This window comes from Agrobacterium sp. FDAARGOS_525 (genome assembly GCF_003938925.1).
GTDB lineage: Bacteria > Pseudomonadota > Alphaproteobacteria > Rhizobiales > Rhizobiaceae > Agrobacterium > Agrobacterium pusense.
This window is the reverse complement of the sequence record NZ_RKIU01000004.1, coordinates 977080-1165000: the sequence shown is the minus strand read 5'-3', so window position 1 is coordinate 1165000 and position 187921 is coordinate 977080. Positions and strand designations below refer to the sequence as shown.

Here is a 187921-nt window from a genome sequence, read left to right as displayed (position 1 = left end):
GAAACCAAACAAGCAACCAGCTCATTCCTTGATTTATTTAGAACGAAAGACTTCGTCGCCAGCAGCGCCGCCGCCCTCGTTCAGTGAGCGGACTTATAAGAGAACCCCACCGAACAAGTCAACAGCCGAAAATGCGAATTCTAAAAAAATCAGTCAAGCTATTGATTATAAAAGGTAGTTTACAATTTATCGTATTAATTACCAACGATTAATGATTCCAGCACGACTTTGCCGGAAGCATAGCATGCCTCGCCTATATGGGGTTTCATGTTCGCAATAAGAGGGGTTAAGCCTTACAATCAATCCGCGGACGGGCTGAAACGGGCGACAAGAGCGTGCGCATTTCCGGGATAGGTGAACCGCACATAGGTGACGGCGCCGGAATTGCTCCACGTCCGGCGCTCCACGACGAGGCAGGCCTGCTTTTCAGATATGGCCAGCAGGCGCGCAATCTCTTTCGACGGCGTTTCGGCACTGATACGGTGTTCGGCATTGCTCCACGGAACATGGCCGAGCAGCCACGGGCCGGGCGCAACGCCGCCGAAATCGGCTTCTGCAGCCTCCGGCACCGTTACGAGGTTGACAAGGCGCTGCTCGATACAGAATTCCCGCTCGCCCGCGAAGTGAAGACAGACGATATCCAGCAGCGGCGCGCCAGCTGCCATGTCAAGCCGTGTACGGTCGTCTTTCGTTGCCGTACGCTGCGTGCATTTCAGAACCTTGAAGCCGTAATCAAGACCGAGGGATTCAACCTCGGCCCTGATGTCGTGAATTTCGAGAACTGCCGACTGGATCTGCGGTTGACGAACGAAACTGCCGGATTTCTTGCGTCGCTCGATCAAACCCGCCTTGGCGAGCTGACTCATGACCTTGTTCACTGTCATGCGCGAGCAGTCATAATGGGTGGCAAGATCGACCTCGAACGGCAGCCTGTAACCGGGCGGCCATTCCCCCGAGACGATCCGCCCCTCTATATCGCTGAGGATCGTCTGGTGCAGGGTCTGTCCGGCCGATGCCTTTGTCACGTCCGTGATACCTTTCCGCACGGGCTCTTTCTCGTTCTCGCCGAGCCCATATCAGCTATTAAGAAGTTCGGCCATGACCTGGTTGAAACGATCCGATATTTCCCGGCGCCGGATATGCTGACCCTCCTGCACCTGTTTTTCGCCACGGACCCAAACGGTATCGACACGGACATTGCCTACAAATAACCATTGATCGAGGATCTTCGACGCGGGAAGATAGGGCACGGCCGAAATATCGAGCGCGACAAGATCGGCGCTCTTTCCCTTTTCGATTCTACTTTCTGACATGAGTGCCCCGCCGCCGCCTTCCAGCGCCGCCTGGAAAAGTTTTTCCCCGGTGGAACTGCCCGCATCGGCAATGACATTACGCGCGCGCCGAGACAGACGTTGGGAATATTCCAGCGTGCGCAGCTCTTCAGAAACCGAGATGAGAATATTGGAGTCGGATCCGACACCGAAATGTCCGTCTTCCGCGAGAAAATCCGGAGCGTGGAAGACACCGTCGCCGAGATTGGCCTCCGTGACAGGGCAGAGGCCCGCAACCGCGCCGCTCCGTGCCATACGGCGTATCTCCGCTTGCGTCATATGCGTGGCGTGTATGAGGCACCAGCGCTTATCGACCGGCGCGTTCCCGAGAAGCCATTCCACTGGCCGCGCACCGGAAAAAGCGAGGGAGTCCTCGACCTCTTTGATCTGTTCCGCCACGTGAATATGGATCGGCCCGTCCTTTGCGAGCGGCACGATGGCCGCAAGCTCATCACCGGTCACAGCGCGCAGGCTGTGCGGCGCGATGCCAAGCGCCGCACCCGGAAGGGATTTGACGACAGCCTGTGCGCCCTGCATCAGCTTCTCGTAACTGTCAATTGAATGGATGAAACGTTTCTGCCCGTCGATTGGCGGCTGACCGCCGAAACCGGAATGCGCGTAAAAGACCGGCAGCAATGTCAGGCCTATACCCGTTTGGGCAGCGGCAGCGCCTATACGCTCCGCCATTTCGGCGATATTTCCGTAATGTGAACCGTCCCTGTCATTGTGCAGGTAATGGAATTCTCCGACCCTGCCGAAACCGGCCTCCAGCATTTCCATATAAAGCTGTGCAGCAACGGCCTCGACATGGTCAGGCGTCATGGAGAGGGCGAATTTATACATGACCGTGCGCCAGCTCCAGAAACTGTCGTCGGCAGGCCCGCGGATTTCGGCAAGTCCAGCCATGGCCCTCTGGAAGGCGTGGCTGTGAAGATTGGGCATGGCCGAAACGATGACGGCATGGCGTTCATCCTGCCGCTCGGGAGAAACACCGCTTTCGACCGATGAAACAACCCCGCCATTACAGACGATACGGACATCCTGCGCCCACCCGCCGCTGAGAAGTGCCGCACCTGCGTGAATTGCCGTCATACCACCCTCTCCTCTTGTTACGACATCGGGCAAGGCCATTTCGGACAGAAAATGCGGCTTGCCAAGCCGATTATTATGTATATACATTTACGCCATAAAGGAAAGGCGAAAAGCAATGCCCGGGAACAAATCTGCAAAGGGAGCGGCGATGGGAAACGCAACGGCCTTGTGGCGTAATGCCCGGCTGGCCACCTTCGATCCATTGAGGGAAGGCATCGGCGCAATCGAAAAAGGCGTGATCGCCGTCAGCAGCGGTCGCATCGCATTTGCTGGCCCGGAGAGCGATCTGCCCGCTTATCTCGCCGCCGCGGAGGAAATCACTGATTGCGACGGGCGCTGGATCACTCCCGCTCTGATAGATTGCCACACCCATCTGGTCTTTGGCGGCAACCGCGCCATGGAATTCGAAATGCGGTTGAATGGCGCGACTTATGAAGAGATCGCCAAGGCGGGTGGCGGCATCGTGTCCTCCGTGCGTGACACACGCGCGGTTTCGGAGGATGTCTTGATAGCGCAAGCGCTGCCCCGTCTCGATACGCTTCTTTCCGAGGGCGTCTCGACGATCGAAATCAAATCCGGTTACGGCCTCGATATAGATACCGAATTGAAAATGCTGCGTGTTGCCCGCAGGCTGGAGACGCTGCGGCCGGTGCGGATCGTCACCAGCTATCTGGCCGCCCATGCGACTCCCGCTGAATATAAGGGTAGGAACGGTGACTATATCACCGATGTCGTTTTGCCCGGGCTGGAAAAGGCACAGGCGGAAGGGCTGGTCGATGCGGTGGACGGCTTCTGCGAAGGCATCGCATTCTCCGTCGAAGAGATAGCACGCGTTTTTGAAAAGGCGCGGCAGCTTGGTCTGCCCGTCAAGCTGCATGCCGAGCAGCTTTCCAACCTGGGTGGCGCAGCGCTTGCCGCCTCCTGCGGCGGGCTTTCCGCCGATCATCTGGAATATCTGGATGAATCAGGCGCCAGAGCACTGGCCAAGGCGGGAACGGTGGCCGTACTCTTGCCCGGCGCCTTTTATGCGCTTCGTGAAAAACAGGCTCCGCCGATGCAGGCATTGCGCGATGCAGGCGCGACAATCGCCCTCGCCACCGACTGCAATCCAGGCACCTCACCGCTCACTTCCCTGCTTTTGACCATGAACATGGGTGCAACGCTTTTCCGCATGACCGTGGAGGAATGCCTGGCAGCGACAACGCGCAATGCCGCCAAGGCGCTTGGCCTGCTTGCGGAAACCGGCACGCTGGAGGCCGGGAAATCCGCTGATCTTGCAATCTGGGATATCGAACGCCCGGCCGAGCTTGTCTATCGCATCGGTTTCAATCCGCTCCATGCCCGCATATTCAAGGGACAGAAGGTTTCTCCATGACCATGACGACCATTACGCTTCACCCCGGCAACGTGGCCCTGGCCGACCTGGCCGGCATCTACTGGAACAACGGCTCCGCGAAGCTGGACCGCTCGTTCGACGCCGGCATCGAAAAGGCGGCTGCCCGCATTGCCGAGATTGCCGCGGGTAATGCCCCCGTCTATGGCATCAATACCGGTTTCGGAAAACTTGCCTCCATCAAGATCGATGCAGCCGACGTGGCAACGCTGCAGCGCAATCTCATCCTGTCGCATTGCTGCGGGGTAGGCGCGCCGCTTCCTGAAAATGTGGTTCGGCTGATCATGGCGCTGAAGCTGATTTCGCTTGGCCGCGGCGCTTCCGGCGTGCGGCTGGAACTGGTGCGGCTGATCGAGGCCATGCTGGAACAGGGCGTTATTCCCGTCATTCCCGAAAAGGGTTCCGTGGGCGCTTCCGGCGATCTCGCGCCGCTTGCCCATATGGCGGCGGTAATGATGGGCGAGGGTGAGGCTTTTTATCAGGGCGCTCTGCTGCCCGCCGGCCAGGCGCTGACGAAAGCCGGGCTGACGCCGGTGGTTCTCGCCGCCAAGGAAGGGCTTGCCCTGATCAATGGCACGCAAACCTCCACCGCACTGGCGCTTGCCGGGCTTTTTCGCGCCCATCGCGCCGCACAGGCTGCGCTGATTACCGGCGCACTTTCCACGGACGCCGCCATGGGGTCTTCCGCTCCATTTCACCCGGATATTCACAGCCTGCGGGGCCACAAGGGGCAGATCGACGCGGGATCTGCGCTTCGCAGGCTGCTCGACGGCTCCGAAATCCGCATCAGCCACATCGAAGGCGATGAGCGGGTGCAGGATCCCTATTGCATCCGCTGCCAGCCGCAGGTGGATGGCGCCTGCCTTGACCTCCTGCGGCAGGTGGCCCGCACGCTGGAAATCGAAGCCAATGCGGTGACCGACAATCCTCTGGTGCTTTCTGACAATTCCGTCGTGTCCGGCGGCAATTTCCATGCCGAACCGGTGGCCTTCGCCGCCGACCAGACGGCGCTCGCGATTTGCGAGATCGGGGCCATCGCCCAACGCCGTGTCGCGCTACTGGTCGATCCGGCGCTTTCTTATGGCCTGCCCGCTTTCCTTTCCAAAAAGCCGGGGCTGAATTCCGGGCTCATGATCGCCGAAGTCACGTCCGCAGCGCTGATGAGCGAGAACAAGCAGATGGCACATCCAGCCTCGGTGGATTCGACGCCAACCTCGGCCAACCAGGAAGACCATGTCTCCATGGCCTGCCACGGAGCGCGGCGACTTTTGCAGATGACCGACAATCTATTCGCCATCCTCGGGATCGAGGCGCTTTCAGCTGTTCAGGGCGTGGAACTGCGCGGGCCGCTGAAAACCAGCCCGGAACTGCAAAAGGCCATTGCCGTGCTACGGGCCGCAATCCCTTCGCTGGAGGAAGACCGTTATATGGCGCCGGATCTCAAGGCGGCGGCGGAGTTGATCGCCTCCGGTGCGTTGGTCGCCACGATTTCGGACGGCATCCTGCCGAAGCTGGAGGCTTGAGATGAGGCACGTTTTAACCTTCGCCAACTCTGTTCTTGCAGGGGCTAAACCCACGGAAAAGAGAGGCAATCGATGAAGACTCCCTTTGCCCTTCACCAAGGCACTTCGCCGATCATACTCGGTCTGCCTCACACCGGCACGGATGTTCCGGCGGAGATTTGGAGCCGCCTCAACGACAACGGCAAAATTCTGGCCGATACGGACTGGCACATCCATGAGCTTTATGCCGGGCTTCTGGAAAACGCGACAACCGTGAGGGCGACGTTCCATCGTTATGTCATCGACGCCAACCGCGACCCGGCCGGGGTGAGCCTTTATCCGGGCCAGAACACGACCGGGCTGGTTCCGGACACCGATTTCGACGGCAAGCCTATCTGGAATGAAGGGCAGGAACCCACGCCGGATGACATTGCGGACCGTCTGGAAACCTTCCACGCGCCCTATCATGCAGCTCTTGCGGCCGAGATCGAGCGGATCAAGGGCATCCATGGGATCGCCATTCTCTATGATTGTCATTCGATCCGTTCGCACATCCCCTTCCTCTTTGAAGGCAGGCTGCCGGATTTCAACATCGGCACGGATATGGGCAGAACCTGTGATCCCGCCATCGAACACATCGCCGTTGAGGCCACCGCCGCCGCGCAAGGTTACGACAGCGTTCTGAACGGCCGCTTCAAGGGTGGCTGGACGACGCGCCATTATGGCAGGCCGCAGAAAGGTGTGCACGCAATCCAGATGGAGCTGGCACAATCCACGCATCTGCAAAGCGAGGTGCCGCCTTTTGCCTATGACGCGGGCAAAGCCGAACGCCTTCGCCAGCATCTCAAGACGATTCTCACGCGCATGGAAGAATTTGCGCTCGACACGAAACGATAAGGGGAAATCTTATGAACAATCCGCGCCATAATATTCGCGACGTTCGCGCACCGCAGGGCACCGAGCTCAATGCCAAAAGCTGGATGACGGAAGCGCCGCTGCGCATGCTGATGAACAATCTCGACCCTGATGTTGCCGAGCGACCGCATGAGCTGGTGGTTTATGGCGGCATCGGCCGCGCCGCCCGCACATGGGACGATTTCGACCGCATCGTCGCGACGCTGAAGGATTTGAACGAGGACGAGACCCTGATCGTGCAGTCCGGCAAGCCGGTCGGCGTCTTCCGCACCCACAAGGATGCGCCGCGCGTGCTGATCGCCAATTCGAATCTGGTGCCGCATTGGGCCACCTGGGATCATTTCAACGAGCTGGATAAGAAGGGCCTGGCCATGTACGGCCAGATGACCGCGGGTTCGTGGATTTACATCGGCACGCAGGGCATCGTGCAGGGAACGTACGAAACCTTCGTGGAGGCTGGCCGCCAGCATTATGGCGGTAATCTCAGGGGCAAATGGATCTTGACCGGCGGTCTCGGTGGTATGGGCGGCGCGCAGCCGCTCGCCGCCGTCATGGCCGGCGCCTGCTGCCTTGCCGTCGAATGCGATGAAACCCGCGTCGATTTCCGTCTGCGCACCCGTTATGTTGATGCGAAGGCGCATACACTTGATGAGGCGCTGGCGCTGATCGATCAATGGACGAAGGCCGGCGAGGCCAAGTCCGTCGGCCTGATCGGCAACGCAGCGGAGATATTCCCGGAACTTTTCCGTCGCGGCATCCGGCCCGATATCGTGACCGACCAGACCTCGGCGCACGATCCGATCCATGGTTATCTGCCTGCCGGCTGGAGCGTGGCCGAATGGCGCGCCAAACAGGAGAGTGATCCACAGGCCGTTGCCGCTGCCGCTCGCGCCTCCATGAAAGTTCACGTCCAGGCCATGGTCGATTTCTGGAATGCCGGCGTTCCGACGCTTGATTACGGCAATAATATCCGCCAGGTCGCAAAGGACGAAGGGCTGGAAAACGCCTTCGCTTTCCCCGGCTTCGTGCCGGCCTATATTCGCCCGCTGTTTTGCCGAGGCATCGGGCCGTTCCGCTGGGCGGCACTTTCCGGTGACCCGGAGGACATCTACAAGACCGACGCCAAGGTGAAGGAACTACTGCCCGACAACAAACACCTGCACAACTGGCTGGATATGGCGCGCGAACGCATCGCGTTTCAGGGCCTGCCTGCCCGCATTTGCTGGGTGGGGCTCGGCGACCGCCATCGTCTCGGGCTTGCCTTTAATGAAATGGTCAGGAACGGTGAGCTGAAGGCGCCCATCGTGATCGGCCGCGACCATCTCGATTCTGGCTCCGTCGCCTCGCCCAACCGCGAGACCGAATCCATGAAGGACGGTTCCGATGCCGTATCGGACTGGCCGCTGCTTAACGCACTGCTTAACACTGCATCCGGTGCAACCTGGGTATCGCTGCATCACGGCGGCGGTGTTGGCATGGGCTTTTCCCAGCATTCCGGCATGGTCATCTGCTGCGATGGCACCGACGACGCCGCGCGTCGGATCGAGCGTGTTCTGTGGAATGATCCGGCAACCGGCGTCATGCGCCATGCCGATGCAGGTTACGAGATTGCCGTGGAATGCGCCAAGGAGCAGGGGCTGCGTCTGCCCGGTATTCTCGGCAATTGATGAGCGTGCCGCGCGGTCCATCGCCGCGCGGCATTCCGACCTTGCGTCGGCAAAGCCTCAGGGCATTACCCAACGCTCCTTTGACTGAAACTTCCGGTTCGATTTTCTCGTTGTTAGCTGTTGGTCGGTCATAGCCGATCATTTTTAGCGTCTATAACGGCGCGGCAAGCTTTAATGGAGTGCGGAAGACAGCATGGCACCACGGCGTATTTCACTTGCCTTCAGCTTTTTGGTTGGTGCAATTTTTCCGGCTTTTTCTTTGACCGTTCCTGCATCCTCCCAGGCCCAAGAGCCTGTGCCGGTAAGAATCGATGTTGGCGGATATAAGCTCAACAGCCTGTTGCTGGAACCGCAAGAGCAGGCAGAGCTGCCACCGATCGTCTTCCTGCATGGCGCGAGCGCAAGTCTCTACGACCCGCTGTTGTCCTTTGCGGACAAATTCCGCGGTCGCGCAAAACTTCTGTTCGTCGACAGGCCGGGCCATGGCAGTTCCGACATCGGCGGCAAAGATAATATCCTGCCCGACGGACAGGCCGACGCCGTGGCTCAACTGATGAAAAAGCGCGGCATCCGCAAGGCCATCATCGTCGGCCACTCCTTTGGCGGAGCCATTACCGCGGCATTCGCGCTTCGCCACCCGGAGATGGTGTCGGGCCTGGTGTTTCTTTCTCCGGCGGTTTACCCTTGGCCTGGAGGCATCGCCTGGTATTACACGGCGGCAAGCGCCCGGGTGACAGGCCCGCTTTTTTCGATCTTCGTCGCACCGCCCGTGGGTTTCCTTGCGCTCGACCGGGCGACGCGCGGGGTTTTCGCCCCCAATCATCGTCCTCCTGGCTATGTGGAGGCAACGCGCGCATGGGGGGCGTTGAGACCGCAGGCTTTTCGCCATAACGCGCAGGAAGTCGCCGCGCTGAACACATGGGCGCGGAGCGCCTCACCGAACTACTCCAAAATCAAGGCGCCGACCGTCATTATAACCGGCGACACCGACAGTGTTGTTTCACCGGAAATTCATTCCCGCCAGCTTGCACGCGCTATTGACGGGTCGAGCTTGATCGTTGTGAGGAATCTCGGACACAAGTCGGACTACGTTGCGCGTGATCTTGTGGTCGCGGCGATCGAAAAACTCGCCGGAAAAAGTGTTGATCTACGCGCCGCGCAAAAAAAGCTTGAACAACGTATCGCTGGCGACCGCGATAAATAGTGCCATCGTCCAGACAAACAACCAGGGAATGCAGAAGATGAGACACCTAGAAAACACCGCCTATACATCAATGCCCTGGAAAAACGGCGGCGGTGTAACGACGGAGATCATCGTTCATCCCGCAAAAGCCTCGATGGCGGATTTCGACTGGCGCATCAGCATGGCGAACGTTGCGCAAGACGGGCCTTTTTCCATATTTCCCGGAGTTGATCGCACCCTTTGCATCCTCGAAGGGAAAGGCATGAGCCTCAGCATCGACGCACGCGAGCCGGTGGCGTTGACGATGGCAAGCGATCCCCTGCCCTTCGCCGCGGATGTTCCGGTGGACGCCGTTTTGGCAGATGGTCCCATCGTCGATCTCAATGTCATGTCCCGTCGCGAGCAATATTCGCATCGCGTCGAAAGACACCGCACCACACTCACTGTCCAGTCGACGGGGTCAACGGCGACAATAATCTTTGCCGTTGACCCCGTCAGCGTCTCATCAGCCGGCCAAACGGTGCATTTGCAGCGACGCGACAGCCTCTTGCTGGAGCGCGGCGCCGGATTTGCGGTGAAGAGCATGGAAGAGGATGGTCGTTTCTTCGTCGTGACGTTTGATCAGGTCTAAGCTGCTTCCCTCAATCGAGACCGAGCGGGTCGGCAACCCGTGGCCATAGGCCAAGGCTTGCCTTGCGGTAAGGTGTTTTTGCCGGGTCGGTGGGATAGGAGGTCGGGGCCGCGATATAGACGATCTCTGAAGCGATCGGCGCAAAACCCGCGTGAAAATGGTTGGTCGACTTGACGAGCAACACGTCTTTTTTCGCGAAATCAATTCCGAGATTGGAAAAGATATCCGGCTCATAAGTTTGCGTTCGACTGGTGATGAGAATGATGTCGATTTCGGTGCCGAGCGGCCGGACAACGGCGGCGCGGCCGAGCGTAACGCGACTATTACGGAAACTCTGCCAGCCGGTCTCGACGGTGCGCATGACCTTTACTCGGAAATCCAGCGGATCGCCGCCCTGCGGACTGGATTTTCCACCGATGCGAAGATCGAGCTCTGCGCCCTCCCCCGCTGCATGGCAAAAAGACACTGCGATGGGATCCCAGATCGTCGCAACGCCGATCCTGTCCATGCCGCGCTCTACCATGCGGCGCAGAATGTGGGTCGCGTCACCCGCGACACCGCCGCCGGGATTGTCCCATATATCCGAAACCACCACCGGCCTTTGCCAATTTTCGCTGTGAATGGCAACGGCCTGGTCGAGACCAGCTTCCGTATCCAGCATCGGCATGGCGGTCAGCCTGCGCATGGCATAAAGTTCACGGCCCAGCTTTTCGGCCAGCGCGTCCCCTTTGGTCCTGTCGTCATCCGTAACAACGACGATGCGTGTGCCCATGTCCGGTACATCACCTGCCATGAATCCATGAATAACGGAGATGGAGAGAATACCGTCTTTGCCCTCCATCGCCTTCAGCCGGTCCACATAAGAACGCATCGGCTCACGGCTGGTCGGATAAATGGTGATCATTCGGCAATCGAAAGTCGAGATGACGGGCCTGATTTCGCCGCGCAGAGTACGCAACGCCATTTCGACGACATGTTCGCCGCGTTCCTCAAAATCGGTATGGGGAAATTCCAGGAACGTCGCCATGATATCCAGGCTTTCAACCCTTAATGCCGTGAGATGGCTATGGGGATCGAACTCCGCCGCAATCAAGACGTCCGGGCCCACCATTGCCCGCATCCGCGACAGGAAATCCCCTTCAGGATCGTCATAGCCCTGCGCCACCATGGCGCCATGCAGGCCAAGAACCACAGCATCGACCGGCAGGGCTGCCCGGAGCTCCGAAAGAATGGTGTCTCGCAGTGTTTCATACGTCTGGCGCTGGATGAGGCCGGCAGGCTCCGCCCAGCAGGACGTGCCCTCGATGACCGTGAACCCTTCCGCCTTGCCGCGGCGCCGCAGAATAGGGACCGGCGAGGAGCATAGCGTCGGCGTGTCCGGATGTTCACCCGGCCCGGCATAGAAAGCCGCACGAAAGGCATCCATATCCGTGGGAACAGGTGAAAACGTGTTGGTTTCGGTGGCGAGCGACGCCGTGAATATGCGCATTTATGGGGTCTCGTTGCCGGAGCTGCCTGCGGGCTGAGCTCGTTTCCTCAAGTTAATTAGCCGGGTAACATTACCAGACCGTACCGCGTGCAGCGACCTCTTCGACGCGGGTAACAACGCCGTTTCGATGGAACACCATCCTGTCGAAAAGGTTGCTGACGACGCATGTATGGTTCGGCACGACCCTGACGACATCGCCGATCCGGGGACCGCCGGACGTGCAGCCGGAAAGATCGACAACCGCGTGTTCTTCAGAGAGTGAGATGATTTTTGCGCCTTCATGGCCTTCGATCAGCCCATAATCGTTGAAGCCGAGGAGATCGGAGGTCAAAGCCTTGGAGCCGCAATCAAGCACGGCGCGGTCCGCTGCAGGCCGCGAGACAACGGTAGCGAGAACATGCATTGCCAGATCATCGGCCGTGCAATGGCCGGCACGCAACATCGCCCGGTCATTATAGACATAGGTGCCTGCCCGGTGTTCGGTTGCAGAGGGGACGAGATGCGCTGCATAGAAGTCCGGCGAGCCGCCGCTGGAACGAACCGGGCAGTCCACGCCTTTTGCCGCAAGCAGCGCCATGGTGTCGCGCAGGAAGCTTTCCACCTTTTCAGCTCCGCCCGGTGCCGGATAGGTCAAGATACCCTTGAAAATAAGTCCCGGCGCGGCGACGATTTTCTCAGCAAGTGCCGCTGCCGCCTCCGGTGTCTGCACACCGCAACGCTTTCCGCCTGTATCACATTCAACGAGCACGGCGAGCGGCCGCCCCTCATCAAACGTGGCAGCGAGGCCGGCAACCGTCACGTCGCTATCAGCAACGACGCTCAGCTGAGCTATACGGGCATTCAGCGCTTTCAACCGCGACAGTTTCGCGGCACCAAGAATATTGTAGGTAATCAGGATATCGTCAAAACCGGCGTCTGCGAAAACCTCCGCTTCGCTAACTTTCTGGCAATTGATGCCTATGGCGCCAGCCTGAAGCTGCTGTCGGGCGATGGCCGGTATCTTGTGTGTCTTGATATGCGGCCGGAAGGCCTTGCCATGACTGTCGAGATAGGCCTGCGCTTTCTTTATATTGGCGGCAAGCCGGTCTTCGTCGATCACCGGCATTGGCGTCGAAATGGCATCAAGCTTTGCGCCCTCGTCAGGCCATGGATAGGTCATCATATGCTCTCTAAGCAAAAAAAATCAGATACTTAAGCCAAAGGCTTATAAGCGATAACGTCCATTTCCACCTTGGCGTCAACCATCAGCGGGGATTGTACGGTTGAGCGTGCAGGCGGATGATCGATGAAATGTTTCTGGAACACGGCGTTAAAACTGGAGAAATCCCTGGCGTCATCCAGCCAGACATTCACCTTCACCACATCGGCAAGCGTACAATCAGCCAGCGCCAGGACATCCTTGAGATTGGCCACCACCTGCTCGGTCTGAGCGACGATACCGCCAGTCACCACTTCGCCGTCAATGGTGGGCACCTGTCCGGACACATAGACGAAATCACCGGCCCGGACGGCCTTGGCGAAGGGCCGACGCTGCCCACCGGCCTGGCTATCCGCGGTCTCGAACCGCACCAACTTATTTTTATCCATTCGAGCCTCGCAAATTATTTTCATGATGTTCAATTTTTCTTGCATTTATAGCCGGTTTAACGACGATACTCCATAACCCATGTAAATTATTTAGCAAATGGTGAGATTCGTTCGCTTTTCGCGACATTTTTTGAATGTTGCGGATACTTACTTAACGGCCGGCGATTTTTCGCCACGCGTCGAATATGACCTATTGCATCCAGGCCAAAGAGCGTCATCCACGCGATGACCGTGACTCAACCGACGAGTTTGCCGCGGCAAACTACGCAGTATAAATGAGGAGGCCGGAGAGTCCGGCACCATTGTTGGGTCCGCAACAGGCATCAGCCTTGCGCGGATATGAGGCGCTTACCGATCACTCTGTCAGTGATGAAATGCGCTATATCACGAGCCTGGATCCGTATATCCGGAACGGCGGTAATTCCCAGAACCGGCCTGCCGTCAGCGCGCCGACGGCGAAGAGACCTGGCCATACCTGGCCATCCGTGGAAGCAGCCGGGAATCGCCGTCGACCTCGACACCAAGGCCAAAGGAATCGAGCCGAAGCACCCCGTCAGATCGCATGCTTTCCAGAAGGCGAGAGTGGCCGATACCCGCGCGTTCCATGCCGGTGCAATTGATGACCCAATCGACCTGCAGTTCCTTAATCATCTGTGTATGCCGAACGCGATAACGAATGGAGATGCTCTCCTCCTGTTCATCGATCGCCTGGAGATAACCCGCGTGGATAGTGAGAACGCCGTCTGACAACAGCCTGTCAAAGGCGTCATGCACCTCAGGCGCGATGCGATGTCTATGGATATTCCACCAAGGCAGCGCATGCCGCAAAAACCTTGCGCGTTGCTGTGAGCTGAGGCTCTGCCATAGCGATTGTGTTTTTGGCCGTAAACCGTCCATAACCGAGCGCCATGGCGCCCCGTTGGTCACCTGTTGACGGAGAGATCGTAATAGCTCGCTTATCTCAGTAGAACTTTCAGGCAGACGCGGAGCGCTCGGCGGCACAGGCGGACTAACATGCGGATGCGGAATGAGCCCGCGGCGGGACAGGACATGGATCGGGCCCCGGTGACCTTTTCCGCGCAGCGTCAACACCTGATCGATCATCGTGAGGCCGGAACCAAGGATACAGATACGATCCCCGCTCTTCACCCGGGACAACCATCCCGGCTGCCAGCAGTGGCTCACCACGCGCTGCACGCCCTCTTCACGTTTTGCGACAGTTTGCACCGGCAAACTTGCAGCACCAACGCCGAGACACAGAACGACATTGCGTGCCTGCAATGTCTCGCCGTTTTCCAGGGTGAAGGTAAAGCCGCCTTGTGATTCGGGCCGGCAAGCGGATGCCTTCGCCCGAATAAAATCCACACGCGCCCGCTGTTCCCGGCTTCTGAGAAGACTGGCGAGCCGGTCCCGCAAATAGAGCCCATAATCGCCCCTCGACGCGAATAGAAGGGGATCGTTTCCCAGCCCGTTCTGCGCCAACCATTCGACAAAATCGTCCGGGCGGTCCGGGAAGACGCTCATACGCCCCGCGGGCACATTCAGCCGATGATAGGGTAGTTCCGTGCGATAGGCGGTTCCGCGGCCAAAATCCGACTCGTCACCAACGATGGCAATCGACGCCCCCGCTGGCAGTGATGACAGGAGATGGGCTGCTGTACAAATGGCCGAGAAACCCGAACCGACTAGAGCGACGTCATAGGACATTCAATCCTCCAACCAAAGACAATGGATTGCCCGGCAACCAGCGTGAGGCATCCCATACTCTAGTCATGCAGTAGAGATTAACCAGCTGCGAATGTCCACCCTTGAATTTCCCAACTGCCCCGCCCTAGCGGCAAGATAGCGAAAGTTAGCCGCGGCAAACTTCCGGCCCCCCTGCTGTCATAACTCAAGCCGAGGGAGCGAGGGAGCGAGGGGAAAAACGAGGCCAAGTTAGCCGCGGCAAACCAGAAAACGCCAAGAAGGGAAAAGTGATTCTTCCACAATGCTTTAGCGGCATCTCTGTACATGAGAAAAAAGCCTATTGCGCCAAAAAGAGAATCGGCGCTTATATCTCAGTTGCGGAAAAAACCGCCTTTTTCGAAAAAAACCGCTACTGCAATTTCGAGCGAAAGAAGACCGATGACACAGAGTGCCGATTTAAGACGTGCCGCAGGAGCACCTGACCTGACGAGTCTTATACAACAGCATTCGGCTGCGTTGTCAGCCCAGTTGCAGGCGCATAACGCAAATACATTTTCCCCCCATACCGAAAAGAGCATGCGGCATTTCTCTCCGGCGGAGACCGCAAAGCTAATCGGCATTGGCGAAGCCTATCTGCGCCAGATCGCTTCCGAGTTGCCTGAGCTTGATGCCGCGCAGGTATCCGGGCGTCGCTCCTATTCCGTAGAAGACATGCGCGATATCAGGGGTTTTCTGGACCAGGGTGCGCGTGGCACACGCCGCTACCTGCCCCACCGCCGGGAGGGCGAAGAGTTACAGGTCATCGCCGTCATGAATTTCAAGGGCGGTTCGGGAAAGACAACCACCTCTGCCCATCTGGCGCAATATCTGGCACTACGTGGCTATCGGGTTCTTGCCATCGATCTCGACCCCCAGGCCAGCCTTTCCGCGCTTTTTGGTCACCAGCCCGAGATTGATGTCGGGCCGAACGAGACGCTTTATGGCGCGATCCGTTATGACGATGAACGCCGCCCCATCGCCGAGATTGTCCGTGGCACTTATATTCCCGATCTCCACATTGTTCCTGGCAATCTGGAACTTATGGAGTTCGAACACGATACTCCGCGTGCGCTGATGCGCCGTGCACCGGGTGACACGCTGTTTTTCGCCCGTATCGGCCAGGCGATCGCCCAAGCGCAAAATTTCTACGACGTTGTCGTCATCGATTGCCCACCGCAACTCGGTTATCTGACGCTTTCGGCTCTGACAGCGGCGACATCGGTGCTCGTCACCGTCCATCCGCAGATGCTTGACGTGATGTCCATGAACCAGTTCCTCGCCATGACCGGCGACCTTCTGGCAGAAATTGGCCGGGCCGGTGCTCGGTCGGATTATAACTGGATGCGTTACCTGATCACCCGTTTCGAACCGAGCGACGGGCCGCAGAACCAGATGGTCGCTTTCCTGCGATCGATCTTTGGTGAAAACGTCCTCAATCATCCGATGCTGAAAAGCACGGCGGTCTCGGACGCTGGATTGACCAACCAGACGCTCTTCGAAGTGGAGAGGACGCAATTCACCCGGTCGACCTATGATCGCGCGCTGGAAGCCATGAACAATGTGAACGCTGAAATCGAAGGACTGATTAAAAAAGCGTGGGGTAGGGCAGCATGAGCAGAAAACAAATCTTCGCAAATCTTGGCACACCGGGTACCGACAACAACGATACCACGCCGGAGCGTTCGCGACCCCGTATCAGGCCTATCCTCGGCTCCCCTGAGCTGGTGACGGATGTTTTGAACTCCCCCGTCGGTATGATCGGTCAATCGCTGAATGAAGTCTCGGAGCGCGCCAAACGGGCGGAAGCCATTGAAAAGCAGCTCGCCGAAGGACTGACGATTGTCTCTCTCGACCCCGCGGATATCGATCCCTCCTTCATACCGGATCGTATGCCCGCTTCCGAAGAGGCCGATGCCGGTCTGGTGGAGGCAATTCGTGAGCAGGGGCAGCAGGTGCCGATTCTCGTGCGTCCGCATCCCGATTTCCCGGGCCGTTATCAGGTCGCCTTCGGTCATCGCCGCCTTCGCGCCGTTTCAAGTCTTGGAATTCCGGTCAAGGCCGTTGTGCGGGATCTCAGCGATGAGCAGCTGGTGGTGGCCCAGGGCCAGGAAAATAACGAACGCCGCGACCTGACCTATATCGAGAAAGCGCGCTTTGCGCAGAAACTGCAGATGCGGTTCCCTCGAGACACGATCATGGCGGCGATGTCGCTTCACAAGGGCGATCTGTCCAATATGCTTTCGGTCGTTGGACGCATTCCAGAGGATCTGGTCGATCTCATAGGCCCCGCACCCACTGTCGGCCGCCGCAACTGGATGGATCTAGCCGACCAGCTTTCCTCCTCACAGGTCAAGGAGGCGGCCCGCGCATATGTCAGCGAACCGGCGGTTGCCTCGCTTCCTTCCGAAGAACGCTTCAAGGCGCTTCTGGACTTTTTGAAGCCAAAGGCACAGGCCAAGAAAACCGGCGTATGGTCTTCGGATACGGGCCGTCGCCTGGCGAAAGTGGTCGAGAGCGACCGGAAGCTGGATATATCGATCGACAAGAACGAAGCACCGGAATTTGCCGAATTCGTTCTGGAACATCTTCAGACGCTGTTTGCCGAGTATCGGTCCAAGCAGTGATTTCTAACCCGAACGACTAACAGGAGACGCATCACAAAAGAAAAAAGCCCCCGAACGTTGCCGCGCGGAAGCCTTTCTTTGATTTAAGCACCCGAAGAATCTCATTTCCGCGAATCATAGTCAAGAGTCTTGGCATCGAATTTTTCGGTGAGCGATTTTCTTTTGCCTTGTGAAAGGTGAAAGACATGGACAGCACATGTGTAACGACGCCCTTTGGGCGGCGAGCGATGTCGTTTGGCGTGCTCGCAACCCAGTTTGCCGCGCAGAAAAACAAAAAATGCGAAGCAGTCGACAAATGGAAACTCTATCGGTCCGTCTGTGAAGCAAGACCGCTGCTCGGCGTGACCGATCGCTCGCTTGCCGTTCTGAACGCGCTCCTGAGCTTTTATCCCAAAAATGAGCTTTCCAGCGAAGCCGGATTGGTGGTGTTTCCATCCAATACGCAGTTGTCGCTCAGGGCACATGGCATGGCGGAACAGACATTGCGCCGGCATCTTTCGGCTCTTGTCGAAGCCGGCCTCATCATCCGCAAAGACAGCCCGAATGGGAAACGTTACGCACGGAAGCACAAGGGTGGCGAGATCAGCGAAGCCTACGGGTTCTCACTCGCACCGCTTCTTGCTCGTAAAACGGAAATAGAGGAACTGGCCGAACGCATCATTCGCGAACGGCTCGATCTTCAACGGCTTCGCGAGACGATCAGCCTCTGCCGGCGGGACATCCAGAAACTCTGCGAAATGATTGCTGCCAGCGGCAAGATCGAGATCTTTGACGGGTTTCAGGCCCGCTACAACGACATCGCGCGGGCTCTAGGGCGCAATTCGAAGACAGCTGAACTCAAGGAAATCGCCGGTTTTCTGGCTTCACTCCGCACAGAAGTGACCAACTATCTGGAAAATCTTGAAAAATCGGAAAATTTGAGCGGCAATGACTGCCAAAATGAGCGCCTCATAAAGAATTCAGAATCCGAATCCATATCTGAACCGCAGGAATTGGAGGATGCCGCGCCGGTTCGAACTGCTGCAACAATCGCGTCCGCATCCGCAGATGCCGCGGTCACTGGTGTCACACCTCCAAAGCCAACACCCAGGAACGATCTTCATAAGCAATTTTTTGTTCCTGATATTGTTTTGGTTTTGAAAGCGTGCCCGGATATCTCACTCTATGCACCCGGAGGTGCGGTGACTGGCTGGAGAGATATGGAGGTGGCAACTTCCGTCATCAGAACCATGTTCAGCATCAGCCAGTCGGCCTATCAGGATGCTTTGGCCACCTTCGGGAGGCAGGGAACAGCGGCCATCCTCGCTTGCCTGTTGCAGAAGGCTGATCAAATCAGTTCACTTGGCGGATATCTGCGCAATCTCACACGTAAGGCCCAGGAAGGCAGTTTCGATCTCCAGGCCATGCTCATGGCGCAACTGCGTGGCCGGACAGACAAGCAGGAGGCGGGAACGAGATCATGAGGGCGTGATGAGCGGAGCGGCGGCAGCTTGCGAAAAAACGGCTATGCGGTTAGATTCTTGCTGTTCACGCAAACACCAAAAGATTCGTTGGAACGAAGCTGCTAAAAACACTTTGTGTCCAATCGGGGCTTCCCATGGTTAATGCACAGTGACGAAAGTTAAGTCCAATTTAGCTTTCGTTTGCGCGTTTCCGCGATTGGTTTCAATTGCTTGAGTCTGGAGCGTTTTAAATGCGAAGTAGCCGTCTCACCGCCTTCCAGCGTCAGTTAGATGGCGACGGGGCCGGGATGAAAATCGTACGGTGAACATCAGGCTGTGGATGTTCGGGCAGAAGTTCCTCCCTCGAAAAAGTTCCGCGATATGTCGCCAATCCGCGCTACCTTGGCGCCGACGAATTGAACTTTCGCTGGCACTGCGCGTTCCAGTCCATGGTTTAACGGAACGCCACGCTCATGACATTTCCGGATGATATAGAACTGGCCGTCGCCCTTTACATGGCGGATAAAGCTATGCCCCGACATATTGCGATTGCAGAGCTCGTGAAATCGGTCCTCGAAGACACCGGCTATCTCCCAGGGGGCGAGGGGCGGCCGCCTGAAGTCGTCGATGGGCAATCGAGCGGTGATTACGTGCAATACCGCACTTACCTTGACGGCGATACCTGAAGCTGCGCGGAACAAATGCAGGTGATGGCTGTTATTGGCGCAGATAAAAGCGTCAGGGAATTTCGATGTTACCCAAGCCCCTCTTTCTCGCCGCCGGCCTCGTTTGCGTAATGGTCGTGCCGGTATTTTCCCAGTCCCTGAAAATCAGCCGGCTGGAAGATAAAAAAGACGGTAACGCAGCGGTTTCATCGGCGCCTTCCGCCCAAAGTTACATTATTGATGTCTCCGGAAAAACGGTGCGGCTGGTGGGACCGCAGTTCCTTCCCGACAGGGCGCGTGGGCTGGAATTCCCCGGCCGCGGGTCAGATCATAACAATACCGGGGCTGAAACCCACGTCTTGCGACAGTGAGGGATTGCGATGATCTATGCTCCGCAAACGGAAGCAGAATGAGAACAGGAACCCAGATTTCCCGACGGGCGCCGAGGGCAGAAAGCTGGATCCGGCATGACGGCCAGGAGACGGGAAAGGCAACATTTCCTGAACTGTTCTTTGATCTGGTTTTCGTTTTCGCTCTTATTCAGTTATCCCATTCTCTGGCGAAGGACTTTGGGCCAACGGCGGTGCTGGAAGCCGGCATCCTGATATTGTCCCTGTGGTGGCTGTGGATACACACCACCTGGATCACCAATCTGCTGAATACTGAGAAAGAACCGGTCAGGATTTTGCTCTTCGTGCTGATGTTTGGCGGTGTACTGCTGGCCATCGCCTTGCCGGAAGCCTTTGCCGAACAGGGCCTGGTTTTCGCGCTGATCTACAGCGTCATGCAGATTGGTCGAAGCCTGTTTGCTCTCTATGCCTTCAGGGGTGAAGACCGGCAGTCGTTTCTGGTGTTCGTGAGGGTGACGATCTGGCTGGCCATTTCGAGCCTGTTCTGGTTGGCAGGCGGATTTTGCGATCTGGGGGAACGCATTCTCCTGTGGGGCATGGCCCTCGCAATCGAGTATGCCGGTCCGGCCTGCCGCTATGTTGTCCCCGGCTTGCGTTCTCGCGATGACGACAGTCTGCATCTTTCCGGAGAGCATCTGGCGGAACGTTGCGCCCTGTTTGTCATCATCTGTCTGGGGGAAACAATTCTGACCACCGGCCGGACGGCAACCGAATATATGAACTCCGGGCTGACGTTTGTCGTTTTCTGCTCCGCCTTCATCAGCACCGTCGCGATGTGGTGGATCTATTTCCATCACGGACAGGCGGAAGCCTCCAGGAAAGCCGAGAACGCCGACGAGAAGGCGAAGATCGCCCATAATCTCTTCAATTACGGACATTTGCCAATCGTCGCCGGTATCATTCTGACGGCGGTGGGAGAGGATTTCAGCCTGTCCCATGCCCACGAGGCCGCAACGATAAGGGAGGCCATCGCAATCGTCGGTGGTCCCGTCCTCTTTCTGGCAGGCAATATCGGTGTCAAGATCGCCGCGACCTATCAGCGCCCCGTCTCGCATTTTGCGGGCGTGGCAGCGCTCTGCCTATTGTTGCCGGTGCCGGGCATTCCGCTATTCATCCTGCAGCTGGCCAGCACGGGTATTCTGCTGCTTGTCGCTCTGTGGGAATATCTGGCTCTGAAAAAGTCAGTCGCCACGGCGTGATCTCGAATGCTCAGACGCTGACCAGATTGCGCGTCCTCTCGTTCCAGAGCTTGAGGCTTTTCGCGTAAGCTTCGTCAAAGGAAAGCCCCATGTCATTGACGAGCATCAACGCGGCGGCGGCGGTGGATATGATGATGGTTTCCGCCCTTTCGTCTTTCGCGGCTCCCGTCCAGACTGCACGCCAATATTCGAAGGTGGTAAACATGGTTGGCATTTCGGCAGGCGGTGCTTCGCGGGCGGGGACCAGGACCTCCACGTCCCTTCCGCTTGAAAGACCGAAAATCCGTGTGCTGCGGAATGGCGTGAACTGTGCGAAATCCCGCGTGTTACCGAGTATGGCGAGATTCTCCACGGCGAGCAGGCGGGCGGTATCGCGATGCAGCTCCTGATAGGCCGGACGGGCAAGCCCTATAATGGTGCTCCTTGCGCGCAGTGGATTGAGAAGGTGGACGACAGTATGCACCGGCAGGCGCATTTCCAGAATGCCATGGAGACTGAGCAGGCTCTGGAATTGCAGAGACAGGCCGCCCAGGGGGAGATAGGCGATCCCTTCGGATGACGTGGCCTCGGCCGCCTGCGAAAGCGAATGGCAAAGGGGAATACCGCAGGCTTGTGCGGCGCGTTCAAGCTTGCCGCCATTTTCGCCCTGACCAACATGGCCGTGCAACAGCACCCTGTATCCCGCCATGGAAACGAGGCGGGCAGAATGCACGAACCATGGCGCATCGCGGTGTTTGGGGGACATATAAGCCGGCCAGTCGAGATCGACGGTGACAGGCCGGTAGCGGTCTCGCCCGACATGTCGCCACGTCGCCTGGATGAAGCCGGCCAGTTCGGCCGCCGTCACGCCGCGATAATGCATGGTGGCGAGCAGTGCCCCGATCTGTATCGGATCGGCATCCCCTTCCAGAATGATCGACAGTGCATCCGCCGCCTCCGATTGGCTGAGCGGACGGCTGTTGCCTATTCCCATCGCAGACGTTGCAATATACTTGGCGAGCCGTTCCTGTGGGGCGGAATTGTGACCGATGCGGGCGAGACGCTCGGCAATGTTTTCCGGCGTCGGCTGACCTTCAAGAAGAATGCTGGGGCGAAGGGAAAGTGGCGGTGCTTTCATCAATGCCGGCTGCTCCCAGCCGCTCTTATTGATGGTGGCCGGCGCCTCGGGTTCTTCCTGCGAATAATCGATCAGATTTTCGGCCTCTGCCGCCAGGGAGCGGATGCGCAGGCGCATGGCTTCGGCAAAGGGGGTGGGGCGCAGGCCTTGGCCGGTGCGGAGAAAGAGCTGGTCCCCGTATTTTTCCCGTAGCTGCTGCAAGATCCGGCTCATCGATGATGTTGGAAGTCCCATGCCCGCCGCGGCGCGGCTGACACTACCTTCCCGCAACAAAGCATCAAAAGCGACAAGCAGTTTCAGCTGCCCAAGCCTGTCGGGTTTTGCCGTGGAAGCCGGTCCGTCTTTTCTCTTGCTGGTTGTCATCTGGCGAATTTTTACTCCACTCATCTTAAGAGGGAGCCCTTTTTGCAATTTCTAGAATTTAGAACTGTTCGAAAACAAACCTGTTGCGCCTGCACCCCCCTCGTAAATAAGTGGGGTGAAATTCTCAAGTTAAATGCGGGGGCATAACATGGAATTGAAGTACCGGGGCTGCAAAAAGGCTTCGATGACAATAAAGACTACTTTTTCGGCAGCAATGGCGGGAACCGCGTTAAATATTGCTCTGCCCGCTTTTGCGCAGCAGGCATCCGAAAATACCACTGTTCTTGAGCAGATCGTCGTCACCGCGTCCGGTTTCGAGCAGAATGTAAAGGACGCTCCGGCCAGCATCACCGTCGTCACACGGGAGGATCTGGAAAAGGGGGCGTATCGCGACCTGACTGACGCCTTGCGCGAAGTGCAGGGCGTGTCTGTCACCGGGATCGCCAACGAAAAGGATGTTTTCATCCGCGGCTTGCCGGGCGCCTATACGTTGATCCTCGTTGACGGCAAGCGGCAGAGCACGCGCGATGCCCGCACGAACGGCAACTCCGGCTTCGAACAGAGCTTCGTGCCGCCGGTTTCGGCGATCGAACGTATCGAAGTGGTGCGCGGTCCCATGTCCTCGCTTTATGGCTCGGATGCCATGGGCGGCGTGATCAACATCATCACCCGCAAGGTCGGCGACGTCTGGTCGGGCTCCGTCACCACCGAGGGCACGGTTCAACAGCATTCGAAATTCGGCAATAGCGGCCAGGTCTCCTGGTATGCGAACGGTCCGATCCTCAAGGATCAGCTTGGTCTGCAGCTCTGGGGCAGGGGCTTCACGCGCGGCGAAGACCGCATTTTGAGCGGGACCACCGGCGCCAAGGAATATGATTTCAACGGCCGCCTGACGTTTACGCCGAACGAAGATCACGACATCTATCTCGAAGGTGGCAAGACAAGGCTGCGCCGTAGCGCCGAGCCTGGCGAATCGCTCGCGGCCAATAGCGACGGCACCTACAACATCAACACGCGTGACCACTGGTCACTCTCGCACACCGGCCGCTGGGGACCGACCACATCCGAATTCTCGTTGCAGCAGGAATGGGCGGAACGCACCAATTTCACCAGAAACATCCGAACCGGCCGCGTGACTGAAAATGCACGCTCGCCGGAGGTGCGCAATACCGTGCTCGATGGCAAGTTCACCACGCCTTTCGAGCTCTTCGGCAACCACACACTGGTCACGGGCGGCCAATATTTCGAGGCACGGCTGACGGACCAGAACCCGGGCCGCCGTACCGGCCGGGACGAGACGTTTTCGGCCACGCAATGGGCTCTATTCCTTGAGGATGAGTGGCGCATCGTCGACAATTTCGCGCTGACGGGCGGGCTTCGCCTCGATAACCATGAAAAATACGGCAATCATTTCAGCCCGCGTCTCTATGGCGTCTGGAGCGCCACGGAAGAGCTGACCATCAAGGGCGGCGTTTCCACCGGTTTCCGCGCACCGGAAATCCGTCAGATCGCGCCGGGTTATGCCTATACGACAGGTGGGGGCGGTTGCACCTATGGTCCGAGCGGCACCTGCGGTGTGATCATCGGCGATCCCAACCTCGAAGCGGAAAAAAGCACGAGCTACGAAGTGGCGGCACTTTGGGAGAATGGTGACGTCGCTCTGGGGGCCACCTATTTCTACACCGATTTCAAGGACAAGATTTCCAACGCGCTGGTGCTCAATCCCGATGGAACGCCAGTCCGCTGGAGCGAAGACCGCAACTACCGCCTCTGGTATAATTACAATATCGACGATGCGGTCATTCAGGGTGTGGAATTGACGGCGACCTGGTACGCGACGCCGGAACTGACGCTGCGCGGCAACTATACCTATACGCATTCCGAACAGAAGACCGGTGATTACCAAGGTTTTCCATTGGCGCGGACACCGGAGCATATGGCCAATCTGCGCGGCGACTGGGTGACACCGATCGATGGTCTTGAAGCCTGGGCCTCGCTGAATTACCACGGATCGGAAATCAATGCCGGCCCGCGCATCGGCACGAACGGCACGCCGGTGACGATCAACGGCAAGGCCGGTCGAAAATATGACGCCTACACCACGCTTGATATCGGCGCGAAATATGCGGTCGCCGAAAATGTCGATCTCAATGCCGCCGTCTACAACGTCTTCGACAAGGATGTCGGCACCGACGATTTCAACACCGTCATGGAAGGCCGTCGTTTCTGGATCAGCATGACAGCGAAGTTCTGATCCAGTCATAGTCGCGAAATTCGGAGGCGCCATCGAGCGCCTCTTTTTTTGACCGTTGTCTATTGACCTCAACTATGGTTGAGGAATTATACCGGCTGCTCTTCGTTGTGTTTCCGCGTTTCCGAGCGGAAATCGGTCCGGAAGCAGGAGCCAGAATGGAAAATACCATACTCAAACACAGCCTGACGGTGGGAGAGGTTGCCCGCCGCAGCGGCATCGCCGTCTCCACCATCCATTTTTACGAGGCGAAGGGATTGATCGAGGGCTGGCGCACCGCCGGCAATCAACGCCGTTATCATCGCGCCGTTCTGAGGCGCATCGCCATCATCCGCATTGCGCAGCGGGCGGGTATACAGCTGAGCATCATCAGGGACGCAATGGCCGACCTGCCGCAGGATCGGGTGGCGACAACAGCCGACTGGCGCAGGTTCTCCCAATCCTGGCGGGAAATGCTCCAGCTTCGCATCAACAACCTGATCATGCTGCGCGACCAGCTTACCGGCTGTATCGGTTGCGGGTGCCTTTCGCTGGATGATTGTCCGTTGCGCAATCCGAACGATGTTCTCGCCGATAACGGCGCAGGTCCGCGCCGCCTCGTTTCGGCAGAGTGAGCATAATTTTCGGACCGTTAGCCTTGTTGCTCACCCGGATTCGGCTGGCACCCAAACACTGACACTGCCGCCATTGGTGGGGAAGACGCCCTTGCCGCTCTCATCGAGGGTGATCTCCTCTTGACGGTGCCCGAGGAAGTCGCGCCAGACCGCCCTTGCATGATCCGGACCGAGATCGACATGCTTTTCCGCCGGTTCGCCATTCGACATCACCACGACACAGCCCGGCGCATCGGCGGTGCCATGGCGAATGAAGGCGATGCAGTTCGGGTCATCGAAAATGTCCGTCTGTACGCCATTGGCGAAACGGCTGCGCGCCTCTATGAGCTTCGGCAGGCATTCGATGGCCGGCATATCGATTTTGTACTCATTGCCGTCATTACCCGTGTCGGTATAGCTCGTGCCGAACAGATCGGGATAAAAAACGCAAGGCACGCCGTTTTCACGCAGCAATATGATCGCATAGGCGAGGGGCTTGAACCAGGGCTCCACCGGAGCCTCCAGCGATTGCAAGGGCTGGGTGTCGTGGTTATCGACAAGCGTGACGGCGTGATCGGGAACGACGGAAACAAGCGCACCATCGAAAATGCTGCGCATGTCAAAACCACCGCCCTGTTTCGACGCGTCGTGGAAGCTGTGGTGAAGGGCGACATCGAAAAGCATCAGCTGCTTGTCGACGAGTTCGAGATAGCTCTTCAAGGCCTCAAGATCGGGGTGCCAATATTCCGCTACGACGAAAAGATCGGGGTCAATAGTCTCGCGCATATGGCCGACCCAGTCGCGGAAGAACCATGCCGGAATATGTTTCGCGGCATCCAGACGGAAGCCGTCCACCTGGACCTGCTCGGAAAGCCAGCGGCCCCAATATTTGAGCTCTTCATAGACGGCCCGATTGCGAAACTCGACATCCGCGCCCATGAGATAGTCGAAATTGCCGTTTTCCTGATCGACTTCCTCGTTCCACTCACCGTCGCCATATTCGTTGACGAGCCGGAAAATGCCGTCTTCGGTCGGCTCTTCGATGTGATCGACGCCGCTGAAACATTTCTGGTCCCAGATGAATTTGGAATGCGCGCCGCCTCGGCCGGGAAAGGTGAAACGTGTATAAGCGAGTGCGGAAAAATCCTCGTCGTCGATATCCGTGCGATCGTCGGGATTGACGCGGCGAACCCGTACCTTTTCCTTCTCGTCGGCACCCATCTTGTGATTGAGAACGACGTCGTGAATGACACGGATGCCATTCTCTTTCAGCGTCTTGCCCGCATGCTCGAGGGCACCACGATCACCGTATTTGGTGGCGACGGTGCCCTTCTGGTCAAATTCGCCGAGGTCGAAGAGATCGTAGGTGTCATATCCAACCGAATAACCGCCGGCGGCGCCCTTGTAGGCGGGCGGCAGCCAGACGTCGGTGATGCCCATTTTGGCAAGGCTTTCGGCCTTCTCGGCCACCTCGCTCCATAATTTCCCTCCGTCCGGATAATACCAATGGAAGAATTGAAGCAAGGTGCGTCCGGCCATATGTCCCTCACGATGGTTAGCAGGTCGCGCCATAAACGGCCCGGTGACGAAAGGGTTCCGCCACCGGGGATGCGCGATCTGCGATTATGAGGTCGTTGCGGCGCTTCAATATTAGCCGGCTATTTCGAGCACCCTATCGCCGGCCTGAAGATAGTCGCCTTCCTTGCCGATCAGGCGGACCCTGCCGGCCCTGGTGGCGACAATCTGTGTCTCCATCTTCATTGCTTCCATGATTGCCAGGAGATCACCTTCCGAGACCGTGTCGCCATCTTTTACCTTGAAGGACTGCAAGGTGCCGGAAACGGGAGCGGTGATTTCACCCTCGTTCCTGTCGACCGCAGTGCCGGAAACGGACGCCTGGCCGCCGTTGACGCTGCCGAGGCTGGAAAGGAGAATGCTGGGCAGGCCGACCGAAACACGCTTTCCGTCAATCTCGAGATAGGTTCGTGTCATGGAAGGATCGTCGGCCGGTGCCGGGCGCTCCATGGCGTCGGGCATGGCGGCAAAATCGGTTTCGATCCAGCGGGTGTGAATCTTGAACCCATCCGTGCCGATGAAGTCGTCCGTCTCGATCGCGGCGCGATGGAACGGAAGAACGGTCGCGATACCCTCGATGCGGAATTCCTTCAGCGCGCGGCGGGCACGGCGCAGGACCTGATCTCGGTCGACACCTGTCACGATGAGCTTCGCCATCAGCGAGTCGAAGACACCAGGCACGACGGAGCCGCTGACGACACCGCTATCCATGCGAATGCCGGGACCGGACGGCGCGTCGAAAACCGAGATCGAGCCGGGCGTCGGCAGGAAGCCGCGGCCAGGGTCTTCGGCATTGATGCGGAACTCCATGGAGTGCCCGCGCGGTTCGGGCGTTTCGAGGACACGCAGCTTCTGGCCTTCGGCAATACGGAACTGTTCGATGACGAGATCGATGCCGGTGGTTTCCTCGGTGACAGGATGTTCCACCTGCAGGCGCGTATTGACCTCGAGGAAAGAAATGGTGCCGTCAACGCCGAGCAGGAACTCGACGGTGCCGGCGCCGGAATAACCGGCTGCGGCGCAGACCGCCTTGGCGGCGTCATGGATTTTTTGGCGCTGCTCATCGGACAGGAAGGGGGCGGGGGCCTCTTCGATCAGTTTCTGGTTCCGGCGTTGCAGCGAGCAGTCACGGGTGCCGAGGACAAGCACATTGCCGTGTTTATCGGCCAGAACCTGCGCCTCTATATGGCGCGGCCGGTCAAGGAAGCGCTCGAGAAAGCATTCGCCACGACCGAAGGCGGCGGTTGCTTCGCGCACGGCGGATTCGTAGAGGTCGGCGATCTCCTCCATTTTCCATGCAACTTTCAGACCTCGGCCGCCACCGCCATGGGCGGCTTTGATGGCGACGGGCAGGCCGTGTTGTTCGGCAAAAGCGATGACTTCTGTGGCAGAAGAGACCGGACCGTCGCTGCCGGCCACCAGCGGTGCGCCAACGCCGGTGGCGATGCGCCGTGCTTCGACCTTGTCGCCCAGCGCCTCGATGACATGAGGATCCGGCCCAATCCAGATCAGGCCGGCATCGATGACGGCCTTTGCGAATTCCGCGCGTTCAGAAAGGAAGCCGTAACCCGGATGGACGGCATCTGCGCCGGCGCGTTTGGCAATCGAGATCAGCTTGTTGATATCGAGATACGTCTCGGCGGGCCGCACGCCTTCCAGCGCATAGGCTTCATCCGCCAGCCGGACGAAAAGCGCGTCCTGATCGGGATCGGCATAAACGGCGACCGATTTCAGGCCGTAATCGCGACAGGCGCGGATGATGCGCACCGCGATCTCGCCGCGATTGGCAATCAGCACTTTTTTCATCGCTTTTCTCCTCGGAACTATGTGTTTTTGGCCGCGATTTCGGCAAAGGGGCCGATCGGGCGGAATTTGATTTTGGCGTTGACCGGGATCTGCCCGGCAAGATCGAGATGATATTCGGCCACTGAGCCTATAACGGGATAACCACCAGTCAGGGGGTGATCAGCAAGGAAAAGAACCGGCTGGCCGCTATGGGGAATCTGGATCGCGCCCGTTGCCGTGCCTTCGCTCGGCAACTCGGCGCTGTCCTTGCGTTCCACCGGCACGTCGCCGGCAAGGCGAATGCCGACGCGGTTCGATTGCGGGGTGACCTGCCAGAGCTGGCCGGTCAGCGTGTCGATACCCTTCAGCGTAAACCAGTCCGTTCGGGGCCCGAGAACGATATCCAGTGTCACGATCTCGCCCGTTGCCGGCGGCTCGAAAGCCGGAGCCTCGTTGATCGATACGCTGGATAGACCTGACTTTTCGCCCTTGAGCGGCAGGATGGCACCTGCACCCACTGGCTCGGGACCGACGACAGCCAGAGTATCGGTTGCAAAACTGCCGAGCACCGGCTCGACGTCGAAGCCGCCGCGCACGGCAAGATAACAGCGCATTCCCTTCGGCGGCTGGCCGAAAGTGATCACGTCACCGGCTTCAAGGGAGACCGGGCCCGGGGTTTTGGCAGCGAAACTGCGCTCTGCCGTCTTGATCGTGACGGGGCAGGGGGCGCCGGTTATGCCGATAACGGTACGGTTCGCGCTTTTGAAGGAAAAGCCGCCGAGCGTCAGTTCGAGACAGGGCGTGTTGACCGGATTGCCGACGATGCGGTTTGCGGCATTAAATGCGCCGCGATCCAGCGCGCCGGAGGCGGAGACACCCTGCCCGGTCTGGCCGAAACGGCCGAGGTCCTGAAAGATGGCTGGCATTGGCGCGGCAAGCACCTCGAAATGCGGGCCATCCTTTTTTGGTACTTTCCTGTCCGGTGCCGGAGCTGGGATATCTACCGTTCGACCGGTCTTGTCCATGTCGAAGAAACGCACACGGTAGCCCGGCTGAAACAGCGCGCCGGGGTCGCGGTCTATATCCCACATCTTCACCGGCGTCGTGCCGATGATCTGCCAGCCGCCAGGGCTGTTTTGCGGGTAGACGCCGCTGAAAGCACCGGCCAATGCTACGGAGCCGGCCGGAATACGGGTGCGCGGGCTTTGCCGGCGCGGGACATGCAGCGCGGGATCGCCTCCGACCAGATAACCAAAACCGGGAGCGAAGCCGCAGAAGGCAACGGTGAATTCGCTTTCGGTGTGCCGGCGGATAACCTCCTCGATGCTCAGGCCGGTTAGTTCGGCAACATCTGCAAGGTCTTCGCCATTATAACGGACGGGGATTTCGACAAGATTGTCCGACGGCGCGATCTTTGCCGAGAGATCGCGGCTCGCAAGCCGCGCAGCCAGCGCTTCGGAGCCGATCTTCTCGGGCCGGAACCGGATCATCAGCGTGCGGGCAGCCGGCACCGTCTCTTCTATGCCTTCGATGGGATCGTTCTGCAGCGAGGCGAAAAGCGCAAGCGTTTCATCGAGATCGGCGAGTTCGACAAGAAAGGTGGCGAGGCTGACGGGAAGAAAACGCATCATATCCTCACGCGTGGTAGGCGGAATCGGGAATATCGGTAATGAACATGTGTCCCGGCGCATGGGTAATGGCAAAGGGAACACCGGATGCCATCACGGCGGCCTGTGGGGTGACGCCGCAGGCCCAGAAGACCGGAACCTCGCCGGGTTCAATCCGCACCGCGTCGCCAAAATCGGGCTTTGCGAGATCGGTAATGCCGATCTCCTCGGGCGCACCCACATGCACGGGCGAACCATGCACCGCTGGAAAACGTCCCGAAATGGTCGCCGCATCAGCGACGCGCGACGCCGGGATCGGCCGCATGGAAACGACCATATTGCCCTTCAGCCGACCGGCCGGACGGCAGGGGCGGTTGGTGAGATACATGGGCACATTGCTCTTGTCCGTCATATGGCGGATTTCGATACCCGCCTCCACCATCGGTGTTTCGAAGGTGAAGCTGCAGCCAATGAGGAAGGCGACGAGATCGTCGCGCTCAGCCGATGCGGCGGTGGCATCAGCGGTTTCCTCAACAAGCTTGCCGTCACGCCAGATGCGATAAAGCGGCAGATCAGTCCTGAGATCGGCGCCAGGCGCCAGAAGAGTGGTCGGCGATCCGGGATCGGACACGTCGAGTACCGGGCAGGGCTTGGGATTGCGTTGCGCATAAAGCAGGAAATCGAAAGCCCAGTCGCGCGGCAGCACGATCATGTTCGCCTGCGTGAAGCCGGGCGCGATGCCGGAGGTAGGGGCGACAAGACCGCCGCGATAGGTGGCGCGGGCCTTGCGGACGGCGTCCGCGTCCGTGTGATTGAGATAGGATGTGGGTATCGTCATCGGCTATCCTTTCAGCGATTGGATGCAAAAGAGCGGATGTCGATGCCATCAGCCTCGAAGCGCCGGCGGATTTCCTGGGCGATGGCGACCGCACCGGGGCTGTCGCCATGTACACAGATGGATTGCGCCTCGATTTTTATAATACTGCCATCGATCGCCTCCAGCGTGCCTTCGCGCGCAAGCTGCACCATGCGGTCGGCAATTTTTGCCGCGTCATGTAATACGGCACCGGCTTCCCGGCGGGAAACGAGCTGGCCCTGAGGCGTATAGGCGCGATCGGCAAAAGCTTCGGCAACGACGGCAAGACCGGACTTGCGGGCGAGATCGAGGATGGGCGCGTTCGCAAGGCCCATCAACACCAGTGAAGAATCTATGGCCTTGATGCCGTCGATCACGGCCTGCCCCTGTTTCGCATCATTGGCGATGCGGTTGTAAAGTGCGCCATGCGGCTTCACGTAACGCACCGTGGTGCCCGCAGCGGCGGCAACACCCTTCAGCGCGCCTATCTGGTAGATGACATCGGCAATCAGTTCTTCCGAGGTGGCGTCCAGATCGCGGCGGCCGAAGCCGACGCGGTCAGGATAGGAGACATGGGCGCCAACGACCACGCCCTTTTCGGCAGCGGCCTTGACGGTGCGGTAGATGCCGGCCGGGTCGCCTGCGTGAAATCCGCAGGCGATGTTGGCGCTGGAAACGATGGCGAGCATCGCCTCGTCATCACCCATACGCCATGCGCCGTAACTTTCGCCAAGATCGCTGTTGAGATCGATAGCGGCCATGTTTGCCTCCCTTATTCCATCAGTAGCCGAGCAGGGCAAAGATCGCGCCCGCCGATTTATAGGCCATATACCAGGTGAGCGCGCAGGTCAGCACGCCAAGCACCAGCAGCCAGCGCGGGTAGTGGTACCCGTGCATCAGATCCGTGCGCTTCCAGGCGGCATACATGAAGATCGAAAGACCGATCGGCAGGACGAGACCGTTGAGACCGCCGACGAAGACGAGCATGGCTGCAGGCGGGGTGGTGATGATGACATAGGCAATCAGCGAAATGGCGATGAAGCCGACCGTTGCCAGATTACGCTGACGCTCCGTTATGTCAGGCTTGAAAGCTGTCAGGAATGACACGGAGGTATAGGCCGCGCCGATGATGCTGGTCATGGCCGAGGCGAGGAAGACGGCGCCGAACAGGCGGTAGCCGATATTGCCGGCGGCGGCATGGAAAGCCTGGCCGGCCGGATTCGCCGCCTTGCCGGAGAGATCGATGACCACGCCACTTGCGACAACGCCGAGGATGGCAAGGAACAGGACGTAGCGCAGGACGCCGGTGATGGCGATGCCGCTGAGCGCCGCGCGATTGACCGCGTTGATATTTTCAATGCCCACCATGCCCTTGTCCAGCAGGCGATGCGCACCGGCATAGGTGATGTAGCCGCCAACCGTGCCGCCGACGATGGTGGTGATGGTGACGAAATCGATGGTGTCTGGCAGGAAAGTCTGGCGGAAGGCTTCCGCGACCGGCGGGCCGGAAACATATGCCGCATAAACGATCAACGCCAGCTTGACAAAGGCCGCGACGAAAACCACGCGGTCCATGGCAATGCCGGCGCGGCGGGACAGGAAGATTCCGATGGCCGCCAGTGCACCGATTGCACCGCCGATCTTGGGATCGAGATCGATCATGGCGTTGAAGCCGAGGCCCGCGCCGCCAATATTGCCGATGTTGAAGAACAGGCCGCCGATAATGACGAGAATCGCAAGCAGATAACCCGAACCCGGAATAGCGGCATTGGCAATGGCCGGTGCCCGCATGCGGGTAATGGTGACGATGCGCCAGATATTGGCCTGCACGACAAAGTCGATCAGGACGGAAATGACGATGGCGAATGCGAATGCGGCGCCCAGTTTAACCGTGAAATTTGCGGTCTGTGTGATGAAGCCCGGCCCGACGGCCGACATCGACATCAAGAACATTGCCGAAAGCAAGGCATACCGTTGATTCTTCGCCTTGCGCGCAACCTCGTTAGGGTCGGCGGGCGAGAGCTTATTCTGCTCCATGGATCTTCTCCGCTCCATTTGCAATCCGCCCCTCGCGGATGCTTTATGAGACCGAGTTTGGCCTGTTCCGCGAAATTGTCAACATTGTTCAACAATAAATAATAATCGTTCTCTTATTTTGTCTATTTGTTGGACGTTATGCGCATGAATTCAGCATGTTTTTTTCGTGCTTTGCTAATGCTTTGTGCTATGGGCAGAACATGCCGTGTCCGAACATGCCTGTCACGGAATTCCCGATGCTGCATTGCTCTTAGGAAAGGAGCGCCATGACGGAAACGATAGAGGGTCTGCCGCTTGCGGATCGATTGGCCAAGGGTATTCGTACCCTGCTGATATCAGGTGAGCTGGCGCCGGGGCAGCGCCTGTCAGAGGCAGCCTTCAGTGAACGTTTCGATGTCTCCCGCAATTCGCTGCGCGAGGCATTCCGGCTTTTGACCAAGGATGGGCTTCTGCGTCATGAGGCCAATCGCGGTGTGTTCGTCGCAGTTCCCACCATGTCCTCGGTCATCGATATCTACCGGGTGCGGCGCATGGTCGAGTGCGGAGCATTACGTCAGGCCTGGCACAAGCACCCCGCTATCAAAACGATGCGGGCAGCGGTCGAGGATGCGAAGGTAAAGCGTGAGGCTGCTGATTGGCTGGGCGTGGGCAGCGCCAATATGAAATTTCATGCCGCTGTCGTTGATCTCCTCGACAGTGCCCGGATCAGCGATTTTTACGAGCGTATTGCCGCTGAACTCCGGCTGTGTTTCGGTCTTTTGAAAGATCCCGAACAGCTTCATTCTCCATTTGTCGACATGAACAGCAAGATTCTGTCACTGATGGAGGAAGGCAAGGCGCAGGAAGCGGGCGACGAGATGGACACCTATCTCAATCTTTCAGAGCGTACGGTCCTGAAAGCGCTCGAACGTGCCGTGGAACACGCCTCCTGACATAGCGGGTGGCGGCGGCGAAAGTCTCGTGCCGTACTGTTTCACTTTTGCCGATCAGGGCGATTGCCAAGTTTGCTGCGCTGCGTCATCAATGCTGGCATGACGCGTCGCGACCTGACAATTCTCGTTATCGACGAAAACGCGATCCGCGCTTCCATCATAGAGGAGGGCCTGCGCGAGGCGGGCTATCAGCGCGTTACCGTCATCCACGAGGTGAACGGGGTGGCGCGCACCATCGAGACGCTGCAGCCTGATGTCATTTTCATCGATCTTGAAAATCCCAATCGTGACATGATGGAGCATCTGTTTCAGCTCACCCGCACGGTTGGCCGGCCTATCGCCATGTTTGTCGATCGTTCCGACACCGCCTCCATCGAGGCAGCCGTCGAGGCCGGTGTCTCCGCCTATGTGGTGGACGGGTTGAAGAAAGAGCGTGTGAAACCGATTCTCGATATGGCGGTCAGCCGCTTCAATGCTTTCAGCCGCCTGCAGCGGGAGCTGGCCGATGCGAAATCGGCGCTTGAGGAGCGCAAGGTCATCGAACGCGCCAAAGGCATATTGATGAAGATGCGCGGCCTTTCCGAAGAAGAGGCCTTTGCACTTCTGCGGCAAACGGCAATGAACGAGAAAAAGAAGATTTCCGAGATCGCGCAAAGCGTGGTCACCGCGGCCGGTCTGTTGATGTGACGAAGACCAGCCGGACAGCGTGGAGTGAATAACATGGCGGCACCGGAACAAACGGCAGGACCAGACAGCGGAGCGACGAAAACCCCGGGCGCACCGGCAAGGGTCGGCGGTGACCGGCAGAAAATCCTGCGTGCTGGCTTTATACCCCTTGTTGACGCATCGGTTCTTATCGCAGCGGCCGAATTCGGCTTTGCAGAACGCGAGGGCATTACGCTCGGTCTCGTGAAAGACGTTTCCTGGGCAAATGTGCGTGACCGGCTGGCGTTCCGGCAATTCGACATTGCCCATATGCTATCGCCAATGCCCGTCGCCTCCATGCTCGGGCTCGGTTCCAACCCGTCGCCGACGATTACGCCTTTTTCACTTGGACGCGGCGGCAATGCAATCACGCTTTCAACCCGCCTGTTTGACCGCATGAAGGCCGTGACCGGACTTTCCGAAACGGCGGGAGCGCTCGAAAATGCTGAGGCGCTGAAGCGTGTGCTTGATGATATGCGTGCCCGCGGCGAGCCGCCACCGACGCTTGGTATGACCTACCCGTTTTCCTCGCATAATTACGAATTTCGCTACTGGCTTGCCGCTGGCGGCATTCACCCCGACAACGATGTCAAGCTTGTGGTCGTGCCGCCGCCGTTGACATCGGATGCGCTCGCTGCGGGAGCGATTGACGGTTTCTGCGTTGGAGCGCCGTGGAATATCGTCGCCGCCGAACGCGGTGTCGGCCGGATCGTTGCCGCCAAGCAGGATTTGTGGCCTTCCGCACCCGAAAAGGTCATCGGCATGCGGCCCGAATGGGCGGCAAACCAACAAGAAGCGGTCGGACGGCTGCTGACGGCGCTTGATGCGGCCGCGCGCTGGTGCGACCTTGCAGAAAATCACGATGAACTAAGCCGGGCCCTTGCCGATTCGCGTTACATCGGAGCGCCTGAGGCGATTATCCGTCGTGTGCTTGCCGGTGAATTCAGCATTGATAGCCGCGGGAATAGGCGCGTGATCGACAAATATTTCACCTTTCATGGCGGCCATGCGAATTATCCCCGGCAAAGTCAGGCTTTGTGGATTTACAGCCAGATGATCCGCTGGGGGCAGGCGGAATTTTCTCGCAAAGGCGTGGCGACCGCCTTGTCTTCCTACCGGCCGGATATTTACCGGGCGGTGCTGGGCGACGCCAATGCGCCTGATGATGCCGATATCCGTGTCGAAGGGCAGGAAGAGGGTGATCGTTTCGTAGATGGCCTCATATTCGATCCCGCCGACATAGAAGGCTATGTGAAGAAATTTTCAGTACGTACATCTACGGCTGTTTCTCACGCTTCCGGTGAGGCATAAACGGCCCAAGCTGGTCAAGCTGCGTAAAATTCAAGCGCGGGATTTCTCCATTTGCCCAAATGCAAGACAAGAAAATCCCTGATTAAAATTTAGTCGTAAAGCTCATCTCCTGAAATACGCCTTTCTTTTCAGGGTTATAATCTAATTTTGATAAACTGGCACGCCTTTTGCTTCTTGTTTTTCGCACCGGTCAACGGCGATCGGAGCAAGCAGGGCGCGGCATAGGCGCTTTCAAAGACACAGACGTCGCAAGGTTTTGCAGTCCGGACTTCTCCTGTCCGCAGACGCAAACACCGAGCGGCGTTTTTTTATTTTCCGGTTTTTTCGCAAGCGAAAACGTCACCTACGGGTGGCCCAATAAGGGGAACATGCGAATGAAAAAGATATTCTCCGGCGTTGTCAGCCGCCGCGCGATTTTGAAGACCACGGCCACCGCAGCCCTTGTCACTGCGGTACGCGGCGCGTTTCCCTCCGGGGCTTTCGCAGCCACCGCCGAGCCTGAGGTCAAAGGCGCAAAACTCGGCTTCATCGCACTCACCGACGCCGCACCGCTCGTTATCGCCGCGGAAAAGGGCCTCTTCGCCAAGCATGGCATGCCTGACGTCGAGGTTCTGAAGCAGGCGTCATGGGGCGCAACGCGCGACAATCTGGTGCTCGGCGGCGCTTCGAACGGGATTGACGGCGCGCATATTCTGACGCCGATGCCGTATCTGATGCATACGGGCAAGGTAACCCAGAACAATGTGCCGGTGCCGATGACAATCCTCGCCCGCCTGAACCTCGACAGCCAAGGCATCTCCGTCGCCAGGGAGTATGCAGATACCGGCGTTCAACTCGATGCCTCGAAACTGAAGGTGGCGTTCGAGAAAAAGAAGGCGGAAGGCAAGGAAATCAAGGCTGCAATGACCTTCCCCGGCGGCACGCATGATCTCTGGATTCGCTACTGGCTTGCCGCCGGCGGTATCGATCCGGACAAGGACGTCTCCACCATCGTCGTTCCGCCGCCACAGATGGTCGCCAACATGAAGGTTGGCAATATGGACGTCTTCTGTGTGGGCGAGCCGTGGAACGAGCAGTTGGTCAATCAGGGCATCGGCTTTACTGCCTGTACGACAGGCGAACTCTGGAAGCGCCATCCGGAAAAGGCGCTCGGCATGCGCGCTGACTGGGTGGAAAAGAACCCCAACGCCACCAAGGCGCTGCTGATGGCTGTTATGGAGGCACAGCAATGGTGCGACGAGATGGCGAACAAGGAGGAGATGTCCACCCTCCTTGGCAAGCGCCAGTGGTTCAACGTGCCGCCGAAGGATGTCCTTGGCCGCCTTAAGGGCAATATCAATTACGGCAACGGCCGCGTGCTGGAAAATACCGGTCTGCAGATGAAGTTCTGGCAGGACCACGCTTCCTATCCCTTCCAGAGCCATGACCGCTGGTTCATCACCGAAAATATCCGCTGGGGCAAGTTCGCGCCCGACACCGATGTGAAGGCGCTGGTTGCGAAGGTGAACCGAGAGGATATCTGGCGCGCGGCCGCCAAGGATCTCGGCGTAACCGATCTGCCCGCTTCCACCTCGCGCGGCAAGGAAACCTTCTTCGACGGCAAGGTCTTCGACCCGGAAAATCCGTCGGCCTATCTCGAAAGCCTGTCCATCAAGGCGGCCTCCTGAGGAGGAGACCCGAGCGTCGCCCTTCATCCGCCAGTTGCGCTGCCTAACCGGTGCGGCTGAAGAGCGGGTGAGGGGCGAGCCCAGACCGCAACCGACATCAAGAGGAAATGCCCATGTCCGCATTGGTCCGAAAATTCAAGGAAGAGCCGCACCAGCCGGCAGTGCAGAAAGCAAATGTCGTGGCACTTTCGCCCAAACATCCGCCACGGATCGATCTGCGCAAGTGGGGTGCGGCAGCGGCCCGCAACATCATACCGCCGCTGATGGTCCTTGCCGTGCTGCTCGGTGTCTGGCAGCTGCTCTGTTCCGCCCCCGGCGCCTCCCTGCCGCCGCCGAGCCAGGTCTTCGAGGAGAGCTACGATCTCATCGTTTCGCCGTTCTTCCATAACGGCTCGCAGGATATAGGTCTCGGCCTGCGCGTGCTGGTCTCGCTGGAGCGGGTGGCCTACGGTTTCGGCCTTGCCGCCATCGCCGGCATCATTCTCGGGGCTGTCATCGGCCAGTCGGTCTGGGCGATGCGCGGGCTCGATCCGATCTTTCAGGTTCTGCGCACCGTGCCGCCGCTCGCCTGGCTGCCGCTTTCACTGGCCGCCTTTCAGGACAGCAATCCGTCGGCCATTTTCGTGATCTTCATCACCTCCATCTGGCCGGTCATCATCAATACCGCAGTCGGCGTTCGCAATATTCCGCAGGACTATCGCAACGTCGCGCAGGTCCTGCGGCTGAACCAGATCGAATTTTTCTTCAAGATCATGCTGCCATCGGCAGCACCCTACATCTTCACCGGCCTGCGCATCGGCATCGGCCTGTCGTGGCTCGCTATCGTAGCGGCGGAAATGCTGACCGGCGGCGTCGGTATCGGCTTCTTCATCTGGGATGCGTGGAATTCCTCGCGCCTGCCCGACATCATCGTCGCGCTCGCCTACATCGGCGTCGTCGGCTTCATGCTCGACAAGCTGGTGGCGGCGCTCGGCAAGGTCATCACCCGCGGCGCTGCGGCCAACTGAAAGGGCGATAACTATGAACGCGTATCTGAAGCTCGATCATATCGACAAATATTTCGACAAGGGCGGTTCGCGCGCCGACGTGCTGAAAGGCATCAATCTCACCATCGAAAAGGGCGAATTCGTCTCCGTCATCGGCCATTCCGGCTGTGGCAAATCCACCATGCTCAACCTCATCGCCGGGCTGACGAAAGTCTCCGCCGGTGCCGTGCTCCTCGAAAACCGGGAGGTCAACGAACCCGGACCTGAACGCGCCGTCGTTTTTCAGAACCACAGCCTGCTGCCGTGGCTTTCGGTTTATGAAAACGTCAATCTCGCTGTCGAGAAGGTCTTCCGCAATACCAAGACCCGGACCGAGCGGCATGACTGGGTCATGCGCAATCTCGATCTCGTGCAGATGGCCCATGCCAAGGACAAGAAGCCTTCGGAAATTTCCGGCGGCATGAAACAGCGCGTCGGCATCGCACGCGCGCTCGCCATGGAGCCGAAAATCCTGCTGCTGGACGAGCCGTTCGGGGCGCTGGATGCGCTGACCCGCGCCCATCTTCAGGACGCGGTGATGGAAATCCACGCCCGGCTCGGCAACACCATGGTCATGATCACCCATGACGTCGACGAGGCAGTGCTGCTCTCCGACCGTATCGTGATGATGACCAACGGTCCCGCAGCTCACATCGGCGAAGTGCTCGAGGTGCCGCTGGCACGCCCGCGCAATCGTATCGAGCTTGCATCCGACAAGACCTACCTCAAATGCCGCGAGGCCGTGCTGAAGTTCCTTTACGAACGTCACCGCTTCGTCGAAGCCGCGGAGTAACGACCATGACGCAAAAACTCGTCATCATCGGTAATGGCATGGCGCCGGGGCGCATGCTGGAAAACCTGTTCGAAACCGCTCCCGGCCTCTACGATGTCACCATTTTCAACGCCGAGCCGCGCGTCAATTACGATCGCATCATGCTCTCGCCGGTGCTTTCAGGCGAAAAGAGCTACGAGGACATCGTCATCCAAAATGACGACTGGTATGCGGCCAATAATGTGACGCTGCACAAGGGTGCGAAAGTCACCGGTATCGATCGGGACAAAAAGACCGTCACCAGCGAAAACGGTATTACGGCTTCCTATGACAAGCTGGTGATCGCCACAGGTTCTCTGCCCTTCATCATTCCCGTCCCCGGCCATCAATTGCCCGGCGTGCTCGCCTATCGCGATCTCGATGATGTGACGAAGATGCTGGAGATCGCAGAAGGAAAGGGCCGCGCCATTGTCATCGGCGCCGGGCTTCTCGGGCTGGAAGCCGCCTATGGTCTCAAGCGTCAGGGAATGGACGTCACCGTCATCCACCTGATGCCGACGATCATGGAGCGTCAGCTTGATCCGGCAGCGGCCTATCTTCTGGAGAAGGCGCTCACCGAGCGCGGCATCGACATCATCACCAAGGCCAATACCAAATGCATTCTTGGCAAGGAGAAGGTCGAGGGCATCGAGCTGGAAGACGGCAGGATCATCAAAGGCGACATGGTGGTGATGGCGGTCGGTATCCGTCCCGCTTCCGGTCTTGCCAGGGAGGCCGGTCTTGCCGTCAATCGCGGTATCGTCGTTGACGATGGCATGATGACGTCGGACGCCTCGATCTATGCGCTCGGCGAATGCGCGGAACATCGCGGCATATGCTACGGGCTGGTTGCCCCGCTTTATGAATCGGCCCGGGTGTTAGCCGACCGCCTTTGCGGCGGTTCGGCCGAATATCACGGCTCCGTCACTAACACGAAGCTCAAGGTCACCGGCATCAACCTGTTTTCCGCCGGCGATTTCGCAGAAGGCGACGACCGCGAGGAAATCGTGCTGCGAGACGCCACGGCCGGCGTCTATAAGCGCCTCATCCTGAAAGAAAACCGCATCATCGGTGCGGTGCTCTACGGCGAAACGGGGGATGGATCGTGGTTCTTCGACCTGATGAAGAAATCGACCGATATTTCTGCCATGCGTGAGACCCTGATCTTCGGTCAGGCCTATCAGGGAGGGTCGCCGCTGGACCCTATGGCGGCCGTTGCAGCCTTGCCGGATGATGCGGAAATCTGCGGCTGCAACGGCGTTTGCAAGGGTAAGATCACCTCGTCCATTACCTCCAAGGGATTGACGTCTCTGGATGATGTGCGCGCCCACACCAAGGCTTCCGCCTCCTGCGGCAATTGCACCGGCCTTGTCGAACAGCTGATGACGCTGACGCTCGGCGACAGTTATAACCCCGCTGCCGTGCAGCCCATGTGCAAATGCACCGATCTCGGCCACGACGATGTACGCCGTCTCATCAAGGCCAAGGGTCTTAAGACCATTCCCGCTGTGATGCAGGAGCTTGAGTGGAAAACCTCCTGCGGCTGTGCGAAATGCCGGCCGGCGCTCAATTATTACCTCGTCTGCGACTGGCCGGATGAGTATGCCGATGACTACCAGTCGCGTTACATCAATGAGCGTGTTCACGCCAATATCCAGAAGGATGGGACCTATTCCGTCGTGCCGCGCATGTGGGGCGGGGTTACCTCCTCTTCCGAACTTCGGGCGATTGCCGATGTGGTCGACAAGTTCGAAATCCCGATGGTTAAGGTGACGGGCGGCCAGCGCATCGACCTTCTCGGCATCGAGAAGGAGGATTTGCCGGCGGTCTGGGCCGATCTCGGCAAGGCCGGGTTCATTTCCGGCCAGGCCTATGCCAAGGGCTTGCGCACCGTGAAGACCTGTGTCGGCCAGCAATGGTGCCGCTTCGGCACGCAGGATTCCACCGGGCTTGGCATCCGCATTGAAAAATTCATGTGGGGATCGTGGACACCCGCCAAGCTGAAGCTTGCTGTTTCAGGCTGTCCGCGCAACTGCGCCGAGGCCACCTGCAAGGATATTGGCGTCATCTGCGTCGATTCCGGGTTCGAGATCCACTTCGCCGGTGCCGCCGGCCTCGATATCAAGGGCACTGAAGTTCTGGGTCTTGTCAGAACCGAGGATGAAGCGCTGGAGCATATCGTGGCGCTCACCCAGATGTACCGTGAGCAGGCGCGCTACCTTGAGCGCATCTACAAATGGGCCAAGCGCATCGGCTACGACGAGGTTCGTCGCCAGATCATGAATGATGCGGAGAAGCGTCGGGCCTATTTCGAACGCTTCGTCTTCAGCCAGAAATTCGCGCAGGTCGATCCCTGGTCCGAGCGTGTGTCCGGCCACGACAAGCACGAATTCAGGCCCATGGCGGCAATCGGTTTCAGCGAGGCAGCGGAGTGAGAACGATGGACGTCAACTGGATCGATATTGGTGACATCTCCGACATCCCACTGCGCGGCGCACGGTGCGTAAAAACGCCGATGGGCAAGATCGCCGTGTTCCGCACGGCGGAAAATCAGGTCTTCGCCATCGAGGACCATTGCCCGCACAAGGGCGGGCCGCTGAGCCAGGGCATCGTGCATGGCGCTTCGGTGACGTGTCCCTTGCATAATTGGGTCATTTCGCTGGAAACCGGCAAGGCCTTGGGGGCGGATGAGGGCGAGGTGAGGACCATTCCGCTGCGTAATCTGGGTGGGAGGCTTTCGATAGCGCTTGAAACGCTGATGATTGCGGCGGAGTGAGTTGCGATGGCGGTGAGTTTACCCCCCTCTGTCCTGCCGGACATCTCTCCCTCAAAGGGGGAGATCGACAAGCGGAGGGCTCCTCGTTCCCTCTCCACCGGCGACGACGCCAGTTGTGAATGGAAGTTTGTGCCGCGATTGATCTCCCCCCTTGAGGGGGAGATGCCCGGCAGGGCAGAGGGGGGTAAGCGCCACACGTTGAGGCGGCGTAACCGCCACACGCTGAGAGGGCAAACCCATGCCCGTTGAAACCAAAACCACCTGTCCCTATTGCGGCGTCGGCTGCGGCGTCATCGCCACCGTCAACGACGATGGTATCGTTTCCATCAGAGGCGATCAGGACCACCCCGCCAATTTCGGCCGGCTGTGCTCCAAGGGCTCGGCCCTCGCCGAAACCATCGACCTTGAAGGACGCATTCTTCACCCTGAGATCAATGGCAAACGGGCGACATGGGACGAAGCGCTTGATCTCGTCGCTTCCCGCTTCTCCGACACCATTGCCGAACATGGCCCGGATTCGGTCGCCTTTTACGTCTCCGGCCAATTGCTGACCGAGGATTATTACCTCGCCAACAAGCTGATGAAGGGTTTCATCGGTTCGGCCAATATCGATACCAACTCAAGGCTCTGCATGTCGTCCTCGGTCGCCGGCCATCGCCGCGCTTTCGGGGCCGATACGGTGCCGGGCACCTATGAGGATATGGAGCTTGCCGATCTGGTGATCCTCACCGGTTCAAATCTCGCCTGGTGCCATCCCGTTCTCTACCAGAGGCTAGCGGCGGCAAAGGCGGCACGGCCGGAAATGAAAGTCGTTGTCATCGATCCGCGTCGCACGATGAGCGCCGATATTGCCGATATGCACCTCGCCATCCGCCCGGATGGAGATGTGGCGCTGTTTACCGGCCTGCTGGCGCACCTTTCCGGTAGTCCTGCAGTCGATCACGTCTATGTGGAAGATCACACGGTCGGTTTTGATGCCGCGATGCAGGCAGCAACCGAATATAGCCTGCCTGATATCGCTGAGGCCACCGGGCTGACGATTGCCGAACTGATTTCCTTTTACGAATTGTTCGAACGCACCGAAAAAACCGTCACCTGTTACAGCCAGGGCGTCAACCAATCGCAAAGCGGCACCGACAAGGTCAACGCTATCATCAATTGCCACCTTGCGACCGGTCGCATCGGCAGGCCCGGCATGGGACCGTTTTCGCTGACCGGTCAGCCGAACGCCATGGGCGGGCGCGAGGTCGGCGGGCTGGCCAACATGCTGGCCGCCCATATGGCCATCGAAAGTGCCGGGGATCGTGATCGCGTGCAGCGCTTCTGGGCCTCGCCTGCCATTGCGGAAAAACCCGGCCTCAAAGCCGTTGATATGTTTCGGGCCGTGGCCGATGGCCGCATCAAGGCGCTGTGGATCATGGCAACCAATCCAGTGGTGTCCATGCCTGACGCCGGTGCTGTCGAAGCGGCCATCAAGGCCTGTCCATTCGTCGTGGTGTCCGATGTCATGGACAAGACCGATACGGCGCGCCATGCCCATGTGCTTCTGCCATCGCTTGGCTGGGGGGAAAAAGACGGCACGGTCACCAATTCCGAGCGGCGCATTTCCCGCCAGCGCGGTTTTCTCGATACACCCGGTGAAGCGAAGGCGGACTGGTGGCAGATGGCGGAAGTGGGCCGGCGCATGGGTTTCGGCGCAGCCTTTGCCTTCCGGCACGCGTCGGAGATTTTCGCCGAACATGCGGCTCTGTCTGGCTTCGAAAATCTGGGCAGTCGCGATTTCGACATCAGTGGCGTCGACCCGAAAGTCTATGACGGGATGGCGCCCTTCCAATGGCCAAGACCGCAGGCAGGCGACGCCGGCACGACGCGTTTCTTCGCAGATGGCCGGTTTTATCACGCCGATGGCAAGGCACGGTTCATCGTCACAGCCTTGCCGGAGGTGGACAGAACGTCGGCGGACTATCCGCTGACGCTGAATACCGGGCGCATTCGCGACCAGTGGCATACCATGACCCGCACCGGCAAAAGCGCACGCCTTACCGCCCATATCGCCGAGCCATTCGCCGAGCTTCACCCGCGCGATGCACAGGCGCGGGGCATCGAAAGCGCCGATCTGGTAGAGCTGGAAAGTCCACATGGTAAGGTTCTGCTGCGGGCGTTGATCAGCGAAAGGCAGGCGCGCGGATCGGTGTTCGCGCCGATGCACTGGAACGACCAGTTTGCCTCGCTGGCGCGGATCGATATGGTTGTGGCCCCGGTCACGGACCCTTATTCCGGCCAGCCCGCCTCGAAAAACACGGGCGTGAGGGCAAGACGTTTCGAAGCGAAGGCTTACGGTTTCGCCATTTCCCGCACCCGGCCCGATGCGCCGGACTGCGCCTATTGGGCCATTGCAAAGGCGGATGGCGGCTATCGCATGGAGCTTGCCTTTGCGGAAGAGCCGCAGGACTGGACGCTCTGGGCACGACAGGTCTTCGGCATCGACGCCGGGATCGAGCCGCTGGGTTATAGCGACCGGCAAACTGGCGATCTGCGCCTTGCCTTTTTCGATGGCGATATACTGCTGGCGGCGCTGTTCATCGCAAGGCGGCCGGTGGCTGTTGCCCGCAACTGGGCGATCTCGCAACTGACCGAGCGCCATGAGGATCTGCGAATGCGGTTTGCGCTGATCGCCGGTCGCCCCGGAGCGGGCCGTCCCGATCCGGGGGCCACGGTCTGCTCGTGCTTCAATGTCGGCGTCAACCAGATCACGGCCGCAGTCCGGGATGGCTGCCATAGCGTCGAAGCCATCGGCAAGGTGTTGAATGCCGGCACCAATTGCGGCTCGTGCCGCGCCGAAATCAAGGGGGTCATCAATGGATGCCTTAAAACCGCAGCGGAATGAACCGGCCCGTATGGAGAAACTCGCCAAGCTGCCGGTTTTCTGGGGGCTTGAGGGCAAGCGCGTGGTGCTGGCGGGCGGATCGGATGGGGCCGCATGGAAGGCGGAACTGTTGTTGGCTTGCGGCGCGGAATTGCATGTCTTTTGTGAGAGGGGTGACCTGTCCGAGACATTTGCAGGGCTCGTTGTCAGAAGCACTCGCCTGCATTTCCATGCCATGCGCTGGCATAGTGGCATATTCGACAATGCGGAACTGGCGCTGGCGGATTGCGAAACGGATACGGAGGCTGCAGCCTTTCATGCCGCTGCGCGGGCGGCGGGTGTTCCCGTCAACGTCATCGACAAGCCGGAATTCTGCCAGTTCCAGTTCGGCTCCATCGTCAATCGCTCGCCAGTGGTCGTCTCGATCTCCACCGATGGCGCAGCGCCTATTCTGGCTCAGGCCATCCGTCGGCGCATTGAGACATTGCTGCCGCACTCGCTCAGGGATTGGGGTGCGCTTGCCCGGACCATCCGTGAGCGGGTTAACCTGCGGCTGACGCCAGGTCCGTCCCGGCGGCTGTTCTGGGAGAAATTCGTCGATCGGGCCTTTACCGAAAGGCTGGACGAAGACAGCGAAGAACGATTGCTGACGGCTACCGGAATGCAGGCTTGCGAGGTTGGGGGGCGGGTGACGCTTGTGGGCGCCGGCCCTGGAGACGCCGAACTTCTGACGCTGAAAGCGGTGCGCGCCCTGCAGGCGGCAGATGTCATCCTGTTTGACGATCTTGTCTCAGCCGAGGTGCTGGAGCTGGCGCGGCGGGAGGCCAAGCGCATGCTGGTTGGCAAGCGCAGCGGCCGCGAAAGCTGCAGGCAGGAAGATATCAACGACATGATGATCCGGCTTGCAAAGGCGGGAAAAAGGGTGGTGCGCCTGAAATCCGGCGATCCGATGATTTTCGGGCGCGCCGGTGAGGAGATCGCCGCGCTGGCGGCTGAAAACATTCCCGTCGATGTCGTGCCCGGCATCACCGCGGCAAGCGCCATGGCCTCCCGCCTCGGCATTTCCCTGACCCATCGCGACCACGCCCAGTCGGTGCGCTTCATCACCGGCCATTCCCGTCAGGGAAAGCTGCCGGAGAATATTGACTGGACATCGCTTGCCGACCCCGCCGTAACCACGGTTTTTTACATGGGCGGGCGAACCGCGGCGGCAATCCAGTCCTCCTTGCTCGCCCACGGCATGGACGCCTCGACGCCCGTTGCCGTCGTGGTTTCCGTCACCCGGGCGAATGAGCAGCGCTGGCGCGGCCCACTCACGCAACTGTCTGCGGCAATCGAGCGGCTGGGGGTAAACGAGCCCGTTCTGATCGGCATTGGCGATGCGTTCCGCGCCGCTTCCCCGGCGCTGTCCGTGATGAAAGCAAAGGAGATCCTTCCGCCCGTTCTGATAGCTCGCTGACGGACCACGCGCCGCCCCGGCGCAAATTTTTGACACACGACGTCGACGCGGCCACCCATGGTTGGCCTAAACCATCCCTTGACATTGGTTTTTCGTTCGCTCTTCAATAAAACGAAAAAATTGAAAGAGGAGGGAGGGCGAAATGTTGCTCACACCGCGTCAGGATGAAATCGTCGCGCTGGCGAAAGCGAACGGGCGAGTGCTGGTCGACGAGCTGGCATCGCGGTTTTCCGTCACCCCTCAGACGATCCGCAAGGACCTGAACGACCTCTGCGATACCCGTGTTCTGACCCGCATCCACGGTGGCGCGCTTTTTCCAAGCGGCAATGAAAATGTCAAATACGAGGCTCGGCGGGCGATTGCTTCCGTGGAAAAGCAGGCGATCGGAGCCGCTGCCGCCGCTCTCATTCCCAACAATTCGTCGCTTTTCATCAACATCGGCACGACCACGGAGGCGGTGGGCGAAGCGCTGGCGGATCATCACGAACTGATGGTCATCACGAATAATATAAATGTTGCCAACAGGTTACGTGTTTTCCCGGGTATTGAGGTGGTGATTGCCGGTGGTGTCGTGCGCGGCTCCGATGGCGGCATTGTCGGCGAAGCGGCCGTGGATTTCATTCGCCAGTTCAAAGTGGATTTCGCCGTCATCGGCGTGTCCGCCATCGATGAGGACGGCGCCCTGCTGGATTTCGATTTCCGCGAGGTCAAGGTTGCGCAGGCAATCATCTCCAACGCGCGCCATGTGATTCTGGTATCGGATTCGCTCAAATTCGAACGGACGGCCCCTGTCCGCATCGGCCATCTTTCGCAGGTTCATACCTTCATCACCGATCATTGTCCGATTGATTCCATCCGCGGTATCTGCGCCGATCATGATGTCCGGCTGATCGAGACGGAGGCCCGCGGCACCTGATCCACGGGCTGTCGGAATTTCGTTTGACATTCGTTTTGTCTTCGAATTAGATGGTCGTGCTTTCAATATATCGATGAGGAGAGCGTCGATGAAAGCGCGGGAGGGTGCATGTCTGACGAGGCAATTCACGATATTTTCGTGATCGGCGGCGGTATCAATGGCTGCGGCATTGCGCGCGACGCCGTCGGCAGGGGCTATTCCGTCGCACTCGCCGAAATGAACGATTTCGCCTCCGGTACGTCGTCTGCTGCAACCAAGCTCATTCATGGCGGCCTGCGTTATCTCGAACATTACGAGTTTCGCCTGGTGCGCGAAGCACTGATGGAACGCGAGGTTCTGTGGGCCATGGCGCCTCATATCATCTGGCCCATGCGTTTCGTGCTGCCCTTCCAGAAGGGCGGTGTGCGTCCGGCGTGGCTCGTGCGTCTCGGGCTCTTCCTTTACGATCATCTTGGCGGCCGCAAGCTTCTGCCCGCCACCCGCTCGCTCGATCTGCGCCGTGATCCGGCCGGAAAGCCTTTGAAACCGATTTTCGCCCGGGCTTTCGAATATTCCGACGGATGGGTCGATGACGCCCGCCTGGTCGTGCTGAACGCCCGTGATGCCGCTGACCGTGGCGCGTTGATCCTCAATCGGACGCAGGTGGTTTCCGCGCGGCGCGACGGCGCGTTCTGGCGGGTCGAGACGAGAAATGCCGCCGGAGAAACGCAGGTCCACCGGGCGCGGATGTTGGTGAATGCCGCCGGTCCATGGGTCGACAGGGTTCTGTCGGCGACCTTCGGAAAAAACAACGTTCACAATGTTCGCCTCGTCCAGGGCAGCCATATCATCGTGCGCAAGAAGTTCTCCGATCCGCGCGCCTACTTCTTTCAGAATCCGGATGGCCGCATCATTTTCGCCATCCCTTACGAACAGGATTTCACCCTGATCGGCACGACGGATCGCGACTATACCGGTGACCCCCGGGCTGTTAAGATCAGCGACGAGGAAATCAGCTATCTCTGCAGCGCGGCGAGTGAATATTTTGCCGAACCGGTGAAGCCGGCCGATATTGTCTGGACCTATTCCGGAGTGCGGCCGCTTTTTGATGACGGTGCGTCAAAAGCGCAGGAGGCGACGCGTGATTATGTCTTGAAGACCGAGGGGGCCGACGGCGAGGCACCACTTCTCAATATTTTCGGCGGCAAGCTCACCACTTATCGGCGACTTGCCGAACATGCTCTTGAAAAGATCGGCGATGCGCTGGGAACAAAGGGAGCCCCATGGACAGCGGGTTCTCATCTGCCGGGCGGAAATTTCAATGTAGAAGCTTATGCTGCGGAGGTTTCTGCGCTGCTATCGCGTTATCCCTTCCTGGAAAAGCGTCATGCGGAGCGGCTTGTCCGCTGCTACGGCACCGATGTGGCGGCGATGATAGGCAATGCGGCAGACGCGTCGGCGCTTGGGCGGCATTTCGGCGGCACGCTCTACGAAGCCGAAGTTCGCTGGCTGATGGCGCGGGAATGGGCGCTGACGGCGGAGGATATTCTGTGGCGCCGTACCAAGCAGGGGCTTTTTTTGACATCCGACGAGGTGCGCGGGTTGGAGGACTACATCGATGACATTGCAGGTGGACGATTGAAGGCAATCTGACGATCCGGACAAAAGCGGAGGAGGCTTTGGATCACCATGCTTGAATTGCGAAATGTCTCGAAGATGGTGGGCGGTGACTATCATATTCATCCCACGGATCTGACGTTGCAGCGCGGAAGCCTGAACGTTCTGCTTGGACCGGCGCTTTCGGGCAAGACGTCGCTCATGCGGCTTATGGCAGGGCTGGACAAGCCAAGCAGCGGCTCGATCCTGGTCAACGGCGAGGATGTGACCGGCTGGCCGGTCCAGAAGCGCAACGTCGCCATGGTGTACCAACAGTTCATCAACTATCCGGCGCTCAGCGTTTACGAAAACATTGCCTCGCCGATGCGGGTTGCGGGCAAGGATCAGGCAACCATCGACCGGGAAGTGAGAAAAGCCGCGGAGCTTCTGAGGCTTACACCCTATCTCGACCGTACGCCGCTCAATCTTTCCGGCGGCCAGCAGCAGCGCACGGCACTTGCCCGCGCCATCGTCAAGAACGCCACTCTGGTGCTGCTCGATGAGCCGTTGGCCAATCTCGATTACAAGCTGCGCGAAGAATTGCGCGAGGAGCTGCCGCGCATTTTCGCGGAGTCGGGCGCGATCTTCGTTTATGCCACCACAGAGCCGTCAGAGGCGCTGCTGTTGGGCGGCAATACGGCAACACTCAACGAGGGCAGGGTAACCCAGTTCAGTCGCACCATCGAGGTTTACCGGCGCCCGGTGGATATTGTGACGGCGGAAATTTTCGCCGACCCGCCGCTCAACACCATCGAGGTCATCAAGACGGGTGGAGCCTTTACCCGTGCTGATCGCGCCGTTGTCGCGGTGCCGGCGCACCTTGCCACCGTGCCGGATGGACCTTTGACCATCGCTTTCCAGCCGCATCATCTTTTCCCGCAGGCGAAGGGTGAAGCACGGCAATCCATACGGGCGCGGACGCTGATCTCGGAAATCGCGGGGTCGGAAAGCTTCGTGCATGTGGAATTTTCGGGCCGACGCTGGGTCATGCTGGCGCATGGCATTCACGACATCGAACCGGACAGGGATATCGAGCTGTTTCTCGATACAAGCCACCTGATGGCATTCGACGCAAATGGCCGCGCCATCGGCGAAGCGGCGTAAGGGGGATCGGTCATGGCACGTATCACGCTCGATCATATCCGCCACGCCTATAACGCCAAGGCGCAGGCTGCCGGCGATTATGCGCTGAAGGAGGTTCATCACGAATGGGAGGATGGCGGGGCCTATGCACTTCTCGGTCCCTCCGGTTGTGGTAAGACCACGCTGCTCAACATCATTTCTGGCCTGCTGCGCCCCTCCGAAGGCCGTATCGCGTTCGACGGAACAGACGTCACGGATTTTGCGACTGAAGATCGCAATATCGCCCAGGTGTTCCAGTTCCCGGTCGTTTACGACACGATGACAGTTTACGACAATCTTGCTTTTCCGCTGCGCAACCGGCATGTGCCGGAGGCCGAGGTCGACCGCCGCGTGCGGGAAATCCTTGAGATGACCGACCTTTCCGGTATGGCAAAACGCAGGGCCCGCGGGTTGACGGCGGACCAGAAGCAGAAGATCTCGCTGGCGCGCGGCCTCGTACGCTCCGACGTCAACGCCATTCTCTTTGATGAGCCGCTGACGGTCATCGATCCGCATATGAAATGGGTGCTGCGCTCGCAGCTGAAGCGCCTGCATCGCCAGTCCGGTTTCACCATGGTCTACGTCACCCATGATCAGACCGAAGCGCTGACCTTCGCCGACAAGGTGGTGGTGATGTATGACGGCCAGATTGTCCAGATCGGCACGCCGGCTGAGCTTTTCGAGCGGCCGGGGCATACATTTGTCGGTTATTTTATCGGCTCGCCGGGCATGAATGTTCTGCCCGCCAATATCGAGGGGACGACGGCTGTAGTCGGCGGTCTTGGTGTGCCGCTGGCAGGTGCGCCGACGATCGCATCGGGGCAGCGCATCGAAATCGGCATCCGCCCGGAATTCGTCCGGCTGGAGCGCGGCGGCATGCCCATCACTGTCGATAAGGTCGAGGACATCGGCCGGCAGAAGATCGTGCGTGCCCGGTTCGCCGGCCAGAAACTCGCGATCGTCGTTGCGGAAGACGAGGAAATCCCGGCGGAGGCGGGTGTGCGCTTCGACCCGGCCGCGATCGGTGTTTTCGCCGATTCCTGGCGTGTAAAGATGGGGGCCTGACCATGGAAAAAAGCTGGAACAACAAGGCATGGTTCATGGTGCTGCCGGTGCTGGTGCTGGTCGCCTTCTCCGCCGTCATTCCATTGATGACCGTCGTGAATTATTCGGTGCAGGACACCTTCGGCAACAACCAGTTCTTCTGGGCGGGAACGCAATGGTTCGAGGAAATCCTGGCGTCGGACCGGTTCTGGGATGCGCTGGGGCGCAATCTGCTATTCTCCGGCATCATCCTCGCGATTGAAATTCCGCTCGGCATCTTCATCGCACTCAAAATGCCGAAATCCGGCATCGGCGTGCCGATCTGCCTCGTCACCATGGCACTGCCGCTGCTGGTGCCGTGGAATGTGGTGGGCACGATCTGGCAGGTCTTCGGGCGCAGCGATATCGGACTTCTCGGTTATTACGCCAATCAGCTCGGGCTCGACTACAACTATGTCAACGATCCCGTCGATGCCTGGATTACCGTCGTCATCATGGATGTGTGGCACTGGACGAGCCTTGTCGTGCTTCTGTGTTATGCCAGCCTGGTTTCCATTCCTGACGCCTATTATCAGGCGGCAAGGATCGATGGCGCGTCGCGTTTTGCGGTGTTCCGGTTCATCCAGCTGCCGAAGATGAAACGGGTGCTGCTGATCGCCTTCCTGCTGCGCTTCATGGACAGTTTCATGATCTATACCGAACCCTTCGTCGTCACCGGCGGCGGCCCGGGCAATTCCACAACCTTCCTGTCCATAGATCTCGTGAAGATGGCACTTGGCCAGTTCGACCTCGGCCCGGCAGCGGCCATGTCGCTGATCTACTTCCTCATCATCCTGCTGTTATCGTGGGTGTTCTATACCGTGATGACCAGCCACGACGCGGAGACCTGAGTCATGAGCGCCTCCAATGTCACGACCGGCGTGGAACGTAACGGCTTGGTCTCCGGCTCGTCGGGCGTTGCCACGTCGGCAAGACCCAGCTTTGCCGCAACGGCGCGCTCACGCCGCCATCACGGGCCATCCCGGTTTTCCTGGCTGGTGCCGACCATCTACATCCTGCTTCTGCTCGTGCCGATCTACTGGCTTATCAATATGAGCTTCAAGACGAATGCGGAAATCGTCTCTTCCATGACGCTCTATCCGCATCAGCCGACGCTGCAGAACTACAGGACGATCTTCACCGATTCATCCTGGTATTCCGGCTATATCAATTCGATCATTTATGTCGTCATGAACATGGTGATCTCGGTGGCTGTCGCGCTGCCAGCGGCCTATGCCTTTTCGCGTTACCGTTTTCTCGGCGACAAGCACCTGTTCTTCTGGCTTTTGACCAACCGCATGGCGCCACCGGCGGTCTTTGCCCTGCCGTTCTTCCAGCTCTATTCCGCTTTCGGGCTGATTGACACGCATATTGCGGTGGCGCTCGCGCATTGCCTGTTCAACGTGCCGCTGGCGGTTTGGATTCTCGAAGGTTTCATGTCCGGCGTGCCGAAGGAAATCGACGAGACCGCCTATATTGACGGCTACTCCTTCCCGAAATTCTTCGTGAAGATCTTCATGCCGCTCATCGCTTCCGGCATCGGCGTGGCCTGCTTCTTCAGCTTCATGTTCTCGTGGGTCGAGCTTCTGATCGCCCGCACGCTGACCACCACGGACGCAAAACCGATCGCCGCGACGATGACGCGCACCGTCTCTGCCGCCGGCATGGACTGGGGCCTGCTTGCCGCTGCCGGCGTGCTGACGCTGATACCCGGCGCTCTGGTGATCTGGTTCGTGCGCAATTACATCGCCAAAGGCTTTGCGCTGGGAAGGGTTTGACCATGACGAAGATGCCCGATTTTACCTGGATGGCGTGGACGTGGCAGACGGCGGCCTTTTTCGGCACCATCGCGGTTTTGCTGGTCGGCATGTGGTTCTGGGAACGTCTCTCGCCCGGCGGCAATCCCCGCTTCGGCCTGTTGCGCTTCGAAACGACGCGTGGTGACAGGCTGTTCATCTCGCTGCTTGGCAGCGCCTTCATTCATCTCGCATGGCTCGGGCTGGTCGGCCCGAACCTGTGGTGGGCTCTCGCTCTATCCGTGGTCTACGCCGTTGGCGTTTTCCGTTTTGTCTAGAGCAGGAAAAGATGCGGCGGAGGAAAACCGCATCTCGCAGACTTCATGCAATCGCAACCCTTGGGAGGACTGATATGCGACGGCATCTGATGACGACGACGGCAGCCATGCTGCTGGCAATGACAGGTTCGGCTTTTGCCGGAATGGAGGAAGCAAAGCAGTTTCTGGACAAGGAAATCGGCGACATGTCGGCGCTTTCCCGTGCAGAGCAGGAAAAGGAAGTACAATGGTTCATTGATGCCGCGAAGCCTTTCGCGGGCATGGAGATCAAGGTCGTATCCGAATCCCTGACCACGCATGAATATGAATCAAAGGTTCTGGCGCCTGCATTTACCGCCATTACCGGCATCAAGGTGACGCACGACCTTATCCAGGAAGGTGACGTTGTCGAAAAGATCCAGACCCAGATGCAGACCGGCCAGAACCTTTACGATGGCTGGGTCAACGACAGCGACCTCATCGGCACCCATTGGCGTTACCAGCAGGTGCGCAACCTGACGGACTTCATGGCCAATGAAGGCAAGGATGTCACCAATCCCGGTCTCGACCTCAAGGACTTCATCGGCAGCGCGTTCACGACGGCACCGGACAAGAAGCTCTACCAGCTTCCCGACCAGCAGTTCGCGAACCTCTATTGGTTCCGTTACGACTGGTTCAACGACGACAAGAACAAAGCGGACTTCAAGGCCAAGTACGGCTACGACCTCGGCGTTCCCGTCAACTGGTCGGCCTATGAGGACATCGCCGAATTCTTCACCGGCCGCGACGTCGGCGGCAAGAAGGTCTTCGGCCATATGGACTACGGCAAGAAGGACCCCTCGCTCGGCTGGCGCTTCACCGATGCCTGGCTCTCCATGGCCGGCAATGGCGACAAGGGCCTGCCAAACGGCCTGCCGGTCGATGAATGGGGCATCAAGGTCAATGACAAGTCGCAGCCGGTCGGCTCCTGCGTGGCCCGCGGTGGCGATACCAACGGTCCCGCTTCGGTCTATTCCATCGAGAAATATCTCGAATGGCTGAAGAAATATGCGCCGCCGGAAGCGCAGGGCATGACCTTCTCCGAGTCAGGACCGGTGCCGGCACAGGGCAACATCGCCCAGCAGATCTTCTGGTACACGGCCTTTACTGCCGACATGGCCAAGCCCGGCCTGCCTGTGGTGAACGAGGACGGTTCGCCGAAATGGCGCGTCGCACCCTCGCCGCACGGCGTCTACTGGAAGGACGGCATGAAGCTCGGTTATCAGGATGTGGGTTCCTGGACGTTGATGAAATCCACGCCAGACGACCGCGCCAAGGCCGCATGGCTCTATGCGCAGTTCGTGACCTCAAAGACCGTGGATGTGAAGAAGAGCCACGTCGGTCTCACCTTCATTCGTGACAGCACCATCCATCACAAGAGCTTTACGGACCGGGCCTCCAAGCTCGGTGGTCTTGTCGAGTTCTATCGCTCGCCGGCCCGCGTTCAGTGGTCGCCGACCGGCACCAATGTTCCTGATTATCCAAAGTTGGCGCAGCTCTGGTGGCAGGCAATCGGCGATGCGTCGTCGGGTGCCAAGACCGCTCAGGCTGCCATGGACTCGCTCTGCGCTGAACAGGAAAAGGTCATGAGCCGCCTGGAACGTGCTGGCGTGCAGGGCGATATCGGCCCGAAGCTGGCGGAAGAGCATGATATCGAATACTGGAACAAGGACGCCGTTTCGAAGGGCAATCTCGCGCCGCAGCTAAAGATCGCCAACGAAAAGGAAAAGCCGGTCACCGTCAATTACGACGAACTGGTGAAAAGCTGGCAGAAGTGATGTCTGCATAAAATCTTAAATCGGGGCGGCTCTGCCGCCCCGTCATTGCGTTTGAAAGGGAGTGACATAATGGGCGGTTATATTCTGGCGATCGATCAGGGCACGACATCGACAAGGTCGATGGTCTTTGATCGCGACATGCGGGTCATCGGTGTCGGGCAGCGAGAATTTCCGCAGCATTTTCCTGCCTCCGGCTGGGTCGAACACGATGCCGAAGACATCTGGAAGAGTGTGCTTGAAACCATCCGACTGGCGCTTGCCGATGCCGGCATCGCCGCAACCGATATAGAGGCGATAGGCATCACCAATCAGCGGGAAACGACGGTGCTGTGGGACCGCAACACCGGCGAAGCGGTGCACCGCGCCGTGGTCTGGCAGGATCGCCGTGCCGCCCCGGTCTGCGAGGATTTGAAAAGAAGGGGGCTGGAACCGCTCTTCTCTAAAAAGACCGGACTGCTGCTCGATCCATATTTTTCCGGCACGAAGCTGAAATGGCTCTTGGACAGCGTCAGCGGTCTTCGCGAAAGGGCGGGCAAGGGAGAAATCTGCTTCGGTACCGTCGACAGTTTCCTGATCTACCGTCTCACCGGCGGCCGCCGGCACGTGACCGACGCCACCAACGCCTCGCGAACGCTGATCTATAATATCGAAGACAATGTCTGGGATGATGAGCTCCTGTCCATCCTCGACATCCCCCGCGCCATGCTGCCGGAGGTTCTGGATTGCGCCGCCGATTTCGGCGTAACTGACAAGTCGCTTCTGGGCGCGGAAATTCCGATCCTCGGCGTTGCGGGCGACCAGCAGGCGGCGGTGATCGGCAATGCCTGCTTCGAGCCGGGCATGATGAAATCGACCTACGGCACCGGCTGCTTCGCACTTCTCAATACGGGCACAGACCGGGTGGCCTCCACAAACCGGCTCCTGACGACGATTGCTTATCGTCTCGACGGCGTGACGACCTATGCGCTGGAAGGCTCTATCTTCATCGCCGGGGCGGCGGTGCAGTGGCTGCGTGACGAGCTTGGTTTCATCTCGGTTGCATCAGAAGTCAGCGCGCTTGCCGAAAAGGCCGATCCGAAGCAGCGCGTTTATCTCGTGCCTGCGTTTACCGGTCTTGGCGCGCCTTATTGGGATGCCGAAGCGCGGGGTGCGATCTTCGGCCTCACACGCGGGACGGGCCCGGCGGAATTTGCCCGCGCGGCGCTCGAAAGCGTTGCCTATCAGACGTTCGACCTGCTGGATGCGATGCGCAAGGACTGGGCAGGTGACAATGGCAAGACGGTGCTGAGGGTCGACGGCGGCATGGTCGCCTCCGATTGGACGATGCAGCGGCTGGCAGATATTCTCGCCGCGCCCGTCGATAGACCGGTGTTTCTCGAGACGACAATCCTTGGTGCCGCCTGGCTTGCGGCCTCACGTGCCGGCATCTGGCCGGACCGGAAGGCCTTCGCCGACCATTGGCGGCGCGACCGCCGCTTCAGCCCCGAGATGGAAGAGAGCGAGCGGAAGAACGCCATCGCAGGCTGGCGCGACAGCGTCGGCCGTTGCCTCTCGAAACGGGACAATTAAGGCCGGTTACACGAAACTGCCGGGTGCGATGCTCTTGCTGGAAACGAGATCGGAAAGGGCGCGCACCAGCTCCGCCTCCGCGCCCTTGCTCGGTTGAAGCACGAATTCCACGTCTTCCAGCAGCGGCAGCACGCCTGCGGCAATCTCCTTCAGACCAGCCGGCGCCATGCTGCGCGGCTGCACCAGAATGCCCATGCCCGCCCTTGCTGCGGCGGTTAGTCCACTGAGACTGCCGCAGGTGCAGACGATCCGCCAGGCGAGACCGGCCCGGTCCAGTGCCTCCTGCGCCGCCTTCCGGGTGATGCTCGGTGGCGGAAAGGCAATCAGCGGGAGCGCATCCGGCTGGTTCAGCATCCGCTCAGGATCGCGCGCCAGCCAGACGAGCGGTTCGCGATAAAGGAAATGACCAAGCTTGTCGCCGAGACGACGCTTGGCCAACACCACGTCAAGTTCGCCATTGTCCTGCATCTGGTAAAGCACACCGCTCAGCGAGACCGTTAGTTCAAGGTCAACCAGCGGGTAAAGCCGAATGAATTCCTCCAGAATGGTCGTAAGGCGACTGGCGACAAAATCTTCCGACACACCAAGCCGCAGCCGACCGCGCAGGCGGCTTTCGCTGAAGAGCGAAGAGACCTTGCTATCGATTTCAAGCATGTTGCGAGCGTAACCGAGTAATGCCTCACCCTCGCCGGTCAGTTTTACCTGATGGGTGTTGCGTGCGATCAATCGGCGGCCAAGGGAGGCTTCAAGCCTCTGAATATGCTGGCTGACAGTGGATTGGCCAATGCCGAGCCGTTCGGCAGCAAGGGTAAAACTGCCGGTTTGCTGGAGCATGACGAAGCTGGCAAGATGTTGAAGGTTCAGCATTATCTCAAATCATGATAACTGTTAATCTTTGCATCCGAAATCATGATGAGCGATAGTGGCGCGCGTTTCAAGCAAAACCGCTGCCGGAAAGACCTCCCATGACCCGCTTCTTGCCCGACCGTTTCACCATGATGCTGGTGGCCACCGTAATTCTGGCTTCCATCCTGCCGATTAGCGGCGAGCCGGCAGAATATTTCGGGCTTGCGACAAAACTCGCGATCGCTCTGCTGTTCTTCCTGCACGGCGCGCGGCTTTCGCGGGATGTGGTGATTGCGGGCATCCTGCACTGGCGTCTGCATCTGGCGATCCTGCTCGTGACCTTCGGCCTTTTCCCGCTTCTCGGTGTGGCGATAGGCTTCATTCCCGAAAGCATCCTGCCGGCACCGCTCTATATGGGCGTGCTGTTTCTCTGTGTGCTGCCATCCACCGTGCAGTCATCCATCGCCTTCACGTCAATGGCGGGCGGAAACGTGCCGGCGGCGATTTGTTCAGCCTCGGCTTCGAATATTTTCGGCATGTTCCTGACGCCGTTGCTGGTTGGCCTGCTGTTCACGGTCGGCGGCCATGGCGGCGGATTTTCGCTGGATGCTTTCCTGCAAATCTTCCTGCAGCTGCTTCTGCCTTTCATCGTCGGTCAGGTCCTGCAGCCCTGGATTGGTGACTGGATCAGGGCGCGCAAGAAATTGCTTTCTCCGGTCGATCGCGGCTCCATTCTGATGGTCGTTTATCTCGCCTTTTCCGATGCGGTCATCGAGGGCATATGGCACACGTTTTCGCTCCGGGATATCGGTGTGGTCATCGTCATCAATATCCTGCTGCTGGCGCTTGTCCTGTGTGTGACGATGTTCGGCAGCCGGCTATTGGGTTTCGACAAGGCCGATGAGATCACCATCACCTTCTGCGGCTCGAAAAAGAGCCTCGCCAGCGGCGTGCCCATGGCCGGCGCGATCTTCGCCGGCCAGAGCATCGGTGCCATCGTTTTACCGATCATGCTCTTTCATCAGATCCAGTTGATGGTCTGCGCTGTCCTTGCCCAGCGTTATGCCCGCAAGGCCCATGAAAAGGCAGCGATAGCCGAAGCGGCTGCGGCAGAAGGCGCCGCAGCTTCCGCTCGATAAAACGCGCTCCGGCCAACAAAAACGGCCCCTCAAGGGGGCCGTCTGTCTTGCATGTGGAATACTTAGTTGACCTGAGCCGGGGTGACCTGGGCTTCGATGGTCTTCGGCGCATCGGCGCTGTCGGACGAGATCGCAATGCGGCGCGGCTTCATGGCTTCCGGAATATTGCGAACGAGATCGATGTGAAGCAGGCCATTCTTCAGGGAAGCGGTCTGAACTTCTACGTGGTCGGCAAGCTGGAAGCGGCGTTCGAAGGCGCGCGTGGCGATGCCGCGATACAGAAATTCGCCTTCCGTCGTCTTCTCATCCGTGGCCTTCTCGGCTTTCACGGTCAGCGCATTGGCGCGGGATTCGATGCTGAGTTCATTTTCATCGAAACCGGCAACCGCCATGGTGATGCGATAGGTATTCTCACCGGTCCGCTCGATATTGTAGGGCGGATAGGACTGGGCCTGCTCGGGCTGGCCGAGGCCGTCAAGCATCGAAAAAAGACGGTCGAAGCCCACGGTGGAACGATAGAGAGGGGAAAAATCAACGTGACGCATGGTGTCCTCCTTAAGAAGCGACTGTTTGCGGTTAAGTCCGCCATCCCATTCTGGCGACGGTCGGACATTTGGCGCGGCCCCGCTTTGGCGACCGCATGAAGGAGATGGGAATGGCGTCGCGCGGCGTCAAGGGGTGGATGCAACATGAACCATGTCTGAACATCCGGTTCCGGCATCGTTCAGTTTGAGAGCCATAAAACTCCCGTCATCGGAGACATTCTCCGTGGACAGAAGCAATAACGTCCCTTCTTCTTCTGTCTTACTCGCCGGAACCGCGACTGCTTTAACCGACGGTTCCGGCAATTTTTTCTTTGACCTTCCCGCGCCGCCGACCTATCCGAAAAGAGTTGAAAAGCCGGAAAAAGACCGATGATCGAAGCCACATTGCGCGCCAGTGAAGACAATCCGGTTCCCGACAGCCATGTGGTTGGATATTTTTCTGGCCATGGCGGCAAACAGCTCCGCTATGCGATCTTTCGGACCCATCGTCATGTTGCCCGCGGAACGGTGGTTCTGCTGCATGGCAGAAACGAATGTATCGAAAAATATTTTGAAACAGTGGCCGATCTGACGGCCATGGGCTTCTGGGTCGCGACGTTCGATACGCGCGGGCAGGGCGGTTCCGAACGGCTGCTGAAAAGGCCGGGTGCCGGGCACGTGCGGCGCTTTTCCGATTATCAGCACGACATCAGCCTTTTTCTGGAACAGGTGGTGCTTCCGGATACGAGGCTGCCGTTCTTCATGATTGCACATTCTACCGGCGCGCTTGCCGCGCTTGCCGCAGCGCCCGGGCTCGCGAACAGGATTGATCGGCTGGCGCTTTGTTCGCCCTTCATAGAACTCGACAGTCAGCAATCCGTCCCGTCATCCGTTATCCGGCTGGTCGCCACGGCTTTGAGCCTTGCCGGCCTGGGAAAAGTTCAGCTTGGCAGGGACCAGCGCGAACGGGATTTTGACGGCAATCCGCTAACCTCGGACGCAAAACGTTTCGCAAGGAATCTCTCGCTGCACAGGCAGTTTCCGGAACTGTTCATTGGCGCGCCAACGGCCCGCTGGGTCTATGAGGCGTTGAAGACCATGGGCCGCGTGACCCGTCAGGATCATCTGACGAACATAACCATTCCTACCCTCATTCTGGCGCCCATGCTGGACACGATAACGCCCTATAAGGCGCAGGAAGAGCTGTCGCGCAATTTCCGGGCGGCGCAGCTTCTTCCCATCACCGGCGCGCGTCATGAACTGCTGCATGAGCGGGATGTTTTCCGCAAGCAGGCACTGGCCGCCATCGACGCGTTTTTCGCGCCGGAGTGATGGCCGCCTTGCAGGGCAGGTCTATAGTCTGGAGAGAATGGCAAGCGCCTGTTCGTGTACGGATCTGGAGCCGGCGGCCAGAATGCGGCCGCCATTTTCAGGACGTCCGCCATCCCATGTGGTGATGATGCCGCCGGCCTGCTCGATGACCGGAATAAGTGCGCCCACATCGTAGGGCTTCAGGCCGGATTCAATGACGAGATCGACATGACCCGCGGCCAGCAGGCAATAGGCGTAACAATCCACGCCGTAGCGGAAAAGGCGGACCTGATCCTGCACCTTTTCGTAGAAGGGCTTTTCCTCGGCGGTGAAAATATGGGGTGTTGTGGTAAAAAGTATTGCGTCCGATAGCGAAGCGCAGTCACGCGTGCGGATGGTTCGTTCGCCCTCGGGTCCGAAATACCAGGCGGAGGTGCCGTCGGCAAAGTAACGCTCCCTGGTGAAGGGCTGGTCCATCATGCCCATCGTGGCGCGGCCGGCAGACTGGAAGCCGATCAGAGTTCCCCATACGGGCACGCCGGAAATGAAGGCGCGTGTGCCGTCAATGGGGTCGATGACCCAGACATGCTCGCGGTCGAGACCGACATTGCCATGTTCTTCGCCGAGGATGCCGTGCTGGGGAAAACGAGCCTCGATGAGCGCACGAATGGCGCTTTCGGCCGCTTGATCGCCTTCCGTCACCGGATCATAGCCGCCATCCTGCTTGTTGGTAACGGCAACGCCCGTGCGAAAGCGGGGAAGCGTTTCGGCGCTGGCCGCATCAGCAAGTTCGAAGAAGAAATTCCGGTCAGGCAGCATGCGAAACCTCATTGCGTGAATTGATGGCCTCAATTGTGTGGCGAAATGCATAGACCGGAATCACCTCCGCCGTCCACTCGTATGGTGACGAAGCCGCGGTTTCCATATTTTCGGCAAAAGCACAAAAAACATGCAGAAAATAAAATGATTGACAATTGTGCAATTACTGCGTAGCGTGATGCTACAGTCTTTGACTGTAAATACCCTCCTTGGGTGTTTCCTCCCTAGACTTGACCGCGCCAAGGCGCGGTTTTTTTTGCCCGGCGCACAGCCAGGCAAGGGGGCGAACGATTTAATTGAGAAGCTTGGCTGAGCTATTCGGCGGCGAGCGAAGTTTCGATCGCATATTCCGACACGAAAGCCCCGAGCTGGCGCATGAATATTTCCAGCGAAGCCTGAATGGCGGGGAAATCGCCTTTCTTCAAAAGCGTTTTTTCATCGACATAAAGCGACCGGTTGACCTCTATCTGCAGCGCGTGAAGCGAGCGTATGGGACGGCCGTAATGTTCGGTAATGAAGCCGCCGGCATAGGGCTTGTTGCAGACGGCGACGAAGCCAAGTTCTTCGAGGAAATGCAGGGCCGCACGCGAGACTTCCTGGGAGGCGCTGGTGCCGTAGCGATCGCCGATAATAACATCAGGTCTGAGGTTTGACCCGGTGACCCGGATGTTGCCGGGCATCGAATGGCAATCGATCAGGACTGCCATGCCGAAATGTGCGTGCGTGCGGGACAGCAGGCGGCGCAGACAGGCGTGGTAGGGTTTGTATATGGTCTCGATACGGGAGAGGGCTTCATCCACCGGCAGGCGATGGGCATAAATATCCATGTTTTCCGCAACGATACGCGGCACGGTGCCAAGGCCGCCTGCAACCCGCATGGAGCCGATATTGGCGTAGGGCGGCAAGGTGCCCTCGAACATGCGGGGATCGAGCTCATATGGCTCTCGATTGACGTCGAGATAGGCGCGCGGAAAATTCGCTTTCAACAGCGGCGCGCCAATCTCTGGGGCGGCGCCGAAAAGCTCGTCGATGAAGTGGTCCTCGGAGCGACGGATGTCATGCGAATCGAGCCGCGCCGATTCTAGGAAGGAGATGGGATAGCAGCGGCCGCTATGGGGGGAGTTATAGACGAATGGCAGGGTTTGAACGGCAGGTTCCGTTACTTCGAACAGCTCATATTCACCTGTTACCCAGTCCATTCAGGCCATTTACCATGTCGCAAACTATCAGGAGGTTCATGTTGCCAGTTACGGTGCGGCAAGTCCATACTGTCGCCCAAGTAGCGCTATACCGATTCACGTGTTCACAGGATATTTACCGTGAAAATCCTATAATCGGGCTAGGGTATTCCAAACATTAAGCAGTTACGGTCACTTAACCATGAATCAGAAAATTCTTCTCGCTGAAGACGATAACGATATGCGCCGCTTCCTCGTCAAGGCGCTGGAAAAAGCCGGTTACAAGGTTTCTTCCTTCGACAATGGCGCAAGCGCTTACGACCGGCTGCGCGAGGAGCCCTTTTCCCTTCTTCTCACCGATATCGTCATGCCCGAAATGGACGGTATCGAGCTTGCACGACGCGCGACCGAACTCGACCCGGACCTGAAAGTCATGTTCATCACCGGCTTTGCAGCGGTTGCGCTGAATGCCGATTCGAAGGCTCCGAAGGACGCCAAGGTGCTTTCCAAGCCGTTCCATCTGCGCGATCTGGTGGATGAGGTCAACAAACTCCTTGTGGCGTAAGGCCTCTCAAAAAACCTTCACAAAACCGAAAAAAAGCAGTTGACGCATGAACCGGTTTTGTGGTCTATCCGCCGCCACGGAGGGCGTGTAGCTCAGCGGGAGAGCACTACGTTGACATCGTAGGGGTCACAGGTTCAATCCCTGTCACGCCCACCATCCGAATTGCTGTAATATCAAGGGCTTGCGAGAAATCGCAGGCCCTTTTTGCATAGTGCTCTCAAGGTTCAACGAACCTGAAGGAAAAACCAGTGGTGAAGATATTTTCCGCCGCGCTCGCGTTGGCCATTTATCTGTCCGCTTCGGCGGACGCTTTTGCGGGGCAGGGTGTCTCTTGCGCCTCGCTGATCGTCATCGACGGCGACACCATCAAGTGCGACGGCCAGAATATGCGATTGCTGGGTGGCGGGGTGCCGTTCAAGTCTGGCGTGGATGCGCCCGAGATGGGCAGCCGTGCCAAATGCGAGTTTGAGCGGGATTTGGCGATGAAGGCGAAAGCTAGGCTGAAAGAACTGCTGCTGGCCGGCGTGCCTCGCATCGAGGACAGCGGCGCCAGAGACCGGACGCAGAGCCGCCGGCCGCTTGTGAATATCTATCTCCCCGATGGCCGGGAAGTTGGGCAGGTTCTTATGTCGGAAGGACTGGCGCGAGAATGGCGCCCGAAGCACCGCATTGATTGGTGCAATTGATCTACGCCTCGGTTATGGAGGTCGAGAGACTTCCGGCCAATTGGCGGGAAGTTGGCAGTGAACCCGCTGGCAGTACGAGGCTGCTGGCGGGTTTTATGTATCAGCTTCCCGGCGAAGCCTTCTCGCGCTCCATGCGGTCTACCCGCTGGCGAAGGTCTAATATGACATCGCGCGCACCATACACACTTGTCTGAGCCTGCTTCAGCTCATCTATCTGGCGCTGCTGATCGGAATCGGTGTTCGCTTGGCTGGTCCACACCCGCTCTAGCTCGGCGCGCGGCACCTGAGCCTCACGAACATCCTTGATGGAAATCTCCATGCGGTTGCGGTCTTCGGCTCCGCGTGCCTGCCGGTATTCCATCTCTTGCCGCGTCACGATCTTTTCCGACAACGCCAGAACTGCGTTTTCAAGTCGCGACGTGGAGGAGTTGATCGGCCAGTATGCCAATCCGCCAATGACAGTGCAGAAGGTAATGGCCACGCCGATCGCCTGCCACTGTGGCTTGTTGCGCTCGGAAAGGTTTGAAGATAGCGCAGCTATAGAGGTGCGCATCTCGTTGGCAATGGCGGACATGCCATTCTCAACCTGCTTGAACCCGGCACGCATCTCTGTTTCGAGATCACTCTGCCGGCGGCCAAGGTTGGTGACGCGCTCACCCAGCTGCGCCGTGACGGCATCGGTGTAGCTGCGTTCGATGTTGCCGTTGTTCGCCATGTCGTCGTTTCCTGCCATTACCCCAGCCTTAATTCGCTATGCCATCACTTGCGACACGCAGCGTCAGCCGCACATTGCCTGTTATTCGAGTTGATTGCCGGACCGGCTGTTGCGTCCTGTGAAGCCAGACGAGCCGCCTGCGGGTCCGAGAATTTGACGAAGCTGTAACCTGCCCCGTTAGTCGCAGGCGCTGTCTGGCAGGCCGCTATCGCGCATGAACACGAGGCAACGGCCGCGATCCGTAAGACTGCGGAAAGACGCATTGTTCTTCTCCAATTCGTTGATGCGATCGAGCGCTTCCTTGGCGGCCTCGATCTGGGTCTGTGAGCGGCCTTCTCGCTTGCCGAGCCAGTATGAGCCCGAGGCCAGCAGAACGGCGCACAGCAGCCCACCAGCGGCGATCTTGAGCCAGTTGGGGATGAGAGCCCAGATCATGCTGCCCTCACCCGCTTAACGAGATAGATGAAGCCGAGGATGCCGCCGCCGATCATCAGCGCGGCGAGCGCCCACTGCACTGGGCCAGATCCGGCAAAGATTGCGCCGGCCGCCGACAGGAAGCCGCCAAGCGGGCCCCAAGCTTCCGGTTTCTTGATCACCTCGATCAGGCCGGTGTCTCGGACATCAGCTTTCGCCTTGCCTTCCTCCGGCACCTTCACATCCTTGACCATATCGGCGCTGAGTGTAGCCAGGCGAACGGCATTGCCGACGACGCCCAGCTGATCGGCCCACTGGCCTTTCGGATCCTTGCCGGTGACACGGATGGTCCAGCCACGACCATTGGCCGGGAAGCCAGTCTTTGGGTTCGTCAGACTGCGGAGATAAGCCATGCGCTCGTCGCAATAGGCGTGGATGAGCTTGGCGATACCACCAGGGTATGCCTTGACGGCAGCCACCGTCTGCTCGCCCACAACGCCATCCTCACGAACCCCGAGAACCTTTTGCAGGCGCCGTACTGCGGTTGCCGGTCCAGAGTTCACGCCGAAGTCAAAGGCAGCGTAATCGAGGCCCTTGGGCAGAAGATCGCCGCCGCTCTGCGTCCAGTAGGACCGGCGATAGATTTCCTCTGCTTCCTCGCGCGTCATTGCCTTGACCTGCTCGGCCGTGACAGATGCAACGCCACGATGTGCTGCAAGCGTCTTGTGGGTGACGCCGTATTTTGTTGCGCCGCCGCGATCCGTCTTTGCATTGACGTAGCCGCCCTCGTGACCAAACATAAGGTCGAGCGCAACGGGAAGCGTTTCCCGAGCCATGATAGTCTCCTAGATTGTAAGTTTCGGATTGTCGCTTATGAACCCATCCAGCAAGGGAGCGACGATAGATGATTGACTGGAACTATGTTCAGCAGCACTGGGACTGGGCGGGCCACATCCTTGAAGCGCTCGTCATGGCGGCTATCGTTGCCGCTTTATTCAGGGCGCTTCTAAATTGGCGCTTATCCTGGATAGTTGGACTGGCTTTTGCTGCCGGCCACTTCCATGGTCGCGAAAAGCGCGACTACGAGGTGTCCGTTCACATGCCTCCGCCTCACCTCGAGGGGTATTATTTCTGGAATTGGTCTTGGGACGGAACGACCGACTTCTGGCCGACCGCCGCTGTTTGCGTAGCGCTGATCCTGCTAGTAGTGAGATGGTTTAAATGAACCATCTATACTCGTGCCGGAGACAACAATGAAACAGAGATTGACCAACGAGGAACTTCTGAGTGTGATAACCGGCCAAACCGCTATAATATCCACACTCATCAATGCCCTAATAAGTTCGGGAGCGCTCCAGAGGAACGAAATCGTAAACGCTCTTTACGAAACGCTGGCCGAGGCGCCGTCAATTCACAGTCCGGCGGCTGCACCGTTCAAGCACCTACTGAACTTACTAGAAGATTAGGCGCTGTTTAGCGCGTAAGAACTTGACGATTGGACCGTGGGCCGCGATGGGTAACGGTTTGTTTCAAACAGATAGAACGCTAGAGCGAAAACATCGAATTCAGCCACATTTGGAGTGTTACCCATTATGTATCCGTGCTTGAAAAAAATTCAACGATCAGGAGTGGTAAGTGGCCATTGACAATCGCGGTCAGCGAAACCTTGTAACGATTGACGATAGTCTAAAAGTTAGCGGATTCATCGCTGGAAATGACAACATAGTGATTATCGAAGAGTCATCATTCCCTAGCTCCGTTGAACTGAGGATATGTGGCGACCATAACCACGTTAGGATTCGTAAGGACAGCTTTTTAAATAATCTTAGAATTTTTGTCGGCAATCAGGCCCCCGCCAAAGGCGCCGTGATTTCGATCGGAGAATATTGCAGTTGCGAGCCCAACTGCCAGTTTTTCGTCTATGGGAGTGGTGATCGCTTGACCATCGGTAACAACTGTATGCTTTCTAACACGATCACAATGCGCACCAGCGAATCTCCCCATTTGATATTCGATTTGGAAACCGGTGACTATCTAGACATAGGCGGGAATATCTCCATAGGTGATCATGTCTGGGTAGGTGAGCGCGCCTATCTGACCAAGAAAGCCGTGATAGGCGACGAGAATATTGTTGCAGCATGCGCTGTCGTGACCCGCAGTTTCAAAGAAAGCAACTGTGTCATTGGTGGGAATCCGGCAGAGGTTCGCCGTCGTGGCGTTCAATGGATAAGAAACCGCTCGAGAATAGAACCTGGTTCCAAATTTGAGAAAAGCCACGATGCTCACCGCGAAAAATGGGACCAGAAGAAGTGGTAGGGCGGGGGCGCGTTTAGCCTTCAGAATGGCGTTCAACACATTTTAAAAGCCTAATATAGACGCGGCCCCTCAGACTCGCGTCTATATCTTCGATTACTCGCGGTACTTTTGCATACGCCTACAAAACAGCAGCCAATCCCCTAGCCACCTGTTCTGTATCGATTGTCCATTGACGGTCCTTTCTATCAGCGAAGTTATCGATCTCACTCCCAAATATCACATCACACGAGCCGCAAACCACAGAAGATATCATCTGATCATCCTTCGCATAGAAATTCTTAGGAGCCAGCACAATTTTAGATGTGTTAGACTTTTGAAATGCAGCAAGATACATTTGGCTGCCCACGGGGCCAGCGATGATGCGAGACTCTGCTGCCAATCGCAACTGTTCTCCCAAAGAAAGCTCCTGCGGATGAACAACATCGAAGCCATTCTTTTCAAAAATTGCTTCTACATGAGCTTCATTCATGAGTGGTCTCTCTGCAATTCGTGAACGAGAGAGATAGGTCAGCCGGGTCGGTTTACCGTCGAACGCTGTGCTTGAAACAGCTCTCCAAACATCGCCTTGCAGATCACTCACCCATCGATGCGATCTTATGGATGCATCAGCTACCCATAAGCGTTCAACCGTCACCCCATCTTTGGGAACGTGAACCACTCGGGACAAATCAACTCCCGCGCGCGATAACAACTCCTTTTGAACATCTCGCAGAAATGGTTCATAGACGAGAAACTTCACGTCAGCAGGAAGCGGAACTGATCGGTACATCGGCCAAAGCCGAGACAATCCCTCTAATATTGCGTGACCAAAATGGGGTTGCACGTTTCCTATAAGGAAGTAGTCCCCTGCTAGGCGAGCCTGAGAAGGGTTGCAATTCAGCTTTAACCGGCCATCAGAGTCTTTTGATAGCAGGTTCCGAGGAAGTAGGCGCTCGCCATTCCAGACACCGAATGAAGCCTCCACAAGCTTACGGTCTTGCGTCAGTAGAAGTTGGCCACTCTCGTGTCCGTCTGGAAAGGTTTTGTCTATCAAGCCACCGAAGCACAACGCATTGTGCAACCTTGATAACCCAACAGATGCGAACCATTCTTCCTTCGACCATACGGATGGTAGCCAATTTGAAAGCGACACTCCATTTGGTAGTGATTGCTTCGACGTGCCGTCAATATCGTTCGCAACGGCCCCCTGATTTACAGGACCAGAACGGACAACATCAAAAATGACTTCGCCGTCTTCCGACGATGTAAGAAGATCCTGAACACTAGTGAATCTTTTCAATGTAGCGGCGTCAGACGGGACGCTGTCGTGAGAGGCGGCAATCGCCGGAAGTGTGTGAACAAACCTTTGATTGACTATCGGTGTAGGTGCCAACCCATGGTCATAGAGGTAGAAGCACCCGGAGTCCCGTGTGCACATGTTTTCTTCGAAAAGCGGATATAAGTCGATACCCGCCTGCATAAGTGCATAATTAACACTTAGCTGGTCTCTGCGACTGTTGGATTCAATCTCGCTCCACCACAAATCTGTGAAAGTCTTAGTCTTGCTGTTCGTTGAATCGAAAATCATAAAATTAGTTTCGACCAATCGCGCGCCACCTAAGTTGGGGATCGCAGAATACCGACTAAGCTGAGCCGCAATCAACTCGGCGTCATCGAGTTTTTGCTCAATGGCCGCTTTCCCTTCCTCGAAGCAAGAAAGCCTCACCGGATGATGTATACCACCTACGGATTTTCCAGCTGATTTAAGCCCCTCGATAAACCGTCCCACTCCGCATCGCAGCTGAATGTTAGCATCTATCCAAAAGATGTAGTCGTAGCCTGGTAACAGTGAAATGAGATGAGTTTTGGCGTATCTAGCTATTCGACGCTTGTCTTTGTTAGTGTAGTCAAGCTTCCGGATTTCGAAAACACCATACCCGTCTATGTCCTGATCTGAGAAACATACATAATCGACATCTGCTTCCAGAATATCCGGCAGGAGCAGAGGATCGAACCCGCCAGTAATAGCGGTCGCTACCGCAATTTTTGCCCTGTGGGTACGGGAACTTTTTGCTGCAAGATAGCTCTTTACGTCATCGGTTCTATCTTGTTGGCTGGGTAAGTCACGGTTGGAGTGGTAGTAGTCTATAAGATTGTGCGCAATGTCTATATACCGCATGGCCACGGTTTTGCCAGAAGAGAACGGGATGACGCCAAACAAACGCTCAATGGCGTGGGCAGTTGTGTTGTCAACCTGACCGGCTTCTTCTTCAAAATCTTCCAACGAAAGAGATCCGTCGAAAAGCCGGCGATAATCATTGACCCTCATCCAAAAGAACGAACCCGCAGGATAGTCGGGGCACTTTTCAGGCATGATGTCACACCCAATAAGTCTACCAACGGACTTCGTTTTTTCGAAATTCGTGCCCCATGAAGGTTGATTTCTCACCGAGGGAAAATATGGCGGAAAGAACGCTGCCAAGTTTGGGTCATGGTGAAATGACGAGAATATCTGCGAAACGACAGACGCGTTCCCGCAAAGATAGTGCATCAAATATCGGCGCCATCCCGCATGACCAGGGTTATGGGGGCTTCGCTTTGTATGAACGTGCAACATTAGGTCGTGATTTAGAGCGTCTTTGCCAACGCCTGCGATGAAGGGGGCAATATCCCGACCTCGGTTCGGGACTGCCCGGACTATCACTTCTTTAGCACCAATCAGTCTATTTAGAGCTTGCCTCTCCATGTCACCGAGGTCGATATGTCCCTCCGGTATAGTGACGTAGGCGGTATACGGTACCGGGATATTACTGATATACATGGCGAGCTCATCAAAAAGCTCGCGATAGAACACGTGTATATGCACTCCAACAGAGAAATTAAAGCCTTCTGGGATCTCGCACGGAGCATCGAACATCAGGTATGGCTCATCCACGCCGCCGTATTCCGGCTCCGTGTAACGACGATGAGGGTTGTAAGCAATAAGTGATTCTGCTGGCTTCAGCTTTTGCTTAACACCTTCATTAATGTAGTGAAAAAGCGGAGATTGATCTGAATCGCCAAGATGCTTTGCTTTATACCATTCAGCATCAAGGCGACCAGCAAGCTCAGAAAATCGATTTGGAAACCGCTTTTCGTATCTACCGTACTTAAGGTAATGGCGCTCAGGATCAAACCCGGCTCTTTGAACATCACGATTTTTCACCAGATAATACTCTGGATCCATAAAGATGTTGTGTTTCATTATAAACGAGTAAAGAGGATTCTGCCCCCGGCGCTCATCCCACACCCCCGTCCCCGGAAGGTCGGCCAAGGTGAACGCCCGGCTGGGCAGGCGACCCATCGCGGCACCTATCCATATATAGTGCTCTAATGGGTCAATACCCAAAATTTTAACGTCTTGGTATTTCTCAAGATACCACTGGCTGTCAAACAAACCAGACTTCGTGATAACGGAAGCTATGGCTTGGTTCATTTCACTGCCTGGAAGAGCATCGAATCTCGCAGGGTTATCAGTATGTGTATTCACGTTCATTCCTTCAAGGCACGCGGAGGGTAGACTCCGGCCATCATTCGCCTCACTTATCAGGACGCTTTGCCGACCGGCCAGAGTGTACTAAAACTTGACCTGAATTATTAGTACCAGGACATGACCTGAAAACGGTTAATAGCACGTTCTAGTAGAGTCAATAAGGGCGATAGGGAGACGATGCTAAAACAAGGCAGAGCTTGTTTCTGATCTCGAAGAGATCTATCCTTAACTTACCCTGCGCGACGAACGAGATGGCTATAGAAGGCCGCCGTGAACATTGTAACCGAACAACTGGAAGCACGCTGATGAATAACCCCATAGCGCCTGACCACGAAACCCTTCTTAGCCTTTGCGATGATTACATTGAGCGGTACAACTTGACCGATGAGGAAGCTCTAGGCGAGCCGCCCAAAGTCGAGACGACAGCAAACCCTGAGGCCGATGAACTCGCTAAATCCGTTCGGGAGTATTTTCTTGAGATGGATCGGTCAAACTTCTTCGTGCATTTCGGCAAAGCGAAAGATCGCCTCAACGAAATGCACGAAGCTCTGACCTCGTACTACGCTGGTAAGGCCGGGTCCACTCACGCCCCGGGCAGAACCTCAACCAAATAGCTCTCAATGGTCATCGTATCGCCTGCATTGGCCAGTTGGCAGCGCAGCGTTAGATCATTAGCAACGAAGGTGTCAACAGCGCCGGTCGTAAACGCAAATGGCGTTGCTCCGAAGTTATTTGTGATGATCTGCGAATTTCCGACGCCTCTATTCGCTATTTCAAACTGAACTCGCGCCGTAAGATTTGCTGTCTGTCTACGCCGAGAAGATCGGTGCCCGTGATGCTCAGAGGGAAAACCCGATCAGTTAACTGGGCATCAGTTCTCGATCGCATGCACAGAGATTCGGGCCGGGCCCGAAGGCACGTTCGTTCCGGTTCGCGGCAGAACGATGAATGCCAATGATGTCGGTGTCGATGTTTCGTAGTCGTAGAACACATCTACAGACACACCTGAGGTACAAGAGCAAGAAACGACGCGCGGCTTTGTTGAGAAGACGCCCGACGTGATGCCCACAGCGAAGCTTTGAGTAGTTCCACCGTTGAGCTGGACTACAACGTCAGTCGCGACCTCGCCCCTAATAACAGTTCCGCTTGTAGCGGATGGCATGTTCGATGGCGAAGAACCGATATAGATGTTGTCGCGAATACGGGAGTTCACCGTGTTCGCGATGTCCAGCTTGGCAACAGTCTGCCCGAGAAAAACGTTATCCGTGATGAATGGATGAGAAACCGGGTTGACGCTTACAACCCCGCGAGCGCCGCCGACAAACTTGTTACCCTGGATGCTGACGCGATCCGCCCCGACGCCACTAACGGCATACAAGCGAACACCGTCGCCCCCCGGAGGGAGGATGAAGATGTTGTCAGCAACAATCGTGTCAACGCCAGCATAGATATTAACTGCGTTCTTGTTCGCAGCCGACAGGCCAAACCAGTTACCCGTGATTATGTGACGGCTACCATAAGCTGTGATCGCATCTTCATGAACGATGTCGATCACGTTACCTGTGATAGTTGCCAACAAGCCGGCATTGCTCTTGAAGAAGTCCGTGATACCGGCCGCTTTATTGCCGATGACCATCCAGCCTTCGTTGTAGTTCGGGGAGCCATTGCCGGCCCACTCCAAGAAGGTGCCTCCGAACTCCATGGCATTTCCGCTTACATCATTATTCACAGATGCGTCTGCGTAGATGAAGTTAGCCCCGACTTGCTGATCCTTGGCGCGCAACGAGTTGCCGGTGATCCCCGAATACCAGAGACGATACGTCGAAATCGCTCGCTTGAAATAGTTGTCGCTGCTGCGCATTGGGCCGAACTGGTTGCCCCTGATGCAGAACCTGTTCGAGTGAAAGGCCTTAGTCTTGTCCCCGAGGATGAGCCCCTCATCAACACCGGGCACCGCTGGCAAGAACCAGTTGTCAGTGATGCGTAGGTTGTCGCCTGCGATAGTTATGGATGCGGTTGCCGTGCCGAAGATGTATACCGACTTATCGGCGCCCTGGCCGATCATGGAAGGGGCTCGCCCAGCGTTCACTTTTCGAGAGATGGGGCCTGTGAGAAGAAAATTTCCTACTCCCGTGCCACCCCCAGCGTCGAGCCATCTTTGTAAGGCGGCGGTATCATCGGTGACGCCATCACCCTTAGCCCCGCACATCTGAGGAGTAAGCAAGTTCTCGGCAACCTCCCACCAGCCCCCATTAACCGGGTCTACCGAGCCATTCGGCAAAAAGCGGTCTGCGGACCGAACCTTAAGCCCATGAGATGGCTCGGCATTGACACGGACATAAGTTGCCCGACCAACACCCATTACGGCATAACCACGGGTTTCCAGAGAGTTCATCCCAGCCGGGAATTCCAGAGCCTCCATCCCGTTACGGGTGGCCGTAATCGGCACTTCCTTTTCCGACACGATATCGTTGACGTAGCCGGCAGCCTGGTCGCGAGCAGACTCGGAGCCGGCGCGAGCCACTTCCGACCGATCAGCCTCCAAGTCTGACCGGTCGGCATCCTCTTCACTCTTTGCCGCCCAGTGCTTTGCAGAAAATGTGGTAACGCCATCGCCGCCGAGGCTTGCCGGAACCGGCACGTCCTCGGCGTTGTTCGCCCACGCCTTGGCTGACTGAAAATTGCGGAGTGAGTTCAGGTCAGAAATCAGGCGGAACGTCGCGCCAGACACAAATCCAGCCACAACGTCATTCTGCTGGAGCTCTCCAGCGTCCGGATCTTCCCCGGTCCGAGTCTTAATGGTCAACACAGCACCGCCGTCGAACCGAACAGTGACCGGAGAAGCCGTGTTCGTTGCGGGGATGGCAAGAGTGACGAGAGCAACGCCGTCTCCGGCTGGCAGACGCGGAGATGTAGACGCCACGATGGCGTTGGCCGTGCTTGCTCCGGTCGGGGAGGCTGTCACAAACTGATAGCCAGGAAGGAACGATGTCAGTTGCGTCCACGATCCTGATCCGGAGGCACCAGACTTGATGTAGAGGCCGTTATTCGCCGCCGTGGGATCGTTGTAAACGATGGCGACGGTATTGGCAGCGTATCCCAGCGTCATGGCTGCTCTCGTGGCAAACCACGGGCCGGACGAAAGAACGCCAGACGTGACCATGCTTTCAAGCCAGCTTGACCACGAGCGGATATCGGCCTTTTGAGGCTTATTGGCGCCGGAGGATGGAATACCGTCAGTGACGTAATCTCTCCAGACTTCAGAACCGCGAGGTGCAGCCATCTTTCTTCTCCATGCGAAAGCAGCCCGCAAATGCAGGCGCCGAATTTGATCTGTTTGTTGCTGGGCCGTCAGGAGACGGTGAATATGCCGGTCGGAACCGGTGTGGCGGGCCGCCCTGATGAATTGATGGCGACGAGCCAGGCGTAGTAATCGTCTTCGTCCAGGCCAAGGATCGCTCGCTGGTCGATCGCGCTCGGCGGCCCGTACTCAGTTGCTACGAGTGAAGCTCCAGAGAAGCTGTTCGACGTGTTGAGATAGATCCGGCAGGCGAAGTAGTTGCTGCTGTTAGGAGCCGTCCACTGGAAAAGCGCTTGCCCTGTGCCTTCGGTAGCCGTGACGTCCGTCACAGGACCAGGAGGCGTGGGATCAGCAACCGCCGTCAGCAGCTGGTAGTCCGTCCACTCCGATTTGGTGCCACCGCCCCAGGTCCGCAGCCGCACCCGATACTGTTTGCCGTCCACAAGATACGGGGTTCTGACCTCCGTATCGCCAGCCTTTGAATAGACCGACTGCGCGGCTGCAGAACCATCAACCGGTTCATACTCCATCTCGTAATTGAGAATGAGCGCCTGAAACGACCATTCGCCGACAATGAGAGCCGCAGACGCACCGCCGGAAACCACCTCAGTCTGCACGGATGCAACGAAGCCCGAGGGCATGGGGACGCCACCGGGGGCAACTGGAGTGACCGTGTTGCCCGGAGAACCCTCCTCCGTCGCAGCGTCAAAGGCGTAGAGGTCGGACGAAACAACGATACCGGAGAACGAAACCCGCATATTGCGGAGATCGAGTGTCACCGTCGACGTGATCTCTATGATCGCATTCACAAGTCCGCGGCTGGGATAATGCACGCGAATGAACCGACGGTACGCGCAGTTCTTTGCATCGCTATAGTTCGCCGTTATCGAGACCTTGCGGGCATTGGCGCGGATGAAGGTCAGCTTCTGCTTGCGCTGGCAGTGGTTGTGCGACTGGATGGCCGGGTTGTCGAAAGTCTTGGTGCGCTCGGTTTCATCGAACTCGCCGTAAGGGTCGCCGTAGATCGCAGCGTCTTCCGTCACAAAATGATTGTCGGTGTTCACATATCGGCCACGCACCGCGAGAACCGTCGAAGAAAGCCGCTTGTTCTTGTCGACGCGGATCGCAAAGATATGGTCCTGGTCGAGCGTGATATCCGGCTCTACGAACTGGCCTGCATGAACGCCAATCTTTCCATCGGCGCGCTCATAAACCACCAGCTCGCCAGCCTCATCGAGGTAACGACCGACCTCGATCTGATCGTTGTTCGTGCGGAACCACATGCCGCCGTGATAGCGAAGCTCGACACCACCGATGCGATTGACCACGATCTGGTCGCAGACATTCGCGGCGTTGATCCAGTCCGGCATGTACATGCGGTCATAGCTCATCTTGCCGCCCCACGGGCTGCACAGATGGCGCAGACGCATCAGCGCCAGATTGGTCGAGAATGACCAGCTGTTGTGGTTGCTGGTCCGCTGCCCGCCCGAGCCGCCGGGAACGGTGGAGTCCAGCCGTGGATCATAGAGAAGCGCACCTTCCAGAACGCAGGAATGCTCCGGCATCTGGTTGGGGTAAATCTCAAGATAATCCTCTTGCGTGACCGTCGAGCAGGACATGCGGATGGTGGCAAGGCCGTCGCCGCGATGATCGTTCGTCCACACGCCGGGGAAGGCAGAGACAACATCGGAATAGGCCGTTTCCGCATCAAGACCGGCATGCCACTGGATCAGCACCCAGTTACCGGAGCCGCGATAGGGCTTGGCAAAATGCTCAGGCGCCGTCACCCAGCCATTATTCCCGGCACTGAGAGTGACTGGCTCATCATGCAGGTAGTGCCGCAGCACGCCGTTGATGCGATGTCCGGCAAGACAGGTGATGTGGTAAGCCGTACCATTTGCCTCCTCGAGGAACGTGTAGTCGCCGCCCTTCTTCACGCGCCCCATGACGATCGACAGCGGCGGTACGTTCTGCTTGAGGTTATAGGAACCGTCCTCGGGCTTCGGCACGGCCGGCTTCTGCACGAAGGCGCCCTGCAGTGTGATTAGGCATGGAATAAGGACCCCGCACATGGGGTGATCGGCGTCCAAACGGGACCCCCATTTGCAATGGGGTTACAACAGCCTCCGGTTTCATCGGAGGCTTTTTGTTCGGATGCTTATTGTGGAAACAATTCTGAAGATACGGCGGCTAGCCCATGTTCAGGGCAAGTCGATCAAGGCGATCTGCCGGGAGTTGGGCATATCGCGGAAAGTGGTGCGGAAGGTTTTGCGCACCGATGAGACGGAGTTCAAATACGAACGGACCCGTCAACCTCAGCCGAAGCTCGGCCCCTGGCGCGGTCAGCTCGATGGAATGCTCCTCGCCAATGAGGCCAAATCTTCTCGCGAACGGCTGACACTGATCCGGATATTCGAGGACTTGCGCGACCTCGGCTACGAGGGCGGTTACGACACAGTCCGGCGTTACGCCCGAACATGGGCGAAGGAGCGCGGGTCCGTGACGGCGCAAGCCTATGTGCCGCTCTATTACGCGCCGGGCGAGGCCTACCAGTTCGACTGGAGCCACGAGATTGTCGTGCTGAACGGCGTGACGACGACGGTGAAGGTTGCGCATATCCGGCTCTGCCACAGCCGGATGATGTATGTGAGAGCCTATCCGCGCGAGACGCAAGAGATGGTCTTCGACGCCCATGACAGGGCGTTCGCTTTCTTCGGCGGGGCCTGCACGCGCGGCATCTATGATAATATGAAGACCGCGGTGGAGACGGTCTTCGTCGGCAAGGAACGGCAATACAATCGCCGCTTCCTACAGATGTGCAGCCATTACCTGATCGAACCGGTGGCCTGCACGCCGGCGTCGGGGTGGGAGAAAGGCCAGGTCGAGAACCAGGTCAATCTGGTGCGCGAACGCTTCTTCACGCCGCGACTGCGCTTCAAATCCTACGATGAACTGAATGGCTGGTTGCTGGACAAGTGCATCAGTTACGCCCGCGCTCATAAGCACGTCGATCAGACGGAGCGCACGATCTGGGAGGTGTTCGATGCGGAGCGGCCGCACCTGGTCGGCTATCCCGGCAAATTCGACGGCTTCCACGCTGTGCAGGCCTCGATCGGCAAGACCTGCCTCGTGCGTTTCGACAACAACAAATACTCGGTACTGTCTACGGCAGTCGGCCGCCCTGCCGAGATACATGCCTATGCAGATCGCATCGTCATCCGGCAGGATGGCGTGGAAATCGGCCAACACGATCGCTGCTTCGGCCGTGGCGAGACGATCTATAATCCCTGGCATTACGTGCCGGTCCTGACCCGCAAACCGGGAGCACTGCGCAACGGTGCGCCGTTCCACGACTGGGTTTTGCCCGCCGCCATGGAGAAGGTGCGCCGCCGGCTGAAGGCAATGCATGACGGCGACCGGCAGATGGTGTCGATCCTCGAATGCGTGGGCCTGGACGGGCTCCCCGCCGTCGAAGCGGCCTGCCAGGAGGCGATCGATCAGGGCGTGTTCTCGGCCGCCGTCATCATCAACATTCTGGCCCGCAAGCGTGATCCGCAGCCGGCCGCCATCCTTTCCATCCCCGATGCGCTTCGCCTGACCCATGAGCCTCTGGCCGACTGCGCCCGTTACGACAGCCTGAGGAGGGCAAGCTGATATGGAACGATCCCAAATCCTCGACATGATGGGCACGCTGAAGCTGTTCGGCATGCGTAGCGCCTATGACGAGATCATGGCCTCCGGCATCAAGCGACAGCACGAACCGCCGCGCATCGTCGGTGACCTGCTTCAGTCGGAGATCGCCGAGAAGCAAGCGCGCTCCATCAAATACCAGATCACCGTCGCCAAGCTGCCGCTGGCCAAGGACATCGACGACTTCGACTTCACCGACACGCCGGTCAACGAAGGCCTGGTGCGCCAACTCGCAACCGGGGCCTTCCTCGCCGAGCAGCACAATATCGTTCTGGTCGGCGGAACCGGCACGGGAAAGTCTCACCTGTCCATCGCCCTTGCTCGTGCTCTGATCCGCAATGGCGCACGCGGCCGCTTCTTCAACGTCGTCGACCTCGTCAATCGGCTCGAGACGGAGGCACGTAGCGGCAAACAGGGACGGCTGGCCGACTTCATCACCAGGCTCGACTTCGTCATCATGGACGAACTGGGCTATCTCCCATTTGCCCAGGCGGGCGGCCAGCTCCTCTTCCACCTCATCAGCAGGCTCTACGAGCGGACGTCCATCATCGTCACGACGAACCTGGCCTTCGGCGAGTGGCCGGCCGTATTCGGCGACGCCAAGATGACCGCCGCTCTGCTCGACAGGCTCACCCACCATTGCGAGATCGTGGAAACCGGGAACGAATCCTGGCGCTTTAAAAACCGCTCTCAAAGCTAAAGCCGAAAAGACAAACAACCCGCGCCCGCAGGCCCTTGCGCTAAATGGAGAGCCCCGGGCCTACGCGCGCTGACCCGATGCAACTAGAGGCAGGGGTCCCTTTTGGGAGCCGATAAGGGGTCCCGTTACGACGCCGATTGACAACTTGGCAATAAGGGCGCGTTCCATGTTGGCGATTGTCTGGCCGGCATCGGTCGCAGTCTGCTCATATCCGATCTGGACGCGGGCGATGATAGCGGTGAGTATGTCGGCCGGGACGGTCGGCTTGTCGTCTACGATAGGCCAGCCAGCGCGGTACTCGACCGAGATTGCGGAACGAAGCGCAGTATCGCTCGGCATGGTGAAGCCATCCACGAACCGAACATATGATCGGCCGGCGGCATCCGTCTCGACGGCATAGTCTGTCGACGGGATCTGCGTCTCGGTCCCGGCGCTGTCGCGTGTCTTGACGCCGTCCACTGCGATCACCGGGCCGAGCGGAAGTCGCAGGCACTGCTCGAACCTATCAAATGCCTGGCGCCAGGTTTGCTCGACAAGGCAGATGCCGAGCACGCCAGTCCAGCCTTCGTAATGGTCGACCGCGGACTGGATGAGGCTTGTCAGCATCTCGTCATCATCCGCGCTGTCGACGCGCAGGGCCTTTTTCACCTCTTCGAGAGAGATTGGCAGCGCTTCTGGCGCGGTAACGCGGACGGGACGGTGCATGGATCAAGCGCTCTTGTTTTTCGGGGCGGCCTTCTCGGCCTTGTTCGACGGCGCGGGATCAGCCTTAGCTTTCGTCTCGCGCAGCACGCCGTTGTTGATCAGGTGCTGAACTTCGCCCTGCGCGGCTTCGCGGGTGTCTCCCGGCATGTACATCTTGTCGCCGAAGTGCTGGCGAAGGACTTCATAGGTTTTCATGATGGCTCTCCTTCGGTTCATAGAGAGGGCAACCGAAGCTGCCCTCCTTGATGAGCCGAAGCCGATCAGGTCACGCGACCGAAATCGCCGTAGATGAAGGCTTCAGGACGATAGACCGCCAGAGCGAGACGCTCTTCCGCAAGGATCGTGATCAGGTTGCGAATGAAGTCGTCATCGACGTAGGCCGCCTCGATCCGGGCATCCCAGCGGTCGAACACCTGGGCGCCGAGCTTGAACGCACCGACGAGAACCTTGTCGACCGTCATCGCCTGGGTTGCCACGACCGGCAGGCCCCACAGCGTCGGGCTGATGGTGCCCTGCGGATTGCCGATGATGTAGCGGCCGGTGGTGTCCTTCAGCGTCTCGATCCACGCCCAATCGCTCGGGTGCATCACGATACCGGTGGACGGATACTCGGCCAGCGCCGCCTGGAGCATCATCAGACGGATCATGTCGATGCTGGTCGGAGAAGCCAGAGTGATCGGCGCCGAGTAGGCGGTTGCCTGCGGGATGATACCGTTCAGGTTCTGGCCGGTTCCATCGCCGTTGAGCAGCTGGTTTTCTTCCACATAGGCGAGGCCGTAGAGGAGGCGCTGGTCGATCATCGAGCGGAGCTGCGAGATATCGTCCAGAACCTGCTTGGATGCCTTCATCCAGTGGGCGATTACCTTTGCCGACGTCGTCACCAGATCGAGCTTGAGATCGGACGAAGGCTTCAGAGCGCCTTCGGCGACACCAGCCGCGTTGTTGGTGAAGCCGGTTTCCTTCACGTATTCCAGCGTGTTGCCGTCCATTCGGCCCTGCGAAAGCAGGTCGCGAACGGTGAAACGGCGCTGGGGCAGCGGAAGGATGCCAGGCAGGCGAGTATTGGCGATTGCGTCACCAACGGAGCCGGCAGCATCAGTCGTCGCCGACGTCAGCGTTGCCTTCACCTTCAGGTCAGCGCCGCGTGCGCTCTTGGAGAACTTGCTGTCCTGGAACGACTTGAAGCCTTCCGATTCAACGAACTGCTCACCGAGAGTTTTGGCGGGATCGTCACCGCCCTTGCCGCCGCGGGCCATCTTCTGTTCCAGCTCGGCCATCTGCTCGGTCAGGCCGTTCATCTTCAGAAGGGCTTCGTCGGCCTTTTCCTTGAGAGAAGCCGTCAGTTCTTCGCCGGACTTCGCCTTGCCAAGGGCTTCCTCGGCAATCGCCTTGACAGCGTCAACCGCCTGGCGCTGCTCAGCCTTGATCTCGGCGGCGAGATCGGCCACCGACTTGTTTTCGTTGCTCATGGTTTTCTCCTAAGAGCGATGTTGGGGATTAGCTGGCCCGCAGAGCTTTCAGGAACGCAGCCGTGTCATTCGCCTTATCGCCCTCGGAATCGCTCCGAATGGCCTTGGCATAGCCGTGCGAGGCGATCGCAACAGCCATGCTTTTCGGAACCCCTGCCTCGCGCAGGATGTCCTCGAAATCCTTGATCGGCATGGGATCGCCGTCGCGCAGTCGGCGGGCGAACTCATCCATGCGTTCTGATTTGACGCTCTCGATCCGGGCGCGGCGGTTGGCCGGGAATGTCACCGGAGAGATTTCGTAAAGATTGAGCTTTTTCAGGAGCCGAACGGCGCCGTCTTGGTCGGTATCTTCCTCACGATAGCCGATGGACAGACCGCCGATGGCCTTGTTTTTGGCAAGCGTGTGGACCTCGCGCGCCCGCTGGATATCAAGCAGGAACCGGCCCTTGCCCCACAGGCCCTTTGCGTCCTCGGCCAAATCCTCCCAGACCCCGATCGGCTGGTGGGCATCATGGTTCCAGAGCATCAGGACGTTGGAGCCTTCACGCTTGTGCTTGGCCAGGCTCTCAACGAAAGCGCCGGGCATCACCTTTTCGCCGTAGCTGTCGATGTTCCCAAAGATGGAACCGTAGCCTTCAAAGGTGCCGTCTTCCGACAGGTCTTTGACCTGCAGGGCGAAATCCTTCGTTTTCATGTCGTTCATTCCTCGTTGGGAGGGGGCAGTTGGGTCTGCGTTCCGGCCTGAGTGATCGGAACGTTCTGCATCTGCATACGCGGGACATCGCCGCCATCGACGGCAGGCATGTTTTCGAGCGCTCTGACTTCGTTGATCGTCATCCAGCCGTTGGTGAGGCCAGACTGATAGAAGCTCGCCCTTGCCGCGCTATCGCCGCGCAGGAGGCCTTCAAGGTTGAACTCAATCGTGATACCGCTGGCTCGGTCTTCCGGCTTGAGCAGTTGCTTCTCCAGCGCCTGCTCGATGCGCTTCAGCCGGCGGCGAAGTGTGAACTTCTGGAACGCCAGGGTTTGCTGCTCAAGGCCCGTTCCCCAACTGGTGGACTTCTCAGTCCGGCCAACCATGTGAGGAGGCACGCCAAAGAACCGGCAGATTTCCTCTACTGAGAAACTGCGAGATTCCAGCATCTGCGCGTCTTCAGGCGTTATCGTGAGCTGCTGCCACTTCGTGTCGCCTTCGAGAATGAGTGGTCGACCGGAGTTCATCGCGCCGAGATAGTTCTCAACGAGATTGGTTTTCGCGATCTCTCGCTGCTCTGGCGACAGCCATGCTGCGAAAGTCAGCACGCCAGATGGGCGCAGACCATTTTTGAACGTACTGCCAGCCGAGCGATCAACCGCCCGCGCCAGGCTGAAGGTGTTCCGGCCGAAATGCAGCGTCGACATGCCGCCAAGCGGGTTGCCGCCGAAGCCGCGGATATGCATCATGGCACCGTCTGTCTCGACATAGGACTTGCCATCCTCGGTCCAGCGGTATTCGATCGATCCATTGCTCAGCCTGCGAACCGAAACAAGGTTCGGCGCGACGGGATGAAGGCCAGAGACTTGGCCGCCGCTGCGCTCGATGCGGGCATAGGCGTTGCCCCACAGTTCGAGCGAGGCACTGACGAACTCCCAGAAGTCGACCGCCGTCTGGTCATAGTTCGGGCTGTCGTGAAGCACACGATAGAGCCGATGGTCGCGCGCCACTGTGCGCTTTCCCTGCGCATCGGTGCGATAGACCATCAATGGCAGGCTGGCGATGGTGCCGGCAAGCAAGTTGACGCAGGCCCAGACAGCCGACAGAGACAGCGCGGTTCTGTCCGTCACCAGTTCGCCCGCATCGCCGCGCATCGCGTCAGGATACCAGCCGTCCGGCTCCCGAACGGTCAGGCGCCGAACAATCGCGCTCTTGATCTTCTGGATTGCGTTCACGCTGCACCTGCCAGGCTCTTGAAATAATCGTCCATTCCGGCCCCCGGTGCTTCTGGGTTTCTGCTCATGACCGTCACGGCGTCAAAAAGCGACATGACAGGGTCAATCTTTGCATCGCCCGCATTCTGTTTCGTCGCCCGAATGGCCGTAGCCGTGGGCTCGATCTTCAGGTTCGAAACACACCAGTCCATCAGAGCGGATGGCGCGTGCTTCAAGGTGCCATTGGCAAGCTTGCGCTCGGCCGTCTTGATCGCGTTCATCATCGCGTAGCCCTGAGGCGCGCCGACGAGATTTCCAGCCTCTTGCGTGACGTCGATCTCAGCCAAAGCTTCGATCATCTCGCCAAGGCCGGCCGGGTCAACAGCGACCGATGCCAGCAGCCCGCGGGCCTTGATGTCGGAGATGATCTCCACGATTTCGGAGATATCCTTCAGCTCGTCATCAACGATTGTCAGCAGTCCGTCGCGCTTGAAGTCATTGAGCTTCGAGGCGATCGACTTGCGCCGCTCCAAGACGCCCTTGTGGCACCACGCATGCGACCATGACAGCCAATCACGGGAGCCTTTTTCGCGTCCCAGCACAGTCAGCCCGAAAAGGTCATCGAGGCCGCCACCGTCGATCCCGACCACGACAACCTCTGAACGATCCAGAATGCTCTCCAGATCGATGGTGTCATCGGCCTTGGCGGCCCAGAAGTCCGCACCAGCCCAGCGGTTAGACCGGAGGTTCATGCCGATCTCGACGTTCAGGTGCTTGGCAAGGAAGACGTTGCGCGTCTCCGGCCCTTTTTCACGCTCCTTTACGAGCTCGTCGGCTATCCACTCCCTGCCCCAGTCGGTGTACCCAAGGTAAGGATTGGTGATGTAGAAGTTTTCCGGATGCAGATATGCCTCGCTGTCGATCATCGACTGCGGGAACTCGTAGATCAACGGCAGGAACTTCGGGTCGTTGATCTTTCCGTCCCGAACATTGCGGGCGTAATCCAGCTTGTCCTTGAACACTCCGGCTGGCGGCGCGTCCGATTGCGTCGTGATCGAGATGAGGAAGCCCTCAGGACGGGCAACCAAACCGCCCGCCGCTTCCCGCATCATGGCGTCTGCCTTCGGCTTGCTGCCAAACTCCCAAAGCTCATCTACCAGGACAAATGCCGCTTTGTTTCCAGCTACCGTTCCGGTGTCAGCAGCAAGAATTTGCAGAGTCGCCCCGGTCTTTAGATGCTTGATCGTCCTCTGGTGGTCAGTGACGTGCAAAAACCCCTCAGCAGAGGCGTCAAGTTCTGGGTCGGCACGGATCATGTCGGCCGCCGGCTTGAAGCTGTTGTTAGCAGCTTTGATCGTTGGCGCGACAATGATCAACTCGTTCGACTGTCTCCAGTTCAAAATGAGGGCTGTGAGCATGATTCCGGCGGCGATCGTTGACTTGCCGTTCTTCTTCGATACGCAGAGGAAGAATTGGTTGATCAGCCTGTTTCCGCTTTCCGCGTCATAAGCACCAAAGATCGCCGCGACGAAATCGAATATCCACTGGTCGCCGGCCTCACCGAAAGTCGGTCTGCCAGGGGCATCAACAATCCGCAATGCTTTGAATACGTCTAGCGCGTCCTTGGCCTCGTCCGGGAACAGAGGTTCACACGGGATAAGCGATCCGCCCTCAACAATCCGGCTTTCCCAGTCCGGCAAGGCCGTTGTCCAAGACTTCATTTATTGTCGACCACTAACTTTGGGGCATTGCGCACGGCGAACTTGCCAGCCGATGACGCTTGCTCAGCGCGGCCAAGACGTTCTGCCTTTTTGCCAAGCTTCCCTTCGTCCGCTCTGGCGTGGACAAAAGGCGCGGCTGCAACTGCCATTCTGTCACGGCGCCCGTCTTCCGCTTCCACGTCATTCATCACCGAAAGCATGTATTCCAGAGGCGTCATCTTGGCCTTGTTAGCCTCGCGCCTGACTTCCACCTTCGTCTGGACCTTCGCCGTCTTCGGCCGTCCAGCTCCAGGTCTGTAACCGCCTCTTGGCATTATTGATTCCTTTGATTTTCACCGCCTGAAATCAAACAGGAGGATTTAATCTCCACATGAGGGGGGCGCGGGTCTAGAAAGACATGCCTTTTCAAGGTTTTGCCTACCCCCCCGGTATTTGCTTTAGGGCTAGACCTATGCGCGTCGCTCTTCGCGTTGCTTGTCGCTGTTATGACAGTGCGCGCACAGCGTCTGGAAGGGACCAGACCAGAACCTAGCCTCATCTCCACCATGTCTCTCTGTATGGTCGCAGTGCAGACCGTTCTTGGAGACATCGACCCTGCCGCATCGCCGGCATGTGAAGTTATCCCTTACCAAGATCGACCATCTGAGCTTCTGCCATCTGCTGGTCTTGTACCATTGGCGCCATTGCTGCGAGGTATCGCGCTCACGGTGCCTTGCCTTCTCATCCCCTGTTGCTCTGCCTATCAGTGGCTTGATGGTGGCGATCTGGGGTTTGAGGGTGGTTAGCTTAGCCATTCTCGCTCATATCGACCCCTAAAATAGGAGGAAATAGCTACATCAACTACATGCCCATAGAAGCAGTCCGGTATTGGACAACTCCTGCATCCGAAGGCGACCTAATTGAGCTCCTTTTACCCCGACCCTCTGCGCGTTACTGAGGTCGCTGAGTAGCTCTGCACCGACTAAGGGCATACGGATTCCGAAAACAGCTCAAAGCTTTGGCGCTTTAGTCTGATTGCCATATCTTTGTGAATCGACAAAATTATCAAACCGTGGCTTCCACTTTTCGATCTCTTCTTGAAACCTTTTGCGGCCCACCAAATAGGTGCGATAGTCGTTCAAATAGCTCGAAATGCTGCACACGCGATCGGGCTCTTGCCGGCAGTTGTATAAGTTGAAAGTCAACGACATACCGACTCCAGATCGATAGATATCGTAAATTTCTTCCGCGTAAACATCGCGATTATCCAAGATAGGACGCTGGTAAAAAACTGCTTTTTGAGACGTTTTCTCAAAATTTGGTCCGAGAACATAAACGATGTTAGCGACGCCAGTCTTCAGCTCTTCATTGTTAGGTTTCCCGTACTTTGCATGGATAGCGTCAAGCGCACTCGACAACGAAGGTGCTTTCCGCGCATCCCAATACTTAGTGCTCCTCGATATGGAAACTGCGGCCTCGGCTACCAAAGGAAACGAACAAGTAATATTGACGTCGTAACTGGCTTCTTCATCCTTGTGACGAAAAATAACTGTGCCCAAGAAAGGTTCTGTCTGCCTGACAAGATACTGTCGAGTGACGAAATTCACTTGCTCGACTATTTTCTTTTCTTCCCAAGTGCCTGCGGGCTTTTCAAGTTCACTGCAGCGTGTCCTCGTCTTGAAACCGCCGACATCGAAGCAATTCTCGCAAGGCATGATTTTAGTCGGTGTAAATGGAAGAGGTATTTCTTTTGGTATTTCTTCAGCGTACGCCGCTAAAGTGAGAAACACAAAAAACGCAAAGAAAAACGGCCCAAATATTTTTTTCATCTAAACCTCACCTTAATCCTATGTTTCGGCAGTTCCTGAATTAAGCTGGTTCAAATCGCTAACGCAACCGATATTCCCTCTCCCGCTCTTGCTCGGTGGTGGTCATGGGGTGGGGAACGCGGAATATGCGACATCACCGCTAAATTGCCCAACCGTCGGGTCATAAACGATGCCGTCGACTTCAACCCACACATGACCAATGCCATTAGCTTCTCCACGAACGATGGCAGCAGAGAAGCCCTGTAAAGACAGAACCTTTGCCAACACATCTGAAGCGGCTCCGCATCGATAAGTACCTTGGTGAAGGCCTACCGTCTCAGAAATAAGTTGGCACCAATCAGCCGGGCTTTCAGGCAGGTTCATAGGTGGCACCGAATATGGCGGGCTTGCACGGGTATAGCTCACCTTGGACACCCTTGATAATCCAGTCACCATAGTCGGCACGCATCTCACCTTCGAGCGTCTTGATCGAAAAGTAGCCGTGGTATCCACCAGACCAAAATACTGTGCCGTTCGCCAGCGCCTCAGAAAGCCAACCGGGCATCTCGCTTCGATGAGGCTTATCTTCTGTATTGCACCATGCCTCTATCTCGACAGGCTTCTTGCGGAACCAAGGCATTGCTCTCTCCATGTGGGCGGGTGAATGGGGTTAGTGGAGATGAACGCCAGTTTCTGAGGGGTTGCGAGCAGCCGAGGGCATCGCCTCGACCTGTCGCTCAAGCTGGCGAACACGCCGATTCAGCGTCTCACGCTCATCATCGGCGCGCCAAAACATGTCGCGATACCACATCGGAGATTGACGAGTGAAATGCAGACCATGCCAGAACAAGCACACGTCCCAAGTCAGTCCGTTGTTGGTTCGATAGGCATATGCGGAAATGAGAGTGCCAAATCCTGCGCCGATGCCATCCTTGCTGCGGCGGGCATAGAACTTTGGCCGTATCACCTCATGGCGACGGAAGCTAAGTATCCACGACCAAGTGAGGCTGTGAGGCGAGTGGAACGAGGCGACGTTGAATGTCTTCTTGTCGCTCGTCTTGCTGAAAAGCTTCAAGCCCTTGAACATCTCTCATCCCCTGAAACGATTGCAGCCCCACCTTGTTACGGGCGGGGCTGGTGATACATGCCTGCCTAAAGGCTTACGGATAGGCGAGACGGCTTCCACGTCTCTCCGGGTATATCGCTCCCGGTGCTTCTGGTCAGGAATGCCGGGGATTATCCGGACCATACCTCCCTTACTCAGCGGCGCATTTTCGCGCTTGGCCTTTTAGAGATTCCTGATTTGCTGCGAGGGGTGCAACCGGGGTATTGGCCCGGGGCGGACTTTTCGCTTTACAGCGCCGCCTCGCATTCCGTTGCCCTGTTGGGCGAATTGGCGCCCCTCCTAGGTCTCCAGTTATTCCCCGGCTGGGGAGACTCCACGCGACGGGTTTACCGTTTCTGCTTTCGCTTCATCAGGCGTTAGTGCCGGGCCAGATGTTCCAATGGTCTGAGGGGCGTGTTGGAACCCACGCTTCGTTGCCCATCGGGCGAATTCATCCGGCGACGTTAGGATCGCCGCCTTCAGCGTGGTGTAGCACACACCACGGCCCTTGCGGGCGAATTGGACGGGGGCCGGGATGCACTCCGGCTGTCAGACCCTAACCGGAACGAGCGGATTATGAGCCCGTCACGTCTACCCGGTATCGTCAGGCCATGGCTCACTTGCCAACCCCGGTTTCTTCGCATGCCGAGCGCCAAACACTCGGATTACTCTACACCCTTGCGGGGAGGACGGCCTTGGCTAATTACCGCGTCATCATGCGAATTAGATCAGGAGCGGCAGAGATTGGCATTTCTCTTTATCGTGCCCGCCCATGCCCGAGTTGGCTGGCCGCTTCCTGAAACTGATTTGGCGGCTGCACGGCGCAAATCGCCATCTACCCTTTTAATACCAAGCTACTTCTACCTTGGCAATACCAAAGCTCATACCTTTCTCGACCTTGTCATAAGACCCCAATGTTTTGCTAAATCTTCAAGAGCATCGCGTAGATAGTCAGCATTTGTGGTCTTTTCACGCTTTGTCAGGCTGATTTCAGCGATCGTTCGACCTTCTCCGGCAACCTTTTCAACTATAGAAAAAGCGCGTTTTCCTATTACAGATTGACATACCCTCAGCACTTGCCCAGCTTCCACCTGTGAATCCGTGATGCTCTCGCGCGCACAGCCACCGTTTACCGGCTCTCGGGTGTAGTCGAATGATCCGGCGCCAGCGCCGCCAAGTATCTCCCATAGGCGCCGGAATTTTTCTGCGGCTTTGACGTGGTGCGCTCCGAGATGACCTTTTGCCGCCATAAGAGCCACCGGACTTTCCCGTAAGTTCATTGCCGCCGATATCGTCTTTGGGTTGCCTGGTAAACCGGCATGAGTTCGGCTGTAGTGAGGGTTATCGATCTCCACCAACTGGATGCGCGCCTTTGCATGGCCGATAGAAGGAGCGTCGAAAAAGCGCCGTGACTTCTTCTCATTTTTGTTTTTCCTCATGCCTCAATCTCCATGCAACTTCCGGGAATGATGCGAACGCCGTACCAGGTGGCGTCTTTGTTTACGGGCTCGTTCAATGCACTGTCTCCCCGTTTGCAAATGGATGATTTCCGAAGACATCATCCGGCGTTCCGAAAATGTTTGTTGCGATCCAGTCAGAGAAACCTTGAAGAAATGCCAGATCGGCACCGGTGGCATGGTCGGCCAACTTTTCAGCCGCAGACGTGGCAGGCGTCCAATTGTTCCCGCTAGCCTTCCGATAGGCGTCTACGTAGAATTTCTGGCCAAGTGCGTGGTGAAGGAAGCCGATGTAATCGCCATACATCCAGTGCCCGTCCCATGGAGTTTTTAAAACAGTCATCGGTTCAAATCCTCCATATTCGATTGCTCAAGCGCATGGCCGACGTGGCAGCCGCATAAGCCAGCTTCGATGCACTCCCCGGCACACTGGTCCCAAGGCTGTCCATTCGCGGGGCGCGGGCACTGCGTGTCTCTCAAAGTTGCTTCCAGCAATTTGATGCGGCGCGACAGCGCGATACGGGTTTTGATGATTTCGAACAGGATCATGGCGTCCACCCCGCTTTTTCAACTGCGTCCGCTATCAACACCTGCGTTTCGGCAGCCTTTACGGCTTCATCAACGGTCTGGAAGGGACCGAGAGGCAGCAGCCTGACAATCGATGTGCAGCGCTTGCGCTCATTATCAATCATCGCCGCCACGCTGTTTTTGAACTGGTCGCGAGAATGGCCGCGCTCACCTTGATAGAACGCCGTGGTGAATTTCTCGGCCGTGTCGATGATATCGGTAGGAACTTCGGTCATGACGCCAACTCCGTTGCCTTCGAACGAATTGCTTCGGCAATGTTCTGGGCCGCGTGCGCCATCGAAGAATGCACGCAGCCGTCAATAATCAGGGATTCGCTTTTTTCGAAATCAGCCTTTGTCAAGGTCTCGCCACGACGGCCGATAACCGGATCAAGCATGATCGTGTCGTGCGCCATAGAGAAGTTCTCATCGGCAAAGGCGTCGGCTATCTCGGCGGCTTGTTTCAAGCCATTGACGATGCCGCGCTTGTAAACCAGCTCGAAGGCTTCATTCCATTTTTTGCGGTCGTTCGGATCATCAATCATCACGCGATCCTCTTCCGAGTGAAGTCGGGCGTAATGATCGTGGCGGAAGTTTTTTCCTCTGTCTCCGAAGATGAGTATGCCTCACCCTTATACGTACCCTCTCTACCATGGTCGAAAGAAGACTCGTTCAGAGGTTCAGCTTCAGAGGTTCCCTTCAAAGGTTTGTCCCGCATTTTTGCGGGGTCATGATCCATCATTTTTGCGGGTTCATGATCCCGCATTTTTGCGGGGTGGTTTGCCGAGTGATCCCGCATTTTTGCGGGGTCACTTTTCAAGAGGTTCAGTGCCTCCCAAGCCGATTTCCGAACCTGGCGCCGCGCCTCTGCGTCGTCCTTGATGGCGTCGATCTTCGCCTTCGGAGCGCCTATTCGGTAAAAATTGGTGCTGGTCGCGCCGCGTCGGTATATTTCGATCCAGCCGGCGGCCTTTAGCTTTTGAATGACACGTTCCGCCGTTGCGACATGAACACCGACTTCATCAGCTATCGTTTGCTGCGACGGATCGCACCGTCCGGTATCGAAGTTCAAGCAGTCGATAAGAAACGACAGTGCCTTGAACGCGCGCGGCGACATACGTGTGTCGCGGTCTCGTCGGGCCACCTCGATAAAAGCCGCTTTGGCTTTGGTAAACTCAGAATGCAGCCTCTTGTAATCGTCCAAGAAAGCTTTTGGCCATTGCCGCTTATTGGCGGGCAGGGTTTTAAGTCTTTCCCTCATTTCTGAGGGCAGTATCGGGATCCAGTAAACCTCATCGTGTGGCCTCATCGGCGCGCTCCTTTCAGGAAATCGCAAATCAGGCGTTGGACGGCGAATAATCCCTCGCGCTGATGCATGTCGTTGAAATCTTCTCCGATCGTTGGAGGCATGACGAAGCGCACGCCGCTGCGCTCCGCGAAATACTGGCCAGTTCCAAGGCCTTTGAATTGGGGTTGCGGTTTGTCGTTGTCGGCCGCGATGAACGGGCGGCCCTGGGCAGTGCGTGACACCACCTCGACATTGCTTGCCGAGAAGCAGCACAGAATCGTCGCCTTATAGCCAAAAGAGGAAAACGCGGAGCGCAACGACAGGCCCGTTGCGAACCCCTCACAATGCCAGCAATCACGCCCTACGGCGATCCTGTGGCTTGTCCCGGCTGTTTCCCCTCCGTAAAGGAACTTTTTGCGCCCTTGCTCGAATATAAGCTGGGCGCTGCGTATCTGGTTGCCGGCGCGCGCGGGAATGATAATTGCCTCTTGCTCGCCGGGATCGACGAGGTAATCACCGCCGATATGCCGGATCGCGGCTACATCGAGAACCAGCGCCTTCTCTTCGGGAAAGCCCTTCAGGGCGAGATAGGCGTGGGTCCGCAACGTTGCTGCCTGAACCATATCATTTGCGATCTGGGCAGCCCTGGCGGCGCGCTCCTTCCTTTTCCGGTCCTCTTGTTCGACTTTACGCTTCACTTCGCGGCGGTCGATCTTCTCGGTACCGTCGTTCAGGCTGACCGACACCTTTTCGCCGGTCTGCCAGTTATAGGCGGTGACCGATCTTTCGTTGACCATCACGCGACCGTCGCCCCGGCCGTTTGCGCCAGAAAGGGTGTCGGTTTTCATCCAGACGCCGTAGCGGGTTCCCTGCGGCGGCTTGATGCCCACGGAAGAACATGCAGAGGTGATTGCGTCATCGACCGTCATGCAGCGCTCCTTGACGACTTGGAGCCCTTGCGAAAGCGTCTCACCTCTCGGTCGATAAGGTTCCATGCATCCGGAGCGACATCGTTCGGTCGGCAGGCCACATCAAAAAGGCCATAGGGAAGCTTGCTCGACGGGTATATCCCGGCCCAAATGCCATAAGCCCATTTTCTTGCCGCGTCCTCGCCCTTTCGGGTGTTGGACATGCAGTAGGCCAACGCAGCATTCCAGATAGATTTCGGATCGCTCAGGCACTCAGCACGCAGACCTTTCCGCGGCTGAAATGACGTTTTGGCGGAAACCTCGAAATCAATAAGCTCTCCTTGGACAACCTGAATGGTATTGCTGTTCGGCCGCTCCCAGCCGCACGCCGCGCACGAAACTGCCATCGGCTCGATCTGCATTCCACACTGTCCGCAGAAGTGTTTCTTCTTCGCCTTCTCCGTTGGCTCTCGCGGCTCGCTGTCCTTCTTCTGCGCGTCGGAAAGACTGTCGACGCCATATTCATACAGCCAGGCGGTATCGTCAGCGAACGAGATGCAATTGCCGGAGTGGTCGAGCCAGAGGCCGAATGTTTTGCCGGTATCAGGTGAGCTTCGCATGACGCGGCCCATCTCCTGAATGTGGCTGGAAAACGATTTTGCATAAGGTCGGCAGGATATCCCGCAAAGAACGTCGGGAACGTCAAAGCCTTTCGTCAGCACGGCGCACGACACGAGGCCGTCAATCGAACTGTCCGGTTTGCGAAACTCACGGATTTTCGCGTCCCTGTCGGTATCGGACTTGTCGAGATAGGAAATTTGCTGGAAGTTAAACCCAGCGTCCGCAAACTGGCGGCAGAGCTCGGCACCGTGCGCCACCGAAGGCGAGAAGACGATGGTTTTCACCGGGCCGCCGAACATGGCACGCGTCTGCGAAATCCATGTATGAACGACATCGCCAACGATGGTGATTCCGCGCTGTCCGGCTTCTTCTTCTTCGTATTCGCCGTTGAATTTCTTCTTCGCGCCCTTCATGTCGGGCGACACGCATGCCTTGATTTTCAGCGGCACAAGATAGCCTTCACCGATCAGCTTGTTGACGGTGGTAACATTGACAATCCCGTCCCAATGATCAGCCATACCAGAAGTGAAAGGCGTGGCCGTCAGCCCGACAACGCGCGCCGATCCGGCTTCTTCGATCAGGTCGAGAACAGACTGATATTCGCAATGAGCCTCGTCCACGATGATGAGATCGGGAAGCTTCCGAATTGACCGGCGCGCCAGTGTTTGCGCGCTGACGATCTGCACCGGCTTGGAGTAATCCGTCAGCCGATTGCCGCCCTGGATAATCCCGTGATCAATACCGTAAGAGAAAAAGCGCTGGCTGGTCTGGTCGACAAGCGTAACGCGGTCCACGATAAACCACGCCGTGGAAAGCTTCTTCTGGTTCAGCTGGATCATATGCGCGCCGATTTCAGTCTTTCCCGAGCCCGTCGGCGCGGCAAGGATCAACCGGCGCGCACCAGTGGCGGCAGATCGGCGCAATTGATTGACGGCGTCGACCTGATACCCGCGAAGAACGATTTCTTTTGCGCGCGCCTCATCAACGAAGGCCGGGGAGGAAAAGAGGTCCATGTGGATCACTCCCCATTGACGACAGCATAAAAGGCATCGTCATCGGGCAGCGCTTCGGTTTGGCCTTCGAAGCGTTCATCACGCCATCCGAGCTTTTTCGCCTGATCTTTCCAGAAATTGCATTTTCGTCGCCACTCGGCGGCGGTCTGACTTTCGCTGTAAAGGCGGGTTTTCAGGACGCTGATTTCCTCGTCCTTGCCGGCGATGACTTCAGCAAAGCCGCCCTTTTCGAACTGGACGCGCATAGCCTCGAAAGATTTGTTTTCGGCCAGCACCGCCGCATAATCCGCTTCGAGGACACGCTGCGATTCTTCCAGTTCTTCGACGCGTGCAACGAGATCGTCAGCATCAACCTTACGCGACGTGCGCGCCGCCTCTTTCGTCGCCTCAATCTGCTTGATGGAATCCGGCAGTTCGTCGCGGATGCGCTCGCGGGTGCTGTGGATTGCAAAGGGATCATAGCCTTCGACGGCATCTTCATCCGCGGTAATGACAGGCGGCTCGGCCTTTCCTATCGCCGCCGTGTTTTGCTGATACGTTGTGCCGTTGCGCTCTACCGTGCGGACGGTCTCTATCTGGCGGTTTCCGCCAGATACATCGGTTCGCAACTTGCCGACCATCTCGTGATGGACGCCAGCCCGTCTGGCAATTTCTCGGTCGCTCCACTTGGACCACTCTGCATCCTGCAAAAGGGTCGATACCGCACGGCGCTTGTCTTCGTTGGTGCGGCGCAGTCCGTGCGAGGCATTGGCGCCAACGCTGTAAAGGATCGCGTCACGGCGCGCCCCTTGACGAACATCAACATCGACCTCATTCAATTCGGCCAGATGTAGGGCCTCGTAACGATGGAAACCATCAGCCAGCCAATAATCTGATCCGTCGTAAAAAACGACGAGTGGCGGAAAGACCGTGCCAGCACGCATCAGTTCGGCATATTCATCGGCCACATGGTCATTCAGAGTTGCGCGGGATTGTGTGCCGCCATCAGTTCGTATCTGGGAAAGTTTCAGTATCGACATATCATCGCCTTCAACGAGGGCGGTTCGCCGCGCGCCGATAATCCTCGACGGCCTGACGCAACACGCTCAAATGCTTCTGTTGAATTTCAATTTCGTGGTCTGGCCGCTTTTTCGGGCCAGTCGAAAAGGTCTCGATCCATCCGGCTTTCGCCGTGATCATCTTTTCCAGACCGTCGACCATTTCGGCATGCGAATGGCGCGGCTTGTTTTCCATAGTTACAAGCCGGCGCGATGCACGGGGAAAATTGCGACGTTGGTACCGGGGATTTTCCGCGTCTGGATTTTCCGTTCCGAAGGAAGATAAAGGTTCAGGAAGGCAATCCATGCATCCTTTGCAGCGCGCCCGTCGTCAAAGTCCAAGGTCTTCTCAACCTTCCGGACGGCTTCGGCGTATCGCTGGAATGCGGCCTGTTGTTCTTCGAGGGAGGGGTGAGGCGTCATGACCTGATCCTCCGGTTGTTCTGAGCGTCTTCAGGTATTGCGCCGAAAAGCCACTCATTGTCCCAACTCAAGGCGCGGCGCTTAACCTCGCCCCGGATGAGCCTGATCTGTTCGAGATTTGGCGATACCTCGCCAGTCTCCAATCGCGAAACTGCCGCCTGAGCGGAGTTGATGATCTTCCCAAGCTCTGCCTGGTTGACCTTCAGAATGTGGGTCCGGATGAATTTGATTGGGTTCATAATTCCAAGTTATCCGTCAAACGGATTAAACTGTCAATTAAGCATATCCGTTTGATGCTATTTATTTTCATCCGTAAAGCGGATATAAGGAAAATTATGAAAACAATTGAAAAGGTTAAGGCGATCCTTCGCCTCAAGCACTGGAACCAGTCCAAGCTCGCTGAACACTTGGGCGTGTCACAATCATCTGTCGCCCGGTGGGTTTCGGGCGTGGAACCAGAGAGCAAGCGAGCGGAGGAGATCAATGCCCTCTATCGCGAAGAAGTGGGCGGCGACAACGTTGTGCCGCTCGTAGGTTATATCGGCGCTGGCGCTGAGATTATGCCTGATTTCGAGCAGATTCCGCCGGAAGGGCTCGACCAAATCGTAATTCCGTTCGATCTGCCTGCCGACATGATAGCCTTTGAAGTTCGGGGCGCGAGCATGCTTCCAGTTTACAAAGATGGCTATGTCATCGTTTGCTACCGCGAACAAAGGAAGCCGCTAGAATATTTTTATGGCGAAGACGCAGCCGTCAGAACGGCGGACGGGCGGCGTTTTCTGAAAACAGTGGTTAAAGGCAGCCCAATAACCCTTATGTCTTTCAATGCGGCGCCGATCGAGGATGTGCGGCTAGAATGGATCGGGGAAATATTCGCCGTTCTGCCTCGTGGAACAGTCAGGCACGCCCCGACGCTGCGAAAAATATCTGGCTAGGCGGAAAATAAGCACGCGCGCAACGTCGGCGCGCGGATATTCTAAGGCAATGCGCTCGTCAACATTTATATTTTATCCGTGAAACAGATAATCCTCTTGCGCAAAAATTCCGTTTGACGGATAGTTGCCTCGTTCGCAGCGGCAAATCGCCGTGCGATTAACCCGAACGAGGACACTACATGTTCGCAAAACTGAAAGAGAAGCTTTCCGGCTCGGTCAACAAGTACAGCGGTCGCAAGGATTTCCTTGAGGCAGTCTGCGCCGCGAGCGCCCTTGTTGCCGCCGCTGATGGTGACATTTCCGACGCCGAAGTCGGACAGACGATCAGCGCCATTTCGTCCAATGCCCAGCTTTCCGCAGCCTTCAAGACCGCCGAAATCGAACGCACCGCCGACGCCATGCTGAAGCGTGCGCAGGGTGGCCGCGTCGGTCGCGCCGGCCTCTACAAGGAAATCGAAGACATCAAGGCCGACCATGACATGGGCGAAACGGTCTTGCTGTCGGCGCTGGACGTGGCCGACCATGGTGGCATCGACGCCAAGGAACGCGAAGTGCTGGCGAAGATTGCTTCGACGCTCGGCCTTAACCTCGCAAACTACGATGTCTGATTTGATCAGGTCGTTTAAGGGCATCGCCCTGGCAACGACAGCAGGGGTGATTATCCTGCTGCAGTTCACAATCCTCTCCGCCGCGTTGGACTTCGTCACCAGCTTTCTGCTGATCGTCGTCGGCTTCTTGGCGGGCAGGTTCTCGAAGTAATCCGTCCGGGCCGAACGATATCGGCTCCCCCTCCAATTAGAACATGAGGACGCAATGACGGACTTTTCCCCGAATCCGATTTTGGACGCCTCCATTGAGGCGAAGATTGATGCCGCATTCAAAAACGGCGTCAATTTCGAAGGCATCGATCCTAGCGACAAGGATCAATACGACGCACTGATGGAAGCTGTCGGCTTCACTGTCGAAGAACAGCGTTACGCCGCTGAGCAGGGTATCTATAAAATGGCGCAAGCAGCCATTGGCGAGAAGGTTTTCGCGGCAATCAACGCCGGGATGAAGATCAGCCAGGAGGATATCATCCCTTGCTTGGAAGCCTACTTCGATACGGTCGACATCGCGACCATCTCGAAACTGCAGGGCAAGCGCTCATGACCGACATCGCCTCGATTTCAGAACTGCTTGCGATCGCTGAAAGGGCGATCGAAGTCAGCGACCGCGAAACCGCCCGGAAAGAAGCCCGAGAAAACCTCAACGCTGCATACGACCGGTGGAAGGAAGCCAACGGAATTGATCACGTCGAAACCGATTCCGCAGCGTGGGATATCATGATGGGCGCGACCGAAAGCGAATACGCGCTTCTCACCGATGCCCAGTCGGCCGAGAAGAATGCAAAGCGCCGGCTGGCGACGGCGATACGGAGATATCGCCATGGTTAACCGCCAGCTTCGGGAAGATGTGGTGAACACCATGGCCAAGGCCGCATATGATGCGATCAAGGCCGGCGCGGGCGCTACCGAGCGCTACGCCATCGTCAGCAGGCTTTTTCCCGGAACGCCTGACATGGTCGTTATCGACGCCGTGACCCGTGCTGAAATGCAATGCGATGAGGAATGGTGGCGGATGGTAGAAGATACGATCGACAGCGAAGCAATTAAGACAGCCGTGGCTCTGGTCGATCAGAAGAAGGGTGGGGCGTGATGCGTCAGCGTTCCTTGTCGGCTATCTCTTGTATCTTCTTCAACCGGGCGTCCATTTGCTCGTCCGAGGTTTTTGCCTCAATAAGAGCCTGCTTGATCGTCTCGGCGTCCTTTATTTTCACCAAAGGCTCACTTAGTCGCATCATCCCTTCGAGCAGCTTTCTGGCGTCATCTAAGGCCGCCCGCCCAGATTCACCGGCAAACTCGATCATTGCCCGTCTCGAAAGGAAAAGTGGGCCTCTGTCCAAAAGTTTCGATAGACGTTCCATCGCGGCAATACGATTTCGCGCAGCATCCTTCACCAGTTTGAACATTGGCCCAGATGCTTCGTCAGCCTTGAGACCGATCTGGCAGAGGCGTCGTATCGCCTCCCCGCGCGAAGCGATGCGGTTTTCGAACCGCCAATCATCAATCGCCTTCAGTTCGTCTTCCGACATCATGATCGGGACGCGCTGGTCTTTGAGTTCATCAACTGGTTTCTTCGGTCTAGCCATACCCGTTTTTATACATGAGTGATTAACTTGTGCAAGAAAACGTTTGACGCCACTTCGAAACAGGGTTAACGTTTTCTTGTGCAAGATAATACAAAAACGGAGCACGCCATGAAAAGGGAACCGACTGATCAGCGAGTACCGCTGATGATGGAGGAAAGCCTACTGGAAAAGGTTGACGAGTACCGCTTGTCAAAAAGGATCTGGTCGCGCGGCAAGGCAATACGCCAGCTGATCGAATGCGGACTGAAAGCGGAAATGAAAACGGCCACCGACTGAAGTTCGAGCTTCAATCAAATGGCCGATTTCTGAAATGACTGCCGCGTTCGCAGCGCGGAAATCGAATGTCCTAAGTCATAGGAGGCTTATATGGACGGACTGATGAATACCACGACCCTTGCCAGTGGTAAAGGCGTGACCATGACAAGCCGCGAAATCGCGGACCTGACCGGCAAGCAACACCAGCATGTCAAGCGTGATATCGAAAAGACGATGGTTGAGCTTGGTGAAGATGTGTCCAATTTTGGACGCATCTACCGGGACAGCATGAACCGAGAGCAGACGGAATATGTTCTCGATCGTGACCACACTGAAACGCTGCTTCTTAGCTACAGCGCAGAGCTTCGGCTTCGTGTGGTTCGCCGGATGCGTGAGATGGAGGCTGCTTTGGCAGAGCCGCGCATCCCTACCACCGCAGAAGCTTTTGCCACCGCTTTCACGATGCTGGCCGACGCACAAAAAATGCAGGCTCAGCAGAACGTGGCCATTGCTGCAATCGGCGCTGAAGTTGAGCAGATCAAGCAGGCGCTGACGATCCTGCCGAAGGTTCCGTTAAACGGTGAACTGATCACCTATTTGCGTGCTCGCATTCACGACGAATACGGATTGTCGGCGGAAATCGTAAATCAGGTGATTGACTGCACGCCCTACGGCCTTAGCCCGAAGTTCGCTGTTCGGAACACCCACGAAAACGCCGAAGGCAGCGTCAATGTGGGGTATTACCAGCGCGAAGTGAACACGGTTTTCCGCCGGTTCGTTGATGAATGCGTTCAGGTGACACCCACTATGTGCACACACCCTTACATCAAGGGCCGCTTCCGCCTGATCAAAAAGACCAGCGACAAAGAATAACCAGCGACCGGCGCGCACGGTGCGCCGATCTCCACCCTAACAATTTGGAGAATGACAATGCCGAACACGATTCCGGCCGCTGGCGAAGCCATGCCCGAAGTTACCCTTGAACAGATGATTGCCCGCCATAACGCAGCCTTGGCAGCGGCGAACAGCTGCGACGGCCCTCTTGAGGACACCCCCGAGGAGGCTGAACTGCACGCGGCTGTGGAAGCGTTCGTGGAGAGCACTGCAAAGCTTACCTCCTATGCTGGCGTTCTGGATGCCATGCGCCTCGCCGCGAAGGAGAACGAAGATTTCAGCGGCTCTGAAATCACCGTCACGCTCGTAAAGGGGGTGCTGGATTTTCTGGAAGCACGAGAAAAAGAACTTCCCGTTGATCGTGTCGAGCGTCTGGCGATCGAGCTTTCCGAAGCCTTGCCGCAGTGGGCCAACGGCCAGTTCATGGCGATGGTCTATCCTGCCGGCGATGTTCGCGGTTACTGGTTCCGCAGTATCCGCTTTGATCGAAGCCATGAACCAGACCCCGTTGTCGCAGCTCTTCAAGCATACAACGACGGCAACAAGGCTTTTGAAGCTATTGGCAGTGCGAACTTTGATCAGCACGGCGGCGAAGAAGCGGTTATCGCAAAAACCTACGGCCCGCCTATGGAGGTGATCGACACGTGGGACAAGCCCTGCACCACACGGGAAGGCGCAATCGCTGCCCTTCGCCATGCACTTGACGAATGCGATGCGTTCTCCTGCTCCGACAGCCTCACCGCCATGACGCGCGCCGCCCTCCTTTATCTGGAAGGAGCACCGGAATGAAAACGACCCGTAGAACCTTCCTTGGTGGTTTAGCTGTCGCCGCGATTCCAGCGACGGCTGCGACCTCTGCGGCTGTTACAGCCGCGCAGATGGAGCCTTCGGCACTTCAAGTCCTGATCGACGCCTACATGAAAGCGGACGTAGAGGCTGAGTTAGCGATCGAATTCGAAAACAGTCTTCTCGATCTGCCGGGCAAGCCTGAATGGCCTATGGTTAAAGCGAGAGAGTTTGGGCGTCATCTGTGGCCGATGCGCACGCAGGAATACTACTGCCGCCCAGCTATCGAGGCCGTCTTTGATGAAGAAGACGGCAGGATAAACAAGTGGTTGGAATTCTTCGCGGTTGATGGTGAAGGGAACCCGGCCCCTGCATCGGAAAAAAACGTCGCAGAGCGCGACAGGCGCCTCGCTCGCAATGACGCTGACCGGAAAGCCGTTCTCGCCCTATATGCGGAGCGCCAAAAGATATGGGACGATTGGGCCGGTCCAAGTGGTTACGCTGAAGCGTCCGATCGCTCAAACGAGCTCGATGAGCTTCGCTGCGATCTGGTCGAAGAAGTCTTGGCATTCAAAGTCGCCACCATAGACGATGTGCTGCGTAAGGCGTGCTTCATCGAAGAAAACTACTGCGGTGAAAAGCGCGCAAGCCTTGCGGCCGATCTCATCAAGGAAATTGCCGAAATCAGGAGGGCTTCCGCATGAGCGATCCCCGCACCAAATTTGACGATGCGGCCGGCGCGGCCGAAAGCTTCATCCACGCCATGAAAAGGCTGATCGATACCGCCTTCGATGGCGGCAACGAAAAGCCGAAGGATTATTGCGCGCTTCACCTCCTTGCGGATTCTGCCATTCGGGAAATCACCGAAGCGCACAAGGCGTTCGATGAGATGGAGGGCAAAGCATGAAGCGGTATCGAAAGCAGAACGCCCCGGATGGCACCGCCACATTTATCAAACCGCTCGAAATTGAAATCGAACCGGGCAAGCGGGTTTGTGACCTTCCAGACCTGATTTCTTGTACCCACGCGATCGAGAAGCTTGCGCAGGAAATAAACTATATCGCCGTCCAGATCGACCGCGCCGAGGCTTCCGCCAACAAACCGCCCTTGGAGTGGTTCGGTAAAGCGGTGAAGGCAAAGCGCTGGAAGAAGCGCGCCATGAAGGCGATACGCGCGCACGCAACGTTCCTACGGCAGACGGACCCGACGCATGCCGATGCGGAAGAGCAAAGGCGCGAGAACGCTGAACTCAAACGTAAGCTTGTAGAGATGGAAACCGACGGTCTTTATATCGCCGGCTTCCAAGCTGGATGGGAAGCTGCGGTTGGCGAACCACGCGACAATAGCGGCGGCGCGACAGCCCCTGTGGATAAGTCGAATAACGGGGAGAACGACGGATGAACCGACCTTTTACCCCAGAGGCACTAGCCGAACGTTGGGAATGCTCGGCACGTCATATCCGCAAGCTATGTGCGAGCGGGGCGCTACCGTCTTTCCGTCTTGGCGGAAAGCTCCTCAGGATCAGACAGGAAGACGTGGAGGCATACGAATGCCAGAATGGAGACTTACCCGGCTCAACGGGGAATTCTGCGTTACATGGGACGAAGCCGGAGGAATCCGCCGACGTTATCGACTTGGCACAACAGACCAGAAAGAGGCGTCCCGCCGCGCCGCGTCTCGATACGCGGAACTGATACGGCCCAAGGGAACGACGATTGCCGATCTCTGGAAGGCGTATTGCGTCGAGAAGGAGGGGAGGGCAGTTGTCGGAACCATGGGGTTCACATGGAAGGCGCTGGAAGCCCGCTTCGGGCCCATGGAAGGCACAGCCGTTACCGTGCTGGATTGCCGTGCTCATACTGAGGAGCGCCGAAAGGCGGGAATTCAGGATGGCACCATCTACACCGAGCTAGGCCACCTGAGAACGGTTCTGGTCTGGTCGATGAAGAACGGCCTTATCGATCGCGCGCCGCATATCGAGCGGCCACCGAAGCCGGATCCGAAGGATGGATATCTGACGCGTATCGAAGTCATGCGGCTGATGGAACGCGCCAAGGTGCCCCACATCAAGCTTGCAATCCTGCTGATGATCGGTACCGGCGCCAGAAACGCAGCGGCGCTTGAGTTGACCTGGGATCGAGTAGATTTTCAGCGGCGGCTTATCCAGCTGCACAATCCGTTCGATCAGTCCCGACGAAAGGGCAGGGCAACCGTGCCGATGAACGACACACTGATGGAAGCGTTGAAGGAGGCAAAGGACGCCGCCCTTTCACCTTTTGTCATCGAGTGGGCCGGCGTACCGGTGAAGTCGATCAAGAAGGGGCTGAAGGCTGCGGCCAAGGCTGCATATCTGGACGACGTGTCGCCGCACATGCTTCGGCACTCGGCCGCGGTGTGGCTCGCAGAGGACGGACACAGCATGACGAGGATTGCGCAGTTCCTTGGACACTCCAATAGCCGCATCACGGAAAAGGTATATGCCCGGTACTCTCCCGAGCATCTGCGCGACCTGGCGCAGACCTTGGACATGAAAAGCAATGACCCGGCCCCAAGGTATCGAACCTCTGACCCGGTAATGAAAGCAGTTTGATAACGATATCAACGGCCCGATTTACGAAGTGCTCCTCAGGTTCAGCGAACCTGGAAATCGGAACACAGACGGAACGTGAGACCTGAAATGGCAGTTTACGAAGCGGATATGTCCCAGAAATGCGGGACTTTCCATCGGGGGCCGAAAGTTGACATCGTAGGGGTCACAGGTTCAATCCCTGTCACGCCCACCATCCGAATTCATAAAAGGGTTTCTGAGCAGTCAGAAACCCTTTTTTCGTTTCTCCTTCAGCCAAGCCCTTTTTCCTCGGAAGCGATTTCTGTCGCTGCTGGCTTTCTCCTGCGCATGAGCTTCAAGTCACTGCGGTGGCGGGGTATGTTTGCAATAAATTTCGCATTGAAGAATAAAATTCAATGTCGTTGACGTCTCCAGTTTTTCCAGCTATGCCATCAGTATGCAATAAATTACAGAGACTAAAATTTATTGCGCGACAAGTCATTATCCTTGGGAGGGGAATATGTTGGCTTTTCTGAAATCGACCGTCGCCGCGGGTGTATTGGCCGTGGCGTTTGCGGCTGGCGCCGGTTCGCCGGCCGCCGCCGCAGGCAAGTTTGCCTGTGAACCCGGCGAAACCTATGTGATGAATGTCATGGTTTCCAGCCATCCCTATTGGGTTCCGGTATTTGAAGGGTTCAAGCAGGCCGCCAAGGCGCTCGGCTGCGAAGCTGTTTTCACCGGCACGCCGGAATATGACATCACAAAGCAGATCGCGTCCTTCGAGCAGGAGCTGGTGAAGAAGCCGAAAGGCGTTCTCCTGCACCCGATGCAGGCCGATCCTTTCATCGAGCCGATCAACAAGGCGATCGCCTCAGGTGTATCCGTCACCACTTTTGCCGCCGATTCTCCGAAGTCGAAGCGCACCGCCTATATTACCTCGGACAATGTCGCAGAGGCGAAGTTTGCGGCTGACGAAATCGTCAAGAAGCTTGGCGAAAAAGGCGAATACGCCGTTCTGGAAAATCCGGGCCAAAGCAACCATGATCTGCGCGTTACCGCCCTCATAGACTATATGGGGCGGACTTATCCGCAGATGAAGCTCGTTGGCCGGCAAGCGACCAACCAGGATGCAAACGTCGCTTATCAGGCAACCGCCGCACTACTGCAGGCCAATCCCAATCTCGGTGCATTGTGGATCCCTGAGGCCGGTTCGGCTGAAGGTGCGACGACCGCCGTTCTCGAGGCAAAAAAGAAGGTCCTGATCCTGCATGCGGATATCACGCCGGCAACGCTGGAACACATCAAGCAGGGTAATATCTATATGGCCATCAATCCCAATCAGGGGGTTCAGGGCTTCATGGGTTTCATGAACACGTTTCTTGGTGCTCATTCGGACCTGATCGACCCGTTCAACGACTACAAGGTCTCCGGCTTCAACCCGATGCAGGTGCCTTCGATGGACAATGGTTTTGCCGTCATCACCAAGGCGAACGCCGCCTCCTTCGATCTCAACGAATATATGAAGGGGCGCTGAGGCGTCGATCTGGACCCGGCGAGGTTTACGCCTCGCCGGCCATGTGGAAAGCCGGTTCGGGAGGGCGTTATGGGTGAGGTCATCCTCCGCATGACGAATATTCATAAGGCATTCGGGCCCGTAAGGCGTTGCGGAGTGCTGCACTTGACCTGCGGCGCGGCGAAATCCACGCGCTGGCGGGGGAAAACGGTGCCGGAAAGTCGACGCTGATGCATATCATTGACGGCATTCTGCAGCCCGATGGAGGGGAGATCCTGCTGGATGGCAAGCCGGTCAAGATATCCTCGCCAAATGTGGCGAACCGGCTCGGCATCGGTTTCGTGCATCAGGAGATCGCCCTTTGCCCTGATATTTCGGTCGCCGAAAACATGTTTATGTCAGAGACCGGTCGAAGCCGTTCCTGGTTCATGAATTACCACGACCTGGAAAAGCGGGCGGCAGCGGTGCTGCGGGAGATCGGCGATATCGATCCCGCAAGCCGCGCGGGCGGCCTTTCGATTTCGCAGCAGCAGATCGTTGAGATTGCCAAGGCGTTGACGCTGGATTGCCGCATCCTGATCCTCGATGAGCCAACGGCAGCGCTGACAGAGACCGAAGCCCAGACACTTTTCCGGATCATGCACCGGCTGGCCGAGCGCGGCATTGCCATCATCTATATTTCGCATCGCATGGCGGAGATTTTCGAACATTGCGACCGCATCACCGTCATGCGCGACGGTTGCCATATCAGGACGGAGAATATTGCTGATATTTCCCCTGAGGAAGTCGTTAACAGCATGGTGGGACGGGTACTCGACAAGCTCTACCCGTCGAAGCTCTCGGATGATGAGAAATCTGACGACGTCGTTCTCTCTGTTCGGGGTCTGAATGAAGGAAAGCGCGTTTTCGATGTCGGTTTCGATCTGCGTCGGGGTGAAATCCTGGGGTTGGCTGGACTGATCGGTGCGGGAAGAAGCGAGATCGCGCGGGCGGTCTGCCGGCTGGAGGGCAAGCCGACAGGCGAGGTTATGTTACGTGGCCAGCGGCTTGGTCTGAAAGACTATCGTGACAGCATCCGGGAAGGGATCGTTTATCTTTCCGAGGACCGCAAGGGGGATGGGCTGTTCCTGAACATGTCCATCGCCGCCAATGTCTCCGCGCTCGACATAGGAAGGATATCGAATGGCATGGGTTTCATCGAACGGCGCAAAGAGATGAAGCGCGCAGATGAGCTGGGGCGCCGGCTGAAACTGCGGGCGAACAGCGTCGGTGATTCCGTCTCGACCCTGAGCGGCGGCAACCAGCAGAAGGTGGCGCTGGCGAAGATGCTGTCGGTTGAACCGAAGGTCATCTTTCTGGATGAGCCGACACGGGGGGTGGATGTGGGTGCCAAGGCGGAAATCCACCGCCAGATCCGGGAACTGGCGCGTGAGGGGGTTGGCGTGGTCGTCATCTCCTCCGAACTGCCGGAACTCATCGGCGTCAGCGATCGTGTGCTTGTCGTGCGCGAGGGGCGCATCACCGGCGAGGTCGAGGGGGACGACATGACGGAAGAGAAGATCATGCAGCTCGCGTCGATCACTATTATGCAGAATGCGGCGGAAGCCTGAGGGAGCGGGAAAATGGCAACATCGGAAACACCTTCAAGCCTTGCCGGGACGGCGGTTCGCCGGACAGCGTGGTGGGAGCCGGCGCTCAAGGCGCGGGAAACCGGGCTGATCGTAATCATTCTCGCGCTTTTTGCCGTGATGTCCTTCATCTCGCCGTACTTCCTGACCGTGGACAATCTGCGGGCCATGGCCATGGTCTTCGCTATCGAAAGCATCGTCGTGGTGGGCATGACGATTCTTCTGATCTCTGGTGGCATCGATCTTTCGGTGGGATCCGTTACGGCGCTCGCGATGGTGGCAGCCGGCTGGCTTTTCCTCAACGGCGTCGACCCCTGGGTGGCGGCGGGGTTGGCAATCTGCCTGACGACATTGGTCGGCATGGTCATGGGATTTCTGACCACGGTCATCGGTCTGCATCATTTCATCGTGTCGCTGGGCGTCATGGTCATTGCGCGCGGTGTTTGCCTGCTGGCGACCGGCGGGCGGCCGCTCGGGCTCTACTCCCTGCCGCCGGAATTCAAGTTCATCGGTCAGGGTGTGATTGGCGGCATACCGCTGGTGCTGATCATATTTATGGTGGTGGTCGTTTCTTTCGATCTGCTGCTGCGGCGCACGACTGCCTTCCGCAAGGTTTTTTACACCGGCAGCAATCCCAAGGCCGCGGCCTATTCCGGCATCCGTGTCGGCCGCGTGGTCTTCGCCACCACAACGCTTTGTTCGATGCTTTGCGGTGTTGCAGGTGTTATCTACATGGCGCGCTTCGGTTCTGCCCAGCCAAGCTTCGGCATCGGCATGGAACTCAACGTCATTGCGGCCGCGGTCATCGGCGGCGCCAGCCTTTCGGGCGGTTCGGGTACGATTCTTGGCGCGATCCTGGGAGCCATCCTTCTCTCGGTGGTTTCCAGTTCGCTTGCCTTGCTCAATGTGTCTGTCTACTGGCAGGACATCATCAGGGGCAGCATCTTGCTGGCTGCGGTACTGTTCGACCACTATCTGGTCAGGCGCCGCCGTTGAGCGCCGTTCGCTCGCCCGAAGGTAACTGGAGAAAGACGATCATGCTGGATATCAAGGACGATTTCGATCAACAGAGGCAGATGTATTCCGTCCTGGTGCTGCATTTCATCGAAGGGGTGAAACAGTCCGAAATCGCCGAGCGGCTCAACCTTTCCCACACCAAGGTGAACCGCATGATTGCGGCCGGCCGCAAGGCGGGCATGGTGAAGATCAGCATCTCCAGTCCTTATCAGCGGCTTGTGGACCTTGAAAACGAGATCACCCGCCGGTTTGGCCTTAGACAATCCGTCGTTACGCCAACGGTATCGGACAATCCGCAAACAGCCTTGCAAATGGTCGGGCGGGTGGCCGCAAACCATTTGCTGGAAACGATCCGCGACGGCGATGTGATCGCGATTACGGGCGGCAAGGCGGTGAGTGCGGTTGTCGACAATCTGCAGGCGGAGCGCCGTTTCGATGTGCGGGTAGTGCCGCTCACCGGCGGGGTGCAGGGCAAGCATTACACCGATGTCAATCATCTCGCCACGCAACTGGCGGAAAAACTTGGCGGCAGCGCCTCGCTGCTGCACGCACCGTTATTCGCCGAAGACGAGGAACAGCGCGATCTCCTCATGAATGTTGCATCGATCCGTGAGGTTTTCGATCTGGCGCGTCAGGCGCAGGTGGCGCTGGTCGGCATTGGTTCGGTGGAGGCGCCAGGCTCTGGCTATTACGATCTTCTGCCGGATGCCGCCCGTGGCGGACAGGCGCTGGTGGATGCCGGCATTGCCGGCGAGTTCCTCGCCCACCTCACCATGGCGGACGGGCAGCTTGCCCGGATCGATCTCAACTCGCGCGTCGTGGCGCTGGACCCCGGGCAGCTTGCCCGGTGCCCAAACATCATCGGTGTCGCAGCAGGCGCCATCAAGGCCGGCCCGGTGGCGGCCACGCTTGCCGGCCACTATCTGACCTCGCTGGTCGTGGATGAAGCGATAGCCGGCTACTTATTGAATCATGAAGGAGGGGAGACTTCGTGACGGACAACGCAATATTGACCCGGACGATAGGGAAAAGCGGTATCAACGCATCTGCCGTGGGGCTTGGAACCTGGGCCATCGGTGGCTGGATGTGGTGCGGCACCGACGAGCGGCAGTCCATAGCAGCCATCCAGGCCTCCATCGATGCGGGGATTTCCCTCATCGATACTGCGCCAGCCTATGGCATGGGGCTTGCCGAAACCATCGTTGGCAAGGCAATTGCCGGCAGACGCGACAAGGTGGTGCTGGTCACCAAATGCGGGCTTGTGTGGCATGTGAATGAGGGCGCTTATTTCTTCCATCAGGATGGCAAGCCGGTTCATCGTTATCTCGGCGCCGCGTCCATCCGGTACGAGGTCGAAGAGAGCCTGAAACGGCTTGGGACAGATTATATCGACCACTACGTCACCCATTGGCAGGATGCCACGACGCCGATTGCCGAGACAGTCGGGGCTTTGGTGCGGCTGAAGGAAGAGGGGAAGATCCGTTCGATCGGGGCAAGCAACGTCTCGCAGGCCGATCTGGAAGCCTATATCGCCACCGGGGCGCTGGACGCCATTCAGGAAGAATATTCCATGGTAAAGCGCGATATCGAGACGACGCTCCTGCCCGTTTGCCGGGAGAATGCCGTCTCGGTTCTCAGCTATTCGTCGCTGGCGCTCGGTCTCCTCTCGGGCAAGGTCGGGCCGGAGCGGGTTTTTGCGGAAGATGACCAGCGCCACGGCAATCCGCGCTTCAGCCAGGCCAACCGTGAAAAGATCGCGCGTTTGATCGGCGTGCTGAAACCGGTGGCGGCCGCCCATTTCGCCTCAGTGGCACAGGTGGTGATTGCCTGGACGATTGCCCAGCCGGGTATAACATTCTCGCTGTGTGGCGCACGCGATCCGGCTCAGGCGGTTGAAAACGCCGCCGCCGCGCGTCTTCGCCTCACAGAGAGTGAGCTGGCGCTCATCAGCACTGGTGTGGCGGAGCATCTCGTGGGTCTCGATACCTGATTATGTAGCTGGAACGGGGTTTCAGGCGCACATCGCATAATTTCGTTCCCTTTCTCACGTCGCTTAACGGTCAACAACATTGGGACGCTGGTCATCGCCAGCGAACGGTATTCCTATGCCCAGTTTTCGCGAGGACGCTCTCCATCGCATCCGGCAAGACGGTGATTTCGACGCCGTGGTCATCGGCGGCGGTATCAATGGCATCGCCGCCTATCGTGATCTTGCCCTGCAGGGGCTGAGAGTTCTTCTGGTCGAGCGCAGCGATTTCTCCTCGGGCTGCAGCGCTGCTCCCTCGCGGATGATCCATGGCGGCCTGCGTTATCTGGAAAACGGCGAATTCGGCCTGGTGGCGGAATCCCTGCGGGAGCGCGATGCACTTCTGAGGCTCGCACCGCATATGGTTCGGCCGCTGCCGACCACGATCCCGATTTTTTCGACTTTCAGCGGCCTGTTCAATGCGGTAGCAACCTTTGCCGGCTCCGGTGGGAAACCCGCAAGCCGGGGCGCGCTCGCCATCAAGGCGGGTCTGATGCTCTATGATTTCGTCACTCGCAAAAACCGCATCCTGCCCCGTCACGCCTTTCGTGGCGCGGCCGATACTTTGCGGCAATGGCCGGATCTGACACCGGAGATCAGATATTCCGCCACCTATTACGATGCTTGGATAAGCCAGCCCGAACGGCTTGCTCTGGAGCTTCTGATCGATAGCCAGTCGGATGCGCCGCAAAGCGTTGCACTGAACTATGCCGAACTCGTCCGTGTGGGCGATGAATATGGTCTGCGGACGGAGGAAGCGGACGAAATCCTGCCGATAGGGCCCCGGATCATCATCAATGCAACGGGAGCCTGGATCGACGAGACGATCGGCGTATTGGCCGATGGCCTGGCGTCGGACAGGGCAAAACCCACCGTTTCAGGCACCAAGGGATCGCATCTGATCCTTGCCAATGAGGAACTTCTCAAGGCGCTGAACGGCCACATGATTTTCTTTGAAAACACGGACAACCGGGTCTGCATCCTCTTCCCTTATCTCGACCGGGTTCTTGCGGGATCGACCGATATCAAGGTGGATCGGCCCGAGCGGGTGCGCTGCGAGCCCGAGGAACGGGACTACATTCTGGACGCGATCCGGCAGGTCTTTCCGCAGATTGCCATCGATCGCTCCGACATCGTCTTCAGTTTCAGCGGTATACGCCCATTGCCGCGAAGCGATGCCGCCTTCACCGGGAAAATATCCCGCAGCCATTTCATCCACCGCGTTGCGGGTGATCCGCCGCAGCTCTGCATGATCGGCGGCAAGTGGACCACTTTCAGAGCTTTTGGCGAACAGGTGACCGACGAGGTTCTGGCCTTTCTTGGACGAAAGCGACTGACCCGCACCATGGACCGCGCAATCGGCGGCGGCAGGAATATTCCGGCCGGTGCAGGCGGCCTGCCTGCTTTGTTGTCGGAGGAGTTTTCCATTGCCGCAGACCGGGCGGAGCATCTGGCCCTGGCTTACGGCTCCCGCGCGTTTGAGCTGATGGGTTTTTGCCGGGATCGTTCGGATGACGTGCGGCTTTCAGAAAAATCGCCGATCACGGCAGCGGAAGTGGTCTGGCTCATCCGTTGCGAACAGGTGCGGCACCTGACCGATCTCGTCCTGCGTCGCACGACGCTCGCCATCACCGGCGTCATCGATGCCGATCTGATCGACGCGATGCTCGCCGTTGCAGCGCGCGAGTTGGGCTGGCTGCCAAATCAGGCGTCAGCGGAACGTCAGCGGCTCATTCACGAGCTGGAGACCTTTTACGGGGTCACGCCGGCAATGCTTCAACACAGATGCAAGGAGAATGCATGATGATGCGGATTTCGAAGAAGGCGCGCATGAACAGGCTGTTCCGCAATGGCGGCTGTCTGGATGTGGCCATCGATCACGGGGTTTGTAACGAGCCGAGCTTCCTCGTCGGGCTGGAGGATATGTCGCAGACCGTGGACCGGCTGGTAGAGGCTCGCCCCGACGCCATCCAGATGGCCTACGGCCAGGCAGACCTGCTGCAGCAGCGGCCGGAGCGCGACAAGCCGGCGCTCGTCATGCGCATCGACATGGGCAACCCCTATAACTCAACACGCCACAGGACCATGTGGTCGCAGCTTCAGAATTATCATGACCCGATCATCGGCGCGCTGGAAATGGATGCCGCCTGCGTCGTCGTGAACCTGTTCATGCTGCCGGACGAACCTGAGCTCTTTCGTCAATGTGTTGAAAACATCAGCCGCGTGCGCGCCGATTGCCATCGTTTCGGCATGCCGCTGATGATCGAACCTTTGGTCATGCTGCCGAATGATGTGCGCGGCGGTTATCAGGTGGATGGCGATGCCGAAAAGATCGTTACGCTGGTTCGTCTTGCCTCGGAAATGGGAGCCGATATCATCAAGGCCGATCCGACCAGTAACCCGCAGGACTTTCACAGGGTGATCGAGGCGGCGCGGTGCCCGGTGCTGGTGCGGGGCGGGGGGCGTGAGGACTTGCGCAATGTATTGGCTAAATCGGCGGCTCTGGTGGCCGAAGGTGCAAACGGCATGGTTTACGGGCGCAATATTTACCAGCACGACAATCCCAAGGCCGTTGTTGCGGCGTTGATGGCCATCATCCATCAGGGTGCGGGTGGTGAGGAAGCATGGGATATCTATAATCGTGGCTGACAAAAATCACATATTGGGTCTGGATGTCGGCAACACGGTCATCAAGGCCGTGCTGTTCGACACGGCGGGCCGACAGGTTGCGCAACACGCGATCGACGGACAGTCGACATTCCCGCAGCCCGGCTATGTCGAGCGCGATCTCAAGGAATTGTGGCGCAACGGCTGCGAGGCGATCCGTCAGCTTCTGGTAAAAGCGGCTGTCGATCCTCGCAGCATCCTCGCGGTAGGCTGCGCCGGCCATGGCAATGGTCTTTATCTTCTTGACAAGAAACAACAGCCCCTGATCGGCATCCAGTCGCTCGACAGCCGCGCCGCCGATGTGGCGGCCGAGCTTGACGGGAAAAGCGGAGCGCAATTGCAGGCCCGCTGCCTGCAGCGGCCATGGCCTGCGCAAACCCCGAGCCTTTTGGCCTGGGTGAAGCGACATGCACCCGATCTTTACGCCCGGACCGGCACGGTGTTGTTCTGCAAGGATTTCGTCAATTTCCGCCTGACGGGCTGCCTTGCCAATGATATTTCCGATCTCAGCGGCGCGGGACTTTTGGCTTTGCCGGAAGCGCGGCTCGACCGCGAGCTTCTGTCTCTTTACGATATCGAGGACGCGTCCGCGTTTTTCCCCCATCGCGTGGAATCGGCCGACATCGTCGGCCAGGTAACGGGCGAGGCTGCGGCTATGACGGGGCTATCCGAAGGCACACCCGTCATCGGCGGTTTCTTCGATGTGGTCTCCAGCGCCATGGGGTCGGGCGTCATCAATGCCGGGGAAGCTTCGATCATCGCCGGCACCTGGAGCATCAACCAGGTTTTCGCAGACAGGCCGGTCATCAGTCCCGATGTCTTCATGGTTACGACCTTTGGCCGCAACCGCTATGTCAATATCGAATCCAGCGCCACCTCCGCCGCCAATCTCGAATGGTACGTGCATCGTGTTCGCGGTGACCACGGCGCCCACGCCTTCGAGCGCTGCAACGAATTGGTCGGCTCCGTTACCCCGCGCGCCGACGATCCGTTCTTTCATCCGTTCATTTTCGGCTCACGGCTGGGTGCGGAATTTCGCGGCGGCTTTTACGGCCTCGCGGGATGGCACGGCGAAGGGCACATGTTACGCGCCCTGTTCGAGGGTGTGTGTTTTGAGCATCGCCGCCACATCGGCGTCTTGCGCGAAGCGGGCTTGCCGGTGGAAAGCGCCGTGATGTCCGGCGGCGGTTCCCGCAGCCAGCATTGGCCGCAGATCATGGCTGATGTCCTGGAAATTCCGCTGCGTGTCGCGGAGGCCCGCGAGACAGGTGCGCTCGGTGCTGCCATTGGTGCGGCCGTGGCGATTGGACTTTATCCCGATTATGAGGAGGCGGTTTCGGCGATGACACGGGTTGCGAATGCCTACCAGCCGGATGCTGCGCAAGTCTCGCATTATGCGCGGCGTTATGGTCTTTATGCGGAGTTGACCGCGCAGTTGCGTGGCTTCTGGAGCGCCTTGCGGCTGGCGCGAACCTGAAAGTGCACCACGTGCAGACGATCAACCGGGCCGCCGCCGGACAAAGCGTTGCTCCAAGACCTCGTTTCCCCATTGGCTGCCCGGATATTCCTCGACGCATGTAAAACCATGGGTCTCGTAAAGGTAGCGTGCGGTCGAGAGACCGTTGAATGTCCAGAGATGGGTTGCGGTGAAGCCATTTTTGTCGACAAAGGCCAGTGCTGTTTCGCGCAGTCTGCGTCCGACACCGCTGCCGCGCACACCGTCGTCGACAATAAACCAGCGCAGATGCGCAATATCCGCTCCGAGATCTTCGCCGTCGATCGCGATGGAGCCGATGATTTGCTGGCTGCGCATTCCAACCCAGATCGCGTTCTTCGGGCTGTCCAGCCGGTTGCAAAAAGCCGCGAGGCCCTCTGCTACAACGGATTCGAAACGCTGGCCGAAGCCGGATGTCCGGGCGTAATAAAGCGCATGCATCTGCGTGATGCGAGCGATGAGCCCCGGCCTGTAGCCTTCGATGACCTCGACGGCGGGAGCCGCGACATCGCCCCTGTCTCCCAGCGCATCGGCATAAAGGCGTAGCCCTTCCAGAACCGTGAGAGCTTGCGCCGGGCTGATCCGTGTTAAGGCGCTCGATACCTGCTGATTTGCGAAGGCGTGAATGGTTCCCACCCTCTTCTGGCCGGGTTTGGTCAGGCGGAGCCGTTTGATTCGGCTATCGTCGATATCCGTCTCCTCCAGGAGGTCTCCTGAAAGGACGAGTTTGCGAAGCATTCGACTGACGCTCGATTTCTCCAGCCTGAGCAACTTCGCCAGATCCCGAGCTGTGATGCCGGGGCACGCCTCGATCTCGATCAGCGCGTGCACGGCGGAGGGCGGCAGATCAGTGCCGGCAAAATCTCCTCCCATAAAGCCGAGTTCGCGAACAAGCCGCCGCGAGATGGAGCGGATATCGTGTATGGGAAGGGGCTGTTCAGGCATGGTTAATCCAATATGGTTGCATTATGCAACCATATACACATGCGGAACGGTCTGCCAAGGCCATCTCGGCATAAGGACTGGCTTTCTTGGCAAATATTGGCGATCCTCCTTCCATGCACCGATAAAGCGTCTCTTGGCCGCACCAGGGAGGTCAATAATCCGGTCATGGAGCAGATATGCCCGATACGCCCCGCTTTTTCCGTTATGCCGTTTTGGTTGCGATGTTCCCCGTCGCCGCCCTCGGGCTTGTGGGAACGCCAAATGAATATCGCGCCGTCGGTATCGAGGCTATCGATTGCGACGGCCCCCTATCGGTTCTCGTCGCTGCCGTGCCGGCGTTTTTGGCCTATGCCGTCATCGGCTGGCTGTTTTTGTCTGGCGCCAGGCGCCATCGTTCGCTGATTTCCGGTGGCATTTGCGTGCTGGTATCCCTGGCGCTCACCTGGAACATCGGTCTTGCGCTTCAGGAACATCAACGAAACGCGGCTGAAATGGTCTGCGGTGGCGGTGGCAGGCTTTGACCTGCCCTGAGATCGTGGAACGCTTCCCTAGTCCCGGAACCGAAGGTTGCGGCGGGTCAACTGCTCGACAGTTGTGCAGCCCATCAGCTTCATGCCGCGCTCGATTTCGATACGCATTGTTTCCAAGGCCCTCTCGACCCCCGCCTGGCCTGCAGCGGCAAGCGGGAAAAGATAATAGCGGCCAAGCCCCACGGCTTTTGCCCCCAGAGACAGGGCTTTTAGTACATGGGTGCCACGCTGAATGCCGCCATCCATCATCACGTCAATCCGGTCACCGACCGCATCGACGATCTCGGCCAGCTGGTCGAAAGCGCTGCGGGAACCATCAAGCTGGCGGCCGCCATGATTGGAGAGCACGATGCCGCTGCAGCCGATCTCGACGGCACGCCGGGCGTCGTCCACCGACATGATGCCTTTCAGGCAAAAAGGTCCGCCCCATTCGCGCACCATCTGCTCCACGTCCTCCCAATTCATGGAAGGATCGAGCATTTCGGTGAAATAGCGGCTGATGGAGAGCGCTCCACCGTCCATCTTGATGTGATCGTCGAGTTGCGGCAGGCTGAAGCGCTCATGGGTCAGATAATTGATGCCCCATGCCGGCTTCATGGCAAATTGCGCAATGCCGGAAAGATTGAGCTTGAAGGGAATGGCAAAGCCGGTGCGCTTGTCGCGCTCGCGGTTTCCGCCGGTGATGCTGTCCACCGTCAGCATCATGGTTTCCACACCGGCGCTTTTTGCGCGCGCCATCATATCGCGGTTGAGGCCACGGTCCTTGTGGAAATAAAACTGATAGACCTGTGGCCCGCCGCTGATGCGGCGCGCTTCCTCCAGGCTTGTGGTGCCGAGAGAGGACACGCCGAACATCGTGCCGAATTTGCCGGCCGCCGCAGCAACCGCCCGTTCTCCCTGATGGTGAAAGAGGCGCTGAAGTGCCGTCGGGGAACAATAGACCGGCATTGACAGCTTCTGCCCCATGACGGTGACAGACATATCCACATCGGCAACGCCGCGCAGCACGTCCGGAACCAGATCGCATTTATCGAAGGCGGCCGTGTTTCGTCGATACGTCACCTCGTCATCGGCAGCGCCGTCGATGTAGTTGAAGATCGGTCCGGGAAGACGCTGTTTGGCCATGCAGCGAAAATCGTGGAAATTATAGCAGTCTTTGAGTTGCATCTGTTGCCCGACCGGTCAGCTTTGAAAGCTCGAAAAAGATCGAGTGAACCTATACCGGGTCTCAGGGGCGGGCAATTGCGTCCGGGGCGAATTTTGCAGTTCTCAGGTGGTTAGCGATCCCGGCGACCTAGGTCCTCGAGACGGCATGCAGCGCCCTGCCGGTATCAAGAAAACTCGTAATGTTGGCGATTGTCGTGTCCGCAATGTTTGTGAGTGCTTCCTGTGTGAAGAAACCCTGATGACCGGTCACCAGAACATTGGGAAAGGTCAACAACCGCGCGAAAACGTCATCGCGCAACACGTCATTGGACAGATCCTCGAAAAAGAGATCGGCTTCCTCCTCGTAGACGTCAATGCCGAGGGAACCGATGGTGCCGTCTTTCAATCCGGCAATCGCGGCCTGCGTGTCGATGATGGCGCCGCGGCTGGTATTGATGAGCATTACGCCCTTTTTCAGCAGCGGCAGCGTTTCGCTACGAATGAGATGGCGGGTCTCCGGTGTCAGCGGGCACATCAGTGTGAGTACGTCCGACGCGCGGAACAGCTCCTCTCGCGTGACATAGGTCATGCCCAGCGCCACGCAATCCGGATTCTGCCGGATATCGTGGCCGAGCAGACGGCAGCCGAAGCCGGCCGCGATACGCGTGAAGATCGCTCCGATCTTTCCCGTCCCTACAACACCAACCGTCTTCCCGTGGAGATCGAAGCCAAGCAGCCCGTCAAGTGCGAAATTTCCCTCGCGAACGCGATTATAGGCGCGGTGAATCTTGCGGTTGAGCGACAGGATGAGCGCCATGGTGTGTTCCGCCACCGCATAGGGCGAATAGGCCGGCACGCGCGCAATGGTGAGGCCGAGCTTTTCGGCGGCCTGAAGGTCCACCTGATTGAACCCAGCGCATCGCAGGGCGACAAGTCGCACACCCATTGCCGCAAGTTTCTCGAGCACCGGTCCGGACAGGTCGTCATTGACGAAGGCACAGATCGCCATCGCTCCCTCCGCCAACGCCACCGTTTCGGCAGACAGGCGCGCTTCGCAATATTGCATCTTCATGCCAGGGTGGGCGGCAGCGTCAAGGAACTGCCGGTCATAGGGCTTGGCGCTGTAAACCACGATCCGCATCTGCTTCTCCAGTCTCCAAAAGAAAGCTGCCGTCACAGGGCGGTGCGTTCGGCAGATGGCTCAGCTGTGAAGGCCCGGGGCTTCCTGTCCGGTGCTTTCGACATATTCGGTGTACCCGCCACCATATTGATGGATACCATCGGGCGTCAGTTCCAGAACCCGGTTCGAAAGGGCGGCCAGGAAATGACGGTCATGCGAAACGAACAGCATCGTGCCTTCATAATCCGAAAGGGCCTTGATCAGCATTTCCTTGGTGTCGAGATCGAGATGGTTGGTCGGCTCATCCAGCACGAGGAAATTCGGCGGATCGAACAGCATGGCAGCCATGACGAGACGGGCCTTTTCCCCGCCGGAAAGAACGCGGCAACGTTTTTCCACGTCGTCGCCGGAAAAACCGAAACAGCCGGCAAGGGCGCGCAACGGCGCCTGCCCCGCCTTCGGAAAGCGCTCTTCCAGCCATTCCAGGATGGTGCTGTCACCGTCAAGAACATCCATGGCGTGCTGGGCGAAGTAACCGAGCTTGACGCTGGCGCCGAGGGTAACCTTGCCGGAATCCGGTTCCGCCGTGCCGGTCACGAGCTTCAACAGCGTTGATTTTCCTGCACCATTGACGCCCATGATGCACCAGCGTTCCTTGCGCCGCACCATGAAGTCGAGATCGCCATAAATGGTGCGGCTGCCATAGGCCTTGTTCACCTTCTTCAGCGCCACGACATCCTCACCCGAGCGGGGCGCCGGCGCGAACTCGAAAGCAACAGTCTGGCGCCGGCGTGGCGGCTCGACGCGATCAATCTTGTCGAGTTTCTTCACGCGGCTCTGCACCTGCGCGGCATGCGAGGCGCGCGCCTTGAAACGTTCGATGAACTTGATTTCCTTGGCGAGCATGGCCTGCTGGCGTTCAAACTGTGCCTGCTGCTGCTTTTCATTCTGCGCGCGCTGCTGTTCGTAAAAGCCGTAGTCGCCGGAATAGGTGGTGAGACTCCCGCCGTCGATTTCGATGATCTTGTTGACGATGCGGTTCATGAATTCCCGGTCGTGCGAGGTCATCAGCAGCGCGCCGTCATAATTCTTCAGGAAATCCTCAAGCCAGATCAGGCTTTCAAGATCGAGATGGTTGGAGGGTTCGTCAAGCAGCATCACGTCCGGCCGCATCAAAAGGATGCGGGCAAGCGCGACGCGCATCTTCCAGCCGCCGGAAAGCTTGGAAACATCGCCGTCCATCATCTCCTGGCTGAAGCTCAACCCGTCCAGCACCTCACGCGCACGGCCTTCCAGCGCGTAACCATCAAGCTCTTCGTACCGCGCCTGCACTTCGCCGTAACGTTCGATGATGGCGTCCATCTCGTCCATCCGGTCGGGATCGGACATTGCGGCTTCCAGTTCCCGAAGCTCCGCCGCGACCTCGCTGACCGGGCCTGCACCCTCCATAACCTCGGCTACGGCAGAGCGGCCGGACATTTCACCGACATCCTGATCGAAATAGCCGACCGTCATGCCCTTTTCGACGACGATCTGACCCTCGTCCGGCTGCTCCTCGCCGGTGATCATCCGGAAAAGCGTTGTCTTGCCGGCACCGTTCGGACCGACAAGGCCGATCTTCTCACCGCGATTGAGCGCGGCGGAGGCCTCGATATAGAGAATGCGGTGACTGTTCGACTTGCTGATGTTTTCGATGCGGATCATGACAGGGCCTGTGAATGGGAGCGGCCCTCCTATGCCACGGGCCGCCGCCGCTGTCACCTGCCGCACATGTTCTGTCAGCCATGCAACGGACAAGGCGCTCCGGCACGGCGGCGCCGGAAGCCGATCAGTTGGTGAGCGTGGCTATGCTGCCCGCAGCCTTGCGGGCGATTTCTCCAAAGGCTGTTACGATCTGCTCCATGTTTTCAGGGGCGTAATAATTGTCAGCGCTCGATGCGCAATATTGCAGCAGCGCCTTGCCCTTGTCCGGCGCCATGAAGGCGACGCTGAAAATCTTGATTCCATCTTTCTTGGCAGTCTCGCAGGTGGTGCGCACCGACTGGTCGATGCTGGAATTCCACGAGGCGCTGTTTCCCGTCATTTCGCCATCGGTCATCAGAACAATATAGCGCTCGAAGGATTCGTTCCCCTGCGTTTTATGTGCCTTCGCCTCGTCGGGATTGGCTTTCTTGAGTGCGTTATAGGCGGCGTTCAGGCTGCTGCGGGCATCCGTGCCGCCGGTGGGAAATTCCGGAATCTGTTTGTCCACATAGCTGACAACACTGCTCGTGCCCCAGCTGAGGGGCTGGACGGCATAGGTCTCGTGCGTATAGACCGAGGCACCTGTCCGCACCAGTTGCGAACTGCCGTTGGCAGTGTAAGTCGGGTCGGCCTTGTTCAATGTGGCGACGAGAAATCCGACCGCGGTTTTGAGCGACGTGGCCTTGTTGACATAGCAGGGGGATGTCTTTCCCAGATTGGGATATTTACCCCAATTATCAGCCGTGTAGTTCTGGCATGACGTTTTTTTGGTATCGATTGTATCCGTCTTGAACGACATCGAGCCGGAACGATCTAGCGCCAGATACATGGAGATTGGAGCACCCTTGTTGACGGTGCTCTTTGCGGTGCCGGTTACCGAAAGATCGAGTGTTTTTGCGCCAATGAACCCGAGCAGCGGATTGAGCTGAACCTTGTGGTTGATCGTGGTTTCGATCGTGTAGGTCTTGCCGCGGGCATTTTCCGTCGTCGTAATGCTGGTTGGAGAATTCTCCTCCAGTTTCTTCTTTTCTTCTTCGGTCAGGCTTTTTTCCATCTGCGCGGCAATGAAGCCCTTGGCGATTTCCTTGATCTGCTCATCCGTCAGATCGCCCTTTTTCAGCCGCGCCTCGGTTGCCGCCGCAAGGGCGGCTGAATCCGCAGTGTTCTGCATGTCCGCTTTCACCTGCATCACATTCGCCAACTCCATGCCGGCACCGGCAAAACCGAGCAAGACAGGCAGTAGGATTGCCGTCATGATGCCGAAATTGCCGCTCTTATCGGTCAGGAAACGGCGCTTCAATTTGTCAGGTGCGGAGGCGGTCATAGGGGGGCTCACCGATTAGAATATTCGACTGAGCGCAGGAAACCCGCAAACGATGTAAAATCCGCTAAGGTGATCGGTTCAATTTTACGCAGTGGTCAAATTGACGCAGCTTTCAAAGTATTTTCAAGAATTGTCGTCGCGAAGGTCTGGAATAATACACGTTGTGTCATTGCTGGAGGGGGATCACGTCGACCGCCTGTTTTATCTGCTGGTTGCCGTAGCTCTTCAATACCCCGATAACGGGGGCGACATCGGAATAATCCCTGCCATAACCGACGACGATATGGTCGCTCCCCGCCACGATGTCGTTGGTGGGATCGAGCTCCAGATAACCGGCAGCCTCGCCGCACCAGATGCGCACCCAGGCGTGCATTGCATCGGCGCCTTCAAGCCGTTCCTTGCCGGGCGGAGGAATGGTTCGCAGGAAACCGCTGACATAACCGGCGGGAATGCCGAGGCTGCGCAAGGCCATGATCATGATATGCGAAAAATCCTGGCACACGCCGCGCTTTAGTTTGAAGGCTTCCGCAGGTGTCGTATCAACGGTCGTCGCCTCGCCGTCATAGCTGAAGTCCTTATGGATCCGTTTGCACAGAGAGAGCGCAATTTCGCGAATGGTCATTCCGCGCTTCAGCACTTCCCGGGCATAGGCGGATATCGCCGTGTCCATTCCGATCCTTGGACTAGCGCCGATAAAGTGGTGCGGTGACTGGAAATCGAGCGACCACACGCCGGCGAGGTCCTGCGGCAGGCGGGAAAGCTCGGGCGAAAAATCCGCCGTCAATGCCGGGGCTTCCACCATCACTCGCGCCTGCATGCGAATATCGAGCTTTTCATGCGGTGCGCGCAGATGCACCGATGTTGCCGAGAGATGAAAGAAATCCTCGAAGACGGCCCGTTCTTCCGGCGTCGGCGAAACGTCGATGGAGCCGGCGACAAGCCGCTGTCGACCCGGGATGGAGAGCGGCAGGACGCGGATGATGTGGCGCGCGCCATGGGCCGGCGTGTCGTAGGTGTAACCCATATGCAGGGAAAGATCATAGAGCATAGGATTATCCGAGATAGGTCCGGGCCAGAACATCGGAAAGATGCTCCATGTCGGTTTCGAGCTGGCGGTAGATCGCGCCATTCATGTTTTCCGGCGTCATGACCGCCAACCCGGAATGCAGACGCATCGCCTCGCGGTAGAAGGGCGACATCTGGCCGTTGACGAAGGCGTTTGGAAGCTGCTCCACCTCGGTGCGGATCTCGTTCAGCTGAAACAGGATCGAGCGGGGATTGAGCGGGTCGAGTGCCAGAAGATCGGTCACGGTCAGACCTGCCGTATTGACGTTATACCGCCGGCGATGGGTCATGACGCTGTCGCCGATTTCAAGCAGCATGTCATAGGATCCATCTGGCGCGTCCGGGCCGGTCATATGGCCGAGAAGACGCGTCATATGCAGTCCACGTTCGAGATAACGGCCGATCGACAGGAAACGCCAGCCGGTAAAGCGATACATGTTTTCGTGCACCAGGCCGGCAAAGCCCGCAAGCTTGCGCAAGAGGACCGTCATGGCATGGGTCGCGTCGTCGCCGGGAGCCACTTTCGCGTGGAAACGGCGGGCCGTCTTGGCAAGGTCGTTCAGCGCCAGCCATCCGTCCGGCGAAAAGCGGTCACGAATGTTGCTGGCGGAATAAAGCGCGCTGTTGATGTTGGTAAGCAGGCTTTCCGGCACGGCATCGTTCATCTCCACATCAAGCGCTTCGAGATACCGCGTGACATGCGCGAGCAGCGGCTGGCGCGGATCAGCGGATTCGGCATAACGCCCATGCCAGGCGCGAAGGATGCGCAAGGCGCCTTCAGAGCGCTCGATGTAACGACCCAGCCAGAAGAGATTGTCGGCCGCGCGGCTTGGCAGGCTGCCCGGCATGTTGCGGGTGAAGCTCTCTTCCGCCGGCAGAAGCGTGGTGCGCTCCACCGGTCTGTCGCTGACGATCCAGACATCAGCCGCGCTTCCGCCCGATTGCATGGCGATGGCGGACACGTCGTCACCGCTGCCGATCCGGGCAAAGCCACCCGGCATGATCTGCCAGCCATCCTGGGTGCGGGCGGCAAATACACGAAGGCTCATCGGGCGCGGCACGAGCTTGTTGTCGATATAGGCCGGGGTGGTTGAAAGCTTCACCACTTCCTGGCCCACCAGCCTGTGGCCATCGGAGGCAAGCCAGTCGCTGATCGATTCCTTTGCAGTTTCTCTCAGGGAAGAGCCAAGCACGGACTGGCCGTTATCGTCGAAGAACGGAAGCCGGGAATAGGCCGGGCCAATGACCATGCCTTCGATATTGCCGGCGACGTGACGGCGTTCAGCCTCCTGTCCGCACCACCAGGTGGCGATGGACGGCAATTTCAGTTCTTCGCCGAGAATGTGGCGGCAGATGCGCGGCATGAAGGCAAGCAGCGCCCGCGTTTCCAGAATTCCGCTGCCGAGCGCGTTGACGATGGTGAGCGCTTCATTGCGCAATGCCTGTACCATGCCCGGCGTGCCGATATGGGATTGCTGGTTGAGCTCCAGCGGATCGGAATAGGATGCGTCGAGACGCCGCCAGAGGACGCCGATCGGCTTCAACCCGGCAACCGTTCTGACCATGACGCGGCCATTGACAACGGTCAGGTCTTCGCCCTCCAGCAGCATGAAGCCAAGATAACGGGCGATATAGGCGTGTTCGAAATAGGTCTCGTTGGCCGGGCCGGGCGTTAACACGGCGATCCGGTCGTCAGGGTGTTTTCTTTGCGCCTGCAGCGTGTCGCGGAAAGCACCAAAAAACGAGGCCAGACGGTGAACATGGGTTTCGGCATAGATGTCGGAGAGCGCACGCGTGGTCGCCACCCGGTTTTCGAGCGCGAAACCCGCACCGGAGGGCGCCTGCGTCCTGTCGGCCAGCACCCACCAGTTGCCATCTGGCCCACGCCCGATCTCGAAGGAACAGAAATGCAGGTAATGACCGCTTGCCGGCTTTACGCCGACCATGGGGCGCAGATATTCGGGATTGGAGGCAATCAGCGCCGGCGGCACATAACCTTCCTTCACCAGTCGGTTTTCGCCGTAAAAATCGGCGACCATGGCTTCCAGAAGATTGGCGCGCTGCTTCAACCCCTCGGCAAGAACCGTCCATTCCCGGTCGTCGATCAGCACCGGAATATGGGAGATCGGCCAGTTTCTTTCGCTGCTGCCCTTGCCGTAATCGCGGTAGAACACGCCGGCATCGCGCAGATAGCGGTCAGTGCGGGCAAAACGCTCATGCAGCTCCCGCTCAGACATGCGCGAGAGGGCCTCGAGCAGGGTCTTCCAGACCGGTCTCACCGCGCCGTTATTATCGAGCATTTCGTCGGCAACGCCAGGCAAGGGCGAATATTCAAGCCCGCTTGGTCGCGCGCTCGTTTCCGTCTTGCGTTCCGTTGCCGGGGCTTTGGACAATTTATACTCCGTAAGGCCGGCGCAGATCGAGCGTCAGCGGAAATTCTGGCGACACGGTTTCCGCCCGAAGCGGATATTGCCCTGCCGTATGCCCCCATGGTTCGAAACGGGCGAGGCGGCGTGCCTCCGCCTCATTGCCGTTGACGGGAAATGTCTCGTAATTGCGCCCGCCCGGATGAGCAACATGATAGATGCATCCGCCGATCGATCGCCTCGACCATGTATCATAAATGTCAAAGGTCAAGGGTGAATTGACGGGCAGCACGGGATGCAGGCCGGAAGCGGGCTGCCATGCCTTGAAGCGGACGCCGGCAACTGCGACGCTGCGGCTTTCCGTCGGAGTCAGCGGAACGGCGCGGCCGTTGCAGGCCACCGCGTAGCGGGCGGGATTGGACGTTTCGAGCCGCACCTGCAGGCGCTCGACGGAGCTGTCGACATAACGCACGGTGCCGCCGATGGCGCCCTGTTCGCCCATCACATGCCAAGGTTCCAGCGCCTGGCGCAATTCCAGCTTTGATCCTTCATATTCCACCTCCCCGAAGAAGGGGAAACGGAACTCCTGCTGGGCGGTGAACCATTCGGGCTTCAGGTCGAAACCGTTTTCCCTGAGGTCTGCAAGCACATCCAGGAAATCCGCCCAGATATAATGCGGTAGCATGAAACGATCGGCGAGTGCCGTGCCCCAGCGCACGAATTTGCCGACGGCCGGGTTTTTCCAGAAACGCGCGATGAGAGCACGCACCAGCAACTGCTGGGCAAGCGACATGCGCGCATTCGGCGGCATTTCGAAACCGCGAAATTCCACCAGCCCGAGGCGGCCGGTCGGTCCATCAGGCGAAAACAGCTTGTCGATGCAGATTTCGGCGCGGTGGGTATTGCCCGTTACATCCGTCAGGAGATTGCGGAACAGGCGGTCAACCAGCCATGGCAAGGGCGGAACGCCTTCACCGGGCAGCGGCACCTGCGCAAGCGCGATCTCCAGTTCGTAGAGACTGTCGTGCCGGGCTTCGTCGATACGTGGCGCCTGGCTTGTCGGGCCGATGAAGAGCCCTGAGAAGAGATAGGAAAGCGAGGGGTGCCGCTGCCAGTGCAGCACAAGACTTTTCAGAAGATCGGGTCGGCGCAGGAATGGGCTGTCATTGGGATTGGCGCCGCCCACCACCACATGGTTGCCGCCGCCGGTGCCGGTATGACGGCCATCGATCATGAATTTGTCGGCACCGAGACGTGACTGGCGCGCCTCTTCGTAGACTGCGGTGGTAATGTCGACACAGTCCTTCCAGCTTGAAGCGGGGTGGATGTTGACCTCTATCACACCGGGATCGGGCGCGACGCGGATTACATTGATACGCTCATCATGCGGCGGCGCATAACCCTCTATGTGGACTGGCAATCCAAGCTCGGCGGCAGCCGCCTCCGCTGCTGCAATCAGCTCGAGATAGTCCTCGATGCGTTCCACTGGCGGGATGAAGACGCAGAGCCTGCCATCACGCGGTTCCACCGACATGGCGGTGCGCACCGCGCCGCCGATTTCGCCGATCGTCTGCTCTACGCGTTCCTGCCCCGCGGCTTCGCTGGCATGGAAAGAAGCTTCGGGCATGGCGCGGCCCGATGGCGTGAAGACGTCGGGAAGCGGACCGCGAGGGATCGAGGGGTCGGCCTCGTGAATATAGGGATAGGCGGATGGCGGCACATAGGGCAGCGTGCCGAGTGGCAGGCGGTAACCCACCGGGCTGTCACCCGGAACGAGGAATATTTTACCGCGCCGCGTCTTCCATTTTTCGCTGATCCAGCGCTTGCCGGCGGCGCGCGCATTCCACGCCTGAACGGGAAGAATATAGCCGGTCGGTGTCGTCAGTCCCCGCTCGAAGACGCGGGCTATGCGGTTTCGCTCCTCCGGGTCCTTCAGCTTGGAATTTGACGGGTCAACATTGTCGGGAAGGCTGCCTTCCTTGATGATCCATTCCGCCGGATCCTCATAGGCCGGCAGCACCAGCTCCCGTTCGATGCCGAGATGGGAGGCGATGCCGCCCAGCAGTTTCTGCGCGTCTTCCGCCTTTGCGCCGGTATTCGCGCCCTCCTCGGCGATAAGCGCCGGGTTCTGCCAGATTGGCAGGCCATCCTTGCGCCAATAAAGCGAGAACGTCCAGCGCGGCAGGCTTTCGCCCGGATACCATTTTCCCTGGCCGTAATGCAAAAACCCACCCGGTGCGAAACGCTCGCGCAGGCGGCGGATCAGAAGGTCGGCCTTTTCGCGCTTTGTTGGCCCCACCGCACCGGTGTTCCACTCATCGGATTCGAAATCGTCGATGGAAACGAAGGTCGGTTCGCCGCCCATGGTCAACCGGACATCATGGGTATTCAGAACCTCATCGACCTCCTGGCCGAGCGCATTGAGTTCGTCCCAGCTTTCGTCCGAAAAAGGCTTGGTGATGCGCGGCGTCTCGGCAACCCGCCGGACCTGCATGTCGAAGGCGAATTCCGTGTTGGCATGGCCGTAATAGCCGCCGGAAATAGGCGCGGCGTTGCGGTAATGCGGTGTTGCCGCCAATGGAATATGGCTCTCGCCGGTCAATAGACCGGACGTGGGGTCGAGGCCGATCCAGCCCGCACCCGGCATATAAACCTCGGCCCATGCGTGCAGATCGGTGAAGTCCACCTCGGTGCCGGATGGGCCGTCCAGCGCCTTGAGGTCCGGTGTCAACTGGATGAGATATCCCGACACGAAACGGGCAGCGAGGCCAAGATGCCTCAGGACCTGCGCGAGCAGCCAGCTGGTATCGCGGCAGGACCCCTTGCCGGAAGCAAGCGTCTCCTCAGGTGTCTGGACGCCGGGTTCCATGCGGATGACGTAACCGATCTCCTGCTGCAGGCGGGCGTTGAGGCCGACGACCATGTCCACCGTCTGTTGACCTGGAGTGCGGTCGACAGTGGCCATGAAGGCGGCGAGCAGAGGACCGGTCGGTTCCGGCTTCATGTAGATGGAGAGATCGTCGCGCAGTTCCTGCGGATAGTCGAAGGGCCACTTTGTCGCCTCTTCCTCCACAAAGAAATCGAACGGATTATAAACCGTCATATCGGCGACAAGATCGACCTCGATCTTGAATTCACTCACCGGTTCCGGAAAAACGAAGCGGGCAAGGTAATTACCGTAGGGATCCTGCTGAAGGTTCACGAAGTGATTGGAGGGTGAAACCTTGAGAGAATGGCTGATGACGCTGGTTCTGGAATGTGAGGCGGGCTTCAGTCTGATGATCTGTGGTCCAAGGCGAACCGGATTGTCATATTTATAATGCGTCAGATGATAGATGCTCGCTTTGATCGCCATTAATCTGCCTTGCCCGGTTTTCCGGCTTATGCGGTTTGTCCGCCCCTCTGAAATTACTCGGATTTTGTGCAATGCAGGAAAAGAAAGCAAGGATCATTTCCTGGGGCAATCGCATTGTTGGTCGAAGCCGCTTCATTTGCCTGCACGAAGAATTGCGCGGGCTTTCAGGTTGTCGCCGCGGAGATTTCGCCGGCATTGTGGACATGGTCGAACGGCGTGTTATTGCTTGGCATCGAAAGGCGCAGAATCGCGACCGGCTTTCTTTGCCCACTGACGTTTCGGAATGGATGAATGGCAACATCGGTAAGCGACGATCAGCGCAAGGGCGCGGCTAACCTTTCGGGCTTCGATCTCGATTTTCCGGCTCAGCTGCGCGTGATGGGGCGCGCCTTCTGGACATCGCCGGTGCGCAACCGTCTGATCTTGCTGTCGATGGCCCTTCTCACGGTGATATTGCTGACGGCCTACGGGCAGATCAGGCTCAATGAATGGAATGCGCCGTTTTATAACGCGCTGGAACGGCGCGATCTCGACGCCTTCCTTCATCAGCTCGAGGTTTTCGCGGTCATCGCCGGGCTGTTGCTGCTCCTCAACGTCATTCAGACCTGGCTCAACCAGATGACGGCGCTTAACATGCGCGAGGGTCTTGCCAAGGATATGGTGGACCAGTGGCTGAAGCCGGGTCGCGCCGCCCGCCTCGCCAGTTTCGGTACGATAGCCATCAATCCGGACCAGCGGCTCCATGACGATGTCCGCAACCTCGCCGAAAGCAGTACGGCGCTTTCGATCGGTCTTGTGAACGCGACGATCCTGCTTGTCAGCTTTATCGGCGTTCTCTGGTCGCTCTCGGCGGGCTTTGCCATTACCATCAGCGGCGATACCTATGCTATCCCCGGCTATATGGTCTGGGCGGCAATCCTTTATGCCGGTTCCGCTTCCCTGCTCAGCAACCTCGTCGGTTATCGGCTGGTGGGGCTAAACGCGGAGCGTTATTCCAAAGAGGCTGAGCTTCGCTTTTCGTTAATGCGGGCCAGCGAAAATCTTGCCGCCATTGCCCTTGCGCGTGGCGAAAAAAATGAGAGGCGGCGGATTGGCGTCGATATCGATGCCGTCCTCGGTGTCATCCGGGGACTCGCCATGGCGCTGACACATCTGACCTGGGTCTCGGCGGGATATGGCTGGCTGGCGGTGGTGGCGCCGATCCTGATCGCGGCTCCGGTCTATTTTTCCGGCAATCTCACTTTCGGCGGGCTGATGATGGCGGTCGGCGCCTTCAATCAGGTGAATACGGCGCTACGCTGGTATATCGACAATTTCGGGCCGATCGCCAGCTGGAAGGCGACGTTGCAGCGTGTCTCCGTGTTCCGGAACGCTTTGATCCAGATGGACAGCGTGGAACAGCACGGCCTGACGATCGATCTGCAACGCAGTGCGGAAAATGACAGAATCCGTCTTCAGTCGGTTACGATCTGCCGCGATGCGGGCGGGCAGGATATTGAGCGCGGATTCATGCTGCATGAGGCGGATGTCGAGGTCGGGCCGGGCGAACGGCTGATGATCAATGGCGAGCAAGGTGTGAACCGGCGGCTTTTGTTCGCAGCTATGGCGGGGCTGTGGCCCTGGGGCCAGGGCAGGATAGAGATGCCGGATCAAACCGACACGCTTTTCATTGCTCAGCACGGTTATCTGCCGGCAGGAACGCTGCGCGAAATCATGGCTTATCCGCGTGCACCCCAGCGCTTTGCGGATGAGGATTATGTTTCGGCGCTCGCCGCATCGGGTCTCGGCGAGATGGCCTCTCGTCTTGATGAAAACATCCGTTGGGACAAAAAACTGGATTCGGACGAACAGGCCAGCATCCGGGTTGCCAATGCGCTGTTGCTGAAACCGAAATTCATCGTCATTGACGATCTGCTGGAAGGCTTGGAAAAACAGACGCAGGACACGCTGGCCGGGGTTTTGAACGGGATCGAGGGCGCGGCGATTGTTTATATCGGCCGGTCCGAGACTTTTCTGTCGATTCTTTCTCCGGCGGTCGCCCATCTAGACCACGTCTCCCAGAGGGACAGGACGGACAGGCGCGATGGCGGCGCCTCTCAATAGCTCAATGGTCGTGCTGCCGGAGGTGCCGATCGAGGCGTATCAGAGCCGCAAATGCCATTTTTCAGAGTTGAGCCGCTGTTGTTTGGCGATACTTATGGTGTTGTTCGGCTCCACCTGTGAGCGGAAAGCCAGTGTACCTGTTGCCAGGCTGATGGCGACAACGCTAGCGACCGCCAGAACTATACGATCGTAACGCTGCTGTATCGTGTTGTTTCCACTCCAGTCATAGGCCATTTGTACGCCCCCGCGCTTTTTTTGAATCGTGCCCCATCATGGTTAACCGAAGCTTACGAGACCCTGTGATTCCTTGCGGTTTTGGAAGGGCTGCCGCGACAAATCGGCTATTGGCGGAAGGGGTGCGGTTGTTTAAGTCCGGCAGCGGGAGGTTTGTGAAAGGAATTTGACAGATGGATCAGCAGCCGCCCGCCGATATGGAACTGACGCTCAGAACGCTTGCCATGCCTGCCGACGCCAATCCGGCCGGTGATATTTTCGGCGGCTGGGTCATGTCGCAGATGGACCTTGCCGCTTTCGTCCGCGCCAATGATGTGGCCGGGGGCCGAACCGTAACCGTCGCAGTCAACGAGATCGTCTTCAAGAAGCCGGTCAAGATCGGTGATACATTGTGCGTCTATACCCGCATCGAAAAGATTGGCCGCACCTCCGTCACGCTGAAGATCGAAGCCTGGACGCGCCGGCACTATCGGGATTCGCGTGAAAAGGTGACGGAGGCCGTCTTCATCATGGTCGCCGTCGATGAGAACGGTGAGCCGCGCCCGGTTCGGAAAGACGCGTGAGGCGTTGATTTTCCTTCCGGATGCTGTCCGGGGCGCATCGTGGAAGGACTGGCAGCGCAAGCGCCTTGGCCTTTCCGCGACCCCCATATTTCGGAAATATCGAATTTATTTATCAATTTTTGCGATCAAGATATGGAGTAGGACGGGGATCAGGCTTTGACCATTCCAGGTGTTGTTATTGTCGGCGGCGCTCATGGCACGCTCGCCCTCGCGCGCAGCCTCGGGGCCCTGAATGTGCCTGTTTATTACCTCACCCATGACTCACCCCTGCCTAGCTGGTCGCGTTTCGTGCGGGAGACAATACGCTGGGCCGGTCCGCACGACGCAGGGGCAATGTCTTTCCTGCGGCAGATGGCCGACAGGCATCATCTCAAGGGTTCGCTGCTGGTCCCATCCGGCGATGGTGAGGTTCAGCTCGTTTCGCAGCATCACGATGAACTTTCGGCTCTCTACAAGATCGTTCTGCCGGACTGGGCGGCGCTGCAATGGCTGTGCGAAAAACCGCTTCTATACAGGCGTGCGGCGGAACTCGGCGTCAGCATTCCCAGGACCTATGCGCTGGCATCAGCCGCTGATATCGATGCGCTTGACGTGCTGTTTCCCGTCATTCTCAAGCCAAATATGGGCGGCGGCGATACTGCGATTGCCCGCGCCAAGGTCGTCCGCTCCGAAGATCGGCAGGCCCTGAAAGCCGCCTTTGCCGAGGCCAGCGAAGAGATCGGCGCCGGCAATGTGGTGGTGCAGGAACTCATTCCAGGTGGCGGACGAAACCAGTTCTCCTATGCTGCCCTGTGGCTGAACGGAGAACCAGTGGCGGAATTCACCGCCCGGCGCATCCGTCAGTATCCCGTCGATTTCGGTTACACCAGCACTCGGGTCGAGATTGTCGACAACCCGTCGGCGATCGATGCCGCCCGGACAATATTGAGGTCCGCCGGTCATAGCGGACTGGTCGAGGTGGAATTCAAGTTCGATGACCGGGACGGGACGCTGAAACTTCTCGATGTGAATCCGCGTCCGTGGTCGTGGTTCGGCCTCTGTTCTGCTGCCGGCATTGATCTTGGCGCATTGTTATGGCGTGCCGCCAACGACGAGCCGACCGGCGAGCCGGTCAAGCCCCGCAACGGCACGTCGTGGTCCTATCTCGTTCGTGATCTTGTTGCCGCATTTACCCTGGGACGGAGAGGTGAGGTGCGGGCTGCCGACTATCTTGCGTCCCTCGCCAAGGTCCGCAGTTGGGCTGCATTTGCGCTGAATGACCCGCTGCCGGGCCTGATCGACCTGCCGCTCACAGCCTTCAGGGTGTTGAAAAAGCGGATATTACCCGGCCTGTCGTCGCGACAACCCGCGGGACTTTTGCTGCAGCCGGTAAAACGCCTTGTGAAATACACCGTCATAAGGGCCGGGCTGGAGGTGAGTTCCCTTCCGGCTGTCCGCTCGGCATTCCCTTCGCTTGCCGGGCGAGGTGTCATCTTCACGCTTCACCACGTGCGTCCGGGCGGCGCTGTTTCGGCTTTCGCGCCCAATGTACAATTGTCCGTCACGCCGGAGTTCCTCGAAGAGGCCATACAGGCGGCGCTCGAATCGGGTCTCGTTCCCGTTCACCTGCATGATCTTCCGGCACTGCTTGCCGGCAGCGGAGAAGACCGGTCGTTTTGTGCCTTCACGCTTGATGATGGCTATCGCAACAACGCAGACTACGCCGCGCCGATCTTTCGCAAATATGGCGTTCCCTACACGATCTTCATCACGCCCGGTTTTGTCGAGCGTACACGCGGCCTGTGGTGGGAGACCGCCGCCGCCTTGACGCAGAAGGCGGCGTCGTTCGATTTCGATTTCGGGGCAGGGCCGGAGCACGTGACATGCGGAACGCCCCTGCAAAAAGCGGATGCATTCGCGCGGCTGGAAAATTTTGTCCAAAGTGCCGCCGAAGATGAAGCGGTGGAGAGGATCGATCGCGCCGCTCGACAGTGTGGCATCGATCCGGTTGCCATCGTGGACGAGCTCATCATGGATGCGGCAGAACTCAGGGCGCTGTCGGAGGATCCTCTGGTGCATCTCGGCGCCCATACCATGACCCATGTGAATATGCGCAAGATCGACGCTGAGCGCCTGGCTTACGAGATTGCGGAATCGAAGCGCCGGGTAGAGGAATATGCGGGCCATACACCGCGCTCCTTTTCTTATCCCTATGGTTGGACGAAAGCGGTGGGCGAGCGCGAGGCGAAGGCGGTATCGGACGCAGGGTTTTCCGCGGCAGTCACCACACAGGCGGGGGTTCTCGGCCTCGGCAGTCTCGAAAAGCCCACACTCTTGCCGCGTGTTTCACTGAACGGCCGCTTTCAGAAAAAGCGCTTCGTCAATGCCCTTATCTCCGGTCTGCCTTTCCGCTTCGTTTAGCGACGCGAGGGTTCGTCATCCTTGCTGGCACCCGCTACCGGTGGGCATGGCTGATCTTGCTTTCCATTTCTCTCCGGCGACTTGAAAGGTCCGTGCGATCAATTTTGTTATTCACATCTCTTTATCTATTGAATATAAATAAATTTATCGATGTAAAACCTTACAACTTTTCAAAGGCGATGCCGTGCTGTTGATTTTTGCCGATGATCTGACCGGCGCGCTCGACGCGGCCGCCCCCTTTGCCGGGCGCGGAATGGTGACAGAGGTGGCAACGGGGCTGGAAGGCGTGCATGCGGCGCTGGCCGCTGCCCCTGCCGTTCTCAGCGTCAATCTTGGATGCCGCGATGGGAAGGCGGACGAGGCCCGACGTCGCACACAGGAACTACTGGCACTGGTTCCAGCCGACACGATCCTGTTCAAGAAGATCGATTCCCGCCTGAAGGGACATATTGCGGCTGAAATGGATGCAATTTCTTTCCGGCGCGCTCTTGTCGTGCCGGCGATTCCGGATTTCGGACGTATCGTCAGCGGCGGCGCCGTCTCGGGCTTTGGGGTTGAAACCGCCATCGCGATTGATGAAAAACTGGGAAGACATGCCCTGCGTTGTTCAATACCCGATACGCGAACGACTGAGGATATCAGGCAGGCCCTTTCTGCCGCGCAGGCTGAAGGCGTTGATCTTTTCATTGGCGCGCGTGGTCTTGCAGAGACGCTGGCTTCGGTGATGGCGGCGCGCGTCCTGCCCGATGTTGCAACCGTTCCACCTGGCAAGGGGATCTTTGTCGTCGGTTCCCGCGATCCGATTACATTGGAGCAGATAGACGTCCTCAAGAGCGCGGATCTGGTGTCGATCATTGAAGCGCCCAACGGTGCCGTTCCTCGGGACGCGGACGAAGCCGTCGACCTTTCCCTCATTCAGGCAACCCAGGGGAATGAGTATCTTTCTTCGCTTGAAGTTTCAGACCGGCTGGCGGAAGGGGTCGTTCCGCACTTCACGGCCGGCGCGGGCAGGCTGCTTCTGTCGGGTGGGGCAACGGCCGAGGCGGTGCTGCGCGCGATGGGCATTTTGCGGCTGCGTCTTGCCGGCGAGTGCCTGCCGGGCCTCGGTGTCGGCTGGGCGGGAAACCAATGTATCATTGCGAAATCGGGCGGTTTTGGGCAAGCTGACACATTGAAACGTATCGCGAAAATGATGCTTGGCGCGACAGATGCTGGAGAGAGCTGACCAGATGGGGCTGATGAAAGAAACGGCGCGCAAGGCACTTCCGGACATTATTTTCGAAAGGATGCACCGGGCGATAAAATCCGGCGCCTACAAGCCGGATGAAAGATTGCCCACCGAACATGAACTCGCCATGGAATTCGAAGTGTCCCGGCCGGTCGTTCGCGAGGCACTACGGCGATTACGCGAGCAGGGCTTTATTTACTCCCGCAGAGGTTCCGGCAGCTATGTCCGGGCCTTCGGTTTGCGTGAACCGCTTGGCTTCGGACAGCTGGAAAACGTTGCGGACCTTCTGAATTGCTACGAATTCAGGCTGACGCTCGAGCCCGCGGCGGCCGCTGCCGCGGCATTACGGCATGACGCCGAAAGACTTGCGGCCATCAGGAAGGCGCTTGAGCTGATGCGGGATGCGACCAACCGCCAGTCCCACCGCGAGGATGCCGACTATCAGTTCCACCTTGCCATCGCGCGGGCGGCGCGGAACAGCTATTTCTCCACCGCGATGGAGGCTCTCAAGGATCATATCGCGGTCGGGATGAAATTCCACGGCATGTCCGTAAAGCGCGAGGCCTCAGGCCTGACCCGCGTTTTTGCCGAGCACGAGGCCATCGCAAAGGCGATCGCGGATGGAGATGCCGATTCAGCCCGCCAATTGATGCTGCAGCACCTGACAGGATCGCGCGACCGGCTTTTCGAGTCATCGCACGGAGATTAGGCGGCTCAAGTAAACGGCCCGAGAACCGATGCGCGGTCACGCGCATCGGTTCTGCTTCAGTAGGCGTGACGGTAAATTCCCAGCACGTCCTGCAGGGTCATGTCGACGGGGTTGTTATCCATCAACCTGCGGATGGCATGGGCATCCTCGGCATAGCGGGTCAGATCGGCCTCGGCTGCTCCGTGTTTGGCAAGCGACATTTCGATGCCGAGCGCCGCGCAGAAATCGGTTGCTGCCTTGCGCAGATCACCGGGCGAGAGATGGTCACGAAGCCCCAGCGCTCTGGCCACTTCCGCCGTCTTCGCGGAAACCGCAGGCTGATTGAAGGCCAGCACATGTGGAAAGACGATGGCGTTGGCCAGCCCGTGCGGCAGGCTGAGACGCGTGCCGAGCGGATAGGCGATGGCGTGGCCGGCCGCCGTGTTGACCGGCCCGAGGCAAATGCCGCCATAATAGGAGGCGAGCATCATGCCTTCCCGCGCTTCCGTATCCGATCCGTCGCGAACGGCGCGGGCGAGATATTTCCCGACCAGCGTGAAGCCCATGCGGGCAAAGCCGTCAATCATCGGATGGGCCTTGCGGTTGGTAAAGGCTTCGACGCAATGGGCCATGGCGTCGATGCCTGTTGCCGCAGTTACGGCCGATGGTACGGAGTAGGTGAGTTCCGGATCGAGAATAGCGAAATCCGCGATCAGATATGGGCTTTCGACGGCGATCTTGGTGCCCCTGAGGGGATCGGTGATCAGTGAGCGGATGCCTGCTTCCGAGCCGGTGCCGGCCGTGGTTGCTATCTGCACGAGGCGCGTATCGCGACGGGCGACCTTGTTAGGTCCGGCGACGTCCTCGAGCGTCTGATCTGAATTCCACAATGCGGCGACAAGCTTTGCCACATCCATCACCGAACCGCCGCCGAGGCCGATGATGAGATCGGGCCTGGCAGTGCGCGCCGCGTTGAGAGCGGCGTCCAGTGTCGCCGTATCCGGCTCACCCGGAATGGCGTCGAAGACGGCAAAGGGCCCTTGCAGTTGCAGACGTTCGGCGAATTTTGCCGTCAGCGGCGTTGCGATTACCAGTGTTGAGGCGGTTTTGCCGGCCCAGTCACCAACCTGCGTGACGGTGCCTGCGCCAACCGCGAGCCTGCGCGGCTGGTGGATAAGAATGGGAGCCGTAGACATGGTGCTCATCCCTTTCCACCCTTGCCTGCCACGAGCTTGCGCGCATAGGCGATGGCCGCATTCATGTTGCCGTGATTGGCGATGCCCTTGCCGGCTATGTCGAAGGCGGTGCCGTGATCGACGGAGGTACGGTCTATCGGCAGGTCGACGGAGACATTGACGGCGGTGTCAAAGGCGACGAGTTTGATGGGGATATGCCCCTGATCATGATATTGCGCGACGACGAGATCGAAAGCGCCTGAATAGGCGCGATGAAATACGGTATCGGCGGAAACAGGCCCCTGTACCTCGATGCCTTCGGCGCGTGCGGCCGCAACCGCCGGCGCGATCTGATCGTCGTCCTCGGTGCCGAAAAGACCGTTTTCGCCGCAATGCGGATTGATGCCCGCCACCGCGATGCGGGGTCGTTCGTAGCCGATGCGCTTCAAGTGGGCGTTGCCGGCGCGAATGGTGGCCAGCACCCGCTCCGTCGTCGCCCGGCGTATGGCCTCCTGCAGCGAGACGTGGGTCGAAACATGAATGACCTTCAGCCGCTCGGACGCGAGCAGCATATAAGCGGCCGAGGCACCTGTCAGGCTGCGCAGCATGCCGGTGTGGCCGTCATAATGATGGCCCGCAAGGTTCAACGCTTCCTTATTGATCGGCGCGGTGACGATGCAGCCGATCCGCCCTGCCTCGGCGTCCCGCACAGCCGTTTCGATGAAGCGGAATGCGGCGTCGCCGGCCACCGGTGAAAGCGTGCCCCAGGGCAAAGGCGCACCCTCAACGGGCAAGTCTGCCACGTGCGGGGCAAGATCGATATCGAGACCGAGCGCCTGCCGTGCTGCCTCCAGCGTGGCGAGGTTTCCGTAAATCCGCGTTGCGGCCTGGTCGGGAGCGGACATTTCAGCAAATGCCCGGACAGTGATCTCGGGACCAACCCCGCAAGGATCGCCCATCGTGATGCCGATAATATTGCTCATCTTTTTCTCCCGTCCGCAGTTTCGGCCCAGCCGGGCTCCAGCCGCACATATTTGATGGCGCGACGATGATAGGTGTAGCTTGCGTGCAGCGCACCGTCAGGTGTCTCCAGAAGCCATGGATAGGACATTTCCAGGTTTCGGCCATCCGTCGAATCGTTCGACAGACATGTGCCCGGCCCGTCCTCGATCAGGATACGGGTCGGAAAGCTGCGCCCGTCGTCATCGGAAAGGCAGATTGTGACGGGTGCGCGCGGCACCCCCCAGACGGGCACGCATCCGCCGCTTGGATCAGCATCCGGCCTGCCATCGTCCTCTCCGAGTTCGTCATAAAGCGAGGCGCGGCGGTCGCTCGACTGGGCGGCGTTGACGGGATTGCAAATCATTGCCAGCCGGCCGCTACCGAGCCTTGTCACGGCGATGGAAGAATTGTTGTTCGGCACATCGGTCGGATGCGGCCTTGACCATGAGCGACCGCCATCCTTGCTTTCGGTGCGGTAGACAAAATCGGCCTGGCGGCGGCGGAAAAAAGCGGAGTGTTGCCCGTCCGTTCCCGCCACCGGGCTCATATGCACGCAGCCGATCGAGTCCGGCAATTCCTGCAATGTCCATGTCTCGCCATCGTCCGTGGAAATGCCGAGCGCTGCCGTATCGTGGCTGCCGTTCCATTTCTGTCCGGGTCGCTGAACGCAACGGAAGATCGGCAACAGCCACGCTCCATCATCGCGGATGCGCAGCGGCGCGCGGATGAAACAGCCCTCGGGAAGATCGAGAAATCGTCCGTCCTCCGAAATGAGCTTCTCCGGTTCCGACCGATTACGATGGATTTTGGCCATGCGGATGCGGCACTCATCTTGATTGCCGGAGGGCTGGGCGGTGTGAAACAGCCAGAGCGCGCCATCCGGCGAAGTGAAAAAAACAGGATTCTGTTCGGAGTGGGCCGTATCATGACTGAGGCGCTGCGGCGCTCCCCAGCGTCCGGCTCCGGGCGTCAGCACGGATGCGAAGATGGAAATATCCGACTTTCCCTCGAGCGTTCCCCCGAACCATGCGCAGAGCAGCGCGCCATCGTCCAGAAGATGCAGGAAGCTCGCATGGTTCTGGATCATGGGCGATGGCAGAAAGGCTTCACGCCGTTTTTCTGACGTGACGTGGATATCTCCGGTCATGGCCTGAGCGATGTCATCAGGGGTCATCTTGATCTCCTCTTGGGCAGATGAAAATGGCATATTCGAAAAGTTGTCAAGTTTACTATGTAGAAAATATCGTGATATTCATTCGGAGTTTTATATCTAATGTGTTGATTTACAACAATAAAAATTATAAACCGAGACTGATCTGAAATCGGTAAGGAAAAATAAATTGACAAAAAATGCGATAGCGTCGATGCTTTGATGACGGGTGGAGGAGACGATCATCCGCACGCCATGCTCCCCGATGCGGGAGACGGGGCCTTCAACTGCCTCTTGCGGTCCACCGCCATGTTGCTGAATTTCTGATCTGGGAGGAGAACGGAATGAAGAAGTCATTGATTGCGGGCGCCCTTGTTTTGGGTTCCCTCAGCGCCGCCGGCTCGCCGGCGTTCGCAGCTTCGGGGCCGATCAAGATCGTGCTGGCGGAAGAAGCGGACCTGCTTGAGCCCTGCATGGCCACGCGCTCCAACATTGGCCGTATCATTATGGAAAATGTCAGTGAGACCCTGACCGAGCTTGATGTGCGCGGCAAGAACGGCGTTCAGCCGCGCCTTGCTGAAAAATGGGAGCAGAACTCGGATGGCAGCTGGCGCTTCCACCTGCGTCAGGGCGTGAAATTTTCCGACGGTACAGATTTTGACGCCAAGGATGTGAAGCACAGCTTCGAGCGCATCATGAGCGACAAGAACGCCTGCGAGTCCCGTCGCTATTTCGGCGGCATGACGGTGACGCCGACGGTTGTCGACGACCATACGATCGATTTCAAGACGGATCCGGCCCAGCCGATCCTGCCGCTGCTGATGTCGCTCGTGACCATCGTTCCCGAAGAAACCAAGATGGAATTCATCCGCGAGCCTGTCGGCACCGGGCCCTACAAGCTGACCAACTGGACTCCCGGCCAGCAGATCGTACTGACGTCGCGTGATGATTATTGGGGCAAGAAGCCGCAGGTCACGGAAGCGACCTATCTCTTTCGCGCCGATCCCTCGGTGCGGGCCGCCATGGTGCAGACTGGCGAGGCCGATCTCTCCCCCTCCATTTCACAGCTAGACGCGACAAATCCTAAGACCGATTTTTCCTATCTCGACAGTGAAACGGTCTATATGCGCCTCGATCATAATATTGCGCCTCTGAACGATGTCAGGGTGCGCCGCGCGCTTAACCTTGCCATCGACAGGCAGGCATTTCTCGGCACGCTGGTTCCCGAAGGAGCGGTCCTGGCGACGGCGCTGGTTCCGCCGACCACGCTCGGCTGGAATCCCGACGTCAAGGTCTTCCCCTATGACCCTGAGTGTGCAAAAAAGCTGCTCGAAGAGGCAAAGGCCGCCGGCGTAAAGGTGGATACACCGATCACCGTCATCGCGCGCACGGCGAATTTCCCGAACGTTACCGAGATCATGGAAGCGATCCAGCAGCAATTGCAGGAAGTCGGCTTCAAGATCGACCTGAAATTCGTGGAAGTGGCCGAGCACGAAAGCTATTATTCGAAGCCATTCAAGGAAGGCCGTGGACCGCAGATCGTCGCCGCCATGCATGACAATTCCAAGGGCGACCCGTCCTTCACGATGTTCTTCAAATATGCCACCAAGGGTACCCAGTCCGGCTTTTCTGACAAGAAGGTGGATGATCTGATCGAACGCGCCTCCGCAGCCGTGGGTGACGAGCGCGCCAAGCTCTGGTCCGAACTCATCGCCTATCTGCATGATGACGTGGTGGCGGATGTGTTGCTGTTCCACATGGTCGGTTTCTCCCGTGTCTCCGAGCGGCTGGACTTCAAGCCGACCATTGCCACCAACTCGATGCTGCAGCTTTCGGAAATCGGCATCAAATAAGGTCCCGCGTTCTGTCAATGAAGAAGCGGCGGCGCGGCGGAAGCTTCGCCGCCGCATTGAAAAACCGGAGGCAACAATGCTGAGCTTCATCCGAAAACGTTCCTTTGCGAGCCTGATCTCCCTGATCGGCCTCATCGTGATGGTTTTCTTCCTGTCCCGTCTGACGGGGGACCCTGCGGCGCTGTTTCTGCCGGTGGAAGCGTCCGAGGAATTGAAGCAGCAGTTTCGCGCCTTGCACGGTTTGAACGACCCGCTGATGGTGCAGTTTCTGCGCTATGCCGGCGATGTGATGACGGGTGATCTGGGTGAATCCCTCCGAAAGGCGCGCCCGGCGCTGGATGTGGTGCTGGAGGCTTTCGTCTGGACGCTTTGGCTTGCCGTTATCACCATGTCGCTGGTCACCACGGCGGCCATCATCATCGGCTCGCTCGCGGCGTTCCGTTCCGGCGGCTTTTTTGACCGCGTCGCTTCGAGTATCTCACTCATCGGGGCATCCGTGCCGGATTTCTGGCTGGCGATCGTTGCGATCGTGGTTTTTTCCGTCAACCTGGCCTGGCTGCCCACGTCGGGCACAGGGTCCGTGCTGCACTGGATATTGCCTGTCGCGGTTCTGTTTGTGCGCCCCTTCGGCATTATCGTGCAGGTGGTGCGCGGCTCGATGATCGGCGCTCTGTCCTCGGCCTATGTCAAAACGGCGCGCGCCAAGGGTGTGAAATCGGGTCCGATCATCTTCATCCACGCCTTGCGCAATGCCATGTTGCCCGTGATCACCGTTATCGGCGATCAGGCGGCGAGCCTTCTTAACGGCGCCGTCGTGGTTGAAACCATCTTTGGTTTCCCCGGTGTCGGCAAGCTGATGATCGATTCCATCCTTCAGCGGGATTTCAATGTCGTTCTGGCCGCCATCCTCGTCACGGCGTTGGCCATCTTCCTGATGAACCTTCTGATCGATATCGCCTATGCGCTGCTCGATCCGCGCATCCGGCACTGAGGAGGTCGTCCAGCCATGAGCCTTATGAACGCCGATACTGAGATCATCGATGAACCGTCTTTCGCAACCCGCATGCTGCGCATGTTGTGGGCGGACAAGTTTGCGCTCTGCGCGGCCATCTTTCTCATCATTGTCGTCATTCTCGCTTTTGTCGGCCCGGCCTGGCTCGGCGATCTCGCGACGAAACAGAACCTGCGCGGGCGCAACCTTGCACCGTTCGACTGGCAGCGCGAGTGGTATTTCTGGCTGGGGGCGGATGCACTCGGCCGCCCGCTTCTCGCGCGCATCGTCGCCGCCACACAAAACACGGTGATGATCGCCGCCGGCGCGGTTTTTCTCTCCGCCGTTACCGGAACCGTACTCGGCCTCATCGCCGGTTTTTCCTCCAGCCGCACCGGCCAGATCATCATGCGGCTTGCGGATGTGATCATGTCCTTTCCATCGCTGCTGATTGCGGTCATCGTGCTTTATCTGCTGGGCTCCTCCATCCTCAACCTGATGCTGGTACTCGCCATCACACGGATTCCCGTTTATATCCGCACCACCCGGGCGGAGGTGCTGGAGGTGCGCGAACGGATGTTCGTGCAGGCGGCAAGGGTCATGGGCGCTTCGGGAAAACGCATCCTCTTCCGCCACATCCTGCCCGTGGTGCTGCCGACGCTGACGACCTTGGCAACGCTTGATTTCGCTTATGTCATGCTCGCGGAAAGCGCGCTGTCCTTCCTCGGCATCGGCATTCAGCCTCCGGAAATCACCTGGGGCCTGATGATTTCGCAGGGGCGGCAATATCTCACCAATGCCTGGTGGCTGTCCTTCTGGCCGGGGCTCGCCATCATTCTCACCACCCTGTCGCTCAACCTGCTGTCCAACTGGCTGCGCATCGCGCTCGACCCGGTGCAGCGCTGGCGGCTGGAAATGAAGGGCCGTAAAAATGGCTGACCATCTTCTCGAGGTGCGCAATCTTTCCGTCGAATTCCACACCGTAAGCGGTGTCGTGCATGCGGTGAAGGATGTCTCCTACCATATCGACCGAGGTGAGACGCTGGCGATCCTTGGCGAAAGCGGTTCCGGCAAGTCGGTATCCTCGTCGGCCATCATGAACCTCATCGACATGCCGCCCGGCCGCATCGGCGGTGGAGAAATATTGCTCGACGGCAAGGACCTGCTGACCATGCCGACCGAGGCGCGGCGCGAGATCAACGGCCGGCGCATCGCCATGATCTTTCAGGATCCGCTCAGCCATCTCAACCCGGTTTATACTGTTGGCTGGCAGATCCGCGAGGCAATGACCACGCATGGCATGGGCAAGGCCGAGGCAGAAGCGGAAGCGAGGCGGCTTATAGCGCGTGTGGGCATTCCCGATCCTGACAGGGCGCTGACGAAACACCCGCATGAATTTTCCGGCGGCCAGCGCCAGCGCGTGATGATCGCCATGGCGCTGGCGTTGCGCCCCGATCTTCTGATCGCCGACGAACCCACCACCGCGCTCGACGTGACGGTGCAGGCGGAAGTGCTTTCGCTGCTCAGGGAACTGCAGCGGGAAACGGGCATGGCAGTGCTCATCATTACCCATGATCTCGGCGTAGTCGCCGAAATTGCCGACCGGGTCGTGGTGATGGAGAAGGGCGTTCTGGTAGAGGCCGGCACCGTTCGCGAGGTTTACAGCAATCCGCAGCACCCCTACACCCGCAAGCTGATCAACGCCGCCCCCGGCCGGGGCGAGATGCATGAGCCGAAAGCAACGGGTGAGCCATTGCTCAGCGTGCGCAATGTGCGCAAGCGTTACGGCGCCTTCGAGGCGTTGAAAGGTGTCTCTTTCGACCTGATGGCCGGAGAAACCATCGCCGTCGTCGGCGAAAGCGGTTCCGGCAAGTCGACGCTCGCCCGCATCCTGCTGCGGCTCGATGAGCCGGATGCCGGCAGCGCCGTCTGGAAGGGGCGTGACCTGTTCAGGCTGTCGCCAGCGGAGCTTTATGCGCTTCGGCGCGATCTGCAGATGGTGTTTCAGGACCCTACCCAGTCGCTCAATCCCCGCATGACGGTGTTCCAGCTGATTTCCGAAGCCTGGGTCATCCATCCGGACATAGTGCCGAGGGCGAAATGGCGCGAACGGGTTGCCGAATTGCTGCAGCAGGTCGGTCTCTCACCGGATCATATGCGCCGGTATCCGCATCAGTTTTCCGGCGGCCAGCGGCAGCGCATCGCCATTGCCCGGGCGCTGGCGCTGGAGCCGAAGCTGATCATCTGCGACGAAGCGGTTTCTGCACTCGACGTTTCGGTTCAGGCGCAGGTTATTGCGCTGCTGGACAAGCTGCGCCGCGAAATGGGCCTCTCTTTTATCTTCATCGCTCACGACCTGCCGGTGGTGCGGGATTTTGCCGATCACGTCATGGTCATGCAGCGCGGGGAGGTGGTGGAATTCGGCACCGTCCGCCAGATTTTCGAAGCGCCGGGCGAGGCTTACACGCGCGCGCTCCTTTCAGCCAGTCTCGACCCCGACCCCGATAGGGAGGCCGGACATAAGGCTGCATCGCCTGTCCAGGCCACCGGAAATTCAAGCGGAGTTCTTTCATGAGCAAACAAGCCTTCGTTGCGCTCGTCACCTGTTTTAATGAAGACGAAACCATCAATTATGAGGCGACGCGTGCGCAGGTGCACCGCCAGGTAGCCGCCGGCAACAACATCATGTGCGCCGGTACCAACGGCGATTTTACCGCGCTGACGCATGATGAAAAGATCCGGCTGACGGAGGAGGTGGTGGATGAGGTGGCCGGCCGCGCCAGGGTCATCGTGAATGCTGGCATGCCGGCCACCTTCGAAACCCTGCAGCTCGCGAGATCCTTCGACCGTATTGGTGTCGACGGCATCGCCGTCATCACGCCCTTCTTCATCGCCTGTACGCAGGATGGCCTGATCCGCCATTTCTCGACGGTGGCCGACGCTGTCGACACGCCGGTCTATCTCTATGACATTCCCGCCCGCACCCAGAACCACATAGAACCGGAAACCGCCCGCAAACTCGCCACTCACGGCAATATCGCCGGCATCAAGGATTCCGGCGGTGCACAGCAGACGCTCGAAGCCTATCTTCGGGTGGCGAAGGATGTGCCCGGCTTCGAGGTCTATTCCGGCCCGGACCATCTCGTTCTGTGGTCGCTGCAGAACGGTGCGGCAGGCTGCATTTCCGGTCTCGGCAACGCGCTTCCGGATGTGCTCGCCGGCATTCTCGATGCTTTCAACGCCGGCGACATCGCCGAAGCCGAACGCCAGCAGGCCATTTATGCGGCTTTCCGCACCGATCTTTATGCCCTCGGTTTCGCGCCGGCCATGGTAAAACGTTCGCTTTATCTCCAGGACCCTTCCGTCGGCGCCAGCCGACAGCCGGCGCTCCTGCCGGATCCTGATCAGGATGACCGGATCATGGACATCCTCCGGCGCTATCAGCGCCTGTAGACCTGATCGATCAATCACACCCGTCTGGCAAAATCCGAGGCGTGTCATCAGTAAATATCGGCAAAAACAATCAAACTCCAACCCCATTCCGTGAGCTCGTTCAAGACGAATAATTTGTGACACAAACGCGAAATTCCGCTTGTCAGCCCGGCCATTGATGTTTAAGAGGAGCGCGCAACGCAAGCGTTCGCGCATGCGGAGAGGTGGCAGAGTGGTCGAATGCACCGCACTCGAAATGCGGCATACCTGCAAGGGTATCGTGGGTTCGAATCCCACCCTCTCCGCCACGGGTTTTCCCGTTGATTTCGTGAGTAATTTCAAGGCCCCGGTTTGGGTTCGTACCCACTCTTGTACCCGGGCTTTCCATGTATCTCACACGCCGTAGCAACGGTTATCGCTTCCAGCGCCGAATCCCCCAGGACCTCGTTCCTGTCCTCGGCTCATCCCCTATTCGCCTTCATATCGGCATGGTGTCCGCACGTCAGGCGGCTTCGATGGCGCGTTTACTTGTCGGTCATCTGGACCGGCTATTCCGCGATGCCATGAGAATGAAAGGTAGGACCATGCAGGACAGCCAAGACCCGCGCGATGCCATTATCGCGGAACTCAGGGCCTATATCGAAGACCTCAGGGAAGAGGCTCAGCAGATCGCGGACGTTACCGATCAGGTCATGGAGCAGCAAGAGCAGCTTCATGCGCTCGAACTGGAGAAGCAGGCCAATCGCCTCAAGGTGGAAGCTCTCGAACGCGACAACGCTTTCAAACGTGAGGTCAACGCGGTCTATACATCCACCCTTGAAACCCAACAGATGGTTCTTGCAACCCTCCAGCGGGCCAAGAGCGAACGCGTAAACGGCACAAGTGATGTGCTGCCGCATCTGGAGGCACTTTCCAGCAAGATCGCTGATCTCGGCAGGTCGGTCGAACTCGTTCTGGACGGCGGGCATCCGGGACCGTTGCTGTCCGTTACGCTTGAGGAATGGACGAAGGTGCGCGGCGGTCTCGGGATCGACGGAAAGAAGATCGACACCGACTATAACCGGATCAAGGACTTCATCACCTTCGCCGGCGACAAGCCTATCAACAAATACCGCTATCTCGACTTCCAGTCATTCGCCAACATGTTGGTGCATGTCCCTGCGAGCTACAGCGTCAAGCCCGAGTTCCGGAGCATGACGCAGGCCGAGGCGATGAGGCATAACGACGGTCTGCCGCCCGCGAAGCGGCACAAGACCCTCACCGGTAAGACCATCGAGACCAACTATCTCTCGCCGCTGAACATGATCTTTCATGACATGTGCGCCCATCACAATTTTCCGTCCCCGCTCGCAAATGTCACGATCCGTATTTCCAACGATGCGCGCGACTCGACGGATCGTCTGCCGTTCGCCGTGCCCGAACTGAACAAATGGTTCGCTCACGCGGCCACGGAAGATCGGGGAGACAACAAATGGCTGCCTTTGCTGGGCACCGTGACAGGAGCCCGTATCGGCGAACTTATCCGCTTGCAGGCAAAGGATATCTATCAGGTCGAGGGTGGCCACTGGGTTCTTGATCTCACGACCGATCTTGTCACGCCTGATGGGCTTGCCGTCGCCCGCCGCGTGAAGACCAAATCCAGCCGCCGCATCATCGCAATCCATCAGGCGATCGTGGATGCCGGGTTTATCGAGTACGTGAAGACCTTCCCCAAGGATGGCTGGATATTCCCGTGGGCTTTCTACCACGGCAAGGAGAAGGTGAAGCGGCCCGCGGACGCGGCATCGAAGCGGCTGAACGGGCAATTGAAGAAGATCGGCATCCATAAGGAAATCGAATCCACCTTCCATTCGAGCCGGCACACAGCCAAGGACATCATGCGCGTTGCGCGCATCGACCAGCGCACTCACGATCTCCAGACGGGCCACAAGCTGAAAACGGTTTCGGACAATTACGGAGCCAAGAGGCTCAAGCGCGAGGAGCTTGAAGTCCTCACGGTTCTGCCGCTTCCGGAAGGTCTGGACCTCTCGCCCTATATGCGAGTGAGCGCCATCGGCGCTTGACCCGTGCGCCGCCGGCTCCAAGCATAGAAAAAGCCGCGGATCATAGGGCTGGAACCCTGCCGCGGCTTTTCTGGAGATTGTTCAATGATAGTGAACGCCGGCGACGCAATTGTAAAGACTAATGACCCCGCGCAGGCAAGCGCGGGAAAAACCACTTGTCGGAAGCCAGACATCGTAGGGCAAGCCCTGCTCGGCTTCGAAACGCGCTACGGAGAAGCCCAGCGCAGGGCCTCTGAGGCGAAGGCAAAGCGGAAAAAAAGCGATGAGGACCGCAAAACGGTCGATCCTGATTCCGATGCCGCACGCTACCGCCAGGAGGCGATCGATCTACGCGCTGCCGTCCGAGACCGTCTTGAGAATGGCTATGCGCTGCCGTTCGATCAACACATAGCAGGACGCTGGCGGCGAGCCTTTGTCGAAGAGGGATTGCGCTCCGAGGATAATCCGATCTTGAAGCTGGTCGTCACCCTCGTCCCGAAGGGCGGCAGGGCGCGGGCATCCAATGACAAGGCCACGCTCGACGTTCAGTCACGTTCCAAACTCCTGACCCTGGATTATCCGTATATCGAACTGAACAAGGAATTCCTCGGCGCGCTCCGTATCGATTGCGACGGCGTGTTCGCGTCTCCAGAGGCGCTGCTCCTTGCCCTTGAGGAAATGGTTCGGGACGGGGCGATTCCATGCCTGCCGCATATAGTCGTCGGCGACTTGCGTGACGACGGCACTTATCATCGTCCGCATTTCATTTTCCTTCTGCCGCCCGGAACCGCCGTGTGGAAATCCGACGACAAGCGGTGCCGGCGCGACATCGTGAGACTGTTCCTCGGCGTCTCGAACGGCTTGACGAAGGCCCTGCTCCCACTCGGGGCCGATCCTGCCGCGCCGGCAACGACCATGCGCATGAAGAATCCGCTGTCACCGCTCTGGCACACACTGACCCCGAACCGGCACAACATGCCGACGCTCTCGGACTATGCCCAATGGGTAGACACTGGATCGAGCCGCGAAGCGCTTGCCCGACAGGCCGCGGCGATCCAGTCTGGAATGGGCCTCAAGGCCTCGAACATCGCCTTCAACACGCTACGCGCACGGGGAACAGCCCTGTTGATCCAATGGCACTTCGCCGCCGATGCCCGCATGAAGGAATCGAAGGCAGCGCTTGCCGATCATCTTCATGTCGCCCTCGAAAGCTACGCCCGGACAATGGAGTTGGAAGACGTCAGGCTTTCCTACGTCATCGGCAAGGTCGCCGATCGTCTCGCCATGGATTTCGACCCAGCCAAGCTACAGGGCAACAAGAATCGTCAGCGTCTTCTTCATGTCGTCGAAGGAATGAAGAACGTTCGGGACCGCCAGCGAGCGGGAGCTCGGTTTTCCCAAGACATCAGGCGGGAACGGAGTCTTGAGAAACTGGTCGCGGTCTATTCCGCCATGCTGGAACGATCGGAAACGCTGAGCCCGGAAAGGTTGGCGTCTCGGGCTGGCGTGTCCCGCTCGACCGCTTATCGGCACTTTGCAGCCTGTCAGCAAATTTGTGCCAGTGGGTGTATAGATAAAAAGGTAGGCATCGCTCCGTGCGACGATAATCCTGAACCGAGGCAGGGCGAAACGGCCAATGGTGAAACCGCATGGGGGAACGCCAACCTTGAAGCTCTCCACGGCCAGAAGCGTGGCGGGTGGAATTCCGATGCACCAGAGGCCGAAGACGACGACTTCCGCCTGATCGAGGAACAGGAGACCTGGATCGCCGTGCAGGAGGGGCGGATTTCGGGTCGCCAGATGCACCCGGACGTTTCTGATGTATCCGACATCATCTTTGACGCTCACCCCCATCTGGCGGTCACGGAAACCCCAGACTCGGCCATGCTGGAAAAAGGACGCTCATCGGCGCTGGCCTAGTCCCGGACATGGGTTTCATGTCCAGGGGGCGAAACGGTTGGGGTCGCTCCGATCCGTCAAGTTGTCGCCTTCGCGGCCGAGGCTCGGCTTCGCCTGCGCCCGCACTACCCGCTCGCCGAAACCTGACGGCTCTTCTCTCCAAGCGTGAATAGTCCCAAATATGGGACCGCAGCAATCTTTATTTCGCGTTTAAATCCTGCTAGTGCTTAGCTTGAAGCTTCACAAGTCCATTTCCTAACAGGCTGAAAAAATGAGAAAAATTAGCATCACGTTGACGGTTGCGGCTATCGCTTTGTGTGTATCTGCGCCCGCCAAGGCCGAAGACCTCGCATTCACATTGAAAAACGGAACGAACTCCGTTTTGAACAACTTCTATGCGTCTCCGGTAGGCATAGATAAGTGGGAAGACGACATCTTCGGCCGCCAAGCTTTGGCACCGGGCGAATCCATGGAGATTACCATCGCCGATGGTCGCTCGGTTTGTGAATACGATATGCGCTTCGAGTTCCAGGGCGATGACCTTGACACGACGACGGACACGCAGAACCTTTGCGAGCTTGGTGAATACACAATCCACGAATAAGTGGTTACGCTGGGGAGCATTAGACGCTTCCCAGCGTTTTTGGTCGCTCTATGGAGGAAATTCCAACAAAGCCGTCCGCCATACAGGCATCCTCAAATGCCTTCGATACAGAGGCAAGTTTGATCGCTTGCCAATAGAGATAGTCTCGGACAAGTTGAGGCGAAATCCAGCAATCGCCGCGATTGCTTTCCTTGGCCCAGCCAATTAGCTGTGACTCGCGCGCTAGGCTGAAAAGTCTTGCCGTGTGCGTTCTCGAAATTCGATATCGGCTTGAGAGCACTTTAGGCGAAACCTTTCCGATCCATATTGGCCGTGCCTCATCCGTTGCCAACGGAGGAACAGCCTTGATCAGATCGTGCAGGACGCTACTACCAGAGTCGGAACTAACGAACTTCGCAATGCTATGCGGTGGCTTGTACCAATCACTACAGTTGACGAGCATCCATATAAAGCGCGGTTGAGCGTAATGTAGCAATTCTGGATGTTCGCATGAAAGCGCGAACCGCGTACCTTCGTCCATAAGGTCAAGTGCCCGAAGATGGATGTCAAAATACCGTCGAATAAGATGCTCGCTCATTTCCGTTGCTCGAACGGCGCGCTGTCGGCGATCGACCCTCTCTATGGGGGCCACAAAGTGATACTTCCGCATCTCCATAAGGAAGGTGTGAACGGTATTACGACTGGCTATTCCCGTATTACCGATCGCGCGGACCAGATTACTTGGCGAGAGAGGGGGGGAGGTTGGATCATGCAAATGCTCGAAATGCATGGCGATGGTCATCTGGCTAAGCATCCATCGCTGTAAATCAGCAACATAGTGAACTTCCCGAGGCAGGGAAAGATGTGTTTCCAGGAGCTCTTGGGCGGCCGACGCCAAACTGTCCCGAAAACCGCGCTTCTGGACCAGTTTTTCAACGGTGTACGAGCAAAACTTACTGGTGACTGGTGGCAGGTGCATACCTTTCGCTACAAGCAATTCCGATGCTGAGCAACACCAGTTATGCGTCGAGACATGCCCCCATACGTCGTGTTCCCTCCGTTGTCGCGTCGCCGCGCCAAGACTTCACTCCTCTTCACTCCGGGGAAAGATCGTTCGACTTTCGAACGGATGTCGATGGCCCGAAAATCGAATGGATGGCAGAAGTTCGAGGATCGAACGAACGGTCGGATTCCCTATCCGCGGCGACCTTCATGTACAAGTACATGAAGCTTCGGCTTGTAAATGACCCCATAGCCCATCTTTCGACATTCGAAATGATCGTTTCGAGATTCGACGCGAATGGTTCGACTTTCGGATTATTCATTTCGAAGTTTGAACCATCGAAGACTGTCATCGACACCATTCAAAACAGTTCGAATCCCGAAGCGTATTTGCGCCGGCGGAATCCTCACCCCATCATTTTCCCACAGAGGGAAAGAGCCAGCAATGCCTTGTGTCCACAAGGCGCTGGTCAGGGGGAGATACCTCCCCCGTGAACCCCCTCGGCCCTCGCGGGCCTGAAAGGAGCAACCGATGCGTGATCAGATTATTCGCATCCGTGCCAGCCATCAGGAGGTGGCAACAATGAAAGACCTCGCCACCGCTTGGGGTCTTACATTGTCGGAACTGGTCCGCCGCTCCGCGCTTGGCGCTCGGATGCCCGTCCTTCGCCTCAATCATACCGATGCCGCGGTGCTCGGCCGTACACTCGGCGAACTTGGCAGGATCGGCGGCAACCTCAACCAGATCACACGCCAGGTAAACGCGGGCAGGCTCCATGGCCACGATGCCGAGCTTTCCCGCACGCTCGCGGATGTCGATGCGCTACGTGGGCGAATACGGGAGATCATCGCATGATCGTCCAGTCAACGCGCATATCCTGCAAGGGCGGCATCCGCTATCTCGCCCATCACCTTCTTGGAAAAGTCCACGAGAACGAGAAAATCGAAGTCCTCGCAGGAGACCGGCACGCCCTTGCCGATGCCCAGGCGCTCGCCCGTCTCAAACGCTGCCGATATAGTGTTCGACACTTCTCCATCTCGCCCCAGCATGAAATGACCCCGACGCAACTCAGCACGTTCCTGCGGACGATAGACGCCGAGTTCGGGATTGGCGCGGATCGCCCGCGTCTTGTCGTCCGTCACGTAAAAAAGGGACGTAGCCATTTCCACGTCGCGGTGGCCGAGGTCGATCCTATCAGCTTCCGGGTTCTGGACTGCCGTAGGGATTTCGCACGATTGGAAGACCTCGCCCGCCGCTACGAGGCGGATAGCGGCGAGCAGGTGCAGCCGACCCGTGCCGAGCGACGGGCGCGGAGGACAGAGGGCTTTTCGGATGTCGCACGCAAGCGAGCGGAGAGAAGTGCGCCGAAGTTCGACCGGACCAGGCTTCGGCAGGCCGCCACGCGAGGGCGGACGGCATTCCTCCGGGAGATCGATCGCCAGAGCCTTCGCATCGAGAACGGCGACAAGGGGGCGATCCTCGTCACCACCGATGGCGTGTTCGTCGCGGCCGCCTGCCGTGCGGCGGGCAGGAAGCGCGGCGAGTTCCAGAATTTTCTACAGGGAGGAAACACGAATGAACAACTTATCGGAAGCCAGACCCGAGTACCTAAGTACCCTCGCGACCGTGGAAGGCAACACAGCGCGGCTCCTGCCTCTTCTATCGTTGCTGGAAACGCCGGAACAACCCGACCGACTGGCCCAACTTCTGGAAATGCTGGGTCTCATCCTGGATACGCAGCACCAACACGCCATCGCGCTCAAGACCCTCATCGAGAAAGTCGACCGTTTGCCGCGGCGGTAGCGCGCCGACGTCACGAAGACCTGTTCTTTCGCAAGCTCGGAAAGGTGGACCTGGACGATCTGCTTCGTTGTGCGCGGGAACTGGCGAAATGGGTGAGGTCCATCTTTGAGCCTCAGAGCGTGAGCCTCACTCGCCAGATCGAAACAGCCAGACGGATGCAGAAATCATTTCCTGATCCGCCTGCGGAAAGGGCGACCGTCCCGACGCCGACATATGATTTCCGAAGGAGGACTCCACAATGAAAGACACCAAGCTCACCTCGAAACGCAAACGCCGTACCTGTTACGACAGGTTACGCAAACGCATGATCGAGGCCCGCCGTCTCCGTGGCACGAACCCCGCCGGATCGGCAGCACTCCAATTGTTGGCCTTGTTCGCGTCGATCTTCGGCAGGATGCCGCTCCCTGCTTCTGCTGCGGTTGCGTCGTATATCCCGCCAGCCTATTCTCCAGCCTATCAGCAGAAGCGCGAGGTCGCGCAACGCCTTGGCATATCACCGCGCTACGTGGATGTGGTCCTCAGCCAAGGAAAGGTTCCATATGCCACCCTGTTTGACCATATCCGACAGGGCGGTGCCCTTCGGCGTGATGCGCTCCAGGAACTGCACAAGCGCGCCCCCGAAGCCTCACGCGATTGGCTGGATCACATTGAGCGTTCCGGATTGTGGTCCAGTCTCACCCAATGCCATGTTCGCGGGGATACCGAAGAAGATACCGACATCAGGCTTCTGCGCTCCACGCTGGCATCGATCGAAGGAAAGCGGAAACCGGCGGAGAAAGTACCTGCTCCCGCCGAGGCGGAGGAAACCTTGAAACCGCTCGTAGGTTCCGACGATAAGGAACGGCCTGACGACGATCCCTTCAAGCCGTGAACGCCTGGACATGGCCTACATCGTGGCTTAAATGGAGATGTACCCACGAATGTACCCAAACTGGTTTTTGGTGACTCGTGAATCAATGGGTTACGCGGCGTTTGGGGGGCGGTCCCACCCTCTCCGCCATTGATGCAAAAAAGCGTAATTTTATCAATGCGTCGTAATTAATTTGCGCCTTCGCCCCACAAAATGACCCACATAATTGTTGTGTGAGGATCATCATCGTTGGCTTGGCTGTTAGATAAGTGTCGCGAACGTCGCACCGTGGGTAAAGTCTTCGTGCCTAGGCCCCGAAAAAGTTCGCTTCGCTCTTGGTTGACCAAAGAGTGCAGTGGCGTTTTCTTCAGCCTCGACTTATCTCATGCAAAAGTAGCTCTGCCTGTGCGAGCACCATTTGTATGGCCTCCTGCTCCAGGTCTGGCGGATATCCAAACTTCTTGAGGATGCGTTTCACTAGGATGCGCATCCTGGCGCGGGCACTTGCCTTGTGTTGCCAATCAACGGTGACTGAGCCCCGCATGTTCTCGACCAGTTCGTGGGCGATCACACGCAACTGTTCGCTACCCATGACCTCGACGGCCGTCTCATTGCCAGCAAGCGCGTCATAAAAGGCGATCTCCTCCGGAGAGAGATCAAGCTCATCGCCACGTGCGGTCGCCGTTTGGATCTCCTTGGCCAGCGCGATCAGTTCCTGAATCATTTCGACCGTCGAAATCGCATTGGCATGATACCGGGCCACCGCCTCCTCAAGGCGTCGAGAGAAGGTCTTGGACTGAACGAAATTGGTTTTGGACCGGCTCTTGCTCTCCCCGTTCAGAAGCTTCTTCAAAGCTTCCAGCGCGAGGTTCTTCTTCTCCATCTTCTGGACGTCCATCAGGAACTGGTCAGAGAGAACAGAGATGTCGGGCGACTGCAGCCCCGCAGCCTTCAGAATGTCTACGATCTCGGCGTTGGCTACGGCCTGGTTGAGAAGCTGCGCCACCGCCATTGATTTGGCCTTGTCGGACATCTTGCCGGTAGCCGTGGTTTTCACCAGAGCGGCGCGAACGGCCTGGAAGAAGGACACCTCATCACGAATTTCCGTTGCCGCATCGCTGGCGGAGACAAGGGCATAGGCCTTGCTCAGCTCCAAAACCGCATCCTGATATCGGCGATGCGCCTGCTTCTTGACCTCTGGGCTTTCGACTTTTGCTGCTTCCGCCTGCTGCCACTTCAAGATCCAGTCGATGCCGTCTGCCAGCGCCTTCAGCCGCTCGATAGGCTTGTCCGTGACACCCAGGCTGTAGTCATGCCCGGTGAACATGCCCCGGACGATCTCGTATTTCTCCAGGAGGACGGCGACGGCTTCCTCTTCATCAATCCCCGTCTTGTCTCGATCGGATTGGGAATACTGCGCGAGCGCCTTCTTCAGGTTAGTGGCGATGCCGATGTAATCGACCACGAGGCCGTCTGGCTTCTCCTCGAAGACACGGTTGACGCGGCCAATCGCCTGGATCAACCCGTGACCGCGCATCGGCTTGTCGATATACATCGTGTGCATGCAGGGCGCATCGAACCCCGTCAGCCACATGTCGCGGACGATGACCAGTTTCAGCGGATCCTCGACCTTTCGCGCCCGCTTGGCGAGATCGTCGCGGCCGGACATTGCCTTGGCGACCCTCGCCGTCCGGATGCACATCGACTGTCATGTCTGCTAACACGATAGATCAATCCGGTGCTTGGGTGAAGCCAGTTTATGTCAAGCAACGTACTTGCGATCGATCCTCGAGTGAGGAGGACGATCGCCTCTGGTCGGTCGAGTGGCGTTCAACGGCTCATGAGGGCGGAAGTTTGCATGGTCCGACTGCCGGTCTTTCCTGGCGTTTCCACGTCATCGAACATTCGAAGAGCGAGTAAACAAATGACGACCAGCGACAGGCGGGTAATAACAGGGCTCCTGTGCTCCTAAGGAATGACGCGTGGTCGTCAGCTCGCACGTCCGCAATGGCGAGGCGCCCTGAGGTTTTTGCGAAACAGCACCCTCGATAGTGCCCGGCGTTCAATACCGGTTGCAATGACGTGCGCAACGAGCGCATCGACCTCTCAACGGTCGGCAGGCTCCGACAAGTCGCGAGCCTCACAATTGAGCGACTAAGGAGGTGCTAACCCCGATATGTTGCACTGTGCCACCCGCGCCGGACGTCACAGCCTGATGAGCACCTGCCCAAAAGCAACTGGTTTCGCACGGGCGGAGCCAGTGCGCTGCGGTCTGCGTGCGCTCCTTTTTTTATCTACGGCACGACGGCGGGCGAAAAAGCTGATTTGATAAGTGTTCTGGTGTACTCAGCCGAAGGCCGGTTGAAGATGGCGTTTGTCTCTCCCTCCTCGACAATCTTTCCGTTTCTCATGACGATGACATAATCTGAAATGGCCTTGATGACGGACAGGTCGTGGCTGATGAAGATGTAGGAAAGGCCGTGGGCCTTCTGTAGATCACGCAGGAGGTCGATAACCTGGCCCTGAACGCACCGGTCCAGCGCCGACGTGGGTTCGTCAAGAATGATGACCTCTGGTTTGAGAATAATGGCACGGGCAATGGCGATACGTTGGCGTTGCCCCCCGGAAAATTCGTGGGGGTAGCGGTTGCGGGCGGCGGGATCGAGGCCCACTTCCTTCAGCGCCTCGATTGCGCGCCTGTCCCGTTCCGCACGGTTGAGGTCCTGGTCGTGGACGAAGAGCCCCTCGGTGATGATCTCGCCTACTGTCTGTCGCGGCGAAAGCGAACCATAGGGGTCCTGGAACACGAGCTGGAGATGCCGCCGTAGCGGCCGCATGGCCTTTCGATCAAGCCCGGTGATTTCCTGTTTTCCGAAAAAAATCCGGCCATCGGCCTGGATCAGGAGCAGCAGAGCGCGACCGAGCGTGGATTTGCCTGACCCGGATTCGCCAACAATGCCGATCGTCTGTCCCTGATGAAGATTGACGTTCACGCCATCAACGGCCCGGAACTTGCTCGATTTCGACAGGAAGCCGCCCGGAATTGTGTAATCGATCGTTACGTTCTGGCCGGAAAGCACGATCGGAGCCTCTCGGCTGACTGCAGGCTTGTTCCCTCGGGGCTCGGCATCGAGAAGCATCCGGGTATAATCCGCCTTCGGGCGCTCGAAGATATCCTCCGTGGTCCCAGCCTCTACGATTTCCCCCCGTCGCATGACCGCGACGCGATCGGCAAAGTGGCGGACGACGCCGAGATCATGCGTGATCAGCACGATCGCCATCCCGAAACGCTGCTGCAGCGACTTCAAAAGATCAAGGATCTGGGCCTGGATCGTAACGTCGAGGGCGGTGGTCGGCTCATCCGCTATCAGGATGTCCGGCTCGTTCGCGAGCGCCATGGCGATCATGACGCGCTGGCGCTGACCACCGGAAAGCTCGTGAGGATAGCTGTCTATACGCCGCTCGGGCTCCGGAATTCCGACGAGCCTCAGCAGTTCGAGAACGCGTGCGCGCGCCTCCTTTTTACTGCCACCGCGGTGGTGAATGATCGGCTCGGCAATCTGCGCACCGATCCGGTAGAGAGGATCGAGCGAGGTCATCGGCTCCTGGAAGATCATGGTGACTTTCGCGCCACGGATTTTGTTGAGCTCGCCGACAGGCAGTCCAAGAAGTTCCTTTCCGCGATATTTCGCGGAGCCGCTGATGGCGCCATTGGATGCAAGCAATCCCATGATGCCCATCATCGTCTGGCTTTTGCCAGAACCGGACTCGCCGACGACAGCGAGCGTTTCGCCCTGTTTGACGTCAAGGTCGATGCCCTTGACGGCATGGACGGTTCCGTCCGGTGTGTTGAAGTCGACCTTCAGGTCGCGAACGGAAAGAATGGTGTCAGTTGTCGTCTTCATGTCAACGATCCTTGGGATCGAGTGCATCACGCAACCCATCGCCGACGAAATTCAGCGAAAACAGGGTCAGCACGAAAAAGATCGCCGGGAATATCAGAAGCCAGGGGGCGGACTGGATGTTGTTGGCACCTTCGGAAATCAGCGCGCCCCAGCTTGTGAGCGGCGCCTGAACGCCGAGACCGAGGAAGGACAGGAAGCTCTCCAGAAGAATGACTTTGGGCACGACGACCGTCACGAACACGACAACGGGTCCGATCGTATTGGGGATGATATGACGGCGGATAATCTGCCAGTCGCTTAGTCCCAGAGCCTGCGCCGCACTGACAAATTCCCGCCGTTTCAGGGCAAGCGTCTGGCCACGGACAATGCGCGCCATATCCAGCCATTCCACCGCGCCGATGACGAGGAAGATCAGGATGAAGCTGCGGCCAAAAAAGACGACCAGAACCACAACCAGAAAGACGAAGGGCAGTGAATAGAGGATTTCGACGAAGCGCATCATCACATTGTCCACGCGCCCTCCAATATAGCCCGCTGTTGCACCGTAGACCACGCCGATTCCCAAGGAAACGAGGCTCGCCAGGACACCGACCGCAATCGAAATCTGACCGCCAAGCATGACGCGCGCAAGCATGTCGCGGCCGTTGGAATCTGTACCGAAGAAAAAGTATTCGCGGTTGACGTCGCCTTCCAGCTTCAGCGTGCGTCCGTCGTCTTCGGTCGCAGTCACCTTGGTATTTTTGAATTCATTGGCACGGTCGAAGTAGCGTGTTGCGCGCGGATCGATTGCGCTGCTGGAGGTGATGGTCGCCGTGAAAGTCTGGCCTTCAACGGCAAATTCCTTCAGCTCGACGCGGGCCCGGCTCGCAACACCCTCCATCACGTCCTGAAGGTTATTCACATCCGGGCGTGGCTCGAGACTGGGCGCCACCGAGACATAGGAGGAAAACACCTGATCATAGGTATGTGCCAGGAAATGAGGCCCGACAAACGAGAACAGAGTGATAAGGAGCAACATGACGGAACCCGCCATGGCTGCCTTGTTGCGTCTGAAACGCAGGACTGCCAGCTGGAACAGGCTGCGGCTTTTGATTTGTTGCGAATGAGGGTTAGTGCCGGGGCTATCAGTCATGTCTGACCCTCGGATCAAGAAGGCCGTAGAGAATATCGACGACTAGATTGAACAGGATGACGAAAATGGCGACGAGAACAACGGTGCCCATCACCAGCGTATAGTCACGATTGATGGCGCCGAGAACGAAGTAGCGGCCGACACCGGGAATGGTGAAGATCGTTTCGATGACTGCCGAGCCAGTCAAAAGCGCGGCGGCGCAGGGAGCGAGATAGGAAACGACCGGCAGCATTGACGCGCGCATGGCGTGGAAAACGACGACGCTGCGCGCGGGAAGGCCATAGGCCTTGGCCGTGCGGATGTGGTCCATTCGCAGTGCCTCGATCATGGCACCGCGCGTCAGCCGGGCAATGACTGCAAGCTGCGGCAGCGCAAGTGCGATCATCGGAAGAATGAGGTAGCGTAGCGACCCGTCACCCCAGCTGCCTGCCGGAAGAAGCCCGAGCAGCACGGCAAATACAAGCGTGAGAACAGGGGCCACGACGAAGTTCGGGACGGTGACGCCCACTGTCGAGATTGACATGATCGAGAAATCGAAAGCGCTGTTTTGCCTGAGTGCTGCGAGCGTGCCGGCGAGCACGCCGCCCACCAGAGCCAGCAACAGGGCATAACAACCCAGTTCGAGCGAATAGGGCAGGCCCTTGCCGATCAGCTGCGCGACGGTGTTGTCCTTATAGATGTAGCTTGGGCCAAAATCGCCGGTGACGGCATTGCCGAGATAGATGAGATACTGGCGCCATAGTGGCTCATCCAGATGATAGGTTCTCATCAGATTTTCCATGGTCTGCGGGGGGAGGGGGCGTTCGAGATTGAACGGACCACCGGGCGCAAAACGCATCAGGAAAAACGAGATCGTGACGACGATAAACAACGTCGGCACGGCGCTCGCCAAACGGCGCAGAATAAACGAGATCATGTTTTTGGGCTCCGGCATGGCACGGTGGCGGGGCCACCGTGCCAGTGCTGCTTATTCGGAAACGCTCAGGAAGCGGCTGAGGTGTTGATTGGCAGCGTTGTCCACCCAACCCTTGACGCGGTTGGACACCAGCCAAAGATCGGCCTGCGTCAGAAGCGGCGCTACCGGCTGTTCCTTCATGAGGATCGTTTCGGCCTCGTGCAGCAGCTTGGAGCGAGCTGCCGGATCCTTTTCCTCATAGGACTTCTTCAGCAATGCATCATACTCGGCGTTGTTGAACTTCGAGTAATTGAAGGTCTTGTTGGACGAGATGGAGAGCGCAAGGAAGTTTTCCGCATCCGCATAGTCAGCGACCCAGCCAGCACGCGCCACATTGAACTTGCCGCCTTCCTGGAGGTAGCCGTAGTGCGAGGCAACGTCGAGGTTCACGAGGGAGACCTTGGCGCCGAAGGTGTTTTTCCACATGTCGGCAATGGCGGTCGCAACGCGTTCGTGGTTGGGGTTGGTATTGTACCGGATTTCGATGGATAAAGGCTTGCCACCTTCACCGTAACCGGCCTCCTTCATGAGCTTTAGAGCTTCGTCTTCGCGATCAAGCTGCGACAGGGTTGCAAAGTCGGCCTTGGCGGGCTCACCGTAGGAATCCATGCCGGGTGGAACCATCGAATAGGCCGGAACTTGCGAGCCGCTGTAGATTTCCTTGGCGAGGAAGTCGCGGTCGACAGCCATGGATAGCGCCCGGCGCACGCGGACGTCGTCATATGGCGCTTCGCGCGTATCGAAGGTGTAGTAGTAGGTCGCGAGCGTCGGTGAAACGTGCACCTGGTCGCCATAGGATTTGCGCAGACGGTCGATCTGGTCAGCTGAAAAATTGTAGGCGAGGTCCATTTCCTTCGCCTCGAAACGGCGAACGGAGGCGGCCTGGTCGTCAACCGGGTAGAAGATCACCTTGTCGATCTTGGTATTGGCAGCGTCCCAGAAATTGGTGTTCTTGACCACAGTGAGGCTGTCGTTCGGAACATGAGCTTCGAGTTTGTAGGCGCCGTTCGACACCATCACGCCCGGTTTCACGAAATCCGCGCCGTTCTTTTCGTAACTCGCCTTGGAAATGGGCAGAGCCGTTTGATGGGCGAGCAGTTCAAGGAAGAACGGCGTCGGCCGCTCAAGCGTGATCTCCAGGGTCTTGTCATCCACCGCCTTGACGCCAAGCTGGTCAACAGGCGTTTCGCCCTTGTTGATCTTTTCGGCGTTCTTGATCGGGTAGAGAATATTGGCGTATTTCGCTGCGGTCTTCGGGTCTTCGACGCGCTTATAAGAGAAGACAAAATCTTCCGCCGTCACGGGTGTACCGTCCGACCACTTCGCATCGGCGCGCAGTTTGAACGTGTAAACGGTACCATCGTCAGACAGCGTCCAGCTTTCGGCCGTGCCCGGAATGATCTTGCCGGTCGCGTCATAGATGGTCAGACCTTCATAGAGATCCTTGACGATGAAGGCCTCGATATTGATGGAGGTCTGTGCCTGATCGAGCGTCTGTGGTTCGCCGGCATTACCGCGGTGTAACACTGTTTCTGCAAGCGCAGAGCTCGCCCCCAAGAGAAGCGCAGCCATCACCACCGCGACCCTAGACCTAGCATTTATCGACATTTTTTCTTTCCCCGTGACTATTGAGCCGACAAATATGGCCAAATCGCCAGGAAGCGCAACCGAGACGAAATCATCAGGTAAAATTGCCACTGCAGAGCCAGGGGTAGGAGAAGCGGATGCAGCGCGTGCCCGAACTTACAAATAACGAACTCAAAATGCGCGAGCCCGTGAAGCGACGGTGCTCCACCGTTTTGACCAGTCGGCCAAATTTTCTGTTATTTTGGTGCCTCATCGCGTCTGGCAACTCTGCAGTCGGGCTGAGGCGCCGGCAAGGCAAGAGGTTGCCATCAGCCAGGTTGGAAGCGGACCGGCACCGGGTGTTACTCCTGCGGGATGAAAATACCAGCGTTACAACCATGTCGATGGAGAGATTGCCAGGTCGCTCCGTGACAGCGCAATCCCTCTTTCGAAACCGTTTTGTGCGGCACCGTACGAAAGCGATTTCGACCGGACTTAACCATGTTGGTTCCAGCCGCTTTAAGTTTCGTTCACGTAGTCTGGACGAAACACAGGCGGATATGAAACGATGCAAACCCTTCTGCAGTCGAAATGGTTTTGGAGATTTAGCCTGCCCGTCATGGCGTCATTCGCCATCTGCGGGCTGCTTCTCTTGTCACTCTATTTTGCGGCGATCGCAAGCGACGGTATCGCAGTTGCAAGGCAGCGTGACGTGGTCGCCCTGACGGTATCGAAACTCAAGTCATCGATTGCTCATGATCAGGAAAGCGCCACTGTCTGGGATGACGCCGTCACGAACTCCCTTGCCCGTAATCCAGACTGGATGGAAACCAATCTCGGCGTATGGATGAATACCTATTTCGGACACGATGCAGCAATCGTGCTGACAGCGGACCTTAATCCGATCTATCAATTTCTTGTCGATCACAATGACGCGTCCACCGCCGATGGTTTGCGGACCGCCTATCTCCCGTTAGCGACGAAGCTGAAGGAACGCCTTATCGCAGGCGATCAGGACGGAACGAGTAGCAAGGTGCTCTCCATAGGAGAAGCCGACATCGTCTACGTTGGCTCACGTCCGGCGATCGTAAGCATAAAACCGATCGTTTCCGACACGGGTGATATCGAGCAGCAACCGGGGCGACAAAATCTGCATGTTGCGGTCCGATTTCTGGACGGAGATCTCGCAGCAACGGTGGGTCAGGAATACCAGTTCGAAAATCTTCGATTTGCCCTTCATCAGCCAACGGACCCGCGTTTTTCTTATCTTGCGTTGCATTCGAGATCCGGACAGGTCGTTGGCTACTTCGAATGGCAGCCGTTCAGGCCCGGCCAGCAAGTCCTTGAAGCTACCATTCCCGCGATCGCATTTGCTTTTTTTGCCATATTCAGTGCAGCGAGCGTCGGCGGAAACGCCCTCTGGAGACGCTCGAACCGATTGAAGGCGAACCAGGAGCAGTTGCAGTATCAGGCGGCACACGACATTCTAACCGGCCTTGCCAATCGATCGGAATTCAATGCGAGAGTTGCGACCGCCGCGCATAATGCGAGGGAAGACGAGGCACACGCCGTGCTGTTCATCGATCTCGACAGGTTCAAGGAGGTGAACGATTCGCTTGGACATCCTGCAGGCGATAGATTGATATCACTTGTCGGGGCGCGGCTCACGAGCCTTTTGCCCGACAGTCTTGTTGCGCGGATTGGTGGTGATGAATTTACCGTCCTTGTCACATCGAACGATTTGCTGCAGCCCGATCAGGTTGCAAAATCCATTGTGGACGACCTTCGATTGCCGTTCGAGATCGAGGAGACGCAAGTCACAATTGGTGCCAGCGTCGGAGTGGCCGTAAAGGACGGCGCCTTTGATGCAAACGAGGCGATACGTCAGGCCGACATCGCACTGTATCACGCCAAAGCAGCTGGCAGGAATACTTACGCAATATTCGGCGAGCACATGGACGAGTTGCTTCGCAAGAGAAGGGCTATGGAAGCTGACCTGCGGAAGGCGGTCAACGGCCGCGCGGAGATAGAGATATTCTATCAGCCAGTCTTCTCAGCACGGGACGGGATGCTCTGTTCCCTCGAGGCGCTGGCCCGATGGAACCACCCCACACTTGGATACGTAAGCCCCGGCGAGTTTATTCCGCTGGCCGAAGAGTGCGGTTTGATCCACGAAATCGGAGCCATTGTGCTAGAAGACGCCTGTTCCATGCTGGCGCACTTTCCCGACATCGACATCGCGCTCAACGCCTCCTTGCTGGAACTGTGTTCGCCGGCCTATCCGCTGAACGTGATTGCTGCGCTCGAAAAATGGAAGGTTTCGGCTAACCGCCTGGAAATCGAAATAACGGAAAGCGCAGCTACCGGAGAGGACGGCCGATCGGAACGGACCATTGCGGCCCTGCGCGCAGCCGGAGTAAGATTTGCGATTGATGATTTCGGAACAGGATATTCGTCATTCTCGCGGGTTCAAAAGATTGAGGTGGATCGCATCAAGATTGACAGATCATTCATCGAGGAAATCCACAGAAGCGACAACAGGGCCCTCGTCACTGCCATGATCAATGTCGCGCGGGCCAAGGGGTTGAAGATTACGGCTGAGGGTGTTGAGACAACGGAGCAGCGCGATGCTCTGGAGAGCCTCGGTTGCCATCATCTGCAGGGCTTTCTACTCGCACGGCCCTTGTCGCCGAATGCTGCTCGCGCGCTGCTCTCGGCCCCTGATCCCGTCTCGACGCTGCCTGGTCACGCGGGTTTCTGGCCTGACCGACAGTCGTATAACGTAAACCGCTGATCAACCGTCGCACTCCGCGGCGGGCGGAGCCAGGTAACTCTGCTCCCCCGCTTGTTCCTCGCCCTGTTATCGCAAAACACGACCTGCTTCTGGCGAAATGCGTCGTTCTCCTCAACACCAATGGGATGCAAGCCTTCCAAGCTCGTCACATTGGCTCCGTGCAGGAACGAGGTTAGTCGCGATGCCTGGCAGATCCGAATTCGCGACCTCACGCCGAAAAAACAACCCCTGATAATCGGCAGATTGCTCGCCCGCCGGCCGTTATCTAGTTTCGGTCGAGGTTGACACGACAAAACGCGCGGGTGTCCATGTCCAATGAACCAAAAAGTCGCCTGCCATCGTTGAGTGCAGTCACGGCGGGCTTCATGTTTGCCTGTATCCTCGTCGGTGCCGCGATTGTGTTCAAGGTGATTGACGATCGAATGCTCAGTTTCCAGGAGGCAAGTCTGCGTACTGCCGTGGAAACCAGGGTACGGGGCGTTCAAACAGCCTTCGCCGCTTCCCTTTATCGAGAATGGACAAACCTCGAAACGTTGGGAAGGTCGCTTGCGGTGAGCCAGCCTGAAGAGATCCAGGACGATCTTTCAACGCTCGTGGGAAGCGGACGGGTTGTGTCGTGGGCAGGTTATGCCGGAAATGACGGCAAAGTCCGTGTCGCGTCAAACGGTCTGTTGGTCGGCGCCGACGTGTCATCCCGTCCGTGGTTTCAGAGGGGGCTTCAGGGCAACTTCGCCGGGGATGCGCACGAAGCGGTTCTTCTTGCGGCTAAACTTCCTGCTCCCGAAAGTGGGGAGCCGTTACGGTTCCTCGACCTGGCAGCCCCTGTAACCGGTGTTGGTCAGTCAGTAACAGGAGTTCTTGGGCTTCATCTCAATCTGGAGTGGGCAAAAGCCTACATTCGTGAGCTGAGTGATGCCCTGGACGTCGACGTCCTCATAGTCAATCCCGAGGGCAGGGCTGTTATATCGTCCACGAACGAGAGCCCTTCAAACCTGGATCTGCCAAGCTTTCGAAGAGCAAGGACAGGTGCCACCGGCGTGAGCCTCGAGTTATGGCCGGATGGCAAGAATTACTTCGTAGCCACGCTTCCCGAGGCCAGCTACCAAAGCCTACCGAGGTTCGGGTGGTCCATTGTCGCGAGGATCGATGCGAACGCATTCAGCAATGCGGCCAGTAGCTTCTCCAGCGGTCTTTTTATTAGTTTGTCTCTTCTGACCCTGCTCCTTCTGCTCCTCATGTCATTGTTCATTGTCTCGTTTATCCGGCCGTTCCATCACCTCGCCGTCAATGCCAAAGCCGTTGCGGATGGACAGAACGTATATCCCTACGAGAGCAGGAGAACTTCCGAACTAGCGACAATCGGCTCGGCAATTTCTCGCTTGCAGGCAAGTGCAGACCGGCAGGACGGCGGTTAAGTAAGCTAGACCACCACTGGCGGGCAAAACGGGTGGTGGCATCCTTGATGATCGCCGATAGCCGTGTTGACGTGACACTTGGTACGCTCCCTCCAGCGTAAAGTCTTTTCAGCAAGAGCTGGTACTGTGTTTCATCCAACCCCAGCGCAACGACCAGGCCGTCGTCGGTCCGATCCAGCACCGTGGCGGTGAAATCTCCGATTTCTTTGAGTTTCATGATGATCTGGGTAGCTATAGGCGCGTCTACCCCTCTGAGACGGGCCGTTTCCTGCGTCAGGTCCGTCATCCAGACGCGCTTCAGCGCACCGCCGAGGGATATTACGACCCGCTCGGGACGGTCCGCATAGTGTTTCTCACGTCGTGGCAACTCGACACAGACCAGCAGCGTCACGGCAAGGATCACCAGATTGTAAACAGTCCAGAACAGGATAACGACCTTCCCGTCTCCTGCGTCATTGAACGCGAAACGGTCAGAGACCAGACCGATCAGGACCCCGGCGACGGTCAGAAACGTCAAAAGGAGGAAGGGGCGCATAAGACGCCATTGGACAACGACTTTGGTTCGGTCTCCTCCCTTTGCCGTAACACTGAAAGGGTGACCTTTCGGCTTCACAAGCCCCACAATGGCGGCTCTCGATATGGGGAGCGCACCAAGCAACTGGCTGACGTCATTGACGATGGGGATCACCATTCCGGACGAGATGAAGTGTGATTAGGCATGGAATAAGGACCCCGCACATGGGGTGATCGGCGTCCAAACGGGACCCCCATTTGCAATGGGGTTACAACAGCCTCCGGTTTCATCGGAGGCTTTTTGTTCGGATGCTTATTGTGGAAACAATTCTGAAGATACGGCGGCTAGCCCATGTTCAGGGCAAGTCGATCAAGGCGATCTGCCGGGAGTTGGGCATATCGCGGAAAGTGGTGCGGAAGGTTTTGCGCACCGATGAGACGGAGTTCAAATACGAACGGACCCGTCAACCTCAGCCGAAGCTCGGCCCCTGGCGCGGTCAGCTCGATGGAATGCTCCTCGCCAATGAGGCCAAATCTTCTCGCGAACGGCTGACACTGATCCGGATATTCGAGGACTTGCGCGACCTCGGCTACGAGGGCGGTTACGACACAGTCCGGCGTTACGCCCGAACATGGGCGAAGGAGCGCGGGTCCGTGACGGCGCAAGCCTATGTGCCGCTCTATTACGCGCCGGGCGAGGCCTACCAGTTCGACTGGAGCCACGAGATTGTCGTGCTGAACGGCGTGACGACGACGGTGAAGGTTGCGCATATCCGGCTCTGCCACAGCCGGATGATGTATGTGAGAGCCTATCCGCGCGAGACGCAAGAGATGGTCTTCGACGCCCATGACAGGGCGTTCGCTTTCTTCGGCGGGGCCTGCACGCGCGGCATCTATGATAATATGAAGACCGCGGTGGAGACGGTCTTCGTCGGCAAGGAACGGCAATACAATCGCCGCTTCCTACAGATGTGCAGCCATTACCTGATCGAACCGGTGGCCTGCACGCCGGCGTCGGGGTGGGAGAAAGGCCAGGTCGAGAACCAGGTCAATCTGGTGCGCGAACGCTTCTTCACGCCGCGACTGCGCTTCAAATCCTACGATGAACTGAATGGCTGGTTGCTGGACAAGTGCATCAGTTACGCCCGCGCTCATAAGCACGTCGATCAGACGGAGCGCACGATCTGGGAGGTGTTCGATGCGGAGCGGCCGCACCTGGTCGGCTATCCCGGCAAATTCGACGGCTTCCACGCTGTGCAGGCCTCGATCGGCAAGACCTGCCTCGTGCGTTTCGACAACAACAAATACTCGGTACTGTCTACGGCAGTCGGCCGCCCTGCCGAGATACATGCCTATGCAGATCGCATCGTCATCCGGCAGGATGGCGTGGAAATCGGCCAACACGATCGCTGCTTCGGCCGTGGCGAGACGATCTATAATCCCTGGCATTACGTGCCGGTCCTGACCCGCAAACCGGGAGCACTGCGCAACGGTGCGCCGTTCCACGACTGGGTTTTGCCCGCCGCCATGGAGAAGGTGCGCCGCCGGCTGAAGGCAATGCATGACGGCGACCGGCAGATGGTGTCGATCCTCGAATGCGTGGGCCTGGACGGGCTCCCCGCCGTCGAAGCGGCCTGCCAGGAGGCGATCGATCAGGGCGTGTTCTCGGCCGCCGTCATCATCAACATTCTGGCCCGCAAGCGTGATCCGCAGCCGGCCGCCATCCTTTCCATCCCCGATGCGCTTCGCCTGACCCATGAGCCTCTGGCCGACTGCGCCCGTTACGACAGCCTGAGGAGGGCAAGCTGATATGGAACGATCCCAAATCCTCGACATGATGGGCACGCTGAAGCTGTTCGGCATGCGTAGCGCCTATGACGAGATCATGGCCTCCGGCATCAAGCGACAGCACGAACCGCCGCGCATCGTCGGTGACCTGCTTCAGTCGGAGATCGCCGAGAAGCAAGCGCGCTCCATCAAATACCAGATCACCGTCGCCAAGCTGCCGCTGGCCAAGGACATCGACGACTTCGACTTCACCGACACGCCGGTCAACGAAGGCCTGGTGCGCCAACTCGCAACCGGGGCCTTCCTCGCCGAGCAGCACAATATCGTTCTGGTCGGCGGAACCGGCACGGGAAAGTCTCACCTGTCCATCGCCCTTGCTCGTGCTCTGATCCGCAATGGCGCACGCGGCCGCTTCTTCAACGTCGTCGACCTCGTCAATCGGCTCGAGACGGAGGCACGTAGCGGCAAACAGGGACGGCTGGCCGACTTCATCACCAGGCTCGACTTCGTCATCATGGACGAACTGGGCTATCTCCCATTTGCCCAGGCGGGCGGCCAGCTCCTCTTCCACCTCATCAGCAGGCTCTACGAGCGGACGTCCATCATCGTCACGACGAACCTGGCCTTCGGCGAGTGGCCGGCCGTATTCGGCGACGCCAAGATGACCGCCGCTCTGCTCGACAGGCTCACCCACCATTGCGAGATCGTGGAAACCGGGAACGAATCCTGGCGCTTTAAAAACCGCTCTCAAAGCTAAAGCCGAAAAGACAAACAACCCGCGCCCGCAGGCCCTTGCGCTAAATGGAGAGCCCCGGGCCTACGCGCGCTGACCCGATGCAACTAGAGGCAGGGGTCCCTTTTGGGAGCCGATAAGGGGTCCCGTTACGACGCCGATTGACACGTGAAGTTCAACACGAACAGGATCCACACCATATACGCCCCGAAATAGCTGATGACATCGGGAACAGATGCGTTGACCACCGTGATGTTGAAAAACCAGTAAAAGAGAGGAAAGGTCATGGAGGCGATGCGGAATGTGAAGGTGGTGAGCCAGAAAAATACCGAGTCAACGACGCTCCAGCGGTCCCGCAGCCGCAAATTGTTCCGCGAGAAGGGACCCAGCCTTCCCCGGGCAATCTGCATGAGCCCCAGGCACCATCGCGCTCGCTGAGTGACGTATTCCTTCAACCCCTCCGGAGCAAGGCCCTCGGTCAACGCTTCGTTCAGATAGACCGTCCGATAGCCGTGCTCCTGCAACTGAAGCGTCAGCATGAAATCTTCCGTGATGCTGTCTGTCGGGAACCCACCGGAGGCCTGCACTGCCCTCCATCTGATCACCGACGACGTGCCGCAGCAGAATGCGATGCCCCACCCGTCGCGGCTTGGTTGTAAATGGTCAAAGAAAAAGCGCTGCTCGTCGGGATACGATCGGCTGAGCCCGAGATTATGCTGGATAGGATCCGGATTGAAGAAGTGCTGGGGTGTTTGAACCAGTCCGACCTCCTGGTCGTGGAAAAGCGCAAGTGCGCGCGAGACAAAATCCGTGTGAGGAACGAAGTCCGCGTCCAGCACGGCTATGAAGTCTGGCGGTTGATCGTCTTGCGCAAGAACGCCCAGGGCATGATTGATGTTGCCGGCTTTCGAGCCCTTGTTATCTGGCCTGCGAAGGTATCGAACGTCGTGCTCCTCGCAGAAGTCACGCAGCCAGTCACGGCGCCCGTCATCCAGCACAAGAACCTGGACGTCCGGATGATCGCTGGCCTTTGCCCCGACGACCGTCCGTTCCAGAACGGCTTGCTCCTCGTTGTATGTGGCGATCAGAATCGCGACTTTTGGAGGCGGATCCGGTTGCCACCAGGATTTATTCTCCTCGACTTCAGGGGACCGATCGGTGGTTCTGGTCAGGATTGTAAACGCGCTCAGCGACGAGAGAACAGATAATGCTTCCAGAGCAAAGAATGACCAACTGAACAGACAGTCCAGCGTGAAGCCGGGCGGGGCCAGGGTCTGGGTTCCTCGCCACCAGATATATCGCACCGCTAAAGCCATTCCGATTGCGAAAAGGAACGTCCTGTGGGTCCAGTTACGATTGTTCAGGAGGTATGGCAGGACGAGTGCGCACCCGAAGGCCAGAGCCAGATGAGCGAAGCTCGACTGAAGTTCGCTAAGATAGAGAAAACTGTCCAAGTCCTATCTCCATAGTCCTCGCAGCCAGTCAAAAGCGCGCGTTTCGAAAAACACCCTGCCCGTGCGCCCTGCGAGGCACCGAAGGTCGGGGTCGTCCCGCAGAGCCGGCACATCAAGTGCCACGTCGTACCTCTGGAGGTGGCGCTCACTCGGTGCTATTGCCATATTTTCATAGATCGTAGCCGCGCCGGAACCCGCAAGGCGGATTACCGATCCCTGAAGAACCTGACGGCTTCGGTTAAGGCGAAAGGTCGCGGGTGCGCCGACCCTGAGGGAATTGTAGACGCTTTCCGACACGGATAAGGTCACAATTGCGGAGTCGCAGTCGATCAGGCGCATGAGGTCCTGACCGCGCTGGACCGTTTCGCCCGAAGCGGAGAGGTACTCCCACAGCGCACCATTCACATTCGCCACCAGATCTGAGGAAGAAAGTCTGTTTACACGAAGACGCTCGTTTGCCAGCCGATCGGAAATTGCAGCCAATGCCAGTTTCTTCGCCTCAAGTTGCGCTTTTAATTCCAGACGCTGCACGTCGATCTCGGAAATCCTCTGTTCGGAGTAGGGGGCGTCGTTAAATCCGTCTCCGAGGAATACTCCCCGCTCGGCCGCCTTCTGTGCCACAACGATTTCGGCGGCCTGAGCCTTTGCATTTGCGACCTCCAGCGCGGAAACCTCGGAAAGTGACTGGGCCTGTTCAAGGGACTGTGCGGTAGAAATGCCCTGACCGCTTAGCCGTGATGATCGCTCGCGGCTGAGTTCCGCGTATTTCAGACGTGCCTCGGATGCAGCACGCGAGGCGTCGGCAGACTGAGCCTGAGCCGCGAGCTGGCGTTTTCTTTCTTCACGATAGATGGCCGCGCGGGTCTGCAACTCATCAATCGATTCATCGAAAGACGTGACGACGGTCTCGAGCCTTTTTATTTCGGTCTGAGCATCGGCCTGTTGAAGTTCGAGATCAAGGAGACGGATGCCGTCAACAAGAGGATCCTCAAGAGAGCCCAGTGGATCGCCTTGCGCAACCTGGGCGCCCAGCGGCCTGGAAATCAATTCAATTTTGCCAGCGATGGGAGCGCGTATCGTCGTCAAACGGGCATTTATGAACGCATTTGCACTCGCGCCGCTAAGCTGCTCCCCAAGCACCACATAAAGAGCACCGCAGATCAGCAACAAACCGAATCCGATCTTTATGAGCTTCATGTTTCCTCCTCCGCATCTACCTAACAAAACGTACGGCCGGGGATCGGTTCACCCTGCTTGAGAAAACCCGCTCCCAGAGTTAGCGCGCGGTTAAATGACAACCGGCGCATATAAACTTTGACCTATCAAACCACCGAGCGCTAAACGTGTCTCAGGTCAAAACTTGCCCGCGAGTTTTTGTGGAGCGCTCGCTTTGCACGATTATCGACAGGCAAAGGGCGAGAACGCGCGCGACGATCACCGAGAGGAGGTGGCTCGGCGAGCGTCATGGATAGATCGAGAAGTTCGGGAGACGTGACTAGGGTCGTTCGATACGCCGCGTGAATTTCGTCCAGATCCACAGCAATAAGATCGTGACACCGCCGGTCGCTATACCGATTACCGCCTGAATAAACGCGGTGGCCAGCCAATTTGTCACGGAGGGGACAATCACCAGGGTTTGTTCTATCCTTGATGCGACTGTTTCGATCAGATGTTCAGGCTGATGCCATCCGATCCCAGCGAGGCTGTGTACGATAATGCTTCCGCCTACCCAGAGCATCGCCGCCGTTCCGACGATTGCCAGTGCCTTGAGAAGAAACGGTACACCTTTGACCAGCCCGGCACCGACCGTTCTTGACAAGGGTCCACCGGACTTCGTCAGGTGCAATCCGACGTCATCTGCTTTGACGATGAGCGCGACCACACCATAAACTGCTGCGGTGAGCAGGATGCCAACCGCCGCCAGGACCCCTGCCTGGGTATAGATGCCGGAGGATGACACACCAGCGAGTGTCAGCGCCATGATCTCGGCCGAGAGGATAAAGTCGGTACGGATCGCGCCTGCGACCTTGCGGTTTTCCAGATCTGTTGCATCAAGCGCCGTGTTGTCGTCCGGACCGTGTTCCGAGGCGTGAATGAAAAACGCCTCATGTAGCTTCTCCGCGCCTTCGTAGCTCAAGTATATGCCACCGATCATCAGGAGCGGTGTGATGAGCCAGGGAGCGAAATATCCGAGGACGAGAGCGATGGGCAGGAGGAAGATCAGCTTGTTTTTAAGCGATCCAAGCGCAATTTTGCCAATGATCGGCAGTTCACGCGCGGGAGCCAGACCGACGACGTAGGCCGGCGTGACGGCGGTGTCGTCGATCACGACACCTGCCGCCTTTACACTGGCTTTGGCCGTCTGGGTTACGACGTCGTCGAGGGACGCGGAGGCAGCCTTAGCTATCGCTGCCACGTCGTCAAACAATGCGATCAATCCGGTAGCCAATTTAACTCCTGAACAGGTTCAGCGTTGTCCGTGATTTGGGGCCGTTGCACAGAATGGAGAGTAAAGGTTGCTCGATATATCACAGCCATCCTGTCTTCTTGAACCGGTAATAAAGTATCGCGCAAAGGGTGATGATTACGGCGATCACGACATAATAGCCGTATTCCGATTTCAGTTCCGGCATGTGCTCGAAGTTCATTCCATAAATGCCGGCGATCGCCGTTGGGACAGCCAGGATCGCGGCCCAGGCTGCAAGCTGGCGGGTGATCATGCCTTGGCGCTGCTGTTCAAGCAGGTTCGAGGCCTCGAACACGGAAGTGATAACTTCCCGCAAGCCTGACATCATGAATTCGACGCGCCGTACATGGTCAAGCACGTCCCGAAAATAGGCTTTGGCGTTCTCGTCAATACAGGGCAGCTCCAGATTGGCGAGCTTGCCAGCGACCTCCTCCATCGGGCCCAGAATGCGCTGAAAGCGGATCACCTGCCGTCGCATGCGGAAAAGCCGTCTGATCTGCTCCCGTTCGAGAAATGCAATCAGCATGTGCTTTTCCATCTCAAGCACCTTGTCCTCCAGCGTCTCGACCATCGGCAGATAACCGTCGACGACGAAATCGATGATACCGTGCAGGACATAGTCCGGGCCATGTTCGAGGAGTTGCGGAGACTGTTCGAGATGCTCCCTCAATTCCTTGTGGGAGCGTGCCGAACCATGCCGGACCGAAATCACATGGTGCCGTCCGACGAAAATACAGGTTTCGCCATAGGCAATCTTGTCGCCCTCAAGATGAGCGGTCTTGATGATGACGAAGAGCTGATTGCCGTACACCTCAACTTTCGGCACCTGCCTCCCGTTCAGTGCGTCTTCGACGGCAAGCGGATGCAGGTCAAACATCGACTTCAGGCTCGCCATTTCCTCGACGGTCGGGTCGGTGATACCGATCCAGGCAAACTCGCCGCCCCTCTCGGGGAACGGTCGGCCAGTCAAGGGGAGTTCTTCGGCACGCTGGCCAAGGCGGTAGATGTAGGAAGCTATGACTGTCATGAAAACCGCCGTGAGTTAACCGTCATGATTTGGTATTCTGATATCGTCGTGACAAGATGGAACGGGCGATATCCTATCCGTAGCGAATCTGCACACCAGCGTCATTGGCAGAATCGCCGCGTCACGGCGCGTCCACCGAATGTAAGTTTGCCGTCACTGGAACAGTCCGCGCTGCACACCGTTATAAACCGGCGCTGCAAAGGGTGGCGTTGGAGATGGTTTGCATGAACAGTCGCATTTGCATTATCGGTTCGGGGCCTACCGGAATCTTTTCCCTTCAGCGACTTATTCATTCTCCTTCCCCAATGAGTATTACTGTTTTCGAAGCGGAAATGTTGGCAGGGAAGGGAACGCCCTATCTTCCCGGCTCAAATGATCCTGTCATGCTTTCCAACATTCCGAGCATCGAGATACCGCCGTTGCCGCTGTCACTGGTGGAATGGCTATCTCGCCAGGAAGACGATTACCTTAACCGTTTTGCCATTGTGCGCGATGCCATCAGCGAGCGTGCGTTTTACCCGAGGTTGGTTCTCGGTGATTATTTTCAAGAGCAGTTCAGTGCGCTTGTGGATTATGGAGTCGAGAAAGGTCACCAGATCGATATCCGCCCCGGGCACCGCGTCAGTGATATATCGCTCGACGTCGACCATATCCGAATTTGCGTCGAAAGCCCTGACGGAAAGTTCGACGCGATCTATGACCACGTCGTGATGGCGACCGGCCATAATTGGCCCGAGAAGACCGAAGTGCAGCCAGGCTACTTTGCGTCTCCGTGGCCCGCTTCCGCGCTCAAAAGTTCCTGCTATGGAAGGCTTGGGATACTTGGGACGTCGCTCAGCAGTATCGACGCGCTTTTGACCGTCGCGGTATCCTGCGGCTCGTTTGTTTATGACGACACGGGAACAATGAGGTTTCACGCATCCACCGGGCACGAAAACTTCACAGCCGTGATGATGTCCCGCAAGGGACTGTTACCGGAGGCGGATTTCTATTGCCCGCTTCCCTACCGGACACCGAGTGTTTGCACGCAGGAAGCTGTCAATGGAGAAATCGAGATTGGCTCTGCCGGTTTGCTCGACAGGGTTTTCGAGCTCTTCAAGCGGGAAATCGCGACCGCCGATCCTGACTACGCAGCCGAAATAGGGCTAAATTGCCTGACGGCGGACACCTTTGCTGACGCATATTACTCTCGCCGGTCGGGAGTGGATCCGTTTGTCTGGGCAGCAGCAAACCTAGCCGAAGTCGAACGCAACGCAGAGCAGCGATTCACTGTGCCTTGGCGCTACGCCATACTCATCACACATGAAATCATCGCCAGAGCAATCCCGCACCTGGACACGCGTGACCTAGCGCGGTTCAACCGATCGTTTAAAAGTATATTCATCGATGAATATGCGACCGTACCCCACCTTTCGATCAAGCGTTTGCTTGCGCTTCGAAACGCTGGCAGGTTGGAAATTATCGCGCTGGGAGAGGATTACGCAATAGACACGTGTGGCCTTGCGCGGGGCGCCAGAGTGACCACGGCCGGCTCGGAAGAAGTCTTCGAAAGTTTCATCGATGCTACCGGCCAAACGGCGTTATCGGCACGGGACCTCCCGTTTCCTTCGCTCGTGAAGCAGGCAGCTGTCAAACCGGCTGTCACGCGCGTGGCTTCGACTGGATTAATAGCCGATACGACAGGCCACAACTTCAAGAGGACCGGTGGTATCGAGGTCGACGAATGCTATCGTCCACGCGATACCGGCTTGTTATCCAACCGGCTTTATTGCGTGGCGATACCATTCCTGTTGCATAAGAACCCCTTTGTACAGGGTATCACCAGCGCCGCTGAGTTAGGGCAGGCGGCCGCGCAGGCTATCCTCGACGATATTCGGGCGACGACAGCCGACTTGCTGCTCACAGCCTGACATAGCGGACAGAATAGATATGACGGTCACTTTTCGCTCAAAACACGCTATCGGGAAAGTCGCTGAGATCTGGCGTTTCCCGGTAAGTTCGCTTGGTGGAGAACGATGCAAATGCGCCGAAATTGCGCCAGGGGGCATCGTCGGCGACAGGCGTTTTGCGCTGTTCGACAGTGTATCCGGCCTCGCGGCAGCGCCGGAAAAAGACGTTCGATGGCGGCCGGCACTTTTCCTCCGCAGCGCCATTGATGATGGCGGTGTGCGGATCACGTTTCCAACTGGGTGTAATTTCTATATTGAAGATCCTCAATTGGGACTGGAACTTTCGAAGTATTTTGGTTTTGACGTCGGTATCGGAAGTTACATCGATGCTGACCCGCTTGCCCCTTCTCTTCCCACCGTTGAGAACCGATACTCGAGATCGGCACTTCACTTGGTCACCACTTCGTCACTGGCCGAGCTTCAACAAATGTTATCGGATAGTACGGTTGACCGTTTGCGCTTTCGGCCAAATATTCTACTCGAAACCAGTAATGTGACAGGTTTTGCTGAGTTTCAATGGATCGGTAAGGTCATTAGTTTCGGGCTGGCGGAGGTCGAGGTGACAGACCTCACAAAACGGTGCGGAATGATCCTTGCCGCACAGCCTGATCTGCCGGAACAGCCGGAGATTCTCAGAACGGTATTGAGAAAAGCAGGTCGCGCGTTCGGAGTTTACTGCGAACCTGTCAAAATAGGAAATATCGAATCCGGCCAGCGCGCAGAGTTGATTTCCGGCTAGTCATTCCAAGGGTCGATTTCCAGGGATTAAAAGCAGGCCGAAAACCCACGCCATTTCTTCTCTTCAGTAGCGCGACATTGGCTTTTGGTCATTCCGCCATCGATGGCGTCTTGAACTGGTCGCCCGGCGCAGATGGTAAGCCGAGGTTGTTCCGGAGCTTGATGACAAGACTGTCGGGGTTGAGACTTCTCCGAACGCGCGTCCTGTAGTAGAAGAAAAGGCAGCGGTCCGAGAAGGCGAAGTCTCGCAGGCGGAGCCTCCGGCAAGGCAGTTGAACCGCCTTGATGAACTGAGGCAGGAGCGCGAAGACAAGCGCGATCGAGACGACCAGGAACGGTAAGATGAACGGAAAAAGCCTGCTTCACATTTACCACGAGCAGAAATTGGCGGACGAGTTTGCGCGTGATCGCAATCCTGAGGTGCCAGCGATTTTTGTTGCGGTCGCACTGTTCGTTGTAGTGTTCGTGGTGGGTGCAGCGCTCGACACCGCTTGGGTCTACCTACAGCAATGGTATCACGTCGCCACCAGCTAATGGCCGTTCCGATGAGTAATGAAAGCCGGGTTAGCCCGGCTTTCTGATTTTGAACGCACGAGAGCCCTTGATTGCAGACGGACGCCCCTCCTTCGTACAGCTTTACCACGCAAGTCGTGATGCCTCGCGTGGGATCCACAATGATCACAACCGCTTACGTCATCGACGCCAAAGGCCTTTTGGTGACGCAGGCAGGATCCGTCCGTCTCATCCCGTGGACCTCCATTCGGTTCATACACGTTCACGTAACGAGTGGGGTCGGCTCCACCGGTTTTCCCGTCTACAGCGCCCGTTTGCGGATGCTCTTCGCGTCGAGGGAGATATCCTCGCTGCATTGGCAGGGAGAGGCACGTACCGATCAATCAGCCGGCTACGTTCGCTTCATGGAAGAACTTATTCCATTTGCAATCGCCCGTAACCCGCGGATTCGCCTCCGACACGGTGGCGACCCTATGCTCGAGGCAGCGATCCCGACGGTGCTGTTTCTCGTCTCCATGCCATTCTTGTTGATACCGTTCTTGATCGTTAAACCGCTTGGTGCTCTTGTTTCCGGCTTCAAATTTTCCGGGTTGAACAAATTCGGAACCAGGCCCGTAGTTGCTGCGATCATCGCGGGGCTTGGTGTGGCGCTCAACATGCTTCCCTGGGTCGACCGGCAAGCAGTTCAAGGTCGACGATCTGCCAACCGCAGAACTTCCGCCGAAATATCGGAAAGCTCGCGTCTCATCTCATGTGGGATGAAAGCGCGGGTAGTTCCATAATAGAGCTTAGCCCGAGGGAGTCTGGAAACGTTCATGCTGACAGTTGCAGTCGGGAGCAATGGACGGTCGGTCGAAAACTGGTCCGCCGATTATCGGTGCTCGTCATTATGGCTTCGGCTCGATATCACTGCTCAAGCTGTGAAACCCGCGCCTGCATGGTCACACGCAGTCCGTCAGGATCGTAATTGATCTCGACGCCCCCTTCCCAGGAGACCCATGCGGATCAGAACATCGGCAGATCTTATCCGCCACGGGCGTGGGACACCAGCAGGGGCACGACTTCGCGCTCAAGCCGCTCGACAGACCAGCTGTGCACAGGAGCGGATACGACGATGGCTCCCGCCGGACGACCCTCTGGCCCTGGTACCGCAGCGGCAACATTTACCTCGTCGCGGATCGACTGGCGATCCGTGAAAGCCACGCCTCGAACGCTTGCCTCCAGAATCTCTGTGCGGATTTGGTCCTTGTTCGTAACGGTAAAGGGAGTACCGGGCTGGACGGGGCTTTCCGAAAGAATTCTGTCAATCTCTCCAGGTGGCAGCCACGACAGGATCGCCCGACCACCGGAAGATGAAACGGCCGGAAGTCGCCTGCCCGGATAGGCGGTTCTGAAAGCCGGTTGCGGTCGGCTTTGAACATGCAGCAGGTGGATGATTTCCGTGCCGTCCAGGATGCAGAAGGAACAACGCAGCCCGCATTCTTCCCGCAGCCTTATAAGCCGAGGCCATACCGACCGGAGCAACGCGTTTCCCATCTGGAAACGATAAAGAAGATCAAGCGCCCGCTCCGAGACATGGAAAGCGCGTTTGGGCTGGTCTTTCTTCAGATAGCCCAGTCCCGCCAGCGTATCTGTAATGCGCTGGACAGTCGGCACCGGAAAACCGGTCTGCTGTGAAAGTTGCGTCAGGGTGAGCAGCGGCGTTTGTGGGTGGAAAAACTGCAATAAATGCAGGCTTTTGGAAACTGCGGTCACCGCGAGCGGATCATTCTCGTCGTCGACCAGCGGCCACAGCGTGCGTGGATTTGGCTCGAGGTTGGCCGGGCGTATCGCCCGTGTCACCATCAACTCCCCCATGCGTGAGACGGTTTCGCAAAGTTGCCCGGTCACCGTGCCTGCTGCCTCTGTGTCTACAGGACCGGAAAGCGAAATCGCAGCAAGCGGCTGGCCGGCTGCATCGCGAAAAGCGGTCGCAATGACTTGGCGGGATCCGCCTTCGACAGTTCCGTCAAAGGAAAATCCCACGCTGCGCTCAGAGGCTATCCGCTCGCGCAGCAAACCCGCGTCGCCTGTCCATGTTGCCAGAAATGTATCGAGTGTTGCGGCATCCATAAGAGACAACAGCGCCCGGCCGGGCGCGGTCCCGGCAAGTGCGACGCGGCTGCCAACCGGGGCAAGTGCCAGGGATGCGGCGGGTGAGGGGACCCGGGCCAGCGTAACGGCGGTCTTGCCGTCGAGGAGCCAGAGGTCGGTGCTGAGGCCGGTGCGTGCATTCAGTTCGACGACCAGCGGCATCACGAGATCGATCAACTCGTTGCTGTAAAGATAGACATGTGCGGGATAACACGCCCGGTGCCCGAGAGAAAGGACACCGCTCAGTGCGTCGCGTTCAAGCCAATGGGATTTGACAAGTGTATGGACCAGACGCTGGGCGCTGGACCGGTTCATCCCTCCTCGCCTCGCAACATCGGCAATTCTCAGTTCAGGCGTTTCCGGCCCGAACATCTCAAGCACGGCAAATGCCTTTTCCAGCGCGGCAATGCGGGCCCGGTGATCGGATCCTTCTGAGGGTTTGGTAAAATTCATTTTGCGACGCAGCAAGATCGTTGACAAGGCTTTCAACGAACCTATAATCGATAGTCGAGAATAGCAATCGCATCGCGGTAAAATAATCCTAAGGGGAACGCCTTGCACTTTATGCCAATCGGAATGACGTCATAGTCAGCTATGCCCACATGCTGGCCATGTGACAGTAAGCTGAACCTTGCAAGCCTCTCGCGTTGCGGTCTCACAGCCGCAGTTGCGCAAGGTATTGCAGTCGTATGTTTCGCCGCACCTTTGCGGCGGTACAAGTGCTCTTCGCTGCGCAAACTTTGAGGGATCGCAGCGACATTATCGAAAACGGTCCGGATCGGAAGGGTGCCGTGCGCTTGCGTGCGGGCCAATGCCCGCGCGTTTCGGTCGCTACCTGCCAAACAAAAAAGGGAACAGCGAAATCATGCACGCTCAGTTGACCAGAAAAGCAAGCCGGGCAAGAAGCCGGCTCGTTGCGGCGATCATCGCCCTTTCAGCCTGTGTTGCGGGCTTTGGAACGGATGCCTCGGCCACAACAATGATGGCCGTACCGCATTCTGGCCTGCGTATTCTCGATCCGATCATCACGACCGCTCATATCGTACGCAATCACGGCTACATGATCTATGACACGCTGCTGGCGCTTGATGCCGATTTCAAACCGCAGCCCCAGATGGCTGACTACACCGTTTCGGATGACAAGCTGACCTATACATTCACGCTGCGCGACGGTCTGAAATGGCACGACGGCACACCTGTGACAGCAGAAGACTGCATTGCCTCGCTTCAGCGCTGGGGCAAGCGGGATACTTCCGGTCAGATCCTCTTCGACAAGACAGAAAGCCTGACGGCTACGGACGACAGGACCTTTGTTTTCAAGCTGAAGGAACCCTTCGGCTTCTTGCCCGACGTTCTGGCCAAGCCGTCTTCGGTTGTGCCGTTCATGATGCCGAAACGTATTGCCGCAACCCCGGCCGATACCGCCATTACCGAATTTGTCGGTTCCGGCCCCTTCAGGTTCGTCACGGCCGAGTACCAGCCGGGCGTCAAGGCGGTCTATGAAAAATTCACCGATTATGTGCCGCGCAACGAGCCTGCGAGCTGGCTGGCCGGCGGAAAGGTGGTCAAGGTCGACCGTGTGGAATGGTTGAGCATGCCCGATGCCCAGACGGCAATCAACGCTATCCAGTCCGGGGAGATCGACTATATCGAAGCTCCGCCAGTTGATCTTCTGCCACTTGTCGAGAGCAATGACGAACTGACCGTCAAGACGCTAAACACGCTTGGCTCGCAGACCATGGGCCGCATGAATTTCCTCTACCCGCCATTCGATAACAAGAAGATCCGCCAGGCTGCTCTCAAAGCGATGAACCAGAAGGATGTTCTCGACGCGTTGATCGGCAATCCGGACTACTACACCATCTGCGGCTCCGTCTTCGGCTGCGGCACGCCGCTTGAAGCACTTGCCGGTTCGGAAAGCCTGACCGGCGCGGGCGATATGGAAAGCGCAAAGGCACTCCTCAAGGAGGCCGGGTACGACGGAACTCCCGTTGTCATCCTTCAGCCAACCGACGTCGTGACCGTCAAGGCCCAGCCCGTCGTGGCTGCGGCTGCGCTGCGGGCTGCGGGCTTCAACGTCGAACTTCAGCCCATGGACTGGCAGACGCTCGTCACTCGCCGCGCCTCGCAGAAGCCGGTGGCTGAGGGTGGCTGGAACATGTTCTTCACCAACTGGATTGTGCCGGAAATCATGACGCCGCTTAACAATCCGATGTTGAACGGTCGCGGCGCCAAGGGATTTTTTGGCTGGCAGACGGACGAGAAGCTGGAAGCGTTGCGCGCCAAATACATCGCCGCGGCGACAGCTGAAGAGCAGAAGGCTGCGGCCGCCGAGCTTCAGGCCCATGCCATGGACGAGGTCAGCTACGTTCCGCTTGGCCAGTACAAGAACCCCTCCGTGTGGCGCAACCAGCTTTCCGGCTTCCTGGAATCGCCGGTTCCCGTGTTCTGGAACATCGAGAAAACAGAAGACTGAGCCTCGTGGAAGAACATGGCGGCATCCTGTGGATGCCGCTGCCCTGCCTGCCCAACCGACGTGAGGATGCTTATGCTCGCCTATACGTTCCGCCGAATTCTGGCCTCCGTTCCGGTAATGATCACGGTCGCCGTCTTCGTTTTTCTCCTGCTGCGCATAACGCCCGGCGATCCGGCCGCCATCATCGCCGGCGACATGGCCACGCCAGAGCAGCTTGAGAAAATCCGCGCTGCCCTCGGCCTCGACAAACCAATCGTCGTGCAATTCGTCTCGTGGTTCTGGCTGCTTCTCCAGGGCGACCTTGGCGTGTCGCTGATTTCCAATACGCCAGTCACTGCGATGATCGGCAAGCACATCGAACCGACCGTGAGCCTTGCGCTCGTCACGATCGTCCTGTCGGTGCTGATTGCCGTTCCACTTGGGGTCATCGCTGCGTGGCGCCACGGCACGTGGATCGACTATGCCGTCATGACGGTGTCGGTCGTCGGCTTCTCCGTGCCGGTTTTCGTGATCGGCTATATCCTCATCCAGGTCTTCGCCATCGACCTCAAATGGTTTCCGGTGCAGGGCTTCCGGAGCATCACCAAAGGCGTCGGTCCTTTCGCGGAACGCGCCATTTTGCCGGCCCTCACACTTGCTTCCATTTATATCGCGCTGATCGCCCGCATGACACGCGCCTCCGTGCTCGAAGTGCTGGGCGAGGATTATGTGCGAACCGCCCGCGCAAAAGGGCTGAAGGAAAATACCGTCCTGTTCCGCCACGCGCTGCGCAATGCCGCGGTTCCTGTGCTCACCATTATCGGCACCGGCTTTGCGCTGCTTATTTCCGGCGTCGTGGTAACGGAGAGCGTATTCAACATTCCCGGCATTGGAAGGCTCACGGTCGATGCCATTCTTGCCCGCGATTACCCTGTCATTCAGGGCATGATCCTGCTGACAAGCGGTATCTATGTGATGGTCAATCTCCTCATCGACCTCTCCTACTCCTTCTTCGATCCGAGGATACGGTACTGATGGCCAATTCCACGCTTTTTGGTGCCGCCATGCGGCTGCCCGTCTTCGCCGGCAGAAAAAAACGCGGACAAGCTGTCCTCGTCCCTGCCATCGCGCTTGCAATTCTTACCCTGATCATTCTCATGGCTGTTCTCGCGCCATGGCTTGCTCCGCATGATCCCGTGGCCATGACGCCCTCTGCCCGCCTCAAGCCCGCCAGCGATATCTACCCGCTCGGTTCCGATGCCTACGGACGGGACCTGCTGTCGCGTGTGCTTTACGGGGCTCGCATCTCCCTTTTTATTGGTATCGGAGCGACTGTCATCTCGGTGGCTGTCGGACTGGGGATTGGCCTGGTCTCGGGCTTCTTTCGGTTCCTCGACGCCGTGGTCATGCGGATCATGGACGCACTGATGGCAATTCCAAGCCTGCTGCTCGCCATCGCCGTGGTTTCGCTCACCGGGGCAAATATCTGGACCGTCATGTTCGCCATTACTGTCCCGGAAATTCCTCGTGTGGTGCGTCTTGTTCGCTCGGTGGTGCTGACTGCACGCGAAGAGCCCTACGTCGAGGCCGCGATCGCTGCCGGTTCGGGCCTTCCGAAAATCCTCTGGCGGCATCTGATGCCGAATACCCTGGCGCCGCTCATCGTGCAGGCCACCTATGTCTGCGCCTCGGCGATCCTTACAGAAGCGATCCTGTCTTTCCTCGGGGCTGGTGTCTCCACGGAAATACCGACATGGGGAAATATCATGGCCGAGGGACGCGCCTATTTCCAGATCAATCCGCAACTGATCTTCTGGCCAGGTCTGGTGCTCTCGCTCTGCATTCTATCCATCAACCTTCTCGGTGATACGGCGCGCGATCTGCTCGATCCGCGCATGAAGAAAAGGGAGGCCGCGAAATGACGGCTGTTGCATTCGATCCCGCCACCGCGTCCGAAGTATTGCGCGTCGAGAACCTCGTCATCCGCCTGACCGGAGACGATGACAGCGTGCCGGTCCTCAACGGCATTTCGGTCACCATCCGAGCCGGAGAAACTGTGTGCCTTGTGGGCGAGAGCGGTTCTGGCAAATCGGTGACCTCGCTCGCTACGATGGGGCTCCTGCCGCGAAATTCTCTTGAACCTGCAGGGGGTACAATCCTCTTTGAAGGTGAAGACCTCCTCAAGGCCGACGCCGGTCGCATGCGGGCACTGCGCTCGAAAAATATTGCCATGATTTTCCAGGAGCCGATGACAGCACTCAACCCGGTGCTGACGGTTGGCAGGCAGATTTGCGAGGTGCTTCAGGAGCACACGACGCTTTCAGCAAGAGAGCAGAAGATCGCCGTTCTTGAGATGATGCGGGAAGTGCATCTGCCCGATGTCGAGCGGATATTCGCAGCCTATCCCCATCAGCTCTCGGGTGGACAGCGCCAGCGTATCATGATCGCCATGGCCTTGATCCTCAAACCCAGACTGCTGATCGCCGACGAACCGACCACAGCCCTTGATGTGACGACCCAGAAGCAGATCCTCAAGCTCATCAATGAACTTCAGGAAAAGCAGGGTACCGCCGTTCTCTTTATAACCCACGACATGGGCGTAGTGGCCGAGATTGCAGACACCGTCTACGTCATGAACCGTGGCAATCTCGTCGAGAGTGGTCCGGTCGACAGGATTTTAAGCGCGCCCGAAATGGACTATACCCGCACGCTTCTTTCTTCCGTGCCAAGCCTTCAACCACGTGAGCCGCGCCCCGCGCTTTCGGACGAGGTCGTGCTCTCGGCCTCGGAGCTTGAGAAGGTGTATGGCAAAAAAGGCTTTTTCGGAAAAACCGCGGCCGGAACAAAAGCCGCGACGGATGTGTCCTTCACACTGAAGAAGGGTCGTACTCTCGGTATCGTCGGTGAAAGCGGCTCTGGCAAGTCGACCGTCGCTCGCTGTATTATGCGGCTGATCGATCCCACCTCCGGCTCGATCCGCATTTCGGGACAGGAAATCGCCGATTTCTCCCGCCGGACCCTGCAGCCATATCGCCAGCATATCCAGATGGTGTTTCAGGATCCCTATCGCTCGCTCAACCCGCGTATCACGGTGGGGGAAAGCATCATTGAAGGGCCAGTAAATTACGGTACGCCGAGGCGGGACGCCCTGAAGCGAGCGCGCGAACTTCTCGCAATCGTCGGCCTGCCCCCGGACGCAGTGAGCCGCTATCCTCACCAGTTCTCAGGCGGCCAGCGCCAGCGCATCGCGATCGCCCGTGCCGTTGCCATGAGCCCGAAGGTTCTCGTGGCCGACGAGGCAGTGTCGGCACTCGACGTATCGGTTCAGGCACAGGTACTCGACCTTCTTGCGGACTTGCAGGAAAAGCTCGGTATTTCCATCCTGTTCATCACGCATGATCTTCGCGTTGCCGCCCAGATATGTGACGACGTGATCGTTATGCAGAAAGGTCGCATTGTGGAATATGCCAGCGGCTACGAAGTGCTCACCAGTCCGGTTCATGCATACACCCGCCAGCTTATCGATGCCGCCCCGGGGCGGCATTGGGATTTCGCCAATTTCCGGCCGCTTGCCCCCGAAGCTGCATAATTTCCAGGAGAATGACCGATGACGTCCCGGCGTGTCGCCTTTGCCGGTTTCATTCATGAGACCAATACATTTGCTCCCACCAAAGCCACTTATGACGCCTTTCTGAAGGGATCCGGCCATCTGCCGCTCTGCCGTGGCGAGGAGATGATCGCTCTCGTCCGGGGCGCAAATACCGGTATCGAGGGCGCGCTCGATTACGCCCGGCAAGCAAACTGGGAAGTTGTTCCTATACTGCGGGCAAGCGCCGTTCCTTCTGCTCATGTTACCGAGGATGCTTTCGAGCGCATTGCCGGTGAGATCGTTGCCGGCATCGTGGCAGCGCTGCCCGTCGACGGAATCTACCTCGATCTTCATGGAGCCATGGTCTGTGAACATCTGGACGATGGCGAGGGCGAACTTCTCGCCCGCATCAAAAGCGCAGTCGGCCACGACATCCCCGTCGCTGTCAGTCTCGACCTGCACGGCAACATAACTAGGCGGTCGGTCGACGACGCCGATGTCATGATCGGCTACCGCACCTATCCGCATGTGGACATGGCCCTGACTGGCAAACGTGCCGCGGGTTTGCTTGACCGCCTGATGGATGGTGAGCGTTTTGCGAAGTCCTATCGTCAGATCGACTATCTGATCCCCATATCGTGGCAATGTACTGAGATGGAGCCGGCGCAATCCATCTACGCCCGCCTCGCAGGACTGGAGGAAGAGAAAACAATTGTCTCGCTCTCCTTCTTTCCCGGCTTCCCGGCTGCCGATTTCAACGATTGCGGTGCGACTGTTCTCTCCTATGGAACGACGCAGGAAGCAGCTGATCTTGCCGCCGACGAGCTGAAGGCCCTGATCGACGCCAGCGAGCCCGCCTTTGCCGGGCGCGTCTACAGCGCTGATGAGGGCGTAAAGGAGGCAATCCGTCTTTCCGCAACCGCCGCAAAGCCGGTCGTGCTTGCGGATACGCAGGACAATCCCGGGGCCGGTGGCGATTCCGATACGACCGGAATGCTGCGGGCTCTCATCGACAACGGTGCACAGAACGCAGCACTTGGCCTGCTCTATGACCCTGAGGCTGCGCTGGCAGCACAGGCAGCGGGCGTCGGCGCAACGATCCGCATCGCGCTCGGTGGAAAATCCGGCATTCCCGGCGACGAGCCGCTTGAGGCCGAGTTCATCGTCGAAGCATTGTCCGACGGGTTGACACGCGTCACCGGTCCCTACTACGGCGACACCCTGATGCGGCTTGGACCTTCAGCGTGCCTCAGGATCGGTGGCGTTCGCGTAGCCGTAGCCTCTCACAAGGTGCAGATGGCCGACCGCGGCCTGTTCCGTTATCTCGGCATTGAGCCGGAAACGTCGAGCATTCTCGTCAACAAGAGCTCGGTGCACTTCCGCGCAGATTTCGAACCGTTTGCCGAGACAATTCTCGTTTGTGCCGCACCCGGTCCAATGGCCGTTGACCCGGCTGCCCTTCCATGGAGGAGGCTTCGCCCGGGCGTCCGCCTCTCCCCTCTCTCTGCCGCCCTCTCCTGATCCGTCACTTTTTTGAATTCAAGGATACAGCAATGCCCGTTATCGAGAAAATTGCCGCCTGGCACGATGAAATGACTGCCCTTCGCCGTGACATTCACGCTCATCCGGAAATCGGTTTTGAGGAGATACGAACTTCCGCCATCGTTGCCGACAAGCTGGCGAGCTACGGCATCGAGGTGCATCGCGGCATCGGCAAGACCGGCGTTGTCGGCGTTTTGAAGGGGGCTAAGGGGAGCGGGCGTACCATCGGCCTGCGTGCCGACATGGACGCGCTGCCGATGGAAGAGCGTACCAACCTGCCATACTCGTCGAAAATCGCGAACCGCTTCCACGGCTGCGGCCATGACGGTCACACGACCATGTTACTTGGTGCCGCGCGATACCTCGCCGAAACCCGCAATTTTGCCGGCACGGCCGTATTCATTTTTCAGCCCGGCGAAGAAGGCTGCGGCGGGGCTCGCGCCATGCTGGCAGATGGCCTGTTTGAACGTTTCCCCTGTGACGAGCTCTACGGGTTGCACAATATGCCGAACGAGGAGCCGAACAAGATCGGCATCAAACCCGGCACCGCAATGGCCGGCGCTGATTTCTTCGATTTTCACATCAAGGGACGCGGCAGCCACGGTGCGCGTCCCGAAGGGTCCAAGGATCCCGTCATTGTCGCAACTCACCTGGTCTCGGCCCTGCAATCGATCGTGTCGCGCAACATTTCTCCACTTCGGTCAGCCGTGGTGTCGGTCACGCAGATTCATGCCGGCTCCGCCTATAATGTCGTTCCGGAAGAGGCGACAGTCTCCGGCACGGTGCGTTATCTCGATCGCGAGGTGAATGAACAGATCCGTGAGCGTATGCGCACCATCGCAGCCGGCCTTGCCGCGTCTTTCGAAGTCGAAATTGTAACAGACATTCGCAATGTTTTCGACGTCCTCATCAATACGGAAGAACTTGTAGAGGGTTTCGCTGATGCCGCCCGCGACATCGTGGGTGCAGATCTTGTCTATACGAAGGACGAGCCTGTCATGGGCAGCGAGGACTTTGCCGATATGCTCTACAAGGTGCCCGGCGTCTACTGCACCGTTGGCCATGCCGGATCGGTACAGCTGCACAATCCGGGCTTTGTTCTGGATGACAATATTCTGCCGGTTGGTGCGAGCCTTCTGGCGCGTGTCGTCGAAAAACGTCTGGCCGCCTGACGCCCATGCCCTGCCACAAGATCGGGATTGCCCCCTCCCTTGTGCGCGGGCGTCCCGTCACGATGAAACGAGCCCCAATTATGGATTTCACCAAACTTCCCTTTGATACAGACGCCATGCTGAAGCGTCTGAGGCCCTGGATAGAATGCGAAAGCCCGACATTCGATGCTGCAGCCGTGGATCGCATGATGGATCTTGCTGCCACCGATTTCGCAACGATCGGTGCCACAATAGAACGAATCCCCGGCCGTATGGGACTTGGCGGCAGCCTGCGTGCGCGTTTTGGCGACACGCACGGCACGCCTGGAATTCTCGTCTCCGGTCATCTCGATACGGTTCACCCGGTTGGCACGCTGAAAGAACTCCCGTTTCGTATCGAGGATACTCGTGCCTACGGCCCGGGCATACTCGACATGAAGGGTGGCAATTTTCTGGTACTGGAAGCAATGAGGCAGCTTCTGAACACGGGTATCGGCACCCGCCTGCCGGTCACCGTCTTGCTGACCCCCGACGAAGAGATCGGCACACCATCGACGCGGGACCTGATCGAGGCTGAGGCCCGGCGCAACAAATACGTGTTGGTTCCCGAACCAGCTCGGGAAGAGAACGGGGTGGTCACCGGTCGCTATGCCATCGCCCGCTACAACCTGGTGGCCCGCGGCAGACCCTCGCATGCCGGCGTTTCGCCGAAATCCGGGCGGTCTGCAATTCGCGAAATGGCCCGCAGGGTGATTGAAATTGATGCAATGAGCGACGACGACTGCACTTTTTCCGTTGGCGTCATGCATGGCGGGCAATGGGTCAATTGTGTCTCTTCGCTGTGCACGGCCGAGGCGCTGTCCATGGCGAAAACCGATGACGATCTCGCGTCCGGTGTCGCCCGAATGCTCAGTTTGTCAGGGGTGGAAAACGAGGTGGAGTTCTCGGTCACCTGCGGCGTCACCAGACCCGTCTGGCCACCGGACCGTCCGGAAACCATGGCGCTTTACGAAAAGGCTCGTTTGCTTGCCGACAGTCTTGGGGTTTGCCTTCCCCACGGCAGTTCAGGCGGCGGTTCCGACGGCAATTTTACGGGCGCGCTCGGCATTGCCACGCTCTGTGGCCTGGGGCTGCGTGGCACAGGTTATCACACCCTCGAAGAGCACATCGAAATTGACAGCCTGATCGATCGCGGCAGGCTGATGGCCGGACTTCTGGCGACGCTGGATTGAGGACAGAGTAATGACAGGCGACATCACCCGGCTCTCCGCAGCCGCGCTTTCCAGGGCAATCCACCTGCGGCAGGTTTCCTGCCTCTCGGTGATGGAAGCCTATCTCGATCGCATCGACAGCCTCAATCCAGCCGTGAATGCGATCGTCTTTCGTAGACCAAGCACAGAGTTGCTGGAGGAGGCGCGCGCCTGTGACCGGGAACTTGAGGAAGGGCGCTCGCGCGGCTGGATGCACGGGTTTCCCCAGGCGGTAAAAGATCTCTCCGAAGTTCAGGGCCTGCCGTGCTCCTGGGGGTCGCCGCTCTTTGACAATTTTGTTTCCACCGCCGACAGTCTCCATGTGGAACGTGTTCGCGCCGCCGGCGCGATTTTCATTGGCAAGACCAACACGCCCGAATTTGGCCTCGGGTCCCATACGACCAACCCTGTCCATGGCCCAACCCGAAACCCCTATGACAGGACCAGAAGCGCCGGCGGTTCTTCCGGTGGCGCGGCGGCGGCGCTCGCATGCCGGATGCTGCCGGTCGCAGATGGCTCTGATATGATGGGCTCACTGCGCAATCCTGCCGCCTTCAACAACGTTATCGGCTTCCGGCCGAGCTTCGGGAGGGTACCGGGCGCAAAAGGGAACGAGCTTTTCCTTGGCCAGCTTGCCACTTCAGGCCCCATGGGCAAGACGGTGGAGGACGCCGCTTTGCTTCTCGCAACGCAGGCAGGTTATGAGCGGCGCGACCCGCTATCCCTGGCGGACGAAAGTCTGGCAATCCGAGGTCCTGCAACGACACAGGGAATGAAAGTCGCCTGGTTTGGTGATTTCGGTGGATATCTTCCCTTTGAGCCCGGGGTTCTGGATGTTGATTGCAAGGCTCTCGCCGTCCTGGCGAACATGGGCTGCGATATCGATGAACTCGTGCCGGATTTCGAACTGCCGAAACTCTGGGAAGCGTGGATGACATTGCGCAGCTTCAGCGTGACCCACGGCCTGCGCGCCTTTTATGACCAGCCGGAAACACGGTCGCTTCTCAATCGGCAACAGATGTTTGAATTCGACATCGCGCTTTCGTGCAGTGCCGCCGATATCTTTAATGCGTCCGTCGTCCGGACAGCCTGGTACCAGTATCTCTGCAGATTGTTTGAACGGTACGATTTTATTTTGATGCCGAGTGCACAGGTATTCCCTTTCGATATCGATCTCTCGTGGCCGACCGAAATCGACGGAAAAGCCATGGACACCTATCATCGCTGGATGGAGGTCGTGATCGGTCCCACGCTGGCTGGACTTCCCGTGGCGGCCGTTCCCGCGGGATTCGGGGTTAACGGATTGCCGACTGGTATACAGCTGGTGGGACCACCACGCAGTGACCGGGCAACCCTTGAATTTGCACTGGCGTATGAGCAGTCAGCTGACATCCAGACGGGTGATGCGGTCATGTAAACCCCTTTGGCGCTCCGGGGCTTTCTTTGAAGCGCGAGCCGGTCTGAGACGGATAGCTTATGCGGCTTGTAGCAAGTAATATCGTCTCGTTGGACCGGGTCCTGCGTTTAATTGCAGAGCCATGAGTATGGTTTCTGTTGCATCCCGGGCTTCCGTCTGTTCGCAACAACACATCTCTGTCATTGCCTGTAGCGGCTGAGGCGCTATCATGGGGATGCTGTGGGGCGCTAAGCTTTGGGAGGAGCGATACGTGAGACGGATGTGGCCAGATGAATTTGCCTTTCTGCTGGACGATGCGGAAGAGGTCGACTTGCATATTCCACCGGTGGCACATGAGGATGGATCGCCGGGAAAAACCATTTCCAGGAAAGCCTTGAA

At 58.1% G+C, this 187921-nt stretch carries 168 protein-coding genes, 2 tRNA genes and 5 pseudogenes (1 of these 175 cut by a window edge); 105 read left to right on the top strand and 70 right to left on the bottom strand.

Features of this window, described 5'->3' with window-relative positions; all coding sequences use genetic code 11:
* Nucleotides 1-299: 299 nt before the first annotated feature.
* Nucleotides 300-1025 (bottom strand): histidine utilization transcriptional repressor HutC, encoded by a 726-nt coding sequence (gene hutC / locus EGT36_RS21760; protein ID WP_034500326.1) that lies wholly within the window; start codon nucleotides 1023-1025, stop codon nucleotides 300-302.
* Nucleotides 1026-1076: 51 nt separating this feature from the next.
* Entirely contained in the window at nucleotides 1077-2423 is a 1347-nt protein-coding gene (locus tag EGT36_RS21755; protein ID WP_125271069.1) for a formimidoylglutamate deiminase, read from the bottom strand.
* 115 nt (nucleotides 2424-2538) lie between these two features.
* On the opposite strand from EGT36_RS21755, the gene hutI reads away from it, so the two are divergent.
* The 6 genes from hutI to EGT36_RS21725 all read left to right on the top strand — a co-directional run bounded on the left by hutI (nucleotide 2539) and on the right by EGT36_RS21725 (nucleotide 9714).
* Nucleotides 2539-3798, top strand: a complete 1260-nt coding sequence (hutI, locus tag EGT36_RS21750) for an imidazolonepropionase (protein ID WP_037090356.1) — start codon at nucleotides 2539-2541, stop codon at nucleotides 3796-3798.
* Nucleotides 3795-5339, top strand: coding sequence for a histidine ammonia-lyase (gene hutH, locus EGT36_RS21745; RefSeq protein WP_037090358.1), 1545 nt, complete (start codon nucleotides 3795-3797; stop codon nucleotides 5337-5339). The genes hutI and hutH overlap by 4 nt, the downstream gene beginning before the upstream one ends.
* Nucleotides 5340-5411: 72 nt before the next feature.
* Complete coding sequence (hutG, locus tag EGT36_RS21740) at nucleotides 5412-6215, top strand: N-formylglutamate deformylase (RefSeq protein WP_037090360.1); 804 nt, start codon at nucleotides 5412-5414, stop codon at nucleotides 6213-6215.
* A gap of 11 nt (nucleotides 6216-6226) precedes the next feature.
* Nucleotides 6227-7900, top strand: coding sequence for a urocanate hydratase (gene hutU / locus EGT36_RS21735; protein WP_003584890.1), 1674 nt, complete (start codon nucleotides 6227-6229; stop codon nucleotides 7898-7900).
* A 193-nt stretch (nucleotides 7901-8093) separates the two neighbouring features.
* Nucleotides 8094-9104, top strand: coding sequence for an alpha/beta fold hydrolase (locus EGT36_RS21730; RefSeq protein WP_037090364.1), 1011 nt, complete (start codon nucleotides 8094-8096; stop codon nucleotides 9102-9104).
* A gap of 37 nt (nucleotides 9105-9141) precedes the next feature.
* The gene (locus EGT36_RS21725; protein WP_037090674.1) at nucleotides 9142-9714 is read left to right on the top strand and encodes a HutD/Ves family protein; all 573 of its coding nucleotides are present in this window, start codon (nucleotides 9142-9144) and stop codon (nucleotides 9712-9714) included.
* Nucleotides 9715-9724: 10 nt separating this feature from the next.
* Here EGT36_RS21725 and EGT36_RS21720 read toward each other — a convergent pair whose 3' ends face one another.
* From EGT36_RS21720 to EGT36_RS21705, 4 genes and pseudogenes are all read right to left on the bottom strand, one after another.
* Nucleotides 9725-11203, bottom strand: a complete 1479-nt coding sequence (locus EGT36_RS21720) for a M81 family metallopeptidase (protein WP_125271068.1) — start codon at nucleotides 11201-11203, stop codon at nucleotides 9725-9727.
* Between the two features lie 70 nt (nucleotides 11204-11273).
* On the bottom strand, nucleotides 11274-12362 hold the full coding sequence (locus EGT36_RS21715; protein ID WP_125271439.1) for a D-TA family PLP-dependent enzyme: 1089 nt from the start codon (nucleotides 12360-12362) through the stop codon (nucleotides 11274-11276).
* Between the two features lie 32 nt (nucleotides 12363-12394).
* Nucleotides 12395-12790 carry a RidA family protein gene (locus EGT36_RS21710; protein WP_037090367.1) on the bottom strand — a complete coding sequence of 132 codons (396 nt, stop codon included), beginning with the start codon at nucleotides 12788-12790 and terminating at the stop codon, nucleotides 12395-12397.
* A 323-nt stretch (nucleotides 12791-13113) separates the two neighbouring features.
* Nucleotides 13114-14497: pseudogene (locus EGT36_RS21705) on the bottom strand (FAD/NAD(P)-binding protein).
* A gap of 417 nt (nucleotides 14498-14914) precedes the next feature.
* Between EGT36_RS21705 and repA the strand changes: the two are divergent.
* The 6 genes from repA to EGT36_RS21675 all read left to right on the top strand — a co-directional run bounded on the left by repA (nucleotide 14915) and on the right by EGT36_RS21675 (nucleotide 20855).
* Nucleotides 14915-16129 (top strand): plasmid partitioning protein RepA, encoded by a 1215-nt coding sequence (gene repA, locus EGT36_RS21700; protein WP_022563274.1) that lies wholly within the window; start codon nucleotides 14915-14917, stop codon nucleotides 16127-16129.
* Nucleotides 16126-17139, top strand: a complete 1014-nt coding sequence (gene repB, locus EGT36_RS21695; RefSeq protein WP_037090369.1) for a plasmid partitioning protein RepB — start codon at nucleotides 16126-16128, stop codon at nucleotides 17137-17139. Before repA ends, repB begins: the two co-directional genes overlap by 4 nt.
* Nucleotides 17140-17324: 185 nt before the next feature.
* The gene (repC, locus tag EGT36_RS21690; RefSeq protein ID WP_125271438.1) at nucleotides 17325-18602 is read left to right on the top strand and encodes a plasmid replication protein RepC; all 1278 of its coding nucleotides are present in this window, start codon (nucleotides 17325-17327) and stop codon (nucleotides 18600-18602) included.
* A 452-nt stretch (nucleotides 18603-19054) separates the two neighbouring features.
* A complete protein-coding gene (locus EGT36_RS21685; RefSeq protein ID WP_003584900.1) occupies nucleotides 19055-19267 on the top strand; it encodes a hypothetical protein in 213 nt (70 codons plus the stop codon).
* A gap of 65 nt (nucleotides 19268-19332) precedes the next feature.
* On the top strand, nucleotides 19333-19617 hold the full coding sequence (locus EGT36_RS21680) for a hypothetical protein (protein ID WP_037090372.1): 285 nt from the start codon (nucleotides 19333-19335) through the stop codon (nucleotides 19615-19617).
* A 38-nt stretch (nucleotides 19618-19655) separates the two neighbouring features.
* Nucleotides 19656-20855, top strand: coding sequence for a low temperature requirement protein A (locus tag EGT36_RS21675; RefSeq protein ID WP_037090373.1), 1200 nt, complete (start codon nucleotides 19656-19658; stop codon nucleotides 20853-20855).
* 10 nt (nucleotides 20856-20865) lie between these two features.
* Here the strand turns inward: EGT36_RS21675 and EGT36_RS21670 are convergent, their stop codons facing one another.
* Entirely contained in the window at nucleotides 20866-22335 is a 1470-nt protein-coding gene (locus EGT36_RS21670) for a glycosyl transferase family protein (protein WP_037090375.1), read from the bottom strand.
* 148 nt (nucleotides 22336-22483) lie between these two features.
* On the opposite strand from EGT36_RS21670, the gene EGT36_RS21665 reads away from it, so the two are divergent.
* Both EGT36_RS21665 and soxR read left to right on the top strand, forming a co-directional pair.
* Complete coding sequence (locus EGT36_RS21665) at nucleotides 22484-24589, top strand: TonB-dependent receptor plug domain-containing protein (protein WP_035207322.1); 2106 nt, start codon at nucleotides 22484-22486, stop codon at nucleotides 24587-24589.
* A 155-nt stretch (nucleotides 24590-24744) separates the two neighbouring features.
* Nucleotides 24745-25200 carry a redox-sensitive transcriptional activator SoxR gene (gene soxR / locus EGT36_RS21660; RefSeq protein WP_003584914.1) on the top strand — a complete coding sequence of 152 codons (456 nt, stop codon included), beginning with the start codon at nucleotides 24745-24747 and terminating at the stop codon, nucleotides 25198-25200.
* A 30-nt stretch (nucleotides 25201-25230) separates the two neighbouring features.
* On the opposite strand, the gene amyA is transcribed toward soxR, so the two are convergent.
* The 6 genes from amyA to EGT36_RS21630 all read right to left on the bottom strand — a co-directional run bounded on the left by amyA (nucleotide 25231) and on the right by EGT36_RS21630 (nucleotide 33039).
* Nucleotides 25231-26718: an alpha-amylase gene (gene amyA / locus EGT36_RS21655; RefSeq protein ID WP_037090378.1), complete on the bottom strand. Its 1488-nt coding sequence runs from the start codon at nucleotides 26716-26718 to the stop codon at nucleotides 25231-25233.
* Nucleotides 26719-26829: 111 nt separating this feature from the next.
* Nucleotides 26830-28560, bottom strand: coding sequence for an acetyl/propionyl/methylcrotonyl-CoA carboxylase subunit alpha (locus EGT36_RS21650; RefSeq protein ID WP_125271067.1), 1731 nt, complete (start codon nucleotides 28558-28560; stop codon nucleotides 26830-26832).
* Nucleotides 28561-28577: 17 nt separating this feature from the next.
* Nucleotides 28578-30167 carry a 5-oxoprolinase subunit B/C family protein gene (locus EGT36_RS21645; protein WP_125271066.1) on the bottom strand — a complete coding sequence of 530 codons (1590 nt, stop codon included), beginning with the start codon at nucleotides 30165-30167 and terminating at the stop codon, nucleotides 28578-28580.
* 7 nt (nucleotides 30168-30174) lie between these two features.
* Nucleotides 30175-30984: a putative hydro-lyase gene (locus tag EGT36_RS21640; RefSeq protein ID WP_125271065.1), complete on the bottom strand. Its 810-nt coding sequence runs from the start codon at nucleotides 30982-30984 to the stop codon at nucleotides 30175-30177.
* Between the two features lie 11 nt (nucleotides 30985-30995).
* On the bottom strand, nucleotides 30996-31763 hold the full coding sequence (locus EGT36_RS21635) for a LamB/YcsF family protein (protein WP_003505845.1): 768 nt from the start codon (nucleotides 31761-31763) through the stop codon (nucleotides 30996-30998).
* A gap of 19 nt (nucleotides 31764-31782) precedes the next feature.
* A complete protein-coding gene (locus EGT36_RS21630) occupies nucleotides 31783-33039 on the bottom strand; it encodes an NRAMP family divalent metal transporter (protein WP_037090387.1) in 1257 nt (418 codons plus the stop codon).
* Nucleotides 33040-33305: 266 nt separating this feature from the next.
* Here EGT36_RS21630 and EGT36_RS21625 point away from each other — a divergent pair, with 266 nt between their 5' ends.
* From EGT36_RS21625 to glpK, 19 genes are all read left to right on the top strand, one after another.
* Nucleotides 33306-33971 (top strand): GntR family transcriptional regulator, encoded by a 666-nt coding sequence (locus EGT36_RS21625; RefSeq protein ID WP_004437233.1) that lies wholly within the window; start codon nucleotides 33306-33308, stop codon nucleotides 33969-33971.
* A 99-nt stretch (nucleotides 33972-34070) separates the two neighbouring features.
* Complete coding sequence (locus EGT36_RS21620) at nucleotides 34071-34658, top strand: ANTAR domain-containing response regulator (RefSeq protein ID WP_125271064.1); 588 nt, start codon at nucleotides 34071-34073, stop codon at nucleotides 34656-34658.
* A gap of 33 nt (nucleotides 34659-34691) precedes the next feature.
* Nucleotides 34692-35987 carry a CmpA/NrtA family ABC transporter substrate-binding protein gene (locus EGT36_RS21615; protein WP_125271063.1) on the top strand — a complete coding sequence of 432 codons (1296 nt, stop codon included), beginning with the start codon at nucleotides 34692-34694 and terminating at the stop codon, nucleotides 35985-35987.
* A 374-nt stretch (nucleotides 35988-36361) separates the two neighbouring features.
* The gene (locus EGT36_RS21610) at nucleotides 36362-37654 is read left to right on the top strand and encodes a CmpA/NrtA family ABC transporter substrate-binding protein (RefSeq protein ID WP_037090391.1); all 1293 of its coding nucleotides are present in this window, start codon (nucleotides 36362-36364) and stop codon (nucleotides 37652-37654) included.
* A gap of 113 nt (nucleotides 37655-37767) precedes the next feature.
* Nucleotides 37768-38661, top strand: a complete 894-nt coding sequence (gene ntrB / locus EGT36_RS21605) for a nitrate ABC transporter permease (RefSeq protein ID WP_125271062.1) — start codon at nucleotides 37768-37770, stop codon at nucleotides 38659-38661.
* Between the two features lie 13 nt (nucleotides 38662-38674).
* Nucleotides 38675-39472: an ABC transporter ATP-binding protein gene (locus tag EGT36_RS21600; protein ID WP_037090393.1), complete on the top strand. Its 798-nt coding sequence runs from the start codon at nucleotides 38675-38677 to the stop codon at nucleotides 39470-39472.
* A 5-nt stretch (nucleotides 39473-39477) separates the two neighbouring features.
* On the top strand, nucleotides 39478-41925 hold the full coding sequence (gene nirB, locus EGT36_RS21595) for a nitrite reductase large subunit NirB (RefSeq protein ID WP_037090395.1): 2448 nt from the start codon (nucleotides 39478-39480) through the stop codon (nucleotides 41923-41925).
* A gap of 5 nt (nucleotides 41926-41930) precedes the next feature.
* Entirely contained in the window at nucleotides 41931-42266 is a 336-nt protein-coding gene (gene nirD / locus EGT36_RS21590; protein WP_037090397.1) for a nitrite reductase small subunit NirD, read from the top strand.
* A gap of 238 nt (nucleotides 42267-42504) precedes the next feature.
* Nucleotides 42505-45153, top strand: coding sequence for a nitrate reductase (locus EGT36_RS21580; protein ID WP_125271061.1), 2649 nt, complete (start codon nucleotides 42505-42507; stop codon nucleotides 45151-45153).
* The gene (gene cysG, locus EGT36_RS21575) at nucleotides 45125-46591 is read left to right on the top strand and encodes a siroheme synthase CysG (RefSeq protein WP_172965693.1); all 1467 of its coding nucleotides are present in this window, start codon (nucleotides 45125-45127) and stop codon (nucleotides 46589-46591) included. Before EGT36_RS21580 ends, cysG begins: the two co-directional genes overlap by 29 nt.
* 142 nt (nucleotides 46592-46733) lie before the next feature.
* The gene (locus EGT36_RS21570; RefSeq protein WP_006699927.1) at nucleotides 46734-47507 is read left to right on the top strand and encodes a DeoR/GlpR family DNA-binding transcription regulator; all 774 of its coding nucleotides are present in this window, start codon (nucleotides 46734-46736) and stop codon (nucleotides 47505-47507) included.
* A 108-nt stretch (nucleotides 47508-47615) separates the two neighbouring features.
* Nucleotides 47616-49139 (top strand): glycerol-3-phosphate dehydrogenase, encoded by a 1524-nt coding sequence (locus EGT36_RS21565; RefSeq protein ID WP_125271060.1) that lies wholly within the window; start codon nucleotides 47616-47618, stop codon nucleotides 49137-49139.
* 36 nt (nucleotides 49140-49175) lie between these two features.
* The gene (locus EGT36_RS21560) at nucleotides 49176-50246 is read left to right on the top strand and encodes an ABC transporter ATP-binding protein (protein ID WP_125271059.1); all 1071 of its coding nucleotides are present in this window, start codon (nucleotides 49176-49178) and stop codon (nucleotides 50244-50246) included.
* A 12-nt stretch (nucleotides 50247-50258) separates the two neighbouring features.
* The gene (locus tag EGT36_RS21555; protein ID WP_022563294.1) at nucleotides 50259-51329 is read left to right on the top strand and encodes an ABC transporter ATP-binding protein; all 1071 of its coding nucleotides are present in this window, start codon (nucleotides 50259-50261) and stop codon (nucleotides 51327-51329) included.
* 2 nt (nucleotides 51330-51331) lie between these two features.
* Entirely contained in the window at nucleotides 51332-52198 is an 867-nt protein-coding gene (locus EGT36_RS21550; protein ID WP_004437268.1) for a carbohydrate ABC transporter permease, read from the top strand.
* A gap of 3 nt (nucleotides 52199-52201) precedes the next feature.
* Entirely contained in the window at nucleotides 52202-53125 is a 924-nt protein-coding gene (locus EGT36_RS21545; RefSeq protein WP_004437272.1) for a carbohydrate ABC transporter permease, read from the top strand.
* 2 nt (nucleotides 53126-53127) lie between these two features.
* Nucleotides 53128-53421, top strand: a complete 294-nt coding sequence (locus EGT36_RS21540; protein ID WP_004437276.1) for a DUF2160 domain-containing protein — start codon at nucleotides 53128-53130, stop codon at nucleotides 53419-53421.
* A gap of 74 nt (nucleotides 53422-53495) precedes the next feature.
* Nucleotides 53496-55217 (top strand): ABC transporter substrate-binding protein, encoded by a 1722-nt coding sequence (locus tag EGT36_RS21535; RefSeq protein ID WP_004437278.1) that lies wholly within the window; start codon nucleotides 53496-53498, stop codon nucleotides 55215-55217.
* A gap of 69 nt (nucleotides 55218-55286) precedes the next feature.
* A complete protein-coding gene (gene glpK, locus EGT36_RS21530; RefSeq protein WP_004437281.1) occupies nucleotides 55287-56786 on the top strand; it encodes a glycerol kinase GlpK in 1500 nt (499 codons plus the stop codon).
* Nucleotides 56787-56792: 6 nt separating this feature from the next.
* Here the strand turns inward: glpK and EGT36_RS21525 are convergent, their stop codons facing one another.
* Nucleotides 56793-57653: a LysR family transcriptional regulator gene (locus EGT36_RS21525; protein WP_044459571.1), complete on the bottom strand. Its 861-nt coding sequence runs from the start codon at nucleotides 57651-57653 to the stop codon at nucleotides 56793-56795.
* A gap of 98 nt (nucleotides 57654-57751) precedes the next feature.
* On the opposite strand from EGT36_RS21525, the gene EGT36_RS21520 reads away from it, so the two are divergent.
* Nucleotides 57752-58771 carry a bile acid:sodium symporter family protein gene (locus EGT36_RS21520; protein ID WP_022563300.1) on the top strand — a complete coding sequence of 340 codons (1020 nt, stop codon included), beginning with the start codon at nucleotides 57752-57754 and terminating at the stop codon, nucleotides 58769-58771.
* A 62-nt stretch (nucleotides 58772-58833) separates the two neighbouring features.
* On the opposite strand, the gene hspL is transcribed toward EGT36_RS21520, so the two are convergent.
* On the bottom strand, nucleotides 58834-59316 hold the full coding sequence (gene hspL, locus EGT36_RS21515; protein ID WP_004437287.1) for a heat shock protein HspL: 483 nt from the start codon (nucleotides 59314-59316) through the stop codon (nucleotides 58834-58836).
* Between the two features lie 223 nt (nucleotides 59317-59539).
* Between hspL and EGT36_RS30605 the strand changes: the two genes are divergently transcribed.
* Together EGT36_RS30605 and EGT36_RS21510 are read left to right on the top strand one after the other, a co-directional pair.
* Nucleotides 59540-59689, top strand: a complete 150-nt coding sequence (locus tag EGT36_RS30605) for a hypothetical protein (RefSeq protein WP_162471999.1) — start codon at nucleotides 59540-59542, stop codon at nucleotides 59687-59689.
* A complete protein-coding gene (locus EGT36_RS21510) occupies nucleotides 59686-60627 on the top strand; it encodes an alpha/beta fold hydrolase (RefSeq protein WP_035207362.1) in 942 nt (313 codons plus the stop codon). Before EGT36_RS30605 ends, EGT36_RS21510 begins: the two co-directional genes overlap by 4 nt.
* A gap of 21 nt (nucleotides 60628-60648) precedes the next feature.
* Here the strand turns inward: EGT36_RS21510 and hisN are convergent, their stop codons facing one another.
* Nucleotides 60649-61425 (bottom strand): histidinol-phosphatase, encoded by a 777-nt coding sequence (gene hisN / locus EGT36_RS21505; RefSeq protein ID WP_035207365.1) that lies wholly within the window; start codon nucleotides 61423-61425, stop codon nucleotides 60649-60651.
* Between the two features lie 314 nt (nucleotides 61426-61739).
* On the bottom strand, nucleotides 61740-62624 hold the full coding sequence (locus EGT36_RS21500) for an N-formylglutamate amidohydrolase (protein WP_125271058.1): 885 nt from the start codon (nucleotides 62622-62624) through the stop codon (nucleotides 61740-61742).
* A 181-nt stretch (nucleotides 62625-62805) separates the two neighbouring features.
* On the opposite strand from EGT36_RS21500, the gene cpdR reads away from it, so the two are divergent.
* The 3 genes from cpdR (at nucleotide 62806) to EGT36_RS21485 (ending at nucleotide 63854) form a co-directional block, all read left to right on the top strand.
* Nucleotides 62806-63168 (top strand): cell cycle two-component system response regulator CpdR, encoded by a 363-nt coding sequence (gene cpdR / locus EGT36_RS21495; protein ID WP_003497910.1) that lies wholly within the window; start codon nucleotides 62806-62808, stop codon nucleotides 63166-63168.
* 81 nt (nucleotides 63169-63249) lie between these two features.
* Nucleotides 63250-63324: transfer RNA gene (locus EGT36_RS21490), tRNA-Val, on the top strand.
* Nucleotides 63325-63458: 134 nt separating this feature from the next.
* Nucleotides 63459-63854 carry a thermonuclease family protein gene (locus EGT36_RS21485; RefSeq protein WP_125271436.1) on the top strand — a complete coding sequence of 132 codons (396 nt, stop codon included), beginning with the start codon at nucleotides 63459-63461 and terminating at the stop codon, nucleotides 63852-63854.
* 100 nt (nucleotides 63855-63954) lie between these two features.
* Here the strand turns inward: EGT36_RS21485 and EGT36_RS21480 are convergent, their stop codons facing one another.
* The 3 genes from EGT36_RS21480 to EGT36_RS21470 all read right to left on the bottom strand — a co-directional run bounded on the left by EGT36_RS21480 (nucleotide 63955) and on the right by EGT36_RS21470 (nucleotide 65819).
* Complete coding sequence (locus tag EGT36_RS21480; RefSeq protein ID WP_286084283.1) at nucleotides 63955-64569, bottom strand: hypothetical protein; 615 nt, start codon at nucleotides 64567-64569, stop codon at nucleotides 63955-63957.
* A gap of 177 nt (nucleotides 64570-64746) precedes the next feature.
* Complete coding sequence (locus EGT36_RS21475) at nucleotides 64747-65004, bottom strand: hypothetical protein (RefSeq protein ID WP_125271056.1); 258 nt, start codon at nucleotides 65002-65004, stop codon at nucleotides 64747-64749.
* On the bottom strand, nucleotides 65001-65819 hold the full coding sequence (locus EGT36_RS21470; RefSeq protein ID WP_125270542.1) for a glycoside hydrolase family 108 protein: 819 nt from the start codon (nucleotides 65817-65819) through the stop codon (nucleotides 65001-65003). Before EGT36_RS21470 ends, EGT36_RS21475 begins: the two co-directional genes overlap by 4 nt.
* A 68-nt stretch (nucleotides 65820-65887) precedes the next feature.
* Between EGT36_RS21470 and EGT36_RS21465 the strand changes: the two genes are divergently transcribed.
* The gene (locus EGT36_RS21465) at nucleotides 65888-66208 is read left to right on the top strand and encodes a hypothetical protein (RefSeq protein WP_125271055.1); all 321 of its coding nucleotides are present in this window, start codon (nucleotides 65888-65890) and stop codon (nucleotides 66206-66208) included.
* A gap of 410 nt (nucleotides 66209-66618) precedes the next feature.
* Complete coding sequence (locus tag EGT36_RS21460; protein ID WP_125271054.1) at nucleotides 66619-67299, top strand: acyltransferase; 681 nt, start codon at nucleotides 66619-66621, stop codon at nucleotides 67297-67299.
* Nucleotides 67300-67417: 118 nt separating this feature from the next.
* On the opposite strand, the gene EGT36_RS21455 is transcribed toward EGT36_RS21460, so the two are convergent.
* Nucleotides 67418-70807, bottom strand: a complete 3390-nt coding sequence (locus tag EGT36_RS21455; protein ID WP_172965692.1) for a rhamnan synthesis F family protein — start codon at nucleotides 70805-70807, stop codon at nucleotides 67418-67420.
* A 308-nt stretch (nucleotides 70808-71115) separates the two neighbouring features.
* Between EGT36_RS21455 and EGT36_RS21450 the strand changes: the two genes are divergently transcribed.
* Nucleotides 71116-71424 carry a hypothetical protein gene (locus tag EGT36_RS21450; protein ID WP_125271052.1) on the top strand — a complete coding sequence of 103 codons (309 nt, stop codon included), beginning with the start codon at nucleotides 71116-71118 and terminating at the stop codon, nucleotides 71422-71424.
* Between the two features lie 257 nt (nucleotides 71425-71681).
* Here EGT36_RS21450 and EGT36_RS21445 read toward each other — a convergent pair whose 3' ends face one another.
* Both EGT36_RS21445 and EGT36_RS21440 read right to left on the bottom strand, forming a co-directional pair.
* Nucleotides 71682-74093 (bottom strand): pectate lyase family protein, encoded by a 2412-nt coding sequence (locus EGT36_RS21445; RefSeq protein ID WP_125271051.1) that lies wholly within the window; start codon nucleotides 74091-74093, stop codon nucleotides 71682-71684.
* A gap of 68 nt (nucleotides 74094-74161) precedes the next feature.
* Nucleotides 74162-76135, bottom strand: coding sequence for a phage tail protein (locus EGT36_RS21440; protein WP_286084282.1), 1974 nt, complete (start codon nucleotides 76133-76135; stop codon nucleotides 74162-74164).
* Between the two features lie 130 nt (nucleotides 76136-76265).
* On the opposite strand from EGT36_RS21440, the gene istA (EGT36_RS21435) reads away from it, so the two are divergent.
* Nucleotides 76266-77765: an IS21 family transposase gene (gene istA, locus EGT36_RS21435; RefSeq protein ID WP_052821263.1), complete on the top strand. Its 1500-nt coding sequence runs from the start codon at nucleotides 76266-76268 to the stop codon at nucleotides 77763-77765.
* A 1-nt stretch (nucleotide 77766) separates the two neighbouring features.
* Nucleotides 77767-78501 (top strand): IS21-like element helper ATPase IstB, encoded by a 735-nt coding sequence (istB, locus tag EGT36_RS21430; protein ID WP_003501246.1) that lies wholly within the window; start codon nucleotides 77767-77769, stop codon nucleotides 78499-78501.
* A 60-nt stretch (nucleotides 78502-78561) separates the two neighbouring features.
* On the opposite strand, the gene EGT36_RS21425 is transcribed toward istB (EGT36_RS21430), so the two are convergent.
* The 23 genes from EGT36_RS21425 to EGT36_RS31355 all read right to left on the bottom strand — a co-directional run bounded on the left by EGT36_RS21425 (nucleotide 78562) and on the right by EGT36_RS31355 (nucleotide 94748).
* A complete protein-coding gene (locus tag EGT36_RS21425) occupies nucleotides 78562-79206 on the bottom strand; it encodes a head-tail connector protein (protein ID WP_125271049.1) in 645 nt (214 codons plus the stop codon).
* A 3-nt stretch (nucleotides 79207-79209) separates the two neighbouring features.
* Nucleotides 79210-79401: a hypothetical protein gene (locus tag EGT36_RS21420; protein ID WP_086132836.1), complete on the bottom strand. Its 192-nt coding sequence runs from the start codon at nucleotides 79399-79401 to the stop codon at nucleotides 79210-79212.
* A gap of 65 nt (nucleotides 79402-79466) precedes the next feature.
* Nucleotides 79467-80675, bottom strand: coding sequence for a phage major capsid protein (locus tag EGT36_RS21415; RefSeq protein WP_125271048.1), 1209 nt, complete (start codon nucleotides 80673-80675; stop codon nucleotides 79467-79469).
* A 28-nt stretch (nucleotides 80676-80703) separates the two neighbouring features.
* Nucleotides 80704-81369 (bottom strand): HK97 family phage prohead protease, encoded by a 666-nt coding sequence (locus tag EGT36_RS21410; protein ID WP_063950524.1) that lies wholly within the window; start codon nucleotides 81367-81369, stop codon nucleotides 80704-80706.
* 5 nt (nucleotides 81370-81374) lie between these two features.
* Entirely contained in the window at nucleotides 81375-82604 is a 1230-nt protein-coding gene (locus EGT36_RS21405) for a phage portal protein (RefSeq protein WP_125271047.1), read from the bottom strand.
* Nucleotides 82601-84304, bottom strand: coding sequence for a terminase large subunit (locus tag EGT36_RS21400; RefSeq protein ID WP_125271046.1), 1704 nt, complete (start codon nucleotides 84302-84304; stop codon nucleotides 82601-82603). The genes EGT36_RS21405 and EGT36_RS21400 overlap by 4 nt, the downstream gene beginning before the upstream one ends.
* Nucleotides 84301-84522, bottom strand: a complete 222-nt coding sequence (locus tag EGT36_RS21395) for a hypothetical protein (protein WP_125271045.1) — start codon at nucleotides 84520-84522, stop codon at nucleotides 84301-84303. The genes EGT36_RS21400 and EGT36_RS21395 overlap by 4 nt, the downstream gene beginning before the upstream one ends.
* 771 nt (nucleotides 84523-85293) lie before the next feature.
* Entirely contained in the window at nucleotides 85294-86112 is an 819-nt protein-coding gene (locus EGT36_RS21385) for a hypothetical protein (RefSeq protein ID WP_125271043.1), read from the bottom strand.
* Between the two features lie 102 nt (nucleotides 86113-86214).
* Nucleotides 86215-86475, bottom strand: a complete 261-nt coding sequence (locus EGT36_RS21380; protein ID WP_125271042.1) for a hypothetical protein — start codon at nucleotides 86473-86475, stop codon at nucleotides 86215-86217.
* Nucleotides 86462-86731, bottom strand: coding sequence for a hypothetical protein (locus EGT36_RS21375; protein WP_125271041.1), 270 nt, complete (start codon nucleotides 86729-86731; stop codon nucleotides 86462-86464). The genes EGT36_RS21380 and EGT36_RS21375 overlap by 14 nt, the downstream gene beginning before the upstream one ends.
* A 30-nt stretch (nucleotides 86732-86761) precedes the next feature.
* Nucleotides 86762-87178 carry a hypothetical protein gene (locus EGT36_RS21370; protein ID WP_125271040.1) on the bottom strand — a complete coding sequence of 139 codons (417 nt, stop codon included), beginning with the start codon at nucleotides 87176-87178 and terminating at the stop codon, nucleotides 86762-86764.
* An 899-nt stretch (nucleotides 87179-88077) separates the two neighbouring features.
* Nucleotides 88078-88635, bottom strand: a complete 558-nt coding sequence (locus EGT36_RS21365; RefSeq protein ID WP_125271039.1) for a hypothetical protein — start codon at nucleotides 88633-88635, stop codon at nucleotides 88078-88080.
* Between the two features lie 73 nt (nucleotides 88636-88708).
* Nucleotides 88709-88996 carry a hypothetical protein gene (locus EGT36_RS21360; protein ID WP_125271038.1) on the bottom strand — a complete coding sequence of 96 codons (288 nt, stop codon included), beginning with the start codon at nucleotides 88994-88996 and terminating at the stop codon, nucleotides 88709-88711.
* Complete coding sequence (locus EGT36_RS21355) at nucleotides 88993-89202, bottom strand: hypothetical protein (RefSeq protein WP_125271037.1); 210 nt, start codon at nucleotides 89200-89202, stop codon at nucleotides 88993-88995. Before EGT36_RS21355 ends, EGT36_RS21360 begins: the two co-directional genes overlap by 4 nt.
* Nucleotides 89199-89456, bottom strand: a complete 258-nt coding sequence (locus EGT36_RS21350) for a hypothetical protein (RefSeq protein ID WP_125271036.1) — start codon at nucleotides 89454-89456, stop codon at nucleotides 89199-89201. Before EGT36_RS21350 ends, EGT36_RS21355 begins: the two co-directional genes overlap by 4 nt.
* Nucleotides 89453-89764, bottom strand: coding sequence for a hypothetical protein (locus EGT36_RS21345; RefSeq protein ID WP_125271035.1), 312 nt, complete (start codon nucleotides 89762-89764; stop codon nucleotides 89453-89455). The genes EGT36_RS21350 and EGT36_RS21345 overlap by 4 nt, the downstream gene beginning before the upstream one ends.
* Nucleotides 89764-90528, bottom strand: a complete 765-nt coding sequence (locus EGT36_RS21340; protein ID WP_125271034.1) for a helix-turn-helix domain-containing protein — start codon at nucleotides 90526-90528, stop codon at nucleotides 89764-89766. Before EGT36_RS21340 ends, EGT36_RS21345 begins: the two co-directional genes overlap by 1 nt.
* Nucleotides 90525-91436 (bottom strand): toprim domain-containing protein, encoded by a 912-nt coding sequence (locus tag EGT36_RS21335; protein WP_172965691.1) that lies wholly within the window; start codon nucleotides 91434-91436, stop codon nucleotides 90525-90527. The genes EGT36_RS21340 and EGT36_RS21335 overlap by 4 nt, the downstream gene beginning before the upstream one ends.
* A complete protein-coding gene (locus tag EGT36_RS21330) occupies nucleotides 91433-93049 on the bottom strand; it encodes a DEAD/DEAH box helicase (RefSeq protein WP_125271032.1) in 1617 nt (538 codons plus the stop codon). Before EGT36_RS21330 ends, EGT36_RS21335 begins: the two co-directional genes overlap by 4 nt.
* Nucleotides 93050-93054: 5 nt before the next feature.
* Entirely contained in the window at nucleotides 93055-94068 is a 1014-nt protein-coding gene (locus tag EGT36_RS21325; protein WP_125271031.1) for a ParB N-terminal domain-containing protein, read from the bottom strand.
* A 10-nt stretch (nucleotides 94069-94078) separates the two neighbouring features.
* Nucleotides 94079-94282: a hypothetical protein gene (locus EGT36_RS21320; RefSeq protein ID WP_125271030.1), complete on the bottom strand. Its 204-nt coding sequence runs from the start codon at nucleotides 94280-94282 to the stop codon at nucleotides 94079-94081.
* 2 nt (nucleotides 94283-94284) lie between these two features.
* Nucleotides 94285-94509, bottom strand: a complete 225-nt coding sequence (locus tag EGT36_RS21315) for a hypothetical protein (protein WP_125271029.1) — start codon at nucleotides 94507-94509, stop codon at nucleotides 94285-94287.
* Nucleotides 94506-94748, bottom strand: a complete 243-nt coding sequence (locus tag EGT36_RS31355; RefSeq protein WP_353505581.1) for a helix-turn-helix domain-containing protein — start codon at nucleotides 94746-94748, stop codon at nucleotides 94506-94508. Before EGT36_RS31355 ends, EGT36_RS21315 begins: the two co-directional genes overlap by 4 nt.
* A 54-nt stretch (nucleotides 94749-94802) precedes the next feature.
* Here EGT36_RS31355 and EGT36_RS21305 point away from each other — a divergent pair, with 54 nt between their 5' ends.
* The 6 genes from EGT36_RS21305 to EGT36_RS21285 all read left to right on the top strand — a co-directional run bounded on the left by EGT36_RS21305 (nucleotide 94803) and on the right by EGT36_RS21285 (nucleotide 97142).
* Nucleotides 94803-95444 carry a LexA family transcriptional regulator gene (locus EGT36_RS21305; protein WP_125271028.1) on the top strand — a complete coding sequence of 214 codons (642 nt, stop codon included), beginning with the start codon at nucleotides 94803-94805 and terminating at the stop codon, nucleotides 95442-95444.
* A 179-nt stretch (nucleotides 95445-95623) separates the two neighbouring features.
* Nucleotides 95624-96052: a tellurite resistance TerB family protein gene (locus tag EGT36_RS21300; RefSeq protein WP_125271027.1), complete on the top strand. Its 429-nt coding sequence runs from the start codon at nucleotides 95624-95626 to the stop codon at nucleotides 96050-96052.
* Nucleotides 96045-96203, top strand: coding sequence for a hypothetical protein (locus EGT36_RS30600; RefSeq protein ID WP_172965689.1), 159 nt, complete (start codon nucleotides 96045-96047; stop codon nucleotides 96201-96203). The genes EGT36_RS21300 and EGT36_RS30600 overlap by 8 nt, the downstream gene beginning before the upstream one ends.
* A 54-nt stretch (nucleotides 96204-96257) precedes the next feature.
* The gene (locus EGT36_RS21295; protein WP_125271026.1) at nucleotides 96258-96596 is read left to right on the top strand and encodes a hypothetical protein; all 339 of its coding nucleotides are present in this window, start codon (nucleotides 96258-96260) and stop codon (nucleotides 96594-96596) included.
* A complete protein-coding gene (locus tag EGT36_RS21290) occupies nucleotides 96593-96880 on the top strand; it encodes a hypothetical protein (RefSeq protein WP_125271025.1) in 288 nt (95 codons plus the stop codon). Before EGT36_RS21295 ends, EGT36_RS21290 begins: the two co-directional genes overlap by 4 nt.
* Complete coding sequence (locus EGT36_RS21285; protein WP_125271024.1) at nucleotides 96873-97142, top strand: hypothetical protein; 270 nt, start codon at nucleotides 96873-96875, stop codon at nucleotides 97140-97142. The genes EGT36_RS21290 and EGT36_RS21285 overlap by 8 nt, the downstream gene beginning before the upstream one ends.
* 4 nt (nucleotides 97143-97146) lie before the next feature.
* Here the strand turns inward: EGT36_RS21285 and EGT36_RS21280 are convergent, their stop codons facing one another.
* Nucleotides 97147-97635, bottom strand: coding sequence for a hypothetical protein (locus tag EGT36_RS21280; protein ID WP_125271023.1), 489 nt, complete (start codon nucleotides 97633-97635; stop codon nucleotides 97147-97149).
* A gap of 108 nt (nucleotides 97636-97743) precedes the next feature.
* On the opposite strand from EGT36_RS21280, the gene EGT36_RS30595 reads away from it, so the two are divergent.
* From EGT36_RS30595 to EGT36_RS21205, 16 genes and pseudogenes are all read left to right on the top strand, one after another.
* Nucleotides 97744-97911 (top strand): hypothetical protein, encoded by a 168-nt coding sequence (locus EGT36_RS30595; protein WP_172965688.1) that lies wholly within the window; start codon nucleotides 97744-97746, stop codon nucleotides 97909-97911.
* Between the two features lie 90 nt (nucleotides 97912-98001).
* Nucleotides 98002-98763 carry a Rha family transcriptional regulator gene (locus tag EGT36_RS21275; protein WP_210211236.1) on the top strand — a complete coding sequence of 254 codons (762 nt, stop codon included), beginning with the start codon at nucleotides 98002-98004 and terminating at the stop codon, nucleotides 98761-98763.
* Between the two features lie 57 nt (nucleotides 98764-98820).
* The gene (locus EGT36_RS21270) at nucleotides 98821-99573 is read left to right on the top strand and encodes a hypothetical protein (RefSeq protein ID WP_125271022.1); all 753 of its coding nucleotides are present in this window, start codon (nucleotides 98821-98823) and stop codon (nucleotides 99571-99573) included.
* A complete protein-coding gene (locus EGT36_RS21265; RefSeq protein ID WP_125271021.1) occupies nucleotides 99570-100274 on the top strand; it encodes a hypothetical protein in 705 nt (234 codons plus the stop codon). Before EGT36_RS21270 ends, EGT36_RS21265 begins: the two co-directional genes overlap by 4 nt.
* Complete coding sequence (locus EGT36_RS21260; protein WP_125271020.1) at nucleotides 100271-100477, top strand: hypothetical protein; 207 nt, start codon at nucleotides 100271-100273, stop codon at nucleotides 100475-100477. Before EGT36_RS21265 ends, EGT36_RS21260 begins: the two co-directional genes overlap by 4 nt.
* On the top strand, nucleotides 100474-100971 hold the full coding sequence (locus EGT36_RS21255; RefSeq protein ID WP_125271019.1) for a hypothetical protein: 498 nt from the start codon (nucleotides 100474-100476) through the stop codon (nucleotides 100969-100971). The genes EGT36_RS21260 and EGT36_RS21255 overlap by 4 nt, the downstream gene beginning before the upstream one ends.
* Nucleotides 100968-101105 (top strand): annotated as a pseudogene (locus EGT36_RS31350) (hypothetical protein); the annotation flags it as partial. The gene EGT36_RS21255 and the pseudogene EGT36_RS31350, both read left to right, overlap by 4 nt.
* Nucleotides 101106-101119: 14 nt before the next feature.
* Nucleotides 101120-102160: a tyrosine-type recombinase/integrase gene (locus tag EGT36_RS21245; RefSeq protein ID WP_286084271.1), complete on the top strand. Its 1041-nt coding sequence runs from the start codon at nucleotides 101120-101122 to the stop codon at nucleotides 102158-102160.
* A gap of 478 nt (nucleotides 102161-102638) precedes the next feature.
* Entirely contained in the window at nucleotides 102639-103652 is a 1014-nt protein-coding gene (locus tag EGT36_RS21240) for a substrate-binding domain-containing protein (RefSeq protein ID WP_035207370.1), read from the top strand.
* A 69-nt stretch (nucleotides 103653-103721) separates the two neighbouring features.
* Nucleotides 103722-105241: pseudogene (locus tag EGT36_RS21235) on the top strand (sugar ABC transporter ATP-binding protein).
* A gap of 12 nt (nucleotides 105242-105253) precedes the next feature.
* Nucleotides 105254-106255, top strand: coding sequence for an ABC transporter permease (locus EGT36_RS21230; protein ID WP_004437313.1), 1002 nt, complete (start codon nucleotides 105254-105256; stop codon nucleotides 106253-106255).
* Nucleotides 106256-106296: 41 nt separating this feature from the next.
* Nucleotides 106297-107271, top strand: a complete 975-nt coding sequence (locus tag EGT36_RS21225) for a sugar-binding transcriptional regulator (RefSeq protein WP_172965687.1) — start codon at nucleotides 106297-106299, stop codon at nucleotides 107269-107271.
* A complete protein-coding gene (locus EGT36_RS21220) occupies nucleotides 107268-108266 on the top strand; it encodes an aldo/keto reductase (RefSeq protein ID WP_125271016.1) in 999 nt (332 codons plus the stop codon). The genes EGT36_RS21225 and EGT36_RS21220 overlap by 4 nt, the downstream gene beginning before the upstream one ends.
* A gap of 115 nt (nucleotides 108267-108381) precedes the next feature.
* On the top strand, nucleotides 108382-110106 hold the full coding sequence (locus EGT36_RS21215; RefSeq protein ID WP_125271015.1) for a glycerol-3-phosphate dehydrogenase/oxidase: 1725 nt from the start codon (nucleotides 108382-108384) through the stop codon (nucleotides 110104-110106).
* Between the two features lie 2 nt (nucleotides 110107-110108).
* Nucleotides 110109-110951 (top strand): class I fructose-bisphosphate aldolase, encoded by an 843-nt coding sequence (locus tag EGT36_RS21210; RefSeq protein WP_100911597.1) that lies wholly within the window; start codon nucleotides 110109-110111, stop codon nucleotides 110949-110951.
* On the top strand, nucleotides 110944-112446 hold the full coding sequence (locus tag EGT36_RS21205) for an FGGY-family carbohydrate kinase (RefSeq protein ID WP_172965686.1): 1503 nt from the start codon (nucleotides 110944-110946) through the stop codon (nucleotides 112444-112446). The genes EGT36_RS21210 and EGT36_RS21205 overlap by 8 nt, the downstream gene beginning before the upstream one ends.
* Before the next feature lie 21 nt (nucleotides 112447-112467).
* On the opposite strand, the gene EGT36_RS21200 is transcribed toward EGT36_RS21205, so the two are convergent.
* Nucleotides 112468-113409, bottom strand: coding sequence for a bifunctional helix-turn-helix transcriptional regulator/GNAT family N-acetyltransferase (locus EGT36_RS21200; protein ID WP_125271014.1), 942 nt, complete (start codon nucleotides 113407-113409; stop codon nucleotides 112468-112470).
* A gap of 176 nt (nucleotides 113410-113585) precedes the next feature.
* On the opposite strand from EGT36_RS21200, the gene EGT36_RS21195 reads away from it, so the two are divergent.
* A complete protein-coding gene (locus tag EGT36_RS21195) occupies nucleotides 113586-113930 on the top strand; it encodes a hypothetical protein (RefSeq protein WP_125271013.1) in 345 nt (114 codons plus the stop codon).
* Nucleotides 113931-113957: 27 nt separating this feature from the next.
* Here EGT36_RS21195 and EGT36_RS21190 read toward each other — a convergent pair whose 3' ends face one another.
* From EGT36_RS21190 to EGT36_RS21160, 7 genes are all read right to left on the bottom strand, one after another.
* Nucleotides 113958-115106, bottom strand: coding sequence for an alpha-hydroxy acid oxidase (locus EGT36_RS21190; protein WP_125271012.1), 1149 nt, complete (start codon nucleotides 115104-115106; stop codon nucleotides 113958-113960).
* A 127-nt stretch (nucleotides 115107-115233) separates the two neighbouring features.
* Nucleotides 115234-116226, bottom strand: a complete 993-nt coding sequence (locus tag EGT36_RS21185) for a 2-hydroxyacid dehydrogenase (RefSeq protein ID WP_125271011.1) — start codon at nucleotides 116224-116226, stop codon at nucleotides 115234-115236.
* Nucleotides 116227-116286: 60 nt separating this feature from the next.
* A complete protein-coding gene (locus tag EGT36_RS21180) occupies nucleotides 116287-117909 on the bottom strand; it encodes an ABC-F family ATP-binding cassette domain-containing protein (protein WP_004437328.1) in 1623 nt (540 codons plus the stop codon).
* A 124-nt stretch (nucleotides 117910-118033) separates the two neighbouring features.
* Nucleotides 118034-119272 (bottom strand): vWA domain-containing protein, encoded by a 1239-nt coding sequence (locus EGT36_RS21175; RefSeq protein ID WP_037090436.1) that lies wholly within the window; start codon nucleotides 119270-119272, stop codon nucleotides 118034-118036.
* A 166-nt stretch (nucleotides 119273-119438) separates the two neighbouring features.
* Nucleotides 119439-120320, bottom strand: a complete 882-nt coding sequence (locus EGT36_RS21170) for a transglutaminase family protein (RefSeq protein ID WP_125271010.1) — start codon at nucleotides 120318-120320, stop codon at nucleotides 119439-119441.
* A 4-nt stretch (nucleotides 120321-120324) separates the two neighbouring features.
* Nucleotides 120325-122730 carry a circularly permuted type 2 ATP-grasp protein gene (locus EGT36_RS21165; RefSeq protein ID WP_037090438.1) on the bottom strand — a complete coding sequence of 802 codons (2406 nt, stop codon included), beginning with the start codon at nucleotides 122728-122730 and terminating at the stop codon, nucleotides 120325-120327.
* Between the two features lies 1 nt (nucleotide 122731).
* Nucleotides 122732-126058, bottom strand: coding sequence for a transglutaminase family protein (locus EGT36_RS21160; protein WP_125271009.1), 3327 nt, complete (start codon nucleotides 126056-126058; stop codon nucleotides 122732-122734).
* 71 nt (nucleotides 126059-126129) lie between these two features.
* On the opposite strand from EGT36_RS21160, the gene EGT36_RS30590 reads away from it, so the two are divergent.
* Complete coding sequence (locus tag EGT36_RS30590; protein WP_034500309.1) at nucleotides 126130-126393, top strand: hypothetical protein; 264 nt, start codon at nucleotides 126130-126132, stop codon at nucleotides 126391-126393.
* Nucleotides 126350-128161 carry an ABC transporter ATP-binding protein/permease gene (locus EGT36_RS21150; RefSeq protein ID WP_125271008.1) on the top strand — a complete coding sequence of 604 codons (1812 nt, stop codon included), beginning with the start codon at nucleotides 126350-126352 and terminating at the stop codon, nucleotides 128159-128161. Before EGT36_RS30590 ends, EGT36_RS21150 begins: the two co-directional genes overlap by 44 nt.
* Nucleotides 128162-128200: 39 nt before the next feature.
* Here EGT36_RS21150 and EGT36_RS21145 read toward each other — a convergent pair whose 3' ends face one another.
* Complete coding sequence (locus EGT36_RS21145; protein ID WP_004437341.1) at nucleotides 128201-128395, bottom strand: hypothetical protein; 195 nt, start codon at nucleotides 128393-128395, stop codon at nucleotides 128201-128203.
* Nucleotides 128396-128568: 173 nt separating this feature from the next.
* Here EGT36_RS21145 and EGT36_RS21140 point away from each other — a divergent pair, with 173 nt between their 5' ends.
* From EGT36_RS21140 to EGT36_RS21125, 4 genes are all read left to right on the top strand, one after another.
* On the top strand, nucleotides 128569-128958 hold the full coding sequence (locus EGT36_RS21140; protein ID WP_107340838.1) for an acyl-CoA thioesterase: 390 nt from the start codon (nucleotides 128569-128571) through the stop codon (nucleotides 128956-128958).
* Between the two features lie 156 nt (nucleotides 128959-129114).
* A complete protein-coding gene (locus EGT36_RS21135; protein ID WP_125271007.1) occupies nucleotides 129115-131358 on the top strand; it encodes a polysaccharide deacetylase family protein in 2244 nt (747 codons plus the stop codon).
* A gap of 184 nt (nucleotides 131359-131542) precedes the next feature.
* On the top strand, nucleotides 131543-132583 hold the full coding sequence (locus EGT36_RS21130; protein ID WP_125271006.1) for a four-carbon acid sugar kinase family protein: 1041 nt from the start codon (nucleotides 131543-131545) through the stop codon (nucleotides 132581-132583).
* Nucleotides 132584-132587: 4 nt separating this feature from the next.
* Nucleotides 132588-133295, top strand: a complete 708-nt coding sequence (locus tag EGT36_RS21125) for a FadR/GntR family transcriptional regulator (RefSeq protein ID WP_004437348.1) — start codon at nucleotides 132588-132590, stop codon at nucleotides 133293-133295.
* A 56-nt stretch (nucleotides 133296-133351) separates the two neighbouring features.
* Here EGT36_RS21125 and EGT36_RS21120 read toward each other — a convergent pair whose 3' ends face one another.
* Genes EGT36_RS21120 through EGT36_RS21110 form a run of 3 tightly spaced genes read right to left on the bottom strand, consistent with a single transcriptional unit; the run spans nucleotide 133352 to nucleotide 136625 of the window.
* Nucleotides 133352-134479 (bottom strand): iron-containing alcohol dehydrogenase, encoded by a 1128-nt coding sequence (locus EGT36_RS21120; RefSeq protein WP_100911293.1) that lies wholly within the window; start codon nucleotides 134477-134479, stop codon nucleotides 133352-133354.
* Nucleotides 134476-135432 carry a 4-hydroxythreonine-4-phosphate dehydrogenase PdxA gene (gene pdxA / locus EGT36_RS21115; RefSeq protein ID WP_125271005.1) on the bottom strand — a complete coding sequence of 319 codons (957 nt, stop codon included), beginning with the start codon at nucleotides 135430-135432 and terminating at the stop codon, nucleotides 134476-134478. The genes EGT36_RS21120 and pdxA overlap by 4 nt, the downstream gene beginning before the upstream one ends.
* Nucleotides 135429-136625: a sialidase family protein gene (locus EGT36_RS21110; RefSeq protein ID WP_125271004.1), complete on the bottom strand. Its 1197-nt coding sequence runs from the start codon at nucleotides 136623-136625 to the stop codon at nucleotides 135429-135431. Before EGT36_RS21110 ends, pdxA begins: the two co-directional genes overlap by 4 nt.
* A 320-nt stretch (nucleotides 136626-136945) precedes the next feature.
* Here EGT36_RS21110 and EGT36_RS21100 point away from each other — a divergent pair, with 320 nt between their 5' ends.
* The 10 genes and pseudogenes from EGT36_RS21100 (at nucleotide 136946) to EGT36_RS21060 (ending at nucleotide 147422) form a co-directional block, all read left to right on the top strand.
* Nucleotides 136946-138454, top strand: a complete 1509-nt coding sequence (locus EGT36_RS21100; protein ID WP_125271002.1) for an ABC transporter substrate-binding protein — start codon at nucleotides 136946-136948, stop codon at nucleotides 138452-138454.
* 76 nt (nucleotides 138455-138530) lie between these two features.
* Entirely contained in the window at nucleotides 138531-139445 is a 915-nt protein-coding gene (locus tag EGT36_RS21095) for an ABC transporter permease (RefSeq protein ID WP_100911294.1), read from the top strand.
* A 15-nt stretch (nucleotides 139446-139460) separates the two neighbouring features.
* Nucleotides 139461-140384 (top strand): ABC transporter permease, encoded by a 924-nt coding sequence (locus tag EGT36_RS21090; RefSeq protein ID WP_125271001.1) that lies wholly within the window; start codon nucleotides 139461-139463, stop codon nucleotides 140382-140384.
* Nucleotides 140377-142020: an ABC transporter ATP-binding protein gene (locus EGT36_RS21085; RefSeq protein ID WP_112637451.1), complete on the top strand. Its 1644-nt coding sequence runs from the start codon at nucleotides 140377-140379 to the stop codon at nucleotides 142018-142020. Before EGT36_RS21090 ends, EGT36_RS21085 begins: the two co-directional genes overlap by 8 nt.
* Entirely contained in the window at nucleotides 142017-142898 is an 882-nt protein-coding gene (locus tag EGT36_RS21080) for a dihydrodipicolinate synthase family protein (RefSeq protein WP_125271000.1), read from the top strand. The genes EGT36_RS21085 and EGT36_RS21080 overlap by 4 nt, the downstream gene beginning before the upstream one ends.
* Nucleotides 142899-143095: 197 nt before the next feature.
* Nucleotides 143096-143185: transfer RNA gene (locus EGT36_RS21075), tRNA-Ser, on the top strand.
* Between the two features lie 78 nt (nucleotides 143186-143263).
* Nucleotides 143264-143431 (top strand): annotated as a pseudogene (locus EGT36_RS31345) (DUF6538 domain-containing protein); the annotation flags it as partial.
* 30 nt (nucleotides 143432-143461) lie between these two features.
* Complete coding sequence (locus tag EGT36_RS21070; protein WP_172965685.1) at nucleotides 143462-144940, top strand: site-specific integrase; 1479 nt, start codon at nucleotides 143462-143464, stop codon at nucleotides 144938-144940.
* An 84-nt stretch (nucleotides 144941-145024) separates the two neighbouring features.
* Nucleotides 145025-146839 carry a replication initiation protein gene (locus EGT36_RS21065; protein WP_125270998.1) on the top strand — a complete coding sequence of 605 codons (1815 nt, stop codon included), beginning with the start codon at nucleotides 145025-145027 and terminating at the stop codon, nucleotides 146837-146839.
* A 250-nt stretch (nucleotides 146840-147089) separates the two neighbouring features.
* Nucleotides 147090-147422 (top strand): hypothetical protein, encoded by a 333-nt coding sequence (locus EGT36_RS21060; RefSeq protein ID WP_125270997.1) that lies wholly within the window; start codon nucleotides 147090-147092, stop codon nucleotides 147420-147422.
* A 19-nt stretch (nucleotides 147423-147441) separates the two neighbouring features.
* On the opposite strand, the gene EGT36_RS21055 is transcribed toward EGT36_RS21060, so the two are convergent.
* The gene (locus EGT36_RS21055) at nucleotides 147442-148203 is read right to left on the bottom strand and encodes a hypothetical protein (protein ID WP_125270996.1); all 762 of its coding nucleotides are present in this window, start codon (nucleotides 148201-148203) and stop codon (nucleotides 147442-147444) included.
* A 732-nt stretch (nucleotides 148204-148935) separates the two neighbouring features.
* On the opposite strand from EGT36_RS21055, the gene EGT36_RS21050 reads away from it, so the two are divergent.
* The 4 genes and pseudogenes from EGT36_RS21050 to EGT36_RS21035 all read left to right on the top strand — a co-directional run bounded on the left by EGT36_RS21050 (nucleotide 148936) and on the right by EGT36_RS21035 (nucleotide 151078).
* The gene (locus tag EGT36_RS21050) at nucleotides 148936-149259 is read left to right on the top strand and encodes a plasmid mobilization protein (protein WP_125270995.1); all 324 of its coding nucleotides are present in this window, start codon (nucleotides 148936-148938) and stop codon (nucleotides 149257-149259) included.
* Nucleotides 149256-149612 (top strand): annotated as a pseudogene (locus EGT36_RS31535) (relaxase/mobilization nuclease domain-containing protein); the annotation flags it as partial. The gene EGT36_RS21050 and the pseudogene EGT36_RS31535, both read left to right, overlap by 4 nt.
* 367 nt (nucleotides 149613-149979) lie before the next feature.
* Entirely contained in the window at nucleotides 149980-150207 is a 228-nt protein-coding gene (locus EGT36_RS21040) for a hypothetical protein (RefSeq protein ID WP_125270993.1), read from the top strand.
* Between the two features lie 238 nt (nucleotides 150208-150445).
* Entirely contained in the window at nucleotides 150446-151078 is a 633-nt protein-coding gene (locus EGT36_RS21035) for a hypothetical protein (protein WP_125270992.1), read from the top strand.
* 346 nt (nucleotides 151079-151424) lie between these two features.
* Here the strand turns inward: EGT36_RS21035 and EGT36_RS21030 are convergent, their stop codons facing one another.
* The 5 genes from EGT36_RS21030 to EGT36_RS21010 all read right to left on the bottom strand — a co-directional run bounded on the left by EGT36_RS21030 (nucleotide 151425) and on the right by EGT36_RS21010 (nucleotide 158657).
* Nucleotides 151425-152759 (bottom strand): type I restriction enzyme endonuclease domain-containing protein, encoded by a 1335-nt coding sequence (locus EGT36_RS21030; RefSeq protein ID WP_286084255.1) that lies wholly within the window; start codon nucleotides 152757-152759, stop codon nucleotides 151425-151427.
* Between the two features lie 592 nt (nucleotides 152760-153351).
* Nucleotides 153352-154962, bottom strand: coding sequence for an ABC transporter ATP-binding protein (locus tag EGT36_RS21025; protein ID WP_172965684.1), 1611 nt, complete (start codon nucleotides 154960-154962; stop codon nucleotides 153352-153354).
* 1 nt (nucleotide 154963) lies between these two features.
* Nucleotides 154964-156094, bottom strand: a complete 1131-nt coding sequence (locus EGT36_RS21020; protein ID WP_004437370.1) for an ABC transporter permease — start codon at nucleotides 156092-156094, stop codon at nucleotides 154964-154966.
* On the bottom strand, nucleotides 156087-157010 hold the full coding sequence (gene oppB, locus EGT36_RS21015) for an oligopeptide ABC transporter permease OppB (protein ID WP_100911599.1): 924 nt from the start codon (nucleotides 157008-157010) through the stop codon (nucleotides 156087-156089). Before oppB ends, EGT36_RS21020 begins: the two co-directional genes overlap by 8 nt.
* Before the next feature lie 51 nt (nucleotides 157011-157061).
* Complete coding sequence (locus EGT36_RS21010; protein ID WP_112766005.1) at nucleotides 157062-158657, bottom strand: peptide ABC transporter substrate-binding protein; 1596 nt, start codon at nucleotides 158655-158657, stop codon at nucleotides 157062-157064.
* A 526-nt stretch (nucleotides 158658-159183) separates the two neighbouring features.
* Here EGT36_RS21010 and EGT36_RS21005 point away from each other — a divergent pair.
* The 5 genes from EGT36_RS21005 (at nucleotide 159184) to istB (EGT36_RS20985) (ending at nucleotide 165882) form a co-directional block, all read left to right on the top strand.
* On the top strand, nucleotides 159184-161409 hold the full coding sequence (locus EGT36_RS21005; protein WP_125270991.1) for a bifunctional diguanylate cyclase/phosphodiesterase: 2226 nt from the start codon (nucleotides 159184-159186) through the stop codon (nucleotides 161407-161409).
* A 308-nt stretch (nucleotides 161410-161717) separates the two neighbouring features.
* On the top strand, nucleotides 161718-162824 hold the full coding sequence (locus EGT36_RS21000; protein WP_072495000.1) for a cache domain-containing protein: 1107 nt from the start codon (nucleotides 161718-161720) through the stop codon (nucleotides 162822-162824).
* Nucleotides 162825-163170: 346 nt separating this feature from the next.
* Nucleotides 163171-163536: a hypothetical protein gene (locus EGT36_RS30585; RefSeq protein WP_172965683.1), complete on the top strand. Its 366-nt coding sequence runs from the start codon at nucleotides 163171-163173 to the stop codon at nucleotides 163534-163536.
* Nucleotides 163537-163646: 110 nt separating this feature from the next.
* On the top strand, nucleotides 163647-165146 hold the full coding sequence (gene istA / locus EGT36_RS20990; protein ID WP_052821263.1) for an IS21 family transposase: 1500 nt from the start codon (nucleotides 163647-163649) through the stop codon (nucleotides 165144-165146).
* Between the two features lies 1 nt (nucleotide 165147).
* Nucleotides 165148-165882 carry an IS21-like element helper ATPase IstB gene (gene istB, locus EGT36_RS20985; protein ID WP_003501246.1) on the top strand — a complete coding sequence of 245 codons (735 nt, stop codon included), beginning with the start codon at nucleotides 165148-165150 and terminating at the stop codon, nucleotides 165880-165882.
* Between the two features lie 125 nt (nucleotides 165883-166007).
* Here istB (EGT36_RS20985) and EGT36_RS20980 read toward each other — a convergent pair whose 3' ends face one another.
* The 4 genes from EGT36_RS20980 to EGT36_RS20965 all read right to left on the bottom strand — a co-directional run bounded on the left by EGT36_RS20980 (nucleotide 166008) and on the right by EGT36_RS20965 (nucleotide 170806).
* Nucleotides 166008-167312 carry a glycosyltransferase family 2 protein gene (locus tag EGT36_RS20980; RefSeq protein WP_286084254.1) on the bottom strand — a complete coding sequence of 435 codons (1305 nt, stop codon included), beginning with the start codon at nucleotides 167310-167312 and terminating at the stop codon, nucleotides 166008-166010.
* Between the two features lie 3 nt (nucleotides 167313-167315).
* Nucleotides 167316-168509 (bottom strand): HlyD family secretion protein, encoded by a 1194-nt coding sequence (locus EGT36_RS20975; protein ID WP_125270990.1) that lies wholly within the window; start codon nucleotides 168507-168509, stop codon nucleotides 167316-167318.
* A gap of 298 nt (nucleotides 168510-168807) precedes the next feature.
* Nucleotides 168808-169761 carry a DUF808 domain-containing protein gene (locus EGT36_RS20970; protein WP_125270989.1) on the bottom strand — a complete coding sequence of 318 codons (954 nt, stop codon included), beginning with the start codon at nucleotides 169759-169761 and terminating at the stop codon, nucleotides 168808-168810.
* A gap of 79 nt (nucleotides 169762-169840) precedes the next feature.
* Complete coding sequence (locus EGT36_RS20965; RefSeq protein ID WP_125270988.1) at nucleotides 169841-170806, bottom strand: magnesium and cobalt transport protein CorA; 966 nt, start codon at nucleotides 170804-170806, stop codon at nucleotides 169841-169843.
* Nucleotides 170807-171030: 224 nt separating this feature from the next.
* On the opposite strand from EGT36_RS20965, the gene EGT36_RS20960 reads away from it, so the two are divergent.
* The 4 genes from EGT36_RS20960 (at nucleotide 171031) to EGT36_RS20945 (ending at nucleotide 174788) form a co-directional block, all read left to right on the top strand.
* Complete coding sequence (locus tag EGT36_RS20960; protein WP_125270987.1) at nucleotides 171031-172716, top strand: FAD/NAD(P)-binding protein; 1686 nt, start codon at nucleotides 171031-171033, stop codon at nucleotides 172714-172716.
* A gap of 19 nt (nucleotides 172717-172735) precedes the next feature.
* Nucleotides 172736-173494, top strand: coding sequence for an MOSC domain-containing protein (locus tag EGT36_RS20955; RefSeq protein WP_125270986.1), 759 nt, complete (start codon nucleotides 172736-172738; stop codon nucleotides 173492-173494).
* Nucleotides 173495-173835: 341 nt separating this feature from the next.
* Entirely contained in the window at nucleotides 173836-174027 is a 192-nt protein-coding gene (locus EGT36_RS20950; protein ID WP_044459536.1) for a hypothetical protein, read from the top strand.
* 140 nt (nucleotides 174028-174167) lie between these two features.
* Nucleotides 174168-174788 carry a hypothetical protein gene (locus EGT36_RS20945; protein WP_286084251.1) on the top strand — a complete coding sequence of 207 codons (621 nt, stop codon included), beginning with the start codon at nucleotides 174168-174170 and terminating at the stop codon, nucleotides 174786-174788.
* A 241-nt stretch (nucleotides 174789-175029) separates the two neighbouring features.
* On the opposite strand, the gene EGT36_RS20940 is transcribed toward EGT36_RS20945, so the two are convergent.
* Nucleotides 175030-176592 carry an IclR family transcriptional regulator gene (locus EGT36_RS20940; protein ID WP_125270985.1) on the bottom strand — a complete coding sequence of 521 codons (1563 nt, stop codon included), beginning with the start codon at nucleotides 176590-176592 and terminating at the stop codon, nucleotides 175030-175032.
* Between the two features lie 412 nt (nucleotides 176593-177004).
* Here EGT36_RS20940 and EGT36_RS20935 point away from each other — a divergent pair, with 412 nt between their 5' ends.
* The 9 genes from EGT36_RS20935 to EGT36_RS20895 all read left to right on the top strand — a co-directional run.
* The gene (locus EGT36_RS20935) at nucleotides 177005-178615 is read left to right on the top strand and encodes an ABC transporter substrate-binding protein (protein WP_077987911.1); all 1611 of its coding nucleotides are present in this window, start codon (nucleotides 177005-177007) and stop codon (nucleotides 178613-178615) included.
* A gap of 72 nt (nucleotides 178616-178687) precedes the next feature.
* Nucleotides 178688-179629 carry an ABC transporter permease gene (locus EGT36_RS20930; RefSeq protein WP_004437414.1) on the top strand — a complete coding sequence of 314 codons (942 nt, stop codon included), beginning with the start codon at nucleotides 178688-178690 and terminating at the stop codon, nucleotides 179627-179629.
* Between the two features lie 29 nt (nucleotides 179630-179658).
* On the top strand, nucleotides 179659-180516 hold the full coding sequence (locus tag EGT36_RS20925) for an ABC transporter permease (protein ID WP_244456003.1): 858 nt from the start codon (nucleotides 179659-179661) through the stop codon (nucleotides 180514-180516).
* Nucleotides 180513-182183, top strand: coding sequence for an ABC transporter ATP-binding protein (locus EGT36_RS20920; protein ID WP_125270984.1), 1671 nt, complete (start codon nucleotides 180513-180515; stop codon nucleotides 182181-182183). The genes EGT36_RS20925 and EGT36_RS20920 overlap by 4 nt, the downstream gene beginning before the upstream one ends.
* Nucleotides 182184-182201: 18 nt before the next feature.
* Nucleotides 182202-183704 carry a M81 family metallopeptidase gene (locus EGT36_RS20915; protein WP_037090487.1) on the top strand — a complete coding sequence of 501 codons (1503 nt, stop codon included), beginning with the start codon at nucleotides 182202-182204 and terminating at the stop codon, nucleotides 183702-183704.
* Between the two features lie 32 nt (nucleotides 183705-183736).
* A complete protein-coding gene (locus EGT36_RS20910; protein WP_112765992.1) occupies nucleotides 183737-184897 on the top strand; it encodes a M20 aminoacylase family protein in 1161 nt (386 codons plus the stop codon).
* Between the two features lie 80 nt (nucleotides 184898-184977).
* On the top strand, nucleotides 184978-186108 hold the full coding sequence (locus EGT36_RS20905) for a M20/M25/M40 family metallo-hydrolase (protein ID WP_125270983.1): 1131 nt from the start codon (nucleotides 184978-184980) through the stop codon (nucleotides 186106-186108).
* A gap of 10 nt (nucleotides 186109-186118) precedes the next feature.
* Nucleotides 186119-187543, top strand: a complete 1425-nt coding sequence (locus EGT36_RS20900) for an amidase (RefSeq protein ID WP_004437431.1) — start codon at nucleotides 186119-186121, stop codon at nucleotides 187541-187543.
* Between the two features lie 259 nt (nucleotides 187544-187802).
* Nucleotides 187803-187921, top strand: partial view of a hypothetical protein gene (locus tag EGT36_RS20895; RefSeq protein WP_125271431.1) — the beginning only. The gene runs 244 nt beyond the window's last position; the window shows 119 of its 363 coding nt (coding positions 1-119); it begins with the start codon at nucleotides 187803-187805; its stop codon lies off the right edge, out of view.

What these genes read in the sequence shown, in the direction of transcription:
- EGT36_RS21755 (WP_125271069.1), bottom strand. Translation starts at nt 2,423, where the DNA reads ATGACGGCAATTCACGCAGGTGCGGCACTTCTCAGCGGCGGGTGGGCG.
- hutI (WP_037090356.1), top strand. Translation starts at nt 2,539, where the DNA reads ATGCCCGGGAACAAATCTGCAAAGGGAGCGGCGATGGGAAACGCAACG.
- hutH (WP_037090358.1), top strand. Translation starts at nt 3,795, where the DNA reads ATGACCATGACGACCATTACGCTTCACCCCGGCAACGTGGCCCTGGCC.
- hutG (WP_037090360.1), top strand. Translation starts at nt 5,412, where the DNA reads ATGAAGACTCCCTTTGCCCTTCACCAAGGCACTTCGCCGATCATACTC.
- hutU (WP_003584890.1), top strand. Translation starts at nt 6,227, where the DNA reads ATGAACAATCCGCGCCATAATATTCGCGACGTTCGCGCACCGCAGGGC.
- EGT36_RS21730 (WP_037090364.1), top strand. Translation starts at nt 8,094, where the DNA reads ATGGCACCACGGCGTATTTCACTTGCCTTCAGCTTTTTGGTTGGTGCA.
- EGT36_RS21725 (WP_037090674.1), top strand. Translation starts at nt 9,142, where the DNA reads ATGAGACACCTAGAAAACACCGCCTATACATCAATGCCCTGGAAAAAC.
- EGT36_RS21720 (WP_125271068.1), bottom strand. Translation starts at nt 11,203, where the DNA reads ATGCGCATATTCACGGCGTCGCTCGCCACCGAAACCAACACGTTTTCA.
- EGT36_RS21715 (WP_125271439.1), bottom strand. Translation starts at nt 12,362, where the DNA reads ATGACCTATCCATGGCCTGACGAGGGCGCAAAGCTTGATGCCATTTCG.
- EGT36_RS21710 (WP_037090367.1), bottom strand. Translation starts at nt 12,790, where the DNA reads ATGGATAAAAATAAGTTGGTGCGGTTCGAGACCGCGGATAGCCAGGCC.
- repA (WP_022563274.1), top strand. Translation starts at nt 14,915, where the DNA reads ATGACACAGAGTGCCGATTTAAGACGTGCCGCAGGAGCACCTGACCTG.
- repB (WP_037090369.1), top strand. Translation starts at nt 16,126, where the DNA reads ATGAGCAGAAAACAAATCTTCGCAAATCTTGGCACACCGGGTACCGAC.
- repC (WP_125271438.1), top strand. Translation starts at nt 17,325, where the DNA reads ATGGACAGCACATGTGTAACGACGCCCTTTGGGCGGCGAGCGATGTCG.
- EGT36_RS21685 (WP_003584900.1), top strand. Translation starts at nt 19,055, where the DNA reads ATGACATTTCCGGATGATATAGAACTGGCCGTCGCCCTTTACATGGCG.
- EGT36_RS21680 (WP_037090372.1), top strand. Translation starts at nt 19,333, where the DNA reads ATGTTACCCAAGCCCCTCTTTCTCGCCGCCGGCCTCGTTTGCGTAATG.
- EGT36_RS21675 (WP_037090373.1), top strand. Translation starts at nt 19,656, where the DNA reads ATGAGAACAGGAACCCAGATTTCCCGACGGGCGCCGAGGGCAGAAAGC.
- EGT36_RS21670 (WP_037090375.1), bottom strand. Translation starts at nt 22,335, where the DNA reads ATGACAACCAGCAAGAGAAAAGACGGACCGGCTTCCACGGCAAAACCC.
- EGT36_RS21665 (WP_035207322.1), top strand. Translation starts at nt 22,484, where the DNA reads ATGGAATTGAAGTACCGGGGCTGCAAAAAGGCTTCGATGACAATAAAG.
- soxR (WP_003584914.1), top strand. Translation starts at nt 24,745, where the DNA reads ATGGAAAATACCATACTCAAACACAGCCTGACGGTGGGAGAGGTTGCC.
- amyA (WP_037090378.1), bottom strand. Translation starts at nt 26,718, where the DNA reads ATGGCCGGACGCACCTTGCTTCAATTCTTCCATTGGTATTATCCGGAC.
- EGT36_RS21650 (WP_125271067.1), bottom strand. Translation starts at nt 28,560, where the DNA reads ATGAAAAAAGTGCTGATTGCCAATCGCGGCGAGATCGCGGTGCGCATC.
- EGT36_RS21645 (WP_125271066.1), bottom strand. Translation starts at nt 30,167, where the DNA reads ATGCGTTTTCTTCCCGTCAGCCTCGCCACCTTTCTTGTCGAACTCGCC.
- EGT36_RS21640 (WP_125271065.1), bottom strand. Translation starts at nt 30,984, where the DNA reads ATGACGATACCCACATCCTATCTCAATCACACGGACGCGGACGCCGTC.
- EGT36_RS21635 (WP_003505845.1), bottom strand. Translation starts at nt 31,763, where the DNA reads ATGGCCGCTATCGATCTCAACAGCGATCTTGGCGAAAGTTACGGCGCA.
- EGT36_RS21630 (WP_037090387.1), bottom strand. Translation starts at nt 33,039, where the DNA reads ATGGAGCAGAATAAGCTCTCGCCCGCCGACCCTAACGAGGTTGCGCGC.
- EGT36_RS21625 (WP_004437233.1), top strand. Translation starts at nt 33,306, where the DNA reads ATGACGGAAACGATAGAGGGTCTGCCGCTTGCGGATCGATTGGCCAAG.
- EGT36_RS21620 (WP_125271064.1), top strand. Translation starts at nt 34,071, where the DNA reads ATGACGCGTCGCGACCTGACAATTCTCGTTATCGACGAAAACGCGATC.
- EGT36_RS21615 (WP_125271063.1), top strand. Translation starts at nt 34,692, where the DNA reads ATGGCGGCACCGGAACAAACGGCAGGACCAGACAGCGGAGCGACGAAA.
- EGT36_RS21610 (WP_037090391.1), top strand. Translation starts at nt 36,362, where the DNA reads ATGAAAAAGATATTCTCCGGCGTTGTCAGCCGCCGCGCGATTTTGAAG.
- ntrB (WP_125271062.1), top strand. Translation starts at nt 37,768, where the DNA reads ATGTCCGCATTGGTCCGAAAATTCAAGGAAGAGCCGCACCAGCCGGCA.
- EGT36_RS21600 (WP_037090393.1), top strand. Translation starts at nt 38,675, where the DNA reads ATGAACGCGTATCTGAAGCTCGATCATATCGACAAATATTTCGACAAG.
- nirB (WP_037090395.1), top strand. Translation starts at nt 39,478, where the DNA reads ATGACGCAAAAACTCGTCATCATCGGTAATGGCATGGCGCCGGGGCGC.
- nirD (WP_037090397.1), top strand. Translation starts at nt 41,931, where the DNA reads ATGGACGTCAACTGGATCGATATTGGTGACATCTCCGACATCCCACTG.
- EGT36_RS21580 (WP_125271061.1), top strand. Translation starts at nt 42,505, where the DNA reads ATGCCCGTTGAAACCAAAACCACCTGTCCCTATTGCGGCGTCGGCTGC.
- cysG (WP_172965693.1), top strand. Translation starts at nt 45,125, where the DNA reads ATGGATGCCTTAAAACCGCAGCGGAATGAACCGGCCCGTATGGAGAAA.
- EGT36_RS21570 (WP_006699927.1), top strand. Translation starts at nt 46,734, where the DNA reads ATGTTGCTCACACCGCGTCAGGATGAAATCGTCGCGCTGGCGAAAGCG.
- EGT36_RS21565 (WP_125271060.1), top strand. Translation starts at nt 47,616, where the DNA reads ATGTCTGACGAGGCAATTCACGATATTTTCGTGATCGGCGGCGGTATC.
- EGT36_RS21560 (WP_125271059.1), top strand. Translation starts at nt 49,176, where the DNA reads ATGCTTGAATTGCGAAATGTCTCGAAGATGGTGGGCGGTGACTATCAT.
- EGT36_RS21555 (WP_022563294.1), top strand. Translation starts at nt 50,259, where the DNA reads ATGGCACGTATCACGCTCGATCATATCCGCCACGCCTATAACGCCAAG.
- EGT36_RS21550 (WP_004437268.1), top strand. Translation starts at nt 51,332, where the DNA reads ATGGAAAAAAGCTGGAACAACAAGGCATGGTTCATGGTGCTGCCGGTG.
- EGT36_RS21545 (WP_004437272.1), top strand. Translation starts at nt 52,202, where the DNA reads ATGAGCGCCTCCAATGTCACGACCGGCGTGGAACGTAACGGCTTGGTC.
- EGT36_RS21540 (WP_004437276.1), top strand. Translation starts at nt 53,128, where the DNA reads ATGACGAAGATGCCCGATTTTACCTGGATGGCGTGGACGTGGCAGACG.
- EGT36_RS21535 (WP_004437278.1), top strand. Translation starts at nt 53,496, where the DNA reads ATGCGACGGCATCTGATGACGACGACGGCAGCCATGCTGCTGGCAATG.
- glpK (WP_004437281.1), top strand. Translation starts at nt 55,287, where the DNA reads ATGGGCGGTTATATTCTGGCGATCGATCAGGGCACGACATCGACAAGG.
- EGT36_RS21525 (WP_044459571.1), bottom strand. Translation starts at nt 57,653, where the DNA reads ATGCTGAACCTTCAACATCTTGCCAGCTTCGTCATGCTCCAGCAAACC.
- EGT36_RS21520 (WP_022563300.1), top strand. Translation starts at nt 57,752, where the DNA reads ATGACCCGCTTCTTGCCCGACCGTTTCACCATGATGCTGGTGGCCACC.
- hspL (WP_004437287.1), bottom strand. Translation starts at nt 59,316, where the DNA reads ATGCGTCACGTTGATTTTTCCCCTCTCTATCGTTCCACCGTGGGCTTC.
- EGT36_RS21510 (WP_035207362.1), top strand. Translation starts at nt 59,686, where the DNA reads ATGATCGAAGCCACATTGCGCGCCAGTGAAGACAATCCGGTTCCCGAC.
- hisN (WP_035207365.1), bottom strand. Translation starts at nt 61,425, where the DNA reads ATGCTGCCTGACCGGAATTTCTTCTTCGAACTTGCTGATGCGGCCAGC.
- EGT36_RS21500 (WP_125271058.1), bottom strand. Translation starts at nt 62,624, where the DNA reads ATGGACTGGGTAACAGGTGAATATGAGCTGTTCGAAGTAACGGAACCT.
- cpdR (WP_003497910.1), top strand. Translation starts at nt 62,806, where the DNA reads ATGAATCAGAAAATTCTTCTCGCTGAAGACGATAACGATATGCGCCGC.
- EGT36_RS21480 (WP_286084283.1), bottom strand. Translation starts at nt 64,569, where the DNA reads ATGGCGAACAACGGCAACATCGAACGCAGCTACACCGATGCCGTCACG.
- EGT36_RS21475 (WP_125271056.1), bottom strand. Translation starts at nt 65,004, where the DNA reads ATGATCTGGGCTCTCATCCCCAACTGGCTCAAGATCGCCGCTGGTGGG.
- EGT36_RS21470 (WP_125270542.1), bottom strand. Translation starts at nt 65,819, where the DNA reads ATGGCTCGGGAAACGCTTCCCGTTGCGCTCGACCTTATGTTTGGTCAC.
- EGT36_RS21465 (WP_125271055.1), top strand. Translation starts at nt 65,888, where the DNA reads ATGATTGACTGGAACTATGTTCAGCAGCACTGGGACTGGGCGGGCCAC.
- EGT36_RS21450 (WP_125271052.1), top strand. Translation starts at nt 71,116, where the DNA reads ATGAATAACCCCATAGCGCCTGACCACGAAACCCTTCTTAGCCTTTGC.
- EGT36_RS21445 (WP_125271051.1), bottom strand. Translation starts at nt 74,093, where the DNA reads ATGGCTGCACCTCGCGGTTCTGAAGTCTGGAGAGATTACGTCACTGAC.
- istA (WP_052821263.1), top strand. Translation starts at nt 76,266, where the DNA reads ATGCTTATTGTGGAAACAATTCTGAAGATACGGCGGCTAGCCCATGTT.
- istB (WP_003501246.1), top strand. Translation starts at nt 77,767, where the DNA reads ATGGAACGATCCCAAATCCTCGACATGATGGGCACGCTGAAGCTGTTC.
- EGT36_RS21425 (WP_125271049.1), bottom strand. Translation starts at nt 79,206, where the DNA reads ATGCACCGTCCCGTCCGCGTTACCGCGCCAGAAGCGCTGCCAATCTCT.
- EGT36_RS21420 (WP_086132836.1), bottom strand. Translation starts at nt 79,401, where the DNA reads ATGAAAACCTATGAAGTCCTTCGCCAGCACTTCGGCGACAAGATGTAC.
- EGT36_RS21415 (WP_125271048.1), bottom strand. Translation starts at nt 80,675, where the DNA reads ATGAGCAACGAAAACAAGTCGGTGGCCGATCTCGCCGCCGAGATCAAG.
- EGT36_RS21410 (WP_063950524.1), bottom strand. Translation starts at nt 81,369, where the DNA reads ATGAAAACGAAGGATTTCGCCCTGCAGGTCAAAGACCTGTCGGAAGAC.
- EGT36_RS21400 (WP_125271046.1), bottom strand. Translation starts at nt 84,304, where the DNA reads ATGAAGTCTTGGACAACGGCCTTGCCGGACTGGGAAAGCCGGATTGTT.
- EGT36_RS21395 (WP_125271045.1), bottom strand. Translation starts at nt 84,522, where the DNA reads ATGACGCCTCTGGAATACATGCTTTCGGTGATGAATGACGTGGAAGCG.
- EGT36_RS21385 (WP_125271043.1), bottom strand. Translation starts at nt 86,112, where the DNA reads ATGAAAAAAATATTTGGGCCGTTTTTCTTTGCGTTTTTTGTGTTTCTC.
- EGT36_RS21380 (WP_125271042.1), bottom strand. Translation starts at nt 86,475, where the DNA reads ATGAACCTGCCTGAAAGCCCGGCTGATTGGTGCCAACTTATTTCTGAG.
- EGT36_RS21375 (WP_125271041.1), bottom strand. Translation starts at nt 86,731, where the DNA reads ATGCCTTGGTTCCGCAAGAAGCCTGTCGAGATAGAGGCATGGTGCAAT.
- EGT36_RS21370 (WP_125271040.1), bottom strand. Translation starts at nt 87,178, where the DNA reads ATGTTCAAGGGCTTGAAGCTTTTCAGCAAGACGAGCGACAAGAAGACA.
- EGT36_RS21365 (WP_125271039.1), bottom strand. Translation starts at nt 88,635, where the DNA reads ATGAGGAAAAACAAAAATGAGAAGAAGTCACGGCGCTTTTTCGACGCT.
- EGT36_RS21360 (WP_125271038.1), bottom strand. Translation starts at nt 88,996, where the DNA reads ATGACTGTTTTAAAAACTCCATGGGACGGGCACTGGATGTATGGCGAT.
- EGT36_RS21355 (WP_125271037.1), bottom strand. Translation starts at nt 89,202, where the DNA reads ATGATCCTGTTCGAAATCATCAAAACCCGTATCGCGCTGTCGCGCCGC.
- EGT36_RS21350 (WP_125271036.1), bottom strand. Translation starts at nt 89,456, where the DNA reads ATGACCGAAGTTCCTACCGATATCATCGACACGGCCGAGAAATTCACC.
- EGT36_RS21345 (WP_125271035.1), bottom strand. Translation starts at nt 89,764, where the DNA reads ATGATTGATGATCCGAACGACCGCAAAAAATGGAATGAAGCCTTCGAG.
- EGT36_RS21340 (WP_125271034.1), bottom strand. Translation starts at nt 90,528, where the DNA reads ATGAGGCCACACGATGAGGTTTACTGGATCCCGATACTGCCCTCAGAA.
- EGT36_RS21335 (WP_172965691.1), bottom strand. Translation starts at nt 91,436, where the DNA reads ATGACGGTCGATGACGCAATCACCTCTGCATGTTCTTCCGTGGGCATC.
- EGT36_RS21330 (WP_125271032.1), bottom strand. Translation starts at nt 93,049, where the DNA reads ATGGACCTCTTTTCCTCCCCGGCCTTCGTTGATGAGGCGCGCGCAAAA.
- EGT36_RS21325 (WP_125271031.1), bottom strand. Translation starts at nt 94,068, where the DNA reads ATGTCGATACTGAAACTTTCCCAGATACGAACTGATGGCGGCACACAA.
- EGT36_RS21320 (WP_125271030.1), bottom strand. Translation starts at nt 94,282, where the DNA reads ATGGAAAACAAGCCGCGCCATTCGCATGCCGAAATGGTCGACGGTCTG.
- EGT36_RS21315 (WP_125271029.1), bottom strand. Translation starts at nt 94,509, where the DNA reads ATGACGCCTCACCCCTCCCTCGAAGAACAACAGGCCGCATTCCAGCGA.
- EGT36_RS31355 (WP_353505581.1), bottom strand. Translation starts at nt 94,748, where the DNA reads ATGAACCCAATCAAATTCATCCGGACCCACATTCTGAAGGTCAACCAG.
- EGT36_RS21305 (WP_125271028.1), top strand. Translation starts at nt 94,803, where the DNA reads ATGCTATTTATTTTCATCCGTAAAGCGGATATAAGGAAAATTATGAAA.
- EGT36_RS21300 (WP_125271027.1), top strand. Translation starts at nt 95,624, where the DNA reads ATGTTCGCAAAACTGAAAGAGAAGCTTTCCGGCTCGGTCAACAAGTAC.
- EGT36_RS30600 (WP_172965689.1), top strand. Translation starts at nt 96,045, where the DNA reads ATGTCTGATTTGATCAGGTCGTTTAAGGGCATCGCCCTGGCAACGACA.
- EGT36_RS21295 (WP_125271026.1), top strand. Translation starts at nt 96,258, where the DNA reads ATGACGGACTTTTCCCCGAATCCGATTTTGGACGCCTCCATTGAGGCG.
- EGT36_RS21290 (WP_125271025.1), top strand. Translation starts at nt 96,593, where the DNA reads ATGACCGACATCGCCTCGATTTCAGAACTGCTTGCGATCGCTGAAAGG.
- EGT36_RS21285 (WP_125271024.1), top strand. Translation starts at nt 96,873, where the DNA reads ATGGTTAACCGCCAGCTTCGGGAAGATGTGGTGAACACCATGGCCAAG.
- EGT36_RS21280 (WP_125271023.1), bottom strand. Translation starts at nt 97,635, where the DNA reads ATGGCTAGACCGAAGAAACCAGTTGATGAACTCAAAGACCAGCGCGTC.
- EGT36_RS30595 (WP_172965688.1), top strand. Translation starts at nt 97,744, where the DNA reads ATGAAAAGGGAACCGACTGATCAGCGAGTACCGCTGATGATGGAGGAA.
- EGT36_RS21275 (WP_210211236.1), top strand. Translation starts at nt 98,002, where the DNA reads ATGGACGGACTGATGAATACCACGACCCTTGCCAGTGGTAAAGGCGTG.
- EGT36_RS21270 (WP_125271022.1), top strand. Translation starts at nt 98,821, where the DNA reads ATGCCGAACACGATTCCGGCCGCTGGCGAAGCCATGCCCGAAGTTACC.
- EGT36_RS21265 (WP_125271021.1), top strand. Translation starts at nt 99,570, where the DNA reads ATGAAAACGACCCGTAGAACCTTCCTTGGTGGTTTAGCTGTCGCCGCG.
- EGT36_RS21260 (WP_125271020.1), top strand. Translation starts at nt 100,271, where the DNA reads ATGAGCGATCCCCGCACCAAATTTGACGATGCGGCCGGCGCGGCCGAA.
- EGT36_RS21255 (WP_125271019.1), top strand. Translation starts at nt 100,474, where the DNA reads ATGAAGCGGTATCGAAAGCAGAACGCCCCGGATGGCACCGCCACATTT.
- EGT36_RS21245 (WP_286084271.1), top strand. Translation starts at nt 101,120, where the DNA reads ATGCCAGAATGGAGACTTACCCGGCTCAACGGGGAATTCTGCGTTACA.
- EGT36_RS21240 (WP_035207370.1), top strand. Translation starts at nt 102,639, where the DNA reads ATGTTGGCTTTTCTGAAATCGACCGTCGCCGCGGGTGTATTGGCCGTG.
- EGT36_RS21230 (WP_004437313.1), top strand. Translation starts at nt 105,254, where the DNA reads ATGGCAACATCGGAAACACCTTCAAGCCTTGCCGGGACGGCGGTTCGC.
- EGT36_RS21225 (WP_172965687.1), top strand. Translation starts at nt 106,297, where the DNA reads ATGCTGGATATCAAGGACGATTTCGATCAACAGAGGCAGATGTATTCC.
- EGT36_RS21215 (WP_125271015.1), top strand. Translation starts at nt 108,382, where the DNA reads ATGCCCAGTTTTCGCGAGGACGCTCTCCATCGCATCCGGCAAGACGGT.
- EGT36_RS21210 (WP_100911597.1), top strand. Translation starts at nt 110,109, where the DNA reads ATGCGGATTTCGAAGAAGGCGCGCATGAACAGGCTGTTCCGCAATGGC.
- EGT36_RS21200 (WP_125271014.1), bottom strand. Translation starts at nt 113,409, where the DNA reads ATGCCTGAACAGCCCCTTCCCATACACGATATCCGCTCCATCTCGCGG.
- EGT36_RS21195 (WP_125271013.1), top strand. Translation starts at nt 113,586, where the DNA reads ATGCCCGATACGCCCCGCTTTTTCCGTTATGCCGTTTTGGTTGCGATG.
- EGT36_RS21190 (WP_125271012.1), bottom strand. Translation starts at nt 115,106, where the DNA reads ATGCAACTCAAAGACTGCTATAATTTCCACGATTTTCGCTGCATGGCC.
- EGT36_RS21185 (WP_125271011.1), bottom strand. Translation starts at nt 116,226, where the DNA reads ATGCGGATCGTGGTTTACAGCGCCAAGCCCTATGACCGGCAGTTCCTT.
- EGT36_RS21180 (WP_004437328.1), bottom strand. Translation starts at nt 117,909, where the DNA reads ATGATCCGCATCGAAAACATCAGCAAGTCGAACAGTCACCGCATTCTC.
- EGT36_RS21175 (WP_037090436.1), bottom strand. Translation starts at nt 119,272, where the DNA reads ATGACCGCCTCCGCACCTGACAAATTGAAGCGCCGTTTCCTGACCGAT.
- EGT36_RS21170 (WP_125271010.1), bottom strand. Translation starts at nt 120,320, where the DNA reads ATGCTCTATGATCTTTCCCTGCATATGGGTTACACCTACGACACGCCG.
- EGT36_RS21160 (WP_125271009.1), bottom strand. Translation starts at nt 126,058, where the DNA reads ATGGCGATCAAAGCGAGCATCTATCATCTGACGCATTATAAATATGAC.
- EGT36_RS30590 (WP_034500309.1), top strand. Translation starts at nt 126,130, where the DNA reads ATGCAGGAAAAGAAAGCAAGGATCATTTCCTGGGGCAATCGCATTGTT.
- EGT36_RS21150 (WP_125271008.1), top strand. Translation starts at nt 126,350, where the DNA reads ATGGCAACATCGGTAAGCGACGATCAGCGCAAGGGCGCGGCTAACCTT.
- EGT36_RS21145 (WP_004437341.1), bottom strand. Translation starts at nt 128,395, where the DNA reads ATGGCCTATGACTGGAGTGGAAACAACACGATACAGCAGCGTTACGAT.
- EGT36_RS21140 (WP_107340838.1), top strand. Translation starts at nt 128,569, where the DNA reads ATGGATCAGCAGCCGCCCGCCGATATGGAACTGACGCTCAGAACGCTT.
- EGT36_RS21125 (WP_004437348.1), top strand. Translation starts at nt 132,588, where the DNA reads ATGGGGCTGATGAAAGAAACGGCGCGCAAGGCACTTCCGGACATTATT.
- EGT36_RS21120 (WP_100911293.1), bottom strand. Translation starts at nt 134,479, where the DNA reads ATGAGCACCATGTCTACGGCTCCCATTCTTATCCACCAGCCGCGCAGG.
- pdxA (WP_125271005.1), bottom strand. Translation starts at nt 135,432, where the DNA reads ATGAGCAATATTATCGGCATCACGATGGGCGATCCTTGCGGGGTTGGT.
- EGT36_RS21110 (WP_125271004.1), bottom strand. Translation starts at nt 136,625, where the DNA reads ATGACCCCTGATGACATCGCTCAGGCCATGACCGGAGATATCCACGTC.
- EGT36_RS21100 (WP_125271002.1), top strand. Translation starts at nt 136,946, where the DNA reads ATGAAGAAGTCATTGATTGCGGGCGCCCTTGTTTTGGGTTCCCTCAGC.
- EGT36_RS21095 (WP_100911294.1), top strand. Translation starts at nt 138,531, where the DNA reads ATGCTGAGCTTCATCCGAAAACGTTCCTTTGCGAGCCTGATCTCCCTG.
- EGT36_RS21090 (WP_125271001.1), top strand. Translation starts at nt 139,461, where the DNA reads ATGAGCCTTATGAACGCCGATACTGAGATCATCGATGAACCGTCTTTC.
- EGT36_RS21085 (WP_112637451.1), top strand. Translation starts at nt 140,377, where the DNA reads ATGGCTGACCATCTTCTCGAGGTGCGCAATCTTTCCGTCGAATTCCAC.
- EGT36_RS21080 (WP_125271000.1), top strand. Translation starts at nt 142,017, where the DNA reads ATGAGCAAACAAGCCTTCGTTGCGCTCGTCACCTGTTTTAATGAAGAC.
- EGT36_RS21070 (WP_172965685.1), top strand. Translation starts at nt 143,462, where the DNA reads ATGCAGGACAGCCAAGACCCGCGCGATGCCATTATCGCGGAACTCAGG.
- EGT36_RS21065 (WP_125270998.1), top strand. Translation starts at nt 145,025, where the DNA reads ATGATAGTGAACGCCGGCGACGCAATTGTAAAGACTAATGACCCCGCG.
- EGT36_RS21060 (WP_125270997.1), top strand. Translation starts at nt 147,090, where the DNA reads ATGAGAAAAATTAGCATCACGTTGACGGTTGCGGCTATCGCTTTGTGT.
- EGT36_RS21055 (WP_125270996.1), bottom strand. Translation starts at nt 148,203, where the DNA reads ATGACCATCGCCATGCATTTCGAGCATTTGCATGATCCAACCTCCCCC.
- EGT36_RS21050 (WP_125270995.1), top strand. Translation starts at nt 148,936, where the DNA reads ATGCGTGATCAGATTATTCGCATCCGTGCCAGCCATCAGGAGGTGGCA.
- EGT36_RS21040 (WP_125270993.1), top strand. Translation starts at nt 149,980, where the DNA reads ATGAACAACTTATCGGAAGCCAGACCCGAGTACCTAAGTACCCTCGCG.
- EGT36_RS21035 (WP_125270992.1), top strand. Translation starts at nt 150,446, where the DNA reads ATGAAAGACACCAAGCTCACCTCGAAACGCAAACGCCGTACCTGTTAC.
- EGT36_RS21030 (WP_286084255.1), bottom strand. Translation starts at nt 152,759, where the DNA reads ATGTGCATCCGGACGGCGAGGGTCGCCAAGGCAATGTCCGGCCGCGAC.
- EGT36_RS21025 (WP_172965684.1), bottom strand. Translation starts at nt 154,962, where the DNA reads ATGAAGACGACAACTGACACCATTCTTTCCGTTCGCGACCTGAAGGTC.
- EGT36_RS21020 (WP_004437370.1), bottom strand. Translation starts at nt 156,094, where the DNA reads ATGACTGATAGCCCCGGCACTAACCCTCATTCGCAACAAATCAAAAGC.
- oppB (WP_100911599.1), bottom strand. Translation starts at nt 157,010, where the DNA reads ATGATCTCGTTTATTCTGCGCCGTTTGGCGAGCGCCGTGCCGACGTTG.
- EGT36_RS21010 (WP_112766005.1), bottom strand. Translation starts at nt 158,657, where the DNA reads ATGTCGATAAATGCTAGGTCTAGGGTCGCGGTGGTGATGGCTGCGCTT.
- EGT36_RS21005 (WP_125270991.1), top strand. Translation starts at nt 159,184, where the DNA reads ATGCAAACCCTTCTGCAGTCGAAATGGTTTTGGAGATTTAGCCTGCCC.
- EGT36_RS21000 (WP_072495000.1), top strand. Translation starts at nt 161,718, where the DNA reads ATGTCCAATGAACCAAAAAGTCGCCTGCCATCGTTGAGTGCAGTCACG.
- istA (WP_052821263.1), top strand. Translation starts at nt 163,647, where the DNA reads ATGCTTATTGTGGAAACAATTCTGAAGATACGGCGGCTAGCCCATGTT.
- istB (WP_003501246.1), top strand. Translation starts at nt 165,148, where the DNA reads ATGGAACGATCCCAAATCCTCGACATGATGGGCACGCTGAAGCTGTTC.
- EGT36_RS20975 (WP_125270990.1), bottom strand. Translation starts at nt 168,509, where the DNA reads ATGAAGCTCATAAAGATCGGATTCGGTTTGTTGCTGATCTGCGGTGCT.
- EGT36_RS20965 (WP_125270988.1), bottom strand. Translation starts at nt 170,806, where the DNA reads ATGACAGTCATAGCTTCCTACATCTACCGCCTTGGCCAGCGTGCCGAA.
- EGT36_RS20960 (WP_125270987.1), top strand. Translation starts at nt 171,031, where the DNA reads ATGAACAGTCGCATTTGCATTATCGGTTCGGGGCCTACCGGAATCTTT.
- EGT36_RS20955 (WP_125270986.1), top strand. Translation starts at nt 172,736, where the DNA reads ATGACGGTCACTTTTCGCTCAAAACACGCTATCGGGAAAGTCGCTGAG.
- EGT36_RS20950 (WP_044459536.1), top strand. Translation starts at nt 173,836, where the DNA reads ATGAACGGAAAAAGCCTGCTTCACATTTACCACGAGCAGAAATTGGCG.
- EGT36_RS20945 (WP_286084251.1), top strand. Translation starts at nt 174,168, where the DNA reads ATGATCACAACCGCTTACGTCATCGACGCCAAAGGCCTTTTGGTGACG.
- EGT36_RS20940 (WP_125270985.1), bottom strand. Translation starts at nt 176,592, where the DNA reads ATGAATTTTACCAAACCCTCAGAAGGATCCGATCACCGGGCCCGCATT.
- EGT36_RS20935 (WP_077987911.1), top strand. Translation starts at nt 177,005, where the DNA reads ATGCACGCTCAGTTGACCAGAAAAGCAAGCCGGGCAAGAAGCCGGCTC.
- EGT36_RS20930 (WP_004437414.1), top strand. Translation starts at nt 178,688, where the DNA reads ATGCTCGCCTATACGTTCCGCCGAATTCTGGCCTCCGTTCCGGTAATG.
- EGT36_RS20925 (WP_244456003.1), top strand. Translation starts at nt 179,659, where the DNA reads ATGCGGCTGCCCGTCTTCGCCGGCAGAAAAAAACGCGGACAAGCTGTC.
- EGT36_RS20920 (WP_125270984.1), top strand. Translation starts at nt 180,513, where the DNA reads ATGACGGCTGTTGCATTCGATCCCGCCACCGCGTCCGAAGTATTGCGC.
- EGT36_RS20915 (WP_037090487.1), top strand. Translation starts at nt 182,202, where the DNA reads ATGACGTCCCGGCGTGTCGCCTTTGCCGGTTTCATTCATGAGACCAAT.
- EGT36_RS20910 (WP_112765992.1), top strand. Translation starts at nt 183,737, where the DNA reads ATGCCCGTTATCGAGAAAATTGCCGCCTGGCACGATGAAATGACTGCC.
- EGT36_RS20905 (WP_125270983.1), top strand. Translation starts at nt 184,978, where the DNA reads ATGGATTTCACCAAACTTCCCTTTGATACAGACGCCATGCTGAAGCGT.
- EGT36_RS20900 (WP_004437431.1), top strand. Translation starts at nt 186,119, where the DNA reads ATGACAGGCGACATCACCCGGCTCTCCGCAGCCGCGCTTTCCAGGGCA.